Consider the following 230,686-nt stretch of genomic DNA (forward strand, 5'->3'; position numbering starts at 1 on the left):
TCCGTTTTCTTGTCCACCCCTTCTTTCAGAACGGGGCGAAGAACAGAAACGTTTATTCGCAAAAGGAAAGATGACTTCGACGAACTCCATCCCTGTAGCCACTCTTTTTAGCTCCACATATCCATTCCCTGTAAATTTCCTCCGGATTGATACTGAAAAAGATCCGGAAATGATCAGTGCTTTTATATCAAATCCGGATCCAATGTCTTTCTGTCAATCTTTTTTCATCCATGCCACGCACTCCACGTATCTCGAGTGTTGACGGCAGACAAATTATAAAAAATGAGATGAAGTGGTGCATTATCACTTCTTTTCAATACCTTTTATGTTACGGATCCGATTGTGGAGGTGAACCAATAAAAGAAACAAAAGAAATTTATGATACCTTAGCTCAATGGAGATTTGAAAAGTATGTAAAATAAAAAGGCTCTGTTACTAAATATGGTTGATCTTTTGTGTAATTGTAAAGGAGACGTTATTTCCTCTACAAACCGGGATTTGTGCATTTAACTTAGTTCTGACATATACGAAAATCAGATCTGTCTTGTTTTACAATAATATCTCATTATAAAAGTTGATATAATCATTGATAGCTTCTTCAAAATACGGATTTAAATAAATATCAAAGTGTCCGCAATCATACTGTTTACAAGTTGAGTATTTCGTGTTTCCTGCAAGTTGTATGGTTTTTTCTGCAGGAGCCAATGAATCTTTTGAACAAACCGCAACATAAATCGGATTGTTGATTTTACTGAAATATTTGCCGGGAGAATACTTGACAAATTCAAGTAATGTTCTTGCTGGTGCTTCATTCTAAATTCTGCATCTCCAATAAATCTCTTTGTGGTTTCCTCATCGGCTTCCATAAACGCATTTTCTCCCTTGTATGTGGAGAGTTTCAGCATGACGGGATGATATCCTCTTATACAGGATAATAAGTCAGCAATAACAAAAGGTACTTTTTTCAGGATATAAGGCAGGGATACCATTTTTACTGTGGCCATGGTATCCGTATATGGACATTGTGCTACTGTTGCTTTAATATCATTTCTGTGTGCCGACAGCCATATTACATGCCCACCGCTGAATGAAGTGCCAAAGAGCAAAAGATTCTCTCCGTCAATGCGATTGTCTTTTTTGACATATTCGATGGCATTATTCCAATCTTCGAGCTGCATTTTTACATTTATCAGTTGTCTTTTATTGCCGTCACTTGCCCCAAAGTTACGATAGTCAAATAAAAAGCAAGCGTATCCTGCTTCTGCAAATCTTTCAGCGTATTCATATAAACGCATTTCACGAGTTCCACCCAATCCGTGAGCCATTACAATTATGGGGCATTTTTTATCGCTTGCTGGTAAATACAACCATGCACTGCATCTTGTTCCCTTGGAATAAAAGTCAACATCTTCCCGCTGAAATGAATTTCCCATAATTACCTCCTTTCAATATCATTCAATAAATTCTGATTTATCTGAATCCATGAGACGAACGAATTGCTGGCCTCTTGGAATTTGACTGCATTTTTCAGACCTCAATGTAATCTGTGGTAGTTGTTAATATACTGGATATTATAAATGCCATTCTTGCTCTTTCCTGTTTTCAACTGTACTAATTTATTTCCGTTTATATTTGAAAACTTAACATATGAATTCATTTTATTCCCTTAAAAAAATATATAATAAATAAACTTTATATTCTTAATTTTAATATAAATATCGACCCTTTGTCAAAGGGTATAGGTTAACGCGCAAGCGCGTTTGCTCAGGTCTTTAGGATCGTGTTGTTCCCGCAGGACTTTGAATATGCTACGGAGCATGACACCGCAGAAAAATACGAATGTATTTTTTTGAGTCGCTGCCAAAAGCAGAAACTCCCTGAACAAAGTCAGACCGTTTCGACTCCTTCTGGAGGCACAGTTATTGTAATTTGTAATGGGTATATGGCAAATTATCAAATATAAAAAGATATTTACGGCTTGAGTCAATGAAATTATTGCTCTAATGACACTATATTAAAAGAAATAGACCCCCCCCAAGGACAGGTTAAGGCCTATTTCTTCACATCTTTTTATTCTGGTTAATTTTCTAATTTCAACATTGCAACATTTTCTATGTGCCCGGTCTGCGGAAACATGTCCACCGGTTGCACTTCCTGCACCCGGTACCCGCATTCTGCGAGGTATTTTGCATCACGGGCCAACGTGGATGAATTGCAGGAAACATAGACGAGCCGCTCAGGCTGCATGGAAACGAGGGTATCGAGCAGCACCCGGTCACAGCCTTTTCGCGGCGGATCGACCACCACGACATCCGGGCGGATCCCTTCTTTGTACCATCGGGGCAACACTTCTTCCGCGGCTCCCGTTTCAAACGTGACATGATCCATGCCGTTAATTTTCGCATTTCTTTTTGCATCCCGGACAGCGGCGGGGACAATCTCCACCCCGTACACCCGCTTGGCGTTTTGCGCCAGGTACAAGGCAATGGTTCCGATTCCGCAATAAGCATCGATCACGACTTCATGGCCGGTCAGGCCGGCATACCGGGCCACTTGATCATACAGCACTTGGGTCTGCACGGGATTGACCTGGAAAAAGGAATGCGGCGAAATGGCAAAGGTCACTTCCCCGATCCGGTCGTAAATGAAATCCCGGCCCCACAACACTTCATTTTCCGGACCCAAGACCACATTGGTCCGTTTGGAATTGATGTTTTGGATCAATGACTTGAGCGCGGGAAACTCTTTTCGCAACGCCTCCACCCATTTGTCACGATGCGGCAGTTTTTTGCCGTTCGTCACCAGCACAATCATCATTTCCCCGGTGTGAAAACCGGTGCGAACCATCACATGCCGCAAGCATCCCTGGTGTTTGGTTTCGTCATAAACGGGGGTTTTCAGTTCCCGGGCCAGTTCTTTGACTTTCCGGACAGCTTGATCATTGGCTTCATGCTGGATGAGGCAGGCCTCCATATCCACGATCCGGTGCGATCCGGCCGCATAAAAACCGGCTTTCACTTTCCCGTCCTCCCATCCCAAAGGAACCTGGGCTTTATTGCGGTACCGCCATGGGTCTTCCATGCCCAACACGGGGAGAACCGGCACCTGCATGCCGCCGATCCGCTCAAAATGATCCGCCACCTGTTGCCGTTTATACTCCAGTTGGGCAGGATATTGCAAATGTTGGATCTGGCATCCCCCGCATTCATGGTAAATCGGGCAAGGGGGCTCCGTCCGGCGGGGATGGCTTTTCAACACTTGGATCGCCTCGCCCTTCCCGTATGTTTTTTTCACCACTTGAACGCGGACGCGGACTTTCTCATCCGGAACCGTTTGCGGAACAAAGATGGTGAATCCCTGGTATTTCCCGACACCGGCTCCGTCATGGGACAAGCCGGTGATTTCCATTTCAATCACATCGCCTGTTTTTACCGGCGGATTTGCTTTCTTCATCCGAACAACTCCTTCATAAAAAAACGTTCATCAACCCGGATGAACGGCGACTATGGACAAAAGATCTGCAAGTGGCGCGGCAGCATTTTCACCTTACCGGAAAGCTCCCCTCCCCACTCCCCGTCCAAATTTAATTTCAGGGAAATCGGGGTGTTGATCTCGAGCTCATCCGTTTGGAAATAAATGATTCTCGAATCCCGGATATGTTCCCCTTTACGGGCCAGGGCAGCCAAGTGCAACAAGTCGGGGATATTGGCTTTGGGAATGATGAGCACATCAAACAAACCGTCATTCAGACTGGCTTCGGGAGCGAGCCGTTCAAATCCCCCGACAGAGACGCTGTTGGCAATGATGATCAGCCAGATTTCCGACTTCCATTTCCCACGGGGCGTTTGAAGCTCGACCGGGAAAGGATGATGAAGGCTCCCCAGCTTTTCAATCGCTTTGGCGTAATAAGCCAACGGCCCCACCATGGACTTTAAACGGCTGGGCGCCTCATAGGTGACTTCCGTCAACCGGCCGGCTGCCGCCACATTGATGAAATATTTATCTCCAAACACACCGACATCCACATCGACGGTGTTTCCTTTGGCAATTACTTTGCAAGCTTCTTCCAAATCCCGGGGAAGTTTTAAAGCCCGGGCCAGATCATTTGTGGTTCCTCCGGGCAAAATGCCGAGTGCGGGAGGGTTTGGAAACTCCGCCAACCCGTTGACCACTTCATGAATCGTCCCGTCCCCGCCGGCGGCAATCACCACGTCCTCTCCCCGTTTTGCGGCAATGCGGGCTTCCCGGGTGGCATAACCCCGTCCCGTGGTGGCATGGCAGGAGGTTTCATATCCGGCCTGTTCCAATACCGCGATCAACTGCGGCAACTTCCTGGCTATCATTTCCCTTCCGGCTGTGGGATTATATATCAGTCGTGCCCGTTTCATAGAGCCAGCTCCTTTGGACTTTCAAAAAAATTGCCGTCATTTTTCCTTATTCCGTTGGAACAAACACCTAGTTACTAGTTTACCCAACACCCCTGCCCACTTCAAAGTGAATATTTCGTTATAGAAAAAGGCTTGCGGGAAATTCCCACAAGCCTGTCAATGTCCGGGTCAATGGGGCAGATAAACCAGTTGGAAAAAGAACAGGACAGCAAAGAGATACACCAGCCAGTGAACTTCTCTCCACTTGCCGCGGAAGATTTTCATCAGCGGATAGGTGAGAAAGCCCAGCGCAATTCCCGTGGCGATGCTTGACGTCAGCGGCATGCTCAAAATCACCATAAATGCCGGGAATGCCTCATCGATCTCGTTCCATTGGATATGGCTGACATGGCTCATCATCAGGGCGCCGACCACAATCAAAGCCGGGGCCGTGATGGCCGCAATCCCGGACACGGATTGAACCAACGGGCTGAAAAAGGCGGAAAGGGCAAACAACACGGCCACCACCACGGCTGTCAACCCGGTTCTCCCGCCAGAAGCCACACCGGAAGACGATTCAATATAGGCCGAAGTCGGACTGGTTCCAAAAACGGAGCCCGTCAAGGTTGCGACCGAATCGGCCAGCAGGGTCCTTTCCCCCCGGGGAAGCACTCCCTCCTTCATCAATCCGGCTTGTTTGGCAACCCCCAAGACAGTGCCGGTGGTGTCAAACAAAGTGACCAGCAAAAAGGAAAAGACCACTGCATACAAACCGTAATCAAACACGATTTGAAACGCATGAACCGGATTGTCCACCACGAGCCGGTTTGGAATCTCGGGAGCCGACACAATGCCGCTGTCAAAAGAAAGCTGTCCCGTCAAATAAGCAATGATTCCCGTCCCGATCATCCCGATAAATAAAGCGCCATTAAGATTCAAGGCCATACAAGCCAGTGTGATCGCCAATCCGGCCAGCGTAAGCAGCGCCGAAGCAGAATGAAGATTGCCAAGCGCCACCAAATTGGAGGGATGGTCTTGAATCAATCCCGACATTCGCAAACCGATGAAAGCAATAAACAATCCAATGCCTGCGGTGATCGCGCTTTTCAAATTGGAAGGGATCACTTCAATCAGCTTGGTCCGAAGCGGCGTCAACGAAATCAGAACAAAGAGAATCCCCGCGACAAAGACCGCCGCGAACGCTTCTTCATATCCCAATCCTTGATGGGCTTTCACCACGGAATAGGCAAAATATGCATTTAAACCCATCGCCGGAGCAATGGCAATCGGGTAATTTGCGAACAATCCCATGACCAGCGTTCCAACCACCGTCGCAATGATGGTGGCAAAGAAACTCAACGAAAAGGGAACCCCGGCATCCGCCAAAATAATCGGGTTCACCACCATAATATAAGACATGGTGAAAAAGGTGGTCATTCCTGCAATGATTTCTTTTTTAACGGAAGATCCGTGTTTTTCCAATTGAAACATGGATGAACTCCCCCAAAAAAACGAATATTATTAGAAGCACAGATATATATTATTCGTTTTATGTATAAAATGCAAGAAAAAAACCCCGGAAATGATATCCCGGGGTCTCCAAATTATTCTTTTGTCCACTCCGTATGGAACACGCCTTCCCGGTCAATGCGCCGGTAAGTATGAGCTCCAAAATAATCGCGCTGGGCTTGCAACAGGTTGGCCGGCAATTTCTCAGAGCGGTAACTGTCATAGTAGTTGATGGCACTGGCAAAAGCCGGCACCGGAATGCCGTTTAACACCGCCGTTGCCACCACTTCCCGCCAAGCTTGCTGATACTCTTCCACAATCCCTTTAAAGTAGGGGTCCAAAAGCAAGTTGCTCAAGTTCGGATCCCGGTCATATGCCTCTTTGATATTTTGCAGGAATTGGGCACGGATAATGCATCCGCCACGGAAAATCATCGCGATTTCCCCGGGTTTTAAATCCCAGCCAAATGCATCGGATGCAGCTTTCATTTGGGCAAATCCTTGGGCATACGAACAGATCTTGCTGGCATAAAGGGCTTTGCGGATCGATTCGATCAATGCTTCCCGGTCCTCGATCACCGTATGGCAGCCGGTTTTCGGCCCTTTTAAGACCTGGCTGGCTTTAACCCGCTCTTCTTTCATGGCCGACAAAAAGCGGGAATAAACCGACTGGGTGATAATGGAGAGCGGGACGCCGAGATCCAAGGAGCTTTGGCTCGTCCACTTTCCGGTTCCTTTTTGCCCGGCGGTATCCAGGATCAATTCAACCAACGGCTGTCCGGTTTCCTTATCGACTTTGGTAAAGATGTCTGCCGTGATTTCGATCAGGTAACTGTTCAACTCGCCTTGGTTCCATTCTTTAAAGACCTCATGCAATTCTTCGGCATTCATGTTTAACAGATGTTTCAACAAATGATAAGCTTCGCTGATCAATTGCATGTCGCCGTATTCGATGCCGTTGTGAACCATTTTTACATAATGTCCGGCTCCGTCCGGGCCAATATAGGTGCAGCAGGGATCGCCGTTTACTTTGGCGGAAATGTCGGTCAAAATATGTTGGACCTGCTCATAGGCTTCTTTGGATCCTCCCGGCATAATGGCCGGTCCGTGCAGAGCTCCTTCTTCCCCTCCGGACACCCCGGCCCCGATAAAATGAATCCCGGTGGCTTCCAATTCTTTGCTGCGGCGAATGGTGTCCTCGTAAAAGGCATTGCCGCCGTCAATCACGATATCGCCGGGTTCCAGGTATTTTTTCAGTTGTTGAATCATGTCATCCGTCGGTTGGCCGGCTTTGACCATCAACATGATCCGGCGCGGCCTTTGAAGAGACTGAACAAATTCTTCCATGGTATATGTACCAACGATATTCAAATCGCTGTGTTTTTCGGTCAGCTTTTTCGTCCGCTCCGGAGAACGGTTGAAGACAGATACGGTATAACCTTTGCTTTCCATATTCAAAGCCAGATTTTTGCCCATCACTGCCAGTCCGATTACTCCGATATGACTTTTTGCCATGAACGACACATCCTTCTATAAATGTAAAGTATTGTTCATCTTTAATAATTAATTATAACAAAAACAAATTCATTCTTCTTCAAATCGGGAAAAACGGAATCTGAATCTCAAAAGCCCGCTCCACCACCCACAAAATTCCCAACACCGCCATCACCGCCGAAACCCACCGGATGGCCCGGCGCTCAAGCGCCCCGTTTTGCATGCGGATCCGCCGGAGCAACGGGAACACAAGGGAAACCACCAGCAATTGCCCGATTTCAATCCCCGCATTAAACGAAAAAAGGGCGGTGAGAAAATTGGTTTTGGGCAAGTGGATATCGGCCAGCGAACCGGCAAACCCGAGACCGTGAATCAATCCGAAGAAAAACGTCACCGTCAGTCGATGAGGGTATGTCCGGAAAAAGAAATTCTCCACTGCAACATAAACAATGGTCAGTGCAATCAGCACTTCCACCCACTTGGAGGGGGCTGCAATAATGTCCATGACGGCCAAAATCAACGTGATGGAATGGGCAACGGTGAAACAAGTAATCACCTTCAACAAGTTTTTCGCGTTTCCCGCGACCACCAGAAGACCCGCCAAAAAAGCCAAGTGATCAAACCCAAACCAAATGTGTGTCATTCCCATATAAACAAACTCTTTGGCCGTCAGCCAAACCGACAAATCCGTTTGTTTGGAAAAAGTCAGATGCCGGTTGTCATCATGAAAAACATAATGCCCTTCCTGATCCCCGTTATGGATCTTGACCACGTTTTGGTGTTGGCTTTTGTTGAATTCAAAAAACATTTGATAGGACAAATCCACTTTGCCAACCGGTTCCGTGGAAACAAACACTCCCTCCACCCTGTAGTGCCCCGGTTCCGGCCGGGTGATTTCTTTCAATGTGAATGGCATCGGACGGTTATTATTTTTTGCAACAAACCGTGTTTTTATATAGCTTTCGATTTGATTCTCCTGTTCTTCACGCACTTTATTTTCCTTCAGCACCAGCTGCTTCCCCGCCACCTGTTCCAACAGGGGCTCATTGATCAGCATCGAGACATGAATTTGATTGCCTTCGACCGAAAGATCCGTAGACACCAGATGCAACGGATGGGCCTCTGCCGGCAACAAAGGCAAAAAAACGATCATCCACAATAAAAATCCCATCCATCCCCAATAACGGATTTTCTCCATCCTCTCTCCTCCCACATCATTTCGTATAATTCCGGGCCATTTCCATCAAACTAACAACGTACCAAGAAACAGGAGGGATTAAATCATGAAACGCGTTGCAGTGGAAGCCGGATTATCGCCCGTCCGTGATTACTTGAGCCAAAGAGGTTTCCAAGTGGAGGAATATCAAGCGGAATCACTGCAAAATCAAGGTAATTATGCCGCAATTGTCATATCCGGACAAGATCAGAATTTAATGGGCATGCAAGACCAAGTGGAAAACTGTCCGGTCATCAGCGCAAGCGGCCTGACCCCGGAAGAAGTTTGCCGGAGGATTGAACAAATTGCCGGATCTTAAAGAAAAGACCAAGTCATCTGTTATGACTTGGTCTTTTTCTTCAGGTCCTCCACCATGGCCTCCATCCAATGGGAAACCCCCGGATCCGGCAAGTATGCCGACCTGAGGTATTCCACCTTCAATCCTTCCAAACGGGAGGGAATCAGTTGGTCAGTGAAGTACCCCTCGCTTAAAAACAAAGGCAAAACCAACACCCGGTATTTCTGACTCAAAGCATCAGCCCGTTTTCGCAATTCGTCCGATGAAAGGGAGGCAGAGGTGATACAGGCCAAAGGAAACTTTCGCCGCAGCTGCTTCACCAATCCGTTCACTCCGGCTTCCCACTTCTCTTTGAAACCAGGCAATCCATTTCCGTGTCCCACCAGCAAAACCGCCTCTTCCTCCGGTTTCCGGATAAGAGCTTGGATTCTTTTGGCCAACATTTCCGCAATGTACGGATGGTCGTCCATCGCGGGACTCATCGCCACTTTGGCATGCACGTTCAACGGTGCGGCATCGGATGCGGCCGGAAGACGGCCGGTCAGCCCCAACATAAACCGGATTTCTTCAATATGTTTGCTGCCGGAAGAAGCAAACAAAGGGATGGCGAAAATCCGGTTTACCCCTTGGGCTTCCAATGCATCAATTCCGTCTTGAATCTTCCGCCCTTTCACCAGTTCCAAAAAACCGACCGTAAGCGGATGGTCCGTTTTTACCTGTTTTGCGGCATCATCAACCAACCGGACCCACTGTTTGCTTCTGGAACCATGAGCAATCACCAGCACCCCGATTTTTTCCGCCATCACACATCCCCTTATTTTGAATGATCTGCCACTTTCTGCATGGATTTAAATGTCAAAAGAGCAAAAAAGAAGCTGATCATCCCATTCATCAGGCCTTCCGCATAAAAAAAGACCTGAGCCACTCCGTTTAAAGCCAGCAAAAAAACCGTCACCCAATAAACCGGTTTGGGAAACGCCCGGGCCGTCCGTTCATAATAAGTCAACAAAAAGTACAACGCAAAAATCAAAAAAGTAACCGCTTCATAAGGAGCCGGCACCAAAAATAAAAAATAAACCCCCGCCCCCAACAGAAGCGCAATAATCACAAGATGAAAAAGCAGCACAACCAAGCCTCCTTCTGATTAGAAAGAAGCCCGCCGAAAGGCGAGCTTTTTAATTGGACGATTGAATTTGTTTTAAGATCAACTCATTCACCAATTTCGGATTGGCTTGGCCCCGGGTTGCTTTCATCACCTGACCAACCAGGAAACCAAGCGCCCGGTCTTTTCCGTTTTTAAAGTCCTCAACGGATTGCGGGTTGGCGGCAATCACTTTTGCGACTTCCTCTTTCAGCTTCCCTTCGTCACTGATTTGGACCCATCCTTTTTCTTTCACGATGGTGCCGGGGTCTTTTCCGGTATCCAGCATTTCCTTGAACACTTTTTTCGCGATTTTGCTGCTGATGGTTCCTTTTTGGATCAATAAGATCATTTCAGCCAAATGAGCCGGTGTCATCCGGATGGCTTCGATTTCAATGCCTTCCCGGTTCAGGTATCCCAACAGTTCAGTGATAATCCAGTTGGAAGCCAGTTTCGGATCCGCTTTTTTCGTCACTGTCTCTTCATAAAAATCGGCAACGGCTTTGGAGCTGGTCAAAATTCCCGCATCATAATCACTGAGCCCGAACTCTTTTTGGTACCGTTCTTTTCGCTGATCCGGCAATTCAGGGATGCTTGCGCGGATTTCTTCTTTCCAAGCTTCGTCAATATGAAGCGTAACCAGATCCGGTTCGGGGAAGTAACGGTAATCGTGCGCTTCCTCTTTGCTGCGCATGGTTTTCGTCCGGTTTTCCTGTTCCAGCCAGCGCAAGGTTTGTTGCACCACTTTTTCGCCGCGGTCCAAAATTTCCTGTTGCCGTTTTTGTTCATATTCCAGCGCTTTTTCCACGTTTTTGAACGAGTTTAAGTTTTTCATTTCCGTCTTTGTGCCGAATTCTTTTTGGCCGACCGGACGCAAACTGATATTGGCATCGCAACGCAACGAACCTTCTTCCATCCGGACATCGGATACACCCGTGTACTGGATGATCGTTTTTAATTTTTCCAAGTAAGCCCGGGCTTCGGCCGGTGAACGGAGATCGGGTTCGGATACAATCTCAATCAGCGGCACGCCCACACGGTTGAAATCAACCAGGGAACCGTCGCCGTTATCGCTGTGATTGAGCTTTCCGGCGTCTTCTTCCAGATGCAAGCGCGTGATTCCGATGCGTTTCTTTTTTCCGTCAACTTCGATTTCAATCCATCCGTTTTGGCCGATCGGTTGATCATATTGAGAGATTTGGTAAGCTTTCGGGCTGTCCGGATAAAAATAGTTTTTCCTGTCAAACTTGCTGTATTCGGCAATCTCACAATTCAGGGCCATGGCGGCTTTCATCGCGAAATTCACTGCTTGTTTGTTCAATACCGGAAGCACGCCGGGATGCCCCAGGCAAACCGGACAGGTATTCGTGTTGGGGGGAGCTCCGAACTCAGTCGAACAACCGCAAAAGATTTTGGATTTCGTGGACAGTTCGACGTGAACTTCCAAACCGATGACTGTTTCATATTTACTCATTCTGCGTTCCCTCCCACCATCGGAGCCGGCAATGACTCAGTTTGTTGTTCATAGGCATGAGCCACGCGCAATACCGTCGATTCGGCAAAAGGCTGGCCAATGATCTGCAAACCAACCGGCATGCCGTCTGCCAGACCGCACGGAACACTAATGGCCGGCAATCCTGCCAGATTGACCGGAATGGTCAAAATATCGTTCATATACATGGTCAGCGGATCGTCCGCCTGTTCGCCGATTTTAAAGGCCGTTGTCGGCGTGGTCGGTCCGACAATCACGTCAAATTGCTTGAATACGTTCTCGAAATCCTGACGGATCAATGTTCTCACTTTTTGTGCCTTTTTGTAGTAAGCATCATAATAACCGGAGCTGAGGGCATAAGTTCCGAGCATGATCCGCCGTTTCACTTCGGGACCGAAGCCCTGACTGCGCGATTCCAGATAAAGATCCAACAAGTTTTTCCCGGTTTTGCGAACCCCGTACCGCACGCCGTCAAAGCGGGCCAGGTTGGAAGAGGCTTCCGCCGGGGCAATGATGTAGTAGGCCGCTACCGCATATTCCATATGGGGAAGGGAAACTTCCTCCACATGTGCGCCCATTTTTTCCAGCTGGTCAATCGCTTTTTGAACCGTTTCACGTACGAAAGGATCAATACCTTCTCCCAACATTTCTTTGGCCACGGCCACCTTCATGCCTTTGATCTCTCCGGTCAAAGCGGACAGATAGTCCGGCACTTCTACCGGGGCCGAGGTGGTGTCATGAGGATCGTGACCGGAAATGGCTTGCAAGACATAAGCGGTGTCTTCCACGTTTTTCGTCAACGGCCCGATTTGATCCAACGAAGAGGCAAAAGCCACCAAACCATAACGGGAAACACGCCCGTAGGTCGGCTTCATGCCAACCACGCCGCAATATGCTGCCGGTTGGCGGATCGATCCGCCGGTATCCGATCCCAGTGAGAAATAGACTTCGCGGGCAGCCACCGCTGCGGCCGAACCTCCGCTGGATCCTCCGGGTACCCGGTTTAGATCACACGGATTGCGGGTCAAGTGGAGAGAGGAGTTTTCCGTGGAGGAACCCATCGCAAATTCGTCCATGTTCATTTTTCCCACCGTCACCGCTTCGGCCTGTTCCAATTTATCCATCACCGTGGCGTTATAGATCGGCTGGTAATTGGACAAAAGCTGGCTGGCACACGTCGTGGTCATGCCTTCGGTGCAAATATTGTCCTTGATGCCTGCCGGTAAAGCGGCGAGCAGACCTTTTTCCGAAGCGTTTGCAAGCTTCTTGTCCAACTCCTCCGCACGCTTTCGGGCGCCTTCCGCATCCACGTGAACAAAAGCTTTCACTTGTCCGTCGACTTCTTCAATGCGCCGCAAGGATTCATTCACCAGGTCTGTGGCCGAAATTTCACGATCTGCCAAGCGTTTATGTATGCTCGTTATGGATTCATTAAACAGCGACATCGTTCTCCCCCTTACTCTTCAAAAACTGCCGGCACACGAAACATTCCGTCTTGATGTTCCGGTGCATTTTTCAATACTTTTTCCCGGTCCAGGGACGGACGCACTTCATCTTCCCGCATCACATTGATCATCGGTAAAACATGGCTGGTCGGTTCCACATGATCTGTGTCCAATTCGTTCAATTTATTGGCAAACTCCAAAATATCATTTAACTGGCTGGTAAACCGCTCCGCTTCCTCTTCACTTAATTTCAAACGGGCCAGTTCAGCCACTTTATAAACCTCTTCTTTGGAAATCGCCATCTCGTTCACCTCCGCTAAACAATCGCGTGCCTTATTATTCTTCCACTTTAACTTCTCACAGTATAGCATAAAACCGTAAATTTCATTAGTTTTTCTTTGGCTCCGTCCTTTTAAATACAGGTCCGTGGGAACCGAGACCTTATTTTTTGACGAAAACCGGAAATATTTTTGTCGAAATCATGAAAAATCTCCAGTATAATAATGATAAAATTCAATAAATATTTTGATGAATTCGATGAAGCAACGCCATTCAACCGGTTCGGACGAATTCTCATCAGCAGGAGGGTTGAAAGTGAAAAATCGACTATTGTCCATTCTCATATGGGGAGGAATATCCGTATTAGGCGCCGCCGGTTTGGCCGTTTTGGCCTTAAACCGCGGCGAATCGGTGAACTCATTTTGGCTGATTATCGCCGCCGTCTGCACCTATGCGGTTGCTTACCGTTTTTACAGCCGTTTTATCGCGCGGAAAATTTTCGAATTGGATGACAATCGGAAAACTCCGGCAGAAATTCATAACGACGGCAAAGATTATGTTCCCACCAACAAATGGGTGTTGTTCGGCCACCATTTTGCGGCCATTGCCGGCGCCGGTCCCCTTGTCGGTCCCATTTTGGCGGCACAAATGGGGTATTTGCCGGGAACGATTTGGATCATCGTCGGCGTGGTGCTTGGCGGGGCCGTGCAAGATTTTATCATTTTGTTCGGCTCCATGCGGCGAAACGGAAAGTCGCTCGGTGACATGGCACGCGAAGAAATCGGCCCGGTCGGCGGATTCACGGCTGCCATCGCCATTTTGGGAATTATGATTATTTTGCTGGCGGTTTTGGCATTGGTGGTTGTACAAGCGCTCGCACACAGCCCGTGGGGAATGTTCACCATTGTGATGACGATCCCCATCGCCATATTTATGGGCATTTACATGCGCTATCTGCGGCCGGGGAGAGTGCTGGAAGCCTCCATCATCGGGTTTGCCTTGTTGCTCTTGTCCATTTACGGGGGACAATATGTATCCGCTCATCCAGCCCTGTCTTCCCACTTCACGTTTGAAGGCACCACCATCGCCTGGATGATGATTATTTACGGCTTTGTCGCTTCGGTTCTTCCGGTTTGGCTTTTGCTCGCTCCACGCGATTATTTAAGCACCTTTTTGAAAGTGGGGGTCATTTTCGGACTGGCTGTCGGCATTCTCATTGTCTTGCCGGATCTTCAAATGCCGGCCTTAACCCAATTTATTGACGGAACCGGTCCCGTGTTCTCCGGCGATTTGTTCCCGTTTGTCTTTATCACCATCGCTTGTGGTGCCATTTCCGGATTTCACGCTTTGGTTTCATCCGGCACCACTCCCAAAATGATCGCCCGGGAATCCCATGCCACCATGATTGGATACGGAGGAATGCTGACCGAATCTTTCGTCGCCATCATGGCATTGGTCGCGGCATGCATCCTGACCCCCGGTGTGTACTTTGCCATGAACAGTCCGGCTTCGGTGATCGGAAATGACGTCATTTCGGCAGCCCGGGCCGTGACGGAGATGGGATTCACCGTAACGCCACAGGATTTGTCGCAACTGGCTGAATCGGTCGGTGAAAGCACCATTCTTTCCCGCACCGGCGGAGCTCCGACCCTTGCCGTCGGAATGTCCGTCATCTTTTCTGAAGTGATCGGCGGTCAATCGTTGATGGCATTCTGGTATCATTTTGCCATTTTGTTTGAAGCCGTGTTCATTCTGACCACCATTGATGCCGGTACCCGAGTGGGCCGCTTCATTTTGCAAGACTTGATGGGAAGGGTTGTCCCGAAACTGGGAGACACCAAGTTTTATCCGGCAAACATCCTGGCGAGCGCACTGGTCGTTGCCGGCTGGGGATACTTTTTATACCAGGGCGTCATCGACCCGTTGGGCGGCATTAACACGTTATGGCCCCTGTTTGGGATCGCCAACCAAATGCTCGCGGTCGTTGCGCTGGTTGTCGGCACCACTATTTTGATCAAGATGGGAAAAGCCGCCTACTCCTGGGTAACGTTCATTCCGCTGGGATGGCTGACCATCGTCACCATGACAGCGGGATGGCAAAAGTTGTTCCATTCCGATCCTTCGATCGGATTTATCGCGGCGGCCAACAAATATTCCGGAGCGATTGCCAACAACCAGTTGCTGGGTCCGGCGCAATCGATTGAAGAAATGAAACGCATCGTTTTGAACAATCAGATTGATGCCGTCTTAACCTTCTTGTTCATTGCTTTTGTGCTTGTGATTATTGTGGATGCGGCCCGCATCTGGTACAAGGTGCTGGTCAAACACGAACCCCTGTCGGCAAAAGAAGCGCCGTATGTTCCGCATCAACCCAAAACCGTGAAGGGGTGAATTTGAATGGTGAAATGGATCAAAAAATCCTGCCGGGCCATTGCTTTTTATTTAAATGAAATGGCCGGTGTCCCCAATTACAACCGATATCTTGAGCACCTTAAAAAACATCATCCGGACCAAACCCCGATGACAAGAGCCGAATTTTACCGCCAGGCCATCGATGAACGATACGGAAGCGGCGACATCCGCCGCTGTTGCTGAACGGAAACAGCAAAAAAACACCCACCTCTGGTCTTTAGAGGCTGGGTGTTTTTGTTTCGTCTTTCACGGTTTGGGTTTCCGCCTTCGGATTTTCGGTCTTGGCATTTTCCGCTTTGGGTGCATCCGGCTTGGCCTCTGCTCCTTGTCCCGAATCTTCTTCGCTTAAAACCCCGCTGGTGGCCTTTTTAAATTCTCGAAGCGATTTCCCAAGGGCTCGTCCCAATTCCGGCAGTTTCTTCGGACCAAACAAAATGAGTGCCACCACAAATATCAGCAGCCATTCCACACCATTGATGCTCACTTTGCTTCCTCCTTTATCAAGGGACACTTCAGATCGTATCCATTATAACACCGATTCAAAACAAAGAAAAACCCAAACAACGTGTCCGGGCTTACCCTACATGCTGATCAATGATGTTTTTAAGCTGATTCTTCTTTTCTTTGGAACATAAGGCCAAAGCCTGTGTGATCTGTTCCTGCCAATTTTCTTCCTCAATCAGAACCTGATCCAGCCTCTCCTTTGAGCGGTCGATAGAGGAAAGTTCCTCTTTGATCATTCCCACCATTTGTTTCATTCCGTTGACGTGCGATTCGATCCGGTCGACTTTTTGCTCCACCTTGTTCAAATTCTTTTTTAAATCCGAGATATCCGTTTTGATCTGTTCAATGCTTGCAGACTGCATGTCAATCCGTTCCATCACCGCATGCAACAAAGATTGCAATTCTTCCATCGCCGATCAGCTCCATCTCTGACTCTGCTTTTGTTTCTTCCATTATATAGAAATTTTTGCCAAAAATATCCCTGCAATTTGTCGATATTTTGACAAAAATATCAAAATTGCGGTTTTCTTTCATTCCCGGCTTGTACAAGCAAACCCGGTTTTGCTTAATCTTCCCTCCGGCGCCCCCAAAATCCTGCCACCATTGCGGGCATTTTTCTCATACTTTTTCCAGCTTCTTGCCAAAATAAAGCCAACAAGCGAAGGAGGCGAAAAAAATGCCCTTTTTGGATTGCGGCGGAACCCGGCTTTACTACGAATCGGAAGGAAACGGCCCTGCCATCATTTTTATCCATCCTCCGCTGATCACCAGCCGCGTCTTCCGATATCAGAAAGAAGATTTGAAACACCGTTATCAACTGATCCTTTTTGACGTTCGCGGCCATGGATTCAGCGGCCCGTCGCGCCAGCCGGTGACCTATCCGTTAATCATCCAGGATCTTTGCCGCCTGATGGATCACTTGCAAATCGAAAAAGCTTATCTGGCCGGGTATTCCACAGGTGGAAGCGTGGCGTTAAACGCCTTGCATCGCCACCCCGAACGATTTTTGGGCGGAATCTTAATCAGTGCGCTTTCAGAAATATCTGATCCGATCATCCAAGCGGAATTGGATCTGGCTGTGGCTTTGTGCAACCGCATCGGCTTTCCGTTTTTGTCACGGAGCATTTGCATGGCCAACGCCGGCAGCCGCAAAATGTTTTCTTATCTCCATGCCGCAGCCCGCGTGGGAAACCCGGAAAACATCAAGCAATACTTTCAATACAGCCAAACATTTAACGGCACCAAGCTCCTGCCGGGCATTCAGGCACCTGTTTTGGTTTTCTCGGGAACCCGGAATGACCGGTTCCGCAAATATACCGAAGTTCTCACCAAAAACCTGCCCAATTCCACTCATTTTCCGCTGAACCACAAGCCGCATCACTTAATCACCCGAGCTGCACGGCAACTCAATCAAGCCATCCGCGCGTGGCTGGCGCTGTATGAAACCACCGATTGATCCATCGCATGCATAGGCGTTTATGGCGGTGAAATAATAACAAAAAACCGGAAAGGAGCTTGCGCGTTGAATCATACTTACCATCTGATCATCAAGTTTATCTATGTCACTTTTCTTCTCTACCTTACGTTGGGATTGATTTACGACATTGATTATAAATCGATTCTGTTTGTCAGCATTGTTCTTGCATTGGCCGGATATCTGGGGGATTTCTTTTTGCTGCTGAAAATGGGGAATATGTTCACCACTCTGTCGGATGCCTTGTTAAGTTTTCTCATTGTTTGGTTCATCGGGACTTACTTTTTTGATATGGATATCGGCACCAAAAACTTTAAAATCAACCAAGTGCCGCTTTTTCAAATTTCCTTGACCGCCGGGATCCTCTATGCCGTCATCGAATGGTTTTACCATCGCTGGTTTTTTAAATTTCTAGGCAAAAAAGAGGTTTTTTAACCCTTCCCTTTCGTTCCCCTTTTCTTCTTCACACATGCAAAAGGGGGGATTTGATTCCGATTCATCATATAGAAATAATAAAAAATATTTGGATATAAAATCCCTGAAAGCTCCCTGAAAGCCGCTGAATTTCAAACGCACGTTCATGGCGGAAGACGTTTCCTCGTTCACCTGCCTTCCCCGGAGCAAAGCGAACATCTGCTTCAGGACGAAACCGTCATTGAAAAGACATGAAAGGAAATTTTTCAATAAAAAAAGGCTGTTGACGATTTTGTCAACAGCCTGAAAACGCCGATTAAACCACATATTTCTCGGCATCGATGATCCGGGCGGCAATCCGGCGTTTCAGTTCCACTTCGTTTACCGGTTGAATCCGGGTCAGCTTTTTCAATACCGAAAGTTGTGTGCGCAGGACATCGCCTTCTTCGATGGCTGCCAAAGCATGGCGGGCCAGTGCATCCACTTTTTGCATCGAAGCATAGATGAAGGCCACGGTGTAATCGATTTTGGCTTGTTCATTTTCTTCACCATTTTTAAGAATGGCTTTTTTCGTGCGCAACAAAGCACTCTCCATGGCAAAGGTTTCGATGGCGATATCCGCCAGGTCACGCAACAACTCTTGTTCTTTCTGCATTTTCTCACCGTATTTTTGCGTGGCCAGTCCGGCGACCATCAAGAAGATTTTCTTCGCATTTTCCACATAATGTTCTTCAGCTTCCAAGACCGGAGCATCTTCATCCGGGAAGTACGGCATCATGGTCAACAATTCTTCTTGCAGGTCTTGCGCGGCTTGCAAGAAAGGCAATTCCCCTTTCAATGCTTTCCGCATCAAGGTGGCCGGAATGATCAAACGGTTAATTTCGTTGGTTCCTTCAAAAATGCGGTTGATCCGGGAATCGCGATACATGTTTTCAATCTCGTATTCATTCATGAAACCGTAACCGCCATGAATTTGTACCCCTTCATCCACCACATAATCGAGCACTTCGGAACCGAACACTTTCGACACGGAACATTCGATCGCCAAATCTCCGATCGCATTGGCCACCACGGAACCTTCCGCGTTTTCCACTCCTTCCAGGTTGGCGTCAAACATTCCCGCAATCCGGTACGCCAAGCTTTCCGAAGCATACACTTTTGTCGCCATGTTGGCCAATTTTTCGCGAATGAGGCCAAATTTAGAAATCGGGACTTTAAATTGTTTCCGTTCATTGGCGTATTGCGCCGAGATCTCGATGGCCCGTTTGGAGGAACCCACGGTACCGATGGCCAGTTTGTAACGGCCAATATTCAAAATGTTAAAGGCGATTTTGTGCCCTTTACCCAATTCTCCGAGCAGGTTTTCCACCGGAACCTTGGCGTCTTCCAGGATCAAGGTGCGGGTGGATGAACCTTTGATCCCCATTTTCTTTTCTTCCGGCCCGACAGAAACACCGGGGAAGTCACGTTCCACGATGAACGCCGTAAACTTGTCGCCATCCACTTTGGCGTACACGATAAACACATCGGCAAAGCCGGAGTTGGTAATCCATTGTTTCTCCCCGTTTAAGATGTAATATTTGCCGTCATCGCTTAATTTCGCCGTCGTTTTTGCCCCCAGGGCATCTGATCCGGAACTGGGTTCCGTCAAGGCATAAGCGGCAAGTTTCCGTCCGGAGGCCAAATCCGGCAGATATTTTTTCTTTTGTTCCTCATTTCCGAAAAAGACAATCGGAAGGGATCCGATCCCCACATGCGCCCCGTGGGACAAACCAAAAGAACGGGCAAGAGAAATTTTCTCCGTGATCAAACTGGAACTGACTTTGTCCAGCCCCAGCCCTTCATATTTCTCCGGCACGTCGGCACCAAGGAGTCCCAAATCTCCTGCTTCTTTCAACAAACGCACGGTATGTTCAAATTGATGATTCTCAATTTCCGGCAAAACCGGCCATACTTTGTCTTTGACAAAGTCTTCGGTCGTTTTGGCGATCATCTTATGTTCTTCTGTAAAATCTTCCGGGGTAAACACGGTTTCCGGATCTCTTTGCTCCAGTAAATAAGCTCCGCCTTTTGCTTTTGTATCTGTCATTTTTCTTCCCTCCCGTTAATTTAAAACCTGATGGATTGGCCGGGTCAGCTTACCCGTTCCACAATGCCCGCAGCTCCCATGCCGCCGCCGATACACATGGTGACAAGCCCGTAACGAAGATTGCGCCGTTCCAGTTCTCCCAAGATGGAAACGGTCAATTTCGCTCCGGAACATCCCAGGGGATGGCCCAAGGCAATGGCGCCTCCATTGACATTCACCTTCTCGTGATCCAGTCCCAACTCCCGGATCACGGCCACCGATTGGGAAGCAAAGGCTTCATTCAGCTCAATCAAATCGATGTCCTCAAGGCGAATGCCCGTTTTTTCAAGCAATTTGGGGACGGCTGCCACCGGACCGATTCCCATGACATCCGGATCCACCCCGCCCAGGGTGAATCCGCGGAAAATCGCCAGCGGTTTCACACCCAGTTCCTCGGCTTTTTCACGGGACATGATCATCACAGCGGCCGCTCCGTCACTCGTTTGCGAAGAGTTCCCCGCGGTCACCGTTCCGTTCACGTGGAAAACCGGACGCAATTTCCCAAGCACTTCCAGATTGGTGTCGGGACGAACGCCTTCATCAGTGTCAAAGACCCGCTCTTTGACTTGCAGTTTTCCGTTTTCATCAAAGAAATGTTCCTTCACGGTCAACGGAACGATTTCATCTTTAAATTTCCCCGCTTTGATGGCTGCCGCCGCCTTTTGGTGGCTGGCCAGGGCAAAACGGTCCTGATCTTCTCTTGTCACGTTGTACCGCTTTGCCACTTCTTCCGCCGTATGCCCCATGGACATGTAGGTTTCCGGCAAATGTTCCATCAGATAGGGGTTGGGCGCCGGTTTATATCCGCCCATCGGCACCATACTCATGCTTTCGACACCGCCGGCGATCATGATGTCGGCAAATCCGCACATAATTTTTTCCGCCGCAATGGCAATGGTTTGCAGGCCGGAAGAACAGAAGCGATTCACGGTCATTCCCGGAACCTCCGTGGGAAGTCCCGCCCTCAAAGCGACGATTCTCGCAAGGTTCATCCCTTGCTCTCCCTCAGGAAACGCACATCCCAAGATCACATCTTCCACTTCCTTGGGATCCACCTGAGGAACACGCCGCATCAGATCCGAAACAACAGCTGCGGCCATTTCATCCGGCCGGTAATTGCGCAAGCTCCCTTTTCCCGCTTTTCCCACCGCAGTACGGGCGCCGGCCACAATGACTGCTTCGCGCATATTTTCTCCCCCTTTTCAAATGTTAGTTGCGAAGAGGCTTTCCTTTGGCCAACATATGTTGCATTCTTTGTTGGGTTTTGGGTTCTCCGATCAAACTCAAAAAGGCCTCCCGTTCGAGATCCAACAGATATTGCTGATCCACCAGCGTTCCTTCCGGCACATTTCCTCCGGACAGAACAAAAGCCAGTTTGCTTGCAATTTTGTAGTCATGCTCACTGATATATCCCGACTTCAAGAGACCGTAAGCCCCGAGTTTCAGCGTGTTGTATCCCGTTTCCCCGACCACCGGGATTTTACGCGGTTGAGGCGCTTTATAACCTGCGTTGTAAAGTCCCAGCGCCACTTGTTTTGCATCGTAAATCAAATGATCTTTGTTGACGGTAATACCGTCATACGGACGGATGAATTTATATTTACGGGCATCTTCACCGCTGGTTGACACCTTGGCTTGCCCGATGGTCATAAAGATGTGATTCACCAGAGGCTGCAAAGAAATCCGGTCTTTGGGATCCACGCCTTCGGTGAAGCGGAGCAACATTTCGCTGTTGCCGCCACCGCCCGGAATCAAACCGACACCGACTTCAACCAGCCCCATATAGGTTTCTCCCGCTGCCTGAATCCGGTCACACGGCAAGCACACCTCAACGCCGCCGCCCAACGCCATGCCATAAGGTGCGGCAACGACCGGTTTCTCAAGGGTCCGCAAAGAGCCCATGGCTTGCTGGAACTGATGAACAATCAAATCGATTTCCGGCCAGTTGTAATCTTGGGCTTCCATTAAGAGCATCATCAGGTTGGCGCCGACACAGAAGTTGGGCGCTTCCGCACTGATGACGAGTCCCCGGTAATTCTTCCGCACTTCTTTGACCGATTTGTTGATCATGCTGATCACTTCCGGCCCCAGTGCTTGTTTGGGGGAATGGATTTCCAGACAAGCAATGTCATCGCCCAGGTCAATCAGGGAGGCTCCCCGGTTTCCGAAGATTTTCTTCCCTTGTTCTTTCAAGCGGGCCAAAGAGATCGCTTTTTGATGCTCTTTTACTTCTTCATACTTGCCGCCAATCGCGAACACCCGGGTTTTTCCGTCTTCCGTTTGATAGAAAGCGGTTTTTCCGGACTGAAGCATCTCTTCCACCCATTGCGGGATGGTTTCTCCTTCTTCGCGCATCCGGTTGACGGATTCTTCAAGCCCGACGGCATCCCACATTTCAAACGGCCCCAAATCCCAGTTGAATCCCCATTTCATCGCACGATCCACACTGGTGATGTCATCGGCGATTTCTTCCAGACGGGCAGCGGAATAAAGAAGCACTTTTTTCGTGATAGTCCAAGCCAATTTTCCGGCAACATCATCGGCATAAACCAGAGCTCGCAATTTTTTCGGCAGCCCTTTTGCCCGTTTGCTCGCTTCCAGTGAAGGGGCTTTCAGTTTTTGGCGCGGTTCATAAGTAAGCGTTTTCGGATTTAAGACCAAGATCTCTTTTCCTTTTTCCGTTTTCACCCGTTTATAAAATCCTTGGCCGCTCTTTTCACCGAGCCACCCGTTTTCCACCATTTTTTTCAGGAGGGGAGAAACCTCAAAAGCGGCTTTTTCCTCCGGATCATCCACATTTTCTCTCACATTGTTTGCCACATGGACAAACGTATCCAATCCCACCAGATCCAGGGTACGGAAGGTGGCGCTTTTGGGCCGCCCCATGGCACGTCCGGTGATCGCGTCCACTTCAGCCGGTCCGAGATCCATTTCCTCCATCGCCTCTAACGTGACTTGAAGCCCGTAAGTTCCGATGCGGTTTGCAATAAAGTTGGGGGTATCCTTGCATATGACCACCCCTTTGCCCAGAACCTCCTCGGCAAAAGACTTCATGCCTTCGACAATAGCAGGATCGGTCTTTTCATTTGGAATAATCTCCAACAATTTCATATAGCGCGGGGGGTTAAAAAAGTGCGTCCCCAAAAAATGCTTCCGGAACTCTTCGGAACGGCCCTCCACCATCTTATTGATGGAAATGCCCGAAGTGTTGGAACTGACCACAATGCCCGGTTTCCAAACATTTTCCAGGCGCTTGAACAAATCTTGTTTAATTTCCAAATTTTCCACAACGACTTCGATCACCCAGTCCACCTCGGACAAGCGGTCAAAATCGTCTTCCATGTTTCCGATTTCTATCCGTTCAGCCGCTTCCTTCGTATAAAGCGGAGATGGCTTTTCCTTGAACAAACGGTCTTTCCCGGCCTGAGCCAAACGGTTGCGAACCGCCCGGTCTTCAAGCGTCAGTCCTTTCTGCTTTTCCTTTTCCGTCAAATCGCGCGGCACAATGTCCAGTAACAAAGTGGGAATTCCTACATTCGCAAGATGCCCGGCGATCGATGCCCCCATGACACCTGCGCCCAACACTGCTGCTTTTTGAATGTGTCGCAAGAGTTCTCCTCCTCTCTTCTTTTAAAAAACCCCGTCTGAATGAACAGTCATTCACTTGAGGGATAGAAAAAAACCTATCCCTAAGGATCGGCTTTGACTACAAGAGGATTGACACCAATTCATAACTTAACAAATTTTATTTTGTTTATAATTAATTTCAATAATATTATTTCTCTGTTTTTTATTTTCGTCAAGGGTTTTTATCGACTTTTTAATTCCTTCTGACAAAAATATTTTTTCAAAACGATCCGGTTCCTTTTGATTCGTCACATTTTTCGATAAATAACGATCCAAATGATGATTCCCGCCCCCAATGCGACAACCGAAAAGATGGCAACGGGTGTGAAGAAAAACGGAGTGGAGCTGCTTTGCGAAGGATTCGGACCGGAATCCGGCAAGCCGGGTTCGTCTTCAGAAGCCGGTGAAGAGCTTTCGGGAGAGACTTGGAACGAATAAGCATCTCTTAATATTCGCCGGTCGCCGTTGATCGTCCCGTCAAAGGTGAGCTGTGCCTGATAAGCGCCAGGAGGAAGCGCCTCAAACCGGTGGCTTGCGGTCTCCCCGTTTTGCCGGAGCCAAATGGAAGCTTTTTCTTGTCCTTGTTGATCAAAAATTTGAAAATGCCATTTTCCTGCCGCTTGACTCCCATATAAAATTTCCCCGGAAGCGCGGATGCCCTCTTGGGAGGGTGACACTTGCAACCGAATGCCTTCCCGGGTAAACGTGCAGTTTTCTTCCAATATATACGGCTTGCGGTTGATAATCCCGTCAAACTTGAGGAGTGCCGCGGTTTTCCCGGCATCATTCCCGATCTTTAAAAAAGAGACATCGCGATCGCCAATCTCGCGGAACGATTGGTTGTGTTCACGGTCAAAATAATACCAGCTTCCTTCCACTTGATCGCCGGATCCAACCGTGAGCCGCGCATACACATAATACCGTTCACTTTGTTCATCAAAACCGACACTGCACCGAATCGAATAGGCATCCTGAGCCAAGCTGTGTGATAAAGGAAGCGCCGCCACAACCAGCCAAAAAGCGAAAAAGGCGGTCCACCCCTTTTTCATCCCTTTCCTCCCTTCCAAAGAAAACCCAGATTTCATGAAATTTTCCATTCATGGTTACATTCATTATAACATATATTTCTAAATAGTTTTAAAATATCTATTAATTAACAGTTGGATTCCTTGTTATTTTAAACATCCCTTTAGAAAGCAAAAAGTTGCCCGGTGCATCCCCGACGGATGCCTGAGCAACGTTCCACCTTAATTTATAAATGATTGCTTGCCCGCATCACACGCGGTCTCAATGCGGGGGTCTGGGGAATATACTCTTTCACCAAAGCCGCGGCATAAAAGAGGCACCACAAATAGTTGATGAAAAGGAAAGTCCCCGCTTTCAACCAAACATTCGGAAGATCCAACAAGTCAAACGCCAACACATACGCCGGCAAAATCGACCACAAAGCCCGGTCTCCCAGTGATTCGGCCATTTCCCAATAATACACTTCTTCCACTTTAAAAAGCTTATCCCGGAAGTACATTTTCAAGACCGGCCGGACACTGGAATAATAGAAAAAACCCGGGATTCCCAACAACGCCCGGTTGATGCTGATAAACAAATACGACAGTATCAGCAAACAGATATATATCATCGGTTTGCTCCTCCCCCCACAAAGACCTGGATGATTTTCTGTTTTATTTCGTAAAACTTTGTCATAAAAAAGTTTTATATATATATTTATATCTTTTTATAATTCTTTCCTCCCGGGAAAATTTAAAAATTCCATGTCTTTGTTAACCAGTAATTTTAATTACAACTAAAATTAAACAAAATTTGATTTTACAGGTTGAATCTTTGTTTCCAAGAAGTTTATTTTATGTAAATAAATATCCCTCGTCCATCGGGATCGAGGGAATCATTAATTTCCATAATTATCCGGTAATTAATCCGGAAGAATTTTTGATGATGAAATTGCGTATGGTTTCTGCCGCCGCCTCTTCAGAGGAAAGTTCTTCCGCACGGAATTCAAAAGCTCCCTTTTTTTCATCCAAATCCAGCTCATCTGCCAGCATGCCGATCAACCCTTTGGTTTTCTTATCCAATTCAAAAAATCCTCTGACGCTGTTTACCGCCTGTTTCGGTTTATACTGAAACACGATTTCATCAAATTTGCCGCGCATCCAATCGGTGGCATGAAACTGGATGATTTGGACGCCTCCGTTCCGTTGGCCGGTATACCCTTCTCCATAGTGAACAAAGCCCAGCTTTGCAAAACCGCCCAAAAAGTTTTTGAGAAGGCCCGACGGCTTTACATCGACAACGTCCCGGTCCTTGGCATCAATGCCGCTTATGATTTCCAAATTGGATTGGAAATAATAACGGGTGTTGACGGATGAAACCGGGAGCAGTTCAGGACATTTAAAATAGAAATCAAATTCTCTTTTTTCCCCGGGCCGGACCACAAATTCTTCCTGCATCACCGGAATGGTTGCGATGGTTTCATTGACATACTTGATTTCATCGTCCTTTTTAAAAGAGGACGCCAGATTGAAGTGGACTTCCAACTCTTCGATTAGCTGTTCGACTTCGCCTCCCTCAACATACACCTTTCCGGTGACCTCTTCACCCATGGTGACCACATCGGAATCCAAAACCAAATCGATTTTGGCCGCTCCCACTCCCAAAGAAGCTAGAATTTTCTTAAACAAATCCGCTCCATCCTTTCATCATTATGTAATTTACTCCCATCTTACCATACATTCCTCACGGCGAGCGGATCAATCAATGTGCTTTCTTGGATTTTTGTCAGGCCGTTTTCACAAGGCAAAAGTTCAATCTTCTTCTGCCTCTTCCACCTCAAATCCCATATCCCGTATCATTTGATGATCCAACAAGGCCGATTGGCCTTCTGTCGTCAAGTAATCCCCGACAAAAATGGAATTGGCAGGATAGAGGGACAATGCTTGCAAATGGCGCAAATTGACTTCTCTTCCTCCCGAAACCCGAATTTCCTTTTGCGGACATATGAAACGAAACAACGCAAGCACTTTTAAACAATAACGCGGATTTAATTCATTCATCCCTTCCAAAGGCGTTCCGGGGATGGGATTCAAGAAGTTCACCGGGATCGAATCAACATCCAGTTCACGCAAGGCCAAAGCCATTTCCACGACTTGTTCTTGGGTTTCCCCCATGCCGACAATATAGCCGGAGCAAGGGGAAATGCCCCCCTTCTTCACCAATTGCAGTGTTTCCACCCGGTCTTGATACGTATGGGTGGTGGTGATGTTTTCATAGTGTTTTTCGCCGGTATTCAGGTTGTGGTTGTAACGGTCCACGCCGGCTTCTTTTAACCGTTTGACTTGATCATCATTCAAGATCCCCAAACAAGCGCAAATTTTTAGCGGATATTTTTCTTTGATTTCCCGAACCGCTTGAACCACTTCATCCAGTTCACGTCGGGTCGGTCCGCGCCCGCTTGCCACAATGCAATAGGTCCCGGCTTTTCGTGCCAAGGCTTCTTTTGCCCCGTCGACCAATTCCTCTTTTTTCAATAAACTGTATCGCTCAACCGGAGCCTGCGAAACGACCGATTGCGAACAATAACCGCAATCTTCCGGACAAAGCCCGCTTTTGGCATTGATGATCATATTTAATTTGACCTTTTTCCCGAAATAATGGCACCGGACACGGAAGCTGGCTTGCAACAAAGGCAGCAATTCATCATCCGGTGCATTTAACACCGAAAGGCCCTCTTCCATGCTCAATGTTTCTCCTTGAAGCGCCTTATCCGCCAACTTTTCCCATTTGGACAAGCTTCTGAAAGAATGAAGTGTCATAGAAACCTCCTGCTCCTTAAAAATGCATGAACCCAATCTCCGGATCAACCGGTGTCGGGCCAATTCAATTGTAAACCAAATCGAAATAAATAGTTTACATTTACAATATAAGTATACCACAGCCGGCTTTTTTCCTTTAGAAAAAAGCAAATGCCCCCGGGACATTTGCTGTCAGAATCTCCTATAAATATAATTCACTGTATTTTTTTCTTAAATAATCCAGATAGGGTTGGATGGTCAGTTCCGATCCGGTTGCCCGCCGGATCAATTCATCTGCTGTATATTTGCTTCCATGCTGATAGATCTGTTCTTTCAACCAAGAATGAAGAGCGGTAAAGCTCCCGTGTGCAATTTGATCCGGGATGTGAGGGGCATCTTTTAATGCCGCTTCGTAAAATTGGCAACTTAAGATATTTCCAAGCGCATAGCCCTGAAACTGTCCGCCAATAAAATCCGCATACCAATGGATATCCTGCAATACGCCCGAACGGTCATCGGGAGGAGTGATTCCAAGATCGGACTGATAACGTTCATTCCATGCATCACGCAAATCTTCCACCCGGAGTTTTCCTTCCAGCATGTGCAGTTCCAGATCAAAGCGGATAATCACATGCAAGTTGTATGTCAATTCATCCGCTTCCGTACGGATCAGCGACCGCTTCACATGATTGATGGCCCGGTAAAACTCATCCAGTGTCACCCTTCCCAACTGGGTCGGGAACGTGGCCTGCAATTGCGGATAAAAATAGGTCCAAAACTCCCGGCTTCTGGCAATCACATTTTCCCACAGACGCGACTGGCTTTCGTGTACCCCGGAAGAGGTCCCGTCATAAAGCGGGGTTCCGTCATATTCCGGGCGAATCCCCAATTCATACAGCGCATGCCCGGCTTCATGGATCGTACTGAACAACGCTTCGCTGATATCCCGTTCATTGACGCGGGTGGTGATGCGAACATCTCCTGCCGCAAACCGCGTCATAAATGGGTGGGCCGACAAATCCACTCTCCCGCGGTTGAAATCAAATCCCATCTGCTTGATAATTTCCTTGCTGAAATCCAGCTGTTTTTGCACCGGATAAGATTGCTCCAAAGAGGAACGGTCCGAAGCCGGCTTCTTCGTCACCGCTTCCACAAAGGGAACCAATTCCCTTCGCAACTCATGAAACAACTTGCGGAGCGTCGACGCTTTCATCCCGTAGTCCGAACGGTTGATCAACGGGTCGGACACATGCTCTTTTTCCGGAAAAAAGTCGGCATATTCCAAACTGAGTTCCAACGTCTTTTTCAGGTAAGGAATCACTTTGCCAAAATCATTGGCTTCCCGCGCTTCCAACCACGTCTGGTTGGTTTCGGTGATATGCCTGTAAAAACGGGCCATGAAATCCGCCGAAACTTTTTGTGCTTCCTCATACTGCCGTTTGGCAACCCGGACGATGGCTGCCTGATCGGAATCCAAGGATGAAGAAGCCGTCGCTTTTTCCAGATCCTCCAGTAATTCGCCCAACCGGGGATCCGTTTTTTTCTGATGCACCAGTTTCCCCAACAGGGACAGTTGGTGTCCTCTTGCTTCCGCTGCAGCCGGGGGCATGTATGTATTTTGATCCCAGCTTAATATGGCCATCGTTGCTTCCAAATCATATATTTCGCGCAACTTCGTTTTTAATGCTTCCCATTTTTCATGCAAAATCGATTTCCCTCCAGTTTGCCGGGCAAAGAGTCCGGAGATTCAGTCAATCTTTGTTTATTGTACCAAAACATCACATCCCAGGCGATGCCCGAAAAAAATGAAAATCATCGGTTTTGCCGGTGTACGGTTAAATTTGGATTTCATTTTTTCTTGCCTTTTTTACACGCTCGGGTGACAATTAGTGTGCAAAGTGTGTATGATACTTAGAAGAATGAGAAAAAGAGGCGGTACCATGAAAAAGCGGGATTGGATCGAACAAGTTCTCCGTCAATCCTGCCTGGAAAACCCGGAAGGAATGACGGCACAACAAGTCGGAAAGATATCAGGCCTGAACCGTTCCACCGCCAGCCGGTATTTAAATGAATTGGTCAAACTGGGACGCGCCCGGAAACAGGCGGGTCGCCCGGTGCGGTATTTTCCTGCGGATGACCCGGGCAAAATCCAGGCAACCTCCCGCCAGAAACCGGCTGAAGATGACGGATTGCTGGACGATGCCCTGGCAGCTCTTTTATATCCTCCCAAAGGGCTTCCCATCTTGTTTACCGGGGAAACCGGTGTCGGAAAAACCTATATGGCCAAAAAATTGGTCGAAGTGGCCATCGAAAAAAATTACCTTCCGCCAAACACTCCGTTTGTCTCTTTTAACTGTGCGGAATACGCCCAAAACCCCGAATTGCTTCTGGCTCAACTGTTTGGCGTGAAGAAAGGCGCCTACACCGGTGCGCAGGAAAACCGGGCCGGGTTGGTGGAGCGGGCCAATGGCGGCATTTTGTTTTTGGATGAAATCCACCGTCTTCCCCCATCGGGACAAGAAATGCTTTTTTACCTGATGGACCAAGGATTTTACCGTCGCCTGGGGGAAGCTTCCGTGGAACACCCTGCCCGCATCCGGCTGATCGGCGCCACCACCGAACCTCCTGAACAGGCGTTATTGCCGACCTTACAGCGCCGTTTCTCCGTGCAAATTGAAATTCCGCCGCTCAGAAAGCGTCCGGTTCAGGTGAGGGAACAATTGATCGAAAAATTTCTCCTCAATGAATCCAAACAGATGAACATTCCCGTTTCCCTGTCCCCCGAATGCCGCTCGCGGCTTTTGACTTATCCTTGTTTTGGAAACATCGGCCAATTAAAAAGCGATATCCAGATTGCGTGCGCCCGCGCTTTCCTCCGACACATGAACCGTTCCGGACAAGAAGTGGTGATTCAACTGCATGATTTGCCGGCCCATCTGCGCAAACAAGGCTGGATCTCGGCCGCCATCGAAGCCAAAATGAAAGATCAACCGGCACCCATAGAGGCAAAAGCAAAAACAACAGACGAAGCGGGCAACATCTACCGTGAACTGCTGGCAGCCAAAGAACAATTAAGCAAACAAAACATTTCGCCTGCAGAATTAAACCGGCAACTGCAGGAAACGGTCAATGAATATATCACCCGTCTTTTGCACTCAGCCAAAAACCGACAACCCTCCGGGGATCAGGAAACCCGTCTGTTCCAATCGATCCGGCAGGTGCTCGGGCAATGTGTGGATCATTGGAACCATCCTCTGGCCCAAAAGATATCCGGCACGAAGATCAACGCCCTGGCCCTGCACATCCAGTCTTATTTGGAACAACCCGGACCCCGTGCGAAAAAAACGTTTAACGGGTTGAAAATTGAACCGGTTTACCGAGAACTGGCCGGTCAGATCGGAACCGCTTTGGAACAAGCGTTGGGTATCCGTTTGCCGAAAGATGAATTGGATTTAATCTCCCTTTTTTTCTCGTTGTATCAACCCCGTTCATCCGATCCGAAGCCGCGGGTGATGGCCACGGTTTGTTTAACTGGCGAAGGAGCGGCGGTTTCATTGGAACTTTGGCTGAAACAACACTTGCCGGAGCAAGACCAGGACGTGTTGATCCGTGCGGTGCAGATCGATCCGCTTGAACGCGAATCCGGGGAGTTGGAAGAACTGGCGAAATCCTGTCATCTGGTCGCCGTGGTCGGGACGGTCCCCCCCAAGATGAAAGATGTTCCATACATTCCGGTTTGGGAACTGTACCAACCCGCCGGATGGGACAAATTGAAGGAACTGTTATCCAATAGCCGCCCGGGCACTTCATCTTTTAAACGCGACATGAAACCGGAACCCGAAAACCGGCTCTTTCAGTTAATGGAACAAGGATTGCGGGAGACGGTCACCCACTTTAATCCCAAAAAATATATCGACCTGATCCAAAAACATCGCGCGCCGTTTCAAGAAACATTTCAGTGGACCCCCGAACGCGAACTGGGGATCTGGATGCATTTGGCGATTTACACCGATCAACTGCTGAAAGAACAAATCAATCAAACGTCCCGCCAAAATCACGGTGGCGGGCATAAATCCCGGCCAGAACAACCATCCTATTTATGGAAAAACCTTTTGCACCAACTGGAATCCGTCTTTTCCGTTCAATATCCGGCGATGACGGCACAAGAAATGACCCGTTTGTCGGCGTCTTCCGTTTAAACCGTTCCACCCTTGTGTGTAATTTTGCTGCACACAGGTGTGTCCAATCTCATCCGATGCGAAAAATCTTTCCAATCGGTATGTTTTATTGTTTGGCATGCTTTTTGCATTTAAAATGAAATGGCATTATTTTTTATTACTAAAACCAAGGTGGAACATCGTTTCTTTAAGAAGCGGAGGAATGAAATGAACCACACCATCCGCCTGCTCGTCATTTGCAGCTGGGGGGCAACTTCCAGTGTATTGTGCCAGAAAATCAATGAAGCAGCTTCCCAAAAGGGGATTGCTTTAAGGGCAAAAGCAGTCGGCGTCAAAGATTGGAGCGAACATCTCCAATCTGCGGATCTCATCATGATCGAACCCCAAATCAGCCATCTCCGAAACGAGATCGAACCGGTCGCAAAAGCCCATCGAAAACCGTTTGCGCAAGTCGACCCGGTTGCTTTTGCCACGATGAACGGAGATCAGTTGCTAAAACAGGCGGCATTGCTTTTATCCACTTACCGTTCATTGCATGGGACAGAATAAAGGTTGTCATCCTTTCCACCTTGTACACGATATGCCAGTCAAAATCCAAAATGATAAAAAGAAAGGAACATGTCACATGGCTCAAAAGAAAGTAACCATTACCAATCCAAGCGGTTTGCATGCCCGTCCGGCAGCACTTTTGGTGAAAGAAGCCGGAAAATTTTCCAGCAAAGTCCAATTGGTGAAAGACGGAAAAGAAGTGGATGCCAAAAGCTTATTGGGGGTCATGTCGCTCGCAGCCAAACAAAATGATGAAATTGTCATTCAGGCTGAAGGAGAAGACGCTGAAGAAGCCGTAAACCAATTGGCACAATTTATCGAACAACTCAACGCTTAACTTTAAGGAGGGTTCATGTTGAGCCAACACATCAAGGGAGTGGGGGCTGCACCGGGGTTAAATATCGGACAGGCCATTTGGTGGCGCAAAGAAAAACCGGTTGTGGAAACACGCTCCATCTCCGATACCGATGCCGAAGTGGAAAAGTTAAATCAAGCGATTGAACAAACCAGGGAACAAATCCAGGAGCTGCGTTCGATCGCTTCCCGGCGGATGAGTGACGAAGAGGCCGCTGTTTTTGATGCACACCTCGCCTTCTTGGACGATCCCGGTTTTACGGGAGAAATGAAAAACCGGATTCAAAGCAAAAAACAAAACGCGGAATCCATTTGCCAGGAAGTCACCGATGAAATGAGCCAGTTAATGGCTTCGCTCGATGACGAATACATGCAAGCCCGTGCCGACGACATTCGTGATGTCGGAACCCGTTTGTTGTTGATTTTATCCGGCAAACAACCTTTTGATCCTTCCTTGTTAAAACCGGGGCATGTTGTCATCGCGGAAGAATTGACTCCTTCCGACACGGCCCAATTCCCGGAAGGAATCAGCGGGATGGTGACCGAACGCGGAAGCAAAACCGCCCATGCCGCCATCATGGCCCGGACTTTGGGCATTCCGGCCGTATTGGGACTGGGTGAGGCCATTCGTCAAATTGAAGACGGCGACATCATTGTGTTGGACGGGGATCAGGGAACCATCCAAATCAACCCGGACAAAGAAACCGAAGCAGCGATCCGCCAACAGATCAAAAAACAAAACGAAGCACGCGAGCAAGCATTGAAAGAAGCAAAAGCCGATGCTTATACAGCTGATGGAAAACGGATTCAGGTTTTCGCCAACATCGGAAGTTTAAATGATGTGGAAATCGCCCTGAAAAACCATGCCGAAGGGGTCGGTTTGTTCAGAACCGAGTTTCTTTATCTGGAAAATGACCACTGGCCTGACGAGGAAGAACAATATGACGCTTATGCAAAAGTTTTGAAAGCGTTTGGCGACCGCCCCGTGGTCATCCGGACTTTGGATATCGGCGGCGACAAAGACTTGCCTTATGCCGAATTACCCAAAGAAGAAAACCCGTTCTTGGGACACCGGGCGATCCGTTTCTGTCTTTCCAACCCGGACATCTTCAAAACTCAATTGCGTGCACTGCTCCGGGCAAGCACCCACGGAAATCTGTGGATCATGTTCCCGATGATCGAAAACCTCGCCGAAATCCGCCAAGCCAAAGCGCTGCTGGATGAGTGCAAAAATGAACTGAAAAACGAAGGCATTTCCTTCGCAGAAAACATTCCCGTCGGCATCATGGTGGAAATTCCGGCAGCCGCCATCAATGCGGATCTACTTGCGCCGGAAGTGGATTTCATGAGCATTGGAACCAACGACCTCACCCAATACACCCTGGCGGCAGACCGGGGCAACGAGAAAGTGGCTCATTTGTATGATGCCGCACATCCGGCAGTGTTGCGCCTGGTCAAAATGACCTGTGACGCCGCGGAAAAAGCCGGAATCGTTGTCGGCATGTGCGGGGAATTGGCAGGTGACACCGCCATGACAGAAGCGTTGGTCGGACTCGGCCTGCACGAATTGTCCATGAGTGCAGGAACCATTCCGGAAGTGAAACAAAAAGTCCGCCAAACCGATTCGGAAAAAGCCAAAAAATTGGCGGCGGGACTGTTGAACCAAAAAGACGGGGATCAAGTCCGCCGGTTCATCCAAGAACAAAAATCATAAAGACGAAAAAAAGCCGAAGAACATGTTCTTCGGCTTTTTTTAAATGAAAAAGGAATCCAAAACATGCTTTTGGATTCCCACCGTTCCCTATTTAAACCGTCATTTTTTTCATCGGTCGTATTGCTGGTTCTGGTTGGACAACCTCAATAGGCCTAACACCTCTCCGAAGCATTTTGTGATAGGCTTGGGAGGGTTTTAATACATTGAACATGTGCTCAATGGCAATCATGGGATCAACGGTATGACCGCAAGTATAACAATCCAAAGCGGCAAACCCTTTTTCCGGATACGTGTGAATGGACAGATGACTCTCTGAGAGCAACACTAAAACAGTGGCCCCTTGAGGTTCAAACTGATGCGATTGGACGGACAAAACGGTTGCTCCGCAGGCTTTTGCCGCATCTTTCAAGTGTTCCTCCAAACGCTGGACATCATTCAGCAGATCGAAATCAACACCCCATGCATCCATGGCTACATGTCTTCCGAAAGTAGAAAATTCCATCTCTTTCGGCCCCCTTCCTAGCAAAAAGTTGGTGTGAGCCAAATTCCGCTAGGATCTGCTTGTTCACCACGGGGGAAGGTTAGTCCAGTGAGGTCCCAACCCTTTAAGTGAATCCTGGATCCTACTAGCTCAATGTCACAGTGATTAACTTAACACAATCTGTATACAACTTCAATAGTTATTTTAACCGAAATTCCCTTTCACTGCGATCTTTTTAAAAAGTTTAAAACCAATATTTCGAATCATCCGAGTCATCCTGCAACGAACCTGCCCATCCAGGTTTTCTCTGTCTCATCCACGGCCAATCATTGCCGGAGCATTTGTTAAAAAAAGCGGGATCCGGTCCCGCTTTAATTTCCTTCTTGCCAACGCCCGCCTTTTTACAACTTTTTCACCCAGATATTCATATCTTCAAAATCCCCGGAGATCTGGCTGTTTTGAATCAATCGTCCTTTATATTCAAAACCCAGCTTGGCGATCACCATATTCATTCCCGTCGAAACCGCCCGGGTCAATGAAAACAGATGAGGGATCCCTTTTTCTTTCATTCTTAATTCCAGACCATAAATAATGGCACTTAACAGTCCGTTTCCCCGATGATCCGGGTGAGTGGCGCAATCAGTGATTTCCGCACATTGAAAATGCGGAAAAACATCAGCCGATGCCGAGCTGACAATCTGATCCCCTTCGGTTACCACCGTGAAGTAGACATCCTGGTCCATGCACTGGCGGATAAAATCCGGATCATGAATGGGGGTGGGATACGTTTCAAAAACCAGCTGATACAACTTCGCCAAAGCCTCGGCATCTTCTTTCACGGCATGGCGCAATTGATACTTTGGATCCAAACGCGGACGCTCTTTAATGGCTTCGGCCTGCTCTGCCATCTCCACAATTTGATCTTTTTTCTCCTCATCTTTTTTATGCGCGCGGTCCTCTTCCAGAAAGCGGGACAAAATACAAGCCGGATTTCCTTGGAAAAAACCGCTGATTTCTCCCTCTCTTTGAAACCCGAGCTTCTCAAAAAAAGAGATGTCCTCAGGGTTTGCATAAATCATCACTTTACCGATATCCTTTTCTTTGGCCAATTCTTCCAGGTGTTTCAACAGGGACTCCACATCGTACCGGCTGTATTGGATCAATTTAATGCGACTATTAAATTCATCCACTTCATAAGATACATTATGTGGAGTGGTTTGAGTGGTTTTCATTCAACTCTCCTCCATCATCTTTCTTTCCGCAACTCCGCTGTCCTTAGCTTTTGCCAACCTGCCCGATATTATCATCAGTAACTTTTACCCTGTCTTCCGGAATACAAACGGCTTTTTTCCCGGATTCATGTCAATCGGACATAAAAACATCACAAAAAAGACAGATCTGTCGTGTAATTTTTATTTAATGCGGGTAGGATATAATTTAGATCTTGATTACCCTAAATCCCGGGGGGTTTCTTTTATGTACCTGACACCCAGAGAACGAGGCATTGTCATCCGGGCTCTCACCAAGGTGTTGGAAACCGAGCCGCCTTATACAAGAGCCGATGAATATAAAAAATTATTGGACCGTCTCAAAAGCGAACAAGAACGGGAAGACGACGAACATCCCCGGCAAGAATACATCTACAACATGGACGATGGCTGAAACATAAAAAATCCCCTTCTTTTCAAAGAAAAAAAGGGATTTTTGTCTTCTTCACCATCCGGCTTGGGGATGCCTTTTTAATTTGATATTCCGGAACAAAAAGCAAGGATCCAACGAATCGGAATCTGACAAAGGTTGACTCGTGATCAACAAATGAAAGGGCGCGTAAGCGCGTTTGTCTTTCAAGAGGATCCCTGCATGTTCCCTCGGAAACGCAACCGCATATTCCCGTTTCCCTTTCAACCGGAAACAAAAGAGATAAGCGTCATTGCCGCGGTCGTACATCCAGACATATTCATCCGCTTCCTCCGATTGTTTGACATCGCCGGCCCACTCCGGAATGGACAACACCAACGTATCCGTGCCATCCGCACGGAGTTCGGTCCAGCCTCCGTCCTCCGGAATGGCTGCTTCTGTCACTTGTGGTATATATCTTGAACGCATAATCACCGATCCTTTACCCCATTTTTATTCCTGGACACGATCCGGTGCAACAGCGGAGCAATTCCCGTTAAATCCCACGCTCCGGTGTCAATCTCCGAGAATGCGTCAATGTCCCCGATCACCAGGGTGGGAACCGGGTTGGCGGTATGGGTTTTCACCCGCAAATCTTCGCTGTTTCCATGATCGCTGACCAATACAATCGTATCCTCCGGCCCTTTCAACCGCACAAGTTCCCCCAAAAAACGATCATAATGGTGCGTCACATATTGAAGCAACCAGGGATCCTGTTTGTGGCCGGCCCGGTCACTCAAGAAGAACTCATGGACAACCAAATCATAATCGCGGGCTATCGACCAAAGGTGGCGGGCAGCCTGTTCCGGCGTGATTTCCTCCACATCCATCCCGGTTTTTTTCAGGATGGTCCGGGTGATGTCATGATACACCGCTTTGCCTTCCACCAATTCCGGGAAAAATCGAACCGGCTCCCGGCTGGATTGGATCGTTGCCGTGGTGACCGAAACCCAACCGCGCTTGGTGGCAGGACGTTCAAAATACTCTTTGGTGTACGCATTGGCAAAGGTCGCTTTCCAGCCTTTTTTTTCAAACTGTAAGTAGATGTTGTCTTTTTGCACCCATTCACGCAACCTTCGAAACGGCAACCCGCTCATGTGTTTTCCCATCTCCCGGGCTGCATTTTTTCCCGTAAAGATCGTCGCCTGGCCCGTGGCACTCTGCGGAAGCCCCTCCACGCCCAGGCAGGCATCGGTCTCAAGCAGAAGAAGGTCCGGACCATGGCGGCCGGCCGCTTCCCTCACCAACGGCATTCCGCCAAACAACTGACGGATGCAAGGAGTCGGATACGTCACCCAGGGATTGTGATCCGCCATCTCCCCCAAGCCGACCCCGTCAATAAACAGCAGCACGACAGCGATCTTCACCACCCCCTGTCGGTGTCCTCAGGTTGTTTTCATCCCGGCCTCCCGGTACAATGATAAGGAGCATTGCAAAAAAAGGAGGATACGATGCAACGTTTCAGCCAAATGTCCAAAGATGCGCTTGAGATGGAAAATGAGCGCCTGAACCGGGAAAAACAAAAAGCAAAAGACCAAGGTTTGGATACACAACTTGCCATTTTGGAACAAAAAATCAATCTTGCGCGTTCATACCTGATCGATCCCGCGACCGTCCAAACTGCCTGTTGGTATCAAGTGGAAGGAAAAAACATTCCTTTTTATGTCGAATATCTCAACGGAGTGATGGCTTGGGGAAATTGGGAACATTCCGGTGAAAAAGCAGCCGTTCCATTGGCTTTGTTGGAAAAACCGGTATCCCGCCGTTCTGTTAAATGATGGTTAATTTTTATTTTTATTGGACATAATACATCTAGGAGGTGTGTTCGAAAAAATGTATTATGTCGTCCGCGATTCAGAAAAACTCCCGCCATCGATCATTCATGAAGATAACTATTTCGCTTGGTATAATCCGATGAAAAAGGACCATCGCATTGAATTTCGCGGCACCATGAATCAATGCTATGATTTTATGGCCGCACACTATCCCCGAAAATAATGCTTTTTTTCGGTCCGCAAATTGACAGAATTGTATAAAGAAATGAGTGAAAAATAAACCGGGACTTGAAAGTCTCCGGTTATTTTTTCGGTTGTAACTTTTTCTTTCGCACCGGCGGCAAAATTTTGTTCATGCTGACTTCCTGTTTGCGTTCCCAAGTACTCGGATCATTTTCGTCAAACTGCTCCAAAAAGCGAATCACTTCGCGGGTAATCGGCGTTGGCGTCGACGCACCCGCCGTCACGCCGACCACTTTTTTCCCTTTGAGCCAGTCCAAATTAATTTCTGTCACATCCGCAATCCGGTACGCATCCACGCCGGCGATCTCTTTGGCCACCTGAGCCAGCCGGTTGGAATTGTTGCTGCGGGGATCCCCGACAACAAGAACCAGATCCGTTTCCTTCGCCTGTTTCGCAACGGCTTCTTGCCGCAATTGCGTTGCCAGACAAATTTCATTGTGGATCTCTGCCGTCGGGAACCGTTCTTTGACCTTTTCCATCAAATGCTTGGTATCCCATTGGCTCATGGTGGTTTGGTTGGTGACGAGCAACCGGTCCGTTTTGAGTTGGAGCCGGTCAATATCTTCCTCTTTTTCAATCAAGTGAACCTTCCCGGGAGCCACTCCCATGGCCCCTTCAGGCTCGGGATGGCCTTGTTTGCCAATATAAATCACTTCATATCCGTCGGCCGTCTTTTCCCTGATCAAATCGTGCGTCCGCGTAACATCCGGACAAGTCGCATCCACCACCGTCAAACCCTTTTCCCGGGCGCGACGGCGGACTTCGGGAGAAACCCCGTGTGCGGTGAAAATGACCGTCCCTTTGTCGATTTTCTCCAGAATCTCCAACCGGTTTGCTCCGTCCAGGGTAATAATGCCTTCGTCTTCAAATGCTTCCACAACATGGCTGTTGTGAACAATCATTCCCAATATATAAATCGGACGGGGCAGATCCAGGTTTTGGGCGGCTTGGCGTGCCAAAACCATGGCATCCACCACTCCGTAACAATATCCTCTGGGTGTGATTTTTACGACTTCCATGTTTTTCCCTCCTGACCCCGATGTTGGATCCGAGGCTTTTGTCCATCTCATTATAGCGCAACGGCCGCTCCGGGTAAATGCAAATCCTCCCCGTTTCCGATAAGTCCAAAAGGATTTCACAATTTTTTAGGCTTTTTTTCTGGAACATCCATCCTTGGTCATTCATAGGATACACTGTCATCATGAAGAGAAGGAAGTGAGTGTGCATTATGGAAAAACCAGCAAAACCCATGCCGATGCCCGAACCGCAGCCTTTGCCGCAACCGCCGGCTATGCCGGAACATCCCATGCCCATGCCGATGCCCTGCATGCCGCCCATGCATGAAATCCCCTGTGATCCCAGATGGCTTCGGCACATGTACCACCATCTCAAAATTTGCCATAAGTATGAGCTGGAAATGCTCAGATGGTATATGAGGTATTGTGAGAGCAAGCATAATTGCAGACATCCTCACCGTCGTCATCCCCATGGCAGAAGACCTTACCACTGTCATCCGTATGAATCCTCTTCATCCCCTCATGACCGGAACCGGTGGGATAGCCCTCACCATCATTGCTGAAAAAAGGCCATCCTTCCCAAATTCTCCCCTGGAAGGATGGCCTTGATTGCACCTGTATCGGATTAATTTTTCATTCTTTCGCGTACATACAAGGTACCCAGAATGAAAGAAATAAACAACAAAAAAAGGATAATCACTCCTGATGAATCCAGAATATTCCCATTCATATGATCAAAACCCCCCGAATCTTGTCCGTCTGTAAATAGGTATACTACATTTAAATAAATTTGTACAGAATGGGAATATTACAAAACCATGAAACAGGGGTGATTTCATGCAGATTTAAAGAGCTTCCTCTTCTTCCTCCCAATCCTGGGGTTTCATGACACCGTTTTTGATCCTCAAGATGGCCAACGTTCTCGCTTCAAAATCCAGAGCCCGTTCCGAATGGGAAAGCATCAGGTTTCGCCCGGCAATACAGTCAAAGCACACGGCAAATTCATCAAAGATCTGGTCGGGATCTTCGGCGATTCTCAATTCGGTTCTCTTCTTTTCCTGATAACAGATCGCGCAATTTAAATACATTTCCGTGTAATAAGGTTGAGGCCCGCCTTCGCGGATCGCATTTAATATCTCCGCTTCAATCTGGTCCGCCAAACGCTCCACTCTTTTTTTTCTCTCCATTTGATCCTGCATCATTGTTCACCCATTTCCCCTTTTGAAAAAATCGCGTTTTCCACGAATAAGCCCATTCACAGCATCTTTTTATTTATATTTAAAAGCAAAATTCGTTATTTTTGGCTATATCATCCATTCGTCAACAAACCGGAAAACCCCTTTTAAACAAGGAAGAAAGCGAAAAAATCCCCATCCGCCCTCATATCAATAATGTCTGTTTTTGTCAAAATATAAAATGATTTGACTACTTATGTCACGAAGGAGGAATTGTTGGTTACCGATGTCTAATACAAGTTAGAAAGGAGGGGGCGAATATGGTCGTACGTGATCGATCCTCGAAATCTTTTGCCGACCAGCGTCTGGGGTACAAGTATCGTGTCATTCACAAGCGGGTTCGCCCTGCTGTGAAAAGAACGGTGCTTAAAATGGCAAGAGATATGTTTCTCGACCATATTTCGAAGGATGTGCCTTTTAAAAAGTGAATCACCTTTGTTTTGTTGGCATTTTGCTTACATGACAGCCCTCCCGTTCCATAAGGGCGTCATTTCCTCTCCAAATGGATGAATCATTCCCCCGAATGGCCAATGGTTCGTTTCTCTATTCTTTTGAATTTGGTTTTGGGTACTCAAACGATCAGCCCTCCCGAACCGACGGGAGGGCCCTTTTTTTGGTTCTTTTAAGCGTGTGTGTGGCTCTGGAGACGGGCATGCATCTCTTTGTCCCGCCACCGGATAAAATGCGTCAGCTCCTCTGTCATCTGCCAGTTGGAAAACGGGGTGATCAAATAAATTCCGTCGAACTTTTCCATAGCCACTTCCAAAAGCTCTTTGGCCACTTGGACGCCTTCTGATTTCCCGGACTGACGGTCGGTCGTTTTTTCCATTCGTTTTAACACATCTTCCGGTATTTTAATTCCGGGCACTTCATTATGCAAAAACAATGCATTGCGATACCCGGTGAGCGGCATCACACCGATGAACACCGGGATGCCGAGCGATTTCGTCGCTTCATGCACCCGGATCACCCCGTCCGGGTCATAGACCGGCTGCGTCATGACAAAATCCGCGCCGGCTTCAATTTTTTTCTCGAGACGTTTGACCGCCGCATCCAGCTTTCGTACATGCGGATTAAAGGCGGCCCCCACCACAAACTGCGCTTTTTGTTTTAATTTCCTTCCCGAAAACGAGATCCCTTCATTCAGCTGTTTCACCATCCGGATCAGCTCAACGGAAGTGACATCGTAAATCGAATGGGCTCCGGGCAAATCCCCCATGCGGGTGGGATCCCCGGTGATCACCAAAATCTGATCGATTCCCAAAGCATGAAGCCCCATCAGGTGGGATTGCTGTCCCAATAAATTCCGATCCCGGCATGCAACGTGGACCAGCGGTTCGATATCATATTTTTTTAAGATGGCACCCAGCGCCAAATTGCTCATCCTGGCGGTGGCCAGGGAATTGTCCGCCATCGTGACCGCATCGACGCCGGCTTGCTTCAGTTTTTTGGCCCCTTGCAAGAAACGCATGATATCCAGATCTTTCGGCGGATCAAATTCACAAATGATGGTTCGTTGTTTGTTGCGGACTTTCTGTACGACTGTTGGTTTCGTTCTTCTTTGCAAGACGATCGTTTCATGGGATGACAGTTTGTAACCGTCTTGGGGCGGGTTTTTCCGCTGAACCGGACATTTGTCTTTCAAGACTTTGGCAATCCGGGCGATGTGCTCGGGAGTGGTTCCGCAACACCCTCCAAGCAGCCGGACGCCTTGATCAATCAAGAGGCCGGCTGTTTCCTCAAAATAATCCGGCGCCGACTTGTAATGAAGTTCCCCGTTGCTCATCCCCAGCCGCCCGGCATTGGGAAAAGCCGTGAGGATCATTTGCTCGGGAACAATGGTTTTTTCCAATGTCCTCAATACTTCCACGGGGCCGAAACGGCAATTGATTCCCACGCCGTTCACCCCGAGCGATGCAAGCTTCTCAAAAGCCTCAGAGATGGTAAAGGCATCCCGGGTCCGGCCGATTTCCATCATCGACAGCTGGGCAAAGACGGGAAGCGTCGTGAGCGGGCGAATCACTTCAACCGCCAATTGCAGCTCTTTCAAGTCAAAAAAAGTCTCCAGCAAAATCCCGTCAACACCTCCGTGCAAAAGAGCCACCGCCTGCTCTTCATACATCGCCCGGTACTCCTCTTCATCGTACACCGGCACTTTCCCGGCACAGATGGAACCGATCACCCCGAGAACATAGGCATCGCTTCCAATCGATTCTTTGGCAATATGAACGGCTTCCCGGTTCAGCCGCGTCACCTTGCTTTCCAGTCCGTAACGCGACAGCCTCTCGCGGTTGGCACCGAAGGTGTGCGTTTCGATCACACGTGCCCCGGCCCGGTAATATGCTTCATGAACCTCGCCGATCAGGGACGGGTTGCTCAAAACCAATTCCTCCGTACAATGTCCGATGGAGACGCCTTGCTGATACAAAAATGTTGCAATCGCCCCGTCCCCGACCAGCAAAGAATGTTGCAGGCATTGAAGCAAGCCTTGCTCGCCCATCAATCTTTCCCCCTTATATCGCATTAAAATACCGAGCTTCCGGATGAGCAAACACCATTGCCGACACGGATGCTTCGGGATCCATCATGAAACCGTCGGTTAACTGAATGCCGATGTCCTCCGGCGAAATCAGGCGAAACAACTTCTGCTGATCCTCCAGATCGGGACAAGCCGGGTAGCCGAAAGAAACGCGAATTCCCTGATATCTCGCCCCAAAGCGCTCCTTCATGGTCATTTCGGCCGGATCCGGAAATCCCCAACGGTTCCGCATCTGTTGATGCAATTGTTCGGCAAAGGCTTCCGCCGTTTCCAACGCCAGCGCCTGGATGAAATGGGAATGGAGATAATCCCCTTTTTCTTTCCATTTTTGGGACAATTCCCGGATGTGTTGCCCGGCTGTCACCGCAAGAAAACCGACATAATCCATTTCCCCGGATTCCACCGGACGCACAAAATCTGCCAAGCACAAATACGGCTCTTTGGACTGGCGGGGAAACGAAAAACGTTCCAATACCACGCCGGGAGTTTCGGGATCATAGATCAAAACGTCATCCCCGTCGGCTTGCGCGGGGAAAAATTGATAAATGCCGTGAGGGGTGAGCCACCGTTCTTTTTTGGCTCTTTCAAAAAACCGGTCAAACAATCTCTTCATTTCCAGCGCTTTTTCGTCCCCCTCTTTGATCAATTGCTCCACATTCCCCTTCAACCCGAGGTGCTTTCCAAACAACATCTGCAAATTGATATAGGGAAGAAGCAAATCCAACGGATAATCGCGGTAAACATGCCTTTTGAAATCCGGCGGGGTAAAAACAGGAGCCTTGCGGTTCACTTTGCTTTTCCCCTGCACAGCCGCCGGGGCGCCTGCTTCCTTTTGCTCTGTTTGCGATGGAGACCGCTGCTTTTTCTTTTCGTTTTTTTCAGCCTCAATCTTCTCCCTCTGCTCCGGATTCATCAGCCTGTTGGCCAGTTCCAGTCCGTTCATCGCGTCTTTGGCATATAAAACGGGGCCGTCGTATTCCACGGCAATGCGTGTTTCTGTAAATTTTCTCGTCAAAGCCGCCCCGCCCACCAAGATGGGAATGTCAATCTCTGCTTCTTTCAGGTCCTGGGCCGTCACCACCATCTGCTGGGCCGACTTCACCAAAAGCCCGGACAGCCCGATGATATCCGGCTTTTCTTTCCGCGCGGTCTCAATCAATTGTTCCGGGGGCACTTTAATCCCCAAATTCACCACTTGATAGCCGTTGTTCGCCAAGATGATTTCCACCAAATTTTTCCCGATGTCATGGACGTCTCCCTTGACGGTGGCCAAAACGACTTTTCCCCGTGTATGGCTTTCCGTCCGGTCCATGTAGGGTTCCAAATACCGGACGGCCGCTTTCATCACTTCCGCACTCTGCAAAACTTCGGCTACAATCAACTGGTTATCATTGAATAAGCGCCCCACTTCATCCATGCCCGCCATCAACGGGCCGTTGATGATATCCAGCGGTTTGTACTTGGCAAGCGCCTGATCCAAATCCTCGTACAAGCCGTCTTTGCTTCCTTCCAGGATGTAGTTGGCCAGTCGCTCTTCCAACGTCATCCGGACCCCGGTTTGCTTTTTCTTTTCCTTTTTATGGCGGTAAAAGTTGGTAAACCGGGTCAGGATGTCGTCATAGTTTTGGTGATCCGTGTGAAACAAGAAGGCTTCCGCCAACTCCCGCTCTTCTTCCCCGATGGAAGCGTAACGCTCCAGTTTTTCCGTGTTGACGATGGCATAATCCAGCCCGGCTTTGGTGCAGGCATAGAGAAACACCGCATTTAACACTTCACGCCCGGCCGGCGGAAGCCCGAAGGAAACGTTGGATATTCCCAGAATGGTTGACGTCCGGGGTAACGCTTCTTTGATGAGCCGGATGCCTTCCACCGTCTCCCGGGCGGAACCGATGTACTGTTCGTCTCCCGTCCCGACGGGGAAAACCAACGGGTCAAAAATAATGTCCTCTTCCGGAATGCCATACTGATGAACCAGCAAATCATAACTTCTGAGCGCCACTTCCAGTTTCCGCCGGGCCGTCAGTGCCATCCCCTCTTCATCGATCGATCCCACCACAATCGCCGCCCCGTATTTTTTCACCAGCGGGAGCACTTCCCGGAAACGCTCTTCCCCGTTTTCCAGGTTGATGGAATTGATCACCGCTTTTCCTTGGGAATATTGAAGCGCCTTTTCAATCACCTTGGCATCGGTCGAGTCAATCATCAGCGGAACTTTCACCATTTTGGTCACATGCTTCAAAAATGCTTCCATGTCCGCCAGTTCATCCCGGTCCGGATCGGCCAGGCAAACATCGATGATCTGGGCTCCGCCTTTCACCTGCTTGCGGGCAATCTCGGAGGCTTCTTCATATTTCCCTTCTTTGATGAGCCGTTTAAACTTGCGGGACCCGATCACGTTGGTGCGCTCCCCGACCAGCAACGGCCGGGAATCCTCTTCCAAGAAAACCGGGTCGATTCCCGAGATTCCGGGCAAATGGCTTTCCACCGGCCGGCGGGGTTTTTTTCCTTCCAAAGCCCGGGCAATGGCCCGGATATGTTCCGGCGTGGTCCCGCAACAGCCTCCCGCCAAGTTCAGCCAGCCTTTATCCGCAAAATCAGTCAATTTTTGCGCCAAGGCTTCGGGGGTCTCCAGATAATCCCCGTTTTCATCCGGCAATCCGGCATTGGGATAACAACTGACGCCGCAACGGGCAATCCGGGACAACGAACGGATGTGATCCGTCATGAACTCAGGACCGGTTGCACAATTCAGCCCGACCGCAAACGGACGAAGGTGTTCGATGGACAGATAAAATGCCTCGATGTTTTGCCCCCCGAGCATCGTTCCCATCGGTTCAATCGTCCCGGATATCATAACCGGCAAGCGGAAGCCCAAGTCCTGAAATGCCCTTTCAATCCCGATCCCCCCGGCTTTCACGTTTAACGTGTCTTGGGAAGTTTCCAACAGGAGAAAATCCACCCCGCCCTCCATCAAGGCTTTCGCCTGCCGGTAGTATCCCTCGGCCAACGCTTCAAAGGTCGTCCCCCCGGTGACGGACAATGTCTTGGTGGTCGGCCCGATGGCACCGGCCACATAGCGGGGGCGGTCACCGGTCGACCATTTGTCCCTCGCTTGAACCGCACAACGGGCGGCTGCCCGGTTGATTTCTTCGGTTTTGTCCGCCAAATCATATTCCCCCAGAACCAGCGGGGTGGCTCCGAAGGTATTGGTTTCCACCACATCGGCGCCGGCCTGGTAATACTTTTCATGAATGTTTCGAATCAGATCCGGCCGGGTCAGGTTCAAAATTTCATTGCAACCTTCATACCGCTCTCCGCCAAAATCATCAGCCGTCAGTTGCGCCTGCTGCAACATCGTGCCCATCGCGCCGTCCAAAATGACAATTTTTTCGCGCAAATATGCTTCAATCGGTTTTTTCCCCACACCTATCGCCACCTTTAACCGTTTTCTCCCAGGCAATGATTCGCAAAAATAAAAAACACCTTTTCATCTCTGAAAGATGAAAAGGTGTGGATTACCCGGCCAGACTCACTCTCATCTTTCAGAGAGAGAAACTCTCTCTGCTGGAATTGGCACCACATTGGACACAAGTTCCAACAGGTTGCCGGGCTTCATCGGGCCAGTCCCTCCGCCTCTCTTGATAAGAGATCCTTGTAAAAATTATGTCAGTTTATCTTCATAATATATAAATCTTTTTGCAAGTTGTCAACCAATTTGCCGCAGTTGCTGTTGTTCCAGTTCTTTTTGGGCCAAGTACATTTGCTCGGTGGCCGATTTGAAGCCATCCTGATCATCCAAAGCTTCATAACAGCCGGCCAGTTCATAATAACAGTCATACACATTGGTTTTCAGCTTGTTTTTGGCTGCCAAACGGGCGGACCGTTTCAAATATTCAACCGCTTCGGTGTAATGCTTCATTTGTTTCAGCAGTTTGCCCATGGTGAAAAGGGCATCATTCAACAGTTGCGGATCATAAATTTTTTCTGCCCATTCCAGCGCTTTTTTCAGCTTGTCATAAGCTTCGTGGTATTTGCCTTGCAACATATAGACTTTGCCCAGATGGCAATAGGCATGTGCCACTTCCTGGGAGTTTTCTTCATGTTCTGCCAGTTCTAAGACAAAATGGAAGCAGGTCGCTGCATCATCCAACTGGGAAATTTCAAGGTAAGACAATCCCAACCCGCTCCAAAGCTTTAACATTTCTTCCGTGTTTTTACTGCCGACCGACCGTTGAATCCCTTCTCTGGCATAGCGGATGGCATCATGGTAAAGTTTCATTCTCCGCAACAACTTGGAGCGATAATAGTACATTTTAATGATGATGTCTTTGCTTTGAATCCGGGGAATTTTCTCCCACAATTCTTCCAGCAGGCGGAAAGCTTCGTCCGTGCGGTTCAACTTTTCCAAGTAAGCCACTTGCGAAATCAAGAGCAAGTAATAGGTCCGGTCATCGCACTCATTGGATTTGTCTTGCTCCATGGCCGTCAACCCGCGTTCCACATAGCGGAGGGCCTGTGCATAATCTTTGTTCATAAAGCGGCAATAGGCCAGTTCGCAATAACCGGCCGCTTCCAAATGATTTTTCGGGGAATAGGGATCCTGATAAGCCAGACGGATGGCTTCACTCAACTCGCGTTCTGCTTTGCGCCATTCCTTCTGGTGGCTGTACACTTTCCCCTTCAAATAATGAACCGTGGCCTGATGTCTGGAATAAGATTCTTCCGATATATCCGAAAGCAAATGAAGGGCTCGTTCCGGCATTCCCATCTGAATCATGGTTTCGATGGCGACAAACCGCACTTGCATACTTTCCAAAGTTTCCGTATCTTTTTCGATCATTTCCGGGATTTCATTTAAATCCAGTTCCAACTTGCTCATTAAATACAAGACTTTATCTTTGTTGACATGAGGAACACCGCGCTCAATATTGCTGATTGTCGCCGTGGAGATATGCTCGTCTGCCAAATCTTCCAATCTTAACCCTTTTTCTTTTCGGACTTTACGAATAAATTTGCCAATTTCACTCATTTCCAATATATTCATAGCCGATCTTTCCTTTCGGATTGTTGGTTATCTCTATATTACTTCATTCATTTTATTTTATAAAGAAATAAATATATAAAAATTAACATTTTATGGATTGTAATTTATACCAATTTCTATTTTTAACTTTGATCCATAAAAACAAGCCCCTGTCTTCATCCTGAAAAAAGCAATTGAAACACCGCTTTCACATCCTTATTTCGAGCCGGGTTGTTTTTTCGAATTTTACAAATAATAATCAATGTTAAATCCCGCGATTCGCAGCTTTCTTAAATATTTTATGCATTGAATTAAAATACTTTGTTTATTGCCCAAACACCCTTCAAATATTGGCTCTATATCTTTTTTTTCTCTGTATTTCTTATTTTACCCAGTAAATTAACAACGAAATCTCCTTCTTTCATCCTGCTTTTGATTGTTTTTGATTGGTTTTGATTTAAAATAATTGTTTTTGCTCTTTTTTTTCGATACAATCAAGGAAAGGCCGAAGCGAGGTGATGGATCACGCTTACACCCCAACGTCACCAATTCATTTTGAATTTATTAAAAAGGCAAGGCATCGTAAAAGTGCAGGAACTGGTTCATTTAACCGGCGCTTCCGAATCCACCATCCGCCGTGACCTGGACCAATTGCAGCAACAACATCTTTTAAAACGGGTTCACGGCGGTGCAGCGCTGCTTCAAAACAAAGGGTTGGAAATGCCCATTCAGGAAAAAGCGGTCCGGCACACCCGCGAGAAAAAGGAAATCGCTCTTTTTGCCGGTTCGTTTGTCGACCGGGGGGCTTGCATCTATCTCGATGCCGGCAGCACCACGCTGGAAATGATCCCGGCGCTGGCCGGTAAACAAGTCACGGTGGTCACCAACGGAATGACGCATTTGGAACGGCTGGTTGAATACGACATCGAGGCCTATGTTTTGGGCGGGAAAATGAAACCATCCACCAAAGCGCTGATCGGAGCCATGGCACTTGAGGGAATCGAACGTTACCGCTTTGATCAGTGTTTTTTGGGAACCAACGGCATCCATCCGGATTTCGGATACACGACGCCGGATCCCGAAGAAGCCTGCCTGAAACAAAAAGCGCTTCAACTTTCCAGCCAAGCGTTTGTGCTGGCCGATCCCAGCAAGTTATCGGAAGTTTCGTTTGCCAAATTCGCCGATTTGGAACAAGCCTCCTTGATTACACTCCCTCTTTCTTCGGAGATCAAAGAAAAACTTGCGCAAAAAACTTATGTATTTGAGGTTGATCAGGCATGATTTATACCATTACATTGAATCCTTCCATCGATTTTGTGGTTGAAGTGGAAACCTTGCAACTCCATCAAGTCAACCGGATGAAGAAAGAACACAAATACCCCGGGGGAAAAGGGATTAACGTGGCTCGCGTGTTGCACCGGCTGGGGGCGGAAACCACGGCTCTCGGCTTTGTGGGCGGATTTACCGGGAGGTTTATCGAAGAAGCGTTGCGCCAGGAAGGCATTCCTGCCCGGTGGATCCGCGTCAACGAAGATACGCGCATCAACATCAAGCTCAAAACCGGGGAAAACGAGGAAACGGAAATCAACGGTCAAGGGCCGTCGATCCCTCCGGAAGCGTTTCAGCAATTAAACGAACAGCTGGAACAAGTCCGGCCGGGAGACACCGTGGTGATGTCGGGAAGCATTCCCCCGTCGCTGTCCCCTTCCGTCTATGAGGAATGGACCGCAATACTTGGCGCCCGCGGCGTCCGTGTCGCTGTTGACGTTGCCGGCCCGGCATTAAAAAGAGCGGCCAACCGTCCCGTTTTTTTGTTGAAGCCCAATCACCATGAACTGGGCCAATTGTATGGTGTCCGTTTAAACACCATGGAAGAGGTGGTTGTTTACGGACGCAAGCTGCAACAAGCGGGGGCAGCCCATGTGATCGTATCAATGGCCGGCCAAGGAGCGCTTTTGTTTACAGAGGATGCGACATATCGCTCCACCGTTCCCAAAGGCACCGTGGTTCACCCGGTCGGGGCGGGCGATTCGATGGTTGCCGCCTTTCTCGCCGACTATGAGAAAACCAACGATGCGGTCTCCGCATTCAAAACCGCCGTGGCTGCCGGCAGTGCAACCGCGTTTTCGCCCGACTTGTGCACCAAAGAACAGGTTGAACAATTACGACAGGAAATTGACATTGAGGCGCTTTGAGGAGGTGCAAATCCAATGAAGATCACCGATTTGTTAACCAAAGAAACGATCGTGATGGAACTCGGCGCAACCACCAAATCTGCCGTGATCGACGAGCTGGTGGACAAGCTGGATCAAGCCGGGGTTTTATCCGACAAAAATCTGTTTAAAGAAGCCATCCTCGAACGGGAATCGCAAGGATCCACCGGCATCGGCGAGGGGATCGCGATTCCCCATGCCAAAACCAAAGCGGTCCGGACACCGGCGATTGGTTTTGGCCGCAGCCGTTCCGGGATCGAATATGAATCGCTGGACGGCAACCCGGCCCGCTTATTCTTCATGATTGCCGCGCCGGAAGGAGCCAACGAGACCCATTTGGAGACGTTATCCCGCTTGTCCACGTTGCTGATGAATGAAGATTTTAGAAAACGCTTGCTCGAGGCCGAAACCGAAGAAGAACTGCTGGACATTGTTCGCCGCCAGGAAGCAGAAGGGCATGAGGACAGAGAAGAAAAGAAAGACGAAAAAGAACCCGGTGACGACGGAGCTATGATCCTGGCTGTCACCGCTTGCCCCACCGGCATCGCCCACACCTACATGGCTGCCGATGCCTTGGCCGCCAAAGCGAAAGAAATGGGGGTTTCCCTCAAGGTGGAAACCAATGGTTCAACCGGAGTGAAAAACCGTTTGACAGAAAACGAAATCAAACGGGCCACCGCCATCATCGTCGCAGCGGACAAGCAAGTGGAAATGGATCGCTTTCATGGAAAACACGTGATTCAGGTTCCGGTGGCCGACGGCATTCACAAGGCCGAAACCCTCATCCGGCGCGCTTTGAAACAGGACGCCCCGGTCTACCAGGGACATCAAGAGACAAGAGGTGCGAAAAAGAAAGCGCCTTCTTCCTTCGGGTTTTACAAGCATTTAATGAACGGGGTCAGCAATATGCTGCCCTTTGTGGTGGGCGGCGGTATCTTCATTGCGTTGTCCTTTGTCTTTGGAGGCATTGATGCCAAGGGCCCTGTGGCAGAACTTTTGATGAAAATCGGAGGAGACGAAGGAGCGTTTCATTTCTTGGTTCCGATTTTGGCCGGATTTATCGCCAGCAGTCTGGCGGACCGCCCCGGATTTGCCCCCGGGGTGGTCGGAGGCTATTTGGCCGCCAGCGCGGGAGCCGGGTTTTTGGGCGGATTGATTGCCGGTTTCCTTGCCGGTTATGTCGTCCTTTTATTGAAAAAAGCTTTTTCCGTTTTGCCGGACAGTTTAGAAGGAATTAAACCGGTGTTGCTCTACCCGGTTTTCGGCATCCTGATCACCGGAGTGTTGATGGTGCTAGTGATCAATACCCCCGTCGCCGCACTGAACCAGTGGCTGACGGATTGGCTGAACGGGATGAGCGGCACCAATGCCGTCATCCTCGGATTGATCCTGGGCGGCATGATGGCAGTCGACATGGGCGGCCCGGTAAACAAAGCCGCTTTCACCTTCGGCATCGCTGCCATCGAAGCCGGCAACCTCGCCCCCCACGCCGCCGTCATGGCCGGGGGAATGGTTCCGCCGCTCGGCATTGCGTTGGCAACCACTTTCTTCAAAAACAAGTTCACTGACGAACAGCGCAAATCCGGATTGACCAATTACGTGATGGGCGCTTCTTTCATCACCGAAGGAGCAATTCCGTTTGCCGCCGCCGATCCCCTGCGGGTTCTGACTTCTTGCATTGTGGGATCTGCCGTGGCCGGTGCGGTCACCATGATGTTCGGCATCACCTTGCCGGCTCCGCATGGCGGAATTTTTGTCATACCGTTGGTCAACCAACCGCTTTTGTATCTTCTCGCCATCCTGGCCGGTTCGCTCGTCACGGCCGTCCTGATCGGTTTCTTCAAAAAGAAAATCCGTTAAACCTGAAAAGGTCTCTTCCCTCTGGTGACAACCGGGAACGAGACCTTTTCTTTTCACATCGGTTTGGCAGTCAATTTGATTAATTGGATCACTTCTTGCATGTTTTGCTCGGGAGAATTTTGACTCATTTTCTCGCGGTAGGCTTCCTGATTTTCCACGAGATGCTCCAGATGTTGCAGGAAACTTTCATCGGTCAAATCTTCTTCCATCAAAACTTCCGCATAGCCCATTTTTTCAAAAGAACGCGCATTCAGGATTTGGTCCCCGCGGCTGGCGGCTTTGGAAAGCGGAATCAAAAGCATCGGTTTTTTCAGCGACAAGAATTCAAAAATGGCGTTGGATCCGGCACGCGACACGACAAAGTCGGCCATGTTCAAGACATGGGGAAGTTCTTCCGACAAGTATTCAAACTGGCAATAGCCGGGTTTTTGAATCGACTCGTCCACCTTTCCCCGCCCACAAAGATGAACAATTTGAAACCGCTTTAGAAGCGTATCCAAGTTGTTGCGAACCACTTCATTGATAACGCCAGACCCCAAACTTCCGCCCATGACCAGGATCACCGGCTTCTCTTGGGTGAATCCGCACAATTCCCTTCCCCGTCCGGGGTCCCCGTGTTTCAATTCTTCCCGGATGATGGCGCCGACATACTTTCCTTTCTCCTTGGAAAAATGTTTGGCCGTTTCCGGAAACGTGGTGCAAACTTTTGTTGCAAACGGAGTGGCAATCTTATTGGCCAGCCCGGGCGTCATGTCGGATTCGTGAATGATGGCAGGCACCCGGTTCAACCATCCTCCCAGAACCACCGGAACCGACACGAATCCTCCCTTGGAGAAGATCAAACCCGGTTTATGGCGGCGAATCAGCCGGTATGCTTCAAAAATCCCTTTCAGGACTTTAAAAGGATCTTTAAAGTTGTTCCAATCAAAGTACCGGCGCAGTTTTCCGGTCGAAACACTGTAATATTCCACATCTTTCAGTTCGGAAACTAATTGTTTTTCTATTCCGTCTTTGGAACCGACATAAATCACTTTCCAGCCATCTTCCAAAAATTTAGGAATCAGTGCCAAGTTGACCATGACATGGCCGGCGGTTCCGCCACCTGTAAACAAAATGGTTTTTTTCATCGGTCGTTTCCCTTTCTAACGGTGTTTTCAGCGACAACGTTATTTTAACAGCTTTTTTTCCTGTTGCATTGAACAATGTATGAAAGATGTAACCAATCCATCCCTGATTTCAATAAAAAATATCTTTTTTGGAAATTCCATACTTCTTCATCTTGTTCAAAACGGTGGTATGGCTCACCCCCAGATGGCGGGCGGTTTTCCGTATGCTTTTGAACCGCCGGATCCCGGCCTGCACCAGTTCTTTTTCATACTGCGCAAGATGTTCTTTCAAACTGCGCCGGGGAAATGAGCAATCCGTATCCAATACATCGCTCAGATAAACTTCTTGTAATTCGGTTTCTCCTTCCGGACAAAGGTAAACGCTCCGCTCCATCACATTTTGCAGTTCCCGGACATTTCCCGGCCAGGAGTGTGCCTGCAGGCGAAGGAAAGCCTGGGATGAAAGAGAAAGAAGCGGACGGCGGGAACGGGCGCAAAATTCCCGGAGAAAATGAGCAGCCAGAAGCGGGATGTCTTCTTTGCGTTCCCTTAACGGGGGAATGGTGATCGGGATCACATGAAGGCGGTAATACAAGTCTTTGCGGAACCGGCCCCGGTGCACCAGATCCGCCAAATCCCGGTTGGTGGCGGCAATGATCCGCACGCGGAGAGGAATCCACCGGTTTCCGCCGACCCGCCTCAAAGCCCTTTCCTCCAAAACCCTCAATAATTTGGCTTGCAAATTGAGCGGAAGCTCACCGATTTCATCCAAAAACAGCGTCCCGTCCTGCGCCAATTCCATCAAGCCTTTTTTTCCCCCTTTCCCCGCTCCGGTGAACGCCCCCTCCTCATAGCCGAACCATTCGCTTTCCATCAATGACTCCGGAACGGCGGCACAATTGATGGAAATAAAAGGGCCGTTGGCCCGCCGGCTTTCAAAATGAATGGCCCGCGCAAACAATTCTTTTCCCGTTCCGCTTTCCCCCTGCAATAAAACGGTCGCTTCCATTTGTGCCACCTTTTTGGCCGTTTCCACGCACCTTTTCATCGTTTCACTTTGATGGATAATATCCTGAAACTGGACCATTCCCTTCCGGTTGACAGACTGCAGCAATTGGCGGACTTGTTTCATGTCGCGAATGACGATCACCAAACCGGACTGCCGTTTTTCACCGGAACGGACCGGAATAAAACTGGCCATCACTTGAATCATGTCCGGACCGCGGCGGATGGTTACCGGGACATTCAATTGTTCTTTCCCCGACTGAAAACATTTCCGGCAACATTTCAGGTCCGTTCCCCAAAGTCCGGGAAGATCCTTTTCTTCCCAATCCTCCGGAAAAAGGCGCAGCATTTCGGCCGCCGCCCGGTTCATCGCCTGAATTTTGAACTTTTGGTCCACCAGGATCATGCCTTCGGACACCGTTTCCAAAATGGTGTTCATTTGTCCTTCGCGCATTTCGGACGGAAGAATTTGAATGGGTTCTAATTGCTTCACACCAGGGATTTGCTTGATCCGTTCCGTCAGTTTTTTAAACACCCCGGAAGGGACCGCCCGGATTTTCAGATGAATGCTTCCCGATTCCACCTCCATCCGCTCAATGTCGACATGATCGGCCAACAGACAGGAAATCACCTCATGCGTCATGCCCACCCGGTCAATGGTTTTAATGCAGAGGGCGATTGTTTTCATTCGTTTCCTCCTTCCCGTCCTCTTACTTTTATCTTAGCGGAAGGGAAGAGGAAGATCGATCACACAGATGAAAACGCTTCCCCCAGATCCGCCAAAATATCCTCTGCGTTTTCAATCCCCGCGGACAGGCGGATCATGCCGTCGGAAATGCCCATTTTCAGCCGCTCCTTCCGGGGAACCACCGCATGGGTCATCGAAGCCGGATGCTGAATCAGTGTATCCGTTTCTCCCAGACTGACGGCCAATTTACAAAGCGAGACATGATTCAACAACCGGACGGCAGCTTCATATCCGCCCTTCATCTCAAAGCTGATGACTCCGCCGGGCTTTCGCATTTGTTTTTTGGCCAACTCAACCTGAGGGAAAGAAGAAAGCCCCGGGTAAAAGACCTGCTTCACTTTGGGGTGTTCCGACAAAAAACGGGCGATCTTCCCCGCGTTTTCACAATGGCGGTCCATGCGCACCTCCAATGTTTTCAATCCCCGGATCAAAAGGTAGGCATCCATCGGCGACAAAACCGCCCCCAAATCTTTCAAGGTGGTTTTTTTCACGTTTTCCAGCAGATGGCGGGGGCCCGCCGCAATCCCGGCAATCACATCCCCGTGACCGCCGATATATTTGGTGGCGCTGTGCAACACAATGTCACAGCCCCATTCCAACGGACGCTGCAAATACGGAGACATCAGGGTATTGTCCACAATGGTCACGATCCCGTGCCTGCGGGCCACAGTTGCGGCCCATTCCAGATCCACCAGCTCAAGGGTGGGATTCATGGGAGTTTCAATATAAAAACAACGGGTTTCGGGACGGATCGACTTTTCCAATGCGGCTTCTTCTTTCATCGAACACATGGAAAAACGGATTTGAAACCGCTCCTGCAACCAATGAAACAGACTGTACGTGCATCCGTACAAGCCTTTGGAACAAACCACATGATCCCCGGCCTTTAAAATTCCCAACAAAACCGAGGCAACCGCTCCCATCCCGGATGAAAAAGCCAACGCCGTTTCCGCTTTTTCCAACACCGCCACTTTCTCTTCCAACAGGCGGACCGTCGGGTTGCCCAGCCGGGTATAAATAAATCCGTCCTCCCGTCCGGCAAAACGGTTCCCGCCGGTTTCCGCCGAGGGAAACACAAATGTCGAAGTTTGAAAAATGGGCGGTGCCAACGATCCTTCCATTTCCCCGTGACGCACCCCGGCATGAATCGCCTGGGTGGAAAAACCCCATTTGTTCTTTTCCATCTCGGTTCCTCCCTTTTCCGTCATTCATTGCAAATAAAATGCAAAACCCGTGCCAAACGGTGCGATGGAGCTTTTCCGCCCGGTTCCATAAAAAAATGGCAACCCATCTTTCCATTCTTGAAAGAGAGGTTGCCACTTTCCGCGATCCAGATTAAAAGATCGTATCCAATTTCTTGATGTCTTCCTCTGTCAATATTACATCCAACGTTCGCAAATTCGAGAGCACCTGTTCCGGGTTTCTGGCCCCCGGGATGATTGCGTCCACTTCTTTCCGGTGCAAACACCAGGCCAACGCCAAATTGGCTGTATTGACCCCTTTGGATTTGGCCATTGCTTTTAATTTCTCCACTTTTTCCAGACTCTCGCGGTAGGCTTCTCCTTGAAAATAGGGCAGATTGGCCCGGTATCCCTGAATGGTTGACGTTTCATCATATTTTCCGGTCAAAAGTCCGGAAGCCAGCGGAAAATACGGAACAAAGGAAATCTGATGCTCACGGAGATAAGGGAACAGGGTACGTTCTGCTTGCCGGTTCAACAGATTGTATTCTCCCTGATACACATCCACATATCTGTCCTGATTGGCCTCTTTCAGCTGTTCAAGAGAAAAATTGGATACGCCGATGGCGCGGATCTTCCCTTCTTCCTTCAGTTCCTGCAACGCCCCGACCGCCTCTTCTTTGGGCGTATCCTGATCCGGCATATGAATATAGAGAATGTCGATGTAATCGGTTTTTAAACGCTTCAAGCTTTTTTCGGCTTCCTGTTTCAAAAAAGACGGGGTGTTGTCTGCCACCACCTGATTGTTCACAAATTTGGGGCCGATTTTGGTGGCAATCACCACATTTGTCCGTTTGCCGCTTTCTTTCACCACTTCCCCGATCAGCTCTTCCGACCTTTCGGGGCCGTACAGATAAGCGGTGTCCAAAAAATTGATCCCGTTTTCAATGGCTGCTTGGACCACTTCTTTTCCCGCCTGGCTGCCGACCTTATTGGTCCCCAAACCAATGGGATGGACGGTGAGACCGGTTTTCCCGATGGTCACTTTTCTTTCCATCTTATATCCCCTTTCTGTCCACAAGATTGAAACAGTTGGTTGGCATCTCCATCCTCTGCCCTCTGCGAAACCCGAATGAGGAAAATCACCAGTCCACCGGGCGATAATCTTTGAAAAACTGTCCATTGGGCGGTTTTTTAGCATCCATCCCCAGATAAACCGGGTCACAAATCCGGGCCGCGGCATCTTCGCAGTCCAACGGAGGTGGAATGGGTTCCCGGATTTTGGCCGGGAGTTGATTGGACACCCATCCCGGATCAACACTGTTGACAAAAATGCGATCCCGCTTGTAATCTTTGGCCATCGTCAATGTCATCATATTCAGCGAAGCCTTGGCCATATTGGTATGGACATGGTAGCGCCCTTTGCGTTTGGTCCGAAAGATCCCTTCCTTGGAAGAAACATTGATGATAAAGCGGTTCAGATGGGGACTTCTCAGCATGGCCGGTTTCAACCGGGTGCTGATCAAAAAGGGCGCCGTGACATTCACCAGTTGAACTTCCAGCATTTCCGTCAATGAGATCTGATCCGGTTTGGCAATCCAGGCATTGTTGGCAAATGGAGGAAGATTCGCCGGATGCCGGGACGGGCTGGCCACGGGCAGGAGAAGATTTTTCTCATCATCCGGTTCCGTCCCTTGCGCAAATGCATAAACCGGCAACTCCCTTCCCCGCTCTTCGCCGGAACCCAACCATTTCGTTTTCCATTCCCTTTCTTTTTGCAACAGGGCCTGGTACGCTTCATCCGGAAGCCGGACCGTCTGGGCTGCGTTATTGACAATGATGTCAATATAGGGAAATTGCTTGTTCAAAGAAAAAGCAAATGCCTCCACGAGGTCAATCCGCCGAAAATCCAACCCGTATACGTGAATCCGGTCTTTCCAGTCTTCCCAATCCGGCTCCTGAAAGTATCGCCGGATGGCATCATAAGGAAACCGTGTGGTGACAATCACCCGGGCGCCTTCGCGCAACAGGCGCAATGCCGTATGATACCCGATTTTCACCCTGCCGCCTGTCACCAACGCGACATAAGAAGTCAAATCATGGCGGGCAAGGCGTTTCTGTTCGTTCAAATTTCCGCATTCCACACACAATTTGGGATAACGGGGATGGGAGGAATCCATCCGTTGTTTGCATATGTAACATTTTTGTTTCTTTTCTCTCTGAGCCGGTTGATGCGGATTCGTCATTCAACTCTCACCATTTAAATATTTTATATTTACAAAAAATCATATCACATGATAAAATTTTTTCACACAGTCGCTTAATGAAAGCGCCTGCCCCACGCAGGAGATGAAGGTAACCAATCCTTCCTGTGCCCTGCGATAGTTTAAATGAAAACGCCAGCCTTTCCCGCTGGAATTGCAGGTTCCATCCTGCTCGCAGGGATCCCCCTTCGGGGGATTTTCTTTTCATACCGGTCTGAAGGTGCCGGCCAGTGAGTGCCGTTTAAAAGCATGAATCTGCAAAAACCGAAACATTGACATCTCTGAATGAATGGCATACGATAATTTTTAATCATCCAGTCATCAGATGACCTTATGAGGTGAAAAATGGAAAAGAAAATGAAGATGAGATCTGCTTTAAGAGTGCGTAAATCCTATGAAGAAGTGGCGGACTTGTTAAAAGAACACATTTTAAACGGCACCTACCAACCGGGCGAGCGGTTGCCTTCCTTCCGGGAATTGAGCGAACAAATGGGCGTGGGCCAATCGACCATCCGGGAAGCCGTCAGTTCGCTGAAAACCATAGGTCTTGTGTCGATTCGCCATGGAGAAGGAACTTTCGTCACCCGGCTGGATCCCAAAAAAGTTTTGTCTGAATTTAAACCCTTTCAGCCGGTGACCCGCCAAGATCTCCTTTCCCTTTTGGAGGCACGCAAAGTGATTGAAACCGGAATGGCCCGGTACGCTTCCGAAAGAAGATCCGGGGAAGATTTAAAACAAATGGAAAAGGCGCTTTTTGACATGAAAAACGCGGCGGCAAAAGGCGAACTCGGAGATGAAGCGGATCTAGCTTTTCATTATGCCATCGCCCGCGCCAGCCACAATCCGGTGTTGGAATGGATGATGGAATCCATTTACGGCATCTTGTCCAGATCCCTCAAAGAAAGCCGCCAACAATTGTTTTTGATTCCCGGTTATCCGGATCAATTGCTTCAGGAACATCAGAAGATTTGTGAAGCCATTGCCGCCCAAAATGCCGAGGAAGCGGAAAATGCCATGTTCATGCATTTGGCAGGCGTGGAAGAAAAATTGTTTGCAAACCGTGAAAAACAAAAAAACATTCGATGAACCGGGCAGGTGATGATGGTGAAAGTGTCATTATTTGTTACTTGTTTGGTGGATATGTTTTATCCGAATGTCGGAAAAGCCACCGTTGAATTGCTTAACCACCTGGGTTGTGATGTGGAATTTCCGGAAAAACAAGTGTGCTGCGGACAGCCGGCTTATAACAGCGGTTATGTCCGGAAAGCCAAAAGTGCCGCCAAAAACATGATCCAAGCCTTTGAACATGCGGAATACATCGTGACGCCTTCCGGTTCCTGTGCCACGATGTTCAAAGAATATCCGCGTCTTTTTGAAGATGATCCCGAGTGGAAAGAGGGAGCTGAACATTTGGCCGCCAAAACGTATGAGCTGACCCAGTTTATTGTGGATGTTCTCCGGATCACGGACACCGGAGCCCGGCTGGACGGGAGAGCCACGTATCATTCGTCCTGCCACATGACCCGTCTGCTTGGCGTGAAAGACGCGCCTTTCACACTTCTTTCCAATGTCAGAGGATTGCAACTCGAACCGCTTCCCCAAGCCCAAAATTGCTGTGGCTTCGGAGGCACGTTTTCCGTGAAAATGAGCCCCGTCTCCACGGAAATGGTCGATGAGAAAGTCAACAACATCCTGCAAACCAAAGCCGGCTACCTGATCGGGGCGGATTGCGGATGCCTGATGAATATCAAGGGGCGGCTCGAACGCCTGGGACATCCCGTTCAAGTGATGCATATCGCGGAAGTTTTAAACAGCCGTTAAGGAGAGATCACAATGGCGATTAAAATCAGTGAAAATCCATTTGGCCACCGGGTACAACAAGGATTGGAAAATGTCACGATGCGGCAGGCGGTTGCCTCGGCCCAGGAACGATTGCAAGACCGCCGCCTTTTTGCCGCCGATGAATTGGGAAACTGGGAAGAATGGCGGCTTTTGGGCGAGCAAATCCGCCAGCACACACTGGAAAACCTCGATCATTATCTGATGCAACTCAGCGAAAACGTCGCCAAGCTGGGCGGCCATGTCTTTTTTGCCCAAACCGCGGAAGAAGCGGTGCAATACATCCAAGACGTGGCCAAGCAAAAAAAGGCCAAAAAAATCGTCAAATCCAAATCCATGGTGACCGAGGAAATCCATTTGAACCCGGCTCTTGAACAAGCGGGTTGTGAAGTGGTGGAAAGCGATCTCGGGGAATACATCCTGCAAATCAATGACGATGTCCCTTCCCATATCGTCGCTCCCGCGCTTCACAAAAACAAAACGCAAATTCGCGAAACCTTTCAAAGCAAACTCGGCTATGACCAATCGGACGACCCGTATGAATTGACCAAATTTGTCCGGCGGATTTTGCGCGAAAAATTCATGGAAGCGGACATCGGCATCACCGGGTGCAATTTTGCGGTGGCCAATACCGGCTCCATTTGTCTTGTCACCAATGAGGGAAATGCCGACCTGGCCATTTCCATCCCGGACACCCACATTGCCGTGATGGGAATGGAACGGATTGTTCCGACCATGGAAGAACTGGATATTCTGGTCAGCCTGCTTTGCCGGAGCAGTGTCGGGCAAAAGTTAACCAGCTATATCACCGTGGCCGGCCCCAAACCGCCAGGGGAAAGCGAAGGGCCGGAAGAATTTCATCTTGTGATCGTCGACAACGGCCGGTCAAAGATTTTAGGCTCCGAGTTCCGCTCCATCCTCCAATGTATCCGCTGCGGGGCGTGCATCAATGTTTGCCCGGTCTATCGCCACATCGGCGGCCTTTCATACGGATCGGTCTATCCCGGGCCGGTCGGGGCGGTTTTAACCCCTCTGTTGGCCGGGTACGAAGACTTTCAGGAATTGCCTTACGCTTCCAGTTTGTGCGGGGCATGCACCGAAGCATGTCCGGTAAAAATCCCCCTGCATGAACTGTTGATCAAACACCGGCAAGTGATTGTGGAACAAGAAGGGCGTGCCCCGCTGGCCGAGAAATTGGCCATGAAAATGTTTGAAATGGGCGCTTCTTCCGGCACTTTGTATCAGTGGGGATCCAAAATGGCTTCTGCGGCAACCCGTCCACTCACTGCCGGTGCAAAATTCAAAAAAGGCGTCGGCCCGTTAAAGCAGTGGATGGCATCCCGTGAATTTCCGGCCCCTAGCCAAGAGCGCTTCCGTGATTGGTATCAACAGGAACAGAAAAGAGGGAAAGCGGATGCAAGGAACAATTCATAACCGGGACACTTTTTTGAAAAACATTGCCCGAAAGCTGGGACGGAAACAAAAGACGGATCCGGTTCCCCGTCCGGAGTGGAAAACAGAGGTTCACCAGGAAACGCTGAAAGACGCAAGCAGAGAGCAACTGCTGGAAATATTTAAAAAACAATGCCGAAACATCCACACAACCGTCATGGAAACCACAAGCGAACAACTGCCGGAAACGCTGAAAAAGCTGGTATCGGAAAACGGGGGAGGCCCGGTGGTCATCTCCGGGGATCCGCGCTTTCAAGAATATGGGCTCCACGAGCTGCTTCATGGAACCTGGCCCGGTCAGGGGATTTCCGTTTACCGATGGCAAGAAGGGAAAAAAGAAGAAAACATCCGGCAGGCCGCGTCAGCCAAATTCGGCGTGGTCTTCTGCGACCATGCCCTGGCGGAATCCGGAACCGTGGTTCTTCAAACCCGGGATGATCAAGGCCGGGCTTTGCATTATCTGCCGGAGAATTACATCGCCATCATCCCGAAAGAAACCATCGTCCCGCGGATGACCCAGGCCGTCCATGCCATCAACCAGGCCATTGAAAACGGCCAAACCCCGCCCTCCAGCATCCATTTCATATCCGGACCAAGCAACTCGGCAGATATTGAGATGAACCTGGTCGTCGGGGTTCACGGCCCCTTAAAAGCGTTTTATATCATCGTTTAAGGGCATCCATCGATGCCCTTTGTAATGTCCGGATCCGGAAGGTTTTCAAGCCGGGTTGGAGAACGTTTCATAGAACCCTCAAAAGGAAAGGAGCGAATCCCGGTGACCATTTTGCATTCAGAAATCACCCGGGCCATTGCCGCTTATGCCGACCGGTTTTCCGGCTCCGGCATGCAATCCCTCCACCCTCTCATGGATGTGCTTCATCATTCCCGGGACATCACTTCCCGCGCCACTTTCCCCGGGCACGTCACAACGAGTGCCGTCATCATGGATGAACAAAAAAGAGTTCTGCATATCAGGCATAAAACCTTGAACGCTTGGCTTCTTCCGGGTGGACATTGTGAAAAGAAGGATCGTTCACTGATTGAAGCCAGCTTGCGGGAAGCCTGTGAAGAAACCGGAATCTCTCCGGAACAACTTCAACCCGTCCTGCCCCCAAACGTTCCCGTTGACATTGATTTGCACGAGATCCCCGAAAATCCCGAAAAAGGCGAACCTCCGCATTGGCACGCCGATTTCCGGTTTGCCTTCCGTTTGAAATCTTCCGCAAAGGTCATCATTCAGGAAGAAGAAGTCACCGGTCACGCTTGGCTGACGTTAAAACAAATGCCCATGCGCCGGCTGGCGGACCGGTTGTGCGACATCGCCGGCATCCCGGATTAATGACAGTGTTCATGACAGTGTCCACCACAGAGTTCAACCACTTTTCTCCGAAGATACAAAGAAACTGCTTGTGGTCAGTGAAAAGCAATTATGGTTTCCTCGAAACATCCCATCAGGAGAATCGTACACCACTTATCTGACGGCTATTATCAAAACAGCCCCTTCCCTTTCGGATCAGGAAATCTTAAATATGGTAAGCAAGGATCGATTTACCATCACCGGCGGTCGGGAAGTATGGTCCATCCCGTTTGGGGATGAATCGGTTACGGTCGGTCCATTAAAGAAAAATTAAAAAGAACAAAAAAACGGATGGCCTGCAAACCATCCGTTTTTTGCTTTTGGGATCTTTCAACGCAACATTTCGGGCTTGATTTCCGGAACAATTCCTTCTTTGGCAGCCCGGCTGAGTAGTGCATAAATCGCGTTATACCCTTCTTTGCCGAGGTCGGCGGTAAAGTCGTTGACATAAAGGTCAATATGTTTCTTGGCCACTTCCGGATCCATTTCCTGGGCATGCTGCATCACATATTCCCGGGATGCTTCCGGATGGTTCCAGGCATATTCGACCGAAGCACGTGTCCATTCAGCAATGGACTTCACATCAAGGGTGCGGCGGGCAATGATGGAACCGAGCGGAATCGGCAAGCCGGTGTCCTCTTCCCACCATTCCCCGAGATCCGCCAACAAATGAAGTCCATAAGACGGATAGGTGAAACGGGCTTCATGGATCACCAATCCGGCATCAAAGGTACCTTCCCGGACAGCCGGCATGATTTTGTCAAAAGGAACCACCTGGATATCCAAGTCCCCTGAAACATGCCGGGCGGTCCAGAGACGGAACAACAGATAAGCGGTGGAGCGTTCACTGGGCACGGCAACGCGTTTGCCGCTCAAGTCCGTTTCTTTGGAAGCATCCTTGGTCAGGATGAGCGGCCCGCATCCCCTTCCCATCGCGCCTCCACAGGGAAGAAGTGCATAGTCGGACAATACCCACGGCAAAGCGGCGGATGAGATTTTTAAAACATCCGGTCCATCCGGCCGTGTCGCCAGATGGTTGGTGATATCAATATCGGCATAGGTCACATCCAGTTTGGGCGCTCCGGGCACCAATCCATGCACCCAGGCATGGAATACAAACGTATCATTGGGACAAGGGGAAAAAGCGATTTTCATCGAACCACCTCCGTCAATGCACTGCTTGCTTTTTCCAAAGTTTGCAAGGCTTCATTAATTCGCCAGGCCGCCCGGTTTCGCGGGCCGACAAAATTGGACACGGCCCGCATTTCAAGCACCGGCACGCCTTGCAACCGGGCCGCGGTGGCCACACCGAAACCTTCCATCCCTTCCGCCGCCGCTTCCGGAACACGCCGGATCAGCTCCTCTGCCGTTTCTTGTGTCCCGGTGACGGTGGACACCGTCAAGATCGGTCCGGTCGTAACGGATATCCCTTTATGTTGCAAAGCTTGTTCCATCCAACAGACAAATTCCGCATCCGCCGGGATCCGGGAGGTTCCCAGATCCAATTGATCCAAAAAACAAAAGCCTTCCCCGGTTTCCGCGCCCAAGTCGGCGGCAATGATTTCACTGGAAAGCACCAGCGAACCAATGTCCGTCTTTCCCGGGAACCCTCCGGCAATGCCGGCATTGATCACCCAATCATACGAGGCGGCAGACAAAGCCATGGCTGTGGAGGCAGCCGCTTGGGCCAATCCCACTCCGGCCACCAAGACCTCGGCCTCAATCCCTTCGGTCTGCTCCAGCCCCCGTAAAACAGCTTCCCGTTCGGCCTGTACCGAGGTCACAACCAGCACCCGGCGCTTGGCACCGCCCTCCTTGTATGTTCTCGGCTTTGGCTTCATTTTCAATCTCCTTCTTCAACACTTGTCTGTTTTTCCATCATACCATATCCTTGATAGTTGGACGTTCTTTAAAGATTTTATAAATGATTCACAAACAAATAATTATGGATCTATTTAAATTATTGATATGATGAATAGTATTGGTGACTTGAGATTAAGCAACCCAGAGCTAGGAGAGAGTGATATGGGCTTTTTCAACCGATTTTCCGCGAATAACACAGGCGAAGCTTTGCAAGAGATTTATGAAGAACTCGGAAACATGTATCACCAAATTGAAAGAATCAAGCGGGAAATATCCTCGTTTCGCCAGATCGACCAGAAGCTGAAACAAGCCACGACGATCAACCAATCGGCTGTCATGATCTCACAAAAACTGAATGAAACGTACCGGGATGTACAGCTGATCCAAAAATCCATCCAGAAGGATGATCAGGAAACCTGCGCTTATATCCGCCAACAACGGAAAAACATAGAAGATTTGATCGGACAGCTACATCAAAAAACCGGGGAAATCCAAGAGGAAATCGAAAAACAGATGGCCGGGGCACTGGATCAACATCAAGAAAAATTCACCGACTGGGTGAATGAAAAACAAGAAGAAAAGCAGAAACAGCTGGATGAACATGCCAAAAAAATATTGGAATCCCTGGATCAGCGGCAAAAAGAATACGAAGAGAAAAAAGAAGAGCTGGATGACAAATTGAAAAACTTAAAGGAAACCATCGAGGCGGAACAAAAGAAATGGACCGAAAACCTGGCTCAATTGAACAAAGTCATTTTGGAAAAAGAAGAAATGTGGCAACAAAAATCAAAGCGGCAAACGATTCTTTTTTCCATTCTGTTTTTGCTGTCTCTGGCACTTTCCGCGGGGGCCTTGTGGTTTTAAATCGGTCAGGCTGTTGACAACAGCGTCAACAGCCCCGGGTTCTTTGTGCACTTCGGAGCCTTCCGGCATCAAACTTTTAATTCCTGAAGCAGAATCTTTCCAATCCCATCCCCGGTTCCTGTTCATTCACCGGGACTCACTGAAACGAAACCATCATCCACCGGCCGATCGGGACAAATCCCAAACGTTCATAAATTCTCCCGGCGTCCGGGTTATCATAAAACAAACAAAGTTCCTTTCCCTCTTGAAGCAGATCTTGGCACAGCCGGACCAGACAGGCGGAAGCCATCCCCTTCTTTTGATGCTCTTTTACAGTGCAAACCCCGACCACCATGGCAGAAAGCGTATTTTCCGCCGTACTGGAAGCTGAAGAAACCATCTGTCCGTCCACTTCGATGTAATAAGTCCGGGCTACACCTTTTTCCATGTTTCTTTTGATGGATTCCGGATTGTTACTGAATGAAAAGTGCCGGTATAACTCCATGATTCTCCCGACATCCTCAACGCCTGCTTTTTTCACCGGCCAATTTACTTGAGACTCCTTTAACGCGCGGCACTTGGCGTAATAAAGTTTCCGGATTTGAGACGGCTTGGAAGCGATCCACGGAATAAGAAAAGAAACCACATCCTCCAAGCCATTCAGGTTTTGAAATTCCGGATCTGAAACCATCACCTTGGCCAACCCTTCGTGGTCAAAATCATGACCGGGCGCATAAGGGATGTAATTTTGGTAATATTTTAAAAGCACCGCACGCAAGTTTCCATGATCATCAAAATCGCCCCACACCTTTTGGAACGCCTGATCATAACCATATGCCTCAATATCGCCGAGAATAAACAAGTTTTCCGCCGCTTTCGGCATCAAAAGCTTCATGCATGCTTCATGATCCTCTTCCGTCAACCTGCGAATCATGTTCCTCCCGCCTTTTCCACCCCGTCAGGGCATTTTTTCTCTTGTTGTTTTTCGGATATGGAAGAGTATATCACGAAATGAACAGAATTTTTGTAAACGAGTACACGAAAAAAATTTAATTTTCTTCTTGCAAAAATGATCTCCGGTGATTATAATACAATATGTAACTGAAAAACACGGGGCATTAGCTCAGCTGGGAGAGCGCTACACTGGCAGTGTAGAGGTCAGCGGTTCGAGCCCGCTATGCTCCACCAAAGGAAAACCCTCGGATGTTCCGGGGGGTTTTTATTTACAATAAGTTAAAAGGAACAACGACTTGAAACATCACTGCTCCTTTTTCCACTTTATACAAGACCATGATATACAACCACTAATAATTAGGATATTTCTTTAAATGAAACTTTAAGTTCGAAAAGTTATTATTGATGAAATAACGGGAGATTATGATCAAGAAGGGATGGACTTTATGCTAGAGTTCATCCCTTAACGTTATCTATGGAGTTTGACTAAAGTTTTTTTTAGTCTTTTCTTTCTTATGTATACAATTGGCTTTTGTATTCAGCATTTTTAGCTCTTTATACAAGCGTTTGATTTATCATGCAACATCGATTAACCCTTAAACTAGCGCTCTACCGTCTGTTCCTTTCTTTATTGGAGGTATATCAGCTCTTACTCCGTCATGTTCTATTTCAATAACACCAAGAAAACCGGTAATTTTCGAAGTATCCGACATAACAGGAAAATATTTCTCTAGCTCTTGGAAATTTCCAACTCGTTCAGTTAAATAATAGTACATTTGACGAGAAGGTAATACCAAGAATCCCCCAGCTAAATCACCTTCTAACATACCAAGTTTAAGTCTGTTTATTGCTCGATGACTTGAAGCTATGTTTCCTGTTTCCCATTCAACACCAAAATACTTTCCATCACTTAATTCTAAGGAAGAGTCAATCTTTCTATTTTTGATCGACTTCTTACTTACAATCTTTTCATCTTCCCAACCTAGCTGATTTAACTTCTCAATAAATGCATGTTTAATCGGCTTTACACCATTAGCTTGTTTGCGACAAACGAAGGTGACTTGATATTTGAACCATTTGGTGGAAGCGGTAACAACATATATCGCAGCCGAAATTCTAAAAAGACATTGGATTGGTATTGAAATAGGATCTGGTATCATCGTGGCCATCATTGTTTTCGCTTTTGAGGTTACTATTGCCACCTTTGTAGGTGTTGGGATTGTGTTAGGTGAAATCGTCAGTGCACTTACTTCATAGCCATGATCGGTGAATCAAGTATCCTAGCTTCGATCGGTTCCAGAATTCCTTGGCTAAACCGAGCTACGCCCAAAATGTTTGGTAATGCAGTGATTGCGGGAACGGACCAAAGCATAACAGATTACCTGAAAACAGGTATATTTAGTTTAAAACGAGCAATAGTGGCCGCTGCATTCGGTTTTTTCCTTAGCTTTGGCGGCTGGTACATAAGCAGCCATTTAGATGGCATTATAACTAAAATTAACGGACTCAGTCTTTCGACGGCATTCGAAATATTTGCTGATGGAACTGCTTCCGCACCAAAGACAATCGGTGATACCTCATTCGGTCAGTGGTTACAGAAGTTTGCCAGCAAATCAAATGGTAAAAAGTACGCCAGTGTTAGCTTTGAAGAGGAATCTTTGTTAAAGAACAGTATCCGAAGTAAATTTGGCGAAGAAGAAGGAAAACGAAAAATAGACTCCTTATTTCGAGCTGTTTACAACAAAGCGTACAAAGAAGATCCAACTAAAAAAGGTATTTTTGGTTTGCCTGATGACATTGTGGTTGATAACGGAAAAATCATTATTGTAGAGGAAGCAAAACTGTATTCCAAAGATGCCCTCAAAGATTTAGCTCTGTTAGCAGAGAATAAACCTCAACAATTTATAGAGGATGGTCTTCTCGTTAAAAATAGCAAAGGAAATGAATTTAATGCCTTTATTCAGTTATATAAACATAAAAATGCGATCGATTATCTAAATCAGCACTTGGATGACCTAATTATTCAAGAGAAAGCACGGGAACTTGGCATAACTCATAGAGCAGATAGTCGAATATTATATAAAGGTTCCCAGGCAGAGGATAAAGATATGAAAACGATTGTGGATACTTTTAAGAAAGAGCTTGGCATTGTTGTAAAATATCGCAAGGTTAAATTCGGGAAATGAGATATTGATTTCTTGGGTAAAAATGTGAAGGTATAAGGGGGATTGACTAAATGGATGAAAAAACTTATCTGGCTTATACCGGTTGGGGAAGATATCTGGTGGATGGATATTGGAACACGGCAATCAAAATATGTGAAAAACTATTAAAGCATTGGGAAGGAATCAAAGCCATCACCAATTACAAGGTGGGGGATATTGCAAGAGATATTAAATATTCATCTGAATTCATCCATCTCGCCGGGACCCGGTTAAAGAACTTTGACGCTTTTAACGTCGTTTTTTTTAATCCAATGGTACAGGAGGAGCCATATGTTCACCGCATGTTTATCAGTGATTCGGTCCTGTCAATTTCCGAGTATGATGGCGGGAAATATTTCAAGGAGAATCCAGCGTTAACCGGTCATTTTATCCAGGTGATGAAAGACATTTCCCGGATCAGTGAGATTCAAGAACTGTGGTTAGGCGACTTGCGGGCTGGTTTTATGGGAAATATCTATTTTCTTTACCGTCCGGAAAAAATCTATGACTATCGGGCCTCTTTGGAACCTCATCCAGAGTGGCAAGAGTTATTGGATCTTTTGGAAACTCACTTACCCAGGGAAGTCATTGTGGAAACGATTGTCCGGGAAATCGGAAAAAATCACGTGGAGGATTTGAATGACGGTAAGATTTTTGTGCGTTTTTACGGGGAGAACTTGTTTGATATAAAGGTGGATAAGACTGATTTATTGCATCAGATCCGGTATAAAGTGGAGAGTTATTTGGACGACAAGAACATAAAATTTAAACACCTCGTTTATTAGAAAACAAAAACAGCCTGCTGAAACGTTTCATTCCATGATCCAGTCCCCCAAATGTTTCAATTTTTTTCGGGGGACTTTATCTTTTTATATTTTAACCATCAAATATTCAGCATAATTTTATTATGATGAAATATTTCATTTAAAAGAGGAAAGTGGGGTGCGATCCGTTGTTTGAAATTGAAATCACCTCTCTCACGCTGACCGGACTGGGAATCGGGATTTTGGCAATCTCCTTGTTAACCCTTGCCATCAGGGTTTTGCTGATCTGTGTCAACAAAAATAAATCCTGAACGGCCCCCCTGAAAGCTGGTTAAACCGTCGATTTCCTCTCTCAGTTCCATAACCGGAAGATAAATGAAAATCAGAGATTACATTGTGGACAACCCTGATTATCCTTCAGACGTTTGCTTTGGATACACATGGGATAACCTAGAGGATAAATTGCGAAATTCCCGAAAGAAAAAGGAGCATCCGTATGGATACAAGTCGTCCGTTATCCCGTGAATCCATGGATTCGGTTTTTTGGAAGCGCAATTTCTGGTCCGGGTTGTTGTTTGGCATCGGATTGATTGCTTTTTTCGATGAAGCAGTCTTTCACCAACTTTTACACTGGCATCATTTTTATGACCGGGCCACCCGCAGCATCGGGCTTGTCTCCGACGGGCTGTTTCATGCCTTCAGCTGGTTTGCGACGGTCTGGTCATTGTTCTTGCTGGCCGATCTTCGCCGGCGCCATGCCTGGCGGAAAAAGAGATGGTGGGGAAGCGTTGTGCTGGGAGCCGGTCTGTTTCAATTGTACGACGGAATCATTCAGCACAAGTGGATGCGGATTCATCAGATTCGTTATGTGGAAAATGTGTTGATCTATGATCTGGTTTGGAATTTGCTTGCCGTGATCATGATCATCGCCGGCTTTCTGGTCATCCGCTCACAAAAGAAACGGAAGGAGCGGGAAGCGTGAATCCGGTTTATACCCTGCTGTTCATCCTTCCGTTCGGGACGGTTTTTTTTGTCTATCTGTATGGTGCCTTCGTCCATTCCCGCCGTCGGGGAAAGGCATGGCCGCGATCCCGTACCGTTTTTGGGATTGTGGGGGTTCTTATGGCCGTCGTTTCGGCGACCGGACCCTTGGCCCATCTTGCGCATGCCGATTTTCGGTTTCATATGGGAACCCATTTAATTCTGGGCATGCTGTCCCCGCTTTTGATCCACTCGGCCCGCCCGTTCACCCTCATTTTTCGCACCCTGAGCATCCAAAACGCCCGGAGGCTTGTCCGTTTTTTAAAAACCCGGTATATCCGGACCCTCCACCATCCCGTCACCGCTTCCCTCCTCAATATCGGCGGGATGTGGGTGTTATACACCACCCGCCTCTGGGAAATGATGCATCAACATGCGTTTTTTTATCTTTTGATCCACCTTCACATTTTTTTGGCCGGCTATGTATACACCGCCTCCCTCTTGCAGTTGGAACCTTCCCCTGACCGGTACCGTTTTTCGTTCCGGGCTGCTGTCCTGGTTCTCTCCCTTGCCGCGCACCAAATTTTGGCCAAATTCATCTATGCCCATCCGCCTGGCGAAGTTCCAACGGACCTGGCAGAAGCCGGAGGAATGCTGATGTACTACGGGGGCGACGTGATCGACTTGGTGATCATCATCGTCCTCTGCCGGAGGTGGTATCAAACCCTGCAACCACGAAAAAAGCTTCCCTCCTGTCAACCTGCTTTGAAATCCTGAATAAAATTCCCGCATTTTCTGCCCTCCAAAAAGCAAAGCCTGCTTTTTGAAGCAGGCTTCTTTCGTTTATTCGGAACCGATTCCGGTGTTGGACCGGACATAGAGCTCCGTAAATTTCTGTTCCGCCTCCGGTTCACGGGAAAACACCGTTCCCAACCAGGCACCGATAAAACCGAGCGGAACCGATACAATGGCAGGGTTCCCCAGAGGGAAAAGCGCATCTTCCGGATCCATCAGGTTCGGGCTGATCAAAACAAGGAAAATGGAGCTGAACAGTCCGGTTAAGATCCCGGTGACCGCACCCGTTGTATTAAAGCGCTTCCAAAACAAACTGAAGAGGATCACCGGCAAGTTGGCGCTGGCCGCCACGGCAAAGGCGAGAGAAACCAGAAAAGCGACATTTTGGTTCTTGGCAAGAATGGCCAGGATTATGGACACAATCCCGACTCCCACCGAAGCCCATTTGGCCACCTGCATTTGCTCTTTTTCCGTGGCTTTTCCCCCACGCAAAACATTGGAATAAAAATCATGGGCAAAGGCACCGGCTGCCGAGATCACAAGCCCGGCCATCACCGCCAGGATGGTTGCAAATGCCACGGCGGAAATAAAGGCGAGAAAGAAATTTCCTCCCAATGCTTCGGCAAGCAGAGGGGCAGCCATGTTTCCGGCTTGATCCGCGGCGATAATTTTTTCCTGGCCAACCAGAATGGCCGAACCAAAACCGAGGAACGTGGTCATGATATAAAACGCCCCGATGATAAACATGGCCCAGACGACGGAAGTCCGCGCTTCTTTGGCAGTCGGCACCGTATAAAAACGGATCAATATGTGGGGAAGGCCTGCCGTCCCGGCCAGAAGGGCCAGTCCCAACGAAATGTTGTCCAGCGGATTGGTGTACAACAGTCCCGGCTCGAGAAATCTTTGCCCGAGCTTGTCCGAAACTTGATTAAACATCTCCACCATGCTGAAATCAAACCGGGCAAGCACCAGGAAGCTGAGCAAAACCGTTCCCGCCATCAGCAAAACCGCCTTGATGATCTGCACCCAAGTGGTGGCCAGCATCCCGCCAAATGCCACGTACAAAATCATCAAAATCCCGATCATTACAATCGATACCTCAAAATCGATCCCGAGCAATAACTTGATGATCCCGCCTGCCCCGACCAGTTGGGCAATCATATAAAAGGTGGAGATCGCCAAAGTACTCAGCGCCGCAGCGGAACGGACCGGCTTTGCCCTCATGCGGTAGGCCAGCATGTCCGCCAGCGTATACCGGCCGGAGTTACGGAGGGGTTCAGCAACGATGATCAACACGACCAGATAAGCGACCAGCCAGCCGACGGAATAAAGAAAACCGTCAAATCCTCCCAAAGCAATCAACCCGGCTATTCCGAGGAAAGAGGCAGCACTCATGTAATCCCCGGCAATGGCAATCCCGTTTTGCCAGCCCTTGATTGACCGGCCCGCCGCATAAAAATCCGTGGTGGTCTGCGTCCTTTTGGCGGCCCAATAGGTGACCAAAAGCGTCAGCAACACAATCACCAAAAACAGCGAAAAAGCGGTTGTGTTCACGAAGCTTCCCTCCTCTGTTTCTCGATCAGACGCTGAATCAATTGATCGGTTTGGTTGGCATGACGAACATATAAAACCGCCAGGATCCAAGCCATAAAGAATTGGGAGATGGCAAACAAATAGGCACCATTGATGGATCCGATCAACGGAGTGTTGAGAAACTCAAAATAACCGGTGAAAAAAGGCAGGGCAAAATAATAGAGAGCGAAAAAGAACGTGGCTGAGATGATAAACCGGCGTTTCTTTTGCATCAGCTCGCGAAATTCCGGTGAGCGGGAAATTTCCTCCCAATCCGGATGCGTTGAGGCCATTCTGTCAACCTTCTTGTTTTCTGACAATGAATAAACCTCCTCCAAAGATGTTAATCTGATTATTAGATAAATAATATATATTCAAAAATATAACATATTAATTTATGAAAAAGTTAACTTTTTTGAAAATTATTTATTTAAAAATCATTTAATTCATCCCGCATAAAAAAGCCCCTTTGCTCCTTACCGGATCAAGGGGCCTGACATGGGTTTTATTTGGAAGCAATTGCTTCTTGTCGGGGTTTCTCTTTTTTGGAAGGATTCATTTTCTGGAAGGTGATTTTCAACAACGGTGGTGTGATAATAGTGGTCAAAATCACAACCAAAATCGTGGATGTATACCATTCGGCGGGCAACAGATGTTTACTTAATCCAAGGGAAGCAATGATCAAGGCCACTTCCCCACGCGAAATCATGCCAGAACCAATGCTGATGGATGAAGCGGTGTTAAATCCGGTCAAACGGGCTCCCAATCCGCAACCGATCCATTTGGAGAAAATGGCAAGAATGGAAAGAACAACAATCAATCCAATTTGACTGCCGAGTCCTTCGAAAGACACAGACAACCCAATACTTACAAAGAAAATCGGAACGAAAACGGAATAAGCAATCGGACTCAACTTTTCTTCGACCTCATGGCGCACTTTGGTTTGCGACAGAGAAAGACCGGCCGCAAAAGAGCCAATGATTCCGGCAACGCCCATTTCTTCCGCCATAAAGGCAAAGGCAAAGCAAATCATCAACGCAGAGCTGACCACAATTTCGGATGCGCGAATGCGGGTCATCCATTTCATGGCCCACGGAACCACTTTCCATCCCAACAAGATAATCAGGGCAAAAAACAAGATTTTTTGACCGATCACCAATCCGAGGCTGACATCCTGCAATCCGGAAAAACTCATCAAAAAGGCCAGCAACACCACCACAATGACATCATCGGCAATGGCCGCACCCAAAATGGTGACACTTTCTTTGGTTTGCAATTTGCCAAGATCCCGCAATGTCTGAACCGTGATGCTGACAGAAGTGGCCGAAAGCAATGCACCTAAAAACCAGGCAGTAAACGGTTCCATCCCGAACCAGATCCCAACCAGATAACCTCCGACCAATGGGAGAATCACTCCCCCCACAGCCACGGCAAGAGAAGAGGTGCGATTTCTGTTAAGCTCATGTATATCGGTCTCCAGACCAGCCAAGAACATTAACAAGAGAACACCGATTTCGCTCATTTGATGGATGATGTCGCTCTCTTCAATCCATCCCAGCACCGCCGGTCCCAAAATCACACCGACAATCAATTTTCCCAAAACAGCCGGCTGTCCGATCCGGGTGCTCAAATCGCCAGCCAACTTTGTTGCAACCAAAATTAGCAGTAATTGTGCAAAAAACATGGTTTCTCCTCCTCACCCCTCAAATTTTTTAAAAATTAGGTCAAAAAGAACAAAGGGAGCCTGCCAGTGACCGACTCCCCCTGAAAAACGTAATATGCTTTTTTTAAAAGGATAACATAAATACTTTATTTTATCAACAATTAAAATAAAAGCATTCATTGTGAAAACCATTCCATGGCTACCCTGCTTCCGACAATAAACACTACATGCCCAAAGGTCCGGATAACCCGGCCAGGCCGTGCCATTTCCGCCTAATGACTTAGAAGCGGTTTTTCCCTTTGTCTTGATCAAGCATAAGGTACAAAACGAGTCCGGCAATGGTCATGAAAAAGCCCAGCCATTCGGTTTTCACAAAAAACATCAAGGGATCCGGGTGAAACACCGGAAAGGAACCGGCAAGCAAAACCAAGCCGGAAAAAGCTAAAAAATCAGCAAACACTTCCCCCGTTCCCATCTTTCTCAATCCCTGCCTCCAGAGCCAGTACAAAATCATGCTGTGCAAAACCGCCACCGGCAAATGAATCCACTGAAGGCTCCAAGCCCCATCCCAAAAAACACGGATCCATTGATTCACCGCCAGCACGACCCCCATCAAAACACCGAACAGGTCCAAACATCCGCGGCGCATCTGTTTTTTTAACCGGAAAAAATAAATCCCCAAATAGGAAAGTGCAATCAACAATCCCAACCAATCCCCGTTCCCGGAAGGAGGCAAGTAAACAATGGTCCAGTGATATTTCAAAAACAATGAAGGTTCAAAGATCACCGCACTTAATTTCCAAACCAGCATTCCCATGGCAATCGCCTGGATGATAATATCCAAATCCCAAGCAGGCTCCAATTTCTTCTTGATCGCCAACCATCTTGACAATGCCATTCCCAAACCTCCGCCCACGAAAAAAACAAACCACTCCAAGCGAAGCAACATGGGCCCGATTTGAATGAACTCCATCATCATCCCTGCCAATCCAGCGATTTCTCCATGTCCGTGTCCGGGAAATTCTCTTCATGATAAAAAAGCCCGCAAAAATCAACGGGCACTCCTCCATATGTTTTGATTTTTCGTCCATGCTTGTATAATTTCTTCCCCTTGCCTGAGGAGGATTTCTTCAGCCCGTCCGATCACGGCCAAACAAGCAGCATATTGCGGATCCACCTGCAGCGGGTGACAACCGATTTGCCCGACCCGGTCTTCACGGCCTTCCCACCGGGTCAATCGCGGAGAACCATCCCGGTTTGTCACCGTCAAGCGGGGCATTGAAACCGCCAACCCTTCTCCGGTCGCTTTCAAGATTGCTTCTTTCCATGTCCAGTACCGGTAAAAGGCCTCTTTTCTTTCCTCCTGGGGCAATTTCTCCCATTCTTTCATTTCCTCCGCGGAAAGCACCCTTTTCACCATTTCATCTTCAACCAGATCAGGATTGATTTGTTCAATGTCAATGCCGACCGGAGTGTGACAGGCAATGGCGGTCAGCACCCATTTTCCTGAATGGGAAATGTTCACTTCGATGGGTCCTTCATCCATCACCCGCGGCTTGCCGTGCGGCTTTCCGCAAGCAGGGCAATTTCGGGAAATTTTTATCTTTCGGGGATCTTTCCCAGTAAACCGGGACAGCAACAAACGCAGCAAAGCAAAAGACAAAAGCGACCGTTTTTGATCTTCTTCCTTTTGGTATGAACGAAATCTTTTTAATTCCGTATGGTTTAACAGAGCGGCGAGTTCCGGGACCGCCGCTGATAGAGGCGTTTGATAAATCCAGACCCTGCCGGGGATTAATGAATCCTTCGTTTGCAACGACAACCGCTCCTTTATCCGTTTACTTTCTCTTTGATGACACGATTCAGTTCCCGGCTCAACGTCTTGAAAAAGTCATCTTTGTTTCCATGGATAAAAAAATGGTCTCCCGGGTAGATGTAATGGCGGAATGAACCGTTCGAATGACGCTCCCACTCAAGCAGCGCTTCTTCGGAAACATCCGGGTCCCGCTCGCCTCCAAAAGCAATGACCGGACATGAAAGCGGGGCTGCCGGTTCATAAGTATAGCGGCTGACCACCGAAAAATCAGCGCGCAAAATTGGAAGCACAATCTCCAATAACTCCGGATTTTGCCAGACTTCTTCCGGTGTCCCGTTTAATTGGCGAAGTTTGGCGATCAATGCTTCGTCATCAGACAAATCGCCGATGTCCAGATCCCGGCGCGGTAAATGCGGCGCGCGGCTGGCCGCAACATAAAGCGCAACCGGAGTTTCCCCCTCTTTCTGAAACCGGACGGCCAACTCATAAGCGAGCAACGAACCCATGCTATATCCAAAAAATGCAAAAGGGAGATCGAGTTGTCCCTTGATTTGTTGACTGACACCTTCCACCAAGCAAGCCATATTCTCACAAAGCGGTTCGGTCAACCGGCGTCCGCGGCCCGGCAATTCCACCGGACAAAAGTCGACTTCCGCCGGCAAATATGATTTCAAGTCGTGATAAATATTCGACGAACCTCCTGCATAAGGAAAAGCAAAAAGCCGGAGCTGTTTCAGTTGATATGGATTTTGCACGTGTGTCATCCTTTCCCGAAAAATCCTGCTGTGTTTCTAAAAAAAGATATTCTTCGTTAAAATGATGCATCCCTTTTTCTTCCTGCACAAAGGTACACGCCCTGTCTGTCTCTCCTTTTTTCCATATGATGATAAAGAAAAGAAAGGAGAGATTTCATGCCTGCCAAAAAACATTGGTTAAAGAAAAGCCGTTTGTACAAGGGGAAAGTCGTGCGGATCAAACTGATCAGCGGACACACCATCACCGGCGTGATCACAGGGGTAAGCAAGGGCGGCATCCACTTCAAACCACTCAGAAAAAACAAAGATTCACAACTGAAAGCTTCTTTTTTCTTCCCCTTTTTTATTCCGTTTGCCGCGATTTTGTTTATTAAACTCCTTATTTTTTAAAAAGAAACCACCCTCAGCCAAAAAAATCAAATGCAAGGACATAACAGATTGCATGCAACACCTGTGTTATGTCCTTTTTTGTTTCGGGAAGGCCTCTGTCCGTTCATAATTCAAATATTTATCATACAGAGTATCGTGTATGTAAAAAACGAGAGGACAATATTCCCTGAAACGGGACATACCATCCTCCCGGAAATCGGATTTGTTTATTTGAATATGCAACTTCTTTCAGGTTTAGCGGTAAGTCACCCCGTCATATTGAACATATCCGACCGGGTCATGGGTGAAATGAATAACGGCATCACAGCAGTTATGCGGCGTTTTATACGCTTCGTCCTCCGGAATGAATTCCCCTTTGATCACAATCGAAGCACCGACGCGAAGATTGGGGATTTCACCGCCGATTCCCGATTTATCAATGCGAATCGCGACAAACGCCCGGCTGGGAATGTCACTGGCATTTCCATTTTCAATATCCAACACATTGATATTATTCACCAGGATGTGTTGATGTTCATAGTCCGAATCATATCCGCGGATCTCCGCAATCTTTGCAGATACCGTAACAACGGTGTCCGCCGCTTCAGCTTCATACGTTGCGGAAGGATGGACCGCCAAATCCGGCGCGGAAAAAACCGGTTGGGACAAAGAAATGGAGAAAATGAAGACAAAAGCCATCACAACAGACCAATAACGTTTCATGATCATTCCTCCTTTTCGTATCAATAGGACAATATATAATATACCGAAAAAATGTTTCATTTTTGTCAAAATACATGAAAAAAATGATTTTTTTATCCGGGTGATTGCGCCAGGGGCCATCTGATGCGTCGCTTTTTTGCAGGCTGTTGCATACGTATAAATTAACATCCTAAGGCAAAGGGGATCTCTATGTATCCGAAGCATTCAACCACTTCCTCCACCCATGAAGGAAACCGGTTTACCGAAGTCCATCATGAAGTTCATCATGAAGTACACTATGAGAATCAGCCGTTTTTCAGGACGGGCAGGCCTCAGCCGGTGAGCAGGAACGGTTACAACCGGCAAACCGAAATGCCGGATCCGGAAAACAGTCTGGTGATATTTAACGACTATCTTGAACCTTTGGTTCCGCAAACCCGGGACAATCTGAAAACCTTGATCCAAGTGATCAACCTTTTCCATCTGCCCGTCATCATGACCTATGGCAGCTTGGGGTTATCGGATGCCTCCCTCATCCCCGAATGGAGAAAACTGCATTCCAAACCCGTCATCATTTCCCGCACCACCGTCAACCCCTGGGACGACTCCTGCTTTTCCGGCACCATCCGGCAAGCCGGAAGAAGAAACCTTTTCTGGGCCGGAGCCATTGCAGAGATCAGTTTAACCCTGCCGGCCTCCACTGCCGTCCAACACGGTTACACCTCTTACGCCCTGATGGACGTTTCCTGCTCTCACACCGCCGGCGGAATATGGATGGTCAGCCAGCAATTGCAATCTGCGGGAGTTTTGCTGACCAACGTATTGGAAACCGCCGCCCGGATGCAAAGAGACTGGCGGATGCCGGCCGGAAGACAACTGGAAGCCATTCTGCAGAAATATTTAAACCGACAAATTGAATAATGTGATCACTCCACATGTCGGAAAGACATGTTTTTTTGTGCAGAATCCAAAGGGAGCCGGAGTTTTCCGGATCAAAACGCCGTTTTCACAGGATTTCCCGCTTCTTTTCGTTCTTCTTCCGGTTTTACAAGTGCTCCATTGTGTGAAAAATGGAGTATATACTCTGTTTATTTATTTATATGGAGTAAATATTTCTGAGCGAGGTGCCCGTGATGTTCACTTCTTCCTTTGCAAAACAAACTTCCGGTTCCGCCCAAGCTTACCAAGAGGCTTGCCAATGGTTACCCGGGGGTGTGACCGCCAATATCAAATATTTTTCACCTTATCCGATCATGATGGAAAAAGCTGACGGGGCCTATTTATGGGATATAGACAAAAACCGTTATATTGACTACAACTTATGTTACGGAGCCCTTGTCTTGGGACACGGCCATCTGGCTGTCAACCGTGCGATCCAAACGGTGTTGAACGAATGGGGAACCACTTCGTTTGGAACACCTCACGCTTTGGAGCAACAAATGGCCGAACGCCTGGCAGGCCTGTATCCCGGAATCGAGAAAGTCCGCTATACCCATTCCGGGATGGAAGCGACCCTCTTGGCCATTCGGCTGGCAACCGCCTGGACCGGAAAAAAGAAAATCGTCAAGTTTGACGGGCATTATCATGGCAGTTTCGACCAGGTTTTGATCAATGTCAATCCCTCACCCCCGGTTTCCGGGGCCATGCCCGTCGCCACCTCCGATTCTTATGGATTGTCTGAAGACATCGTGGCAAACACGCTGGTTCTCCCTTTTAATGATTTGGACCGAACCGCCGAATTTCTCCGGAGGCATCACGCGGAGATCGGTGCCGTGATCCTGGAACCGGTTCAAGCCGGGTACATCCCGCCGGACCCGGAATTTTTAAAAGGACTCCGGGAAGTGACCCGGGAGCGGAACATGGTACTCATCTTTGATGAGATCAAAACCGGTTTCCGCATCAGCTTGGCGGGAGCGCAAGGCTATTACGGGGTCTCCCCCGATCTGACCACACTGGGCAAAGTGTTGGGCGGCGGTTTTCCGGTCGGTGTGGTCGGAGGACGAAAAGACATCCTGGATTTATGCTCCCCCACCCGCGGAACGGACATCTTATCCATGGAATCGGGCAATGCCGGCGAAAAACCTTTGTTTCACAGCGGGACGCACAATGGTCATCCCTTAACCCTTGCAGCAGGATGGGCCACGCTGCAACTCTTGGAAAAGAAGGATGTTTATTCATCTTTGGAAAAGAATACTATGCGCTTGCGGAACGGAATCGAGGAAATCTTGAACCGCCACGGTCTCGACGGCAAAACAGTGGGAGTGGGCAGCATCTTTAATCTGGTGTTTACGAATCGCCCCGTCCGACAGGTTTACGATGTATTGAACTCCAATCGTGACTTACGCAAAAAATTGGATTTTTTATTATTGGAACAGGGGATTTATATAAAACCGCTGAACCGCTTTTCCACCTCAGTGGCACACACTCCGGAAATCATTGATGAAACCCTGGAACAATTTGAAAAGGGGGTTTTGAAACTGATTAAACAGGAGATGATGGTTTGACAAAACAACCGGACATTTTTCAAAGAATTCGCCAGAAGAGCAGTCAGATGAGCAAAGCCCAGCGCCAAATCGCCCGCTATATCGAAAACAATCCGGATACCGCTGCATTTCTGACCACGGCCAAGTTGGCAGAACGGGCGGGAGTGGGGGAAGCCACGATTATCCGTTTTTCCACTTTCCTCGGCTATTCCGGATTCACCGACATGCAGCACAGTTTACAGGAACAACTGCGAAAACGGATCACCACGGTGGAGAGATTGGATCTGGCCGGTGACATTTACCCGGAAGAACAGCGGATTGCCTACGAAATTCTGAACGACGACATCGCCAATCTCAACCAAACGATTCAAATGCTGGATGCCAAAGACTTCAGCGAGGCGGCCAAACAAATTCATCATGCCGATACCATCACGGTGGTCGCTCTTCGCAGTTCCCACTCGTTGGGCTTTTTTCTCACCTTCTACTTGCAATTGTTAAAAAAGCATGCAGAGTTGATTACCGAATCGGACACCATGTTTGAGAAATTATCCACCCTGACGGAAAAAGACCTGGTGATTGGCATCAGTTTTCCCCGTTACACCTCGCGGACGATCCAAGCCATGCAATTCGTCAGAAAAAGAAACGTGCCGGTCTTGGCCATTACGGACGCACACAGCTCCCCATTGGCCGGCGTCTCGGATGTGTGCCTGGTGGCCGCGAGTAACCTGCCGTCGTTTTTGGACTCATTTGTTGCCCCGCTAAGCTTGATCAACGCGCTTTTGACGGCAGTCGCACGGATGAACAAAAACGAAATCACCCGACACCTGAAAAACATGGAATCCTTATGGGAGATGGAAGGCATCTATCACCAGCCGGATTCTCCCAAGAAAGAATAAAAACCTCCTGGAAATCAGGAGGTTTTTTTAATTGCATAAAAAAAGCAGATCCGTCTGGCGTCGGATCTGCTTGTCCCAAATCCCATTAAGCTTCGTCGGTTTGACGGAATTTGGTGGCGATTTGTTTCAATGCGGTTGAAATGTTTTCCAAGAGCAAGGTGAAGTTTTTCATGTTTTGTTCTGCTTCTTGGAAATCATTAAAGAAACGTTGTTTGGTCATACCTTCCCATTGACCTTCGAGGCTGTTGATTTGGCTTCTCAAGTGTTGGATGATTTGCTCACTTTCTTGGCGTTTTGCTTGGAATTGGTTAGCTACTTGCTCGACCTGAGCCGGATCAATTTGAATACGAGGCATTCCGTATAACTCCTTTCGTAAAAGCCAAAATATATACATTGAAATTATATACAAAAATTATTGTTATAGCAATATTCTTCCTTTTATATTTTATATGAAAAGTGTTTCATCATGCTTCATCAACACTTTCGGACGGTTTTTTTTCAACAGACGGCCAACGCTGTCTTATCCGTTCCGTCCAAGTAACCGGCGTCCAATCCCCTGAATAAGGAAGTGCTCCTTTCACTTTGGTGTAACGCCGTTTTGCGAAATACCCTTCACCGGCCCGCAAACTTTGCTGAATCGGCCCCATGGAGTAAGCCCTCGACTCCGATGTTGGAATCTTGAAGAACGACAAATCGTTCGGTTCCAGACTTGCAAACAAAAATCCGGTTTCCATGGCTTTTACTTCCGCCAGCCAGTTATCACTGCTGTACGGGAAGTTCGAAGGGGTTCCGGAGATGATCATGTAGAAGTTTTTGCTCCGCCCCTGCGTTGCAATTTGGTTCAGCTGATTTTGAAGATCAAAGTTATTCATCCGTTTGCTGAAGTAATCGGCATCGTCGATCACCAGCACAATCGCCGGGCCTTCCTCTTTCTTTTCATTGGCGGCAGCCAAAACGGCTTCAAACCCTTTCGGTTTCACGCGCTTGCTCAATTTCTCATCAATCTGCTTTAAAACTTCCTTCAGTTCTTCTTCGTCGGTGGCATATCCCTTCACATGCGGAAGTCCTGTCACCATGGCCAACCCTTGATCCCCAAGGCGGAAGTCCACTAAATAAAATTCGATTTCATCCGGTGAATAAAAATAGGAAAGGGACAACATCCATGTTTGCAAGAAAGACGTTTTGCCACCTTCCACCGGGCTTCCGACCACAAAGTAAGGACCGTCCTTCAAACTGACATAAAACGGGGTTAAATCATCCATGGAGATGGCGACCGGTGCTTCCAAATGATTCAAGGAAGTCTGGTTTTCTTCATGTTTGACAATCAGCTCTTGCAATTCCACCACTTCCGGCAGAGAACCGATTTCTTTCGGGCGTTTTCCGGTCCAAGCATCCGCGAGAAGCTGCGCTTTCTCCCGCAATGTCCGGGACCGCTCGATTTCATCCGCACCTTCGGACGGAAGTGCGCTCTGGAATTCCAACGGGGGCACCTGTCCTTTGACAAATCCGCGCCCTTCCGGCAAACTTACCGGCGGTGTCCTTAAACGGCCCACTGCGTAATAATAATCGCTCGGATCTGCCAGCTCAAAGGAAACCCCCAAGGAAAAGTTGTTTCTCACCCGGTCAAACATGTCACTTAATTGGTTCATGGTGACAATGAAGTGGATTCCGAAGCCCACGCCGGTACGGAGCAATTTCTCCAATTGATGATGTTCTTCCTCATACGTCGACTTGAAGCTGACATACCCATCCAGCACCACAATGATGGCCGGAATTTTTTCCGATGCCGACTTGCGGTAAGCCTGGAAGGTTTTTGCTCCGGACTCAACGATTTTATCCCGCCTGCGTTCCATTTCCTGCGTCAGGTAACGGAACAAGCGTTTCACCCGGTCCGGCTCGTCATCCTGAATAATTGCCCCCATATGCGGGAGATTTGCCAAATCACGGAACATGCGCCCAAAGTCCAGGACATACATATGCACATCATCCGGCGAATGTTCCAGAGCCAGTGACATCAGCAGATTTTGTACAAACGTGGTTTTACCGGTTCCCGGCATTCCGTATACCGGCAAATGGCCTTCGTTCAACGGAATGCGCAACGTATCCTGATTTTGGTTTTCCGGGTCGTCAAACAAACCGACTGCCGGTTCCAGCCAGTTTTCTGTCGGCTGCCAGGTTTCCCCGTCCCAACCGGGCGCGTTTTCCCCACGCAACTCTTCCAAAAAGAGCTGTTTGGGCAAAGGCGGGAGCCATGGGCCGCCAACCGGTTTGATCCCCATTTCTCTGGCTTGTTCGGCCAAATAATCCACCAGCACATCCAATTGTTTTTGGGTTCTTCCTTCTTTTTTCTTCTTCACGGACGATGTTCGTTTCGTCCGGTCCACTCTTCTTCCTGTCAAGAGCACTTCCTTGATGGATGCTTCTTGATTTTGCGAAGAGTCCGGGCGGTAAGGAGCCCCGCTCCATGCAAATTGAACCAACTCCAACAGTTCATTGCTACCCACTTGGAAATAACCGCGTCCCGGGTTGGTGATCCATGCAGCATCCGGGATTTTCAACATTTCACGGCTGTCTGCTTCATCTTGTACGCGCAAGCAGACTCGGAAACGGGCGTTACTCCAAATCTTGTCATCCACAACCCCTGCCGGTTTTTGCGTGGCCAAAATCAAGTGAACCCCCAAGGTTCTTCCTTTGGCCGCAATCGAGATCAATTCATTCATGAATTCGGGTTGCTCTTTTTTCAACTCCGCAAATTCGTCGATAATAATCACCAAATGCGGAAGCGGATTTTCTTCGGCATGGCCCGACCTGAAATATTCATCAATATGCTGAATGTTTCCTGCCTCTTTAAAAATCCGTTCACGCCTCATCAATTCCGCTTTTAACGAAATCTTGGCCCTTTCAATAAGATTTCCGTCCAAGTTGGTAATCACGCCGGCCAAATGCGGGAGGTTTTCAAAAATATTGGACATCCCGCCCCCTTTATAGTCAATCAACAAATAAGCGATATCATGCGGATGATATTTCAGCGCTTGTGCCGCGATCAAGGCTTGAATCACTTCACTTTTCCCCGAACCGGTCGTACCGGCGATCAGCCCGTGCGGACCGTGTCCTTGCCGCTCGATTTTATCGTGAATATTCAAGCGGACTTTCTTCCCGCCGGCGCTCATTCCCACCGCAACCGGCAACGTGTTGGGGAAACGGTTCCGCTCCCAGAGGCGCTTGACATCCATTTCCTCCATCTTCTCAACTTCCAACAAGTCGAACAAAGTCAGCAATTGCGGGATTTGATTGGAACGGTTGGCTTTCAAACGGACCGGAGCCAATGCCCGTGCGGACAAATCCGCAATTTCCAGCGAAACATGGTCCGGATAAAACTTGTATTCCCACTTGTCTTCTTCTTTTTCGACCTTGGTATAGTTCGTCTCTTTCAGGATGCCGCCTCCCTCATGCACTTCAAGCACCGCCTGACATTGCATGGGCAAAACTTCTTTGGAGTCGGCAAGCAACAAGGTACGCGCACCGACTAAATCCGGCTCTTTCAAAATCAAAGGCAGGATCGCTTCATCTTCCAACAAACCGGGGTCGGAAATGAGAAAAACATAATAAGGGAGTTCCATCCCCATCATTTCCCGGTTTTTGTTCCGTTTCCGGCGGCGCAAAACTTCATACAAGTGATCGACCAATTCCCGGGCTTCTTCATAATTGGATGCCAAGTACCGCACTCGGCGCTGGTCATCCCAAACATGGGGAAACCACCGGATCCAATCCCAGCGATCGGCTTCTTCCTCGTGATAAAAAGAAACGATTTTCACTTCATCCGGCGAATGGTGCGTCACGATTTGAATGATCAGATTGCGGAAGGTGCTTAAAATCGAATCCCGGTCTCCGACAACCCCCACCACTTGCCGTTTGTTCAACGGGAGCAACACCGGGACGTCTTCCAAGAGACCGTATTCTTTCTCCAGTTCTTTGGCCTCATCGATGAGCGGTTCCCGCTCATATTCATCCTGTTTCGGCGCCACGATCGTCAGCGTTGAAGGCACATCGCCATTTCCCAACCGCAAGGACAAAAAATCGCTGTCATGTGGCGAACGTTCCCACAAGGAACTGTCTCTCCGCTGCATTCTTCTCAGGCATTCATGCGGCGAGGGATTCCATTTCCGGAGCAGTTCCGCTTGCCGGTTTTCCTTTTGTTCCAGATCTTCTTGGTATTTTTTCAGGAGATTCCGGTATTTTCTCTCCCGTTCGATCAAGTCTTGTTTGTATTTCCTTTTGTTGGACAAATAAGTGAAAAACGGAATGATATACGAAAAAGCCATCATAACGGAAGAGATGATCGAAAACATATACCAACTGGAATTCCCCAATTTCCCCGATTTAATCATGTAAATATACAACCCGATGGTGGTACAGGTCATGAGAATGGGGAAGATCAATTGCACGTAAGAAAAAGTCGGCGCCGTCGGCTTTTGAGGCGGTTCGCTGATCTCAATGACTTCCCGGGGCATCTCTTCCTTGATCCTCGGTGATCTCTGAAAAATAATGCTCATCACTTTCTCTCCTTTACCGGTTTAACCATCGGTCTTCCAAGTTTCAAGAATCCCCTTGATCTCTTCTTTTTCAATCAAGCCCAGCTGTTCGGCCAGATCGTCATGTTTTTCTTCTTCCAACGGCTTTCTTTGAATCCGGAGATAAAACCCGTCCATGACTCCATAGTTTTGAAGCGTCTTTTTTTCATTCATTTTTTCCCAATTGCTGTTTTTGTTTTTGATCTCCAAGACAAACCGGTCCTGTATGTTTTGCAGATGTTCTTCAAGCGTTTCAACCATGATCGGAATCAACTCTCCGACTTGAACATCGGTGGGAAGTTCCAAATCCACCCAGTCCTTTTTTTCGTCGGAACCGTAAATCACGGTGACAATCACACTCAACCGCCGCTCCCTCCTTTCTTTTTAAGAAACCGAAAGGGGGGAATGAAATGATTCCCCCTCAAAAACCGATCGACTCATTTTTGCATCAATTTCCACATTTTCAAATACTTCACACTTTTTGACTCCATCATGAAATTATGTATACTTTCCTTCATCCAATCACAAGGAATGAACATCCTGCTATGACAATTTTTATTTTTTAAAGGAAAAATCTCCGGATTCCATTAATATAAATTTTAATCATTAAATGTATAATAATCAATACGGAAAACTCGTGTATATTTTGTGAATAAGCAATTTTCCCCACGTTGCTTCTTTTTTGCACAATAAAGGGATGCGGATCCAAAACGGCCCGCATCCCTTTAAAATATTTCCTTTATGAAAAGAAATCTGCCAGGAAACTCAAAATGAGTCCGACAACGCCAAAGTCGGCATCCCCAAAGGTCGTTTCCCGGAATCCCAAATCCCCCAACGCCGGCAACAACAGAGCCGGCAAAAAGCTGATGATGAGTCCGTTGGCAAACGCGCCCAAGATCGCCCCGCGGCGCCCGCCGGTCGCATTGCCAAACACCCCTGCGGTCGCCCCGGTAAAGAAATGGGGGACAAGTCCCGGAACAATCACCCGCAGGCCGAATAGCGGCAACACAAACATGCTGACCAATCCCGCAACAAAGCTGGATAAAAAGCCGATAATCACGGCATTGGGAGCAAACGGGAACACCGTCGGACAGTCCAACGCCGGCTTGGCATCCGGCACCAGTTTTTCCGCGAATCCTTTAAAAGCGGGGACAATTTCGCCGATCAACATCCGCACCCCGGCCAACACCACATACACACCGGCTGCAAAGGTAATGGCCTGAATCAGGGAATACACCAGATAGTTTTGTCCGTCGGAAAGCTGCGACTCAATATACCCCGATCCGGTAAAAAGCGCCACCACTATAAACAGGATCGCCATCGTCAGAGAAACGGCAACCGACGTATCCCTTAAAAATCCCAGCTGCTTCGGCACTTTGATCGATTCGGTCGATTTTGACTTATCCCCGGTCCATTTTCCAACGGCGCCTGCCACCAAATAGCCCACGGAACCAAAGTGACCCACGGCAAAATCGTCAGACCCCGTGATTTTACGGACATACGGGAACAAAATCGCCGGGGAAACCACCATCAAAATCCCCAGAATCACAGAACCGACAATCACCAACAGGGCCCCATTCAATCCGGCGGTGGACAAGATCACCGCAATCAGGCAAGCCATAAACAAGGTATGGTGTCCGGTGAGAAAGACAAATTTGAGCGGGGTAAACCGGGCCAAAATCAGGTTCACGACCATTCCGAAAACCATGATCAAAGCCGTTTGCGTCCCAAATGTGCTTTGAGCCACAGCCACAATGGCTTCATTGTTCGGAATGACCCCCGAAATGGAAAAGGCACGGTTGAACATTTGCCCGAACACATCCAGCGAACTGATGATGACATTGCCACCGGCAGTAATCAAAATAAAACCGAGTACCGTTTTCAACGTTCCCGAAATGACTTGCGAAACCTCTTTTTTCTGCAACAGCAAACCGATCAAGGCAAAAACACCCACAAGGATCGCAGGCGTTGCCAAAATATCGAGAAAAACATTTAAAAGTTCCATTTTCATCGCCAACTTCCTGTCCATTATGTCAATCGAGATAAGGAGCGATTTTGGTTTTGATTTCCTCAAGATTCATTACATTTTCCAGTGCGACAATGTTGCGGGTTCCATCATCAAGTTGTGAAATAATATCTTGCGCTCCGATATAAAGATCCGCCTCTTCCGAACGGGCTGTCGCCAAATCGGTATGCCCCACTTCCGCTTCTTTGCCCAATTCATTCAATGCTTTTTTCACGTTCAGCTCCATGATAAAACTGCTGCCCAGTCCATTTCCGCATACCACCAAGATTTTCATGATACGCCATCTCCTTTCGAATATTGGTGAATCATCTGCAAAACTTCTTCCGGGGTTTGTGCTTGGATGAGCTTCTCGATCTCCGCTTCATCGGATAACATTTCCGACAATTGTGCAAGCGCCAGCAAATGGGATTCACTGTCCACCGCCGCCAGCACAAAGAGTAAATGGACCTTTTTCTGTTGCGGAAAAAGCACCCCTTCTTCCAATCGCAAAAAACTCATCGACAGTTGATGAACTCCGTCATCCGGCCGTGCATGAGGAATGGCCACTTTCGGTGCCAACACGACATAGGGTCCCAATTCATGGATCGAATCAATCATGGCTTGGACATATTGTTCTTTGACACATCCTTTTTGGACCAGCGGCTTTGCAGCCAGCCGGATGGCGTCTTCCCATGAATCAGCCTTCTTGGCCAGTTGAATCGTCTGTTCGGTGATTAATTCGTTCAACATCGGTTTCTGACTCTCCTTTATTGATGAAGGAGCGAAATGGTTTTGCGCGAACAGCGAAGCCAACGCTTTGGACAGACCAGCCCGGTCATGAATGTCCGCGTACTGCTCAATGATGTTCAAGATATGCTCCTCATTCGTGGAAAAACCGTAAATTTCCCTGGAAACTTCACTTCTTAAACGCACTTTTTCTTCTTGGGTCAAAATCGGAGGAATCAAAAATAATTTTGCTTGCGTCCGCAAAAACACCGTGGAAAAAACCAAGTCACACGGATAACGTTTGGAAAAGAACTCCCTCACCGTTACCGCATCCAAAAACAGGATATCCGGAAACAAATCCCTGAGCCCGTGGGTCAGCAAATTGGAAATGGCAATTCCGTTGGGGCAAACCACCACCGCTTTCGGCCGGTTGGTCAATTCCAATCCCTGTCGTCGGAGCCATCCCCCAAAATGCATGGTAAGATAAGCCAATTCGTCTTCCGGAATGGGTTTCCCTACTTTTTCTTCAAACGGAACGGCACACTTTTTCACCAGGAAATGGAGGGCTTCATGCTCCTCTAAAATGATGTTCTTCAAAGGATTGGGCAGTGTCAGCCCGTATTTAATCCGGTAATAAGCCGGATCCAGATGCATGGCGATCATCGAAGCCAATTGTTCCTTTTCCGAAAAATAAAGGCATCCGATTTGCTCAAAACGCCCGATCATCTTTTCCGCCAATTCGTGCATCGGCTGATCCGCCTGAGAAAAAATGTTTCCCGTCAGCAAAAGCAAGGCGATATAAGCTTGTTCGCGACTGAAAACCGGATCGGAAAGCGGGAAACGAAGCAGCCTTTTCAGCAGGTTTCCGGCCGCCGCAAATGCTTTTGTACGCGTAATTTCATCCCACTTTTCCGGCCATCGGACCCGGTTCCCCTCTTCGATTCTCCGGATTAAAAACATCAACAAATATTTCAGCTGATTCAAATGTTCATCCATATAACGGATATCCAGCCGTTTTTCGGTCTCTTCCAACTGATGCAACACTTGGCCAGCGGAAATTCCCGTGCCTTGATCCAACACGGTGTTTAAAAGCATTTCACCGTTATCCCAGCGAATGCACTCGATCACTAGCCACCTTAACAAGTTCCTTTGCTTCCACTCCGGGCCGGCAAAGCGGTACCCGTCAGCCCGTGAATAGATCAAATTCACTCCGGCTTTGCGAGCCTTTTTCCTCGCTTCTTTCAGATCGGCCAGTGCCGTGTTCCGGCTTACGTCCAATAAACTGGTGACATGGACGAGCGACCACGGTTCTCTTGCAATCAAAAGCGAAAGCAAGAGCATATTCACTCGTTCAGTGCCGGTCCAAACATAATTTTTTTGTTCGACGGCATCCCATCTTTGCAAGTATTCCTCCAATGAAGAAGGGATGACAAATCCATGCTGCCGGACATATCGAATCGCCGGGAGATTTTCTTCTTTCAACCAGGAATTAATCTTCTCCAAATCATAGGTGATCTGGCGTCGGGACAGCCCCAGCCTTTCCTGCAATTGTTTCCATGAACTGCCCGGGCGGGATGCAATTTCATGAAGCAATCGAATACAGCGTTCATCAAGTTGCATGGATCATCCCTTTCTTTCTTCAGTATAAGGAAAAAACGCAGGAGATAGAAAACGTTTTCATCCCAATTTTTGTCCAACCCCTTTGTACAAATTTGGGTTATGGATTGTCCAAGCATTGATTTTTCACCCATTCCCGCAGAACCGCGGCATGGTTGTGAATTGGATCTTTGGCTGCATAAAGGAGGGTGACATGATCCTCTTGCAAATACCGGCAAATCCGGTCGACCCATTGTCTGCATCCGGGATCAGTGGCCAATTCCTTCCGGTAAAGCACGCGAAACTTCTCAAAACGATCCGGCCGGTGGCCAAACCAACGGCGCAACTCCGGACTCGGCGCAACCTCTTTCATCCATTCATCCAAACGGGTTTGCTCTTTTTTGACTCCGCGTGGCCACAAGCGATCAACCAAAATCCGTTTCCCATCTTCGCGGGCAGGTGGTTCATAGATCCGTTTCAATTTCAATTGATAAACCATTTCCGCATCCTCCTGTTTTCAAATTATTATACCAATCTGTCAAAAAACCAATTCCGGCACAAATGTCCTTCAATTTGAAACAGGACGGGGTGGTCGGTGAGCGGTTTATCCTTCCGAGAACGAAGCGGGATCGAAAAAAGAGAAAATTATATCCGCAAACATTTGGGAATCCCCGACGATTTCCGTGTTGTTGCCGTTTTTGGTTTCCCTTCTGACTTCTTTGGATAAAACAGTTTATGTTCATATATTCACAAATAACTCTTGGTTTAAACATGTCATAAACGTTGTAAATATTAGTTTTTTTGATAGTGATAAGAAAAAAAAGCACCCTTAATGTGAAATATTTCACATTATGTCCATTTCTTTTCCCATCTTTCGGAAGTATACTGTAGGTGATGGATCCATCATCCCATGAAACAGTCACCAGCAGGCCGTTGGAATAAAATTGATTTTCTTTGGAAACCATTCATTAGCGTATGGAAAACCAGGCCACTTTGACCGGAACGAGGTGTTCCCCATGAATCTGTGGACCCAAACTTATTATCCATTGGAAAGCTCTTGGCTGTCGGCGCTGATTGCCGCCGTTCCCATCGCCTTCTTTGTGATATCCCTCACAATCTTACGCTTAAAAGGCCACATCGCGGCTATATATACCACCTTGATTGCTTTGGCGATTGCAATCCTTTTCTATCACATGCCTGTCCCGATGGCTGCCGGCGCGGCCGTTTTTGGCTTTGCATACGGGTTGTGGCCGATTGCCTGGATCGTCATCACAGCCGTCTTGCTGTATAAAATCACGGTCAAGACCGGACAATTCGATGTCATCCGGTCCAGTATCATCGCCATTTCCCAAGACCAGCGTCTGCAACTGTTGTTAATCGGTTTTTCATTCAACGCTTTTTTGGAAGGGGCCGCCGGCTTTGGGGTTCCGATTGCCATTTCCGCTGCACTGTTGGTGCAACTCGGTTTCAAGCCTTTGCAGGCCGCTTCTCTCTGTCTGATTGCCAATGCGGCTTCCGGAGCTTATGGAGCCATCGGAATCCCGGTGATTGTCGCCGGTCAGGTGTCCGGCATCGACAAAATGACGCTTTCCAAAATTCTCGGGATTCAACTGCCTGTCATCTCTTTCCTTGTCCCGTTCCTGATGGTGTGGATGATCGATCGCTTCCGGGGGATCAAAGAAACCTTTCCGGCACTGATGGCCGTGGCCGGCTCCTACACACTCACACAATATCTGACCGTGACGTGGATCGGTCCGGAACTGGCCAATATCACTTCATCGCTCATCAGCATGGGGGCGTTGGTTCTCTTGTCGAGATACTGGAAACCGAAAAAAATATTTCAACTCCAACACGGCGTGCCATCCGCACCGCCGAAGCAAGTCACCCTTTTTGAAGTGGTCAAAGCATGGTCACCGTTTTACATCTTGACAGGGATCATCGGACTGTGGAGCAGCCATGGCTTTAAGCAATTATTTGATCCCGGCGGACCGCTGGCTTTTCTGACCACGTATCTGAAAATCCCCGGGTTGCATCAAAAAATTCTCATCGCTCCGCCCATTGCTGATAAATTGACCCCTTATGATGCCATCTTAAAACTGGATTGGGTTTCTTCCACCGGAACCGCCATTTTCCTCTCCGTCCTTTTGACTCTTTGGTTGTTCCGGATGGATCTGAAAACGACAATTCAACTGGTCAAAGAAACATGGTCGGAACTGTGGAAACCGGTGATCACAATAGGTTTTGTGCTTTCCTTTGCATATGTCGCCAATTACTCTGGCATTTCCTCCACCTTGGGATTAACCCTTGCCAAAACCGGCGGACTCTTTCCGTTTTTCTCACCCGTTTTGGGGTGGCTCGGCGTTTTCCTGACCGGGTCGGTCGTCGCAAACAATGCCCTGTTTGCCAACTTGCAACTGGTGACCGCACACCAAATCGGGGCATCCCCGGCTTGGTTGGTCGCCGCAAATACCAGCGGGGGGGTGATCGGAAAACTGTTAAGCCCGCAATCCGTGGCCATTGCCACAGCAGCTGTCGGCAAAGCGGGACAGGAATCCGGTTTGTTCCGCAAGACGTTAAAAGTCAGCCTTTCCTTCCTGCTGCTGACCTGTATCTTTACCTATCTTTTGAGCTTTCTGTTCCACTAAGCTGAAACAGAAGTGGGGAGTGTTGTACGATGAAAAGAAAAATTGCTCTGATCGGAACCGGATTTGTCGGATCCAGCTATGCTTTTGCGGTGTTGAATCAAGGATTGGCCAATGAACTGGTCCTGATTGATATCAACAAGAAAAAAGCAGAAGGGGATGCGATGGATTTAAACCATGCTTCCCCCTTCGGATCACGCATTTGTGTCCGGGCCGGAGATTATGAAGACTGTAACGATGCAGACTTGGTCGTCATAACCGCCGGAGCCAATCAAAAGCCGGGAGAAACCCGTCTGGACTTGGTCAATAAGAACGCGAAAATCTTTCAAACCATCATTGCAGAAGTGATGAAAAGCGGTTTTGACGGACTGTTTCTGGTCGCCACCAATCCCGTTGACATCTTGTCCTTTCTCACCATGAAGTATTCCGGCTTCCCGGCTCACCGCGTCATCGGCTCGGGAACCATTCTGGATACGGCTCGCTTCCGCTATCTGCTCGGCGAAGCTTACCAAATCAACCCGCAAAACGTGCATGCTTATATCATAGGCGAACACGGCGATACGGAACTTCCGGTCTGGAGCCATGCCTATATCGGCACCCGTCCGGTTTCCGATTATTTGAAAGAAGGAAAAGGCCCGGACAAAGAGCAGTTGGATCAACTGTTCACCCAAGTGCGGGATGCCGCTTACCAGATCATTGATTTGAAAGGTGCCACCTACTATGCAATCGCCATGGGACTGGTGCGTTTGACGCAAGCCATATTTCGCGATGAAAATGCAATCCTGACCGTCTCCACGCTCCTGAAAGGAGAATACGGTCTGAATGACATCTGTCTGGGGGTCCCGGCTGTCATTAACCGCTCCGGGGTTCGCGAAGTTATCGAACTTAATCTCACGGAAGAAGAACGAAAAAAATTACACCATTCCGCTGATATCCTGACCAAGCAACTGCAATCCTTGAAGTAATTCCCACCTTTGACCTGACCACCTCCCAATGAAAAAGCCTGTGCCCCAAAAAAGGACACAGGCTTTCCCCTCCCTCATGATTTCTGTCAATAGGCAGCCGTTCTTGCTCCCCGGAAATAGATCCCGTTGTCATGGATACCATGCGCATAAGACGTCACATGATGATCGTTGACCTGTTGGGTGAAGCAAACCGTCTCTCCTCTCGGAATATCACAACTGTATGTGCGCCCGTCGCTGTTGCGGACAATTTTGGCTGTGCCCAACCCCCGGTTCGGATCATGCGGATAGTCGGCGGTAATCCGTGCCCAAACCGTCTCACAGGACGGACTGTAACGCAATTCGATGATCACCGTCAATGCTTGCCGATTGAACCGTGACCGCATTATTTGCACATACGGTTTGATTCGGCCAGGTTCCGGTCCAATCCTCCGACCAGGCATAGGTTTCCCGCTGAAAACTGAAAAAAGACATGCTGAACACGGTGATCAATGAAAAAGCCACAGCAGTGAATTTTCTCATTCAAGCCCTCCAAACGGAATTTTTAAAATTCGCACACAAATGCCGCAAGAAATCTATCCGTCAGATGGCTTCGAATCTCCCATTGTTTTGAAATGATGACCGCTCATTTCTTTTGGTATAATATCCATGACGAAACACCGGTTTGATTTTATTCACTGCGGTTTGCACAGAAGGTGAAAGCACCATGAAAAAAATCTTGCATCTGGATTTGGATGCATTTTTTGCCAGCGTGGAACAACTCGATTTTCCCGAACTGCGGGGAAAACCCGTCATTGTCGGGGGACTGAAAAACCGCGGTGTGGTCTCCACCTGCAGCTATGAAGCCAGGAAGTACGGCATCCACTCGGCCATGCCGACCGCCAAGGCCCGGAAACTCTGTCCAAAAGGCATTTTTTTGCCGGTAAGGTATGAACGTTACCGGGAAAAATCCCGTGAAGTACGGAACATCTACACCGAATACAGCGACCGCTTCGAAACCGTCGGATTGGATGAAGCCTATCTGGATGTCTCCCATTACGACAATGCTGTACCCGTCGCACGTGAAATCAAGCGGCGGATCCGGGAGGAAACCGGGCTTACATGCAGCATCGGGCTTTCCTACAACAAATCCATGGCCAAAATTGCCAGTGATTTAAAAAAGCCGGATGCCTTTGTCATCATACGGCCCGGACAAGCCATGGCGGTGTTAAAAAATTTGCCGATCGGCGCTTTGCACGGCATCGGAAAAAAATCACAAAAGCGTTTGCACGCCATGGGAGTGGAAACGGTTCGTGATTTCTGGCGCTTGTCTTTGGAAGAAGTGACGGCGATGTTTGGCAAGTTTGGTCATGATTTATATGATCGTGCCCGCGGGCAGGATAACCGCGATATTGTCACCGATCGTTCCCCAAAATCCCACGGCCGGGAAATCACATTGCCCTCAGACTTGTATGACAGGGAGGAAATCGCCCGGATCGCCCGCGATCTTCTCGCGGAGACCGAGCAAAAACTGAACAAGAAAAAAATCAGGCCGCAAACACTCACCCTGAAAATCAAATACGCTGATTTTACAATGCATTCCAAGCAACGAACAACAATACCGGGCGCCGACTGGGCCAAAGTTTTGGAGGAGTTGCTTGATGCCTTTGATTATTCAGCCGGCGTCCGGTTGGTCGGGGTGTCGCTGTCCAATTTTGTCGAGCCGTCTTCCGATTTGTATGAACAACTTGTGTTGCCTTTGGGGGAGGAATGGGTTTGAATCCGGTTTTATTTTGAATGATTTTTCTCTGACACGAGTGCGGCGATTTTATCGAAGGTTTTGGACTCATTGGAACTGGAAACCATTTGGATCCCCATTTCCTGAATGCGCTTATAGGCTTCATCCAGCTTGTTTTGCAGTTCGGTAATCGTTTCGTGGGATGCTTGCAGTTGCTTTTTGAGGTTTTCGCATTCGGTTTCGAGGATCTTTTTGTCCGCTTCCACTTCTTTTTTGAAGGCGGCTTCGCGGATGGCCAAGACTTTTTTCATCTCTGCGTCCGCTTTTTCCTTCGCTTCTTTTTTCACTTCCGCGATTTTGTCCGGGATGGAAGCCACTTCCTCTTCCAACTCTTTCATTTTCTCTTCCCGCTTCAGGAGCTTTTCTTCGCGTTCATCCAATTGCATTTTATAGGCATCCAGTTCTTTCGTGGTTTTTTCGACTTCCGCTTCAAATTCTTTCCGCTTGCTTGCCAGTTCATCTTCCAACTGGTCATAAGACTGTTTTTTCTGGCGGGCGAATTCGTATTTGAACTCTTCTTCGCCTCTTTTTTTCTGCAATTCCAATGCTTCTTTTTGCTCTTTCAGCATGGTTTGGTACTCTTTGCGGGCGATTTCGATTTGCTTTTTGATCTCTTCCAGTTCATTGGTCGCCTTTTCCTTCTCTTCAGCCAATTCTTTCTCTTGGGATAATTTCAATTCCTGATGAGCATTGACCAATCCCGCAAGGGTGTGGGCTTGTTTCTCGATATCAAACAGTTCTTTGAGTTCGGCTTCTTTGATGGCAATGGCTTCTTTGACCGTCTGCAGGTTCTTGGTCTGTTCTTTTAAATCACTGTCGATTTTCGTCAGCAGTTGAACAACAGATTTGGATAAATCGGTGATTTTGCCTTCGATGTTTCCTTCCATCAATTGATCGGCTTTGTTGGTGATTTCGGCTTCTTTCTTCTTTTTCGCCTCTTTGGCTGCATCCAATTTTCCTTTTTCCAGTTCCGCAATTTTCTTTTCTGCTTCACGAAGCGCTTTTAAAATGGTCGCTTTTGTGTCTCTTTCAGTGATTTTTTTGCTCATGATTGCTCCCCTTTTTCTGATGATGACAATAATATTTTAAAATACGAACATACGTTTGTAAAGTCTTTTTCTTCAAATTTATTGCCTTTAATAAATAGATTCATTATTTTGAATATTGCCCCCTTGCAGGACATTTCCCTCCTGAAAAAACATGCAAGGACGGTTAACCCGATCAGATAACCGTCCCTTGCAGTTAATTGGCACAGGAAGCATACTCACGCAATACATATTTTAAAACTTTCCCCATGCTGTTTTTTGGAAGCTCCTTAATAAATTCCACATCGATCAGTTTATAATCCGCAAGATTTTCACGCGCATGATGGATCACTTCTTCTTTGGTAATATCATGGCCATCCGCTTTCACAATGTATGCCCGGGGCAATTCTCCCCAAACCGGATGCTTGACACCCACGACAGCCACCTCAGCGATTCCTTCCATCTGCAGAAGCACGGATTCCACTTGGGCCGGGAACACTTTTTCCCCGCCACAAACGATCATGTCACGGAGACGGTCGATCACATACAAATACCCTTCTTCATCCACCCGTCCCAAATCTTGCGTGTGATACCAGCCGTTCTTTAATACCTTTGCCGTTTCCTCCGGATTATTCCAATAACCGGCAAACACCTGATCCCCGCGCACCAGGATTTCTCCGATCTCTCCGGGAGCACACTCCACACCCGTCAACGGATCGATGATTTTGATTTCAGTCAGATATAATCCTTTTCCGACAGAATAACAGCGGTTGATGTCCATTTCCGGCAAGAAATAAGTGACGGCACCGGTGAATTCGGTAGCTCCGTAAACTTGGATCACTGAAAATCCCAAATCGTGAAAAGCCTTGATGTAATTTTCCGGAACCAGGGAACCGCCGCAAACAATTCCGCGCAAAGAAAAAATGTCCTTATCAATGGTCTTCAACATTTCCAACATAAAGGGCAACATCGACGGCACCGACATCATTCCGGTGATCTTCTCTTCATCAATCAGATTCCACAGTTTGGAAGGAGTGAAATTGGATGCGATCACCAAGGCCATTCCCCGAATCAGTGCGTTGATGATAAACATCATGCCGCTGATATGAAAAAGCGGCGTCACAAACAAAAAACGGTCAGCCTTGCGAAGATCCAACGTGTTCACATTGGCCAATCCCGCCGCATACACATTGGCGTGGGTACTGATCACCCCTTTGGGATTTCCGGTGGTTCCGGAAGTGTAAATAATGGTGGCCATATCGTTTTCATGGACTTCCACATCGGGTTCTTCATCCGATTCGGTATAAAAAATGCTGTTGAATTGTTCCGACACCCGCTCTCCTTGAAAAACACAGATCACTTTCTCCACACAATCCGGAAGCACTTGCAGGCTGTCCTTGAAATCCTCATCATATAATAAAACTTTGGCTTGACAGTCTTTTAAAATATACTGAACCTCCACTGGTTTTAACCGGCAATTCACCGGAACCGTAACCGCGCCGATTTTGGCTGCCGCTAAGTATATGATCGGAAATGCGTATGTATTCTTGCAAAGCATGGCCACACGGTCGCCATGTTTCACGTTGAGACTCAGCAAATAATTGGCCAGCTGGTTCACTTTCTGTTTATATTCACGGAAAGTAAGGCGCTCGCCGTTATAGATGAGCGCTTCCAAATGTGGGGACAGTTCCGCCCGGCTGTTCAGCAAGTCTCCAATCACCATGTCTTTTCGCCTCCTTTACTAACATTTAAAACAAATAATATATTCTTTTATTTTACTATACAATTATAATATAAAAATATTAGCGTTTTTGAAGCAGGAACTTGCCTCTTTCCGAAAATAAAAGCTGACCGGCAAGTCCGAACAGGACCTCCCGGTCAGCCATCCCCACCGGAATCATGCATTTCCCAATCCGATCGGCAAAATATATATCACCATCATCGCAAAATGAACAGCGGTGCCGGCCATGATAAACAAGTGAAAAATTTCATGAAAACCAAATTTACCCGGAAAGAAATCCAGCCATTTGGTCGCATAAATGACGGCTCCGACGGTGTAAAACACCCCTCCCAAAACCATCAACAAGATCGCACCGGTTGGAAGCGCACGAACCAATTGCACAAACGGAACCACGGCGATCCATCCCAAAGTCAGGTAAAATGCGGTCGAAACATAACGCGGAATGTGCATGAAAAACAACTTCAACACGATGCCGAGAACCGATAACCCCCATACACTGATGAGCATCACCCATTGAAAGGTTCCGTTCAGGCCATAATAAAAGACCGGAGTGTACGAACCGGCGATCAACAAATAAATGGCACAATGGTCCATTTTCCTGAAGATCAATTCTTTTTCGGGAGTCGTCACAACCCAATGGTACAAAGAACTTGCGCCATACAGCAAAATCACACTCACACCGTAAATCGTCATCGTGACCAGTGTCGAGGGGTCGGGCCAACTGAAACCGATCAGGAAAAAAAGCCCGATGACAGCCGCCAAAAACGTAATAAAATGCGTCCAAGTATTGACGGGTTCCCTCATTTTAAAAAATTTCATTCAAAAACCTCCGGTCTGTTTGTAAGGATAAAGATGTTTCTCTTCATTTTACCATGAATGATTTCCATTTTGGGAAAATAAAAAAGCCCGGTCTTCCTCCAGGCTTCAATTCCGGTCTTTTCCCGTTTCAATCCCCTGCCAGCGTTTGGCCTTTCTCACCTCGATCCCGAATTGATCCAACGTGCGCACGACCACATGATCCACAATATCATCGATTGTTCGCGGATGATTGTAAAAGGCCGGCACCGGAGGCAAAATCGTTGCACCCATGCGCGACAAAGCCAGCATGTTTTCCAAGTGAATGTCATTCAGCGGCATTTCCCGGGTTAACAAGACCAATTTCTTCCGTTCCTTCAAAACCACATCCGCCGCCCGGGTCACCAGATTATCCGCAAGCCCGGCCCGGATCGAGGCCAATGATTTCATACTGCAAGGTGCAATCACCATCCCATCGACACGAAAAGAGCCGCTGGAAACCGATGCGGCCAGATTTTGTGACGAATGGCAGACCGTCGCCAACGCTTCCACTTGCGGAACCGTGTAATCCGTTTCCAATTCAATGTTCGCTCTCCCCCATTTGGATAAAATCAAATGGGTTTCCGTATCCGTTTCCCGCAAAAATTCCAACAATCGAATCCCAAAGATGGCTCCGGTCGCACCTGTGATTCCAACGACTAAACGCAAACAAAGTTCCCCCTCTGATGCATCCTCGATTTGCCTTCATTAATATGTATTGTAACAAATAAACGGCCCCGCTTCACCGCCGCGACAAAATCCCTGCATCCGGTCCGGTGCAGGGATTTTTGTTTGATCATTTTTTTTGCGGCAACAAAAAGCCGAATTCTTCATCATACAAGCCCTCTTTAAAAAACCACAAATAGTCGATTTTGCCTTCTTCATCGAAAAACATTTGAACTTTGTTCCCGTTGATTTGATAAGTTAAACTATCAATCTCAGTCCCGAAGTTGACAGCCGGACTTTTCTTCGGAGCCGGCTTGCCAAAAACCTGAATAATGTCATCTTTTGTTACAGATTTTCAAATTCCCGAATAGATATGGATGTTAAAACGTCATTAAAAAATTTAAGTTTTATTTCCCGGTCTTTAAATTGATATTTCAACAACGTTTCATTATTTTGTTGATTCGCCTCTTTATGAGATACATTATTCTGATAAGTTCCGCATTTTCCGGACAAAACATCATGATAAGCGGTTCCCAGCGGCCCGCAATCATAATTTCCCAAATCCCCTTGGCTGATCCATTCATGCAATTGTTTGGCCGCCTTCACGCCACCGGCAGAGGAAATTCTCTTTGCTTGATCAACCGGATGAACTTCCGTTTCAAATTGTGTTCGCGGAGAACCGGTATAGCCGAACTTTTCTCTGATCTCCAGATTGATATCTTTCAATTTTCCTGTGTCCTTGCTAAAATTTAACATCAAGTCATATACGGATAAAAGATATTGATAGTAAACCGTATCCGATTTCAAATTTGTTTGATTCTCCGCCGTTTCAACCGGAGTCCCAAAGACCCGTTTCATTTCATCCACAGACAATGATTCCTTCGATTCATCCATCACCTTGATCGCCTTTAACCGATCATTCTCAAAGTTCAAATGAACCAACTTGTGATCCCCATACTGATAGTACAAACTTGTCATGGTCGAGCTGACATCGTATGTATCTTTACGCGCAATCGGTTCCCCGCAACGATTGATCACATTGGTAATGCCGGAACCCAACGCACCGCATTCGTACTCAGGCATGTTCCCTTCGGAAGCCAATCGCTTCAGGCTTTCCATGTAGGTTTCATTCTTTTCGCCTTCAAACAAATTGCGCACCCATTCATTCGTCTCATCTTCATAAGCGGCGAGGACAACCGTGAGGATCACCGGAATCAAAATCACGCTGAGAAAAGAAGACACCAGACGTAAAATCTTTTTCTTTCGTCTTCGTCTGGCTTCATCTAATTCCTCAACAGTCACAGGATCAATTTCATTCCCCATATTCTCTCTTTCTCTCTTATTCATCCCTTTCCCATGCACTCCTCAAATTTTTTAAATAACAGATTTATTAAAACAAATTCATTTTAACATGTCTCCATCCAATGATGTTAACAATCTTGTGTCATCTGCTTCCTGCATAAAAAAATACCCCCTGCCATCGAGGAGGCATTTTTGGTGCTTATGCTTATGCTTTTTCATTATCCGGAGCGGGTGTCACAACCGGTTCAATGATCAAAGCTTTTTCCACGATCTCTTCCAGAGAAAGTTCCAGATCATTTCAATAAATCAACCTCATGAACTCTGGAAATTAGGGACAGTTCTCTCCATAAGGGACAACCCCTCCGCCTCTTTTTCAGTGGAAGTGGAGCAACTTGCTTACGATATCTATCAACTCTTCTTTTGATCTGATCAAAGAGCCCGACTTGCTCCCTTCCGCCGATATCCATCTTGACGGACAGAGGCAATATCTTTATTTGATTTGACCTGCTTTTTAATTACTCCAGAAGGCACCGCCAATTTTGAATGCACTCACCGGGCAGGAATGCATCCAATTTTTCTTTAGTTCCTTGCAAAATCCTCGGAACAAATTCCCCGTTTTCGTCCATAAACGGCCCATGATAGGTTAAGTAACAAATCTCACACAGCACAACAAGCGCCTTGATCCACCCTTCCAGATCGGGGGATAGTCTTTTTAATGTGATATCTCCTTGACCGTGTCGCGCATAATACATTCCTTTGGATTTCATGTCGTAGATCAAAGGATCGAGACCTTTGTCTGCAATCACAATCCAATCATCTTTCCACTCCGGATCCCTTTTCATATTTTGCAAATCGTGGCTGAAATTCATCTGCAAATCAATCAGTTCCTCCGGCTCGTACAATTGAATTGGATTTCCGCCAAAATCCAGCTCACCCATCCGCGGGGCGCTTCCCTGTACCAACCCGCCAGCTCTTCATCCATCCCCAATGCCTCTCTCAGTTCCCGGACAACCGTATCATCCGTGCATCTGCTTCAATCTGCAATTGCTCCTTAGCCTCACTCCCTTTCCACCAACTAAATCTTGTTAACTTCATTACTTTGGCACCGACTATCCCTTTCAGCAAATCGGTTATTTCAGCCGGGACATATTCACATCCAATTTGGATCTCCATAAAAACCACCTTATTTCCACGCATCAATAAATCTTTATGAATGCAGTCCCCAGATCATTTACAGGACATCCAAGACGTTCACCAAGCACTTCCGTCCTCTGCCTTTTTGAAAAGTAATCTTCAAATCCTTTTTTCATGATTCCACATCCTGATCGTCATAATCTCAATTTCTTGATAATATCATCAATCCCTGACCTGGCGTTCCCGTAAGTTCCCCGGATTAAAAAAAGAGACTGAATCACAGACTTTTTAAGAACTTTTTAAAAGGGCTTCTATCACATCAACCACAGCGCTGACAGTCGGGGCTAATGCAGAAATCCCGGCCACGATGCCACTAAACTCCGTTAACGACTTATTTAACCCTTTCAATACTCCTTTTGTACATTTCCCGTTTTCAATCTGGCTTTTGGCTCCATTGACACTCAGCAGATATTCATCTTTTGTTTCCTCATCAAGCTCGGTTGTCGTTTCAATCCGCTGGATCAATTCATTTAGCTTTTGTTTCAATTCCTCTACTTTTTCTTCCTTGGGATCAAGATGATTGCTGACATTTATGTTGGCATTTCTATTATCCATTGTGGCATTGCGGTTGTCTCCGATTTGAGTGCCATTCATCATAATGTTATTAAAATTTAAGGAAAAATTTCCGTTTCCCATTATCCGTTTCTCCTTTCAAGTATATAAAGTGGCATTTTCATTCATTCCAAATTGCGAGCGGTCAATGATACTATTCACAATGTTCATTTTATAAATCTGATGGGTTTTCTCAGGCAACTCCCGGTAAAAATCTTTTTTCATCCTTTCAAGCAAATCATTCACTTCTACTTCTTCCGGAAGTGCCGGTGCAAAAGCTGTTTCAGTTGCCAACACACTCATTTTTCTCAGTTTTCCGGAAGGCTCATTCCGATTCACACCGATATACCTCAAATCCCCAAAAGTCAAAAACGCTTTTTTTGCTCTTGAAGCGGCAACATTTAAAATATAGGGTTCCCGGTCAAAAAAGTGTTGATCCGTAATGGAAGTATATGTCGGGGAAAAAACAACCACGTCAAACTCGGCCCCTTGCAGCGAGTGGACGGTTCCCACAACAATTTGGTCAATCCCCAATTCTTTTAAGTATTTCCGAATGACTCTCGCCTGTTGGGCAAACGGGGTCAACACGGCCAATGTGTCCTTTTGTTTATCTTCCTTTATGTTGTACAAGTCAAAGAAATCTTGAATCCACAAGGCAATGGTTGCGGCTTCAATATGATTAATGCGACTGGAGCCGGAGGGTTCTTCCTGTCCTTCAATATCGACAAATCCGAGATTCGGAATGGAATATGGACTTTTCTGTCCCGAACGAACAATTAAGTTTTTCCCATAGAACAACTGATTAAAATATTTTGCAATGGAAGGATGACAACGGAAATGCTCTTTTAACATAAACGGTTTCAAGTCTTCATCCAAATAACGTGTCAAGTAGTTGGCAAGTTTCAGCATACTTCCATCCGGTTGATGGAGCCCCATGGCTTCAATATCCAACGAAGTCTTATGTAAACCGGCCTCTTTGATATTCACTTCGCATCGCTCGCGGGACAAATTGGAAATCGGTGGTAATTGTTTGGAATCGCCGACCACCAGTCCTTTTTTGGCAAACGAAAGAACCGGAAACATATATTGCGGCAACACCTGGCTTGCCTCATCAATTATCAAAAGATCAGCAAACCCATAAAAATAATTGTACTTCTCATTGAAATATACCGGTGCCATATACATGGTCGATACAAAACACGGAGTCAACATCGCCACTTCCCGGTAAAAATCTTTTCGATCACTAAATTTTCCTTGCTTTTGTATGATTCTTTCTTTTGCCCGTTCAATCCATCTTGCTTCCCAATAATGAGTGGAAAGATGAAAGGCCAGCACCCTGTGCATTTTATCAAACGCTTCCTGTGCACGAAACAGATCCATGGGAATCTCTTCTTTATATTTTTTATATTTCTCTTGCAAATGAGTTAATTCATTTTGTGCTTGCTCATTTCTCTGTTTTAATTCTTCTGCTTTGGCCTTTTTGGCTGTCAGTTGACAGATCTTTTGATTACATTCTTTTTCCAATTCTTCCAAATAAGTTTCAATGGTTGTATCTTCATAGGAAGGAATGGAAGCACTGCTTAGAACTCTGTCCACAAACCGTTGATTGGCATAAACAAACCATTTTTCGAAGAATTTGTTTACCACCGGTAGCCGCAACAAAAATTTTTCCAATGGCTTTCGAATGCCTTTGTGTTTATCCCATGCATACATTTTCGCTTCAATGGCCTGTTTTTCTTTTTCCAAATCATTCAGCTGATTGCTCCAATGGGATAAAACCTGGTCCAAACTTTCAGCCTTGTATTCTTTCAGTAACTCGTGGATTTGCTTTGCCGTCAAATAATCCTCTGTCAAAACCCCCATCACTTCGTTTATTTCACCGACTGCTGTTTGCAACCTTGCATGCAACAGTTGTCTCGCTGATTTAATATCAGGAATGCTGAATCCGAAGTATCTGGAGGTTGCATTCAAAAAAGCTTTTTCGTATCTTTTTATATCTTGTTCGTCCAGCTCCTCGAAGTGGATCCAGTTTGTTTTCAGACTTTCTTTGTCATAAAAAATTAACTGGTAATCTTGGTGGTCCCCCTGTTTGGACGGAGCGATGCAATATGTCCCCAAACTTTTTACATCGGGAATCCATCGTTTTGCCAATAGTTCAATGTTATGAAAATGGTCTCCACTTGGAAATTGGTCTCTCTTCAGCTCAATGTTCTCGTCAAATGTTTTTAAAATGTTGGTGATGGCAAGATTTGTGCCGCCCGAAGCCAACAGAACCGGAGGAACATCACTTTGATCCAATGCGGAACAAACCCACATCGAAGCAAACACACTTTGCAACAGGGTCGTTTTCCCTGTTCCCGGCGGCCCCTCAATGGATAATAACTCTCCATCCTGCAACGCCAAAAAGTGATGAAGTGCCTTGCGTTGGGATTCAGTGAGCGGATCTTTGTTTTTGATCTGCCCTAAATGTTTTAAAGCCATGGTTTCATGATTTGACAATGTTCCTTGTTGCAATTCTTCTTTGGGGAGAAACAATTTAGAAACGAGCGGACTTTTTTTACAAAGCTCCGTGTATTTCTTTTTGCTGTACTTATTGACAATATGATTTTCATAAAAATTTTTCACATGACGGTCCGTGGCCGATCCCAAACATTCATTTGCATCAAATATAATGACTTCTTTCAGTTCCTGATAAGTCCCTAAAGTAATGAGCGAAATCACATTATCCAACACACGACGGGAAAAATCCTCGCATATTTCCAACGTCCGCTTCCAGCTTGGATTTGTCGGGAAAGGATGGTCTTTCCAATACCTTTCCACTCGTTCCAGAGAAGAAAATGTTAAATCCCCTTTGGAAGGACGTAAATATTTTCTCGGGATAAAAGGTTGACGTGTGGCCACCAATTCACCTGTTGATGTCACTTTGGCCGGTATCACCAACCAAACGGAATAGACATATGTCGACTCCCCGTTCTCTTGGTATTCTTTTTTCCGGTATAACTTCGGGCATATAAACAATTCACTGTTTTCATCAGTGCAATGCTTAGCCAATTGCGTAAAATCTGAAATTTTACCCGAATAATATTCCTCTCTGCTAATGCTGTGCAAGGGATTGATATTTCTTTCATTGATGTCCATATACCGGTTTTCTTCCAGATTGAGATTCCAATATTTTAAAAGCTCTTTATGAATAATAAAGGACACCTTCTTTCCCACTGTTATTTCATCGTCAACAATCATTTACATTATATCATTATCAATAAATTTATTTCATCATCTGTTTTCGAAACAGGAAGCAGCGGGAGAAATTCTCACGATTTCATCAAACGGATTCATATTTTATCGCTGGAATTTAAAAATCAAAAAACCCCTGCATTCCGCAGAGGTTTTGATTTGGTGCTGGAGACAGGATTCGAACCTGCGACCCCTTCATTACGAGTGAAGTGCTCTGCCAGCTGAGCTACTCCAGCATGGTATTTCATTTTTGGTGGAGGCGAGCGGAGTCGAACCGCTGTCCGAAGACATCGCCACGCCAGCTTCTCCGAGCGCAGTCACTGTATTGAAGCTTCGCCTTCCATACTGCCCAGTGACAGGCGTTATGAAAGACTAGCCACTCAAGTTTCGCTTTCCGACCAGTGGCCGATCGGTCAGCTAGCCTGCTTGGTTATGAGACCCGGCAACTCCACACAGGCAATGGAGAGGCGGATCCTGGCTGGTTTAATTAAGCAGCCAGAGCGTAGTTTTCTTGTTTGCCAGTTACATTTGGCATTTGCGTTTTTAACGAGTTCGCAACCCCTCGGCTCGCTACTGACGCTCGATCTGTCCCCGTCGAATCCCAAGAACGCCCCCGAGATTCTGAGGAAATATCGAGCAATCTTTTCGCTACAGTTCAAGATTATAACACCATATAGAAAATCATGCAAGCATTTTTAACGATAATTTTGTTCTTTGAGTTTGCGTTCGATCATGCGCTCTGCATCCCGTTTGGCGGCGGTTGCCCGTTTATCGTACAGCTTTTTCCCGCGAGCGAGTCCCAACTGCAATTTGGCGAAACCGTTTCGCAGATGAATGTCAAGCGGAACCAACGTTAGCCCCTTCGTCTTGATCAAGCCGTGCAATTTGTCAATCTCTTTTTTGTGCATCAGTAATTTCCGGGTCCGGGTGGGATCCACATTAAACCGGTTTCCCTGCTCAAACGGGCTGATGTGCATGCCAATCACAAAGGCTTCGCCGTTTTCTATCCGTGCATAGGCATCCCGCAAATTGACACTGCCTTTGCGGACCGACTTGATTTCTGTTCCGGTGAGAACGATGCCAGCTTCATATTGTTCTTTGATTTCATAATCATGAAATGCTTTTTTGTTTTTGGCAATCACCTTGACGCCTTTGTTTTTCATCGTTTTCACCTCGCCCCGGTTCTCCGTAGAAATGAATGGCAGATTTTATTCTAACAAGAAATGTTTTGTCAAGTCAATCATTATTTCCGGTCCGTTCCAAAAGCGAAGGAAAACTCCTTCGCTTTTGGGCGGAGGGCATTTTTTTATTTTTTCTTTGCTTTATTGCGGTATTTTTTCTTTTTCTTCTTCTTTTTCTTGTGCTGCTTTTGTTCTTTTGTTTTTGATTGGAAAGCTTCACGGTCCACTTCATAATACTTGCCTTTTTTTCCGCGCTTTTTCTCTTTTTCCCCGGATGCTTTTTTGGCTTTGATTTTCTTCCCTTTCTTTTTCAAGACCACGTCCTCTCCGGGGAAATGTTCCAACAGTTCAAAGTCGATTTTACGCTCGTCGATGTTGACCCCGCTCACTTTGATCCGCACTTTGTCCCCGATGCGCATGATCCGGCCGGTCCGTTCGCCGATCAGGGAATAAGAACTTTCATCATAATGGTAGTAATCATCCGTCAGGTAACTGACGTGCACCAGCCCTTCCACGGTGTTGGGCAGTTCCACAAAGATCCCGAACGAGGTCACGCTGCTGATGATTCCTTCGTACTCATCCCCGATCTTATCCATCATAAACTCGGCGATTTTCAAATCCTGGCTTTCTCTCTCCGCATCCACGGCAATGCGTTCGCGGATGGAAGATTGTTGAGCTGCATCCGGGAGGATTTCGTTTAATTCATCAATCCGCTCCACCGACAAGCTGCCCTTTGTCAACACTTCGCGGATGATCCGGTGAATAATGAGGTCCGGATACCGGCGGATCGGCGAGGTGAAATGACTGTAAAAAGGAGCCGCCAGACCAAAGTGGCCGATGCAATCTGCGGCATACTTGGCCTGCTTCATCGAGCGCAACATGACGGTGCTGATGACATGCTCTTCCCGTTTTCCCCGGATCTTCTCCAGCAAGGATTGGAGCGCGTGCGGCTTGACCTGATCCGGCCGCCCTTTGACCGAGTAGCCAAAGCTGGTGATGAATTCATAGAAAGCTTTCAGTTTCTCGGCATCCGGATTTTCGTGAATCCGGTACACGAACGGAACCTCCAAACGGTAAAAATGCTCGGCCACGGTTTCATTGGCCTTCAGCATGAATTCTTCGATCAGTTGTTCGGCGATGGTCCGGGGACGTTTGACAATGTCCACCGGCTCCCCTTTCTCATTGATGACCACTTTCGCTTCGGCAAAGTTAAAATCGATGGCTCCCCGTTGCAGACGTTTTCTGCGAAGGGTTTTCGCAAGATCGGCCATCAGGCGGAAGTCTTCCACCAAAGGCCGGTACCGCTCGATCAGTTCCGGGTCTTCATCCACGACGATTTTTTTGACATCGGTGTAAGTCATGCGCTCATTGGTACGGATCACGCTGGGGAAGATGTCATAATCGACCACATTGCCTTCCGGGTCAATCTCCATGTCACACGTCATGGTCAGGCGGTCCACTTTGGGATTCAAACTGCAGATGCCATTGGACAAACGTTTGGGAAGCATGGGAATCACCCGGTCCACCAGGTAAACACTGCATCCCCGTTCATAAGCTTCCCGGTCCAAAGCGGAACCTTCTTTGACATAGTAACTCACGTCGGCAATATGAACGCCCAGACGGACATTGCCGTTTTCCAGACGTTCCACCGAAACGGCATCATCCAAATCCTTGGCATCTTCCCCGTCAATGGTGACCATGGTACGTTCGCGCAAGTCGCGCCTTCCCTGGATTTCTTCTTCGCTGATTTCCCCGGGAATTTGCTCTGCTTCGGCCAGCACCTCTTCGGGGAATTTTTCCGGCAATCCGTGTTTTCGGATGATCGACAGAATGTCGACTCCCGGATCATCCTTATGCCCGAGGATCTCGATGATTTCCCCTTCCGCGCTGTGGCGCCCGGCAATCTGGTGCAGTTTGACGACCACCTTCTGCCCATCCCTGGCGTTCATCTGCAACTCGTGAGCGATAAAAATATCGGCCGGAATCCGTTTATCATCCGGAATCACAAAGCCGAAATGGGAAGACAAGCGGCGGAACGTTCCGACAATGCGGTCCCGTCCCCGTTTCAACACACGGACAATTTCCCCTTCCGGCCGCCGGTGCTCCGATTTTCTTTTATGAATGCGCACCAGCACCAAATCGCCATCCAACGCGCCGTTCATATCGTTCAGATGGACATAAATATCATCTAGATGGGCCGCATCGGGAATGACAAAGCCAAATCCTTTGGATGTTCCCTGCAAAGTGCCGCGCACCAGGTTGAACCGCTCCGGGACACCGTACCGTTTAGCCCGGGTTTGCACAATTTTTCCATCTTCTTCCATTTGCTGAAGCAGTTTGACAAACGCTTCCCTCTCTTCTTCCCCAATGCCGAAGACTTCGATCAGTTCTTCCAGCATCAGCGGCTTATAAGCTTGTTCCAACATAAAACGCCGAATCTCTTGTTCTGTGATCATACCTCATCTGCTGTGGGGAGATTCCCCGCGACAGATGCTTCACCTCACTTCTTATCGTTCATGGATGTTAAAGACACGTGCTTGATAAAGTGATCCACTTCATGAAATAATTTTTTTCTCTCTTTGTCCAACGTAATGATATGGGAAGATTTTTCATACCAAGACAGATGTTTGTGCCTGGATGAAATGGTCTCATAAATATATTTGGCACTTCGGGACCGGATGGTTTCATCTTGCCGCGATTGAATAATCAGTGCCGGAACTTCCACTTTGGGCAAATTTCGTTTTAACCGGCGAAGCAATTTCATCAGTTCCCCGACACTTTTGACGGGAGTCCGGTCAAACGGGACAAGATAGGCATCCACTTCCGGATCGGGGTGATTTCCTTTGGGTTTAAACCGGTAAAAACGATAGGCAAACCCGGCCAAAAATGCCCGCCGGTCCCGGACCCACACTGGAGCGCACATGGGAATGACCCCATCCATCGGCTTTTCGGCGGCAAGAAGCAGTGACAGGACGCCACCCATCGATAAACCGGCCACAAACAAGTGATCCAAGTCGGCTTTCGAGCGGATTTCATCATAAGCATCCAACGCGCTTTGCCACCAGTCCCGCCACCCGGTTTGCTCCAAATCTTCGGGTGTTTTGCCATGTCCGGCCAACAGAGGCGCATAAACGGTGTAACCTTTCTCCTTGAAAAAGTCCCCCATGGGCCGCATTTCAGACGGCGTCCCGGTAAAGCCATGTATCAATAGGATGCCCGTTTTTCCCCCGGAATAAAAAAAAGGTTCAGGTGAACGTTGTACCACTTTCATGATTGTGCATCCCCTTGGTTCGGATTTTATTTTTTAATATTCTAACCATAGCACACCCGATGAAAAAATGGAAAGAAATCCGACCGGAACTTCCCAAACAAAAAATCCATCCGAAGATGGACTTACCAAAGGATTATGGGGTATGTTCCGTCACATAATACAGATGAACTGTCGAAGTTTGCCCTTCCATGGGGACATTCAAAACAAACGTGATTTCATGGCCATCGTTGAGCAAATAGGTGACATAATAATCTCCCTCCGCTTCCACAAACCGATCCGCTTCCCCCAATGTGTCAAGCAATTCTTCCAATGTGATCTTTTGCAGGGCGGGATCAAAATCTTCCACCCATGTGACGGGGTTTCCCTTTTGATCGGGATCATAAATAAAGCGGATGTTCCGGTTCCAATAGTTGGCCGCCACACCGGAGTCGTCATCCGGCTCGCCCCACCACTTCTTCACCTCATCCAGCAAACTGCCCACCTGAAAAGGGCCGCTGTTTAAGGTTTTCTTTTCTTGCGCCAGCCACATGATATGTTCCAGGTACGCCCCTGCGTCATTATTCGCGGAAGCCGCCGCAGATGACAAGGGAAGCGCAAAAACGGCAAGAAGCCCCGCTATCAATGCAAAAGACAAAAGACGAAAGCTTCTTTTCACGGGAATCCTCTCCTTTCCGGCAGCGAATGGCCCCCTTCTGATCCCATTATACGAAGAAAAACCGGAATATCATATAGAAAATTCATATAAATGCTTCATTTTTCAACCCTTGTAAAAACAACAAAAAAACCACGACGTACAAACGTCGTGGTTTTTTTGCCTGGCAACGACCTACTCTCCCAGGGGTCATCCCCAAGTACCATCGGCGCTGGAGGGCTTAACTTCCGTGTTCGGGATGGGAACGGGTGGATCCCCTCCGCTATGGTCACCAGACATTTATTATAATAGCATGTCCTTATCCTCTTGGCAAGTCTTTTTTTAAAAAAATAAAATAGAATTCCTTAAAGATATCTCTTAAGGAATTCCAGCTTTAGATTACTTCAAAAAGAAAGCAACAACCAAAGCAACAATAATAAACAAGGCTCCCAACACCACGGTTAACCGGTGCAACAGCGCATCCAAACCGCGTGCTTTTGCTTTTCCCATCAGGTGTTCAGCTCCACCTGCAATCGCACCGGACAACCCTGCACTTTTTCCAGGTTGCAGCAGGACAACGACAATCAACCCGATGCAAATGATTGCAAGGACCCATTTTGAAACAAGCGCCACGTTCACAACCTCCTTGCCGTCTCTCTAGATGACTTTATCATATTCGAATCGGCATTTCAATAATCCGGCGTCAACAGACAAAAGACCGTCGGACATTCAAACAAAAAAGGGCACAGGGAATTTTCCCCGTGCCCTTTATGAGATGTCGGTCATTCTTTTTCGATGGAGCGCAGGTTGTAAAATGCGGAACGCTTCGGATATTGAGCGATATGGCCCAATTGATCTTCAATGCGGATCAATTGATTGTATTTGGCCACACGATCCGTGCGGGAAGGAGCCCCGGTTTTGATTTGACCGGCGCCGGTTGCCACGGCGATGTCCGCAATGGTGGTGTCTTCAGTCTCCCCGGAGCGGTGGGAAATCACTGCGGTATATCCGGCACGTTTTGCCATTTCAATCGCATCAAAGGTTTCGGTGAGTGTGCCGATTTGGTTGACTTTGATCAGAATGGAGTTACCAACACCTTTTTCAATTCCGTCTTTGAGGCGGGTGGTGTTGGTGACAAACAAGTCGTCCCCGACAAGTTGCACTTTGTCACCCAAACGCTCGGTCATTTTTTTCCATCCATCCCAATCGTCTTCTGCCAAGCCATCCTCAATGGAGATGATCGGGTATTTTGAAATCAATTCTTCATAGAAATCGATCATTTCCTCGGAAGTGCGGCTGATGTTTTCCCCGGCAAAGTGATATTTGCCGTCACGATAGATTTCGCTGGAAGCCACATCGAGCGCCAGCATGATTTCTTCTCCCGGTTTGTATCCGGCACGTTCAATGGCGGTCACGATCGTGGACAAAGCTTCTTCGTTGGAACTCAAGTTCGGGGCGAATCCGCCTTCGTCGCCCACGCCGGTCGCATAGCCTTTTTCTTTCAATACTTTTTTCAGGTTATGGAAGATTTCGGCGCCGATCCGGACCGCTTCATGCATGCTTTCCGCACCGACGGGCATAATCATGAATTCTTGAATATCCACATTGTTATCGGCATGAGCGCCGCCGTTTAAAATATTCATCATCGGAACCGGCAGCACTTTTGCGTTAAATCCGCCCAAGTAAGTATATAACGGAACCCCCAAAGCCTCTGCGGCAGCGCGCGCAACTGCCATGGATACTCCCAAAATGGCATTGGCACCCAGGTTTCCTTTGTTTTCGGTGCCATCCATTTCGATCAGGGCACGGTCAATCGCCACTTGGTCCAGTGCATCCATTCCCGTGAGTTGGGGGGCAATCACGTCATTTACGTTTTGAACCGCTTTGAGCACACCTTTGCCCAAGAAACGCTCTTCATCCCCGTCACGCAATTCAACGGCTTCATAAGCACCGGTCGATGCACCGGACGGTACGATGGCGCGTCCCGTTGCACCGGATTCCAATACGACTTCCACTTCCACCGTCGGATTCCCGCGGGAGTCCAAAACCTCGCGGCCATAAACTTCAATGATGGTTGTCATTTGCTTGATCCCTCACTTTTATTTGGATTTGATCATCGATTTTCCTGTCATTTCTTCAGGTTGTTCAATGTTCAACAGATGGAGCAAGGTGGGAGATACATCCGCCAAAATCCCTTTTTCCCGCAAGGTCACTCCTTTTTTCGTCACGATAAAAGGAACCGGGAAGGTGGTATGGGCAGTGTGCGGACTTCCGTCTTCATTCACCACCATGTCTGCGTTTCCGTGATCGGCGATGATCACGGCCACTCCGCCTTTTTCAATTGTCAGGTCGACCACTTTCCCCAGGCATTCGTCAACGGCTTCCACCGCCCGGATCGTCGGTTCCAGTTTTCCGGAGTGGCCCACCATGTCCGGATTGGCGAAGTTCAAGATAATCACATCATGTTTTTCCGCCTCGATTTCCCGGCAAAGCGCATCGGCCACTTCATAGGCACTCATCTCGGGCTTGAGGTCGTAAGTCGCCACTTTCGGCGAATTGATCAAAATCCGTTCTTCACCCGGAAACTTCTCTTCCCGCCCGCCGCTGAAGAAAAAGGTGACATGCGGGTATTTTTCAGTTTCTGCAATCCGCAATTGTTTCAGTTGATGCCGGCTGACCACTTCCCCAAGCGTTTGGGCGAGATCAGTCGGTTTAAAGGCCACTTCGCCGTTTACCGCATCACTGTAATGTGTCAGGCAGACATAAGCCAGGTCTTGCGGATGCTCCGAACCGCGGTCAAACCCGTCAAAGTCCGGATCGGTAAAGGCGAGGGAAAGTTGAATCGCCCGGTCCGGACGGAAATTGTAAAAAATAACTGCATCATGATCGCGGATTTGGCTGACCGGTTCTCCGTTTTTATCCACGATGACCGTCGGGACCACAAATTCGTCATAGACAGACTCTTGGTAGGAGGCTTGTACCGCTTCCACCGGGTCGCCGTACCGGGGACCTTCTCCATAAACCATGGCACGATAGGATTTTTCCACCCGATCCCACCGTTTGTCACGGTCCATTGCATAATAACGTCCTTGAACCGTGGCAATCTTGCCGACACCGGCTTCATCCATTTTTTCCTGTAACTGCCGGATGTATTGGACGGCACTGTCCGGCGCCACGTCGCGCCCGTCCAAAAACGCATGCACATAAACTTCTTCCACTTTTTCTTTGGCAGCCAAATCCAAAAGCGCAAACAAATGGTTGATGTGGCTGTGCACCCCGCCGTCGGAAAGCAGTCCGAACAAATGGAGGCGGCTTTGGTTCTTTTTCACGTGTTCAATCGCTTGAAGGAACGCTTCGTTTTCAAAGAAGCTGCTGTCTTCAATTGCCTTGGTCACCCGGGTCAGATCCTGATACACAATCCGTCCGGCACCGATATTCAAATGCCCCACTTCGGAGTTTCCCATTTGTCCGTCAGGAAGACCGACGGCTTCCCCGCTTGCCTCGAGCGTTGCATGCGGATATTCGTTCCAATAGCGGTCAAAATTCGGTTTGTTGGCTTGCTTGACGGCATTTCCTTCCCGTGCCTCCCGAAGGGCAAAGCCATCCAAAATACACAACAACACTGGTTTGGGTCGGTTCATTGTTTCTCACCTTCACTTGCCTGACTTACCAACGAAGCAAACGAATCCGGCTTCAAGCTGGCTCCGCCCACCAACGCTCCGTCAATGTTTTTCTGCTTCATGAAGGAAGCCACGTTTTCCGGTTTCACACTGCCGCCGTATTGAATCCGCACCGCTTCGGCCACAGATGCATCATACAAGTCGGAAATGGTGCTCCGGATGAAAGAGCAAACTTCCTCCGCATCTTCAGCCGTGGAAGCTTTTCCGGTGCCGATGGCCCAAACCGGCTCATAGGCAATGATCGTTTTTTTCATTTCTTCGGCAGAAAGCCCTTCACAAGCAGATTTCACTTGTGCGGCAACGACTTCCATGGTTTTGCCGCTTTCTCTTTCTTCCAACACTTCCCCGACGCATACGATCGGGATCAAGCCGTGGGCGTGAGCCGCTTTGGTTTTCTTATTCACGTCTTCATCCGTTTCATTGTAATAAGCGCGCCGCTCCGAGTGCCCCAAAATCACGTACTGCACGCCTGCAGCTTTTAACATCGGCAAACTCACTTCACCGGTATATGCGCCTTGTTCTTCATAATGGGCGTTTTGCGCACCGATTCCGATCCCGCTGTTTTTGGTCTCTTCCACCAATGCAGGCAATGCCAGGAATGGTGCGCACAAAACCGTCTCCACATCTTGAGGGAGCTCAGTCTCCTTCAGCTCTTTGACAAAAAGCAATGCTTCGTCAATGGTTTTGTGCATTTTCCAGTTTCCTGCAATCACTGGCTTCCGCATCGAAGCAACCTCCTGTTATTGATCTTGTAGCACCGCCACTCCCGGTAATTCTTTTCCTTCCAAAAACTCCAAGGATGCGCCACCGCCGGTGGAAATATGATCAACCCGATCGGCCAATCCGGATTTTTTGATGGCTGCTGCCGAATCCCCGCCACCGATAATGGTCATGGCTTCGCTGTCAGCGACGGCTTCAGCCACGGCATTGGTTCCTTTGGCAAATTGATCAAATTCAAAAACACCCATGGGACCATTCCAGATCACCAGCTTGGACTCTTTCACAATCGCCTTGTACCGTTCTCTTGTTTTGGGGCCGATATCGACCGCTTCCATGTCTTCGGGAATCTGATCAATATCCACTGTTTTCACCGTGGAAGGATTGGGGCCGAATTCATCGACAACCACCACATCCACCGGCAGTTCAAACCGGACACCTTTTTCTTCCGCTTTTTGCATGAATGATTTGGCCAATTCCACTTTATCCGGATCGAACAACGATTTTCCGATTTCATATCCTTTGGCATGGACAAATGTATAAGCCAATCCTCCGCCGATGATCAAATGGTCCACTTTATCCAGCAAATTTTCAATGACGCCGATCTTGTCTTTCACTTTGGCTCCACCGATAATCGCCGTGAACGGACGTTTCGGATTGTTGAGCGCACTGCTTAACGTTTCAATTTCTTTTTGCAACAAAAGCCCGGCAACGGCCGGCAGATATTCAGCCACTCCGGCTGTGGACGCATGGGCGCGGTGAGCGGCGCCGAAGGCATCATTGACATATAAATCAGCGAGACGGGAGAAGGCTTTGGAAAGCTCCGGGTCATTTTTTTCTTCACCGGGATGGAAACGGACGTTTTCCAAAAGCAACACTTCTCCGTTCTTTAACGTTGACACTTTTTCTTCCACTTCCGGACCTGCCACTTCATCAACTTTGATCACCGGTTGCTTTAAGTATTCCGAAAGCCTTTCGGCCACCGGATTCAAACGCAACTCCTCCACCACTTTCCCTTTCGGCCGTCCCAGATGGCTGGCGAGCACGACTTTGGCGCCTTGTTCCACCAAATGGCGGATGGTGGGAAGGGCCGCACGGATCCGGGTGTCATCAGTAATTTTCCCGTTTTGCAACGGAACGTTGAAATCCACGCGGCAAAACACGCGGATTCCGCGTACATCCACATCTTTGACTGATTTCTTGTTCAAGGGGACTCCCTCCTTAATGCATGAGAAAGAGGAGAATGGTTCTCCTCTTTTCAGGTTCAATTCCGAAATCAGTATAGCATATTTTCAATTAGTATAACTTATTGATCTTTCAACTTTACAGACCTTTGCTGGCAATGTAGCTGGCCAGATCCACTACGCGGTTGGAGTAACCCCATTCATTGTCATACCAGGAAACGACTTTCACCATGTTTCCTTCCAATACCATCGTGGACAGTGCATCAATGGTGGAAGAATGAGGATCACCGTTGTAGTCGACAGACACCAGCGGTTCTTCGGAATAGTTGAGGATGCCTTTCAACTCTCCTTCTGCCGCTTTGCGCAACGCTTCATTCACTTGTTCAGCGGTGACTTCCTGATCCAATTCGGCAACCAAGTCCACAACAGATACGTTTTTGGTCGGAACCCGCATGGCAAAACCGTTCAATTTCCCTTTCAATTCAGGCAGTACCAAGGAAACGGCTTTGGCAGCCCCCGTGGTGGTCGGAATGATTGATTGACCCGCTGCACGTGCACGGCGCAAGTCTTTGTGAGGCAGGTCCAAAATTTGTTGGTCGTTGGTGTAAGCATGGACGGTGGTCATCAAACCGCGGCGGATGCCGAAGTTCTCATGCAAGACTTTGGCAAAAGGTGCAAGACAGTTGGTGGTGCAGGATGCATTGGAAATCACGTGATGGGAAGCAGGGTCGTATTTTTCATGGTTAACCCCCATCACAATCGTGATGTCTTCCCCTTTGGCCGGAGCGGAAATAATCACTTTTTTGGCTCCGCCGATCAGGTGTTTGGCGGCGTCATCCCGGTTGGTGAAGCGCCCGGTGGATTCAACAACAATTTCCACACCATAGTCTGCCCATTTGATTTGGGCCGGATCGCGTTCAGCCAACACTTTGATTTCCCGGCCGTTGACGCTGAAGCCGTTTTCGGTGGCTTCCACTTCGCCGTCGAATTTTCCATGAACCGAATCATATTTCAGAAGATGGGCCAGTGTTTTGGAGTCTGTCAAATCATTGACAGCCACCACTTCCAATTCCGGATGGTTCATCATTGCCCGGAAAACGTTGCGTCCGATACGGCCAAATCCGTTAATTCCCACTTTGATCATGGTAAAATTCCTCCTTGTTATCTATGCAAAGTATCACTGAGGACGGAACCGTCCAAGCGGTCTCATTCCAGCGACAAAATCGCTTTGGCGGCTCCCTCGTCAGTAATCAAAATATCTCTGGAAACCTTGGTGCTGATGGCCCGGATGGCTTCCGCCTTACTCGAGCCGCCCGCCACCGCAATGATATTTTTGGCATTGGCCAAATCATCCAACTTCAAACCCAAGGATTGCACACGGTAAACAATCTCCCCGTTGCGGTTGAAGTAATATCCGAAAGATTCCCCAACCGCCTGTTCACGCTGCAACTTGTCCAAGACGGCTTGGCTTGATTTTCTCCGCACTGCCATAGTCATAGCATTGCCAATCCCGTGAATGACAATGTGCGCTCTTTTAAGGGATTCCAGCACTTCCTGAATATGCGGTTCGCGAAGCAACGTTTGGTAAGCCTGGTCGCTGACTTGGTCCGGCACATGCATCATGCGGTAATGGCCTTTGGTTTTTTTGGCCATGAGCGAAGCAATGTAGTTTGCTTCCAATTCCACCGCTTCCCCGACCCCTCCCCGGGCCGGAACAAACATGGTGGATTTGAAAGCGGAAGACGGCATCATCATTTCCGCGACAGCCAACATGGTGCTCCCTCCGGAGACGGCAATCACCTGATCCGGTTCTGCAATTTTCCGGAGGAATCGCGCACAAGCCCTTCCCATTTCTTTTTTCACCCAATCCGATTGATCCGAGTCGCCGGGAACAATGATGACTTTTTTCAAGTTGAGGCAGGACTCCAAATCACGCTCCAATTGATTGAGTCCAAACAGCTCTTTCATCATCGGTTCCATCTCGGACAACAAATCGGCTCCGCTTTGGGTCAGCCTCATGCCGCTGGAGTCAACAGCCACCAAATCCTGTGTCCTTAAAAAATCGACTTCGGCACGAAGCACGCGTTCGGTGAAATCCAACACGCCGGAAAGGCTCCGCCGTCCCACGGGTTGCATCAATTGAATATGCCGCAGTATCTCATACCGCTTATGCATAACCCTCAGCAAGTCAGGCAATAATTGTTTCTGCAAATTGAGTAGATTTTTCATCAAACCCCCACCATTGGGACGCAATATGTCCCGTGTAGAAAAAATCGTCCCAATCACTCCAAAAAAAATCCCCGATGCTGGGATCAGTTTTATTTTATCCTAAGAGGGCAGTCTTTGACAAGTTTCCTCCGGCCTGATTTTATTGAACATTCACAGAAAACGCTTTCGTTTTGCAGATGATGCGATTCCCATTTCATCCCGGTATTTGGCCACGGTGCGCCGGGAGATCGAAACCCCCTCTGCCTTCAACAGATCCGCAATCTTCTGATCGGATAACGGCTTGGCTTTATCCTCGTTTTCAATCATTTGCCGGATTTTTTTCTGCACCGCACTTTGCGCCATGTCCACTCCGGTATCGGTCTGTAAGCCGGAAGGAAAGAAAAAACGGAACGGAAACAAACCGTTTGGCGTCTGCATGTATTTATGCTGGGTCGCCCGGCTGACCGTCGATTCATGGAGATCGACTTCTTCGGCAATTTGCTTCAATGTAAGCGGCTTCAAATGATCAACCCCGAGCTCAAAAAAGTCACGCTGCCGCTTCACAATGGCTTGGGCAACACGGTAGATGGTGTCTCTGCGCTGCTCAATCCCCTTCATCAGCCACAAAGCGGACTGCACCCAGTTTTTCAGATACCGGCTAACCTCTTCGCCCAATTCATCTTTTTGCCGCAACAATTGCTGATAATACCGGTTCACGGTCAGATTCGGCATATCCCCTTCATTCAGGAGAATCACGTATTCATCCTCCATTTTCTCGACATACACATCCGGTGACACATAACGGGGAGGAGATGAATGAAATTGAAGACCGGGTTTGGGATTGCACGATTTAATCTCTTCCACCGCACGATACACTTCACTCAGATCCACTTGCAAGGCATCGGCGATCTTGCGCCATTTGGCATCCGCCACATCCCGCAAATGCTCCCGGGCAATGCGGATGGCTGTTTCATTGACACTCTCCCGCCGGCACAACTGCAGCTCCACACATTCTCCCAGCGAGCGGGCACCCACACCAGCCGGCTCCATCGATTGAATCACCTTCAAACACTTTGCAAACATCCCGCCATCGATATGCAAGCGCTTACATGCTTCACCGGAACCCAAATCCAAATATCCCTTTTCATCCAGATTGTGAATCAAATACAAACAAACCTTCCGTTCTTTTAAAGTCAGGGAATACTCGCAAAGTTGCGCTTCCAATTCATCGGCCAGCGTTTGATGTCCCGTGACAAAAGACTCAAACGACGGTTCGTCCGGTTCTTTCCGGTAGCCGATCCTGCTTTGCCGGGGCAAGTCACGCATATACTCCATCCACCGGTCCAAATCCGGCTCTTTTTTCTCTGCTTCGGAAACATTCAAAACCGGGTTTTCCATCATTTGGTCTTCTATATATTTTCGCAAATCGGTTGCGGAGAATTGCAAAATCTGAATCGCTTGGCGCAGTTCCGGGGTCATCACCATCTTCATCCGCTGTTCCTGAATCAAGCCAAAACCCACTTGCAGAGCCATTCTCTCATCCACCTCCGCCTACATCATATATGCAGCTCAATAATTTCTTCAATAAACAATTTCAATTATATTTTATCATAATATACCATTCATCATTTTACGCTTTTTTTACCACTCTCTTCCTTGAAAAAAGGGCAAAAAACAAAAAAGGTGCTTTTTGCATAAAAAGCACCTTTTTCTTCTGATGGTGCGCCTACCAGGATTCGAACCTGGGCACCTGGTTCCGGAGACCAGTGCTCTATCCCCTGAGCTATAGGCGCACGTTTTTCGAGTTGACGAAAGAAATTATATCACGGAAAAAATAATCATGCAAGATGTTTTTGGGAAAATTATTTCCAATTTCCGCAGGATGCTCTACACTAAACCCAGAATACATTTCAAAAAAGAAAAGGGGAGCCGAAACATGAACCATTTTCCAACATGGCCAGATTTCAAAGACATGGAGCTGGCATTTTTTCCGATCGGATCCACCGAGCAGCACGGATACCATTTGCCCACCAATACGGACAGCCTCATTGCGACCGCCATCGCCCAAAAGCTGGCAATGAAACATCAGGCATTTGTCGTTCCCACTCTGCCTTACTCTTGCTCCTTTGAGCATGCGGGCTTTCCCGGCAGCATCTCCCTCCGCATCGAGACGCTGTTCTCCATTGTCAAAGATGTGCTTTCTTCTCTGGAACAATCCGGGGTCAAGCGTTGCGTCATCATCAACGGCCACGGAGGAAACAAACTGCTTTCCAACTTCGCCCAGGAGCTCAATCAAAGCAAAAGCAGACTTTTGATCGCCCCGAGCCGGAAACACTGGGAACAAGCTTACCAAAAAGCGGGATTGTCATCCACCCCCTCTCAGGATATGCATGCCGGAGAAGGGGAAACTTCCATCTTGCTCCATTTGTTGCAGGAACAAGCGGTGCAATTGGAAAAAGCGGAAGATGTGGAAGTTTCCGACCGTCCCTTGTTGGAAGTTTTGGGAATGCAGGCATATACCAAAACGGGAACCATCGGTTATCCCACCCGTGCTTCCAAAGAAAAAGGGGAAAAGTTATTCAATGAATTGGTCCGGCAGATTGACCAAACCGTGACGGAATTTCTGCAAATATGAAAGCGATAAAAAACTTTTGAAAAAAAATTTTTTCTCTGCAACTCTTTTTCTGTTCCTTGCGTCTGTTAAGTAAATGGTCCTCCTAACCAGACTATTTTGTTCCCAAAGCTTTTTCGTCACGTTAGAAAAGGCCTTCTCTGTTTCTAAATTCTGTTTATGGATGAAGTCCCAGCTTCGTCCTCCCCCTTCTTTTTCTTATGGGATTCCCCTTATGACATAAATCCCTTTTATTTCAGGGCCCTTGAAGGCCCTGTTTTTTTATTCGTCAAAATTGATTTGACCTTTTTTGACCTTTGGGGTATCATAAAAGTAAAGCAACATCCATGTGGACAGATGAACCTTACCGAATGAAAACCATCCTTGATCCTTGAAAGGAGGGAAGGGTGCCGGACGATCCGTGCATCCCTGATAGATGAATCTAATCCCAATGGTTGTGGAACAAACCAATCGCGGTGAACGTTCCTATGATATTTATTCCCGCCTTTTGAAAGACCGGATTATTTTGCTGGGAAGCCCGGTGACCGACGAAGTCGCCAACTTAATCGTGGCCCAGCTTCTCTTTTTGGAAGCCGAAGACCCGGAAAAGGACATCCATCTGTACATCAACTCGCCAGGCGGCTCCATCACCGCGGGAATGGCCATTTATGATGCCATGCAATACGTCAAACCGGATGTCTCCACCATCTGCGTGGGATTGGCCGCATCCATGGGCGCATTCCTGCTGGCCGCCGGAAAAAAAGGAAAACGGTTTGCCCTTCCCAACAGCGAGGTCATGATCCATCAGCCACTGGGCGGGGCGCAAGGCCAGGCTTCCGACATAGAAATCCGGGCGAAACGAATTTTGCGGACCAGAGACCGCTTGAACAAGCTGCTCTCCGAATTCACCGGGCAACCGTTGGAAAAAATTGAACGGGACACCGACCGCGATTACTTTATGAGTGCGGAAGAAGCACTGAAATACGGTTTGATCGACCAAGTCATGAAACACAAATAAGCTTCGATGCCAAAAGACCTTGGGTGACCTCCCAAGGTCTTTTTATGCTTTCTACGGATTAATAAGGCGTCTCCATCCACTTTTCAGGAGGGACAATTTTCACATGAAACGGATTTGACGGGGTGGCCTCGTTCACTTTTTCATAAACCCGGTTGGCCAAATCCCGGTACTTTGAAGATGGAATGTGTTTTTCCGGCAAAATGTACATGATGATCTTTTGTTGTTTATACTCCACGCGGACATCTTCCACGCCTTCCACATCTCTGGCCACCTGCTTCATCTTGCTTTCCGGAAAACCCATATTGGTGAAAGAGTGGCTGTCTTTGTCCAGCCCTTCCCGTTCTGCGGGCTTTTCAAACCTTTGGCAGGCAAACAACATGACGGATAAAAGACAAAGAAAAAGGCAAAAAAACCGCTTCACAAAGAACACCTCCCTTTCTAGTTTGATGAAGGAAAGCGTTCTTTATGCGCAAAAAAGCCGAAGCAACGGCTTCGACCTGTTATTCATAATCCTCTGCTTTCAATCTTTGTTCCGTCAATACCAGGCTTCCCATCAGGATAAAATGGAACAGCGCGGCCATGCCCGGAAGTTTCAGTGCATAGGCCAATCCGCCTCCGATCACGGTCAATGCGATCCCTGATATCAAAACGGGCCAGCGCAACTTTTTCCACACCAAATAGCCGGAAATAACAAGCGGGATCATCACAAGCATCAACACAACCGGAAATTGGATCTGTTGCGGCACATATTGCACCACTCCGCTCACTTTTTTCGGGACGATTTCCACCCACAAAAAATTGGTGAAGATTCCGAGCACCGTCAAGAAAAAAGTATAAAGGTGATACACCACATGGGTCACAAAGTATTCCGACCATTCAATACGGATGCGCCGCATAATATCAAGGGATACATACACCAGCGTCGGAATCAGCAAAACATGGAGCAAATAACGGACAATGCTCAGCATCTCAAATAATTCGGATTGCCCCACCCAGATCCCGAGCGACAAAACCAAATTGTCATAAACGAATGCCAAAATGATGAATAAAATCCATGAAGTCCCCCAAAAAAAAGATTCCCGAAAGGAACGGAAACTCCAGATAAACAAAGCCAGATATCCAATTGTCAAAACCGGATAAAGGAAAGCATCCATAATTTCCTCCAATCATATGTATCCATCCAAGGGTTTCTTTGTCGGTTATCCAAACGTTCCCCCCAGATTTAATTCCATCATAGTCAAAATTTAACAATTCATACCCGGGAAATGTGACATGCTTTCAACGATTCCGTGTCGTTTTTGACATTCTTTTCCACTTCATGAAAGCGGGCTTGTTCTCTTCCGAAAACGCCCGCTTCCTTTTTTACTCCGGTCTGCTGACCAATTCCACCAGTTTTTCCACCGCTTCTTCCTCATCGGAACCTTCCGCGGTGATGGTGATTTCCGTACCGCGGGAGACCGCCAGGCTCATAATTCCCATGATGCTTTTGGCATTCACTTTTTTATTCCCTTTGACCACAAAAATATCCGAAGCAAACTTGTTCGCTTCTTGCACAAACAAAGCCGCCGGTCGGGCATGAAGTCCGGTTTCCAACTGAACGGTTACTTTTTTTTCTACCATCACAATCCTCCTTACTTCACAATTTCTTCGCAATTTCCTCCAATTTGCGGAGACGGTGGTTAATAGCCGACTTGCTGATCTTTCCTTCCGGCAACAACTGGCCCAATTCCGCCAGGTTGGCTTCCGGATATTTCAAACGGGCTTCAGCGACTTCCCGCAATTTTTTCGGCAATTGTTCCAAACCGATTTCCCGGTCAATCCGTTTGATGTTTTCGATTTGGCGCATGGCAGCCTGAATCGTTTTGTTCAAATTCGCCGTTTCACAATTGACCAGCCGATTCACCGAATTTCTCATATCTTTCATGATGCGTGCGTTCTCAAATTCGAGCAAAGAAGGATGCGCGCCGATGATATTTAAAAACTCCCCGATTTTGTCCCCTTCTTTAATATAAACCACAAAGCCTTTTTTGCGCTCAATCACTTTGGCATGCAAATGAAACTGATTCATCACTTCGCAAAGTGATTGACTATGGTCTTGGTAAGTCGATACAATTTCCAAATGATAAGAAGCGCTGTCCGGGTTGTTGACCGAACCGGCGGCCAAAAACGCTCCCCTTAAATAAGCTCTTTTGCAGCAAGGACGGCCAATGAGGCCAGGGGAGATTCCTTCGACCCTTTCCCATGAATTTTTTTTCATGATGTGCAGTTCTTCCAAAATCCGGCTCGTGTCCGAAGTCAAGCGTATCAAATAAACATTGTTTTTCTTCAAGCGGACTTTTTTGCGCACCAACACCTCGGGATGAATCTGATACAAATTTTTGACCAAAGAAAAAATGTATCGCGCGGTCGACGGGTTTTCAGTCACAATATCGATCATGGGCTTCTTGTGCATAATGTGAACCGTGCCGTTCATCCGGACCAATGCCGACAGTTCAGCCGTCTTGCAACAAGTCTCCGACTGAAGCTGGGTCAATTCTTTTTTGATCATCGCAGTAAATGACATAGAACATCCCTTCTTTTAACCACTTTGCCGCTTTTTCATGCGCTCATGTATCAAGCGGAAAATGTGTCCGCTGATCCGTTCGGCGTCATGGCGCAATACAGACTGATACAACAGCAAGTTATCGGCAACGACATGGCAACCGAGACGGTGAATCTCTTTCATGTCCGGCAAAACCATCTTTTGGCCCCGTTCGGCATATTGCTGTTGGATGGCAAGCGGTGGGACCTCATTATTGATGATGGCCACATCAAACAAGCGTTCACCAACGTGATCATAAATGGCTTGAATGTGGTCACTGGCAGAAAACCCGTCGGTCTCCCCGGGTTGCGTCATGACATTGCAAACATAAATCTTGCAGGCATCGGACTTGCGAATCATCCGGCTCATGTCTTTGACCAACAGGTTGGGAAGAATGCTGGTGTACAAACTCCCCGGCCCGACCACGATGCCATCCGCCGCCTCGATGGCTTCCAACGCCTCGGGAAGGGGATGCGGATCCGGCGGGTTTAAAAAAACACGGCGAATCGGCTTTCCGGTTTGCGGAATTTGTGACTCTCCCTCGACAATGCTTCCGTCCTTCATTTCCGCCATCAACACAACATCCTGCTCGCTGGCAGGGAGAACCCGTCCGCGCACCGCAAGAACACGGCTCATTTCTTTGACCGCTTGCGTGAAATCCCCTGTGATTTCTTTCATCGCGGCGATCATTAAATTCCCCAATGTGTGCCCTGCCAAACCATCCCCGTTTTTGAACCGGTATTGCAAAACACTTTCCAAAAGAGGTTCCGTATCTGCAAGCGCAATCAAAACATTTCGGATATCGCCGGGGGGAGGCATCCGTAAATCATTGCGCAGCCGCCCCGAGCTGCCTCCGTCGTCTGCTACGGTCACAATGGCCGTGATCTCAATGGGCAACTTTTTCAAACCACGTAAAATAACGGACAATCCTGTACCGCCACCAATGCAAACCACACGCGGACGCCTAAATACATTCGAATTCAGGTTCTTCTTTGCCGACAATGCTATCCGCCTTTCTTCATGTCTCGATGTGCGATTCGACAATGCTCCTGTTTATTGAAAGTCTGATACAAATACTCTGCAATGGCCACGGAACGATGTTTTCCTCCCGTGCATCCGATTCCGATCACCAGTTGCGACTTTCCTTCCCGTGCATACCGGGGGATCAAAAACTCCAACAAAGTGGTCAACTTCTCCAAAAACTGTTTGGTTTCCGTCCATTTCATGACGTATTCGGCCACTTCGGGGTCCCGTCCGGTTTGCGGACGAAGGGAGTCAACATAATGGGGATTTGGCAAAAAGCGCACATCGAAAATAAGATCGGCATCGATGGGGATGCCATGTTTAAATCCAAAGGATACAAAGGTCACCATCATTTTGGCCGAATCTTTCTCCGAAATCATGACGGCGATTTTCTCCTTCAGATCGGAAGGCTTCAAATCGCTCGTGTCGATGAGATAGTGTGCACGGCCTTTGATCTCTTCCAACAACCTGCGCTCTTTTAAAATGGCATCCAACGGCGTGCTGCCGGGATAAAGCGGATGGCGACGCCTCGTCTCCTTAAACCTTCGAACCAGTGTGTTGTCATCAGCATCTAAAAAGATAATCCGCGGGTGAATCCCGTGATTTTTAACCAACAGATCCAGTGAATCAAGCAAAGAAGAAAAAAACTCCCGGCCTCTTAAGTCAATCACCACGGCCACTTTATGGTATTTGCTCTTTGATTCTTTCAGAAGCTCTGCAAATTTGGGCAGCAAGATCGGGGGCAAATTGTCTATGCAAAAGTAGCCTTGATCTTCCAAGCTTTGCATCGCTACGGACTTTCCAGCTCCGGACATACCGGTGATGACAACCATATTCACTTCTTGTTTTTGTTCCACGGCCATCACCTCTGAGGCAACCATTTCCTCTTATTATACATTATTTTCCCGTCCTTGCTAAAAGACCCGCAGCCCCGATGAATCCGGCTTGGTTACCCAACCGTGCCAACTCGATCCGGACACCTTGGCCGGCATTTTGTTGCACCTGCTTCCGGTAGTGGTTTTCCAAGGGCTTCAGCAAAGCATCCCCCGCCTTGGAAACACCGCCTCCTATAATGAACAGCGAAGGATTTACCACGACCGAAAGAATGGCCATCGCCCGGGCAAGCGCATCAACGGCCCTTTCCACTGTTCTTTTGGCCAGGAAATCTCCTTTTTCCGCTTCGGCGAAAATTTCTTTGGTTGACAACGTTCCGTTTTGAACCGGAAGTACCAGCGAAGATTCTTCCCCTGCCTCCACCGCTTCACGAACCAGCCGCACCATTCCGGTCGCCGATGCGATCGTTTCCAAACATCCGGTTCGTCCACAGTTACACAACACCCCGTCCGGATCAATCGGAATATGCCCGATCTCCCCGGCAATGCCCCGGGCACCGTGTAAAAGTTTGCCGCCGGCAATAATGCCTCCGCCCACACCGGTTCCGAGTGTGATCAACACCACATTTTGCTCACCGGCACTGGCACCGGTCCATACTTCTCCAAGCGCGGCAACATTGGCATCATTATCAATCTTCACAGGTACTTCAAACGCCGACTCCAGCTGATCACGAATCGGGACATCCCGCCAACCCAGATTGGTCAAATACTTGACAACACCGCCGGGAATATCGAGAAAGCCGGGCAATCCCACACCCACTCCCCCGATTTCCTCCCACGGCACCCGGGCCTCTTTGGCCAAGTCCTGTGTATGGCGTACCATCCGGCGAATCACGCCGTCCGGACCTTCTTCTTTTAGTGTAGGTTTTTCTATGTCTTTGATCACATTTCCGTTCTGATGAACCAATCCGATTTTCATATTGGTTCCACCCAGATCGATTCCGACGAAATACTGCTTCACGTCCACACCCCTCATCGTTCCGGCTGGATTAAATCTTTTTTCAAAATGTTTTAATAGCTATATTTTGATTCATTTTATAATATCATGATTAATTTATGTCATCAATGTAGAACTAAACCGCCGGCAAACACCGGCGGTTTCGGATTCAAAGCCTTTACACCTGGCTCAGAAAGCTTTCGATTTGTTCTTTTGTCTTTGCATGGCGACTCGGCAACCGGTCGACTTCTTTTCCGTCACGATAAACGATAAAGGTCGGGATTCCTTTTACATTGTATTCATCGGCAATTTCCTTGGATTCATCCACATCCAGCTCTGCAAATTCAAACCGCCCGGAAAAGCGATCGGTGATCTCAGGCAGATCAGGCGCGATCCGTTTGCAATCAATACACCACTTTGCACTGAATTCGACCACTTTATCCCCTTCTGCAATAAAGTCGTGAAAGTTTCCTTTGTCCACTTTTTTCACAACGATCCCTCCCCTTTCCTCAGGAAAAACATTCTTTGGCGATGGTTTCCAACTGTTTGGCAAGCCGGGATACCGTTGACATGGATACTTCGTATTTTTTGGCCAGTTCTCGCTGAGTCACGGCCACCCCATGATATTTTGCCGTCAAATATTCCAGAGCCGCCGCCCATCCCTCCACTTTTCGAACCACCGAAAAGTCACGGTTTCTTGCAGCCCATTCGAACCACAGCCGTTCGATCTCCTTACAGAGGTGGGCGGTGGATGTTTCCTGAACATGCTCCAGACAGCATTCCAACACTTTTTTCCACTTATGATTCACTTCAATGACCGAAGGAAGAGGATCTTCCGGTTCCCCGCTTTCCGTGCGGCTCAATTCGCGAAGCACCATTTGCGCCAACTGTTTCAATTCCTCGTCTTCTTCCGGTTGTGACACAAACTGCTCCAACAATTGTTTCACTTCATCATCCGAAAACCAAGTCAAAAACTTGATGACTTGCCTTTTCGTTTGATGATCGCCCCGGCTCAAAGCCCAGAAAAAAGCAGAGCGCAAAAGCAGATTGCTCTGTAATTGCTTGACAATCTCCTCGTTGGGGCCGAACAGTTCCATCCGGTTTAATTGCTCTTCAAACGGAAGCTGGTAATGATAAGGGAGCTTCGGCGGTTGATCCAACTCCACCCATTGGTCCATATGTTTGTAATAGAAAGCCGCGATCGCTTCCCTGCCTTCGAGATTCATTGCCTTTTTCCAATATTGCCGGGCTCTTTCAAAGCGGCCGCAGTTCCAAGCCGCAACCGCCGTGTAATGGTAAAGCCCGGGTTCCTGAATTCCGTCGACTTTCAAAAGGCGGGAAAATAATGCGTACGCCACTTCATGTTCTCCCAAAATCCCCAGCGTGGTTGCCAATTTATAAGTATTTTCCTGATGAAACGGAACCAGTTTTTTCAACATATCAAGAATGGCCCGTTCCTTTTTTTCGTCACCGAGATTCCGGGACAAAACCGCCAGATTGCACAATGCATGCAGATTATTGGGGTCGATCTTCAGCACATGTTCGATCAATCCCGTCGCCTTTTCCAAGTCCCCCGTGTAATAATAAGCCAATGCCAGATTGTTTTTCGCCGCCAAAAACTCCGGATGCGCCTCGGAAATTTCTTCGAGCAGTTGTATGGCCTGGAGAAACTTCCCTTCTTCCAAATAACTGCGTGCTCTTTCATGATCCTCAATATAGCCGGGCTGGTTCACCGGCTTCCATTCTTTTGGGGGACGTCCGAGCTCCTGGGCAATCATGTAAAGCATTTCTTCTGCTTCTTCTGCAAAGTCTCCGTAAGGATCCCGGCTCAAATATTGCAACAAATATTCTTCGGCCCGTTCCAAATCGCCCATGTTGGCCGCGTTATTCGCCATATAAAACCAGCATTCATATAAATCAGGATCCACTTCTTCCAAAACGGACATCAGCACTTGATTGGACTCTTGAAAGCGCCCCAGTTCCGAAAGAATGCCGGCCAGGTTGCAGTGATTCACCGGATTTCCCGGTTCCTTTTCCGTCGCCAAACGAAAATATTTGACCGCTTTGTCGTAACGGTGGCGGTCAAGGTAATATAAGGCCCGTTCAAAGAAAAAGCCGGCATCCATCCGCAAACGGATGATTTTTTTATTTTTTTGGCGGTCTGCTCCGGCCTGTGATTTTCTCATGAATTTCCCCTCCACCCAGCACAATGTTTTCGCCAGGCTGGTGTGTGGTTTTTTGGTAGTATACCAAATTCGTAACATTCTCAGGGTAATTGTCAACGATTTGACATAAAATGATGCAAATACAGAAATAAATTTCAAAACCCGAACAAGAAAGCCATGAATGAAGTTGTTTCATTATTTTATTCAATTATAGCGCAAACACAAGGGGATCACCAAGAATCCTGGCAAAAAAATGGATAATATTTCTAAAAGGATCCAACAAATTTTAACAGCCATCTTTTTAACATGGATCCATTTAAATATTACAACAAAACATCAATATATGGAGAGTCTCAAACAAAATAAAAAACAAGGGAACGCATGATCCCTTGTCTGTATTTTTAAAGATTTGCTATTGATTCCGATCTTTTAATACACGGAGCACCTCATCCAGAGGCAATTTTTGTTCCCGCAGCAAAACAAACAAGTGATAAAGGAGATCCGCCGTTTCATTGCTCAGCTCTTCGGCGCTGCGGTTTTTGGCGGCAATGATCACCTCGGAAGCTTCTTCACCGACTTTTTTCAAGATCTTGTCCAATCCTTTGTCAAACAAATAAGCCGTATAAGAGCCTTCGGGCCGTTCTGCTTCTTTTTTGGCAATCACCGATTCCAACTTATTGATCATCTGAAAGCGGCCGGCGGTATCTTCCGGTTGCTCCTTAAAACAAGAGTAGGTTCCTTGGTGGCAAGCCGGCCCCTCGGGAAGCACCTTCACCAAAATCGCATCCCGGTCGCAGTCCGTCTGAACGGACACCACTTTCTGCACATTTCCGGAAGTTTCCCCTTTATGCCAAAGTTGATTGCGGGAACGGCTGTAAAACCAGGCTTCCTTTGTCTTCAGCGTCAATGCCAATGCTTCGCGGTTCATATAAGCCAAGGTCAAAACTTCTTTGCTGGCCGCATCCTGCAGTATTGCCGGCACCAGCCCTTTTTCGTCAAATTGAATATCATCCGGATGGATCAACGCACATTCACCCCGTTTTCTTTTAGAGCCTTTTTCACTTGATCGATCCCGACTTCTTGAAAATGAAAAATGGAAGCCGCCAACGCCGCATCCGCTTCGGTTTCCAGAAACACTTCCACAAAATGCTCCACCTTGCCGGCCCCGCCGGAAGCAATCACCGGAACGCCCGCTTTTTGGGCAATTTGCCGGGTCAGTGGCAGATCATAACCGTTCTTGTGCCCGTCCCGGTCCATACTGGTTAATAAAATCTCCCCGGCCCCTCTGCCAACGGCTTCCACGGCCCAGTCCACGGCCCGCTTGTCCGTTCGTTTCCGTCCGCCGTGTGTATAAACAAACCAGTCTTTTTCATCCGGGTCATACTTGGCATCAATGGCAATCACGATGCATTGGTGGCCAAACCGTTTGGCGCCTGCTTCAATCAATCCGGGGTTCAAAACAGCAGATGTATTGACCGACACTTTGTCCGCTCCCGACCGCAAAATGTCATACATGTCTTCCTCCGTACGGATTCCCCCACCCACGGTGAAAGGGATGCTCAGCTGCTCCGCGGCTCTTCTCACCACATCCATCATGATTTTCCTCCCTTCGTGTGAAGCGGAAATATCCAAAAAAACGAGTTCATCCGCCTGGTTCCGGTCATAATAAGCCGCCAGCTCCACCGGATCGCCCGCATCCTTTAAATCAACAAAAGAAACCCCTTTGACTACACGGCCGTCTTTGACATCTAAACAAGGAATGATGCGTTTGGTTATCATAAATTCGCCTCCTTTGTCGCACGGATGGCTGACGGAAAGTCGATGGCTCCGGTGTACAACGCTTTTCCGACAATGGCTCCTTTCACGCCTTCATGTTGATAAGAAGCCAACTGTTTCAGATCTGCCACCCGATGAACACCCCCGGACGCGATCACCGTTTTCCCGCATACACCCGCCAGGTCCCGCACGGCCCCGATATTCGGACCAGTCAGCATTCCGTCTCTGGAGATGTCTGTAAAGATAAACGTTTCCGCACCCCAGTCACTCATTTGTTGTGCCAATTCCCCCGCTTTCACCCGGGATGTCTTCAGCCAGCCATGGGTGGCGACAAATCCGTCCCTGGCATCCAGACCGATGGCGATATGCGCGGAATAAAGCTTCAATGCCTCTTTCACAAACGCCGGATCATCAATGGCTGCGGAACCGATGACCACCCGGCGGACACCCCATTTTAAAAGCCGCTCCAACCGCTCCATATTTCGGACGCCCCCGCCGATTTGAACCGGAACCGGAGAGAATTCCACAATCTTTTGAATGATGGAGGCATTTTCCATCCCTCCAGAACGCGCCGCATCCAAATCCACGATATGGAGCCATTCCGCTCCCTGTTCGATAAACGTTTGTGCCACGTTCAGCGGATCTTCGCTGTACACCGTTTCCTGACCGTAATCCCCTTGTTTGAGCCGGACACACTTGCCGCCCCTTAGATCGATGGCCGGATAGATGACAAAACTCATGATGTCCCCACCTTTTCACTGAGCTTGGCAAACCGTTCCAACAAGGCAAGTCCCAGCTTGCCGCTTTTTTCCGGATGGAATTGCATGCCGTAAATGTTTCCGCGGGTGACCACCGCCGCCACCGTCTGATGGTAATCGGTGGTGGCAATCACATCTTCGGGATTGTCCGCTTGGATATGATAGGAATGGGCAAAATAAACATGTCCTTCTTCCAATCCCTTAAATAACGGATGCGGATGTTTAAAACTCAGCCAATTCCACCCCATATGCGGAATCCGGTATTCCCCTTCAAACCGGACCACGTGGCCGGGCAGCAAATTTAATCCCTGATGATAGCCATGTTCATCACTGCTGGTGAACAACAATTGCATTCCCAGACAAATCCCCAAAACCGGTTTGTTCCGGCGGGCCGCTTCCTTGATCACCGCGGCCAGATCCCTTTGGGTCAGTTCATACATCGCCTTTCCGAACGCACCGACTCCCGGCAGGATAATCGCATCCGCTTCAAGAATTGTTTCCCGGTCAGACGCGATGACACTGTCATAGCCCATCCGTTCCAATGCTTTGGACACACTATGCAAATTTCCCATTCCGTAATCGACAATGACAATCATCACAAGACTCCTTTCGATGAAGGGATTCCCTGTACGCGGGGATCCATCTGCACCGCATCATCCAATGCTCTCCCCAATGCTTTGAAACAAGCCTCGATCATATGATGGGTGTTTTGGCCATAGTGAAGGATCACATGCAAAGTGATGCGCGCTTCAAGCGCCAATTTCCAAAAGAATTCATGGACAAGCTCCGTGTCAAAACGACCCACCTTCTCACTCGGGAATTCCGCCCGGAATTCCAAATGGGGACGGTTGGACAAATCGACCACCACCTGGCCCAACGCCTCATCCATCGGAACAAAAGCATTGCCATAGCGGCGGATTCCCCTTTTGTCCCCGAGCGCTTCCCTCAACGCCTGTCCCAGACAGATGGCGATGTCTTCCACGGTATGATGATCATCAATATGGGTATCTCCTTTAGCTTCGACAAACAAATCAAATTTCCCGTGTTTTGCAAACAGATCCAGCATGTGTTCCAAAAACGGGACGCCTGTCTTCAAATTGGTTTGTCCCATCCCATCCAATTGCAATGCCAAAGAAATCTCGGTTTCCCTGGTTTGACGGGAGATATTACTCATCCGCTTCCCTGTTTTCACCAATTCCCTCACCTTCCCTTTTCTTTGCCATCCGTACCCGGACCGATTCGGCATGCGCCGTCAGTCCTTCCGCTTCCGCGAGGTACATCACTTTGTTCCCGTCACGGTAAAGCGCCTCCGGACTGTAGGAAATGACACTGGTCTTTTTCACAAATTGATCCACGCTCAGCGGTGAAAAAAAGCGGGCCGTTCCGCTGGTCGGCAACACATGATTGGGCCCGGCCCAATAATCCCCCAACGGTTCCGGACTGTGTTCACCCAGGAAGACGGCACCCGCGTGTTTAATTTTGGCAAGCCAATGCCAAGGATCGCGAACCATCAGTTCCAGATGTTCGGGCGCCAGCTGATTTGCGGTTGACACCGCTTCTTCCATATCTTTCACCACACAAACGGCACCGAAATTTTTGATGGATGCTTCCGCAATCTCGCGGCGCGGCAACCGGCGGCATTGTCTGTCCACTTCCTCCGCGACGCGTTCAGCCAAAAAGCGGGAAGGCGTGATACACACAGCGGAGGCCATCCGGTCGTGTTCCGCCTGGGAAAGCAGATCGGCGGCCACATAAACCGGATCCGCCGATTCATCCGCAAGGACCACGATCTCACTCGGACCGGCGATGCTGTCAATATCCACTTGGCCGAACACCGCCCGTTTCGCCAACGCCACATAGACATTGCCGGGCCCCACAATCTTGTCCACACGGGGAATGCTTTCCGTCCCATAGGCCAAAGCAGCAATCGCCTGAGCTCCTCCGACCCGGAAGATGCGGTCCGCACCAGCAATTTTTGCCGCCACCAGCGTCGTTACATACACCTCCCCGTTTTCAAGCGGGGGAGTCACCATGATCACCTCGTTGACGCCGGCGGTTTTGGCCGGAATCACATTCATCAACACAGATGAGGGATAAGCTGCTTTTCCTCCCGGCACGTAAACTCCGACCTTTTCCAAAGGAATGACTTTTTGTCCCAAAACGGTTCCGTCTTCCTCTGTAAAAAACCACGACTGTTGCCGTTGGTGTTCATGAAACTTCCGGATGCGTCCGGCCGCTTCGGTCAAAACCCGGACCAACTCCGGATCCGCCTGCTCCATGGCTTCTTCAATTTCTTCCGGACTCACTTCCCATTTTTGAACGTCGGCACCGTCAAACTGAAGCGTGAAGGTACGCAGGGCTTCATCGCCTTTTTTCCGGACCAGGTCAATGATCTCTTGCACCGCTGACAACGGTTCTTCCGTTTCAATCCCGGCCCGGTGGAGACGTTTTAAATCCTCCCGCGAGACAATTTTGATCACAGACGCCCCTCCTCTTCAATCACGCGTTCCAAATCACCCAAGATTTTTTGGATCCGTTCATTCTTCAAGCGGTAACTTCCTTTATTGGCAATCAACCGCGAGGTAATATCGGCAATACAACACCACTCCACCAAACCGTTTTCCTTCAGTGTCCGGCCGGTGGAGACAATATCAACAATCCGCTCAGCCAATCCGATGATCGGAGCCAGTTCGACTGATCCGTGCAGGCTGATGATTTCAACCTGCTGTCCTTGTTCCTTAAAATATTGTTCTGCAATCCGCGGATATTTGGTTGCCACCTTCGGATGGGGGGAAAGGGTGGATTCCGGCTTCCCGGCCACAGACATCCGGCAGGGACTGATTTTCAAATCCAGTAATTCATAAACATCACGGGATTGCTCCATCAGCACATCTTTCCCGACCACACCGAGGTCTGCTACTCCATATTCCACATAGGTCGGGACATCCATCGGCTTGGCCAAAAAAAAGGTCATTTCGTTCTCCGGTACCGACACCACCAGTTTTCGCGAATCCAGATCATCCGCTTTCGGAACCGGCAGGCCGGCTTGTTGAAACAGGTCAAAAGCTTCCTCCATCACCCGCCCTTTGGCCATGGCGATCGTTAACACGTGGACCACTCCCCTTCGCCGGCGATCGTCAAAACTTCATCCACATCCGGTGTCCGGTCTGCCCGGCTTCCCACCGGCTGCATGATCACCGCACAACCTTGCTCCCGTAAGGAACGCACTTTCCGATAAGCTTCCTGTTGCAAATGAGGTTCATAAAAAACTGCGATCCGTTTCGGCGATGCCGGTTTTAACGGACTGGCCTCCAACAGGCGGTCGGTTTTTAAAGCAAAACCGGTTGCCGGAAGATCCGTGTGGAAAGATTGATAAAGCTGGTCATACCGTCCTCCGCTGACGAGGGGAAATCCCATCCCTTTTGCATAGCCTTCAAAATAAACGCCGGTATAATAACCGAGACTCCCCACCAGGCTCAAATCCACTTTCACTTGCGACACACAGCCAAAAATCTGCAACTGGTCCCAAACCCGTTTCAGATAACAAAATTTTTCCCGCACTTCTTCTGTTTTGGCCGACGCAGACAGTTTTTTCCAATCTTTCCCTTCCAGTCCCGGTTTTGTCAGCTCCATGATTTCTTGCCGTTCTTCAAGGGAAAGATCCAACTCCTCCAGAATGCGGCGAAATGCAACCAAATCCCTGACTTCCAATGTTTCTTTCAACTTTTCAATCGCTTCATCCCGATGAATCCGTTCCCTTAAAAATCCTTCCAAAAGTCCGACATGGCTGAGTACGATGGTCGGAGCACCGATGCCACAAGCTTGGATCGACTCCACGGCCAAAGCGATCACTTCCCCGTCGGCTTCCGGCCCCGCTTGTCCGACCAGTTCCACCCCCGACTGAAATTTTTCGCTGTTTCGGCCTGCTTCCTTCTCTTGGGCGCGGAAAACCGTCCCGTGATAAAACAGGCGCAGCGGCAAAGGCTCCCTTTTTAAAACCGAAGTCACCAACCGCGCGATCGGAGCGGTCTGGTCGGGACGCAAAACCAACAGATTCCCGTCCCGGTCCATGCATTTAAACATCCGCGAAACGGGAATCTGGCTGGATTGTCCCACTGTATCAAAAAATTCCAAGGCCGGCGTGCAGACTTCCTGATAGCCCCACTTGACAAAATGATCCCGGACCCGGTCTTCCAACAAACGTTTCTTTTCCGCAATGAGCGGCGGAAAGTCCCGAAAACCCATTGGTTTTTCAAATGTCTGCGGTTTGGTCATCGCACTCCCCTCCGCTTCGCTTTATCTTATTAAATCGATAATGAGTTAAAGCATCGTTTCAAGTAGTATAACATGAAGCACTTCTTATTGACTAGTGTTTTGTTTTTTCTTTCAACCATTCGGCCAAACCGATCAATGCTTTGCGGCGGTAAGAATAAGTCTGCCATTCTTCTTCGGACAACTCACTCAGCACCCTCGACTCCCCTTCCGGTATAAAAATCGGGTCATAGGGGAAGTCGGTGACGGGACTTTCCGATTGTTCGATTTGCTCAACGATATGCCCTCTGGTTTCTCCGCTGAAAATCTTCATTTCCCCGTTGAAGCAGATGCCGACCGCTCCCTGGAACCAGGCTTCTCTCTTTTCCCCGTGCAAAAGTTTGCGGATTCCTTTGTAGCCAATCCGTTCATAAATCCGCTTGGACAAAATCCCGGGGAAATCTTTGTAAGCCGCAAAATAGATCCCGGCATCATCCACCATGAATTGATCCAGCCCTTGTTTACGGACTTGTTTCAATTTGGCCCGGGCTGTTTCTTCCACCGTTCCTTTATCCGGTTCCACAAAGGCAACCGTCTTCTGCTCCACGTCAATTCCGAAAGGCGCCAGGATTCCTTTGGCTTCTGCCACTTTTGCTTTGTTTTGAGTCACGAAAAAAAGTTTCATTTTTTCCCCTCCGATGGTTCGATCTGACTTTGATTTTTTCTCATTTTAACGCTAATTCTCTTGCATCAGAAATAAATAATACACTGCCAGCCGCATTATTTTTACAAAAAAGACATAAACGATCGGTTCAATGCGAATAAATACACTAGAGACTTTAACAAGGAAGGCGAAAGCAATGGGCTACTTGGGACTCTCTTTCCTGGCAACCGGGATCGTTCTGGAACTGATCGGAATCTTTCTGGTATATCGGGGAAAAAACCAATCATTGGAACCCATAATGATGGGCCTCGTTTTCCTGTTGGTTGGAATGATTTCCATATAAAACCGGCGTTTAAAACCCGAAGCTTTTTTGTGTTTTTTTGAAAACGTTTACAAATAACGGCGGATTTTAACGATCTCTTCTTTTTGCTGTAACAAATTTGTGATAAAAACCATGAAATCATCTTGAAAAGATTCGATTAATTCTACACAATGATTAATAAAGGTATTAAAATTGAATTATTGGGTTTAAGTAATGAACTTATCTGTTAATTATCAATTACTTATTTCCGATCAAATATATTTCCAGAAAGATATAAGGAAAGAGGGGTTTTTATTTATGTATAAGATCATTGGTTACTACAAAAGAAAAGATGGAATTGAAGAGTTTGCAGAGGAATTAAAAAATACATTGATCCCGAGAATCTTAAAAATCCACGGTGTAATTAAAGTGGAAGTGACGGAATTGATGGTTTCCAACAGCAGCCCGACCGATGTGACACCGGATAACGATTTTGCTTTAATGTGCGAAATTTACTTCGCAAGCCCCGATGCCCTGCAAAAAGTCTTAGCCAGCGAAGAAGGACAAGCCGTTGCCCAAAGCTGGATCAACGATGCAGCCGATTACCTGGTGGCCTATGTAGGGAAAGAACAAGTCTTCAGAGCGAACCTTTTCACCAATTTAAATTATTAATTACATATGACGGACGATCCCCTCTGTTTTGGAAACTCTTGATACACATTCTGCTGACTGGCCGGTACAAGCCAGTCAGCTTTTTTTTGTCCACCCCTTGTGGTATGCTACCTTCAGATATTTGCGGTAAAGGAGAAGTCACACCCATGAACTACCAGTTATTTCGAAAAGTGTTGTTTCGGATGGATCCGGAAACCGCCCACAACTGGACCGTCCGGGGATTGAAATGGATGCAGTCTGCTTCCTTGATTCAAAAGACCGTCTCCAAACCATTCACCATCCAAGATCCGCGCCTTGCCTCCGAATTATGGGGTATTTCTTTTCCAAACCCGGTGGGAATGGCAGCCGGATTCGATAAAAACGCCTATGTTTATCCGGCACTTGCCGCTTTGGGATTCGGCTTCGTGGAAGTCGGCACCCTGACTCCCCGTCCGCAAAACGGGAATCCCCGTCCCCGGTTGTTCCGCCTTCCGGAAGATAAAGCCGTGATCAACCGGATGGGATTTAACAATCACGGGATTGCCGCGGCGAAAGAATCCTTTGAACGATTGGGACATCCCGCCATTCCGGTCGGCATTAATTTGGGTAAAAACAAAGACACCCCCAATGACAAAGCAGTGGAGGATTATACCCGCGGTCTCCAAGAACTGTATCCCTACGGCGACTATTTTGTAATCAATGTCAGCTCCCCCAACACCAAAGGGCTTCGCGACCTCCAGCACATCGAGGCATTGCAGTCGTTATTGACGGAAATAATGAACCAACGAACAAAATTGGAAAAAATCGATCAAAAAAGAAAGCCCGTTCTGTTAAAGATCGCTCCGGATCTTGAAATCCAGACATTAAAAGAGATTGTCTCCACGGCGGTTTCCTTGCGGATTGACGGCATCATCGCCACCAACACCACGTTGTCCCGTAAAGGATTGACCGTCTCGGCCCGACATGAAAACGGAGGTTTGAGCGGAAAGCCTTTGCGGGAAAAATCAACCGAAATGATCCGACACATTTATTCCGTAACACAAGGCAGCATTCCCATCATCGGTTCGGGAGGCATTTTTTCGGGACAACATGTCATCGAGAAACTGAAAGCGGGGGCCAATCTGGTTCAAATCTATACCGGCATGATTTATCAGGGACCCGGGATCGTCAAGCAAATCAACCAGGAATTGATAAGACAGATGGAAAAAGAACAAATCAGCCATTTTACCGAATGGATCGGCCAACACTTGCAGGAAACAAAAAGACGGGTTCCCTTGTAAAAGCCCGTCTTTTTCCTGTCAAAACATTTCAGGTGGCTTTGACATTTCAATGGTGCTGACCATCTTCTTGGAGATGACAAACATTTCCCCGTCCACCTCGATGGAAAGGGTGTATTTGTCAAAATCATTGACTTTCCCTTGATATTGGTATCCGTTGACCAAATATATTTTGACGGTATCCCCCTTTTCCTTTAATTGGCTTAATATTTGGTCTTGTTCTCGGTTCATCCCCTGTCACTCCCCTTTCTCTTTCCTTGTTTCTTTTTCTTGTATTTAAATCCTTCCTCCGGCCGCTGCTTTTTTATATAGAAAATTCTTTATTTTTAAAATGAAAATATTGTTATGAAAAATGCTATAGATATATAATTAAAGATAGAGAACCACTTCAGACATAAAAGGGGGAATCCGGTTTGAGGAGAATTTTGGGGATCTCGCTTCTTCTTTTCAGCATGGTCTTTTTCAGTTTCAGTCCGCCGGTCAGCTATGCAGCCGACGATCACTTTCAACCGGGAACTTTATATGAAACGTTCCAGCAGGCTGCCAAGGAATTTCAGGTTCCCGATGAAATTTTACTGGCTGTCAGTTATGCCGAAACCCGCTGGCAAGACCATCACGGACAACCCAGCCAGCTCAACGGCTACGGGTTGATGCACCTGGCCGACAACCCGTACAACCAATCATTGAAAGAAGCCAGCCGCCTGTTGAATCTCCCCGAATCCACATTGAAGACAGATATCAAACAAAACATCCGGGGAGGCGCTGCCGTTTTGGCCGAACTGGCCAAGGAAAACAATCAGGGCCAGATCCCGCAAAATTTGGCTGACTGGTATACCACCGTGGCCGATTACAGCGGGTTATCCTCCGACTTGGCTGCCAAATGGTATGCCGATGAAGTTTTCAAAATCATCAATGAAGGCGCACAACGGGTGATTGACGGGGAAGATGTTTTCATTCAGCCGACTCCGGTAACACCTCATACAGGAAAGTATGAACAAGTGGAAAAGCAACCGGAAAAACAGGCAACGCCCGATTACCCTGGTGCCAAATGGGTGGCCGCTTCCAGTTCCAACTATACAGCGGCCAATCGCGAAAGCGACGGCAATTCCATCGACTATGTCATCATTCATACGACACAGGGCTCTTACAGCGGCACGATCAGCTGGTTCCAAAATCCGGCAGCCAGTGTCAGCGCCCACTATGTAATCCGTTCCAGTGACGGAGAAATTACCCAAATGGTTCAAAACAAGGACATTGCTTGGCATGCGGGAAACTGGAACTACAACGTCCACAGCATCGGGATCGAACATGAAGGATACGTCAGCGATCCGGCTTGGTACACGGATGCCATGTACCGCGCTTCAGCCAACCTGACCCGCTGGTTGTGTGACCGGTACGGCATTCCCAAAGACCGAAGCCATATTATCGGACACAATGAAGTGCCGGGCGCAACCCATACTGATCCGGGTTCCCACTGGGATTGGAACTACTATATGTCTTTGGTCAAGGAGTCTCAAGAACTCGTTTTTGACAACACCGGCGCAAAAATGGCCAGCGACGCATGGGGAACCAGCAGCTGGAATTCCCAAAAATACGGAAGCAACTATCATTTTGCCGAACCGGTGCTTGCCAGCGACCCTTTCTGGTACCAAATCAACATTCCTTCCTCGGGAAACTATGATATTTACGGCTGGTGGCCAGCCAACAGCGGCTATAACTCCAACACGCCCGTGATCATCAAAACATCTTCCGGCAACCAAACAGTTTATGTCAATCAGCAACAAAACGGCGGCAAATGGAACTATCTGGGCCGTTTTCACATGTCGCAAGGCACTGATTATAAAATTGCCGTATCCAGATGGTCATCCGGTTCCGGTTATGTGGTGGCTGATGCCTTCAAGCTGATTAAACAATAATTTTTTCTCTGTTCCTCCTTGAATGCGAACTTGTGTTCGTGTATGATCATAGACAAGGAGGCGGAGAAAGATGCTGGCAGCTTCTTTTCACAAATGGTATGAAACCCAGCGGCACAACATGGTCACAAACAGGCCGGCCGCAACATACCATCCCCCCGCAAGGGATGAAGACGAGCGCCAATACATGACTTTTTTGCTGGAAGAATCTTATGAATTGCAAAAACCTGTCATCGTGATCTATGCGGGGAAATATTCACCCCTTCAGTTTTACGGACGCATCAAAAAAATCCATCCGTATGAAGAATGGTTCATCATGGCCAACGGCGAATGGAAGAAAAAAATCACCTTTGATCAATTGATTGAGGTGGACCCGTTATAAAAATCCCCCGGGAAGTCTTCCCCGGGGGATTTGGTTATGCTTCGGCTTGACGACTTCTTTTGGACTGCCATCTTTCTTTCAATTGGGAGAGGAAAAGATAGACGATCGGAACAATAAACAAAGTCAATAACGTGGACGAGGCAAGTCCTCCGATCACCACAATCGCCAATCCTTGCGACATGGCGGCACCTTCTCCATACCCGAGAGCCAGCGGCAACAAAGCGAAAATCGTTGCAAAAGCCGTCATCAAAATGGGACGCAGACGGGTTTCTCCTGCTTCCAACAAAGCATCAACGGTATTGTGCCCGCGTTTTTTCATCTGTTGCACACGATCCACAAAGACGATCGCATTGGTGACCACGATCCCGATCAACATCAATGCCCCGATCAAAGCAGGCGCACTGATCGGCTGACCGGCAATCCACAGACCGAGCAAACCGCCGATGACGGCATACGGGAGAGAGAACAAAATGGTAAAGGGTGCCGTGGCTTCCCCAAATGCAATCAACATGACCACATAAACGGCAAAGACCGCGACGATCATGGCTTTCCCCAGATTAGCAAAGCTTTCGTTCATTTGTTCGATATCGCCGCCCAGTTTGACCGAAACGCCTTGCGGGATCGGAGTGCTGTCAATTTGCGCTTGAATGTCTTTGGAAACGGCTCCGGTGTCCTTAATGGTGACATCCCCGGAAACGGTGGCAGCCAACTGCCCGTTTTCTCTTTTGACGGTGACCGGTCCTTCTTCCACCTTGACGTTGGCAATATCTTTGAGCGGAACCAGTTCACCGGTGGAGGATAATATCCGGATTTCTTTCACCTTATCCACCGAATTGACTTCATCTTGTTTCAATCCCAATTTCACTTCTTGCGATTCGTTTCCTTTCTCAATTTCAAAGATCGTATCCGCCTGCAACAATCCGCGGACACTTGCGGCCACTTGTTGGGCCACCAAACCTTTCTTCGCAGCTTTGGCATCATCCACTTCAATGGTGACGATTTTCTTCTGTTCACTCAAATTGTTTTCCACATTGGCAAGACCGTTCACTTTTTGAATTTTTGCCGTCAATTGATTGGTCAATGTCCGGATCTTGTCCATCGAATCTCCGGTAATCACCACTTCGATGGAATTGGAAGCGGGATTGATGCTGTTGACTTCACTGACATTCACAACGGCATCCTGATCCACCGCATTTAATTCCTTGCGGATGTTTTCCAAAAAGGTGTCCATTTCGGTGTCATCCGCCAAGGTGACAAACATGGAAGCGCGGTTGCTGCTGCCCGTTGAACCGTCATTGGTCATCTGGCTGCTCATGTTCCCGACCGAACTGCTGATCACTTTCACTTCCGGGTGCTGTTTCAACTTTTGCTCCATTTGTTCGGCGACTTGATTTGTTTTTTCCAAATTCGTGCCGGAAGGCATTTTCAATTCAATGTTCATCGCTTTTTCTTTATCGGAAGGAAGGAAAATGGTTCCGATAAAGGGTACGAGCGCAAAACTTCCCAACAACATTAAAGTCGACCCGACCAAAACGATTTTTTTATGGTTCAAAGACCAATTGAGAGCTTTTTTGTATTGTTCCGCCAGCCGGCTCCTTGTCCGGTCTTTTTTCAACGGCTTTCCGTTCAAAGCCAGCAATTTCGCCAAGACCGGAACGATGGTGACAGCCACCACCAACGAGCACAAAAGCGAAATGGTCACCGTCAGTGCAAAGGGATAAAAGACTTCACCGATAATCCCTTCAATCATTCCGAGCGGAACAAATACCGCAACCGTCGTCAATGTGGAGGATGTAATGGCTGAAGCAACCTCTTTGGTCGCCAACAGTATCAATTCGGACGTGCGTTCCATCCCTTTCATCAGGTGGCGGTAAATGTTTTCGATCACGACAATGCTGTCATCGACCACCCGACCGATGGCCACCGTCATTCCGCCAAGGGTCATGATATTGAGGCTCACATCCGCTTGTTTCAACAAGATCAAGGTTGCAAAAACAGACACCGGAATCGAAACAATCGAAATCAATGTCATGCGCACATTCCGCAAGAACAGAAGAATCACAACCGAAGCAAACAGAGCCCCGAGCAATCCTTCCCGCACCATGGAATGGATGGACATTTTGACACTGTCCGACTGGTCAAACAACTTCATGAATTGAACGTCTTTATTGGCTTTTGCCAGCTGATCCAGTTCAGCATTCACTGCATCTGCTGTTTCCACCACATTATCATCCGGATTTTTGATGACCTCCACATTGATGGAGGGTTTCCCGTTGGTCCGGGTGATCATGGATTGACCTTTTGCTGATTCCGTAATGGTGGCAATGTCCTGAAGTTTGACGGTTTTAATTTCCGGTTCTTTCATTTCCGGTTTGCCGGTGCCGGCAGAAGTTTTTCCTTGCGAAGCCGGCATTTTTACCGATTGGCTGTTTCCTTTCGGCACAGTTCCGGAAGATTTGGGCATCTTCGCCAGCATCGCTTGCAATTGTTTGCTCAGCGCCACCAGTTCAGCTTGTTTGGCCTTCAACTGTCCCTGCAACATGGCGATTTGTTGTTTGAGCTCAGGATTTTCAGGATCTTTTTGCAGTTGCTCCATCGCTTTATTTAACTCAATCTGAATCCCGATCATTTCGGCTTGGACTTTTTGCGTATGGGCCTGTACTTTCGCCAACTGCTGGGTTCCTTGGCTGACTTGCCCCAATCCTTGGCTCACCTGTCCCAGTCCTTGGCTCATTTGCCCCAACCCTTCGCTCAATCCTCCGACAGCTTGACCTAGGCCGCCTACAGCCTGCCCCAAGCTCTCCATGGATTGACCGATTTGGTTGAAGGCATCCTGCATGCCTTCCGTCGGATTGGCAGGAACGGTCAACTCAAAATTTTTCAAGTCTTCCACTGAGGTGATCTCCTGATGAATGCGTACAGGCATATCCACATTGCCGGTGTTTAAATCCCCCAGCGGCAAAGACATCTGGGCACTGGCCAAAGCTTGTTGAACTTGCTGCATAGTGAGATTATGTTTCTTTAATGCTTCCGGATTCAAACGAATGTATACCGCTTTGGTCCCTTCTCCTTTTACCTGTACTTCACCGACCCCTTCGATCGACTCCAGTTTGGGTTTCACCACATCTTTTACCCATTGCTCCAATTCAGTGGCATTTTTCTTGTCACTGCTTACCGTAAAATTAATCATGGGGAAGGTGTTGAATCCAAACCGGTTAAAGATTGTATCCATCACATTGTCCGGCAAATCCAAACGGTCCAGGGCGTCCCTCATTTGTTGCTGCGCCTTGTCCAGATCCGCATCAAAATCAAATTGGGCAACCACCACGGAAGTACTGTCTGCCGAAATGGATGTAACCTTATCCACCCCTTTGACTCCCATGATTTCTCTTTCTATCGGCTTGGTCACCTCTTCGGCGATATCCTCAGGCGATGCCCCCGGATACGGGGTGACTGCGACAATCACCGGAAAGTTGATATCCGGCATGGCTTCCATTTTTAATTGGGTTGCTGTATAAACACCGCCACCGGTTACCAAAATGATCAAAATCAACACTGCGGCAACGTTTCGCAGTGAAAAACGGGTCAACCAATTCACCTTGACTCCCCTTTCATATCACCCATAAATAATTAATCTGATTAAATAATAACTTCTAAGCAAATTGAAAAATAGTGTATCTCACTGTTGTTCATATAAATTCCAATCTTTCATCCCATGAATACCAAAAACCGGAATCGGATTCCGGTTTTTGGTTCAATCCCTCATTGTTTTGTACTTTTTATCACCCTGACCGGATTTCCTGCCACAAAAGTGCCGGGGGGCACATCTTTGGTGACCACGGAACCGGCTCCGACCACCGCACGGTCTCCAATCGTCACTCCCGGAAGGATGGTGGAATTGGCGCCAATCATCACATGATCACCGATATGCACATCCCCCAACCGGTACTCATCAATCAAATATTCATGCGTCAAAATGGTGGTGTTGTATCCGATAATCGTATTTTTCCCGATATGGATTTTCTCCGGATACAAAATATCCATCATCACCATGAAAGCAACCGCCGTGCATTCTCCGATTTCCATGCCGGTCAGCTTGCGATAAAACCACCTTTTCAACCCCATCCACGGCAAATAACGGGCAACCAAGATCACGAGGGTGTTTTTAAACACTTTCCAAAAGGGAACCGTCCGGTACACCTGCCATAATGAATTAGGCCCGCTCACTTTGAATCGTTCCGTCTTGCGCATGTTGTCCGCTTACCCCTTCTCTGTATCCAAAATGCGAAGCAAATCACGCATATCATGCAAATAATAGGCTGGCTCATACTTCTTCAGTTCCTCCGCATGAAGGCTCCAACCCACCGCTGCCGCATCGACCCCGGCGCGCTTGGCCGCCATCAAATCATAGCGGCTGTCTCCAACCATCAATGCCTCCTCCGGAGCCGCCTTCAACTGTTCCAAAGCCAGAAAAATCATGTCCGGAGACGGTTTTGCCTCGGGAGTGTCCCCGATGCAAACGATGGTTTTCATAAACGGGGTCAGTTGAAACAGATCCAATCCTCTTTCCACCACGACCCGCCGTTTATTGGAAACCACCCCCATCACCACACCGGCTTGATCCAACGCTTGCAAAACCTCCCGGACATGGGGAAACGCTTCGGCATATTCATCATGATGCTTGATATTATAGGCATGGTAGGTTTTCACCATCGCTTCGGCCTGATCAGGATCAAAACGGCGCATCTGGTCGAGCAGAGGCTCCCCCATGATCTTCAGCACATCTTCCCGAGTGTACTTTCCCGGACAATGCTGACTGAGCGTATGCATAAAAGAAGCAAGAATCAACGAATTGGTATTGATCAACGTTCCATCCAAATCAAAAAGGATGACGGAATATTTCACGCTTGTTCCACTCCTTCGGGATTTAAGCTTTTTTACTTTCACCGGCCTGCTTTGGGACAGTTCCGCTCATGCGACGCCAAATGATGAGAACCAGCCCCGCCAAGACGCCGATCAGGCTCACCAATTGTGCAATGCGGATGTTCCCCCCGGTTAACATTCCCGGTTCGAACAACAATTGCATCGGGGACCAAAGCCCAGCCAGCAGTTGTTCCAAAAAGCCGGGGCCGGAAAACGCAAGGCTGTCTGTCCGGAGGCCTTCAATGAAAAAGCGGCCCAATGAATACCAGATCAAGTAGGAGAAGAAAATCTCGCCTTGCCGGATGCGTATCTTTCGTAAACCGATCAGCAAAAGGAACCCGGCCAAATTCCAGATCGATTCATACAGGAACGTCGGATGATAGTACACACCGTAAATATTCATCTGCTCTATCAACCATGAAGGCAAATGCAAGCTTTCCAAAAAAGCCCGCGACACTTCCCCACCATGGGCTTCCTGATTGACGAAATTTCCCCAACGTCCGATCGCCTGGCCCAAAATGATACTCGGGGCTACAATATCCGCCATTTGCAAAAATGACAAACCATGCTTGCGCACAAATATGTATCCGGCTGTAAAAGCACCGATCAATCCGCCGTGAATCGCCAGTCCGCCTTTCCAAACGGCAATGATGTCTCCGGGATGCATGGCATAATACTCCCATTCAAAGAGCACATAATAAAGCCGGGCTCCCACGATCGCCGAAGGTAATACCCAGATCATCATATCCAATAAAATATCCGGATCCAGCCCCTGGCGCTTTGCTTCCATTGTCGCCAACCACAAACCCAACATGGCGGCCGTCGCCATAATGATCCCGTACCAATGCACCTGGATCGGGCCGATGGAAAAGGCCACGGGATCAATCACCATGAACGTCATTCCCTTCATCCCCCTTCTTCCCCAAACAGTAATTTCACGGATCCACCCTTCCATTTTGAACAAATTTGGTCTTCATTGTAACCTAAAAATTTTCGCAAAGAAAATCCCTTTCAGATCAAGCGGTTTTCATTCAAAGCAGATTGGCCTGTCCAAAGCAACGTCATAAAAATCCCGGCGGACTTTCTGTGCAATATTTTTCATTTTTTTATCGAATTATTTATTATGGACATAAAAAGTCTGATTCATTAAAATAGTATACACAAATCATTGGAGGGATTTATTTTGTTGGCGTTCGATTTACACCGAGAAGAAGCAGAACGTTATGATTGTATGGAATGCGGAAACAGCCAAAGTGTGTATATCATGGGAGATCGCGGATTTTGCTCCACTCCCGGATGTTTGTCCAATGATCCCATCCAGTTTGTGTACCTTCCCCATTGGCGCAAGCCGAAAACTTGTCACGCCGATCGCGAAATCACGCTTGAATAATAGATCACAGCCGGCTGCTCCTGACAAAAGAAGCAGCCTTTATGCGTGGTTTGACACCTTTTTGAACGATTCCTCCCCACGCGGCCTCCAACATTGTTCCAGCACCAGACAGATCAACATCCCCACCAGTAATCCGTTGCTCATCAAGGACTGAATCACCGGGGGAAAGTTTTGGAACACTTCGGCAGGAAGAAACATCATTCCCACCCCGGCCGACATGGTGATACCTAAAATCTGAAATCTCCGTGAATCCAGAGCTTCTTTTAACACGCCTTTCAAACCGATGCCGAACATTTGCCCGAAAGAAGCCAGCAATACCGCATAGGCCACCGGGCCCGGCAATTGGGCGAAAAACGAGATGATAGGCGGGATGCATGAAATGGCGACAACCCCGATACAGGCTGCCAGATAAGGACGTCTCCTCTTCTCGCCGGTCATGCTGACAAAGCCGGCGGAAACCGTCAAAGGAACCATTCCGACCGTCGAAAAAAGAGACGAAGCGAGCGTCGCCACCCCGTTGACCGTTCCGGAACGGGACAACAACCCGGATTCCAAGCGATTCTTCCCGGACAACACTTGTTCCATGGCTGACACACTTGCAATCAAATTGGACAAAAGCAACAACACAATCACCAATACGGTTAAAATCATGTTCGGATCAAAGACCGGCGTTCCCCAGGCAAAAACGGACGGAAGGGTGACAAAAGAAGAAAAAGAAACCGGCGCCGCATCATAACCCAACCCTGCAAAACCGGCCCAACCTGCCGCAATGCCGATTAAAACCGCATAATTTTTCATCCAGCCTTTTCCCCAAACGGAAAGAACCCACACCAACACAAAAACCGCCACCGACACGAGCAACAATTTGCCCTCCAAAGCATCACGTCCTTGCCCGATCCCGAACATTCCCTGAAAGAACACACCGCTTAACTGGAGCGACAACAGCATTAAAAATGACCCAGTCACCAAAGGGGTAAATAAAAACAGGATTTTCGGAAGCAAGCGGAAGGCAGAAATAACGATGATGATGACTCCGGCCATGATCATCGCCCCTTCCAACACCCGTAAGGTCTCCGAAAGCACGGCTTCACCGGCCCCGGCCATGGTTCCCATCACCGTGAACATGCCGAGCCAGATTCCCGCCGGACCGTCTGCCAAAGGATAACGGTGCCCCAGCCATCCCTGCAAAAAAGAAGTCAATCCGATTACAAAAAAAGTCCGCTGCATCAAGCCGGCAACTTCTGCAGCAGAGAGATGATAAAGCTGGCCGATGACAACGGGTAGCGAAAGGGCATTTGCCAACAAGAAGACCACCCATTGCAAAAAGGAAAAACCCTCTTTCATCCATGCATGTTCATTTTTCATCAAATTTTTCTTCTCCTCCTCCCGGATTCAACCCCATCAATCAAATTCCTCACTGTCATCAATCGCGGAACCCAATTGCTGGACAAATTGTTGCGCGGCATGATAACCCATTTGCTTCAACCGGTAGTTCATGGCCGCCACTTCAATAATCACCGCCAGGTTTCTCCCCGGGCGGACCGGAATGGTCAACTTGGGGATTTCTGTGTCGATAATGCGGATTTTCTCTTCATCCAGGCCCAATCGATCGTATTGGCGTTCTTCCTTCCATGCCTCCAAATGAATGGCCAGCGAAATTTTCTTTTTATCGCGTACGGCTCCGGCCCCAAACAGCGTCATGACATTGATGATCCCGAGTCCCCGGATCTCCAGGAGGTAACGGATCAATTCCGGGGCATGTCCGACCAGCGTCCCTTCTTCGGACTGGGTGATTTCCACCGCATCATCGGCAACCAACCGATGGCCGCGCTTCACCAGTTCCAATGCCGTTTCACTTTTGCCGATTCCGCTTGAACCCGTAATCAGCACGCCGATTCCATACACATCCACCAACACCCCGTGCATCGTTGTGGCCGGAGCCAAGTATTTTTCCAGGTAATTGGTCAATTTGCTGGCAAATTTGGTGGTTGCCAAGGAAGTGCGCAAAATCGGCACCTTTTTCTTCTTGGACGCCTGGATCAATTCGGCCGGCACTTCCAACTGCCGCGTTACGATAAAACAAGGGATTTCCGAGTGGCACAACCGCTCCAAACGTTCCTCTCTTTTTTGCCTGGTCAATCCTTCAATAAAGGACAATTCCGTTTTGCCAAGCAACTGCAAACGTTCGACCGGATGATAAGTGAAAAAACCTGCCAGCTCCAATCCCGGCCGGTACAAATCCGCGACGGTCACGGCACGGTCCAATTGATCCCAACCATAAATCACTTCCAGGCGAAACTCTTGTATTAACTTTTCCAGTGTAACCTTTTTACTCATCGTCCGTATCTCCTAACATCCAACCGGCCTTTGATTGCCTTTTTGCCGGCGGACAGTTTTTTATTCTCACGGATGCCGTTCCTCTGCCGGCTTGACTTGTTTCATATCCTAAAATACCTTTTTTTCTGTTTCTTTGTCAAAACGGAAGGAGAGATTTTCTCTCCCGGCGTGACACAGGGAATATCCGGCTTCTTGTCGAATAAAAACCATAAACACGGAAATGGAAGCCGTCAAGGAGGAAACGCATAATGCGCATAGTGGCTTGGCTCCTGATTCTGGCAGGCGGCATTTTCTTTTGTTACAATATGTATCATTGGCAGAAAGAAGCATCGGTCGTGGAACAGAATGAACAACTGGCGGCATCCATTGCCCCCGACTGGCATGTCCAAACCACGATGCCTTCTTTAAAACAGGGAGTCTCCGTCCCGCCCCCTCCCGTCCGCCAAGGTGAAAAGCTGGGAGAATTGGTGATTCCGAAACTGGGCCGGATTCTCCCGATCGTCAAAGGAACGGATTCCGATTCCTTAAAAAAAGGGGTCGGATTATACCAAGGGCATGGCACGGTTTACCCCGGGGACACCGGGCATGTTGTCCTGTCCGGCCATCGGGACACTGTTTTTCGGGATTTGGGCAAATTGAAAAAAGGAGACCGGTTATACATAAAATACGGGAACTATCTCTTCACTTATCAAATCCGTAAATCTTGGATCACCCACGCCGATGACCGGACCGTGATCGTTCCCATTTCCCGTCCGGTTCTGACCCTGTCAACTTGTTATCCGTTTGATTACGTGGGAGATGCCCCGGATCGGTATATCATCCGGGCTGAATTGATTCAAATTCAAGAAGGTGAAAACAAACATGATCATCGCAGTCGGATCGACCAATCCCGCTAAAGTCGGGGCTGTTGAAGAAGCGTGGCAGGAATTTAACCGGACCGGAACGGTTTTATCCGCTTCCGTTCCTTCCGGGGTTTCAGACCAGCCTTTTTCCGATGAGGAAACCATCGAAGGGGCCATTCACCGTGCACGCCGCGCCAAAAAAGCTTTGGACGCAGCCATCGGAATCGGCTTGGAAGGCGGAGTGACCGAAACGCCTAATGGTTTGTTTTTGTGCAATTGGGGAGCCCTTGTGGATGAAAACGGCCGTGTGCAGCTGGCCGGAGGGGCCCGGATTCCGCTTCCGGATTCATTCAGGACTCCGCTGAATCAGGGAAAGGAATTAGGATGGATCATGGAGGAATATTCCAAACAAAAAGGGGTTCGCCGGGATCAAGGAGCCGTCGGCATCTTCACCAACAACCAGGTGAAACGAAAAGAAATGTTTATCCATGTTTGCAAACTGCTTTTCGGACAATACCAATTTTACAAACATCATTCATAAAAAGGCTTGTGTTTTCCACAAGCCTTTTTATGTTGCCGGTTAATCCGTAAACCAACCCAAAATCCAGTTGGCCACGGTCATGATCAACGCCCCCAAAAATGCGGCGACAAATCCTTCCACTTCAAACCCGTCCACAAAGAAGCTGGCCATCCAAAACATGAACGTATTAATCACAAATGAAAACAAGCCCAATGTCAAAATGGTGATGGGCAAAGTCAACACCTTGATGACCGGCCGGACAATCAGATTGATGATGCTCAGTGCAATCGAGGCGAAAAGAGCGGCTTTCCAGCTTTCCACTTCAATTCCCGAAACCAAATGGGAAGCAAGAAAGACAGCAATGGCGCCCACAACGATTTTTAACAGGATTCTCATAAACATTCTCCTCCTTACTTAATTCATACCCGATTGTTCAAAGATATAAAATGCTTTGTGAACAATCAACCTTTTTCTTGAATCCCCCTCTGTCCCGGATGAGAAGGAGCAAAAGTTATGGAATCCATTCAACCGCCATGGCTGTCTTTTTTTGCAAACGGATCAAGCCGTCCGGAAAAGCCGGCGTCCCGCTTTCCTGTATCACACAAACTTCAGGATGCCATTTCTTCTCCCGTGCATTGGTTCACCATTTCGACCAGTCTTTTCTCCAGTTGCCCGGCAATCCGTTTCACCCGTTCACTTTCCACTTCCTTGGCAAGTTCACTCAGACGTAGAACACCGACACGTACGGTATTTTTTTCTTGATCCCAATAAACCATGCATTTGGCCGGAAGCAAAAATCCACAGTCGGGATGTTCGGTTAACAGCTGTTTCGTCAAGTCGGCGTGAGACAACTCAAGAATGTAATAAGGCTGATTGAACCGGATTCCTTGTTCAAACAATTTTGTGGAAATATCATACTTCCATAATAATCGGAATTTATGTTCGGCGATTTTTTCCTCCAAACGCTTCAGCACCTGTTCCGTCGAAGCGCCTTTCACATCCACGACATATGAATACATCTCTCTCCTCCTCTTTTCAAACCGGTCTTCTTTTCCTATTGTATCATGATTTCTTTCCAATCTTTAATACACTGTATTCATGAATGAATAGAATCATGAAACCGAACACACTCTTTGATCCCTTCAATTGACTAATAATCAATCTCATTTTATAATTATTATAAATTGATATTGACTTTAATATATAGCCGTGCTATTGTAAAAATACAATGAATCAGCCCTTTCCTGCATTCAGGGATCATGCCACGGGTATACTTATCTTTAGGTTCTTCAGCAAGGAGGGGGATGGACTAAATGGATTGCCAACAAAAAATCACATCCGAAGTTGTAGGAAAAATCGAAAATGGTAAAGTGGTCTTATATCATCTTGGAAAAAAAATCGGCCATATTCCGTTGGACGAAAAGCTGCCTCATTTGGAAGAAGGCTATCAGTTCAAAAACGGAGACATCCATTCTTCACTCATCCCACCATCCCAACCTTCGCCTGACTCGTATGTGAGCGATTGCGATTTGGGATGGTGTTGACATAAAAAAGCAGGGGAAATCATTCCCCTGCTTTTCCTTTTCGCTGTTGCTCCATGACTTGCGAGCCCAGCGCCACAAGACGTTTTGTCATCTCTCCACCTACTGACCCATTGGCACGGGCTGTGGTGTCAGCCCCCAACTCGACTCCGAATTCTTGAGCGATTTCATTCTTCATCTGTTCCAATGATTCTCTGGCACCCGGAACAACAAGCCTGTTTCTTCTAGCCATTCGAATCACTCCTTTGTCGTAAGGTGGTGATGAACGTCTTGCATTATTCAGTTTGTCCGCAATTCCGTGCAATTATTGATTCCTTACTTTGGGGTTGCGGTCTCTTCCCGTTTTGCCAGCAGGGTTTCCATGCGTTTTTTGTCTCTTTCCAAAATCGGCGCCAGGAATTGTCCGGTATAAGATCCTTTGCTCTTGGCCACTTCTTCCGGTGTTCCTTTGGCAACGATCGTTCCCCCGCCGCTTCCGCCTTCCGGTCCCAGGTCAATCAGATAGTCCGCTGTTTTAATCACATCCAGATTATGCTCAATGACGACCACCGTGTCCCCGTTTTCCACCAGCCGCTCCAACACTTTGAGCAACCGCGCGATATCATCGATGTGAAGACCGGTGGTGGGTTCATCCAGCACATATAACGTCCGCCCTTGACTCCGTTTATACAACTCCGAAGCCAATTTCACCCGTTGGGCTTCCCCCCCGGACAATTGCGTGGCCGGCTGTCCCAGTTTGATATACCCCAGCCCCACGTCATAAAGGGTTTGCAATTTCCGTTGGATCCGGGGAATATTCGCAAAGAAATCCAAGGATTCCTCCACCGTCATTTCCAAGACATCCGAAATGCTTTTTCCTTTGTATTTCACTTCCAAGGTTTCCCGGTTATACCGTTTCCCTTTGCATTGTTCACACGGTACATAAACATCCGGCAGAAAATGCATTTCAATTTTAATAATACCGTCCCCGCGGCAGGCCTCGCACCGTCCGCCTTTGACATTGAAACTGAAACGCCCTTTCTTGTAGCCTCTCACCTTGGCTTCCGGCGTGGATGCAAACACTTCGCGGATATCATCAAACACCCCGGTGTACGTTGCAGGATTGGAACGCGGTGTTCTCCCGATCGGAGATTGGTCGATGTTAATGATTTTATTTAAATGTTCGGCGCCTTCGATTTTTTTGTGCTTGCCGGGCACCGTTTTGGCTTTGCCCAACCGGCGCGCCAAACCTTTTAACAAAATTTCATTAACCAGTGTACTTTTTCCCGAACCGGAAACGCCCGTCACACAGGTGAATACGCCGAGAGGAAAGGCAACATCGATATTTTTCAAGTTATTTTCCCGTGCTCCCGACACTTTGATCCATTTGCCGTTCGGCTCTCTCCGCTTCTGTGGCACGGGAATGAAACGGCGGCCGCTTAAGTATTCCCCTGTCAACGATTTTTCATTTTCCATCAATTCCTGCGGCGTGCCGGCAGCAACCACTTTTCCCCCGTGGGCTCCGGCACCGGGACCGATATCGATGATGTAATCGCAAGCCAACATCGTGTCTTCATCATGCTCCACCACAATCAGGGTATTCCCCAAATCCCTCATCTCCTTGAGGGTGGCAATCAAGCGGTTGTTATCTCTCTGATGGAGGCCGATGCTCGGCTCATCCAGAATATACAAAACCCCCATCAATTTGGACCCGATCTGGGTCGCCAGGCGAATCCGTTGCGCTTCTCCCCCCGACAATGTCCCGGCCGCACGGGACAAACTCAGATAACCGAGTCCCACATTGACCAAAAAACCGAGCCGGCTTTTAATTTCTTTTAACACTTGATAAGCGATTTGGTTTTCCTTGTCCGACAAAGACAGGTTTTGGAAAAATTCCAGCGCCTCTTTGATCGAGAGACGGGTGACCTCATCGATGTTTTTTCCGCCGACGTAGATATGAAGAATCTCCTTTCTCAGGCGGGCCCCCTTGCAAGAAGGGCAAGACTTGGTTGTCATATAGGTTTCCAAATACTCGCGCACCATGTCGGAACCGGTTTCTTTGTAACGGCGGTTCAAATGTCCCACCACCCCGTCAAACCGGGCCATGGCTTCCCGTTCAAAACCGCTGTTTCTCACATATCTGAAAGGAAACCGTTCGTCGGAACCGTAAAGGAGAATTTCCTTTTCCTTTTGGCTCAAATCCTGAAACGGCTTATCCATGTCGATTTGGAAATGGTCGCAAGCGGCTTTCAACAGTTGTTCGTAATAATGATTGCCGTTGGAAGAAGACCAAGGCTCGATTGCTCCTTCGTTCAGGGAAAGGGACGGATCGGGAATCACCAGCTGCGGATCGATCACCAACCGGTTTCCCAGTCCGTCACAAGCCGGACACGCGCCGTACGGGCTGTTAAAAGAGAACATGCGCGGAGACAATTCCTCGATGCTGAACCCGCATTCCGGACAAGCCAGCTTGGAGCTGAATAACAGTTCTTCTCCGCCGATCACATCCACCAGCACCTCACCATCACTGATCGCCAGAGCGGTCTCGACAGAATCCGTTAGCCGGGTGTTCACGCCCTGTTTGACAATGATCCGGTCCACCACCACTTCGATGGTATGCTTTTTGTTTTTCTCCAGTTTGATCTCTTCAGACAAATCCCGGAGTTCCCCGTCAATTCGGACACGCACATACCCTTGGCGGCTGATGTCTTTTAAAAGCTTGATATGCTCCCCTTTTCGCCCTTTGACGACCGGTGCCAAAATCTGTATCCGGGAACGCTCCGGCAATTCCATGATCCGGTCCACCATTTGCTGAACGGTTTGCGATTGAATCTCGATTCCATGCACCGGACAATACGCATGTCCCACCCGCGCATAAAGCAAGCGCAGGTAATCATAAATTTCGGTCACGGTCCCGACCGTGGAACGGGGATTGCGGCTCGTCGTTTTCTGGTCGATGGAGATCGCCGGGGACAACCCGTCAATTCCATCGACATCCGGCTTGTCCATTTGCCCCAAAAACTGGCGGGCATAAGCCGAAAGCGATTCGACATAACGACGTTGCCCTTCGGCATAAATGGTGTCAAACGCAAGTGAGGACTTTCCGGAACCGCTCAACCCCGTGATGACGACAAACTGATCACGCGGAATCGTCACATCAATGTTTTTCAGATTATGCACCCGTGCACCGCGAACGACAATCTTTTCTTGCGACATGTCTTAAACCTCCGCTTTCAATTCGATAATCAAATCCCGCAATTCGGCAGCACGTTCAAAATTCAACTCTTTGGCGGCTTGTTTCATTTCTTTTTCCAAGTCGCGGATCAACTTGTTCCGTTCAGACTTGCTCATTTTCTTCGTTTGTTTCCCTGTCACATATTCAGCGGTTTGTTCCGCCACTTTGGTCGCTTCAATCACTTCACGCACGTCTTTTTTAATCGTTTGGGGGACAATTCCGTGTTTTTTATTGTAGGCCGCTTGAATTTGCCGACGGCGCTCCGTTTCATCAATCGCTTTTTTCATGGAGTCGGTGATCTTATCCGCATACATCACCACTTCGCCGCGGGCATTTCGCGCAGCCCGGCCGATGGTTTGGATCAAAGAACGCTCCGAACGCAAAAAGCCTTCCTTGTCGGCATCCAAAATCGCCACCAAGGAAACTTCCGGTAAATCCAATCCTTCCCTTAACAGGTTAATCCCAATCAACACATCAAATTCACCCAAGCGCAGATCACGTAAGATTTTCATCCGTTCAATGGTTTTGATATCCGAATGCAAATAGCGGACTTTGATCCCCATTTCTTTCAGGTAATCCGTCAAATCCTCCGCCATTTTTTTCGTCAGGGTCGTCACCAGCACGCGTTCATCCCGTTCGATGCGGTCATGAATCATCCCGATCAGGTGGTCAATTTGCCCCTTGATCGGATGGATGTGGATTTTCGGATCCAACAACCCGGTCGGGCGGATGATCTGTTCCACCACTTCCGGCGATTTCTCCAATTCATACGGCCCCGGTGTCGCGGAAACAAACAAGATTTGATTGATTTTCTCTTCAAACTCACTGAACTTCAGCGGCCGGTTGTCTTTGGCCGACGGGAGCCGGAAACCGTGTTCCACCAACATCTCTTTTCGCGCCTGATCCCCGTTGTACATCCCGTGAATTTGCGGAATTGTGACATGGGATTCATCCACAATGATCAAAAAGTCTTTCGGGAAAAAGTCCAACAACGTGTAAGGCGGTTCCCCCGGCTTTTTGCCGACCAAGTGGCGGGAATAGTTCTCGATCCCGGAACAAAATCCGACTTCCCTCATCATTTCCAAGTCATATCGTGTCCTCTGCTCCAAACGTTGCGCTTCCAGCAGTTTTCCTTGCCCCCTCAGTTCCTTGAGGCGTTCTTCCAGCTCCTGTTCAATCCCTTTCAAAGCCCTTTCCATCACATCGGAACGGGTGACATAGTGAGAAGCCGGAAAAATGGCAACATGTTCCCTTTCCCCGATAATTTCTCCCGTCACGACATCAATTTCGCGAATCCGGTCAATCTCATCCCCGAAAAATTCCACCCGGACCGCTTGTTCACTCCGGGAAGCAGGGAAAATCTCCACCACATCGCCCCGCACCCGGAATGTTCCGCGCACAAAATTGATATCGTTTCGTTCATATTGGATATCCACCAACTTTCGCAACACTTCGTTCCGGTCCCTTTCCATTCCCACTCGCAAGGAAAGGACCAGATCCCGGTATTCTGTCGGTGAACCCAAGCCGTAAATACAAGAAACACTTGAGACGATAATCACATCTTCCCGCTCAAACAGAGCGCTGGTTGCCGAGTGGCGTAATTTGTCAATTTCATCGTTGATGGATGCATCTTTTTCTATATAAGTATCCGTTGCCGGAATATAAGCTTCAGGTTGATAATAATCATAATAACTGACAAAATATTCGACGGCATTATGGGGGAAGAATTCCTTCAACTCCCCGCACAACTGCGCCGCCAACGTCTTGTTGTGCGCAATCACCAGCGTGGGTTTGTTGACCCGGGCAATCGTTTGGGCCATGGTAAACGTTTTCCCCGTCCCCGTGGCTCCCAAAAGGGTTTGGTACTTGTTGCCCGCCTGAATTTGGCGGACCAGTTTCTCAATCGCCTGCGGTTGATCCCCACGCGGCTCAAAATCCGACACCAGTTGGAATTGTTTTCCCATCCGACTCACCTCATTTCCACATGAAAGTATTATAACATACGGACACGACCTATAAGAACATTCGTTCCGAATCCAAAAAAAGCCTTTCCAGACCGGAAAGGCTTTTGGCTGACACCCGACGGGCGCCTGAATCCCCAAATTGCGGCCCAAGTCAGGACGTGGACCGGACGCGGGTTTTTTCGTCCGCCGGAAGGGCGGGAATCACTCCCAAATCAGCCGGATCATCCTCAAATAAAGTTTTTTGGGTGATGTGCAGGTTCTGATGTTCATCCAACACTGCCAGCTTGCAATGGGTCGCTGTTTCCGCCACCCGGGTCAGCTCCTCCATGCTCCGGACGGGCCGTCCGTTACAGCGCTGAATCACATCGCCAGTTCTCAATCCCATCGCTTCTGCCGGGGAATCCGGAATCACAGCCAGAACCTTCACACCTTGATGGTTGGAAACAAAATACGGCGTTGAACGTTTTTCCATCCACTTGGTTCCAAGATAGATCCCTTCATGCCCCAGCACCGCCAAAACCGCCATGATCCACCCGCCGGACTCCCATCCTTCCAAAAAGGCCAGCCCCAAACTTAAAATCACGGCATACAAAAAAGTAAAGGTGGATGTCTGCCTTTTTTGTTTTTTCAACATTCCCGACAGATTCATCCGCGCAAAACTCAAAAAAACCGGAAGCGGAATCCAACCATTTGGACCGCTCAACAGCAAAGGAACCGGCCAGCCTTTTTTCAGCATGAAACCACTCACCTGATTGACTTGGACCGGATAAGCTCCGTTTTCCCCATCCAAGCGGATCAAAGCCCATTCCAACCAATGGCTGGCGGCAATCAGCCATAACCAGTCCCGGGCAGGGAAAGCATACACCATTTCGGGGACCGGGAAAGGATCCAGCCACGTTGTTTCCGTCACGCAATAGTGAACCAGGCATAACATGCCGGCAGAATAAGCAAGACAAGCAAAACGCAGTCCAAAGACGGACAAAAGGAGCGTCAGGCTCCAAACCATGAACCAGTCTCCGGGTTGAATCTCCCACCGGCCCCCGGACAAACACAGGGAACCGGCCAAACCGACAATCAACGACCAGCAAGTTGTCCGAAGCAACAAAGCCCACTTGGGTTCCAAAACACTGTGAAACGTTTTGAGTTCATATCGCCTGCGCACCCACACATATACCACAATCATCCCTGTTCCCAGCCAAAAAGCCGGGTGAATGAACGTTGAAAACCACTTGGTCAAAAAAGAAAGCGGATCTTCCCAAACAGACCACAATTTGTCCTTCCTCCATATCATAAAAAATACCCCAATGGAAATCATTGGGGTATTTTCTATATTTCCGGGACAAATCCTTTATTTTTTCTTCAAGAGCTCCACTGCCACCTGCAATGTCACATCATTTTTCGGGTCGCGCAAAAAGTTGATAAATGCTTGTCGCAATTTATCGGAGGATACCTCATCCAGTTGTCCTGTCTCCGGAATTCCTTCTTTCTTTTGGAAGGACTTGACAGCCTGTTCGGTAGAACCGTCAAAATATCCGTCCGTGCGCCCCGGATGGTAACCCAGCGCATCCAAAATCAACTGCATATTTTTGACTTCGGTTGAATTATCATCTTTTTTTAGCGGTGCATCCGGCTGGGGAGGAAGCACATTGGCATATGCGGGTTTCTTCACGGGAACATCCGGTTTGATCCCTTTGGTTCCGCCATGCTGGTCAATCCAGTTTCCTTCCGGCGTCAACCATTTGGCGATGGTCAGTTTCAAGTTGCTGCCGTCATCAAAGGATTTGGTGGTCTGAACCGTTCCTTTTCCGAAGGTGGTTTCCCCGACCAACGGATATCCACCGGATTCTTTTAAAGCGGCTGCGAGAATTTCAGACGCACTCGCACTGCCTTTGTCAATCAAAACCGTGATGGGATAAGGCTTTTTGGTTTCCTGTTTGGAATGATATTCCGTGCGGCTTCCCGACTTATCCTCCGTCATCAAGACGCGTTTTTTGCCGGGCACCAATTGGTCACAAATTTCCAATACGGACTGCAAAAGGCCACCCGGGTTTCCGCGGACGTCAATGACAAGCCCGTTGATCCCCTGATCCTCCAGTTTTTTCAGCTCTTTGGCAAAATCTTCTGCTGTATTTTCCGAAAACTGCGTCAATGTGATCCGTCCGATTTTGTCAGGCAACATCGTTGCTTCCACGGTTTGAAGCGAAATTTCATCCCGCACCACCGTAATGTTTAGCGGTTCGCTGACGCCGGGACGGGAAATGAGCAATTGGGCTTTGCTTCCCTTCGGACCGCGGATTTTGCTGACCGCCTCTTGAATGTCCATTCCTTCCAAGCTTTGCCCGTTGACTTTTAACACTTGGTCACCTGCACGCAATCCGGCTTTTTCCGCAGGCGAATCCTTGATCGGCGCAATAATGGTCACTTGGCCGTTGGTCAATGTCACTTCGGCACCGATTCCCGTAAAGGATGACTGCAAATCTTCCTCAAATTGCGCTGCTTCTTTCGGACTCATGTAGGCGGAGTAAGGATCCCCCAGGGATTCAATCATTCCTTTGATGGCCCCGTCAATCAATTGTTCTTCATTTACTTTATGTAAATAAGAAGAAGTAATCGTTTGATATGCTTGCTTTAATTTCCCCTCGTGTGTTTCAAATGATTGAGACCGGTCAAAAGAAAACAGGGTTCCGGATTCCAGTTGATCAATCAACCCCCCGTCACCCACAACCAGCACGGTAAGCAAACTGCTGAAAATCATTGTCACAACCGTAATGATCGCGACGGTCCTGCCTTTAAAATTCATTGTCAGTAAACACCCACCTTTGGATCCCCTTGCAGGCGATCCGGATCAGCCCTTTATACTCTTTAATGTATGACAACCCCGGACAAAATAGTCGTCCGGGATATTATTTTAACTATATCACATTTTTAGTTCATATACCGTTCCGGGTCATAAGACGGCGGTTGGGCCCCTTGTCCGATCCGTACTTCAAAGTGCAAGTGCGGTCCCGTTGAGTTTCCGTTATTTCCAATCGCTGAAATGACCTGCCCGGCTTTTACTTCTTCCCCGGGTTGCACTTTGACTTGGTTGGGGTAACTGTGAGCATACCGGGTAAAGAAAGGCATGCCTTTATAATGTCCGTGATAAATGGTGATCAACCAACCATATCCGGAAGACGCACGGCTGGACACCACGACACCGTCAGCTGCGGCCTTGATCGGAGTGCCGATCGGTCCTCCGTAATCCACTCCCGCGTGAAGTTTTTTCGTTCCAAAGATGGGATGCACACGGTATCCGTAACTGGAAGTCTTTGTGACAGTGGTCGGTTTAATGAGCGGACCGGTGTATGCAAAACGAAGCTTGCCCGAACGCCATTCCGCCAGGTTGATCTGAATCAATTCGTCTTTATGTTCCTCCAGAATGCTTTCCAGCTGCTGCAGGCTGGCATCGGACGCTTCGAGTTCTTTCATCAACTTTTGATATTCTTTGTTAATTTGATCAATCAGCTTTTGTTGTTCCTCAATTTTCACCTGTTTTTCGTCAATGGCTTTCTGGCGATCGTCGACCGCTTTTTGGTATTCGGCCACGATTTTATAATCTCCTTTGACGAGAAGGCGAATGATTTCAAAGCGGTTCAAAAACTCATTAAAATCCTCTGCAGCCAGCAACTGGGCCAAGTAGTTATTTTCTCCGTGCAAATACATCCGGCTGATGCGAACATCAAAATCTTTCCGGATCTCTTGCAAATCTTTTTCCGCTTCCTGCCGCTTTTGCTCAATGGGCTCGATTTCCTTCTGGATGGACTCAATCTTTTGATCTGCTTCGTCCATCTTGCTTTTAAACTCTTCCATCTTCTGTTTCAAACTTTGCTGTTTCTCCAGGATTCCTTGTTTGTCCTCACGGACGCTGTCGATTTTTTCCCGGAGCGACTCGGCTGACACTGTTTGTGGAGGAGTCATCATTGCCGTCAATGAAGCAATCAAAGCCATGGTTAACCATTTCTTACTCATTGATATAAGCGCCTCCCAGTCTTTCTCCTAGTTCCCCATCGCCTTCCTGTTCTCTGTTCTTTTTTATATCACTCAAAACATATGAATATAGTTTAATTCTATTTTATATGGAAACATACAAAGAAATTTTGACGATTTTATCCTTTTTATCCAATTTGCTTGATGGGGTCAATGAAAATGGGAAGTCGATCTAATCACCAGGATTAGATCGACTTTATCCATGATTTGTTCTAGTAATATTGCAAGGGATCCACCGGTTTCCCGTTTTCATGTATTTCAAAATGCAGGTAGGGCACCAACTGGGGATAGTTCCCGACCGAAGCGATTTGTTGCCCTTTTTCCACACGATCCCCGACCTCAACTTGCACTGTGCTTGGATACATATGGGCATAAAGGGTCTTGAATCCATTTCCATGATCAATCACAATATAGTAGCCGTATCCGCCCGGGTCCGATTTTGTCAATACAACGATGCCTGAAGCCGCAGCCACAATCGGTGAGCCCATCGAATTTTTGATGTCAATTCCTTCGTGGCTTCCGTTTCGTTCCCCGAATTCAGAAGAGACTTTTCCGCCCGGTTGCGGCCAGGCCAAAGTATCATTCTCATGCCGGTCCGGTGAAGAAGATGCCGGCGGATGGGAATTGCGAACCTGTCTGTTTTTATCCTCCTGACGAACGGGTTGCATTTTCTCGGGCTCCGGCTCCCGTACCGGATGCTGAAGCGTCCGGCTTTGCTGCTGATACAACGCCGTATAACGTGTCAAATGTTGCCGGGCTTCTTTCAGCAAAGCCTCTTTTTCTTTTTTGCTTTTCTCGATCATGGCCACTTCATTTTCCAAAGCTTTTTTCTCTTTCAAATATTGCTTGATCACGGCACTTTCATTTTCCACGAACATAGAAAGAATATCCAGGCGCATCAAAAACTCCGAAACGGAATTCGCGCTCAACAAATAATAGAGATATTGATTTTTGTGACTTCTCTTATATATATGTACCAGCACCGCCTCAAACCGCGCTTCCAGCATGCTCAGTTTTTTTTGTTTCTCCAACAGGTTCATTTTCTTTTGCGCGATTTCTTCATTTAACCCCGCAACTTGCCGCTCCCTGGCCATAACCTGTTTTTTGGCTTCTTCCAGTTTGATCCATGCCGGGTTCTTCTGGTGTTCACTGTTTGCTTTGACCGAAAGCGGGCTTGCGAGGCTGAATAAGACCGCCTGAACAAGCATCATTGTAGTGACAAACCATTTTCGAACCACTTTGGTCGTACTCCTCCCGTTTCAATTCAGCTTACTTGCCCTGTTCCGGGGGCAAATAAGAGATGGGATCGACAGGTGTACTTCCTTTATGTACTTCAAAATGCAAGTGAGGTCCGGTTGAAAATCCATTACTTCCCACAGCTGCGATGACATCTCCCGCCGATACCTTTTGGCCGACTTCCACTTTTACCGTTTGAGCATACATGTGGGCATAAAGCGTGGAAAGTCCGTTCCCATGGTAAATGACAATGACATAACCGTATCCATTTGAAGGACGGGCTTCAATCACTTCACCGGACGACGCGGCACGGATCGGGGTCCCCATTTTCGCTGCGATATCCATCCCTTCATGCATCCGGTATTCCCGGTGAACCGGGTGATATCGCATGCCGAACGGGGAAGTCACCGTCCCGTTTACCGGCCAAAGAAAGCCGTCGCTTGCCGGAACATTGCCGTCCGGATGGTTTTGTTGCTCTTTTTTGCGGGCTTCTTCTTCCCGTTTGGCCACCCAGTTGCGCAATTCTTTCCGGGCCTGAATGTTTTGGTCCTCCAATTCCGCCAGGTTCGTCTCCAGCGCCGCCAACTTTCCTTCATGTTGTTGGTATTTTTTTTGGAGTTGAGCAAAAACGCCCTGGGCTTCTTTTTGTGCTGTTTGTAAGTTTGCCAAATCCTTTTGTAATTCCTGCTCAACTCCGGCCAATTCTTTTTGTTTGTCGGTATATTTTTGGATCACGCGCTGATCGGCCCGGGCCAAAATGCTGATATAATCGTACCGTTTCAGGAAATCCCCGATGGAGTCGGATTGTAACAAAAGCTCAAAGTAAAAATTGTTTCCTTTTAAATAAATATCCTGCATGCGATGTTTGTAAGTTTGACGCAAAAGATCCAATTCCCTCTCAACGCTTTTGCGCTCTTCCCGTTTTTCCTTTATTTGGTTTTCCAGTGCATAAACACGCATGTCCAACTGGTTGAGTTCCTTCTTTTTCGCTTCAATCTGACCCAAAATTTGTTTCATGTCCTCTTGCGCTAGTTCTTTCTTTTTTTCCAGTTGCAATATTTCTTGATCCCGTTGTCGGATTTCCTCTTTTTTCTCATCGATGGAAGAGGAATCTGTGATTGCAAAGCTGTCTTTGACGGGGATCAAAGAAAAAACCAGCAAAAAAGAAAATATCCCTGCAAATTCTTTCCTAATCACTTTGCTCCTCCTCGAACTAGATTCCTCCTCTTTACACTTTCAAGAAACGGCGCACGGAAATAATGCTTCCCAGTGTCCCGATCGCTGTTCCTAGAGCGAAAATGCACAAGGTCACATAAGTACCCAGCGAGAGGATCGGCATCATTTTCAGAATGGATTGGGCTTCACCGGCCCCCAAAATGGTGTAAGCCACTTGATAGAGAACCAAAACCAGGATGGTCGGAACGAGGGCACCAACCCATCCGATAAACGCCCCTTCAATAAAGAACGGCCACCGGATGAACCAGTTGCTGGCTCCCACCAGCCGTTGGATTTCAATCTCTTTCCGACGGGCAATAATGGTCAGCTTAATGGTGTTGGAAATCAAGAAGGCGGCAAGAGTCGCCAGCCCCAATCCGAAAATCAAAATGATGTTCCGAATCCAGCTGGACAATGTCAGCAATTGCTCGGTCACATATTCACCGTCATCCGCTTCGTCAATTCCCGTCACCGATTTCACCTTTTCGGTCAGGCTTTTGATCTGATGGGGATCTTTGGGTACAACCGTGATGACGTCAGGCAAGGGGTTTTTCCCTTCCCCTTCATAACTGCGGAAAATTTCCGTTCCTTCCTCTCCCCATTGGGCCTTCAGCTGACGCAATCCTTCTTCCTTCGGCACCAGTTCCGCACTTTTCACTTCGGGCATCGATTCGATTTGTTTCAATACTTGGAGCTGCTGGTCATCCGTCAACTGCTCGGCAAGTGCTGCACGAATCGCCACCTGTTTATCCAGCTCCACCGCCATGTAGCGGACGTTGAATGCAAAAATGAGGAAAATACCGAAGATAAACAGCGTAACGGCTACAGCACTGATCGCGGCAAAACTCATCCAGGCATTGCGACGCACGCCGCGATAAGCTTCCCGAAAATGTCGCGATAATGTCTCAATCCTCATAGCCGTATTCTCCTCCCATTTCGTCCCGGACAATCACACCTTGTTCAATGGCAATGACGCGTTGTCTGAGTGTGTTTACAATTTCTTTGTTGTGTGTCGCCATTACGATGGTGGTTCCGCGCCGGTTAATCTCTTCCAGCAGATACATGATGTCCCAAGAGTTTTCCGGATCGAGGTTTCCGGTGGGCTCGTCCGCTATCACAAAAGTTGGATTATTGACAATTGCGCGAGCGATTGCCACACGTTGCTGCTCCCCTCCGGAAAGTTGCGACGGCAAGGCATGCATCCGGTCCGCCAGACCAACCAGCTCCAAGACTTCGGTGACTCTCGGTTTGATTTTGCGTTTGGGAGCCTCGATCGCTTCCATCGCAAAAGCAACATTTTCAAAAGCTGTCATATGCGGAAGCAATTTGAAATCCTGGAACACGACACCGATTTTGCGGCGAACATGCGGAATTTTCCAATCGCGTACCCGTTTGACGTTGACCCCGTTGATCAGAACAACGCCGTGCGTGGGTTTTTCTTCTCTGTACATCAGCTTGATAAATGAACTTTTCCCCGCTCCGCTCGGTCCGACCACATACACGAATTCTCCCTGGTCGATCCGTACGTCCACTCCGCGGAGAGCTTCAACCCCATTTGGATAAACCTTCCACACATCATGCATTTCAATCACGAAAACTCACCCCAGGAAACATGATTTTCAATATAGTTTATCTCTCTCCATTTTTTCTCCTGCTTACTGATGGTAACAAAAATGGTTCGCCACTTCATCCCATTATCATCCTAAATTTGAAGAAAAATATCAAATAAAGAAATGGCTTACTTTCCTTCAAAAACTACTTCAATATTATAACACCATTCACCAATTTCCCGGGTTAATATTTTGCAAAATCATTTTTTATTCAAAAATACAAAAAACCCCAAATGATGGTGATTTGGGGTATTATCTTACCATAGAATTCCTTCCTAGTAAATATTGGATAAGGTTTCCCGCTGCTTTTTAAGCGTGGCGATTTTGTTTGAAAGTGTCTTCAACACTTGTTCTTTTGCGGTTCCTCCCTCGCTTTTGCGCGCATCCACCACATTTTCCAGTTCCAAACAGGAATAGACATCTTCCCCGATTTCCGGGGAGAAACGGTGAAACTCTTCCAAGGAGCAATCACTCAAGGTTTTTTCTTTGTGAATGGCATACAAAACCAGCTTTCCGACAATTTCATGCGCTTTGCGGAAAGGAATGCCTTTGCCCACCAAATAATCGGCCAAATCCGTTGCATTGGCAAACCCTTGCCCGGCATGCCGTTTCATTTTCGATTGGTTGACTTCCATCGTTTCAATGAGGGCCGCCATCAAACGAAGGGAACCTTTTAACGTGCGGACCGTATCAAAAACCCCCTCTTTGTCTTCCTGCAAGTCTTTGTTGTAGGTGAGGGGCAAAGCTTTCAGCGTGGTCAACAAAGCCATCAAATGCCCGAACACCCGTCCGGTTTTTCCGCGGATCAACTCCGGGATATCCGGGTTTTTTTTCTGCGGCATCATGCTGCTTCCGGTGCAAAACGCATCATCCAGGATGACATATTGAAACTCTTCGCTCGACCACAGAATCAGTTCTTCCGACAGCCGGGACAAATGAACCATCACCAAGGAACAGACTGAGAGAAACTCCACCAAATAATCCCGGTCACTCACCGCATCCATGCTGTTATCGTAAAGCGAGGAAAATCCCAACGCTTTTGCAACCATTTGCCGGTCGATGGGAAATGTCGTTCCCGCAATGGCACCGGCCCCCAACGGACAGCAGTTGACGCGTTTGAAGCTGTCGATGAACCGTTGTACATCCCGTTCAAACATCGAAACATAAGCCAATAAATGATGGGCAAACCGGACGGGTTGCGCGCGCTGCAAGTGAGTGTATCCCGGCAATATGGTATCCACGTGTTTCTCGACCTGTTTGAGCAAAGCTTCCTGCAATTCCAGGATCTTTCCGGCCAGATCGACCGTCTCCTTGCGCACATAAAGGTGCATATCCAAGGCAACCTGGTCATTCCGGCTCCGTCCGGTGTGCAATTTTCCGCCGACTTCCCCGATTTCGTCGATCAGCATCTTCTCGATGTTCATGTGAATGTCTTCATGTTCAATGGAAAATTCGGCTTTCCCTTCCCGGACTTTTTGCCGGATGGTTGACAAACCTTCCAGTATCCGGTTTGCTTCTTCCCCGGTGATAATCCCGCATGCGCCCAGCATTTTCACATGCGCCATGCTCCCTTCGATGTCTTCTTCAGCCAATTCTTTATCAAATCCAATGGATGCATTAAAGGCTTCCACCCACTGGTGTGTGGTCTTGGTGAAACGCCCGCCCCACAGTTTCATGGTCTTCCTCCTTTTTATGCACGCTTGCATAAATATTCGTCGGCAATCCCCACAATTTAATAAACCCGACAGCCGCCTGATGATCAAAACTGTCTTCATTGGAGTAGGTGGCCAATTTTTCGTTGTATAACGAATAAGGGGAAATTCTTCCCGTCACCGTCGCATGGCCTTTGAACAAGTTTACGCGAACCTTTCCGGTCACCACTTGTTGCGTTTCTTCAATGAACGCATCCAGCGCTTTTTTCAGCGGCGAATACCAAAGCCCGTCATAAACCATTTCCGACCACTTTTTCTCAACCGTGGCCTTGAACTGCAAAACATCTTTCGGCTGCGTCAAAAATTCCAGTTCCCGGTGTGCGTTGATCAATGTGACCGCTCCCGGACATTCATAAACTTCACGCGATTTAATTCCCACCAGCCGGTCCTCCACATGATCGATCCGTCCGACCCCGTGTTTTCCGGCCAACTTGTTCAATTGCTCCAAAATCTCAGGGAAAGAAAGCCGGTTTCCATTCAGGGATACAGGAACGCCTTTTTCAAAAGCGATCTCGATTTCGTCCGGTTGATCCGGGGTGCCGGCCAAAGGACACGTCCATTCATAAGCAGCTTCCGGAGGCGCCTGCCACGGATTCTCCAATTCACCGCATTCACAACTTCTTCCCCACATGTTTTGGTCAATGCTGAACGGATTGTCCAAATCAACCGGAATCGGAATCCCGTGTTTTTTTGCATAAGCAATTTCCTCATCCCGGGTCATTCCCCATTCCCGTACCGGGGCCACCACTTTCAACTTTGGATTCAATGCCGCAACCGAAACATCAAACCGGACTTGGTCATTTCCTTTTCCCGTGCAACCGTGGGCAACGGCAACGGCCCCTTCTTCTTTTGCGATTTCAACCAGCACTTTGGAAATCAACGGACGGGACAAGGCCGAATGCATCGGATACTTTCCTTCATATAAAGCATTGGCTTTCAAAGCCGGCAGCAGGTATTCTTCAGCAAACAACGCTTTGGCATCGACCACAACGGATTTGACTGCTCCCACTTTCAACGCCTTGTCCTTGACAAAATCCATGTCTTTGCCTTCCCCGACGTCCAATCCGACCGCAATCACATCATAGCCGTATTTTTCTTTCAACCACGGAATCGCAACTGATGTATCTAAACCACCTGAATAAGCTAAGACCACTTTCTCCTTACTCATGGGTATCCCTCGCTTTTAATAAAAATTCATTTATATGTATGATTATACATCCTGTGCATAAAAAATCCACCCCCAATTTTTTGAACCGGCTAAAAAAAAGCAGAAACCTTTTTCCGGTTTCTGCTCTGAAACGATGATCCACCCCGGATGGAGCGGCTCAATCTTTCCTTCCCACCGGCACAAAATAGGAAAGGTTTCCGGTGATTTTCCGATCCACCCTCGCGATCACGGCCGAAGGCTTTCCGCCAATCAAAAAAGACCCCCACAACAATTCCCCCTGATAAGCTCCCTTGAGGGTTTCCACTTCCACTTTTTGCAGGGACACCAATTGTTGATAAATCATGGGTTGATCCCAATAGGCATCCTGGTTGTCCCGGACAATCAAATTCCCGTTTTGGTCATACAAAGAAACGGCGCCGCCCTCCCGGCCGAAGAATGGCTTTTTCACATAAGCCGCATGGCCTTTAAAATTGTTTTCCAAGTAGGTGGGCAACATGTACGTTGCGATCACATCACGTTCTTCTTCATTAAAAAAAGTATTTGTTTCATATAAGTTCCAAATCAGTGCCTGTAAAGCTTTGGTTTGCGATAAAAGAGCAGAGGGGGGATTAATGGAAACCAGCTTTTGACCGGCCATGAGGGAAAGGAGATGCGCCCCGGTCGGATAACCATCCTCATCCGTGTCTTCGGCCATGATTTCAATGGCATGCAAACGATATAAAACGTCCACCGGTCCATAGCCGGCATGATCCTGCTTGGCATACAACCGGTCTCCCCGGACGGCCAATGCCGACAACGGGACAAAACGGGCGCAAAGGCCTGATTTCTCCATTAAATACTGGGTCGTCCCGGAATCTTCTTCATGCCAGTCCAACGCGCTGAAGCAGATGTGATCGGTTCGGAAGCCTCGTTTCTGGTATGCCTCCACCACGTTTTGAAAGGCATCGGTCAAATCTTGCTCCATGCCTTCATTCGGATCTTGATATCCCATCGCTTTCGTAACCCGCCCGTTGACATAAAAAGCTTCCACAATGCCTGTGGGGGTGTCACTGTTAAATTCCAGCATTTTCAATCCTTGCGGGGTATAGGCAAAGTCAAAACGACCGATCACCGTTGGCCAGTCAAGCAGAAAAGGTTGCCGGACGGCTCTTCGGGCTGCTTCGGGAATTCCCAACTCCTCCAACAACCGGTCATCGGCCTGCTGTAAAACCTTGACCGTGCGTTCATAGATTTTCCCCAAACACGCGGTCGCTTGTTGAATTTCATGATGAAGCGCCGGGTCCAAAGGGTAAACCGAAGCGAGGGCATATTCCTGACCGTACATGACGTCCCAGGTAAACACCTTTTCTTCTCTCAGCAGATGGTAAATCTGTTCCCTGCGCTTGGCATAATTTAAATCTTTCAAAATTTATCCTCCTGAACCACGGATTTTGCCAATTCCTGATTTGTAACTGCTGCCCGTTTTTTTGTAACCGGATGAAACCAGCGAGTTTTCTTTGATATAATACATTTTCTTCCCGTTGATCACCACGTAACTGTCCGGATCCACCCGGCTTTGGTCATCATCGCATAACAGATCATGATTCTGGTCGCGGCAAAATTCCCAGTCATTCTTGTCATCGCATCCCGACAGCGGGACGGACAGCATGGCCAGGGTAAACAACCCCACCATATGGCGGCTCTTTTTCATCCGTTTCCTCCTCCTTCCTTTAAAACGGGAACAGCATAGATCACATAAACATACCGGTTTTCATCCACTTCCGTTGATGTCGTTTTCCACCATTGCCCGTCAATGTAGTGCAGGCTGCCGAGCAAACGGAGCAAAGCATCTTGTGCATGATGAAATTGATAACAATGAACCACAGGATAACCGGACCACCGTGCATCAAAATGGCGCACTTCCATGCGGATTCCTTGCCAGGTCGGGCTGAAACGGAGGCGGTCGTCAAGCACTTTTTCTTCTTCGCTTCGTTTTACATAAATCTTGTGCACGGGCGGGTCCGCCTGGATGTGAACACATTCAAACACGTCTTTCCCCCTGACAAAATAGTCACACGCAAAACGCATCATCACTTCTTCCTTGGAAACAGACGGATACTCATACAAGACGGAAATCTCCTCTCCGTCTTCCATCAAATGATATTCCAGCTTCTCCATATTTACCCTCAATTCCAAATAATAATCAACTCAACAAAAATATAGTTCTATAATATGAAAGGGTTTTCCCTTCTTTGTCATGAAGAAAGAAGCAGATTGATAACATCTGCTTCTTTTCCTTGTCATCAGGAGGCGTTGGGAACCTCTTTTTTCGCTTTTTTCAGTTTCAACCAGCGTCCGCATAACAGAACAAACGCGGTCATGACGAGATAGAAAACATATTGCAACCATTCCGCTCCTTGGAAAAAGGGACGGATGAACTTGTCATCTGCAATCATTTTTGCCGATGTAAAGGCCAAAACTCCCGATCCGATGTAAATAATCGACGGATACTTTTCCAACAGCTTAAGGAACAAGGTACTGCCCCAAACAATGATGGGAACGCTGATCAACAATCCGATAATCACCAGCATGAAGCTTGCGTGAGCAGCGCCGGCCACGGCGAGGACGTTATCCAAGCCCATCAGGGTGTCGGCGATCACAATCGTGCGGATCGCGGACATCACACTGCTGGCCGCTTCGACATCTTCATCGCCTTTCTCTTCAATCAGCAATTTCATGGCAATCCAGATCAAAAGCAGCCCGCCGATCAACAAAAGCCCCGGAACCTTTAACAACCAGACCACCGCCAGCGTACAAAGGATCCGCATCACAACGGCACCGACAGTCCCCCAAAAAATCACTTGTTTTTGCTTGTTTTTCGGTAAATTGCGGGCGGAAAGCCCGATAACAATGGCATTATCTCCTGCCAAAACCAAATCAATGATCACAATGGAAAGTAAAGCGGTGAGAAACTCAACTGACAAGAAGTCCAAATTCTTTCCCTCCATTTGTTATTGGATTCAGGGGATTACAAAAAATGGCAAGACCTTTGCATGACAAATCACGCAAAGGTCTTGCCAACAACATAAAAATGTTGCAACAAAGCCGGGGATAAACCCGTAATGACGACTTTGTTGTAAATAGCTACTCCCCTTAATCAAAGAACAAAAAATGATTCAATTATTCAGTTCATACAAACATTATATAAAAATTTGTTCCTCCGTCAATAATTTTTCTGCCAGTTCATAAATATTTTACAGTAGCTCATTTTTTCACCTCTTGATCATGATAAGAATAAACCGCCAGATAAATCACACCCTTATCCTCCGTGTGCTCGTCCGCCCATTGGTAATCCCAACCAATCACGCTGACCAGACGATCACTCTTTTGCAATTGGTCCAACAATGAAGCAAACTCTTTTTGATTGGCCTTTACTTCCAACTGAACCCAAGAAGGAACCAATTCCGGGCGCACCACCATCCCCAATTGTTGCATGAGCTCTTCTTCACTGACCGGTCGGGCCTCACTTTGCTCCGCAGTGTCCTGACGTGCAATTTGGTGAAGATCTGCTAAGCTTTCCAGCTTCAAAAAATCGGCACCGGACGATTTGACGGCCCGCTCAATATCGACAACATAGCCCGGATCCCGCCGGTTCAGCGGAATTCTTTCCTCCAGCCGTCTCAACTCCATATGGGTTAACACAGACGGGGGTTGGTAATCAGGCGCCAGGTATTTTTGATGCCTTTCAATGTTTTGGGCCAGGGATTCCCTCTCCCTTTCCAGCCATTTTTGTTTTAAAACCAAGGGATGCACCAGATAAAAATAGAGGGTCAGGATGAGCAAGAATCCAGCCGCCAGGGTCATGATTAAGAACTTTCCGGACTTCCATCGCCGGATCTTGACTGGTTTTCGGATGATTCTTCCACTCCTTTCTCTCTTTTTAAATCCAGCCGGAAATGCACCAATACCTGATTGGCGTTTTTTTCATAAACTTCATTCATGCAGCGGTCTCCGACACACTCGATCCATGCTTCCTGATACAAATCCGGCTTTTTTTCAACCAGTTCCTGAAGAAATTTCGTCGCTTCCGGAATCGAAGAAAAATAGGCCCAACCTTCCAATTGATTTCCTATTCCTTGCAGGCGAAACAAGTCCGTGCCGCGGGGTATCATTTGATGCACTTGATAGGCCGCTTCTTTCCAACGCTGTTGACTTGCCTCCACTTTTTGGATCGTTTTTTCATAATCCATGGCTGGTTGCTGACTCTCATAAATTTTCTCTTCGTTTTTTTTAAGCTGAATGGCCTGATTCAACTGTTTTCGCTTTTGGGCCACTTCCGCTTCCAAAGCCGACACGCGTTCACCGGCAACCTTCTTGGCATATAGAATGCCCACCCCCAACCCTGAAAGCAAAAGCAAAATCCCGGACAAAAAACTGTAAAAAAACCGTTTGTATATCGGCTGTGGCGGCAAAAAATTCATGGTCCCATTCCTTCCTTCTCATCCACCGTCAGACCGATCGGGATCGACAAAGCATTTCCGAGCCATTTCGATGCGCGGTCACGCAACGGTTCGGGCATGATGATCTCTGCCGGAGGGGCAAGTTTGACAGACGCCTCCAAATGTTGCTGAAGCCAGTTTTCCAACAAATAAAAATCCAATCCTTCCCCGGACAAAAACCATTCCGCTCTGGAGCTTTTCAACCATTTTCTCTCCTTGTTCGAAACTTTTTCAAAAATTTGTTCCATCAACCTTTTCCCGTATCTCTCCACCTCTTGTTTCTCTTTCAACAAGGGATGGAGCGGATCGGGATGCGGACGGTCCTCATGTTCTGCAAACGAAGCCATCGGCAGATGAAGATGATAAACCCGTTCCAGTTTTCGATCGATAAAATGGCTGACCTCCACATCCTGTTTGGAGATTTGAATCATCAGGGTATGGGGCGTCTGAAAGCTCCGGTGATAATGGATCCATCGGTACAAACCGAAAGGAGCCAGATCAATATGAACCGGATCCAATCCGCAATATTGAAAACACCGGACAAAAGAGTCAATGTATGACTGAGAAATCAACGCCAGAAAAACCTCTTGCTGGTCCCCGTCTTCCCAGACATGATCCAGCAAACGGAAATCAAACACCGGATCGGAAAAAGGCAGGTCCAACACGGGAATCAAATATTTTTCAATCCATCTCCGGTATTTTATTTTGCGCATTTCCGGCAACATCACCCGTTTAAACAAAACATGACGACAATGGATGCTGACATGCACCCGTTTTGTATTGAGTCTTCTCCCCAACAAGGCCTCCTGGATGGTTTGGATCAATTCCTCCCGATCCAAAAACGTGCCCGATTCCGCCCACACACTGGGCAACGGATGGACCACATATTGGAGAAGCTCCATGTTCTTCCTCTTTTTCTTCACTTCAACCAATTTGAAAAAAGAAGAGGATAATTCAACACCAACATGTATAGCCATAACCGGTTCTCCTTTGCAAAATCATCCTGACGACACCACACGGATCAACGGCTGGTTATCACTTTTTACCAACATCATAACATTTATTATTTTAATTTTTAATTCGCATAATCCTTTTACTTTGACATAAAATCAAATCCCTGTCAAAATTCGCTCCACGCAAAAAAAAACCCCGGTTTCTTTCATTTCAGAAACCGGGGGTTTTCATCCGGGTCAACCATCAGCCAAAATGGCTACCAAAAGTGCTTTTTGCGCATGAAGACGATTTTCCGCCTGATCAAAAACCACGGATTGCGGTCCCTCCAAAACTTCTCCGGTCACTTCCAGTCCGCGGTAAGCAGGCAGGCAATGCATAAAGATGGCATCGGGTTTCGCTTTTTCCATCAGCGAAGCATTCACTTGATAAGAAGCAAACGTTTTGTTTCGTTCTTCTTTTTCTTCTTCTTGTCCCATGCTCGCCCAGACATCTGTGTAAACCACATCGGCCCCTTGCACGGAAACGGCCGGATCATAATGGAAAGTGAGAGAGGCTCCCGTTTGTCCGGCGATTTGCTCCGAGTATTCCCAAACAGCGGGATCCGGTTCATAACCCGGCGGCGTTGCAACATGCAAATCGATGCCGGTGAGCGCCGAAGCCTGGATCAGAGAGTGAAGGACATTGTTACCATCCCCGACATAAGTCAATTTCACTCCTTTTAACGATCCCTTCTTTTCCAATATGGTCAACAAATCGGCCAGCGCCTGGCAGGGATGGGCCTGATCGGAAAGCCCGTTAATGACCGGAATGGTTGCGGCATCGGCCAGGCGCTCGATTCTTGCATGTTCATGGGTGCGGATCAAAATCGCATCCACAAACCGCGAAAGAACACCTGCCGTGTCCTCCATGCTTTCTCCCCTGCCCAACTGCATCTCATCGTTCCGGAGCAAGACCGTGTATCCCCCTAACTCCTTCATCCCGACTTCAAAAGAGACACGGGTCCGGGTGGACGGCTTTTCAAACAGCATCGCCAGGCTTTTTCCTTTCAGCGGCTGACAGTGTTCTCCCTTGTTCCGCAGTGATTTGAGTTTGAGGGCTGATTGAAGCAAAGCTTCAATTTCATGCGGCTCCCAGTCGATCAATGTTAAAAAACTCTTCCCTTTTTTCCCTGCTAATAACGGCGTTTCCAAAGTCTCTTTCACTATCGCCCCTCCTCACATGCCGATTTTTGTTTGTGACAAGGTTTGGTGCAAAACGGAGGCCGCCTGGTCTATTTCTTCTTCACTTACAATTAAAGGCGGCAACAGGCGCACAACCTTTTCGCCGGCAGGAAGCACAACCAGTCCGTTTTCCAACAGCTGACGGATGAACGGGGCAGCCGGTTCATCCAGCTCAATGCCGACCATCAATCCTTTTTGGCGGATTTCCCGGACAGCAGGAAGGGATCGGATCAAACCGTCCAGCTTCTTCTTTAAATACTCCGCTTTTTCCCTTACCTGTTCCAACAATCCGGTTTGTTCGATTTCGGTCAAAACCGCATCACAAACGGCCATGGCCAACGGATTACCTCCAAATGTCGTCCCGTGTGTGCCGGGGCCCAACACCGGTTTCAAGCGGGAATCCGCCACAACAGCCCCGACCGGATACCCGTTTCCCAACCCTTTGGCAACGGAGATTGCATCCGGCTTGATGCCATATGCCTGATAGGCAAACCATTCACCCGTCCTTCCGACTCCGGTCTGCACTTCATCGATCATCAGCAAAATCTCTTTTTCTTTACACCAATCCGCCAATTCCCGGACAAACGCCGGATCAGCCGGCCGGACCCCGCCTTCCCCCTGCACCAGTTCCAAGAAAACACCCGCGGTGGTTGTCCGGGTTGCTCCTTTCACCGCCTCCATGTCTCCATAGGGGACCGTGCGGAATCCGGGAGGCAAAGGGTCAAATCCCGTTTTAACTTTCTCTTGCCCCGTGGCCGTCAAAGTGGCCAGTGTACGGCCGTGAAAAGAGCCGGTGAATGTGATGATTTCAGGCTCATGGATGATCTTTGCGTCTTTCGCCCATTTCCGGGCCAATTTGATTAATGCTTCATTCGCTTCCGCCCCGCTGTTACAAAAGAAGACGGCATCCAACCCGGTGATTTGGCACAACTTTTCCGCCACTTTTTCCTGCAACGGCTGTTCAAACAGGTTGGACACATGCCAAACCGCCCGGGCTTGCGCCATGAGTGCTTCCAACACGCGGGGATGTTTATGACCCAAATTGGTCACCCCGATGCCGGAACCAAAATCCAGATACCGTTTTCCCTGTGCATCGGTCAACACCGCCTTTTCGCCGTCCACAAAATGAACGGGGTGGCGCTTATATGTTGGAAACAGAGACACGTTCGCTCACCTCTTTCTTCATCAGGCATGTTCCCGGGGAATCCGGTCTTTTTTCATCCGTGTCGCGACCTTTTTCTCCGTTGATAATCCACACTTTCTCCACCCCGCCGTTCAAGCAACGGACCGCGGACCGGACTTTCGGGATCATACCGCCAGTGATCTGCCCATCTGAAATCAATTGCTCCACCATTTCCGGTGTCGCATGGCGCAACAGCTTTTTTTCATTTCCTTCCTTTATGAAAATTCCGTCCACATCGCTGACCATGACCAATTGTCTCGCTCCCATCCCTTGTGCAACCAAAGCGGCCGCTTCATCGGCATTGACATTAAACGCTTGCCCTTTTTCCCCGATTCCGAGGGATGAAAGGACAGGAACCCAGCCAGTCTCCAACATCTGATGAAGCACTTTCCGGTTCAGTCCGGTCACTTCCCCGACAAAACCCAGTTTTTCGTCTTTGGGTTTCACCGTGATCAAATTCAGATCGATTCCGCTTATGCCAAGCGCCGGAATCCCTTCTTGGAGCAAACGCGAAACGAGCTGTTTGTTCACTTGGCCGGCCAACACCATTTGCACGATATCCAGCGTTCCTTCATCCGTGACCCGTCTCCCCTCGATAAACACCGGTTTTTGGCCCAGTTTGTTCATCCAGTTTGAAACAAAAGGACCGCCGCCGTGCACGATCACATACGGAATGTTTTCTTTTGACAACTCCCTCAACTTCCGGAAAAAATCCGGGTGAAGCCGTTTCAGCACGCTTCCCCCCAATTTGAACACAATCATTGGAGACTTTCTGTTCCTCCTTTGTTTATGTCCGGTAGCTTGCATTGATGCGGACATATTCATAGGTCAAATCACATCCCCAGGCAACGGCTTCCTCCATTCCGTCGCCCAGATCCAACCGGATCTCCACGACATCCTGTTTTAACACTTGCTCCGCCAGCTCTTCACGAAAGTCTGAAGCCATCCCTTTTTTCACCACCTGAACCGGTCCCAGCCAGATATCCATGTTTTCCGGATTTAACGAAGGATCGGCATAACCGGCTGCGCAGATGACCCGGCCCCAATTGGCATCCTCCCCGAAAACAGCGGTTTTCACCAGGTTGGATCCCACCACGGATTTGGCCACCTTCCGTGCTGCTTCCTTCGACGGGGCTCCTTCAACCCGGACCTGAATCAAGCGGGTGGCTCCTTCGCCGTCGCGGGCAATCATTTTGGACAATGCCCCGCAAACGTATTGGAATGCGGCTTGAAACCGTGCCCATTCCGGATGCTGACGGGTAAGGGGCCGGTGACCGGCATATCCGCTTGCCATCACCAACACCATGTCATTGGTGCTGGTATCGCCATCCACCGTGATCATGTTGAAGGTTTCATCGGTGGTTTGCCAAAGCAATCTCTGCAAATGATCCGGCCCGATTTTGGCATCGGTGGTAATAAAAGAAAGCATGGTCGCCATATTGGGATGAATCATGCCGGAACCTTTGGCCACTCCCGCAATGGTTACCGGCTTCCCGTCAATTTCCAAGGTGACGGCAATTTCTTTGGTGCATGTATCCGTCGTCAGGATCGCTTCAGCAAATGCAGCAGGTTGGTTGTCCGTCTCCGTCACCAATCGTTTTAAGCCGGCCGCGACCCGGTCCATGGGCAAATACTCGCCAATCACGCCCGTGGAAGCCACGGCGACCAAATGCGAAGGAATATTTAATAAAGAAGCGGCTTGATCCCGCATTTTTCTTGCATCTTCCAATCCCCGTTCCCCCGTGCATGCATTGGCAATGGCACTGTTGACCACAATCGCTTGCAACTTGCTTGCCACGCCCATGCTTTCCTGCGTCACTTTGATCGGCGGCGCCTGAAAGGCATTCACGGTATAAACCGCCGCCGCCGAAGCTGGCACTTCGCACTGAATCATCCCCAAATCCTTCCGTTTTCTTTTCAATCCGGCATGGATTCCCTTGGCTGAAAACCCTGCGGGCAATGCAATGGAAGGTTTTTCAACGATTTGAAACCAATCCGTTCCGGTGATCATGTCGTCTCCCCCCGTTTAAGGATAAAGCGGATCCATATCAAGTCCGGCAGTGACCGGATAGCCCATGCGAATGTTGGCATTTTGCACGGCTTGTCCCGCTGCTCCTTTCATTAAGTTATCAATCGCCGCCAAGATGATGAATCTCCCTGTCCGTTCATCCACTTGAACCCCGATATCACAAAAGTTGCTTCCTTGTACTGCTTTGGTTTCGGGCCATTTGTCTTTTAACACACGAACAAACGGTTCCGAAGCATAAGTTTCCTCATAAAGTTGCAAAAGGTCCGCCTTTGTATATTTATTCAGTGGCTGCGCATAGATCGTGACCAATATCCCCCGGTTCATCGGAACCAGATGGGGAACAAATTGAACCCGGACATCCGAACCGGTAAGACTGCTTGCCACCTGCTCGATTTCGGGAATGTGTTGATGATGACTGATTTTATAAGGACGAAGATTTTCGTTGATTTCGCTGAACAAGTTTTGCTGCCTGGCAGCCCGTCCGGCACCGGTGACACCTGATTTGGCATCAATAATGACCGAAGCCGGATCCAGGCACTTTTCCTTTAAAAGCGGCAAAAGCGCAAGCAACGTGGCCGTCGGATAACAACCCGGATTACTGATGAGTTGCGCCGTTTTCAACTCCTCGGAAAACCATTCACTCAACCCGTAAACTGCCATGTCCAGATATTTGCGGTCCGCCGCCGGCTTTTGGTACCACGTTTCATACCGGCCGGGATCCCTCAGCCTGAAATCCCCGGACAAATCAACCACAATCTTTCCTTCTTCCACAAACAAAGACGCGTACTCCTTACTGACGCCCGGCGGGGTGGCAAAAAAAATAAGATCCGCCGAGTCACAAATTTGTTTCACATCCAGATCCCAAAACGTTTCCGTCAATTGGGGCATATGCGGAAAAGAACGGTTTAACGGCCGCCCGGCTTGGGAAGAGGAAACATAAGAAGCAATTTGAAATTCCGGATGACGCTGAAGAATTCGCAACAACTCCATGCCACCATAGCCCGTGGAACCGATCACTGAAACTCTCAAAGAATCTCACACCTTCATTTTGGATATGTATTATTATACATTTAATATAATATTTATTCAACCGTATTTCAGGAGAAACAAAAAAAGCCAAGCAGATCGCTTGGCTTTTGAACGTGCGGATTATGGCTGCCCAATCAACCAGTCAGCCAATTTTTCCCGCTGATCCTGGGGGATGTGCGATTGAGCAGGCATGCTTCCTTTTCCATTCTCCAAAACCTGAAGAATTTCATCTTTATTCATTTTCTCGCTGATCTTTTGCAAACTCGGCCCCATGGCCCCTTGCCGGTTTCCGCCATGACAAGAAGAACAGTTGTTCATATAAACCGTTTGGGGATCCGAAGCTGTTGTCGTCCCGTTTTGATTTTGCGAAGTGTTCGGATTTCCACCGGAGTTACATCCGGCCAAGAGCAACAGTCCGCAAAGCGCTCCGAAAAACCAACCTGTTCTTTTCATGGTATCACTCCTACTTGTTCTTTTTGGAAAACAGACTTTTCCCTGCATAATGTTTGGCCCGGGAGGGCGTTTTCTTTTGGTCTTGTTCCTCTTCCTCTTGATTATGGCCGGGTGCTTGCGAGCCGAGTAAGCTGGCTTTCGGGTGTTCCCCCGAATCTTTCGTTGATTCCCCGCTTTTTTCCGGCTTTAACAAACTTCTTTTGTACAAACGGCGGTTTGTTTTTTTATCCAATGCTTCCTGTTGCTTTTCGTCTGTCGCCTTCTCTTCGTCTCCACGGTTCTTTTCCGGTTTTTGTGTCTTCTTGTTTAATGTCAATTTGTGGCCGGACACCTCTTCCGGCTTAGATTTCAACAAACTTTGTTTGCCGTTGACATTCGGTTGTTCTGCTTTCTTCTCTGACGCCATGGAAGCGGCACCATCGTTTTTGGAATGAATCTTTTCTTCGGATGCAGCCGGTTTTGCCTTCGCATTGACGCGCTTCTTCTCGTCAGGTCGGCTGGTGTTGGATTGGATACCGGGTTTGGTGTTGGCTTTTCTTTTTTGTAACTCCTCGGGACTCCGCACAATGATTTCTTTGTCTTCATCCGGATGTGCTTCCGTCGGCCGTTCACGATGGATGCGGGGCTTTTGTTTTCTTTTTTGCCTTTCCCGCTTAAATCGTTCCATGGAAATCTGCACATCTTCGCTGGACATGTTTCCATCCGGAAACATTCTTTCGATTTCTTCCACTTCTTTTTTTCTTTTTTTCGAAACGATAATGCTGATGACCAATATAATGACAATCAATGCAACAACAAAAACGGTTCCCCATAAGACGGGATTTTCCATGATCATATCCATAAGACGACCTCCTCTTTTCTCTGCTCCCCCAACATGACTATGTAATGAGAAGGCCGGCTTTGTTTGCCGGCCCGCCAATGTTTATTTTCCTTTAAACCGGGGCTCTCTTTTTTCAAGAAAAGCATCCATGCCTTCCACACGGTCTTCGGTGGCGAAGGACAAACCAAAGTACGCGGCTTCCATTTGCAAGCCGGATCGGAGATCTGCTTCTGCTCCCTGATTGATCGCTTTTTTCACAAAACGGACGGCCAGCGGAGCCTTTTTGGCCAATAATTGAGCCAACTCTTTTGCTTTGGGTAACAATTGGTCGGAAGGGAACACTTGATAAACAATTCCCAACCGCCGGGCTTCCTCAGCGGAAATCATCTCCCCGGTCATGCAAAGGTATTTGGCAGCTTGCTTGCCGATCAAACGGGCCAAGCGCTGCGTTCCTCCGTAACCGGGGATGACACCCAGGTTGACTTCGGGTTGCCCGAATTTCGCATTTTCCGATGCAAGGATCATATCCCCGCTGAGTGCCAATTCCAAACCTCCGCCCAAGGCAAATCCATTGACGGCCATGATCACCGGGATGTTCAAATCTTCAATCCGGTTGAACAAGGCCTGTCCTCTTTTGGCTTTGGCTTCAGCCTGATCCGGCCGGGAGATTTCGCGCAGCTCTTTGATGTCGGCCCCCGCAACAAAAGCTTTTCCCCCTGCTCCCGTAATCACCAATGCCCGGACGTCTTCCGATTGTTCAATGGATGCAACCGCTTCTTCCAATTCGTTTAACAGATCCTGATTCAGCGCATTTAAAACTTTTTCCCGCGAAATCGTCAGAACCGCCGTATTCCCCTCAAACTCCACGTTTAAATATTTCCAGTCGGACATTTTCCGCCCTCCCTGGTTTTTGATTTTTTCTCTAGGATTTTTGATTTAACTGCTGACGTAAATACGCTTCGATAAACGAATCGATTTCCCCGTCCATCACGGCTTGCACGTTGCCTACTTCCACTTGCGTCCGATGGTCTTTCACCATACTGTAAGGATGGAATACATAAGAACGGATCTGATTTCCCCATCCGATCTCGCTCTGTTCCCCTTTTAGCGACTGCAATTCTTTTTGTTGCTCTTCCAATTGCCGCTCGTACAAGCGGGCTTTTAAAATTTTCATCGCCCGGTCGCGGTTTTTGATTTGAGAGCGTTCCGACTGGCAAGTGACCACAATGCCGGTTGGGATATGGGTGATCCGGACGGCTGAATCCGTCGTATTCACATGCTGGCCCCCGGCGCCGCTGGAACGGTAGGTGTCAATTTTCAGGTCTTCCTGCCGGATTTCAATTTCAATATCATTGTCAATCTCCGGCATCACTTCAACCGATACAAACGAAGTGTGGCGGCGGCCGGAGGAATCAAAAGGCGAAATTCGCACCAAACGGTGAATGCCTTTTTCCGCCTTCAAATACCCGTAAGCATAATTTCCTTTGATCAGCAACGTCACACTTTTTATGCCGGCTTCATCCCCTGCGAGATAATCCAATGTTTCCACTTTGTATCCATGGTCTTCCGCCCAACGGGTATACATACGGAGCAGCATGTCCGCCCAATCTTGCGATTCGGTTCCGCCTGCCCCCGGGTGCAGTTGTAAAATCGCCGAGTTGCGGTCATACGGTTCACTGAGCATGACCGTCAGCTCGAAATTGTCGATCTCTTTTTGCAAGGAACGGATTCCGCTTTCCAATTCCTTCTCCATGGAAGGGTCTTCCCCTTCTTCTTGCAACAGTTCAAGCATCAATTTCTGTTCCTCAAAGGTTTCATCCAGCTCTTCCATCTTCTCGATCTGTTCTTTCAATTGTTTCATTTCACCGATCACTTTTTGGGCTGATTCCTGATCATCCCAAAAGTCAGGAAGAGACATCTCACTTTCCAGCTCTTTCAAACGCGATTTCTTCTGATCGAAGTCAAAGAGACCTCCTGATGTCCGCCAGTTTCCCGGCTGTATTTTCCAACGCTTGTTTCATTTCATGGATTTCCATACCTATCACCTCATGACATATCTTATTCCAAAAAAACGGATTGGAAAAGGGAAGGCCCAGGGTTCCCTGAGCTTCTTTCATTGAACCGAAACAGATTTTTCATTTTTTAAGCAACAGTTTTTGTATTTCTTTCCGCTGCCGCAAGGGCAGGGGTCATTCCGCCCCACTTTTTCGCTCCGGCGAACCGGTTGCTTCTTCGATACCGTCTCGCTCTGTTCCTGGCCGGAAACCGCCTTGGTGTTGACAGCGACTTCTTCCCGTTCAATTTCTTCTTTTTCGTCGATGACAGATTTCATCACGTAACGGACAACTTCCTCCTGTATTTCACTCACCATTTCCTCGAACATGGCAAAACCTTCAAATTGGTAAGCCCGGAGAGGATTGTCCTGTCCGTACGCCCGCAAATGAATGCCTTGCCGCAATTGTTCCATTGCGTCAATGTGATCCATCCATTTCCGGTCAACCGTCCGCAAGGTCACGACTTTCGCAAATTCATTGAGCCGTTCTTCGCCCATTTCCTCCTTGCGCTCTTCATAATATCTTACGACTTCGTCATAAATATATTCGATCATTTCTTCCGGATCCAATTTTTCCAACTCATCGATGGAGATCCTTTCTTCCGGGAGCAGATTGGATTCGACGAAATCAACAATGGCATCCAAATCCCATTCTTCCTCCAGTTCATCGGCCGTATGGGCCTTAACCACTTTTTCGATGGTTGATTTGGCCATGCCGAGAACGACATCTTTTAAATCCTGGCTGGTTAAAACTTCACGGCGTTGTTTATAAATGATTTCCCGTTGCTGGTTCAACACATCGTCATATTGCAAAACCCACCGGCGCGCATCGAAGTTGTTCGCCTCCACTTTCCGCTGGGCATTGGCCACTGCTTTGGTAAACAATTTCCCCCGGATCGGTTCGTCATCGGGCAGTTTATTCAACATTCCTTCCAGATTTTCCGCTCCAAAACGGCGCATCAAATCGTCATTCAGGGACAGGAAGAACCGGGAAGAACCGGGATCGCCCTGACGTCCGGAACGTCCCCTGAGCTGGTTGTCAATCCGCCGGCTCTCATGGCGTTCCGTGCCGATCACATGCAAACCACCCAGCTCGGCAACACCTTCTCCCAAAACAATGTCGGTTCCGCGCCCGGCCATGTTGGTGGCAATGGTGACGGCTCCTTTTTGCCCGGCCTGTGCAATGATTTCTGCTTCCCGTTCATGGTTTTTCGCATTCAGCACTTGATGGGGAATCCCTTTTCGCTTCAACATCCGGGACAATCGCTCTGATTTTTCGATGGACACCGTTCCCACCAACACCGGCTGGCCTTTTTGGTGGCATTGTTCAATTTCCTCCACCACGGCCTTCATTTTCGCCTCTTCCGTTTTGTACAGCACATCAGAATAATCTTCCCGGATCATCGGACGGTTGGTCGGAATTTGCAAAACATCCATGTTATAGATTTTGCGGAACTCTTCTTCTTCGGTTTTGGCCGTACCGGTCATTCCCGACAATTTTTCATACATCCGGAAATAGTTTTGCAAAGTGATGGTGGCCAGGGTCATGCTCTCCCGTTGAACTTGCAAACCTTCTTTGGCCTCAATCGCCTGGTGCAGGCCGTCACTGTAACGCCTTCCGTACATCAAGCGGCCGGTAAATTCATCCACGATGACCACGCCGTCTTCATTCACCACGTAATCTTCGTCCCGTTTCATGAGAACATGGGCTTTCAATGCTTGCTGAATGTGGTGGTTCAACATGATGTGCTTCATGTCATAAAGGTTGTCAATCCCGAGGAAGTTCTCCACTTTCTTCACGCCGTCTTCGGTTAACGTCACTTGCTTCGTTTTGATATCCACCGTAAAGTCTTCTTCCGGTTTCAGGCGGCGCACCACTTTGTCCGCCGCGTAATACAAATCGGTGGCCTTATTGGCTTGCCCGCTGATAATCAAAGGCGTTCTCGCTTCGTCGATCAAAATGCTGTCGACCTCGTCGATGATGGCATAATTCAGTTCCCGTTGCGTCAACTGCTCCGGATACATCACCATATTGTCCCGCAAATAATCAAATCCGAATTCATTGTTTGTCCCAAAAGTAATATCCGCCTGATAGGCGGCTCTCTTCTCTTCCGGTGACATGTGCGGCAGATTCAGCCCGACGGTGAGGCCCAAAAATTCAAACACCTGCCCCATCCATTCACGGTCCCGTTTGGCCAGGTAATCATTCACGGTGACAATATGAACGCCTTTTTCCGTCAAAGCATTCAAATAAGCAGGAAGCGTGGAGACGAGCGTTTTTCCTTCCCCGGTCTTCATCTCGGCAATATCGCCCTGATGAAGCACCATTCCACCGACCAACTGCACACGGAAATGACGCATGTTTAAGACACGGCGCGCGGCTTCGCGAACCACGGCAAACGCCTCCGGCAGGAGGTCGTCCAATGTTTCTCCTTCCTTGAGACGCCGTTTAAACTCATCCGTTTTCTCTCTCAATTGGGCATCGGTCAGTTTTTGCATATCCGGTTCCAAAGCATCAATCTGATCGGCAATCTGAAAAAACTTTTTCAGTTGCCTTTCCTGATTGTCAAACAGTTTGCGAAGGGTTTTTAACAACCTTCATCATCTCCTACCTTGAGCTGGATTAGATATTCGCCGAAATCCAAACAAATCCATATTGTATAGTTTAACAAATTTTTTCCCCTTTTTCATTTGGCTTTCACCGCCGGGGAGAGTAAAAAAACATCCGGCGTATGCGCTTTACTTCACCAGCTCTTTTAAGAATCCGTAGAAACGACGGGCCAGTTTCTTGCGGTCCCCTTCCCGGTCAATATATTCGCGTCCCCGCTTCCGGATGGCTTCCCTCTCTTCAGGAGTCAGGGAACGCACTTTTTCAATGGCCTCAGCCAACCCTTCCGGGTTTTCCGCTCCCGCAAAGAAACCGACTTGATTCTTTTCCACAATCTCCCGGACTTCCCCGTCAACGGTAGTGACGATCGGCAGGCCGATGAATGTGTAGTCAAACAATTTGTTGGGCCGGGCGCCACGGAAAACCTCGTTGTCAGCCAAAGAAATGATTCCGCAGTCAGCCGCCTGGGTATAGTCAAAGATCTCCGATTTGGGCACCGGGTCCAACAAATGAACGTTATCCAAGCCTTCTTCTTCTTTTAATCGAAGCAATTTTTCCTTCTCCGGCCCGTCTCCGATCAAAACGATGGAAACCCCCGGTTTTAAATAGCGGCCTGCTTCCACCACATGTTGCAGTGCATTGGCCGGACCGTGTGCCCCGGTATAAATGGCAACAAACTCATCTTCCTTCACACCCATCCGTCTGCGGAATTCAGTCCGTTTGGACGGGTCGGGTTCCCAGGAGCCGACCACAATGCCATTGGGAATCAACCGGATTTTATCGGGATCAAACCCTTTGTCTGCGATAAATTTGCGCTGATGTTCCGTCAACACGATAATCTGGTCGGCTTTTTCATACAAAAACGATTCCATCCAAGTCAAGATCCGGACCACCCATTTATTGTTCAAACCGCCCATTTTTATCAGCGAATCCGGCCACAAATCACGCACTTCCAAAACAAACGGACAACGCTTTACTTTTGAAAGCATCCATCCGGCAAACGCCGTGAACAAATGGGGAGAAGATGCAATCAACACATCTGGCTTCTTTTTGAACAAGCCGGCCAGAAAAAAAATGGCAGCAAAACTTCCCATATTGAGAATCCGCTTGAAATCGTTGGTTTTATGCGGGAAGGACCACAGCCACTCCAGGTTCAGCCCTTTCACCGGTTCAATGTTTCGTTTTTCTTCCTCCGTGATAAATGTCCGGCGGGGGTGCACAAACTTGGACAAAAACAGAGTCACTTCCGCCCCTTCGCCATCCGCCCACTCTCTTGCCAGCTCATAGTGGCGGGTTATGCCTGCAATATTCGGTGGAACTGCATAATGATTCGCTAACCATATCCGCACGATCTTCACTTCCTTGTTTCTCACTTTTTTAATTTATGAAAAAAGGAAATCAATTCCTTTTGTAATATAAACGTCATTGTATTACAAAGTCTGAAATAAACTATCGTCAATGTAACATAATCATTCTGTGTTGGGTATCCTTTCGATTCCTTTTCGCAAAATAGTCAAGATTAAAACCGTTGATAAAAAGAGCCAGTTCCTTTTTCAGAACTGGCTTCATCCCTTCTTTATCCTATATCTTTGCCCAACTGTTCCAAAATTTTCTCCGCCGCATGTCCGTCTCCGAAAACCGGTTCCACCTGGTCAAAGTCCACTTCGAATTGTTCAACGGCTTCCAAAATCTTGCGGGAGTCCGCACCAACCAATCGATTGGCTCCCAGTTCAACGGTCTCGGTCCATTCCGTCTCATCGCGCATGGTAATGCAGGGAACCCTTGCAAACATGGCTTCTTTTTGGACGCCTCCCGAATCGGTTAAAATTTTCTTCGCATTGACTTCCAGCTGCAACATATCCAGATAGCCGACAGGTTCAATGCATTGGACGCGGTCGTTTTGAATGGCAAAACCATACTCTTTCAGTTTTCCGCGCGTTCTCGGGTGAAGCGGGAGAACCGCCGGCACCGGCAATTCATTGATCGCTTTTACAATTTCATGCAACCTTTTGGGATCATCCGTGTTTTCCGCCCGGTGCAAAGTGATCAAAATATAGCTTCCGGGTTCCAATCCGAGTTTTTCGAGCGCACCGGCTTTTTCCTCCGCCAGACGGCGGTTGTAAAGCACGGCATCCAACATCACATCGCCGATCAAATGGACACCTTCGGTGATCCCTTCCGTTTTCAAATGGTTGACCGCCGTTTTCGTGGGACAAAACAACCATTTGGAAACATGGTCGGTCAATACCCGGTTAACCTCTTCCGGCATCCGTTTGTTAAAACTTCTCAGCCCTGCTTCCACATGAGCAACCGGAATATGAAGCTTGGCAGCCGCCAGCGCCCCGGCCAGGGTGGAATTGGTGTCTCCGTAAACCAAAACGCAATCCGGCTTTTCAGACAAAAGGACTTCCTCGATTTTGCCCAGCATTTCACCAGTCTGCCGGCCATGCGATTTGGAACCGACATGCAAATGGTATTCGGGCACGGGAATATGTAATTCATCAAAAAATACATCCGACATGGACTGATCATAATGCTGACCGGTATGTACAAGAATTTCTTCGGCATGACGACGAATCACACGGGAAACCGGTGCTGCTTTGATAAATTGCGGTCTTGCTCCAACCACTGTCAAGACTTTCATTGGATAAACCCCCTGCGTGCTCTGAAATTTGGGAGATCCCATGGAATATGAAGTTATCATATCACAGCATGGTCCAAGTTCAATCTTCTTTTATAAAAACATCATAAAAGCAACAATCCCCCCAAGCAAGGGGGGATGATTTCGCAGTTTGGATTTTTATTCGGGTTCAATCAAGCCGACCTTTCCATCTTTTCGGCGATAGATCACATTTATTTCATCCGTGACTGCATTGGTATAGACGAAGAAATTGTGTCCCAACAGCTCCATTTGCAAAATCGCTTCTTCGGTGTCCATCGGTTTCAACTGAAACCTTTTCACCCGGACGATTTCATCGTCTCCTTCTTCTTCATCGGTCAATGCGGTCATGGTGGTTCCCTTTTCTAAAGCGTTTTCTTTTAACATGTTACGAAAGCCTGACTCGCGGCGGGAACGCCGGTTGATTTTGGTTTTGTATTTCCGGATCTGTCTTTCCAGTTTTTCCATTACCAGATCCACAGAGGCATACATATCTTCACTCAGTTCTTCGGCCCGGACCAAAAGTCCCGGAAACGGGATCGTCACTTCGACTTTGTGCATATCTTTTAAAACATTCAGGGAAACTTGTGCCTCGATTTCAGCGGAATGATCAAAGTACCTTTCCAACTTGCTCAACTTACGTTCGATAAAGTCTCTCAAAGCGTCTGTAACTTGTAAGTTGTGACCGCGAACGATACATTTCATGGGGAAATCCTCCTTCCGCTTTGTACTTTATCTATTCCCTGATTTTTAAAAAATTCCTCCAGTATTTGTTACAATTAATATAAGGTAAATATTGGATGTTTTTAATTTTCGAAAAGATCCGGCCGCATGCCACAGAAAACACAAAAGCTCCCCGGAGGAAACCTCGAGGGAGCTTTATTTTCGATTTTATAAAACGTTAACCTAATTTAACAACGTTCGCAGCCTGTGGTCCACGCGAACCCTCCACGATTTCAAATTCAACCAATTGACCTTCTTCCAATGTTTTAAATCCTTCCATTTCAATCGCGGAATAATGGACAAACACATCGTCCCCGCCTTCACGCTCGATGAAGCCGTAACCTTTCTCCGCGTTGAACCACTTGACTTTGCCTTGCATGAAAAATACATTCCCTTCTTCAATCAGATTGCACAAGACATACATCTTACGCCATTTAACTATATCATTTGTCTAAAAATACTGTCAAGAAGACCCTTTTTGAATCATAAAACCTTGCTGAGAAAATTTTTTAATCTTTCGTGCCGGGGATGAAAAAAGATCTCTTCCGGACTGCCCGTCTCCAAGACTCTTCCTTCGTCCATAAAGACGATGCGGTCGCTGACTTCACGGGCAAATCCCATCTCATGGGTGACGACGACCATCGTCATCCCTTCACGGGCCAAGCCTTTCATCACTTCCAAAACTTCTTTCACCATTTCCGGATCCAAGGCGGAAGTGGGTTCATCAAACAACATGACTTTGGGCTCCATGGCCAATGCCCGGGCAATGGCAACCCGTTGTTTTTGCCCTCCTGACAGTTCACCGGGGTAACTCCCCGCTTTTTCCTTTAATCCGACTTTGTCCAATAACGCATAAGCTTTCGGCTCGATTTCTTCTTTTTTCATCTTCCGGACACGAATCGGAGCCAAAGTGATGTTTTCCAACACACTCAGGTGAGGAAACAGCTCAAAATGCTGAAACACCATCCCCACTTCAGCCCTCACCCGGTTCACATCGGTACCGGGATGCGTCAAATCTTGTCCGTTTACAATCAACTTGCCTGAAGTAATGGTTTCAAGCCGGTTCAAACAGCGCAACAACGTGCTTTTGCCTGATCCGCTCGGACCAATGACACAAACAAGTTCTTTTTCATTTATCTCCAAATCAATCTCTTTTAATACATGATACTGACCATAAAATTTATCCAGTTTTTCTGTCCGGATCATCCTGTCATCATCCCTTATCCGTTGAAGTCCGTCAGGCATCACATGCATGCCTTTGAAACGGCGCAAACGAACCGATCATAAATTTTTTTGTGCCACGGACTAACGTTTGCTTGTCCGAAACCGTTTTTCCAAATAAGAAACCCATTGCGTCAAAAGCGTTGTCAACACGAGGTACACCAATCCGGCCGTGATGTAAGGGGTCCAACGGACAAATGTGTTTTTGGCCGTCACGAATGCCGCATACGTAATATCATTGACGGCAATCACGGTCACCAAGGAGGTGTCTTTTAAAAGGGTGATCATTTCATTTCCGAGCGGCGGCAACATATTTTTAAACGCCTGAGGCAACACCACAAACCGCATCGCTTGTGGATAAGTCATGCCCAGCGAACGGGCCGCCTCCAACTGCCCTTTATCCACAGACTGAATGCCGCCGCGAAAAATCTCCGCAATATAAGCTCCGGCATTCATGGAAAAAGCAACGAATCCGGAAATGACGGCTTCGGGCGGATCCATGAAAAACATTTCCGCCAACGTGGGCAAAACGGCAAAATGGAAAAACAAAATCTGCAAAAAAAGCGGGGTTCCGCGAAACAGATGGACATAAACCCTGGCAGGAATCTTGAGCCATTTCTTCGTGGAAATCAACATCATCCCCAGCAATACCCCGATCACCAATCCAATGGCCACCGCCACCGTGGTTAATTCGATGGTCGTGATCAACCCCTGGATAAATAAATCTTTATATTCTATGACAACCGACCAATCCCAATCCATCATTTATCCACAATCTCCTTCTCCCTGTCCACAGTTATTCACATAGTTATCCACATTATCCACAAAATTAAAAACAGGCTCTTTTCACAACTTACCCACAAGTTATCCACAGATTTATTTCACTTATCCCCAAAATATTTGGCATAAATTTTGTCATAAGTTCCGTTTTGTTTAATCTTTTTCAGCCCGGCATTCAACTGGTTCAACAATTCCCGGTTTCCTTTTTTCACAATCATCCCGTAAGATTCCGACGGCATCGACGGATCTTGAACCGTTTTGAATTGACTTTTTCCCAGCTTTTTGAGATATTCCGCATTCACCGCTTCATCCACCACCACCGCATCAATGCGGCCGAGCTTCAAATCTTCCACCGCTGAAGAAATCACGTCATACCGTTTCAATCCCGGATAAGTGTTTCCAAATGCTTTTTGCACCACTTGTTCCCCGGTTGTGGACGATTGCACCCCGATCTTTTTCCCTTCTAAGTCTTTCAATGTTTTGACCTGGGAAGCCGACGGAACCAAAATCACTTGTTTCGCTTCAAAGTAAGGTTCCGTAAAATCATAAATCTTTTGGCGCTCCTTTGTGATGGTGATTGCAGAGATCCCTGCATCCAACCGGCCTCTTGCCACACCGTTTAACATGACATCCCAGCCGACATGTTGAAAGTCCAGTGAAAGGTTTTCCGCTTCGGCCACAGCCGACAAAATTTCAGCATCAAAACCGGTGATCTTCCCGTTCCCTTCCAACTTTTCAAACGGAGGAAATTCAGCATTGGTTCCCACTTTGATGTCATTTTCTTTTTCAGCCGGACTGCCGCAACCGGCCAATAGAAACAAAGAAGAAACCAAAGAAAGTATAATCATGCAAAAGCGCATTTTTCCCACACCCCTTCCCAAACCCTTTATCCGCTAAAAACGTATAAAATTTAATCATTTCCTTTGAAAAGATTCGATTTAATTATACATATTTATCTATATTTATTCAATCCTGGCATGAATGCAAATTCAGGAAGGCGGAAATAAAAAAAATCACCCGGGGCTCAGCGCCTCAGGTGATTCCGTAGGGACGAATTACTGATTGATCAGTTCTTTCAATTGTTTTCCGGGTTTAAAAGCCGGGGCTTTTCTTGCTTCGATAAACATTTCTTCTCCGGTTTGCGGGTTTCTTCCTTTGCGTGCCGCATATTCACGGACTTCAAAGTTTCCAAATCCGATCAGTGTGACTTTATCTCCGTTTTTCAATGCTTCCGAAATGGTTTGCAAAACGCTGTCGACGATCATTCCTGCCTCTTTCTTCGTTTTGCCCGTTTTTTCAGCTACTTTTTCCACTAATTCCGTTTTGTTCATTTTTCAACGCTCCTTCATGATTACTTGATTTACATTGCTATCTACAAGAGTTGACCACTTTTTTCTATTCTAATACTTTATCTGGCAAATGTAACAGAGAAAACTTCTTGAAATCCCGCATTCCGCAAAACTTTTGCACACTCTCTGACCGTGGCGCCGGTGGTGTAAACATCATCCACGATCAATACCGACCGTTTCCGGCCCTTTTGCGCTTGCCTTTGATCCGCCAACTGAAAAACGCCATTTATGGAATGAAGCCGCTCACGGCGAGTACGCCTGCTTTGCGGAGTGGTTTCCTTTACTCGTTTCAATAAAGGATGTACCGGGATCCACAATTTTTTCCCGATGGTCAAAGCCAATCGTTCCGCTTGATTAAAGCCTCGCTGTTTTTGCCTTTCGCCATGCATCGGAACATAAGTGATCACCGAAACGGCTTTTCTCCCGTAGTGTTCCCGGATCACTTCCGCCATCCACTTTCCCATCGGCACCGCCAAGCTTTCCTTGCCGCCATATTTGAATGTCCACATCCATTCCCGGACCAAAGGGGAATAGGAAACAGCGCTGCGATTTACGACCCGTTCACCGGGGGGTATTCGCAGACAATCTTCGCAAATCTTTCTGTTGAATACCCCGGGGCTCATGCAAATGGAACAATACGGCTTTTGAAGCACTTCCGCTTGCTCCAGACAAACCGGGCAGATATGATCCGATACAGATACGGGGAGTGCCCTTTGCACAGGAGACGAGCAAAACCAGCAAGTACGAAAAGCCGGAAACAAAGATGACCACCACTTCACCTCTGATTATACGCTCCTTTTTCAGCAAAATCCTTCTTTTTCAGCAAAATGATTCAGCCACTTTATTTTTTTCAATGCTTGTTTCTGTGCCATGGTTTTTTCCTCTGACAAAAACCAAACCACTCCCTTTTGGTACCCGGCATTTCTCCCGACGCGGCCGGCGATTTGCACGAGGGTTGCTTCGTCAAAAACCGGATGATCTCCTCCCATGACGAGCACATGGCAACGCGGAACGGTCACGCCCCGTTCCAAAATGGTGGTGGTCACCAAAACGATCCACTTTCCTTCGCGGAATTCCCGGATCTTTTGCTCACGAAAAGGATCGCGGGCATGAACGCCCCCGGCTCTGGCAAAACAGGAAGGGGCATTTTTCTTTAACCATAAAAGCACCAAGCGGACATCCCGAACCCTGGGCACAAAAATGAGAGCTTGTCCCCGGCATTCATCCAGTTGTTGCAAAAAACGGGTCAAGACGGCAACCGGTTTCCCTTTGCTGATTTTCGTCCATAACCGGCTCTCCAGAAACAGCTTTGGAAGCGGAAGTGGACATCCATGATACCGGGCCGGCAACATCACAGCGGCCAGACGACCTCTTTTGACGGAGTCCTGCCAATAAACCGGCGGTGTTGCGGTTAACAAGACTTGTTGCCCATCCGGGGCCATCGCCCGGTGCAATCCGCTTTCCAACGCAGGATCGCCATCAAGTGGAAAAGCATCCACCTCATCAATGATCATCAAATCAAACGCATGATGATACCGCCACATTTGATGGCAAGTGGCCAGCACAAGCGGGGAAGAAAGCCACCGGTGCGGGGATCCCCCGTACAAAGCAACCGTTGCCGGGAAAAATTCCCGCATCCGGGGGTACAACTCCAACACGACATCTTTGCGCGGCGTCGCCCATAATATCCTTTTCCCGCGATCCAGCCATTTTTGAATCACCGGAAACATGATTTCGGTCTTTCCGGCTCCGGTGACAGCCCAGACCAATACCTTTTTTTCCTGATTCTCAAGAAGGGTTTCGATCCGGGAAGAAGCCCGTTGCTGGTTCAAGGTCAAAGAAAACGCCGGATCCTTGCATGCGGGTTTTGCCGGTTGATTTGCCTCCGGTTCAAACAAGAAAAAAGGGGTGCAAGCACGGCTGCGCCCCATCAAAAGGCAATGTTCACAAACCGCACACTCGCCGCCGCATGACGAACAAACCGTCGCTTTGATTTCCTCCCCCTGATGACGGCATCGTTCACAACGCCATCTGCGTACCGAACCCAGCTTGATCACGCCCGGTTTCAATTGACATTTTTGTTCTAGGATCAGGATTTGCAAGGCTCTTTTTATCGTTTTCAAATCCATGCCCGACATATGTTTCTCCACCAGGTTTTGGACTTCCTGCCACAACAACGCTCTCCCGGCAAGAACCGGAAAGAGCCGGTCCGCTTGATCCATCCATGCCGGAAGTTCATGGCCAACAGGCATGGTAACGGGTTCCGGTGATTTTTCTTTCCTTCCCCGGGCCAAGGACCAGGCTTCCCGGATCGAACGGGTCCAATGCACCTCCGCCAATGTCTTCCCCCGCTTCTTCCAATACCAGAAATCCACTTCCACTGCCAGGCTGAACCGCCCCTGTTTTTCCCCTTCCAGACGATAAAAATAAATTTCCAACTCCATCACTTCCCAAAAATGAATCAGGCCGGATCAAGGCCTGATCAAATCAAGCGGATCCTTTTTCAGATTTATCCGACGAATCCACCTCTCTCAAGTCCATCACAATCAGTTTTCCGCTGTTTTTCTCTTGGGATTGAAGCCAGCGATAAACCGCTTCATCTTCATCGAAACCGGTATGAAGCCGAATCACTTCCAATGTGGGAAAACGTTGTTTCAACCGGTTTAAAATGAACAGGGTGTCATCCTTGGAACCGGCATCCAGGCAAGTGATTTGCCCCGGCTTTCCCTGTGAACCGTTCCATGCATAATAAGAACGGATCATCCACTCGACTTCGTGTTGGCTGTTTTTTGTAATGATCACCAGATGAACGGCTTTGTTATGGTAATAGTTGCCCAAATAGCGGGAAAGACCCTTTACCAGGAAATAGAGGGCAATGTACAAAAAAACGCTCCACAAAATCCACTCTCCCATACAAAACGCCCCTCCTCAAAAAGCATCGTATGGCAAAAAGGCAGGGACTGTGACCATTGCCGGGATATTCGTCATATCAATTGAACCCATCCGTATCTCATCGCCATCAACACCGCTTGCGTCCGATCCTGTACATTCAATTTATACAAAATATTACTCACATGGTTTTTTACCGTCTTTTCGCTGATGTACAGATGCTCACTGATCGTCCGGTTATTTTTTCCCTGTGCCAATAGTCTTAAAACTTCCATTTCCCTTTCGGTCAAAACTTCTCTCCAAGAGACCTTGGGGACGGTCATGTAATGATAATAAATCGCCCCTTCCATACGGCTCAATCTGCGAAATTCATTGACCAGACTTCCCATCATGACGGGATGGATATAGACGCCTCCGTGGGCAATGACACGGATCGCATCGACCATCGTCCGGATTTCGGTATCTTTCAACAGGAAACCGGACGCTCCGGAACGAATCGTTTCCAACACATAGGGATCGGCGTGATCGGATAAAATCATAATTTTTGTCTGCGGGCTCATTTTCCAAAGCCGGTAGGTGACCTCCACTCCGTCCACCCGCGGCAAATATAAATTCATGACGACAACATGCGGGTTCAATGTTCCACAGGCCAAAGGAACCTCGTTCCCTTCGGATGTTTCGCCAACGAGCAGCATATCGCTTTCCCGCTTTAAGGCCTCTTTAAGCCGGTCACGAAATCGGGTGTCCTGATCGGCAATCATGATCCGGATCGGAGAAGGATGTTGTGAAATTTCCGTATTTTCTTCTACTTCAGCCCGCTGTTTCTCCAAGGAAATCGCCTCTTTCTCGCAATATTGCCTCTATTTAAATTTTACCATGAATAAAATCAAGATGAAATAAGATGTCCATCATTTAAAGACAATCCTTCACTTCAAAAGAGAACGCACATCTTTTTCATCACCGGCCGAACGTTTCCTTGTATGCCGGAACCAAACAGCCAAAGCGGCCGGTTTTTTAAAATCCATAAAGAAAAGAGTTTGCGCCTGACGGTCACAAACTCTTTTCCATTCTTTATCATAATCCGGCTTCTTTCTTCAACACATCCGCCAGGTCGGTGCGCTCCCAAGGCAAGTCGACATCGTTCCGCCCGAAATGGCCGTATGCAGCTGTCTGCCGGTAAATCGGGCGACGCAAATCAAGCTGCCGGATAATGCCGGCCGGGCGCAGGTCGAAATGTTTTTCCACCAGTTTCACCAGCGTTTCTTCATCCACTTTTCCCGTGCCGAAGGTGTCCACACGAATGGAAACCGGACGGGCCACCCCGATGGCATAAGCCAGCTGTACTTCACATTTGTCGGCGAGTCCGGCGGCAACGATGTTTTTCGCCACGTAACGTGCTGCATAAGCTCCGGAACGGTCCACTTTTGTCGGGTCTTTACCGGAAAATGCCCCGCCGCCGTGCCGGGCATATCCGCCGTAAGTATCCACGATAATCTTCCGTCCCGTCAGGCCGGCGTCCCCTTGCGGACCCCCGATGACAAAACGACCGGTCGGATTGATGAAGGTTTTGGTTCGCTCATCAAACATTTCACCCGGAACAACCGGAAGAATCACATGTTCCATCAGATCTTTCTTAATCTGTTCCAATGAAACATGATCCGCATGTTGTGTGGATACAACAATGGTATCGATCCAGACCGGTTTATCATCCTCATACTCAATCGTCACTTGCGTTTTTCCATCCGGACGAAGGTATGGAAGCGTGCCATCCACCCGGACTTCATGCAAGCGACTCGCCAGTTTGTGTGCCAGCGAAATGGGCAGCGGCATCAATTCTTCCGTTTCATTGCAGGCAAACCCGAACATGATCCCTTGGTCGCCGGCCCCAATGGCTTCAATTTCTTCCTCGGTCATGGAACCTTCCCGTTTTTCAAGGGCGACATCGACACCCATGGCAATATCGGGCGACTGCTCGTCAATGGAGGTGAGCACAGCGCATGTTTCGGAATCGAAACCGTATTTTGCCCGGGTATAGCCGATATCTTTGATCGTTTGGCGAACAATTTTGGGAATATCGACATAGCAAGAAGTTGTAATCTCACCACTGACCAACACCAAACCGGTTGTCACTGAAGTTTCGCAAGCAACCCGCGCATTAGGATCTTTTTCCAAAATGGCATCCAAAATGGCATCGGAAATCTGATCGCAAATTTTGTCCGGGTGACCTACCGTGACGGATTCAGAGGTGAAAAGGCTGCGTTTTGTTGCTGACATTCATTCTCCCCCTATCTACCCTGAAACTGCAAACAGAAAAAGCCCTTCCTTCGAGGAAAGGCTTTATTGTTTCGTAATCCTCGATACCCAGATACATAAAACCCCTATTTTTATTTAACATTAGAATAACCTAATCATTCGTGAATTACAACCGTATTCTTTTCTTCCACATTTTGACGCATACGCTTGTCACTTTGGTTCAAAAGAAACGATTAAATGATACGGATCCTCAATCAAATTTCCTGCATAGTCCGTCACGCGAAAATAAAACGGCCCCGGTTTCACATCCAGTGACAAAGTTTCGGTTCTTCCTTCCCTCTCTTCATCTTGTCGCATCTTATCCCAATCATCCTGCCGGATTTTAAAGATCACCGGATCAAAACGCGGGGTCAGGGGTTGAACTTGCACCACCAGCCTTCCTTCTTTCGGAATCAACAATTGGTACCAGTCGGCATCGCCGGGACGGGAAATGGTTGCAGAAAATGTGTTTTTGGTTTCCGAAAGAGGCAGCAAAGCGGCTTGGGACAACAAATCATTCGCTTCATACTCATCCTCTTCCGGCAAATAAGCGGCATGAAACCGCAAGGCAACCTCTTGTTTGGATGCTTGGGACACCGACCATTTCAACAAGATCTTCCCTTGGGAGACCGGCGTGATGATCCGTTGTTTGCCTGATTGGGCCAAAAGGGAACGGGAACGGGTTTGACCGGTCGTTGACTGGATAATTGACAAAATAACATCCTCCCCCGGGCCATCGAGCACTTCTACATCAATTTGCAGCCGGCCGGCCTTGTTTAAATCCAAGACATACCAATCCGGATCCCCTTTTTGCAGAACCAGACGGATTTCTTGGGAAAGAAAAAAAGGCGTTGCTGTTTGTTCACTGTCATTTGGTTCGCCAATATCGGGGTCAAGCGGGGACCGAAGCGCACGATCCGCATCCAACATCCCAAACCCGGTTTTTTCATTCCAATGCGGCGAAGAAGAAGCCGTTTGCCGGAGCAACATGCGGATGTCCCCGGGCGTGTAATCGGGACGAAGCTGCCAGACCAAAGCCGCCACTCCGGCAACTTGCGGTGTGGAAAAGGATGTTCCCGAATCAAAAGCATAATCCTGTCCATTGGACGTGGTATATATCATGTCACCGGGCGCCACGATATCCAAACCCAAACCGGTATTGGAAAAGGGCTCATGTTTCCCTTGAAAATCCGTGGCACCCACGGACAAAACCGAAGGGAATGCCGCCGGATAATACAAAGGTTGACTGAACAAAAGCTCCCCTTTTTCATCGAATTCCGCATTCCCCGCCGCCGCAACCACCAGCACGCCCCGGCTTTCGGCTTCCTCCACTGCGTCCTCCATCAACTTGGAATAAGTCCAACTCCCTTGTGACAATACAATGATGTCAGCACCTCTTTGGATGGCTTCGCGGATTCCTTCCACAGTGTAGAAAATTTCACCATCCCCGTCGTTTTCCATCACTTTGACCGGCATGATCCTGCCCTTTCCAACCGGCTTCCCCTCTCTGGCCCCCCAAGTGGAAGCAATAACCCCGGCCACTTTGGTTCCGTGCCCGAAATGATCCTGCGGGGGAAGATCGGGATTTTTCACGTTCACCCCTTCGGTCAGAAAAGGTTTGAGTACCGGATGGGACAAATCGACTCCGGTATCCACCACCGCCACCGTCACCGGCTTTATTTTGTCGGGATCCGCCTTTTTTCGGAAATAATCCCAAGCCTTCGGGATACGGATTTGTTGCAAATAATAATTTTTGCCAAACGCCACCCGGGGACGTCTCCGGTTTTTTTCTTTCCCCAGTTCATACCGGATATCGGGACCGATGAATTCGATTCCCGGATCTTCTTTCCACGTTTCAACCCACCGTTCTTCATCCGTTCCCGGTTTGGTCTGCACCAAATATAAACCTTCTCCCCCTTCTTCCAAAAGCTCTGCTTCCATCCAGAAAGAAGAAGGGGCCGGCTGACGCCACTTCACCACCCACTTGCGGCTTGCAATCAGCGATCCGGGGGTGGACATCATCGGTAAGGTTACAGCTGAAAGCAACAAAATAAACACAAAAAACAGGAAAAACAGCCCCACGGCCCTCTTTCGATTTATCATGTCAATCACCAAAAGTACGATTATTTTCAAAAAACATAAAGCTGGATTGTAGATTCATACGAATTTATTATATAAAATAAATAATTGTAGATAGAATCTTTCTTTTTCTTTATTGAAGCTTCTCTACCTTTTGCACCGCTCTTTTGAAAGAATTACAGTGTCTCAGACACGTCGGGAAAGCGGAAACAGAAGGGGACTCCTTGACACTCCACAGCTTTCCAATTTTTGAAGAAAGCTATTCCGGATTTTTCTAAACTCCTCCATTCTGATGAAAAGGTCCGTTTCGCCGTTCCCATCGTTTCATCGTTTTCTCAAAATCGACAAATTTTTACGCAACCATCCTGGCCGGATTACGTCTACATATGTAAATCTCTTTAAAGGATTCCATTCAATTCTGTTTCCATTTTGATCCATGGTTTGTACGGGAGCCTTTCTTCCCGGTTCAAAAAGATTTCAACAAAGCGTCAATATTATCTGTTTAATCACTATTTGATGTTTTCTTTCCTAAATATTAATTTTCAGTGAATTTGATCATTGCCAACCGGTCTTTACTTGATCCAATCCAAACCACGATGTTACCATTGAATGAAAACATTTAGCGCGAGTGGGGATTTCGATGAGAAGAGTAGAACAAAGCCGATTAAATCGGGTTAAAAAAAACCAGCGGAAAAAATGGATCATCCGTTCCATCTCTTTGGCCTTCATCCTTCTTTTAGGTGTCGGTCTTTATTTAGGATCCGAAATATGGGGAGTCTTTGCCAATACGAAAAACGATATCGGAAAATCCGATTTACGGGATAAACAAGTGGAAATGGAATCCAACCCCTTCACCATTTTACTTCTCGGAACCGACCAACGGAAACGTTCGGATCCGGTTTGGCGGGCGGACACCATGATTCTGGTTGCCGTCAACCCAAAAAAACACACGGCCAAAGTCCTGAGTATCCCCCGGGATACCTATACAGAGATCGCCAACACGGATGGTTTAAAAACAAAATTAAATGCCGCCGCTTATTGGGGATATAAGAAAGATGTCGGGCAAGTTGAAAATATCCGTAAAACTTTGGAAAATCTGTTGCATGTCCCCATCGATCATTACGCACGAATCAACTTCCAAGGATTTGAAGACATTGTCGATGCCTTGGGCGGAGTGGAAGTGGATGTACCGTTTGCGTTCCACCAAAAAGCCATCGGCGGCAAGACGGTTTACTTTGAGCCGGGACCGGCCAAACTGAACGGATCTGAAGCCCTGGCCTATGTAAGGATGCGCAAGCAGGATCCCCGCGGGGATTTGGGCCGCAACGAACGGCAACAAGAAGTGGTTGCCAAATTGATTGACAAAATCGCCAGTTTCAAAGGAGTCGGCAAATTCTCCGACCTGATGAATGCAGTGGGCGAGAACTTCGAACACAGTCTTGAATTGGACAACTTCCCGGCATTGGTGAACATCTACACCAAAATACCGAAGAGCAATATTGAAACCCTGCATATTGAAACCTACCCCGAAAATATCAAAGGGGCAGGTGCGGTGTTGATCTGGCCTGAAAAAGACCGCAAAAAAATTCGACAAGCCCTGCAAGAACAATTGGAATTGCCTCCGCTTGAAAATGGGGAGACAGACGGTGACTCCGGCTCCGGAACGGATGATGACATGTCGGATACCGAAAACACCAATTCATATGACGGTGATACAGAAAGTGACGGCAGCTATTAAGCCGTCACTTTTCCGTTTTACCATCGAATTCCCCGGCAAACCGCTGGTATTTCCCCGCCGTTTTCATTAAGATAGTAGGGAAGAAGGTGAAACGATGTCTGAGAAACAGTATTTAACCGTCGGACCTCAAGGGGAAACGGAAATCGTCATTCAGAAATCGCGCTTTATTTGCAGGGCCAAACGGGTTTCTACGGAGGAAGAAGCGCAACAATTCGTCCAGAAAATCAGCAAACAACATTGGGATGCCACACACAACTGTTATGCATACCTGGTGTCCGACACCATTCAAAAATCCTCCGATGACGGGGAACCGGCCGGGACCGCCGGACGTCCGATACTGGAAGTGATCCATGCCAAAAAGCTGGTCAAAACCGCCATTGTTGTAACCCGTTATTTCGGGGGAATTAAATTGGGAGCGGGCGGGCTCGTACGCGCTTACAGCCAGGGGGCTTCCGCGGCAATTGAAGCAGCCGGGATCATCCGCTGCCAATTACACCAAAAAATCACCTTTACGTTTGATTATCATTTTATGGGAAAAATGGAACATGAATTCCGCCAAACCGATTACTTTTTGGAAACACCCCTCTATCAGGAGGTGGTGTCTTGGCCGGTGTGGATCCCGGTTGGGGAAGAAGAGGACTTCATCCAACAAGTCACCAACTGGACCCACGGGCAAGTGAAAGTGACACGCGGAGAAAAAGAATATAAAGAAATCCCCCTTTCCTCCTGACCGGAAAGGGGGATTTCTTTACACCTCAGAACGCCGGAACCACTACGCCTTTGTATTTTTCCTCGATAAACTTTTTCACTTCCGGTGAAGTGAGGGCTTCCGCCAGTTTTTTCACCGCCTGGTTATTTTCATTCCCTTGTTTGACCGCCAAAACATTCACATAAGGATTTTGGTCTTTCTCTTCCATAAACAGTGCATCCTTGAGCGGATCCAAATCGGCTTGAAGCGCATAGTTGGTATTGATCACAGCCAGATCCACTTCATTGATCATCCGTGGAAGTGCAGAAGCCTCAAGCAGCTCAAACTGCAAATTTTTCGGGTTCTCCACAATATTTTTCAGGGTGATCTCCCTTTGATGTCCATTCAACTTGATCAACCCGTTTTTCTCCAACAACTGCAAAACGCGTGTAATTTCACTCGTTCCATTGGGAATGGCGACTTTGGCACCGCTTTTTAATTGATCAACCGAGTTTATTTTTTTGGAATAAGCCCCCATCGGCTCCAGATGGACCCGGGCCACATCCCTCAAATGATATCCTTTTTCCTGATTGGTGGTTTGAAGCCAGACAATGTGTTGGAAATAGTTTGCGTCAATTTCTCCTTCTTCCAATGCTTTATTGGGCAAAACATAATCCGTAAACACTCTGATTTCCAAGTTTACCCCTTGTTTTTCCAATTGCGGTTTGACATGCTCCAAAATTTCCGCATGCGGAACCTGCGTGGCTCCGACCACAAGCGTATTTTCCTTGCTTTGGTTGCCGCAAGCGGCTCCCAATACCGCAACCAGCACACTGACAAGCAAAACCCAAAACTTTTTCATCCCATTTGACCTCCTTAAGATCTTTTATCCAGGGCACGGGCAATCCAGTCCCCCACTGCTTGAACCAATTGCACCAATACGACCAACAAAATTCCACAACTGTACAGCATCGCATCATTAAATGCCTGAAAACCAAAACGATAAGCCGTGTCCCCGAGACCGCCGGCCCCGACAATTCCGGCCATTGCGGAAAAACTGATCAACGAAACACAAGTGACGGTCAGTCCGGAGACAATCGAAGGAAATGCCTCCGGAATCAGCACTTTGCATATGATGGTCAGCCGGCTGGCCCCCATTGCTTGTGCGGCTTCAATCACTCCTCTGTCAATGTCACGGATGGCGGTTTCCACCATGCGCGCATAAAAAGGAGCGGCTCCTGCAATGAGCGGAATGGTGGCTGCCGTCGGCCCCAATGTGGTTCCCACCAAGAGCTTGGCCACCGGAAACAAAAACAAAACCAAAATAATGAAAGGAACGGCCCGGAAAATATTGACCACAAAGGCCAAGATACGTTGAAAAACGAGATTTTCCCAGAAATAGCCGCGGTCCGTCACCACCAGAAGCACCCCCAGCGGAATCCCCAGCACCGCCGTCATCAGGGTGGAAATTCCCACCATATGAAGAGTTTCCAGGGTTGCTTCTTGCAACAGATCAAGATCTACCGACTCCCACATTCAAGTTCCCCTCCCAACACCTTCCGCACTTTTTCCACTGCTTCTTCATTTCCGCCGATTTTGACTTGGACTGCATCTTCATCGTTGCTTCCTTTCACTTCTCCGCCGACCAGTTGAAAATGCACGTTATATTGGCGGGCCAGTTCATTCAGTTTGGAAAGGCCGGACCACGGCACCCAAATGCCATCCTGGCCGGGTTCTGCATCCTGAACAAATTTCTTCGTCAAAGGATGCTTCGGATTTTGAAAAATTTCGGCAACCGGACCCGTTTCAATGATCCGGCCGTTTTCCATGATCGCCATTTTGTTGCAGATGGCACGTACCACACTCATCTCGTGCGTAATCAAGACAAGGGTCAGCCCCAGTTTTTGATGGATCTGTTTTAACAGCCGCAAAATCGAAGCCGTGGTCTCCGGATCCAACGCCGAGGTGGCCTCATCGCACAAAAGCACGTCCGGATCATTGGCCAAGGCTCTGGCAATTCCGACACGTTGTTTCTGTCCTCCACTGAGCTGTGCCGGATAAGCATCGGCGCGCTCGGATAACCCGACCAGTTCCAGCAAACGGCTTACCTTCTCCTTGATCTGTTTTTTGGGAACCCCGGCAATCTCCAGCGGAAACGCCACATTTTCCGCAACCGTCCGGGACCACAACAGATGGAAATGTTGAAAAATCATACCAATCTTTTGCCGGGCAAAGCGCAATTCCCGTTCACTAAGCCGCGAAATTTCTTTTCCATCCACCAGCACCGTTCCCCTTGTCGGCGTCTCCAATCCGTTTAACAACCGGAGCAACGTGCTTTTCCCGGCCCCGCTGTAACCGACAATTCCAAATATATCCCCTTTTTCGATTTCCAGGGAAATTTCTTTTAATGCCGTAATTTCTTTGTTTTTACCTGCAGCCGGAAATGTTTTGACAACATTTTTCAACTGAATCATTTCCTTCACCGCCTTCGATCTGCAAACATTTTTTAAGCATAAAAAAACCTTCCTGCTCGTTCAGATGCAGAAAGGATCACTTTGCTCAATCTCCTTCTCTCATCTGTCAGAGCAGTGTACAGCTCTGCAGGAATTGGCACCTTCCCATGGGTTCTTCAAACCCAACAGGGGGTTGCCGAGAGATCATCAGGCCTGTTCCCTCCCTCTCTCTGGATAAGAGAATACTTCATTCCCGTATACAATTTTGTTCAAGATCTTTTCTAAAATTATCACATAAAATCATGCCAGTCAACAATTAGCGTTCTAATGCAAACGATTTTTTAAGGTCATGTATAACTTCATTCGATTTATGGAAAAATATGCCTGTTTTCAGCATCTTATCAACTGTTACTCCCAGATTACATTTCATTAACAAAGCCGCTACTTCGATCTATCCAAAATGAAGATGGCGTATAATAAAAATACATTCATCCTTTGGAGGTGCGCATATGGAGCACACGGTTGTCGGCAAGTCCTTCTGGATCGGAGTCATGAACGCTTCTTGTTTGAGTGTGCCACTGTGGCTTCTCATGTACCTGTTTTTAAAAATGATTTTCTGAATGAGCGCACCAAATGAAATCCATCATCCTTCCGATAAATAAAAAAGATGCCACCCTTTTTGGCAGCATCTCTTTAGCGGGCTCCATTTCCGGAAACAACCACCCAAACCGTCCGAAACAAAATCTGCATATCCATTTTAAAGGATTGGTTTTGAATATAGAACATATCCAACTCAAACTTTTCAGCAGGTGTCATCTCATATCCTCCGTTTACCTGAGCCCACCCAGTCAAACCTGGTTTCACCAACAAGCGCTTTTTAAAACCAGGAATCTCCTTGTCAAATTTCTCGGTGAAGACAGGTCTCTCCGGACGGGGACCGATCAGACTCATGTCACCACGTAGGATATTGATTAACTGTGGAAGCTCGTCAATCCGTGTCTTACGGATAAATTTACCTACTCGAGTGACACGCGGGTCATTTTTTGCCGCCCATTGCGGACCATTTTTCTCAGCATCGGTGCGCATGGATCTGAGTTTGATAATCTCAAACCGTTTCCCGTTCAACCCCACGCGTTCCTGTTTATAAAAAACAGGCCCCGGAGACTCCAGTTTAATCGCGATCATGGTCAGTACAAGCACAGGCAATGTAAACAGCAGCAATGCAACGGAAAAAACAATCTCAAAAGCCCGCTTGAAAATCGGATAAATGGTCTGTCCGGAAAATGCACCCGTGTTGTTGCTCTCGTAGGCTAACTTGGAACGCATCAGCTATCCACCCCTGCTGTGTATAATAATCAGAATCCCTTCCGTTTCTTCGCTAAGTTTACAAAAATAACAGTAACATTACAGTAATATTTCAAACCGATTACTGTAAAACAGTATACTGCAGAACCCACGGAATGACAATAGGTTCTTTTTTGAAAACCGTGTCAAATCCTTGACCGATCACAGCATATGCTTATTTTCTACATTTCTTTGTCCATTTTGCGATATTCGTTTTGGTAATATTCGTAGGTTTTGCGTAAACCTTCCATAAGAGTGTATTTCGGTTTCCAGTCCAATATGCGGCAAACTTTGTCATTCTTGAAATAACTGTGTTTAATGTCCCCCGGACGGTCCGGGCCGTGAACCTTTTCGTTTTCAAAAGAAGCGATTTCATCAAACAAGGAAAGCAATTGGTTCAGCGAAGTTTGCACCCCGGTTCCGACATTCAGGATCTCCCCGTCTCCTCTTGAGAGTGCCGCGACGTTGGCTTTGGCCACATCTTCCACATAAATATAATCCCTCGTTTGTTCGCCGTCGCCAAAAATGGTGAAAGGCTCTTTTTTCAAGTACTTATCCACCAAGATGGAAATGACTCCCCCTTCCCCGCGGGGATCCTGCCTGAGCCCGTAAACATTGGCGTAGCGCAAAACGGTGTATTTCAACCCGTATAAATGGGCGTACACTTCCAAATAATGTTCCACGGTATGTTTGGAAATTCCGTATCCGGAAAGCGGTGACACCGGATGTTCTTCATCAACCGGCAGATATTTCGGATCTCCGTAGACGGCGGCGGATGAAGCGTAAACCACTTTCTTCACCCCGCTTTTGCGGCAGGCTTCCAACAGATTGATCGTCCCAATAATGTTGGTGTTTGCGTCCAAAACCGGATCTTCAACGGAAACATCCACACGGATTTGCGCCGCTTGATGGATGACGGCTTCCGGTTTTTCCCGCATGAACACATCACTTAATTCCGGATTGGTCAAATCCATTTCAATCCATTTCGCTTCCGGATGGATGTGCTCTTTCTTGCCTGAAGAAAGATTATCGATGATCACCACCCGGTCTCCTCTTGCAATCAACAGATCGACAATGTGGGAACCAATAAAACCGGCTCCGCCTGTCACGATTACCTTCATTGTTACAGACTCCTCTCTCGAGTGGACTTTGTCAATTGAGTCGGCCATTTTCAACGTATTCCCGTCTATCTTATCAATTCAGCCGGGCAGAAGCAAAAGACAAGTTTTAAACTTTTTGTCCATATTTTTCGAAAATAGCCCCTTGGTCCCCACTTCCCCACCCAATATTTTGGAAGGTATTTTCCCATGGAAAAGAAGAATAATATAGTACATAAAACCAAACACCTGTGAGGGATTTTCCGTAATGAAAAAATGGATCCTGCGTTTTTTTCTGCTTTTGTTTATAACGGTTCTGCTTGGATTTGGATATTATGTGTACCTGATCTGGTCCGCCGCTCACCGGTCCTATGTCCCGCCTGAACAGGAAAAATCGGACAAACGTCAAGAAGCGATCAAATGGCATGAGGATCCTGTCGCCATTTTGATGCTTGGCGTGGATGAACGGGACGGAGATCAGGGACGTGCCGATACCATTATGATTGCGGCTTTAAATCCGCAAGAAAAAGACATTGTCTTAACCAATATTCCACGGGACACCCGGGTTGAAATCCCCGGTAAAAACTTCCGCGACAAAATCAACCACAGCTATGCCTACGGCGGAGTGGATTTGACCCGCAAGACCGTGGAGCATTTTTTGGATTTGCCCATCGATGGTTACGTTCAAATCAACATGCAAGGCTTGAAAGAAATCGTGGATGAGCTGGATGGAATTGATGTCGAAGTGCCTTTCACCTTTTCCTATGGAGGACACACTTTCAAAAAGGGGACCATGCATTTAAACGGAGAAGAAACCCTTGCCTTTGCACGAATGAGAAAAGAGGACCCGCTGGGGGATTTCGGACGGATTCAACGGCAACAAGAAGTGATCCGGGCCATCGTCCGCAAGGGAACGGATTGGACCACATTCACCAAACTGGATACGGTCATGGAAAAACTCGGCTCCAATGTCAAAACCGACATTTCCCCCTTTCAGCTTTTGCAACTGCAAAACCGCTATGCCAATCTTTCACGGGAAAATATCAAAACGGTCCGGTTCAAAGGGGAAGATGCAACCATTGACGGCATTTATTATTTCCGGGTGTCACCCGAAGAAATCGAACGCATCCGGGGGATCCTGGCGGAACAACTGAACTATTCCCGACCTCCTGACACCCTTTATTAAAAGGATCCTGCCATGGACAGGGGAATCGCCCTGATCATGGACACAGGATCCCTTTTCATTGAAGCAGTTCCTGATATAAAGAAAAAACTTTTCTTTCCTCAACCTTCCAATTATAACGGGTTTCATGGGCTTTTCTCGCATCGGTGCTCATTTGGCCGCGCAGTTCGTCATCGCTTAAGATCCGTTCCACTTTTTGCGCAATATCCTTGGGATTCAAAGCATCGGCCACCAGCCCGGAATGGCTGGATTCCACAATTTCCCTCCACATCGGAAAATCCGTCGCCACCATGGGCAATCCGGCGGCCATGTATTCAAACATCTTGATGGGAAGGGATTCCCGGTAATTCTCGACCGGATGCAGGCAAACCAATCCCACTTTTCCTTTTCCCAACCACTTCTGCACATCATCAAACGGAATCCGGCCATGCAAATAAACCCTCTTCTGTTCCAGTGCGGACTTGTCCCGGTCTTCCGGTTTGATATGCTGGAGGGGACCAATGATGTGAAGTTCGGCTTGCAAGGAGTCCGGCAAATAATCCATCATCTGTATCATTTCCCGGTAACCGCGCAGATACGACACGCCCCCGACATACAAAATCCGGTTGACGCCATCCTCTTCTTTTTCGATCTCCGGGATCGACAACGGATAGTTTTTAATCACTTCGACTCTTTTGGCTTGATGGAACTGTCTTTGAATCGATTCCGTCGCTGTAATGACCGCGGACAGCCGGCGGGCCAATCCCTTTTCCACTTTATGGACGATTTTTGCCAGCGGGGCACGGAGCTTTTCGGGAATCCACGGTTTGGTTTGGATCTGTTTGGGCAAATCCTCATGCGAATCATAAATCACCGGGCACCCGGTCCGCCAAGCCAATAACACTCCCCACGGCAACAACTCCGGATCATGAAAATGATACAAATCCGCTCCGCATTTTAAAGCGCGCCGGTAAAGCTCATATCCGGTCCAAAGCCGTTTCCACTTTTTGTTGACGCGCTTTACCCCCCGGATTTTTACGCCATCGATCACTTTTTCTTTAAAATCGGCGATGGCGTGGAGCTCCACCCGGTATCCGTTTTTCGCCAGTGATTTTGCTTGTTTGTGGAAAATCCGCGAATCATCATAAGGATGAACCGAACTGAAGATCATTACTTTAGCGGACACACAAGCAACTCCTTTCTCCTCACACTCCCTCCAGAGACCCTTTTTCCCGCTCCGATCCGGAGTGTTTCTTTTTCAAAGTTTCCCCGATGGCAATGATGGCCAAGCCGATTCCGTAACAAATCCACATCGGCGTATAGTGAATGGCCGTGCTTGGTGCCATGCCCCCGAAGAAGTAACCGGTCAATGCGGCTATGGTGGCGTAAGCGCCCCAACGCAAAACCGGGTTCAATTCCGGCGAGTGTTTCAAGCTGGCCAATTTCCACAAGCGCCACAACATAAGGAAGTAAAGGGACATATACAGGATAAAGATAATCACGCCAAAGTTGACCAACACTTCGCCCCACCAATTGTGCATATTGACTTTATCCACTTTGGGGGCGCCGTCCATGTACACTTCAACGTTTCCTGGACCGACTCCCATGTAATGGCTTTGATGGAGGAAGCGGAGTCCGTTGAGGATCAAAAACTTCCGGACCGTGGCACTCCGGCCGGTTTCCGCATCAATGGGGTCTTCTCCCCCTTCTTCCACCGTCCACGGACTGTTTTGAACATCCATCAAGAAGCCAAAAGTGCTGGACAGTTTGGTTTTGGCTTGTTCCCTGGCTTCAGCGCTCAAGAAAACCATGCTCAAACCATTGGCCAGTATGAAAGCCACCAAAACGGCAATAATGGCTTTAAATACATTTTTCAACGTGATTTTGCTCCGGTCCATCACCTGCGGCAACAGCACCACCAATGGCAAAGCGGCAAGCGGCAGGGCAAAGAAGGTGTTGCTGCGCGAACCGGTCGCAATCAGTGTATAAATGGACAGGATACCGATAATATAGATAAACCATTTGTGTTTACGTTTCAGATCCAGCATATAAAAGGAACTGGCCAGGAAAGGAAGGCCGAGTGTGATGCAGGTTGCCAAATCATTCTGGTTGCGAAACACCGATGTCACCGAAGCCGATAACCGACCAAATGCACGTGATTGCGGCAAATGAATCAAAGTGATGGACTCAAAAACCGCAAACAAAATAATGGCTGCAAAAACCCAAAATAAAATCCGCAGGGTTTTCCAAAAATAATCGGTTGATTTCAGGAAAAACGGGAACGAATAAGCAAGAGGCAACATCATTCCCAATAAAAAGAGATACCGCACCCCGGCAGAAAGACTGGCTGACCAGGATAACGCAATCACTCCGTATGCAAACCAAAACAAAAAGAAGGCTCCATACCACCGAACCGGATACATGTAGGAAGTTTCCAATTTCTTTTCCGCTGCAAATCTCAGCGCGATTCCCGCCGCCACCAACAGAAATGCGATGCGGAAAAACGTCAGATTAAACCCATCGGATATCGGTACACCCAAGGAGGGGCCGATCAGCGCAAAAACAATCATCAAATAAAACAATATATCCAAACGCTTCTGCTTTGAAAACAACAGTTCACTCACCAACTCTCACCCTTTTCCTCCTAGTTTGGGTAACAAGTGACCGATCCGATTCAGTGAAGAAATGGAAAAAAGTCCTGTCGCAAACACAGATCCGAAGGTTACAACAAAAGCCAGCACATAATAGAGCCAGGCGTATTCCATCTCATTTAATTGGACCCAGGTAACCCCGGTCATTGAGATGAAAAAGACAGCCAAATAGATGAGAATGGAACGAAACCGGAAATCAATCGGATATTCTTTTTGATTTTTCCAATAAACCCAAACAATGACAAAAAGATAAGCCACAACGGTCATGATAACAGTGCCCCAAATGCTGAAAACCGGCACCAGGATCAAATTGCCGATCAGGTAAATGGCGGCGGCAATCATAAATCCGTAGGAAATGACCTGGGTTTTTTTCTTGATCAACAAACCGACACCAAAAACATTATGCAACACATTGAATAAAGTTCCCAAAGATAAAGCCCAGACATAGATATAACCGGATGAAAGCGACTGATCATCCCGACCGATAATATACAAATGATACAGTGGTTTCATGAAGAAGGCCAGAATCATGACAGCCAGCGTTCCAACCACCAACAACGCGCGACCGACCAGCCCGAACAACTGCGGGGCATCTTCCCGCTCTTTAATGGACATGGAAAAAGGGCGCCATGCGAGTTGAAACGGTGAGGTGATCAAAACAATGATGCTTGCAATCCGGATGCAGGTTTCGTAAATATCCGCACTCAGTTGGGAATCCATGTGATACAAAATGGGCCGGGATACAGATGTCATCACCCAAAAAGCCAGCAATGTCGGCAACAGCGGAGCACCGTAACGAATCAAATCCATCAAATGTTTACGCGAAATACGAAAAACAAATTCCTTGCGAAATAGGATAATCAGAATCAATGCCACTGTCAATTGACCGATTAATTGTCCATAAAAAATTCCCATAACCCGCATGTCATAGACAGTGACAAAAAAGATGCTCAACAAATTGGAACCAATCACATAAGCCATGCTGAAAATATTAAACAGCCATACCCGGCGGCTGTATCTGGCATATCCCAAAATATGCTGAATAATGATCGCCCCAAACGTGGCCATAAAAGCAACCGGCAACAAGTTGGAATAATCCCGCGTGCTTTCATAGACCCATTCGGACAAAGGGGCTCCAAACAAAAATGCAAAGACGGTGAATATCAGGCAAACCCCGGCACTGAAAACCACCGCATTGGTAAAATAGGTGCGGCGTTCCGTCACATCCTTGGCGTCATAAAAATAGAACGCCATGGCCGCATCCGTTCCCAAAATGCTGAGATAAGTCAAAATCAGAGTCAGCGTGTTGGTGAGTCCCCACTCTGCAATTTCCCCTTCTCCGGTCAAAAAAGCAACATAGATGGGGCCAAGCATGGCCGCAACCACCTTATTCCCCATCGTTGCAATCGCAAAAGCGGCTGAATCAGAAAAAAGCCGTTTAATGAGTTGTTTCATGATTAAACAACACCTTCTGCCTGCAGGCTGTTACTCTTGATTTTCCAATTTCTCACGGTCAGGAACATCGCGCAAAACCCGTGCCGGAACCCCGATATACACTCTGCCCGGCTCCGTGTCCCGATTGACCAATGCCCCGGCGGCAATGAAGCTTTCTTCGGCCACCGTGATCCCCGGCAAAAGGATGGATCCGCCGCCCACACGCGCTCCTCTTTTCACAACCGGACCGCGCACGTATTTGAAACGCTCTTTGGTCCGCCCCATGAAGTTGTCGTTCGTGGTCGTGACGGTCGGGGCAATGAAGACATGATCTTCCAACACGGTATAAGCTGTAATATAAGCATTGGTTTGAATTTTTGTAAAAGATCCGATTTTCACCTGATTTTCCACCGCAACGCCACGGCCGATCACCACACGGTCCCCGATCTCGCATTTTTCACGGACCGATGCCTGATCCCCGATCATCACCTCTTTTCCGAAACGGCTGCCCCGGTAAAGAACGGTGTTGGCACCAATCGTCGTTCCGTCGCCGATTTCCAGCACCGGCAAGTCGGCATCCACCTTTACGGTGGACGACTTTGCCGGTCTCGGCCAGCGGCCCAACACACAGTTGTCAGAGATATATACATCGGAACCGATCACGGTTCCTGCTTTAATGGTGACATTGTTGCCGATCGTCACATTGTCGCCAAGAACCACGCCTTCTTCAATGACAGAGAAACAACCGACGGAGACATTCTTTCCCATTTCGACTGAATCATGAATGAAAGATTGTTTCATGAAAAACCCATCCTCTTATAATTTTTCGTAATCCGCTTTGATGTTTTGGACATCTTTCAAAGCATTCCGCGTGTCAAAGATCACTTTTGCTTTATCGGCAATTTCTTCATAATCAAAGTCACTGTGATCCGTGGTGATCAAAACAAGATCCGCCGTCTCCAGAAGTTCGGTGGTCAGCTCTTGCGTTTCATATTCTTTGCCTCCGGCTTTGAAGGTTTTCACATGCGGATCAACCAGCGTGAACTCTGCCTGATATTTCTCAAGCAGCTCGACAATTTGAATCACGGGGGACTCGCGGTAATCATCGATATCCTTTTTATAAGCCACCCCGAGTACCGCCACTTTGGAACCATTCAACGATTTGCCGTAGCGGTTCAAGATTTTCATGCAACGATCCACCACAAAGTCGGGCATTTCATTGTTGATTTCGCCTGCCACTTCAATCAAACGCGTATGATAATGATATTCGCGGGCTTTCCATGTCAAATAGAACGGATCAATGGGAATGCAATGTCCGCCCAGACCCGGTCCCGGATAAAAAGCCATATAACCGTAAGGTTTGGTTTTGGCGGCATCGATCACTTCCCAAATATCGATTCCCATTTTGTTGCAAAGAATGGCCATCTCGTTCACCAGGGCAATGTTAATGTTGCGGAAGGTGTTTTCAAGAATTTTTTCCATTTCGGCCACTTTCGGGCTGGATACTTGGTGAACTTCCCCGTCCAACACCGCGCGGTACAAAGCACCGGCGACTTCCGTGCATTGATCGGTCACACCGCCCACCACTTTGGGAGTGTTTTTGGTATTAAACACTTTATTGCCGGGATCCACCCGTTCCGGCGAATAAGCAAGGTAAAAGTCTTCGCCTGCTTTCAAGCCGGTTTTTTCCAGAATCGGTTTCACCACTTCTTCGGTGGTTCCGGGGTAGGTGGTGCTTTCCAAAACCACCAGCATGCCCGGGTGCAAATATTTTGCAATGCTTTCTGCTGAAGATTCAACATAGGAAACATTGGGCTGCTGATATTTGTCAAGCGGTGTGGGAACGCAAATAGCCACCGCGTCCACTTCACGAATCAAGGAGTAATCCGTGGTCGCAGACATTTGTCCGCTTTCCACCAATTGTTTCAATTCTTCGTCCACCACATCGCCGATATAGTTCACTCCCCGGTTCACCATGTCCACACGGTTTTGCAGAATATCAAAACCGATCACTTTGAACCCGGCTTTGGCTTTCTCCACAGCCAGTGGCAAACCGACATATCCCAATCCGACAACACCGATTTTAGCCGTTTTGTCATCGATTTTTTGCAATAAAGTCTTACCACTCACGGTTATTCCTTCTTTCACTTGGATTTGTTGGCATAAAAACTTTTAATGGTATTTGCGATAAAACGGATGTTTTCATCCTCCAATTCTGCATACAGAGGAAGTGCAAAGGTGCGTTTGGCCATGTATTCGGAAACAGGCAAACTTCCTTCTTCATATCCCAAGTCTTTATACACTTCCTGCTGATGCAGGGGAACCGGATAATAAACTCCGCAGGAGATTCCCTGCTCTTTCAAATGAGCCATTAATTCGTCGCGATCTTCTGCCTGAATGATATACAAGTGATAGATGTGTTTGCGGTCTTCCGCTTCATGAGGAGTAACCACCGGTGTATCTTTTAAAAGCTCGTTGTACAGGGCCGCTTTTTTCCGACGGCCGTCATTCCAAGCATCCAAATGGCGCAGTTTGATGCGCAAAACAGCAGCTTGCAAAGCATCCAGGCGGCTGTTGTATCCGATCATGCTGTGGTAATACTTCGGATTGGAACCATGAACCCGCAAGATCCGGATTTTCTCCGCCAGTTGGTCATCATTGGTGACAACCATTCCCCCGTCACCATAGCCGCCCAGGTTTTTGGTGGGGAAGAAAGAGAAGGTGCCCGCATGACCCCAATTTCCGATTTTCCGTCCTTTATATTCCGAACCCATGCCTTGAGCCGCATCTTCCAAGACAAACAATTGATGTTCTTCAGCCAATGCCATAATTTCTTCCATGTTGGCAGGCTGGCCGAAAATGTGAACCGGAATGATCGCTTTGGTTTTTTCATTGATTTTTTCCTTGATTTGGTTCACATCGATGTTGTAAGTTTTCGGGTCGATGTCAACAAAAACCGGGGTGGCCCCGACTTGAGAAATCGTTTCGGCAGTGGCGAAAAATGTAAACGGTGTCGTGATCACTTCATCGCCAGCTTTGATTCCTGCCGCATCCAATGCCAGAAGCAACGCATCCGTGCCGTTTCCAACGCCGATGGCATGTTTCACCCCGAGATAGTTGGCCACTTCTTCTTCAAAAGCTTTGACTTCGGGCCCCATAATATATTGTCCGCTGTCAATCACCCGCTCCACCGCTTGGAGAACTTCTTCCCGAATCGGTTGCAACTGTGCCGTTAAATCCAATAAAGGAATCTTTTTCATCGCTTTCTACTCCTTTAATCATTTCAATTTATTTTCGGTTTAATTCGTCCATCCGGACCGGCCGGTTTCTTTCGGCAGCCAACTGGCATCCGATCACAAAGCTCAACGCCTTGCGTCCTTCTTCGCCGGAAACGACCGGCTTCCGGTCTTTTAACACCGCTTCGGTCATATCTTGAATGATGCACTGATGTCCCGGAATTCCGAATGGATCTTGTTCCACCCGGCGGATTGTGTTTTGAGCCTCTTCATCCGGCAGGCCTTCAAATTTCCATTCTTTGATCCAGTTGGCCGTCGGCCCGCCAATCACCGCGGTCCCCTTTTCGCCAAAAATACTTAATGATTCTTCCAAGTTTTTCGGATAAATGGTGACCGCAGCTTCCAACACCCCGAGTGCCCCGTTTTTAAAGCGGATCACCGACACCGAGGTGTCCTCAGCTTCAATGTTCCGGATACGGGTCGCGTGATAAGAGGAAATCTCTTCAATGTCCCCCATCATCCACAACAAAAGATCCATGTTGTGAATTGCCTGATTCATCAACACGCCTCCGTCCATTGCTTTCGTGCCACGCCAAGGAGCCTGGTCATAGTAAGCCTGGTTTCGGTTCCAACGAACCGTTGCGTTGGCATGCCCGATTTTGCCGAAAGCCCCTTGTTCCAACTGCTTTCTGAGTTCCACGACAGCCGGACGGAAACGGTTGGGGTGAACCACCGCCATTTTCACACCGTTTTTCTCACAGGCATCGATCATCCGGTCTGCATCTTCCAAGGTCAGTGCCATCGGTTTTTCCACGATCACATGCTTTTTGGCTTCCGCTGCCTGAATGGTCAGCGGTGCATGAATCCCGCTCGGTGTGCAAATGCAAACCACATCCACATCCGAAGCCAGCATGTCTTTCAAATCGGCATACCCACGGACACCGTCGACGGCAAACTCGGAAAGACGCTCTTCATTGGTGTCGCAAACCGCAACCAACTCGGCTCCTTCCACCGCTTTAATGGCTGCCACGTGCTTTTTCGCAATGTGACCACAACCTACAATTCCATAGCGTATCAAAAGATCTCCCTCTCTTCTTTTACCCAGTCAGTCAATTCATATCCAATCTATATTACAGTAACATTACAAAATCTAATGTTCAATGTAACATAGATGAAATCTCTTGAGTACCCTGCATCAAAAAAGTCATAAACTTTTCCGTTCTATTAAAGATGTATAAATTTGTAAGGTAGTTCGCGCGTTTTCGCTCCAAGTCAATGCACGGGACGCATCCAACGCATTTTTCCCCATAGTGGCGATGAGGGAAGGATCATCGATCAGGATTTTGCGCAAGCAACCGGCAATTTTGTCCACATCTTTGGCCGGCACAAGAAATCCGGTCTTCCCGTCTTGAAGAATTTCCTTGATTCCGCCCACATCCGTCGCCACCATGGGCCGGCCGCACCCCATCGATTCCAGCAATATGGAGGGAAGCCCCTCGCTCAGACTGGTGAGAACCATCACATCGGCACTGTTGATCCAGTCGGGAATCTCAGCGTACGGCTTTTTGCCCAAAAAGGTGACGGCTTCGCTTAATCCCGATTCTTCCGCCTGGTTTTCAAGCCGGGGGCGCAAAGGCCCGTCCCCGATCAAATACAGATGAATGTCCCGGCTTTCTTGGCGGATCCGGGAAAAAGCCTCCAACAAATAAGAAACGCCTTTGACCGGATACAAGTTGCCGACAAAAAGCAAAATTTTTTGTTCCCTGTTCAACCCCAGACGTTTCCTTGCCTCCAGACGGTCCATGGGGCGGAATTTCTCCGGGTCAAAACCGTTGTAAACCGTTTTGGCCGCAAGCTCGGGATGCATTTTTTCCGCTTCTTCTTTCAGCCGGTCGCTGACCGTGATGACCAGGTCATTTTCCTTTAATGCACGAAGCGTCTGTTCATAAACGGAACGCTTTCGTTTGGGATACAACATGATGTCCGAGCCATGGATCGTGCTTAACACCGGCACCTTCCAAATTTTCTTCAGTTCCCCTCCTGCATAACCATCCGGATAGATGGTGTGACAATGAATCAGATCAAAAGGAAACGCTTTATGTACTTCCTCCACTGCCTTTTGCAGGGCTTTTGTATAATACTTGCCATAGCGTTGGAAAAAAAATCCCCCCGGAATCATTCGCGTGGGAACATAATAAACGGCAATTCCATCCTTTTCTGTCTTTTTCGGCAATTGACGATACCCTTTCCACTTCGGGTAAAAGGGGAAAGAAGGAACGGGCACCACCACGCTTACCTCTGCCCCTTCTCTTTTTAAAGCTTTTGCCTGGTTATGGACAAAAATTCCCGCCATGGGATTGACCGGATTCGGGTACATATGCGAAATGATCAAAATACGCCCATTCATTGAAACCACTTCCTTTATCCGGTTTCATTTCCGAAAGATTACTGTCAATAGCATTTTCCAAACCGGTGATACTATGTACAACACCATACAGGAGAGGTCGTTGTCATGAAAAGACAAAGAATCGCCAGCGACTCCTATGACGGATTCCTCGGCATGTTGAATGCCTTTCTCATCAGCTTGCCTTTTTGGGGACTGATTTATTTCGGACTTCGCATTTTTCATTTATGGAAATAAATACATGACAAGGAAGGTCCATCCCCAAGGACCTTCCCGCTTTATGTATTTTTTAATCATTGATCGCAAACATCAGATCCGCTTCCACCGCCACATGTTCCCCGACACGGGCAATACCCTTGCCTTTCCCGACTTTTCCTTTCACCCGGGTCAATTCCACTTCCAGCGTTAGGACATCTCCGGGTTTGACCTGATGACGGAAACGGACTTTATCCAGTCCGGCAAAAAATGCGATTTTGCCCCGGTTTTCTTCCACACTGAGAATGGCAACGGCCCCCACTTGCGCCAATGCCTCCACAATCAGCACGCCCGGCATAACAGGATAGTCCGGAAAATGCCCTTGGAAAAACGGCTCATTCACACTCACATTTTTGATTCCCACCGCTTTTTTCGCCGGTTCCAATTCCGTGATCCGGTCCACCAACAAAAAAGGATACCGGTGAGGAATAATTTCTTGAATCTGTTTTGCATCTAACATCGTCATCCACCTCTCAAAAAACCGTCTCACCTTCTGAAATCACTTGTCACCATTATAGCGAAACCGTATTTAAATTACCAAACATCCGGGCGTCATAAAATGGCGGTTTCTTAACAATCTGGAGAATAAAAAAACACTTTGTTACACGGACTTTCCGGTCCGTTTAACAAAGTGTCAATGCTTGCGCCCTGTGACTTTTCACGACAAAGCGGCAGCCCTTTCCACCGCGCGGGCCACTTCCCGATGGACTTTGGGATCCAAGGGATGCGGCGCCAATTCCCCGGGACTGGTACAATCTGCAATGGCTTCGGCGGCGGCCACCAACATCGGGTGAGTGATTTTCTTGGCATTGGCATTCAACACGCCGCGGAAGATCCCGGGAAACCCGAGGACATTATTGACAGAACGCCCGTCTGCTGCAAAAGAAGCACCGGATTTGAGTGCCAATTCAGGGTCGATTTCCGGTTTGGGATTGGATAAGGCGAGAATCACCTGACCTTCCCGGATCATTTCCGGTTTGATCAATCCGGGAACCCCTGTTGTCGCCACCACAATGTCGCAGCGTTCCATCAATTCTTCCATGCCCACCGGTATGCCGCCGTAATTCTCCAAACGCTCCAAAGCTTTTTCTTGCCGGTCGGCACCGCAAATCTCCCGCACCCCGTAAGCTTTAAACATGCGGCAAATAGCCAAACCCGCGGCACCAAGCCCGATTTGTCCCACTGACGCTTCTTTCAGGTTGATCCCGGTGGAACGGCAAGCCGAAATCACGGCAGCCAGTGTCACGACCGCCGTTCCGTGCTGATCGTCATGCATCACCGGAATGGGCAACTCTTCTTTGAGGCGTTCTTCAATCTCAAAGCAATGCGGGGAACCAATATCCTCCAACAAAATGCCTCCAAATCCCTGATAAATGTGTTTCAAGATGTTCACCACTTCATCCGGATCACTTGTATCCAACAAAATCGGAATCCCGCTGATCCCGGCAAAGCGGTCAAACAAAGCGGCCTTTCCCTCCATCACCGGCATTCCCGCCAACGGACCGATATTGCCAAGCCCCAAAATGGCGGTGCCATCAGTCACAATGGCAACGGTGTTTCCAATGCTTGTATAATAATTGGCTTTTTCCGGATTCTCCCGGATCTCCAGGCATACATTGGCCACTCCCGGGGTGTAAACACGGCGCAAATCCGCCAAGGACCGGATGTCCATCTTGCTGACCATGCGGATTTTTCCGCCTTCATGGGCACTTAACACTTCGTCCGATATGGAATGAACGTAAATGCCGCCCCCCAACGCTTCAATGCTGGTGACCACCTGATCCAGATGTGCTTCACTCTCACACTGGACCGTGATGTCCCGGAGAGTGGAAAACGGGCCGATCTTGATGGTGGTGATGTCCCCTATATCGCCTCCTGCTTGTCCGATCGCTGTGGTCACTTTTCCCAGGTTGCCAGGCTTTGAAGGAGTTTCCACGATAATGCTGCGTGTCATATTCCGTACCATCCGTTAACCTCCCTAATCCGTCTGAAGTCAAATCGAAAAAAAGAACCGGATCCGGTCACCGATTCTTCCTACATAGCCCGTTCGTTCACCGTTTTCAATTGCAACAGGTAAGAAAGTGTCGTGATGTAGGACAAAATAATGACCGACCATAAAAAAGTTTGTGCAAGCGGCAATTCAAACATGATAAAAAATAAAGCGACATAAAACAAAAAGGTTGTCAGCTTGCCGAAAATGTTTGCCGGGACCGTTCGTTTGCCTCTCAGCTTCAGGAAAACAGAAAAAAGGATCATGGACACATCGCGCAAGACAATGATAAAGGCAGCCCAAACTCCGATTTTTCCGGAGATCATCAGGGATAAAAAAACAGAGAGCATCATTAATTTGTCCGCCAAAGGATCCAGCATGATTCCAATCTGGGTCACTTGCTTTGTCTTTCTGGCCACATACCCGTCAATGACATCGGTTAACCCCGCAAGAAGAATGATCCCAAACGCCCAGTACACATTCCATGGCGTGTCCGAAAAAAATGCAACAAAATACGCAGGAATCAAAAAAAGGCGAATCATGGTCAAGAAATTGGGCAAATTCATTCAGGACCCCCCTTCTTACAGTTTACCGAACGGATGGTTAATAAAAAAGGAAAGAGCCCGTCTTCCATCCAAGTGACAGACGGGACTTATGATCCAAAAATGAGCTGATAAATATGCACCCACATGTCAAAATCCAAGAAATCGCCGGCCGGTTGATCACCAATGATGGTATGACCAACGACAAATCCCGCATACAAAGCCACAATGAGCGAAACAGGCAGCCAAAGAATTTTAACCCATTTTAGAATTTGCTCTTTTTTCTCATCAATCGGCGGATCATCTTCACTACGGGAAGCGGCACTTTGCTTTTTTTCTTTGGTGGAGTCCAGTTGTTCCACCCGCGGTTTCACTGGCTGTTCTGCAACAAAAGACGGTTTTTTCACTTCTTCTTTGAAATTTTCGTCGCCGCTGTTCTCTCCGATGACCGGATCAATGGAATATTCCTTAAAATCGATGGGAGTTAACGTATCTTCTAATGAAAGCTGCCGTTTTTCATGCGGGGAAGAAGGTTGTTCCACTTCGAAGGTTGGAGGTGCGCCATACTCATGGGAATGGAACTGGTTACCGGAGTCTTTCTTCTCCTCCGTCTGCTCCTCTTTTTTCTCTTTGTCGCCTTCTTGCTTTGCAGGCTCAAACTTCCGGGCATCCTCCAAACTGTCGAGGGTGTCTTGCTCTTCTTCTTCATCTCTTCGCCATTTCAATTGGCCTACCGGCAAGATATCATCCACTTTTTCATTTTCCACTGTCAAATGGTCCGATGGATTATTGAATTTTTCTGCTGAAGACTCCACATCGTCTGATTGGTAGTCCATGTGTTTTTCTTTATCAGAATAACTCATCTGCATTCCTCTCCAAGGCTAACTTCTATTACCGATCCTCTCTATTTCATGAAGCTCGTCCAACAAAATCAAGTTTACTTTTAAATAAGCTCCATTCTACTCATAATAGAATATATCGCAACTATGAACATAAGTCTATACTTACAGCTTATAGGAGTGTGAAAGTTTCTTATACAGTAGAAGCACCGGGTTGAAAGGAAAAAGGATACATATTATGGCAATGATTCGGAGATCTTGTTTTTATGTAAACACTGCCGGTGCTTCCGTCTCATTTTCACAGTCACACGGACACTTCTTGCTTCTTTTTTCCGGTTTTTTGCTTATATTTAATCTTTGTCGCTTCTCCACCTCTTATATGGCGAATCGATTTATGGTATTCCAATATCTCTTTCACTTGACGAGCCAGTTCCGGGTTGATTTCCGGCAATCGTTCCGTAAGGTCTTTATGAACCGTGCTCTTGGAAACACCAAACTCTTTCGCAATCGTCCGGACCGTATTTCGCGTCTCCACAAAATAATGTCCGATTTTTAATGTTCGTTCCTTAATATATTCATGCACCCCGCCAAACCTCCTCTCTTCTCCATTTGCTACATTATATTGAGGGAAGAGGCGGGTTATTCTTTCTAAACAAGCCGTGACAAGCCATGTTTGGCAATTTTTCTTTTTTCGGGAACAAAAAAAAGCGTTCCCTTGGATGGAAACGCCTTTTTCCTTATTTTTCCCCGCTTAAATAAACATCCGGATTGATGGCTTTCTGATCCCGGTCGCGGATTTCAAAATGCAGATGGACACCCGCTTCCTTTTCAAAACGATTGCGTCCTGCTTTGGCAATCACTTGTCCTTTCTTGACGGTTTGTCCATTTTTGACGCGGACATCGTCCAAACTTTGGTATACCGTTTGAATGCCGCTTTCATGCTGAATGACCACTTGCCATCCGACAACCGGGTTTTCCTCGACTTTCACCACTTTCCCTTCCAATGCCGCCACCACATCAAAGGTTCCTCCATCTTTTTTCGCAAAGTCAACTCCCGAATGCGGCGTGAACGTATTGGCATATTGGTTCAAAGAGGATTCCCGGCTCGCTTCCGGATCTTCTTGCTTATAAAATCCCATGGTTTTGTCGGCATGGGCATTTTTGGCGACAGGCAATATCATGTCATCATCGGTCGGATTGGTCGGAATCGGCTCTTGGGGAAGATTTTGTTCCACCAAATCCCTGGTGGTTTTGGATGCTTTTTCCACCTGATGATCCTGATACCACCATGCCACACTTAAAATCAGTGCCGCCACAAAGAGATAGACAGCAGGGAAAAACCACTTTTTGGACATTAACTTTTTCCATTTCAAACGTCGCTTCGCTTTTTCAAAGGAAGAAATCTGGTTATTTGCATTTGGTTCCTTCGATTTCATGGAAATCACCTCAGGAACCATTGTCGACCAGCTTCTCTCTTTTTATACCTACAGATGGGAACTTTTAGTAAATTCGAAGCAAAGTCAAAACTGAGACATACATGATCTTCATTTCTTTGGCTCATACTTTAGAAAAGGCTTGGCAGAAGGAGGTGAAACGGTGATAAAACCCTTTGAGCCTGATCTGGTCTACTACGAGCCCGGAGCTTTGGACTATCCACTCGGAAAAGAATTGGTGGCAAGGTTTCAAAGCATGAATATTCCGGTCCGGCCAACAACCTCGCACAACCAGGTGACCGGCCTGCCGGGAGAGACCCCGTTGGATAAATACCGGATTGCCAAGCGGACCTTGGTCATCGGAGTGAAGAAATCATTAAAATTCGAACAATCCAAGCCCTCAGCCGAATATGCCATTCCGCTGGCCACCGGCTGTATGGGGCATTGCCATTACTGTTATCTGCAAACAACGCTCGGAAAACGTCCTTATATCCGGATTTATGTCAACCTGGATGAAATTTTTTCCCAAGCCGAAAAATACATCCAAGAACGTGCTCCGGAAATCACCCGGTTTGAAGCCGCATGTACTTCCGATCCGGTGGGCATCGAACATATTTCGGGGTCGCTTTACAAAACCATCGAGTTCATGGGAAAACAGCCGTTGGGCCGTTTGCGCTTTGTCACCAAGTACGCCAATGTGGAATCCCTTTTAAATGCCGACCACAAGGGACATACCCGTTTTCGCTTCAGCATTAATGCCGATTATGTGGTCAAACATTTTGAACCGGGAACCTCACCGTTGCCGGACCGGATTGAAGCCGCCGGAAAAGTGGCAGAAGCCGGCTACCCGCTCGGATTCATCATCGCTCCCATCATGTCTTTTTCCGGATGGAAAGAACAATACCAGGCCTTATTGAAAAAATTGTCCAATCGCCTTCCCAAAGTGGATGATTTGACCTTTGAACTCATCACCCACCGTTACACGCAAAGCGCCAAACGGGTCATCGAAGAACGTTATCCCAAGACCAAGCTGGACATGGACGATGAAAAGCGGAGAAAAAAATGGGGCCCTTACGGACGGATAAAGTATGTTTATCCCAAAGAGCAAATGGACGAAATCAAAGATTTCATGCACCGCACCATTTCCACTTACTTTCCCCGGGCAGAAATTCTTTATTTCACTTGATCGGGGGAGAAAGGCTCGATCTTTACCCCCTGGTAGTAATGCTGAATAATTTCATCCACCTTTTTTCCCTGCTTTGCCATCAAATTGGCGCCCCATTGGCTCATGCCGACGCCGTGTCCGTATCCGCGGGTGGTGATTTGAAGTTGATTCCCCTGTACCGCCACATCAAAATCGGTTGAAGCCAATCCCAATGCTTCCCGGATTTCCCTGCCGGTGAATGTCTGATCGCCAATCTTGATTTTGGCGATTCTTTTTCCTTTTGTACGCTCGGTCACCTGGATCAAACGCGTACCGGTTGTGGCGGGAAGGCTGACTGCCTGTCCGGTTTTCTTTTCCAGTCGGCTGACAAACTCGTCCCATGACAACGTATGCCGGTGAATATATTTTGGGGACATCCGATCCCATGGGGAAGACACACTCCGCAAGTAAGGATACTTTTGTTTGAAATACTCCTCCGAATTCTCGGTATAGCCGTTGCTGGTTGAGAAAAACGCAGCATAAATGGGCTTTCCCTGATAGGTAATGATCTGGCCGTCGGTTTCCCTCACGGCCTCCCGGATGGAATTCCGGAGGGTTTCATATTGGGCTTTCCACTCCTGCTTCAACATTTCATCCGTTTTAAAAGCCTGATGGTTCACCGTGTCCGTGACATGTGCTTTCTTTGCTTCTTCCCCCCATTTGGACATATCCGAATAATCTTTTCGCTCCAACCGGTCCACGATATAAGTCCGGGCAGCCAAGGCCTGGGCTTTTAAGGCTTCCTTGTGGAAATCCGCCGGCATTTCCGCCGCCACGACACCGTAAATGTACTCTTCCAACGGCAATTGAATCACTTTTTTCGACTCTGTCAGGTACACTTTAACCCGGATATCCTGATTTTCACTTTGCAATGCTTTCTCTTTTGCCAATGCCTCCGGTGGGACATCGGAATCCCAAGCAACCAGAAACACCGGAATCAAAAGAATAACGCCCACAAGCCCCAACAATACCATCAGCAATCCTTTGTGCAATCTGTTCTTCGCCTCCATTTGAATCACAGCGTTCACTACTAAGCTATGAAAAAAACCCCTTTTTTTAGAACCGGAATTCGTAGATTCCCTGATAAAGAAAAAAGCGGCTTCCCTTCAAAGAAGCCGCTTGACCTTCGTTTGGTCATGCAAAAGATTTTTGTTCCGTCTTGGAACTTTTCTCCTCGCTCACCCGTTCAATTTTGGCTCCCAAGCCTCTCAATTTCCCGACAATGTCCACATAACCGCGATCCACATGATGCAACTCCGTCACTTCGGTGACTCCTTCCGCTGCCAATCCGGCCAAAATCAAGGCCGCACCGGCACGCAGATCCGTGGCTTTCACCTGAGCTCCCGACAACGGTTTTCCACCTTCAATCAATGCGGTGCGCCGGTCGATTTTAATCTGCGCCCCCATCCGCTTAAACTCTTCCACATGCATAAACCGGTTTTCAAACACGGTTTCCGTCAGCATGCTGTTTCCGTTTGCGGTAAGCAAAAGAGCCATCATCTGTGATTGCATATCCGTCGGAAATCCTGGATAGGGCAAGGTTTTGACATCCACGGGTTTCAAATCCCCGTCTGCACGAACGTGAATCCCGTTTTCGCCGTCAAGCACATGGACTCCCATTTCACGCATCTTGGCAATCAGCGGAACCAAATGATCGGAAATGGCCCCTTCCACAAAAACTTCGCCGCGGGTGATGGCAGCCGCCACCATGTAAGTTCCGGCTTCGATCCGGTCGGGAATCACGGTGTATTCTGTTCCCCGCAAAATATCCACTCCATCGATGCGAATTTCATCGGTACCGGCTCCCCGGATTTTTGCACCCATCGCATTGAGGAAGTTGGCAAGATCCACGATTTCCGGCTCACAAGCGGCATTTTCAATCACTGTCCGGCCTTCAGCCAATGTTGCTGCCATCATGATATTTTGGGTTGCTCCGACACTTGGGAAATCCAGATAAACCGTCGCTCCATGAAGACGCCCGTCAATGGTCCCTTCAATGTAGCCTTGCCCGATGTCAAACCGGGCACCCATGGCTTCCAGTCCTTTTAAATGCAGATCAATCGGCCTGCTTCCGATGGCACATCCTCCCGGGAGAGGAATCCGTGCGTGTTTTTTCCTGGCAAGCAGGGGTCCCATCACCAAAACAGAAGCTCTCATCTTGCGCACCAGTTCATAAGGCGCTTCGGTGGATTCCACTTTTTCTGCATTGATCACAATTTGGTCATCACCCAGATCGGCTTGGATCCCCAAGCGTTTCAAAAGTTGAGTGATGGTTTTCACATCTTCCAAAAGCGGAACATCCGTAATCCTGATGTCCCCTCTGGATGCCAAAATGGATCCGGCAATCAAAGGAAGTACCGCATTTTTGGCGCCATGTACTTTCACTCTTCCTTTTAAACGTGTTCCGCCTTGAACGATGATCTTTTCCAAAGCTTTTCCCCCCAAAAACTAATATTCGATGGTGATAATTGGCGTGCCTAAAGTGATAACCATGCGATGGGCATCCTGATTCATCCGAACGGCCGCTTGCATATTCATCATGCCGCCTCTTGTTTTGATGCCTGCCGGTAACAACGGAGAAAGTGCGGAGATGCTGACGGTATGATCCGTACGCATCGCTTCCACCTCTTCCGCTTTCAACAGCCGGAAAATCTCCGCGAGTAAATATTCCTCCTGTTCGTTTTGCACCGGCCTGCTTCCCTGAACGGAATAATGATAAGATGGAGTAATGCCATGATTTAACAAAACACGCGTCACATGATCGCGGGCAGCTTGCCAGTTTTCCCGGTCACTTCCTTTTCCTTCCAATTGAATGGACAAATATGGATGGATGAATTCTTCAGACGGTTCATCATTGATCACGGCCATTTTCACCAAAATGTTTCGCTCGATGATCCCTTCCGCCGAAAATTTTATTCCGGCAAATTCATCATTGCGTTCCAACGGCCCGATATTTAATGAACGACTCAATGCTTGTGTCCACTCTTCGATCTCTTGTTGGCTCATTGCCCGGTGCAGCCGGTTTCCATAATGCAACACATATCGTTCCGGTTCCACCCCGACTTTCTTGAACGCTTTGATCAATTGCCCTTCGGGTTGGGATTGTTCCTGTGATCCAATGAATACAAAAGGCAAAAAAACACAAAAAAGAATCACTTTTTTCACAATCCCCCACATTTTCCATCCCTCTCCCTGAATTCTTATTATTCCCATTCTTCACATTCAGGGAAAAGGATATACGTGGAGCCGGTCAGTGAATCAGCTGGCTGATCAGCCTGGACCAACTGAGATAATCAATAAAAAAGGACGCCAGTTGATGCCCGAGAATGATCGACAAGACGATCATCAAGGCTCTGATCTGAGCCGTGTGATTCTTTTTGAAAAGTTGCTCGATGCGCATGCCCAGCAAGATCCACCAGACAAAGGCAATGCTTAAGATCGAGAGGAATATGTTCACCAGCCCCGACAAGGCCAGCTGCGTCGTCCCATCCATAATATGCACTCCCTCAGGCATATGTTCACATGCTACCATGGTACAAAAAAAATGGCGAATGCGCAAAAGATATTTTTGCAAATGCATGAACAAAACAAGCATACCCCTTCTGAAGAGGGGTATGCTTTCAGATTCCGCTTGATGAAAAGAGCGCCTATGGTGAAGTATTGGCAGCTTGGGAGAACGCAGACATCCAATCCAGATCCCCCAAGGCTTGAAAGAAGTAGTCCGGCATCAATCCCAACAAAAAGGTGCCCAAACATCCGATCCCGATGACGGCCATCACCGTCCAAGGGACGTTCAGCTTCCCATCATCCCCGGCTCTTCTAAAATAGATGTGCCGGGCGATGCGAAAATAGTAGTAATAAGAGATCACCGTTGTGATGATCATGATGAGCGCCAGCCAGTTGTGTGAACTGGCCACCGCGCTCATCAAAATGTAAAATTTCCCTACAAACCCCGCCGTCACGGGAAGGCCGGCAAGAGACAAAATAAACAGGGTCATGATCACCGCCAGCCCCGGCGAACGTTGGTACAACCCGGAAAAAGCTCTCAAATCATAGGTTCCCGTCTCTTTTCCCACGACTTCAATCACCACAAAGGCCCCGGCCGTCATGAACAGGTAGGCGATGAGGTAATACACCAGACTCGGAAACAGATCATATCCCACAAATCCCATCGTTGCGGGAGGAACCAGCAGATAACCGGCATTGGCGATGCTGGAGTAAGCCATCAGCCGCTTGGCATTGGTTTGGCGCAATGCCACCGTGTTTCCCACAATCATGGAAGCTGCTGCCATGATCATCAATGTCCAGGAAATCACTTCATTCCAGACACCGTTTGACACCAGCGGAATATAGGCCCCGAGCAACATCCGGAGCACCAGAGCAAACGCCGCGGTTTTGGACACCACAGCCAAAAACACCGCCACCGGGGTTGACGAGCCTTGGTAAACATCGGGAACCCAGGTGTGGAAAGGCGCGGATGAAATTTTAAAACCAAATCCGACCATCATTAAAAAGAACGACAAAAAGAGGAACAACTGGTAATCAGTTGCCGAAACTTCCGCAACCCGGTCCCGTATCTCAAACAAGTGGGTGCTTCCGGTCAATCCATAGAGAAAGGACATCCCGTACAGGATAAAAGCGGAAGAAACCCCTCCCAAAACGACATATTTCCATGCCGCTTCGGTCGCATCAGTCCGTTTTTTCCGAATCCCAGTCAATATGTAGGAT

Annotated in this window: 219 protein-coding genes, 3 tRNA genes, 1 rRNA gene, 1 other RNA gene, 1 pseudogene and 2 riboswitches (1 of these 227 running past the window's edge); of the genes and pseudogenes, 51 read left to right on the plus strand and 174 right to left on the minus strand. The window is 48.0% G+C overall.

The window, feature by feature from the left end:
* Positions 1-611: 611 nt before the first annotated feature.
* From I8U23_RS06865 to I8U23_RS06895, 7 genes and pseudogenes are all read right to left on the minus strand, one after another.
* Positions 612-1,433, minus strand: coding sequence for an alpha/beta hydrolase (locus I8U23_RS06865; protein ID WP_232335479.1), 822 nt, complete (start codon positions 1,431-1,433; stop codon positions 612-614).
* A 113-nt stretch (positions 1,434-1,546) separates the two neighbouring features.
* A pseudogene (locus tag I8U23_RS06870) lies at positions 1,547-1,663 on the minus strand (IS1595 family transposase); the annotation flags it as partial.
* 416 nt (positions 1,664-2,079) lie between these two features.
* A complete protein-coding gene (rlmD, locus tag I8U23_RS06875; protein ID WP_049720587.1) occupies positions 2,080-3,453 on the minus strand; it encodes a 23S rRNA (uracil(1939)-C(5))-methyltransferase RlmD in 1,374 nt (457 codons plus the stop codon).
* A gap of 50 nt (positions 3,454-3,503) precedes the next feature.
* Positions 3,504-4,388: a diacylglycerol kinase gene (locus I8U23_RS06880; protein ID WP_037993079.1), complete on the minus strand. Its 885-nt coding sequence runs from the start codon at positions 4,386-4,388 to the stop codon at positions 3,504-3,506.
* A 168-nt stretch (positions 4,389-4,556) separates the two neighbouring features.
* Positions 4,557-5,858, minus strand: a complete 1,302-nt coding sequence (locus tag I8U23_RS06885) for an NCS2 family permease (protein WP_037993081.1) — start codon at positions 5,856-5,858, stop codon at positions 4,557-4,559.
* Between the two features lie 113 nt (positions 5,859-5,971).
* On the minus strand, positions 5,972-7,390 hold the full coding sequence (gene gndA, locus I8U23_RS06890; RefSeq protein WP_037993082.1) for an NADP-dependent phosphogluconate dehydrogenase: 1,419 nt from the start codon (positions 7,388-7,390) through the stop codon (positions 5,972-5,974).
* A gap of 79 nt (positions 7,391-7,469) precedes the next feature.
* Positions 7,470-8,567: a HupE/UreJ family protein gene (locus I8U23_RS06895; RefSeq protein WP_198050858.1), complete on the minus strand. Its 1,098-nt coding sequence runs from the start codon at positions 8,565-8,567 to the stop codon at positions 7,470-7,472.
* A gap of 85 nt (positions 8,568-8,652) precedes the next feature.
* Between I8U23_RS06895 and I8U23_RS06900 the strand changes: the two genes are divergently transcribed.
* The gene (locus tag I8U23_RS06900; protein ID WP_037993084.1) at positions 8,653-8,904 is read left to right on the plus strand and encodes a YkuS family protein; all 252 of its coding nucleotides are present in this window, start codon (positions 8,653-8,655) and stop codon (positions 8,902-8,904) included.
* Positions 8,905-8,924: 20 nt separating this feature from the next.
* Here the strand turns inward: I8U23_RS06900 and I8U23_RS06905 are convergent, their stop codons facing one another.
* The 5 genes from I8U23_RS06905 to gatC are packed head-to-tail and all read right to left on the minus strand — an operon-like array spanning position 8,925 to position 13,263.
* A complete protein-coding gene (locus I8U23_RS06905) occupies positions 8,925-9,686 on the minus strand; it encodes a sirohydrochlorin chelatase (protein ID WP_198050859.1) in 762 nt (253 codons plus the stop codon).
* An 11-nt stretch (positions 9,687-9,697) separates the two neighbouring features.
* Positions 9,698-10,009, minus strand: a complete 312-nt coding sequence (locus I8U23_RS06910) for a hypothetical protein (RefSeq protein ID WP_037993086.1) — start codon at positions 10,007-10,009, stop codon at positions 9,698-9,700.
* A gap of 49 nt (positions 10,010-10,058) precedes the next feature.
* Positions 10,059-11,498 carry an Asp-tRNA(Asn)/Glu-tRNA(Gln) amidotransferase subunit GatB gene (gatB, locus tag I8U23_RS06915; protein WP_037993087.1) on the minus strand — a complete coding sequence of 480 codons (1,440 nt, stop codon included), beginning with the start codon at positions 11,496-11,498 and terminating at the stop codon, positions 10,059-10,061.
* Complete coding sequence (gatA, locus tag I8U23_RS06920) at positions 11,495-12,961, minus strand: Asp-tRNA(Asn)/Glu-tRNA(Gln) amidotransferase subunit GatA (protein ID WP_198050860.1); 1,467 nt, start codon at positions 12,959-12,961, stop codon at positions 11,495-11,497. The genes gatB and gatA overlap by 4 nt, the downstream gene beginning before the upstream one ends.
* 11 nt (positions 12,962-12,972) lie before the next feature.
* Complete coding sequence (gene gatC / locus I8U23_RS06925) at positions 12,973-13,263, minus strand: Asp-tRNA(Asn)/Glu-tRNA(Gln) amidotransferase subunit GatC (RefSeq protein ID WP_037993091.1); 291 nt, start codon at positions 13,261-13,263, stop codon at positions 12,973-12,975.
* Between the two features lie 235 nt (positions 13,264-13,498).
* On the opposite strand from gatC, the gene I8U23_RS06930 reads away from it, so the two are divergent.
* Positions 13,499-15,631 (plus strand): carbon starvation CstA family protein, encoded by a 2,133-nt coding sequence (locus I8U23_RS06930; RefSeq protein WP_082813549.1) that lies wholly within the window; start codon positions 13,499-13,501, stop codon positions 15,629-15,631.
* A gap of 6 nt (positions 15,632-15,637) precedes the next feature.
* Positions 15,638-15,835 carry a YbdD/YjiX family protein gene (locus I8U23_RS06935; protein ID WP_198050861.1) on the plus strand — a complete coding sequence of 66 codons (198 nt, stop codon included), beginning with the start codon at positions 15,638-15,640 and terminating at the stop codon, positions 15,833-15,835.
* Between the two features lie 34 nt (positions 15,836-15,869).
* Here I8U23_RS06935 and I8U23_RS13645 read toward each other — a convergent pair whose 3' ends face one another.
* Both I8U23_RS13645 and I8U23_RS06945 read right to left on the minus strand, forming a co-directional pair.
* Complete coding sequence (locus tag I8U23_RS13645) at positions 15,870-16,136, minus strand: Sec-independent protein translocase subunit TatA/TatB (protein ID WP_037993094.1); 267 nt, start codon at positions 16,134-16,136, stop codon at positions 15,870-15,872.
* A gap of 91 nt (positions 16,137-16,227) precedes the next feature.
* Positions 16,228-16,566, minus strand: a complete 339-nt coding sequence (locus tag I8U23_RS06945; protein ID WP_037993096.1) for a hypothetical protein — start codon at positions 16,564-16,566, stop codon at positions 16,228-16,230.
* Positions 16,567-16,832: 266 nt separating this feature from the next.
* Between I8U23_RS06945 and I8U23_RS06950 the strand changes: the two genes are divergently transcribed.
* Complete coding sequence (locus I8U23_RS06950) at positions 16,833-17,612, plus strand: alpha/beta fold hydrolase (protein ID WP_198050862.1); 780 nt, start codon at positions 16,833-16,835, stop codon at positions 17,610-17,612.
* A 66-nt stretch (positions 17,613-17,678) separates the two neighbouring features.
* Complete coding sequence (locus I8U23_RS06955) at positions 17,679-18,065, plus strand: DUF2512 family protein (RefSeq protein WP_198050863.1); 387 nt, start codon at positions 17,679-17,681, stop codon at positions 18,063-18,065.
* Between the two features lie 295 nt (positions 18,066-18,360).
* On the opposite strand, the gene I8U23_RS06960 is transcribed toward I8U23_RS06955, so the two are convergent.
* The 8 genes from I8U23_RS06960 to I8U23_RS06995 all read right to left on the minus strand — a co-directional run bounded on the left by I8U23_RS06960 (position 18,361) and on the right by I8U23_RS06995 (position 29,307).
* Positions 18,361-20,133, minus strand: coding sequence for an acyl-CoA dehydrogenase family protein (locus I8U23_RS06960; protein WP_198050864.1), 1,773 nt, complete (start codon positions 20,131-20,133; stop codon positions 18,361-18,363).
* 44 nt (positions 20,134-20,177) lie between these two features.
* The gene (locus tag I8U23_RS06965; RefSeq protein ID WP_037993103.1) at positions 20,178-21,359 is read right to left on the minus strand and encodes an acetyl-CoA C-acyltransferase; all 1,182 of its coding nucleotides are present in this window, start codon (positions 21,357-21,359) and stop codon (positions 20,178-20,180) included.
* Between the two features lie 22 nt (positions 21,360-21,381).
* Positions 21,382-23,781 carry a 3-hydroxyacyl-CoA dehydrogenase/enoyl-CoA hydratase family protein gene (locus I8U23_RS06970; RefSeq protein WP_255517131.1) on the minus strand — a complete coding sequence of 800 codons (2,400 nt, stop codon included), beginning with the start codon at positions 23,779-23,781 and terminating at the stop codon, positions 21,382-21,384.
* 266 nt (positions 23,782-24,047) lie between these two features.
* Complete coding sequence (locus I8U23_RS06975; RefSeq protein ID WP_049720593.1) at positions 24,048-24,848, minus strand: hypothetical protein; 801 nt, start codon at positions 24,846-24,848, stop codon at positions 24,048-24,050.
* Positions 24,849-25,051: 203 nt separating this feature from the next.
* On the minus strand, positions 25,052-25,435 hold the full coding sequence (locus I8U23_RS06980; RefSeq protein WP_037993108.1) for a hypothetical protein: 384 nt from the start codon (positions 25,433-25,435) through the stop codon (positions 25,052-25,054).
* Between the two features lie 280 nt (positions 25,436-25,715).
* Positions 25,716-26,492 carry a sporulation protein gene (locus tag I8U23_RS06985; protein WP_037993110.1) on the minus strand — a complete coding sequence of 259 codons (777 nt, stop codon included), beginning with the start codon at positions 26,490-26,492 and terminating at the stop codon, positions 25,716-25,718.
* Positions 26,493-26,615: 123 nt separating this feature from the next.
* Positions 26,616-27,623: a biotin synthase BioB gene (gene bioB, locus I8U23_RS06990; protein ID WP_049720594.1), complete on the minus strand. Its 1,008-nt coding sequence runs from the start codon at positions 27,621-27,623 to the stop codon at positions 26,616-26,618.
* 181 nt (positions 27,624-27,804) lie between these two features.
* On the minus strand, positions 27,805-29,307 hold the full coding sequence (locus tag I8U23_RS06995) for a carboxypeptidase M32 (RefSeq protein WP_232335480.1): 1,503 nt from the start codon (positions 29,305-29,307) through the stop codon (positions 27,805-27,807).
* 235 nt (positions 29,308-29,542) lie between these two features.
* On the opposite strand from I8U23_RS06995, the gene I8U23_RS07000 reads away from it, so the two are divergent.
* From I8U23_RS07000 to ptsP, 4 genes are all read left to right on the plus strand, one after another.
* Complete coding sequence (locus tag I8U23_RS07000) at positions 29,543-31,801, plus strand: sigma 54-interacting transcriptional regulator (protein ID WP_198050865.1); 2,259 nt, start codon at positions 29,543-29,545, stop codon at positions 31,799-31,801.
* 186 nt (positions 31,802-31,987) lie between these two features.
* On the plus strand, positions 31,988-32,329 hold the full coding sequence (locus tag I8U23_RS07005; protein WP_037993111.1) for a PTS sugar transporter subunit IIB: 342 nt from the start codon (positions 31,988-31,990) through the stop codon (positions 32,327-32,329).
* A gap of 76 nt (positions 32,330-32,405) precedes the next feature.
* Complete coding sequence (locus I8U23_RS07010) at positions 32,406-32,666, plus strand: HPr family phosphocarrier protein (RefSeq protein WP_037993221.1); 261 nt, start codon at positions 32,406-32,408, stop codon at positions 32,664-32,666.
* Positions 32,667-32,684: 18 nt separating this feature from the next.
* On the plus strand, positions 32,685-34,397 hold the full coding sequence (gene ptsP, locus I8U23_RS07015; protein ID WP_198050866.1) for a phosphoenolpyruvate--protein phosphotransferase: 1,713 nt from the start codon (positions 32,685-32,687) through the stop codon (positions 34,395-34,397).
* Between the two features lie 91 nt (positions 34,398-34,488).
* Here ptsP and speD read toward each other — a convergent pair whose 3' ends face one another.
* Together speD and ablB are read right to left on the minus strand one after the other, a co-directional pair.
* Positions 34,489-34,899 carry an adenosylmethionine decarboxylase gene (speD, locus tag I8U23_RS07020; RefSeq protein ID WP_037993114.1) on the minus strand — a complete coding sequence of 137 codons (411 nt, stop codon included), beginning with the start codon at positions 34,897-34,899 and terminating at the stop codon, positions 34,489-34,491.
* A 380-nt stretch (positions 34,900-35,279) separates the two neighbouring features.
* The gene (gene ablB / locus I8U23_RS07025; protein ID WP_198050867.1) at positions 35,280-36,110 is read right to left on the minus strand and encodes a putative beta-lysine N-acetyltransferase; all 831 of its coding nucleotides are present in this window, start codon (positions 36,108-36,110) and stop codon (positions 35,280-35,282) included.
* A gap of 244 nt (positions 36,111-36,354) precedes the next feature.
* Between ablB and I8U23_RS07030 the strand changes: the two genes are divergently transcribed.
* A complete protein-coding gene (locus I8U23_RS07030; RefSeq protein WP_156473341.1) occupies positions 36,355-36,540 on the plus strand; it encodes a hypothetical protein in 186 nt (61 codons plus the stop codon).
* A 51-nt stretch (positions 36,541-36,591) separates the two neighbouring features.
* On the opposite strand, the gene I8U23_RS07035 is transcribed toward I8U23_RS07030, so the two are convergent.
* On the minus strand, positions 36,592-36,984 hold the full coding sequence (locus tag I8U23_RS07035) for a hypothetical protein (RefSeq protein ID WP_062843267.1): 393 nt from the start codon (positions 36,982-36,984) through the stop codon (positions 36,592-36,594).
* Between the two features lie 2 nt (positions 36,985-36,986).
* On the minus strand, positions 36,987-37,922 hold the full coding sequence (locus I8U23_RS07040) for an alkaline phosphatase family protein (protein ID WP_198050868.1): 936 nt from the start codon (positions 37,920-37,922) through the stop codon (positions 36,987-36,989).
* An 84-nt stretch (positions 37,923-38,006) separates the two neighbouring features.
* Here I8U23_RS07040 and I8U23_RS07045 point away from each other — a divergent pair, with 84 nt between their 5' ends.
* Positions 38,007-38,333 carry a DUF1811 family protein gene (locus tag I8U23_RS07045; protein WP_062843265.1) on the plus strand — a complete coding sequence of 109 codons (327 nt, stop codon included), beginning with the start codon at positions 38,007-38,009 and terminating at the stop codon, positions 38,331-38,333.
* A gap of 55 nt (positions 38,334-38,388) precedes the next feature.
* The gene (locus tag I8U23_RS07050; RefSeq protein WP_156097694.1) at positions 38,389-38,553 is read left to right on the plus strand and encodes a hypothetical protein; all 165 of its coding nucleotides are present in this window, start codon (positions 38,389-38,391) and stop codon (positions 38,551-38,553) included.
* Positions 38,554-38,632: 79 nt separating this feature from the next.
* Here the strand turns inward: I8U23_RS07050 and I8U23_RS07055 are convergent, their stop codons facing one another.
* The gene (locus I8U23_RS07055) at positions 38,633-39,592 is read right to left on the minus strand and encodes a 4-hydroxy-3-methylbut-2-enyl diphosphate reductase (RefSeq protein ID WP_062843264.1); all 960 of its coding nucleotides are present in this window, start codon (positions 39,590-39,592) and stop codon (positions 38,633-38,635) included.
* 202 nt (positions 39,593-39,794) lie between these two features.
* On the opposite strand from I8U23_RS07055, the gene I8U23_RS13575 reads away from it, so the two are divergent.
* Positions 39,795-39,917 carry a hypothetical protein gene (locus I8U23_RS13575; protein ID WP_255517132.1) on the plus strand — a complete coding sequence of 41 codons (123 nt, stop codon included), beginning with the start codon at positions 39,795-39,797 and terminating at the stop codon, positions 39,915-39,917.
* A gap of 517 nt (positions 39,918-40,434) precedes the next feature.
* On the opposite strand, the gene I8U23_RS07060 is transcribed toward I8U23_RS13575, so the two are convergent.
* A complete protein-coding gene (locus I8U23_RS07060) occupies positions 40,435-40,791 on the minus strand; it encodes a hypothetical protein (protein ID WP_062843263.1) in 357 nt (118 codons plus the stop codon).
* A gap of 293 nt (positions 40,792-41,084) precedes the next feature.
* Between I8U23_RS07060 and I8U23_RS07065 the strand changes: the two genes are divergently transcribed.
* Complete coding sequence (locus I8U23_RS07065; RefSeq protein WP_156097696.1) at positions 41,085-41,252, plus strand: hypothetical protein; 168 nt, start codon at positions 41,085-41,087, stop codon at positions 41,250-41,252.
* 194 nt (positions 41,253-41,446) lie between these two features.
* On the opposite strand, the gene I8U23_RS07070 is transcribed toward I8U23_RS07065, so the two are convergent.
* The 3 genes from I8U23_RS07070 to I8U23_RS07080 all read right to left on the minus strand — a co-directional run bounded on the left by I8U23_RS07070 (position 41,447) and on the right by I8U23_RS07080 (position 48,407).
* The gene (locus I8U23_RS07070) at positions 41,447-43,324 is read right to left on the minus strand and encodes a bifunctional homocysteine S-methyltransferase/methylenetetrahydrofolate reductase (protein WP_062843262.1); all 1,878 of its coding nucleotides are present in this window, start codon (positions 43,322-43,324) and stop codon (positions 41,447-41,449) included.
* 13 nt (positions 43,325-43,337) lie between these two features.
* Entirely contained in the window at positions 43,338-46,727 is a 3,390-nt protein-coding gene (gene metH / locus I8U23_RS07075) for a methionine synthase (protein WP_049720650.1), read from the minus strand.
* Between the two features lie 168 nt (positions 46,728-46,895).
* Positions 46,896-47,011: riboswitch (SAM riboswitch) on the minus strand.
* A gap of 58 nt (positions 47,012-47,069) precedes the next feature.
* A complete protein-coding gene (locus I8U23_RS07080) occupies positions 47,070-48,407 on the minus strand; it encodes a helix-turn-helix domain-containing protein (RefSeq protein ID WP_049720615.1) in 1,338 nt (445 codons plus the stop codon).
* A 501-nt stretch (positions 48,408-48,908) separates the two neighbouring features.
* Here I8U23_RS07080 and I8U23_RS07085 point away from each other — a divergent pair.
* From I8U23_RS07085 to I8U23_RS07095, 3 genes are read left to right on the plus strand one after another with little or no spacing between them, the layout of a single operon-like run.
* Positions 48,909-49,667 carry a DeoR/GlpR family DNA-binding transcription regulator gene (locus tag I8U23_RS07085; RefSeq protein WP_198050918.1) on the plus strand — a complete coding sequence of 253 codons (759 nt, stop codon included), beginning with the start codon at positions 48,909-48,911 and terminating at the stop codon, positions 49,665-49,667.
* Positions 49,664-50,581 (plus strand): 1-phosphofructokinase, encoded by a 918-nt coding sequence (gene pfkB / locus I8U23_RS07090; protein ID WP_049720617.1) that lies wholly within the window; start codon positions 49,664-49,666, stop codon positions 50,579-50,581. Before I8U23_RS07085 ends, pfkB begins: the two co-directional genes overlap by 4 nt.
* Positions 50,582-50,596: 15 nt before the next feature.
* Positions 50,597-52,459 (plus strand): PTS fructose transporter subunit IIABC, encoded by a 1,863-nt coding sequence (locus I8U23_RS07095; RefSeq protein ID WP_037993131.1) that lies wholly within the window; start codon positions 50,597-50,599, stop codon positions 52,457-52,459.
* Positions 52,460-52,512: 53 nt separating this feature from the next.
* Here the strand turns inward: I8U23_RS07095 and I8U23_RS07100 are convergent, their stop codons facing one another.
* The 5 genes from I8U23_RS07100 to I8U23_RS07120 form a co-directional block, all read right to left on the minus strand.
* Positions 52,513-53,586: an undecaprenyldiphospho-muramoylpentapeptide beta-N-acetylglucosaminyltransferase gene (locus I8U23_RS07100; RefSeq protein WP_198050869.1), complete on the minus strand. Its 1,074-nt coding sequence runs from the start codon at positions 53,584-53,586 to the stop codon at positions 52,513-52,515.
* Positions 53,587-53,695: 109 nt separating this feature from the next.
* Complete coding sequence (locus I8U23_RS07105) at positions 53,696-55,258, minus strand: sigma 54-interacting transcriptional regulator (protein WP_198050870.1); 1,563 nt, start codon at positions 55,256-55,258, stop codon at positions 53,696-53,698.
* 59 nt (positions 55,259-55,317) lie between these two features.
* Entirely contained in the window at positions 55,318-56,502 is a 1,185-nt protein-coding gene (gene megL / locus I8U23_RS07110) for a methionine gamma-lyase (RefSeq protein WP_049720620.1), read from the minus strand.
* Positions 56,503-56,653: 151 nt separating this feature from the next.
* Positions 56,654-57,556, minus strand: a complete 903-nt coding sequence (locus tag I8U23_RS07115) for an aldo/keto reductase (protein ID WP_198050871.1) — start codon at positions 57,554-57,556, stop codon at positions 56,654-56,656.
* A gap of 85 nt (positions 57,557-57,641) precedes the next feature.
* Positions 57,642-58,745, minus strand: a complete 1,104-nt coding sequence (locus I8U23_RS07120) for an SDR family NAD(P)-dependent oxidoreductase (protein ID WP_198050872.1) — start codon at positions 58,743-58,745, stop codon at positions 57,642-57,644.
* A 363-nt stretch (positions 58,746-59,108) separates the two neighbouring features.
* Between I8U23_RS07120 and I8U23_RS07125 the strand changes: the two genes are divergently transcribed.
* The 5 genes from I8U23_RS07125 (at position 59,109) to I8U23_RS07145 (ending at position 63,393) form a co-directional block, all read left to right on the plus strand.
* Positions 59,109-59,849, plus strand: a complete 741-nt coding sequence (locus I8U23_RS07125; RefSeq protein WP_121874311.1) for a FadR/GntR family transcriptional regulator — start codon at positions 59,109-59,111, stop codon at positions 59,847-59,849.
* A gap of 18 nt (positions 59,850-59,867) precedes the next feature.
* A complete protein-coding gene (locus I8U23_RS07130) occupies positions 59,868-60,584 on the plus strand; it encodes a (Fe-S)-binding protein (RefSeq protein WP_121874337.1) in 717 nt (238 codons plus the stop codon).
* A 12-nt stretch (positions 60,585-60,596) separates the two neighbouring features.
* Entirely contained in the window at positions 60,597-62,036 is a 1,440-nt protein-coding gene (locus I8U23_RS07135) for a LutB/LldF family L-lactate oxidation iron-sulfur protein (RefSeq protein WP_198050873.1), read from the plus strand.
* Positions 62,017-62,727, plus strand: coding sequence for a LutC/YkgG family protein (locus I8U23_RS07140; protein WP_198050874.1), 711 nt, complete (start codon positions 62,017-62,019; stop codon positions 62,725-62,727). Before I8U23_RS07135 ends, I8U23_RS07140 begins: the two co-directional genes overlap by 20 nt.
* 102 nt (positions 62,728-62,829) lie before the next feature.
* Positions 62,830-63,393, plus strand: coding sequence for an NUDIX hydrolase (locus I8U23_RS07145; RefSeq protein ID WP_170151250.1), 564 nt, complete (start codon positions 62,830-62,832; stop codon positions 63,391-63,393).
* 348 nt (positions 63,394-63,741) lie between these two features.
* On the opposite strand, the gene I8U23_RS07150 is transcribed toward I8U23_RS07145, so the two are convergent.
* On the minus strand, positions 63,742-64,566 hold the full coding sequence (locus I8U23_RS07150; protein WP_049720624.1) for a 1,4-dihydroxy-6-naphtoate synthase: 825 nt from the start codon (positions 64,564-64,566) through the stop codon (positions 63,742-63,744).
* On the minus strand, positions 64,563-65,252 hold the full coding sequence (locus I8U23_RS07155; RefSeq protein WP_049720625.1) for a futalosine hydrolase: 690 nt from the start codon (positions 65,250-65,252) through the stop codon (positions 64,563-64,565). The genes I8U23_RS07150 and I8U23_RS07155 overlap by 4 nt, the downstream gene beginning before the upstream one ends.
* Positions 65,253-65,436: 184 nt before the next feature.
* Between I8U23_RS07155 and I8U23_RS07160 the strand changes: the two genes are divergently transcribed.
* The gene (locus I8U23_RS07160) at positions 65,437-66,138 is read left to right on the plus strand and encodes a hypothetical protein (protein ID WP_037993149.1); all 702 of its coding nucleotides are present in this window, start codon (positions 65,437-65,439) and stop codon (positions 66,136-66,138) included.
* A gap of 136 nt (positions 66,139-66,274) precedes the next feature.
* Here I8U23_RS07160 and I8U23_RS07165 read toward each other — a convergent pair whose 3' ends face one another.
* Positions 66,275-67,051 (minus strand): GNAT family N-acetyltransferase, encoded by a 777-nt coding sequence (locus I8U23_RS07165; protein ID WP_121874307.1) that lies wholly within the window; start codon positions 67,049-67,051, stop codon positions 66,275-66,277.
* Positions 67,052-67,229: 178 nt separating this feature from the next.
* On the opposite strand from I8U23_RS07165, the gene I8U23_RS07170 reads away from it, so the two are divergent.
* Positions 67,230-67,305, plus strand: a tRNA-Ala gene (locus I8U23_RS07170).
* A gap of 362 nt (positions 67,306-67,667) precedes the next feature.
* Here the strand turns inward: I8U23_RS07170 and I8U23_RS07175 are convergent.
* Complete coding sequence (locus I8U23_RS07175) at positions 67,668-68,240, minus strand: PDDEXK family nuclease (RefSeq protein ID WP_165489727.1); 573 nt, start codon at positions 68,238-68,240, stop codon at positions 67,668-67,670.
* A 162-nt stretch (positions 68,241-68,402) separates the two neighbouring features.
* Between I8U23_RS07175 and I8U23_RS07180 the strand changes: the two genes are divergently transcribed.
* The 5 genes from I8U23_RS07180 (at position 68,403) to I8U23_RS07195 (ending at position 71,797) form a co-directional block, all read left to right on the plus strand.
* Complete coding sequence (locus tag I8U23_RS07180) at positions 68,403-69,257, plus strand: hypothetical protein (protein WP_138614843.1); 855 nt, start codon at positions 68,403-68,405, stop codon at positions 69,255-69,257.
* 50 nt (positions 69,258-69,307) lie between these two features.
* Positions 69,308-70,060, plus strand: coding sequence for a hypothetical protein (locus I8U23_RS07185; protein WP_138614842.1), 753 nt, complete (start codon positions 69,308-69,310; stop codon positions 70,058-70,060).
* A 167-nt stretch (positions 70,061-70,227) separates the two neighbouring features.
* A complete protein-coding gene (locus tag I8U23_RS13580; protein ID WP_255347143.1) occupies positions 70,228-70,350 on the plus strand; it encodes a hypothetical protein in 123 nt (40 codons plus the stop codon).
* 185 nt (positions 70,351-70,535) lie between these two features.
* Positions 70,536-71,021, plus strand: a complete 486-nt coding sequence (locus I8U23_RS07190) for a DUF2243 domain-containing protein (RefSeq protein WP_049720627.1) — start codon at positions 70,536-70,538, stop codon at positions 71,019-71,021.
* The gene (locus I8U23_RS07195) at positions 71,018-71,797 is read left to right on the plus strand and encodes a cytochrome c oxidase assembly protein (RefSeq protein ID WP_037993154.1); all 780 of its coding nucleotides are present in this window, start codon (positions 71,018-71,020) and stop codon (positions 71,795-71,797) included. The genes I8U23_RS07190 and I8U23_RS07195 overlap by 4 nt, the downstream gene beginning before the upstream one ends.
* Before the next feature lie 66 nt (positions 71,798-71,863).
* On the opposite strand, the gene I8U23_RS07200 is transcribed toward I8U23_RS07195, so the two are convergent.
* The 6 genes from I8U23_RS07200 to I8U23_RS07225 form a co-directional block, all read right to left on the minus strand.
* The gene (locus tag I8U23_RS07200; protein ID WP_049720628.1) at positions 71,864-73,369 is read right to left on the minus strand and encodes a solute symporter family protein; all 1,506 of its coding nucleotides are present in this window, start codon (positions 73,367-73,369) and stop codon (positions 71,864-71,866) included.
* The gene (locus I8U23_RS07205; RefSeq protein ID WP_037993231.1) at positions 73,366-73,680 is read right to left on the minus strand and encodes a DUF485 domain-containing protein; all 315 of its coding nucleotides are present in this window, start codon (positions 73,678-73,680) and stop codon (positions 73,366-73,368) included. The genes I8U23_RS07200 and I8U23_RS07205 overlap by 4 nt, the downstream gene beginning before the upstream one ends.
* 212 nt (positions 73,681-73,892) lie before the next feature.
* Positions 73,893-75,071 carry a cation:proton antiporter gene (locus tag I8U23_RS07210; RefSeq protein ID WP_049720629.1) on the minus strand — a complete coding sequence of 393 codons (1,179 nt, stop codon included), beginning with the start codon at positions 75,069-75,071 and terminating at the stop codon, positions 73,893-73,895.
* A 259-nt stretch (positions 75,072-75,330) separates the two neighbouring features.
* Complete coding sequence (locus I8U23_RS07215) at positions 75,331-76,023, minus strand: hypothetical protein (protein WP_131470900.1); 693 nt, start codon at positions 76,021-76,023, stop codon at positions 75,331-75,333.
* Between the two features lie 78 nt (positions 76,024-76,101).
* Positions 76,102-76,866: a 4'-phosphopantetheinyl transferase family protein gene (locus I8U23_RS07220; RefSeq protein WP_198050875.1), complete on the minus strand. Its 765-nt coding sequence runs from the start codon at positions 76,864-76,866 to the stop codon at positions 76,102-76,104.
* Positions 76,867-76,880: 14 nt separating this feature from the next.
* A complete protein-coding gene (locus tag I8U23_RS07225) occupies positions 76,881-77,621 on the minus strand; it encodes a thioesterase II family protein (protein ID WP_198050876.1) in 741 nt (246 codons plus the stop codon).
* A gap of 156 nt (positions 77,622-77,777) precedes the next feature.
* On the opposite strand from I8U23_RS07225, the gene I8U23_RS07230 reads away from it, so the two are divergent.
* Entirely contained in the window at positions 77,778-78,011 is a 234-nt protein-coding gene (locus tag I8U23_RS07230; protein WP_049720631.1) for a hypothetical protein, read from the plus strand.
* 234 nt (positions 78,012-78,245) lie between these two features.
* Here I8U23_RS07230 and I8U23_RS07235 read toward each other — a convergent pair whose 3' ends face one another.
* On the minus strand, positions 78,246-78,713 hold the full coding sequence (locus I8U23_RS07235) for a hypothetical protein (protein WP_049720632.1): 468 nt from the start codon (positions 78,711-78,713) through the stop codon (positions 78,246-78,248).
* Positions 78,714-78,902: 189 nt separating this feature from the next.
* On the opposite strand from I8U23_RS07235, the gene I8U23_RS07240 reads away from it, so the two are divergent.
* The 3 genes from I8U23_RS07240 (at position 78,903) to I8U23_RS07250 (ending at position 82,071) form a co-directional block, all read left to right on the plus strand.
* The gene (locus I8U23_RS07240) at positions 78,903-79,613 is read left to right on the plus strand and encodes a cysteine hydrolase family protein (RefSeq protein WP_198050877.1); all 711 of its coding nucleotides are present in this window, start codon (positions 78,903-78,905) and stop codon (positions 79,611-79,613) included.
* A 212-nt stretch (positions 79,614-79,825) separates the two neighbouring features.
* On the plus strand, positions 79,826-81,196 hold the full coding sequence (locus tag I8U23_RS07245) for an aspartate aminotransferase family protein (protein ID WP_198050878.1): 1,371 nt from the start codon (positions 79,826-79,828) through the stop codon (positions 81,194-81,196).
* Positions 81,193-82,071, plus strand: a complete 879-nt coding sequence (locus I8U23_RS07250; RefSeq protein ID WP_037993167.1) for a MurR/RpiR family transcriptional regulator — start codon at positions 81,193-81,195, stop codon at positions 82,069-82,071. The genes I8U23_RS07245 and I8U23_RS07250 overlap by 4 nt, the downstream gene beginning before the upstream one ends.
* An 85-nt stretch (positions 82,072-82,156) precedes the next feature.
* On the opposite strand, the gene I8U23_RS07255 is transcribed toward I8U23_RS07250, so the two are convergent.
* The 7 genes from I8U23_RS07255 to I8U23_RS07285 all read right to left on the minus strand — a co-directional run bounded on the left by I8U23_RS07255 (position 82,157) and on the right by I8U23_RS07285 (position 91,468).
* On the minus strand, positions 82,157-82,426 hold the full coding sequence (locus tag I8U23_RS07255; RefSeq protein ID WP_049720635.1) for a WXG100 family type VII secretion target: 270 nt from the start codon (positions 82,424-82,426) through the stop codon (positions 82,157-82,159).
* A 109-nt stretch (positions 82,427-82,535) separates the two neighbouring features.
* Positions 82,536-86,624: a type VII secretion protein EssC gene (gene essC, locus I8U23_RS07260; RefSeq protein ID WP_198050879.1), complete on the minus strand. Its 4,089-nt coding sequence runs from the start codon at positions 86,622-86,624 to the stop codon at positions 82,536-82,538.
* Between the two features lie 21 nt (positions 86,625-86,645).
* Positions 86,646-86,999 (minus strand): EsaB/YukD family protein, encoded by a 354-nt coding sequence (locus I8U23_RS07265; RefSeq protein WP_231564555.1) that lies wholly within the window; start codon positions 86,997-86,999, stop codon positions 86,646-86,648.
* 382 nt (positions 87,000-87,381) lie between these two features.
* A complete protein-coding gene (locus I8U23_RS07270) occupies positions 87,382-88,647 on the minus strand; it encodes a PTS ascorbate transporter subunit IIC (protein WP_037993235.1) in 1,266 nt (421 codons plus the stop codon).
* A 28-nt stretch (positions 88,648-88,675) separates the two neighbouring features.
* Positions 88,676-88,942: a PTS sugar transporter subunit IIB gene (locus I8U23_RS07275; RefSeq protein WP_181729133.1), complete on the minus strand. Its 267-nt coding sequence runs from the start codon at positions 88,940-88,942 to the stop codon at positions 88,676-88,678.
* Positions 88,939-90,993 (minus strand): BglG family transcription antiterminator, encoded by a 2,055-nt coding sequence (locus I8U23_RS07280; RefSeq protein WP_198050880.1) that lies wholly within the window; start codon positions 90,991-90,993, stop codon positions 88,939-88,941. The genes I8U23_RS07275 and I8U23_RS07280 overlap by 4 nt, the downstream gene beginning before the upstream one ends.
* A gap of 97 nt (positions 90,994-91,090) precedes the next feature.
* Positions 91,091-91,468 carry a DUF488 domain-containing protein gene (locus I8U23_RS07285; protein WP_049720637.1) on the minus strand — a complete coding sequence of 126 codons (378 nt, stop codon included), beginning with the start codon at positions 91,466-91,468 and terminating at the stop codon, positions 91,091-91,093.
* 517 nt (positions 91,469-91,985) lie between these two features.
* On the opposite strand from I8U23_RS07285, the gene I8U23_RS07290 reads away from it, so the two are divergent.
* Together I8U23_RS07290 and I8U23_RS07295 are read left to right on the plus strand one after the other, a co-directional pair.
* Positions 91,986-93,614, plus strand: coding sequence for a lactate permease LctP family transporter (locus tag I8U23_RS07290; RefSeq protein WP_138614838.1), 1,629 nt, complete (start codon positions 91,986-91,988; stop codon positions 93,612-93,614).
* 29 nt (positions 93,615-93,643) lie between these two features.
* A complete protein-coding gene (locus I8U23_RS07295; protein ID WP_049720640.1) occupies positions 93,644-94,576 on the plus strand; it encodes an L-lactate dehydrogenase in 933 nt (310 codons plus the stop codon).
* An 86-nt stretch (positions 94,577-94,662) separates the two neighbouring features.
* Here I8U23_RS07295 and I8U23_RS07300 read toward each other — a convergent pair whose 3' ends face one another.
* Both I8U23_RS07300 and I8U23_RS07305 read right to left on the minus strand, forming a co-directional pair.
* A complete protein-coding gene (locus tag I8U23_RS07300) occupies positions 94,663-94,926 on the minus strand; it encodes a DUF2690 domain-containing protein (RefSeq protein WP_165489726.1) in 264 nt (87 codons plus the stop codon).
* Positions 94,892-95,095 (minus strand): hypothetical protein, encoded by a 204-nt coding sequence (locus I8U23_RS07305; RefSeq protein WP_198050881.1) that lies wholly within the window; start codon positions 95,093-95,095, stop codon positions 94,892-94,894. The genes I8U23_RS07300 and I8U23_RS07305 overlap by 35 nt, the downstream gene beginning before the upstream one ends.
* A gap of 184 nt (positions 95,096-95,279) precedes the next feature.
* On the opposite strand from I8U23_RS07305, the gene I8U23_RS07310 reads away from it, so the two are divergent.
* Positions 95,280-96,332 carry a DNA polymerase IV gene (locus I8U23_RS07310; protein ID WP_049720643.1) on the plus strand — a complete coding sequence of 351 codons (1,053 nt, stop codon included), beginning with the start codon at positions 95,280-95,282 and terminating at the stop codon, positions 96,330-96,332.
* An 8-nt stretch (positions 96,333-96,340) separates the two neighbouring features.
* On the opposite strand, the gene I8U23_RS07315 is transcribed toward I8U23_RS07310, so the two are convergent.
* The 24 genes from I8U23_RS07315 to I8U23_RS07430 all read right to left on the minus strand — a co-directional run bounded on the left by I8U23_RS07315 (position 96,341) and on the right by I8U23_RS07430 (position 121,563).
* Complete coding sequence (locus I8U23_RS07315; protein WP_037997350.1) at positions 96,341-97,399, minus strand: hypothetical protein; 1,059 nt, start codon at positions 97,397-97,399, stop codon at positions 96,341-96,343.
* A gap of 193 nt (positions 97,400-97,592) precedes the next feature.
* On the minus strand, positions 97,593-99,098 hold the full coding sequence (locus tag I8U23_RS07320) for a class I adenylate-forming enzyme family protein (protein ID WP_121874297.1): 1,506 nt from the start codon (positions 99,096-99,098) through the stop codon (positions 97,593-97,595).
* Positions 99,099-99,272: 174 nt separating this feature from the next.
* Positions 99,273-99,935 (minus strand): PAQR family membrane homeostasis protein TrhA, encoded by a 663-nt coding sequence (gene trhA / locus I8U23_RS07325; protein WP_037997346.1) that lies wholly within the window; start codon positions 99,933-99,935, stop codon positions 99,273-99,275.
* Positions 99,936-100,040: 105 nt separating this feature from the next.
* Positions 100,041-100,619: a non-oxidative hydroxyarylic acid decarboxylases subunit B gene (locus I8U23_RS07330; RefSeq protein ID WP_198050882.1), complete on the minus strand. Its 579-nt coding sequence runs from the start codon at positions 100,617-100,619 to the stop codon at positions 100,041-100,043.
* 342 nt (positions 100,620-100,961) lie between these two features.
* On the minus strand, positions 100,962-101,963 hold the full coding sequence (locus I8U23_RS07335) for a DUF4309 domain-containing protein (RefSeq protein ID WP_121874296.1): 1,002 nt from the start codon (positions 101,961-101,963) through the stop codon (positions 100,962-100,964).
* Positions 101,964-102,433: 470 nt separating this feature from the next.
* Positions 102,434-102,856, minus strand: coding sequence for a hypothetical protein (locus I8U23_RS07340; RefSeq protein WP_198050883.1), 423 nt, complete (start codon positions 102,854-102,856; stop codon positions 102,434-102,436).
* Positions 102,857-103,340: 484 nt separating this feature from the next.
* Positions 103,341-103,748 carry a hypothetical protein gene (locus I8U23_RS07345; RefSeq protein WP_049720647.1) on the minus strand — a complete coding sequence of 136 codons (408 nt, stop codon included), beginning with the start codon at positions 103,746-103,748 and terminating at the stop codon, positions 103,341-103,343.
* Positions 103,749-103,763: 15 nt separating this feature from the next.
* The gene (locus I8U23_RS07350) at positions 103,764-106,715 is read right to left on the minus strand and encodes an AAA domain-containing protein (RefSeq protein WP_165489725.1); all 2,952 of its coding nucleotides are present in this window, start codon (positions 106,713-106,715) and stop codon (positions 103,764-103,766) included.
* A gap of 343 nt (positions 106,716-107,058) precedes the next feature.
* Positions 107,059-107,134: transfer RNA gene (locus I8U23_RS07355), tRNA-Thr, on the minus strand.
* A gap of 15 nt (positions 107,135-107,149) precedes the next feature.
* Positions 107,150-107,513, minus strand: a transfer-messenger RNA (tmRNA) gene (gene ssrA, locus I8U23_RS07360).
* Positions 107,514-107,593: 80 nt separating this feature from the next.
* A complete protein-coding gene (gene smpB, locus I8U23_RS07365; RefSeq protein WP_049720653.1) occupies positions 107,594-108,061 on the minus strand; it encodes an SsrA-binding protein SmpB in 468 nt (155 codons plus the stop codon).
* A 143-nt stretch (positions 108,062-108,204) separates the two neighbouring features.
* Positions 108,205-110,535 carry a ribonuclease R gene (gene rnr, locus I8U23_RS07370; RefSeq protein WP_037996137.1) on the minus strand — a complete coding sequence of 777 codons (2,331 nt, stop codon included), beginning with the start codon at positions 110,533-110,535 and terminating at the stop codon, positions 108,205-108,207.
* Between the two features lie 44 nt (positions 110,536-110,579).
* Positions 110,580-111,350, minus strand: a complete 771-nt coding sequence (locus I8U23_RS07375) for an alpha/beta hydrolase (RefSeq protein ID WP_037996134.1) — start codon at positions 111,348-111,350, stop codon at positions 110,580-110,582.
* Positions 111,351-111,483: 133 nt separating this feature from the next.
* The gene (locus I8U23_RS07380) at positions 111,484-112,005 is read right to left on the minus strand and encodes a DUF4309 domain-containing protein (RefSeq protein ID WP_037996132.1); all 522 of its coding nucleotides are present in this window, start codon (positions 112,003-112,005) and stop codon (positions 111,484-111,486) included.
* Between the two features lie 158 nt (positions 112,006-112,163).
* Positions 112,164-112,278: ribosomal RNA gene (gene rrf / locus I8U23_RS07385) — 5S ribosomal RNA — on the minus strand.
* 102 nt (positions 112,279-112,380) lie between these two features.
* Complete coding sequence (gene secG / locus I8U23_RS07390) at positions 112,381-112,614, minus strand: preprotein translocase subunit SecG (RefSeq protein ID WP_037996129.1); 234 nt, start codon at positions 112,612-112,614, stop codon at positions 112,381-112,383.
* 149 nt (positions 112,615-112,763) lie between these two features.
* Entirely contained in the window at positions 112,764-114,062 is a 1,299-nt protein-coding gene (gene eno / locus I8U23_RS07395) for a phosphopyruvate hydratase (RefSeq protein WP_037996125.1), read from the minus strand.
* An 18-nt stretch (positions 114,063-114,080) separates the two neighbouring features.
* Positions 114,081-115,622: a 2,3-bisphosphoglycerate-independent phosphoglycerate mutase gene (gpmI, locus tag I8U23_RS07400; RefSeq protein WP_037996123.1), complete on the minus strand. Its 1,542-nt coding sequence runs from the start codon at positions 115,620-115,622 to the stop codon at positions 114,081-114,083.
* Complete coding sequence (gene tpiA / locus I8U23_RS07405; protein ID WP_037996120.1) at positions 115,619-116,386, minus strand: triose-phosphate isomerase; 768 nt, start codon at positions 116,384-116,386, stop codon at positions 115,619-115,621. Before tpiA ends, gpmI begins: the two co-directional genes overlap by 4 nt.
* Positions 116,387-116,401: 15 nt before the next feature.
* Positions 116,402-117,586, minus strand: coding sequence for a phosphoglycerate kinase (locus I8U23_RS07410; protein WP_049720656.1), 1,185 nt, complete (start codon positions 117,584-117,586; stop codon positions 116,402-116,404).
* Positions 117,587-117,701: 115 nt separating this feature from the next.
* The gene (gene gap / locus I8U23_RS07415) at positions 117,702-118,706 is read right to left on the minus strand and encodes a type I glyceraldehyde-3-phosphate dehydrogenase (protein ID WP_037996116.1); all 1,005 of its coding nucleotides are present in this window, start codon (positions 118,704-118,706) and stop codon (positions 117,702-117,704) included.
* Positions 118,707-118,768: 62 nt separating this feature from the next.
* A complete protein-coding gene (locus I8U23_RS07420; RefSeq protein ID WP_037996115.1) occupies positions 118,769-119,791 on the minus strand; it encodes a sugar-binding transcriptional regulator in 1,023 nt (340 codons plus the stop codon).
* Between the two features lie 150 nt (positions 119,792-119,941).
* Positions 119,942-121,303, minus strand: coding sequence for an RNA polymerase factor sigma-54 (rpoN, locus tag I8U23_RS07425; protein ID WP_049720657.1), 1,362 nt, complete (start codon positions 121,301-121,303; stop codon positions 119,942-119,944).
* Between the two features lie 185 nt (positions 121,304-121,488).
* Positions 121,489-121,563 (minus strand) — tRNA-Arg (locus tag I8U23_RS07430).
* 143 nt (positions 121,564-121,706) lie between these two features.
* On the opposite strand from I8U23_RS07430, the gene I8U23_RS07435 reads away from it, so the two are divergent.
* Complete coding sequence (locus I8U23_RS07435) at positions 121,707-122,405, plus strand: creatininase family protein (RefSeq protein WP_049720658.1); 699 nt, start codon at positions 121,707-121,709, stop codon at positions 122,403-122,405.
* A gap of 412 nt (positions 122,406-122,817) precedes the next feature.
* Positions 122,818-123,399: an ATP-dependent Clp endopeptidase proteolytic subunit ClpP gene (clpP, locus tag I8U23_RS07440; RefSeq protein WP_037997422.1), complete on the plus strand. Its 582-nt coding sequence runs from the start codon at positions 122,818-122,820 to the stop codon at positions 123,397-123,399.
* A gap of 58 nt (positions 123,400-123,457) precedes the next feature.
* On the opposite strand, the gene I8U23_RS07445 is transcribed toward clpP, so the two are convergent.
* The 18 genes from I8U23_RS07445 to I8U23_RS07530 form a co-directional block, all read right to left on the minus strand.
* Positions 123,458-123,820, minus strand: coding sequence for a hypothetical protein (locus I8U23_RS07445; RefSeq protein ID WP_037997424.1), 363 nt, complete (start codon positions 123,818-123,820; stop codon positions 123,458-123,460).
* A 79-nt stretch (positions 123,821-123,899) separates the two neighbouring features.
* Positions 123,900-124,553, minus strand: coding sequence for a hypothetical protein (locus I8U23_RS07450; protein ID WP_049720659.1), 654 nt, complete (start codon positions 124,551-124,553; stop codon positions 123,900-123,902).
* Between the two features lie 208 nt (positions 124,554-124,761).
* Positions 124,762-125,019, minus strand: coding sequence for an HPr family phosphocarrier protein (locus I8U23_RS07455; RefSeq protein WP_037997428.1), 258 nt, complete (start codon positions 125,017-125,019; stop codon positions 124,762-124,764).
* A gap of 16 nt (positions 125,020-125,035) precedes the next feature.
* Entirely contained in the window at positions 125,036-125,962 is a 927-nt protein-coding gene (whiA, locus tag I8U23_RS07460) for a DNA-binding protein WhiA (RefSeq protein WP_037997431.1), read from the minus strand.
* Between the two features lie 15 nt (positions 125,963-125,977).
* Entirely contained in the window at positions 125,978-126,982 is a 1,005-nt protein-coding gene (locus I8U23_RS07465) for a gluconeogenesis factor YvcK family protein (RefSeq protein ID WP_231564640.1), read from the minus strand.
* A gap of 2 nt (positions 126,983-126,984) precedes the next feature.
* Positions 126,985-127,866, minus strand: coding sequence for an RNase adapter RapZ (gene rapZ / locus I8U23_RS07470; protein WP_037997447.1), 882 nt, complete (start codon positions 127,864-127,866; stop codon positions 126,985-126,987).
* A 34-nt stretch (positions 127,867-127,900) separates the two neighbouring features.
* Positions 127,901-128,857: an ROK family glucokinase gene (locus I8U23_RS07475; protein WP_370526925.1), complete on the minus strand. Its 957-nt coding sequence runs from the start codon at positions 128,855-128,857 to the stop codon at positions 127,901-127,903.
* Between the two features lie 154 nt (positions 128,858-129,011).
* Positions 129,012-129,323, minus strand: a complete 312-nt coding sequence (locus tag I8U23_RS07480; protein ID WP_037997434.1) for a thioredoxin family protein — start codon at positions 129,321-129,323, stop codon at positions 129,012-129,014.
* Positions 129,324-129,342: 19 nt separating this feature from the next.
* Positions 129,343-131,019, minus strand: a complete 1,677-nt coding sequence (locus I8U23_RS07485; protein ID WP_037997436.1) for a tetratricopeptide repeat protein — start codon at positions 131,017-131,019, stop codon at positions 129,343-129,345.
* Between the two features lie 391 nt (positions 131,020-131,410).
* Positions 131,411-132,022, minus strand: a complete 612-nt coding sequence (gene hisIE / locus I8U23_RS07490; RefSeq protein ID WP_037997438.1) for a bifunctional phosphoribosyl-AMP cyclohydrolase/phosphoribosyl-ATP diphosphatase HisIE — start codon at positions 132,020-132,022, stop codon at positions 131,411-131,413.
* The gene (gene hisF, locus I8U23_RS07495) at positions 132,019-132,777 is read right to left on the minus strand and encodes an imidazole glycerol phosphate synthase subunit HisF (protein WP_049720661.1); all 759 of its coding nucleotides are present in this window, start codon (positions 132,775-132,777) and stop codon (positions 132,019-132,021) included. The genes hisIE and hisF overlap by 4 nt, the downstream gene beginning before the upstream one ends.
* The gene (gene hisA / locus I8U23_RS07500; protein WP_037998088.1) at positions 132,774-133,514 is read right to left on the minus strand and encodes a 1-(5-phosphoribosyl)-5-[(5-phosphoribosylamino)methylideneamino]imidazole-4-carboxamide isomerase; all 741 of its coding nucleotides are present in this window, start codon (positions 133,512-133,514) and stop codon (positions 132,774-132,776) included. Before hisA ends, hisF begins: the two co-directional genes overlap by 4 nt.
* Positions 133,511-134,128, minus strand: coding sequence for an imidazole glycerol phosphate synthase subunit HisH (gene hisH / locus I8U23_RS07505; RefSeq protein ID WP_037998086.1), 618 nt, complete (start codon positions 134,126-134,128; stop codon positions 133,511-133,513). The genes hisA and hisH overlap by 4 nt, the downstream gene beginning before the upstream one ends.
* Positions 134,128-134,706 (minus strand): imidazoleglycerol-phosphate dehydratase HisB, encoded by a 579-nt coding sequence (gene hisB, locus I8U23_RS07510; RefSeq protein WP_037998100.1) that lies wholly within the window; start codon positions 134,704-134,706, stop codon positions 134,128-134,130. Before hisB ends, hisH begins: the two co-directional genes overlap by 1 nt.
* Positions 134,699-136,009 (minus strand): histidinol dehydrogenase, encoded by a 1,311-nt coding sequence (gene hisD / locus I8U23_RS07515; protein ID WP_084712957.1) that lies wholly within the window; start codon positions 136,007-136,009, stop codon positions 134,699-134,701. The genes hisB and hisD overlap by 8 nt, the downstream gene beginning before the upstream one ends.
* A complete protein-coding gene (gene hisG, locus I8U23_RS07520) occupies positions 136,009-136,650 on the minus strand; it encodes an ATP phosphoribosyltransferase (protein ID WP_131470898.1) in 642 nt (213 codons plus the stop codon). Before hisG ends, hisD begins: the two co-directional genes overlap by 1 nt.
* Positions 136,635-137,807, minus strand: coding sequence for an ATP phosphoribosyltransferase regulatory subunit (gene hisZ / locus I8U23_RS07525; RefSeq protein ID WP_037998083.1), 1,173 nt, complete (start codon positions 137,805-137,807; stop codon positions 136,635-136,637). The genes hisG and hisZ overlap by 16 nt, the downstream gene beginning before the upstream one ends.
* 91 nt (positions 137,808-137,898) lie before the next feature.
* Entirely contained in the window at positions 137,899-138,468 is a 570-nt protein-coding gene (locus I8U23_RS07530) for a non-canonical purine NTP pyrophosphatase (protein WP_037993311.1), read from the minus strand.
* A gap of 598 nt (positions 138,469-139,066) precedes the next feature.
* Here I8U23_RS07530 and I8U23_RS07535 point away from each other — a divergent pair.
* Entirely contained in the window at positions 139,067-139,420 is a 354-nt protein-coding gene (locus I8U23_RS07535; RefSeq protein WP_037993309.1) for an EthD family reductase, read from the plus strand.
* 146 nt (positions 139,421-139,566) lie between these two features.
* A complete protein-coding gene (locus I8U23_RS07540; protein ID WP_198050885.1) occupies positions 139,567-140,679 on the plus strand; it encodes a quinone-dependent dihydroorotate dehydrogenase in 1,113 nt (370 codons plus the stop codon).
* Positions 140,680-140,697: 18 nt separating this feature from the next.
* Here the strand turns inward: I8U23_RS07540 and I8U23_RS07545 are convergent, their stop codons facing one another.
* Positions 140,698-140,907 carry an RNA chaperone Hfq gene (locus I8U23_RS07545; protein WP_037993303.1) on the minus strand — a complete coding sequence of 70 codons (210 nt, stop codon included), beginning with the start codon at positions 140,905-140,907 and terminating at the stop codon, positions 140,698-140,700.
* Positions 140,908-141,089: 182 nt separating this feature from the next.
* Between I8U23_RS07545 and I8U23_RS07550 the strand changes: the two genes are divergently transcribed.
* Both I8U23_RS07550 and I8U23_RS07555 read left to right on the plus strand, forming a co-directional pair.
* Complete coding sequence (locus I8U23_RS07550; RefSeq protein WP_049720664.1) at positions 141,090-142,592, plus strand: golvesin C-terminal-like domain-containing protein; 1,503 nt, start codon at positions 141,090-141,092, stop codon at positions 142,590-142,592.
* Between the two features lie 70 nt (positions 142,593-142,662).
* On the plus strand, positions 142,663-142,971 hold the full coding sequence (locus I8U23_RS07555) for a YolD-like family protein (protein WP_037993300.1): 309 nt from the start codon (positions 142,663-142,665) through the stop codon (positions 142,969-142,971).
* A 34-nt stretch (positions 142,972-143,005) separates the two neighbouring features.
* On the opposite strand, the gene I8U23_RS07560 is transcribed toward I8U23_RS07555, so the two are convergent.
* From I8U23_RS07560 to lgt, 4 genes are all read right to left on the minus strand, one after another.
* The gene (locus tag I8U23_RS07560) at positions 143,006-146,569 is read right to left on the minus strand and encodes an efflux RND transporter permease subunit (protein ID WP_049720665.1); all 3,564 of its coding nucleotides are present in this window, start codon (positions 146,567-146,569) and stop codon (positions 143,006-143,008) included.
* A gap of 164 nt (positions 146,570-146,733) precedes the next feature.
* Positions 146,734-147,222, minus strand: coding sequence for an acyltransferase (locus I8U23_RS07565; RefSeq protein ID WP_138614831.1), 489 nt, complete (start codon positions 147,220-147,222; stop codon positions 146,734-146,736).
* A gap of 9 nt (positions 147,223-147,231) precedes the next feature.
* Entirely contained in the window at positions 147,232-147,876 is a 645-nt protein-coding gene (ppaX, locus tag I8U23_RS07570; RefSeq protein ID WP_049720666.1) for a pyrophosphatase PpaX, read from the minus strand.
* Positions 147,877-147,898: 22 nt separating this feature from the next.
* On the minus strand, positions 147,899-148,795 hold the full coding sequence (lgt, locus tag I8U23_RS07575) for a prolipoprotein diacylglyceryl transferase (protein ID WP_049720667.1): 897 nt from the start codon (positions 148,793-148,795) through the stop codon (positions 147,899-147,901).
* A 285-nt stretch (positions 148,796-149,080) separates the two neighbouring features.
* On the opposite strand from lgt, the gene I8U23_RS07580 reads away from it, so the two are divergent.
* Positions 149,081-149,284: a hypothetical protein gene (locus I8U23_RS07580; protein WP_131470896.1), complete on the plus strand. Its 204-nt coding sequence runs from the start codon at positions 149,081-149,083 to the stop codon at positions 149,282-149,284.
* A 39-nt stretch (positions 149,285-149,323) separates the two neighbouring features.
* Here the strand turns inward: I8U23_RS07580 and I8U23_RS07585 are convergent, their stop codons facing one another.
* Both I8U23_RS07585 and hprK read right to left on the minus strand, forming a co-directional pair.
* Entirely contained in the window at positions 149,324-150,649 is a 1,326-nt protein-coding gene (locus tag I8U23_RS07585; RefSeq protein WP_049720758.1) for a purine/pyrimidine permease, read from the minus strand.
* Between the two features lie 36 nt (positions 150,650-150,685).
* A complete protein-coding gene (gene hprK, locus I8U23_RS07590; RefSeq protein WP_198050886.1) occupies positions 150,686-151,621 on the minus strand; it encodes an HPr(Ser) kinase/phosphatase in 936 nt (311 codons plus the stop codon).
* Between the two features lie 248 nt (positions 151,622-151,869).
* On the opposite strand from hprK, the gene I8U23_RS07595 reads away from it, so the two are divergent.
* Both I8U23_RS07595 and I8U23_RS07600 read left to right on the plus strand, forming a co-directional pair.
* On the plus strand, positions 151,870-152,517 hold the full coding sequence (locus I8U23_RS07595) for a class D sortase (protein ID WP_049720668.1): 648 nt from the start codon (positions 151,870-151,872) through the stop codon (positions 152,515-152,517).
* Positions 152,483-153,004: a DUF84 family protein gene (locus I8U23_RS07600; protein ID WP_037993292.1), complete on the plus strand. Its 522-nt coding sequence runs from the start codon at positions 152,483-152,485 to the stop codon at positions 153,002-153,004. The genes I8U23_RS07595 and I8U23_RS07600 overlap by 35 nt, the downstream gene beginning before the upstream one ends.
* A gap of 39 nt (positions 153,005-153,043) precedes the next feature.
* Here the strand turns inward: I8U23_RS07600 and I8U23_RS07605 are convergent, their stop codons facing one another.
* A complete protein-coding gene (locus I8U23_RS07605; protein ID WP_037993291.1) occupies positions 153,044-153,379 on the minus strand; it encodes a phage holin family protein in 336 nt (111 codons plus the stop codon).
* Positions 153,380-153,591: 212 nt separating this feature from the next.
* A complete protein-coding gene (locus tag I8U23_RS07610) occupies positions 153,592-154,002 on the minus strand; it encodes a DUF302 domain-containing protein (protein ID WP_049720669.1) in 411 nt (136 codons plus the stop codon).
* A gap of 294 nt (positions 154,003-154,296) precedes the next feature.
* On the opposite strand from I8U23_RS07610, the gene I8U23_RS07615 reads away from it, so the two are divergent.
* The gene (locus I8U23_RS07615; RefSeq protein ID WP_037993289.1) at positions 154,297-154,527 is read left to right on the plus strand and encodes a DUF2553 family protein; all 231 of its coding nucleotides are present in this window, start codon (positions 154,297-154,299) and stop codon (positions 154,525-154,527) included.
* Positions 154,528-154,546: 19 nt separating this feature from the next.
* Here the strand turns inward: I8U23_RS07615 and I8U23_RS07620 are convergent, their stop codons facing one another.
* The 43 genes from I8U23_RS07620 to I8U23_RS07830 all read right to left on the minus strand — a co-directional run bounded on the left by I8U23_RS07620 (position 154,547) and on the right by I8U23_RS07830 (position 201,512).
* Positions 154,547-154,756, minus strand: coding sequence for an alpha/beta-type small acid-soluble spore protein (locus tag I8U23_RS07620; RefSeq protein ID WP_037997788.1), 210 nt, complete (start codon positions 154,754-154,756; stop codon positions 154,547-154,549).
* An 83-nt stretch (positions 154,757-154,839) separates the two neighbouring features.
* Complete coding sequence (gene uvrA / locus I8U23_RS07625; RefSeq protein WP_198050887.1) at positions 154,840-157,719, minus strand: excinuclease ABC subunit UvrA; 2,880 nt, start codon at positions 157,717-157,719, stop codon at positions 154,840-154,842.
* 3 nt (positions 157,720-157,722) lie between these two features.
* Complete coding sequence (gene uvrB / locus I8U23_RS07630; RefSeq protein ID WP_198050888.1) at positions 157,723-159,702, minus strand: excinuclease ABC subunit UvrB; 1,980 nt, start codon at positions 159,700-159,702, stop codon at positions 157,723-157,725.
* A gap of 151 nt (positions 159,703-159,853) precedes the next feature.
* Entirely contained in the window at positions 159,854-160,972 is a 1,119-nt protein-coding gene (locus I8U23_RS07635; RefSeq protein WP_037997781.1) for a PDZ domain-containing protein, read from the minus strand.
* A 78-nt stretch (positions 160,973-161,050) separates the two neighbouring features.
* Positions 161,051-162,502: a S41 family peptidase gene (locus I8U23_RS07640; protein WP_037997778.1), complete on the minus strand. Its 1,452-nt coding sequence runs from the start codon at positions 162,500-162,502 to the stop codon at positions 161,051-161,053.
* A gap of 125 nt (positions 162,503-162,627) precedes the next feature.
* Complete coding sequence (locus I8U23_RS07645; protein WP_049720671.1) at positions 162,628-163,710, minus strand: murein hydrolase activator EnvC family protein; 1,083 nt, start codon at positions 163,708-163,710, stop codon at positions 162,628-162,630.
* A gap of 230 nt (positions 163,711-163,940) precedes the next feature.
* On the minus strand, positions 163,941-164,966 hold the full coding sequence (locus I8U23_RS13720) for a murein hydrolase activator EnvC family protein (protein ID WP_049720672.1): 1,026 nt from the start codon (positions 164,964-164,966) through the stop codon (positions 163,941-163,943).
* A 31-nt stretch (positions 164,967-164,997) separates the two neighbouring features.
* Entirely contained in the window at positions 164,998-166,161 is a 1,164-nt protein-coding gene (locus tag I8U23_RS13725) for a murein hydrolase activator EnvC family protein (protein ID WP_049720673.1), read from the minus strand.
* A gap of 31 nt (positions 166,162-166,192) precedes the next feature.
* Entirely contained in the window at positions 166,193-167,095 is a 903-nt protein-coding gene (ftsX, locus tag I8U23_RS07660) for a permease-like cell division protein FtsX (protein WP_037997775.1), read from the minus strand.
* Positions 167,085-167,771 carry a cell division ATP-binding protein FtsE gene (gene ftsE / locus I8U23_RS07665; RefSeq protein WP_037997772.1) on the minus strand — a complete coding sequence of 229 codons (687 nt, stop codon included), beginning with the start codon at positions 167,769-167,771 and terminating at the stop codon, positions 167,085-167,087. Before ftsE ends, ftsX begins: the two co-directional genes overlap by 11 nt.
* Positions 167,772-168,064: 293 nt before the next feature.
* The gene (argH, locus tag I8U23_RS07670) at positions 168,065-169,465 is read right to left on the minus strand and encodes an argininosuccinate lyase (RefSeq protein WP_049720674.1); all 1,401 of its coding nucleotides are present in this window, start codon (positions 169,463-169,465) and stop codon (positions 168,065-168,067) included.
* Positions 169,407-170,669 carry an argininosuccinate synthase gene (locus tag I8U23_RS07675; protein ID WP_037997769.1) on the minus strand — a complete coding sequence of 421 codons (1,263 nt, stop codon included), beginning with the start codon at positions 170,667-170,669 and terminating at the stop codon, positions 169,407-169,409. The genes argH and I8U23_RS07675 overlap by 59 nt, the downstream gene beginning before the upstream one ends.
* A 157-nt stretch (positions 170,670-170,826) precedes the next feature.
* The gene (locus tag I8U23_RS07680) at positions 170,827-172,074 is read right to left on the minus strand and encodes a glutathionylspermidine synthase family protein (RefSeq protein WP_198050889.1); all 1,248 of its coding nucleotides are present in this window, start codon (positions 172,072-172,074) and stop codon (positions 170,827-170,829) included.
* A 3-nt stretch (positions 172,075-172,077) separates the two neighbouring features.
* On the minus strand, positions 172,078-172,359 hold the full coding sequence (locus tag I8U23_RS07685; RefSeq protein WP_198050890.1) for a hypothetical protein: 282 nt from the start codon (positions 172,357-172,359) through the stop codon (positions 172,078-172,080).
* Positions 172,356-172,826, minus strand: coding sequence for a hypothetical protein (locus I8U23_RS07690; RefSeq protein ID WP_049720676.1), 471 nt, complete (start codon positions 172,824-172,826; stop codon positions 172,356-172,358). Before I8U23_RS07690 ends, I8U23_RS07685 begins: the two co-directional genes overlap by 4 nt.
* 125 nt (positions 172,827-172,951) lie before the next feature.
* The gene (locus I8U23_RS07695; RefSeq protein ID WP_198050891.1) at positions 172,952-173,641 is read right to left on the minus strand and encodes a TerC family protein; all 690 of its coding nucleotides are present in this window, start codon (positions 173,639-173,641) and stop codon (positions 172,952-172,954) included.
* Positions 173,642-173,912: 271 nt separating this feature from the next.
* The gene (locus I8U23_RS07700; RefSeq protein WP_037997758.1) at positions 173,913-174,512 is read right to left on the minus strand and encodes a hypothetical protein; all 600 of its coding nucleotides are present in this window, start codon (positions 174,510-174,512) and stop codon (positions 173,913-173,915) included.
* A gap of 2 nt (positions 174,513-174,514) precedes the next feature.
* Complete coding sequence (locus I8U23_RS07705) at positions 174,515-175,129, minus strand: hypothetical protein (protein WP_037997757.1); 615 nt, start codon at positions 175,127-175,129, stop codon at positions 174,515-174,517.
* On the minus strand, positions 175,126-176,124 hold the full coding sequence (pilM, locus tag I8U23_RS07710; RefSeq protein WP_198050892.1) for a type IV pilus biogenesis protein PilM: 999 nt from the start codon (positions 176,122-176,124) through the stop codon (positions 175,126-175,128). The genes I8U23_RS07705 and pilM overlap by 4 nt, the downstream gene beginning before the upstream one ends.
* A 213-nt stretch (positions 176,125-176,337) precedes the next feature.
* Positions 176,338-177,303: an ornithine carbamoyltransferase gene (argF, locus tag I8U23_RS07715; protein ID WP_082240779.1), complete on the minus strand. Its 966-nt coding sequence runs from the start codon at positions 177,301-177,303 to the stop codon at positions 176,338-176,340.
* Between the two features lie 12 nt (positions 177,304-177,315).
* Complete coding sequence (locus tag I8U23_RS07720) at positions 177,316-178,485, minus strand: acetylornithine transaminase (RefSeq protein WP_049720678.1); 1,170 nt, start codon at positions 178,483-178,485, stop codon at positions 177,316-177,318.
* Complete coding sequence (gene argB / locus I8U23_RS07725) at positions 178,463-179,266, minus strand: acetylglutamate kinase (RefSeq protein WP_049720679.1); 804 nt, start codon at positions 179,264-179,266, stop codon at positions 178,463-178,465. Before argB ends, I8U23_RS07720 begins: the two co-directional genes overlap by 23 nt.
* 25 nt (positions 179,267-179,291) lie before the next feature.
* Positions 179,292-180,515, minus strand: a complete 1,224-nt coding sequence (gene argJ / locus I8U23_RS07730) for a bifunctional glutamate N-acetyltransferase/amino-acid acetyltransferase ArgJ (protein ID WP_198050893.1) — start codon at positions 180,513-180,515, stop codon at positions 179,292-179,294.
* 15 nt (positions 180,516-180,530) lie between these two features.
* A complete protein-coding gene (argC, locus tag I8U23_RS07735; protein ID WP_037997711.1) occupies positions 180,531-181,562 on the minus strand; it encodes an N-acetyl-gamma-glutamyl-phosphate reductase in 1,032 nt (343 codons plus the stop codon).
* A 120-nt stretch (positions 181,563-181,682) separates the two neighbouring features.
* Positions 181,683-182,015 (minus strand): c-type cytochrome, encoded by a 333-nt coding sequence (locus tag I8U23_RS07740; protein WP_037997709.1) that lies wholly within the window; start codon positions 182,013-182,015, stop codon positions 181,683-181,685.
* A 10-nt stretch (positions 182,016-182,025) separates the two neighbouring features.
* Positions 182,026-182,856: a hypothetical protein gene (locus I8U23_RS07745; protein WP_049720681.1), complete on the minus strand. Its 831-nt coding sequence runs from the start codon at positions 182,854-182,856 to the stop codon at positions 182,026-182,028.
* A gap of 81 nt (positions 182,857-182,937) precedes the next feature.
* The gene (locus I8U23_RS07750) at positions 182,938-183,726 is read right to left on the minus strand and encodes an enoyl-CoA hydratase/isomerase family protein (RefSeq protein WP_062843239.1); all 789 of its coding nucleotides are present in this window, start codon (positions 183,724-183,726) and stop codon (positions 182,938-182,940) included.
* A gap of 31 nt (positions 183,727-183,757) precedes the next feature.
* A protein-coding gene (gene prfB, locus I8U23_RS07755; protein WP_121874281.1) for a peptide chain release factor 2 occupies positions 183,758-184,871 on the minus strand; the annotation gives its coding sequence in 2 pieces (ribosomal slippage) (positions 183,758-184,798 and positions 184,800-184,871; 1,113 coding nt in all).
* 77 nt (positions 184,872-184,948) lie between these two features.
* Positions 184,949-187,483 carry a preprotein translocase subunit SecA gene (gene secA, locus I8U23_RS07760; protein WP_037997705.1) on the minus strand — a complete coding sequence of 845 codons (2,535 nt, stop codon included), beginning with the start codon at positions 187,481-187,483 and terminating at the stop codon, positions 184,949-184,951.
* A gap of 144 nt (positions 187,484-187,627) precedes the next feature.
* A complete protein-coding gene (locus tag I8U23_RS13730) occupies positions 187,628-188,845 on the minus strand; it encodes a glycosyltransferase family 4 protein (protein ID WP_037997702.1) in 1,218 nt (405 codons plus the stop codon).
* Positions 188,846-189,072: 227 nt separating this feature from the next.
* Positions 189,073-190,140, minus strand: coding sequence for a non-hydrolyzing UDP-N-acetylglucosamine 2-epimerase (wecB, locus tag I8U23_RS07770; protein WP_037997700.1), 1,068 nt, complete (start codon positions 190,138-190,140; stop codon positions 189,073-189,075).
* 156 nt (positions 190,141-190,296) lie between these two features.
* Complete coding sequence (gene hpf, locus I8U23_RS07775) at positions 190,297-190,860, minus strand: ribosome hibernation-promoting factor, HPF/YfiA family (RefSeq protein WP_037997699.1); 564 nt, start codon at positions 190,858-190,860, stop codon at positions 190,297-190,299.
* Between the two features lie 196 nt (positions 190,861-191,056).
* Entirely contained in the window at positions 191,057-191,257 is a 201-nt protein-coding gene (locus tag I8U23_RS07780; protein WP_037997728.1) for a cold shock domain-containing protein, read from the minus strand.
* 104 nt (positions 191,258-191,361) lie between these two features.
* Positions 191,362-192,084: an amino acid ABC transporter ATP-binding protein gene (locus I8U23_RS07785; RefSeq protein ID WP_037997697.1), complete on the minus strand. Its 723-nt coding sequence runs from the start codon at positions 192,082-192,084 to the stop codon at positions 191,362-191,364.
* Between the two features lie 99 nt (positions 192,085-192,183).
* Positions 192,184-192,864, minus strand: a complete 681-nt coding sequence (locus I8U23_RS07790; protein WP_037997694.1) for an amino acid ABC transporter permease — start codon at positions 192,862-192,864, stop codon at positions 192,184-192,186.
* 116 nt (positions 192,865-192,980) lie between these two features.
* On the minus strand, positions 192,981-193,739 hold the full coding sequence (locus I8U23_RS07795; RefSeq protein WP_037997692.1) for a basic amino acid ABC transporter substrate-binding protein: 759 nt from the start codon (positions 193,737-193,739) through the stop codon (positions 192,981-192,983).
* 195 nt (positions 193,740-193,934) lie between these two features.
* A complete protein-coding gene (locus I8U23_RS07800; RefSeq protein ID WP_037997689.1) occupies positions 193,935-194,210 on the minus strand; it encodes an HU family DNA-binding protein in 276 nt (91 codons plus the stop codon).
* 77 nt (positions 194,211-194,287) lie between these two features.
* On the minus strand, positions 194,288-195,007 hold the full coding sequence (locus I8U23_RS07805; RefSeq protein ID WP_131470895.1) for a ComFC family protein: 720 nt from the start codon (positions 195,005-195,007) through the stop codon (positions 194,288-194,290).
* Between the two features lie 21 nt (positions 195,008-195,028).
* On the minus strand, positions 195,029-196,666 hold the full coding sequence (locus I8U23_RS07810; RefSeq protein WP_049720686.1) for an ATP-dependent helicase ComFA: 1,638 nt from the start codon (positions 196,664-196,666) through the stop codon (positions 195,029-195,031).
* Positions 196,667-196,715: 49 nt separating this feature from the next.
* Complete coding sequence (locus tag I8U23_RS07815; protein WP_049720687.1) at positions 196,716-197,141, minus strand: glycosyltransferase family 2 protein; 426 nt, start codon at positions 197,139-197,141, stop codon at positions 196,716-196,718.
* A 71-nt stretch (positions 197,142-197,212) separates the two neighbouring features.
* Complete coding sequence (locus tag I8U23_RS07820) at positions 197,213-197,947, minus strand: response regulator transcription factor (protein WP_049720688.1); 735 nt, start codon at positions 197,945-197,947, stop codon at positions 197,213-197,215.
* A 244-nt stretch (positions 197,948-198,191) separates the two neighbouring features.
* Positions 198,192-199,391: a methionine adenosyltransferase gene (gene metK / locus I8U23_RS07825; protein WP_049720689.1), complete on the minus strand. Its 1,200-nt coding sequence runs from the start codon at positions 199,389-199,391 to the stop codon at positions 198,192-198,194.
* Positions 199,392-199,580: 189 nt separating this feature from the next.
* The gene (locus I8U23_RS07830; protein WP_198050894.1) at positions 199,581-201,512 is read right to left on the minus strand and encodes a S8 family peptidase; all 1,932 of its coding nucleotides are present in this window, start codon (positions 201,510-201,512) and stop codon (positions 199,581-199,583) included.
* Between the two features lie 616 nt (positions 201,513-202,128).
* Here I8U23_RS07830 and I8U23_RS07835 point away from each other — a divergent pair.
* Complete coding sequence (locus I8U23_RS07835; protein WP_198050895.1) at positions 202,129-203,226, plus strand: LCP family protein; 1,098 nt, start codon at positions 202,129-202,131, stop codon at positions 203,224-203,226.
* Positions 203,227-203,320: 94 nt separating this feature from the next.
* Positions 203,321-203,956, plus strand: coding sequence for a YigZ family protein (locus tag I8U23_RS07840; RefSeq protein WP_037996736.1), 636 nt, complete (start codon positions 203,321-203,323; stop codon positions 203,954-203,956).
* A 25-nt stretch (positions 203,957-203,981) separates the two neighbouring features.
* Here I8U23_RS07840 and I8U23_RS07845 read toward each other — a convergent pair whose 3' ends face one another.
* The 5 genes from I8U23_RS07845 to I8U23_RS07865 form a co-directional block, all read right to left on the minus strand.
* Positions 203,982-204,776 carry a MetQ/NlpA family ABC transporter substrate-binding protein gene (locus tag I8U23_RS07845; protein WP_037996733.1) on the minus strand — a complete coding sequence of 265 codons (795 nt, stop codon included), beginning with the start codon at positions 204,774-204,776 and terminating at the stop codon, positions 203,982-203,984.
* Positions 204,777-204,790: 14 nt separating this feature from the next.
* A complete protein-coding gene (locus I8U23_RS07850) occupies positions 204,791-205,450 on the minus strand; it encodes a methionine ABC transporter permease (RefSeq protein ID WP_037996731.1) in 660 nt (219 codons plus the stop codon).
* The gene (locus tag I8U23_RS07855) at positions 205,435-206,388 is read right to left on the minus strand and encodes a methionine ABC transporter ATP-binding protein (protein WP_037996729.1); all 954 of its coding nucleotides are present in this window, start codon (positions 206,386-206,388) and stop codon (positions 205,435-205,437) included. The genes I8U23_RS07850 and I8U23_RS07855 overlap by 16 nt, the downstream gene beginning before the upstream one ends.
* A gap of 96 nt (positions 206,389-206,484) precedes the next feature.
* A riboswitch (SAM riboswitch) is annotated at positions 206,485-206,608 on the minus strand.
* Between the two features lie 452 nt (positions 206,609-207,060).
* Positions 207,061-207,693: a sugar transferase gene (locus I8U23_RS07860; protein WP_049720694.1), complete on the minus strand. Its 633-nt coding sequence runs from the start codon at positions 207,691-207,693 to the stop codon at positions 207,061-207,063.
* 200 nt (positions 207,694-207,893) lie between these two features.
* A complete protein-coding gene (locus tag I8U23_RS07865; RefSeq protein ID WP_037996700.1) occupies positions 207,894-208,832 on the minus strand; it encodes an SDR family oxidoreductase in 939 nt (312 codons plus the stop codon).
* A gap of 244 nt (positions 208,833-209,076) precedes the next feature.
* On the opposite strand from I8U23_RS07865, the gene I8U23_RS07870 reads away from it, so the two are divergent.
* Positions 209,077-209,994 carry an LCP family glycopolymer transferase gene (locus I8U23_RS07870; RefSeq protein WP_037996698.1) on the plus strand — a complete coding sequence of 306 codons (918 nt, stop codon included), beginning with the start codon at positions 209,077-209,079 and terminating at the stop codon, positions 209,992-209,994.
* Between the two features lie 55 nt (positions 209,995-210,049).
* Here the strand turns inward: I8U23_RS07870 and I8U23_RS07875 are convergent, their stop codons facing one another.
* The 8 genes from I8U23_RS07875 to I8U23_RS07910 form a co-directional block, all read right to left on the minus strand.
* Positions 210,050-211,156: a glycosyltransferase family 4 protein gene (locus I8U23_RS07875; RefSeq protein WP_198050896.1), complete on the minus strand. Its 1,107-nt coding sequence runs from the start codon at positions 211,154-211,156 to the stop codon at positions 210,050-210,052.
* 19 nt (positions 211,157-211,175) lie between these two features.
* The gene (locus I8U23_RS07880) at positions 211,176-212,594 is read right to left on the minus strand and encodes an O-antigen ligase family protein (protein WP_131470893.1); all 1,419 of its coding nucleotides are present in this window, start codon (positions 212,592-212,594) and stop codon (positions 211,176-211,178) included.
* A 6-nt stretch (positions 212,595-212,600) separates the two neighbouring features.
* Positions 212,601-214,076: a lipopolysaccharide biosynthesis protein gene (locus tag I8U23_RS07885; protein ID WP_049720696.1), complete on the minus strand. Its 1,476-nt coding sequence runs from the start codon at positions 214,074-214,076 to the stop codon at positions 212,601-212,603.
* Between the two features lie 30 nt (positions 214,077-214,106).
* Positions 214,107-214,856 (minus strand): acyltransferase, encoded by a 750-nt coding sequence (locus I8U23_RS07890; protein ID WP_049720697.1) that lies wholly within the window; start codon positions 214,854-214,856, stop codon positions 214,107-214,109.
* A gap of 15 nt (positions 214,857-214,871) precedes the next feature.
* Complete coding sequence (locus I8U23_RS07895; protein WP_049720698.1) at positions 214,872-216,185, minus strand: nucleotide sugar dehydrogenase; 1,314 nt, start codon at positions 216,183-216,185, stop codon at positions 214,872-214,874.
* Between the two features lie 14 nt (positions 216,186-216,199).
* Complete coding sequence (locus I8U23_RS07900) at positions 216,200-217,315, minus strand: DegT/DnrJ/EryC1/StrS family aminotransferase (RefSeq protein ID WP_198050897.1); 1,116 nt, start codon at positions 217,313-217,315, stop codon at positions 216,200-216,202.
* A 28-nt stretch (positions 217,316-217,343) separates the two neighbouring features.
* Positions 217,344-218,369 carry a Gfo/Idh/MocA family protein gene (locus tag I8U23_RS07905; protein WP_037996683.1) on the minus strand — a complete coding sequence of 342 codons (1,026 nt, stop codon included), beginning with the start codon at positions 218,367-218,369 and terminating at the stop codon, positions 217,344-217,346.
* A 126-nt stretch (positions 218,370-218,495) separates the two neighbouring features.
* Positions 218,496-219,698 (minus strand): glycosyltransferase family 4 protein, encoded by a 1,203-nt coding sequence (locus tag I8U23_RS07910; RefSeq protein WP_037996681.1) that lies wholly within the window; start codon positions 219,696-219,698, stop codon positions 218,496-218,498.
* 105 nt (positions 219,699-219,803) lie between these two features.
* Here I8U23_RS07910 and I8U23_RS13600 point away from each other — a divergent pair, with 105 nt between their 5' ends.
* Complete coding sequence (locus tag I8U23_RS13600; protein ID WP_255347197.1) at positions 219,804-219,932, plus strand: hypothetical protein; 129 nt, start codon at positions 219,804-219,806, stop codon at positions 219,930-219,932.
* Between the two features lie 52 nt (positions 219,933-219,984).
* Here I8U23_RS13600 and fabZ read toward each other — a convergent pair whose 3' ends face one another.
* From fabZ to I8U23_RS07940, 6 genes are all read right to left on the minus strand, one after another.
* On the minus strand, positions 219,985-220,410 hold the full coding sequence (gene fabZ / locus I8U23_RS07915) for a 3-hydroxyacyl-ACP dehydratase FabZ (RefSeq protein WP_049720699.1): 426 nt from the start codon (positions 220,408-220,410) through the stop codon (positions 219,985-219,987).
* 198 nt (positions 220,411-220,608) lie between these two features.
* On the minus strand, positions 220,609-221,916 hold the full coding sequence (locus I8U23_RS07920) for an NAD-dependent malic enzyme (RefSeq protein WP_037996675.1): 1,308 nt from the start codon (positions 221,914-221,916) through the stop codon (positions 220,609-220,611).
* Between the two features lie 68 nt (positions 221,917-221,984).
* A complete protein-coding gene (gene pgsA / locus I8U23_RS07925; RefSeq protein WP_037996672.1) occupies positions 221,985-222,506 on the minus strand; it encodes a CDP-diacylglycerol--glycerol-3-phosphate 3-phosphatidyltransferase in 522 nt (173 codons plus the stop codon).
* Between the two features lie 86 nt (positions 222,507-222,592).
* A complete protein-coding gene (locus tag I8U23_RS07930; RefSeq protein WP_049720700.1) occupies positions 222,593-223,345 on the minus strand; it encodes a DNA-directed RNA polymerase subunit beta in 753 nt (250 codons plus the stop codon).
* A 280-nt stretch (positions 223,346-223,625) separates the two neighbouring features.
* Positions 223,626-223,904, minus strand: a complete 279-nt coding sequence (gene spoIIID / locus I8U23_RS07935; RefSeq protein ID WP_037996666.1) for a sporulation transcriptional regulator SpoIIID — start codon at positions 223,902-223,904, stop codon at positions 223,626-223,628.
* 154 nt (positions 223,905-224,058) lie between these two features.
* Positions 224,059-224,757, minus strand: coding sequence for a M23 family metallopeptidase (locus I8U23_RS07940; protein WP_037996720.1), 699 nt, complete (start codon positions 224,755-224,757; stop codon positions 224,059-224,061).
* A gap of 163 nt (positions 224,758-224,920) precedes the next feature.
* Between I8U23_RS07940 and splB the strand changes: the two genes are divergently transcribed.
* Positions 224,921-225,940 (plus strand): spore photoproduct lyase, encoded by a 1,020-nt coding sequence (splB, locus tag I8U23_RS07945; protein ID WP_049720760.1) that lies wholly within the window; start codon positions 224,921-224,923, stop codon positions 225,938-225,940.
* Here the strand turns inward: splB and spoIID are convergent.
* From spoIID to I8U23_RS07970, 5 genes are all read right to left on the minus strand, one after another.
* A complete protein-coding gene (gene spoIID / locus I8U23_RS07950; RefSeq protein WP_037996663.1) occupies positions 225,928-226,950 on the minus strand; it encodes a stage II sporulation protein D in 1,023 nt (340 codons plus the stop codon). The genes splB and spoIID overlap by 13 nt on opposite strands.
* 142 nt (positions 226,951-227,092) lie before the next feature.
* A complete protein-coding gene (gene murA / locus I8U23_RS07955) occupies positions 227,093-228,388 on the minus strand; it encodes a UDP-N-acetylglucosamine 1-carboxyvinyltransferase (RefSeq protein ID WP_037996661.1) in 1,296 nt (431 codons plus the stop codon).
* 18 nt (positions 228,389-228,406) lie between these two features.
* Positions 228,407-229,135 (minus strand): YwmB family TATA-box binding protein, encoded by a 729-nt coding sequence (locus I8U23_RS07960; protein ID WP_037996659.1) that lies wholly within the window; start codon positions 229,133-229,135, stop codon positions 228,407-228,409.
* Between the two features lie 73 nt (positions 229,136-229,208).
* On the minus strand, positions 229,209-229,451 hold the full coding sequence (locus I8U23_RS07965; RefSeq protein WP_037996714.1) for a DUF1146 family protein: 243 nt from the start codon (positions 229,449-229,451) through the stop codon (positions 229,209-229,211).
* Between the two features lie 154 nt (positions 229,452-229,605).
* Positions 229,606-230,686: the 3' portion of an NADH-quinone oxidoreductase subunit N gene (locus I8U23_RS07970; RefSeq protein WP_062843229.1), read on the minus strand. Its footprint extends 428 nt past the window's final position; 1,081 of the gene's 1,509 nt are visible here — the last part of the coding sequence; its start codon lies off the right edge, out of view; its stop codon occupies positions 229,606-229,608.

The organism is Thermoactinomyces sp. CICC 10735, from assembly GCF_016055175.1.
Classification (GTDB): domain Bacteria; phylum Bacillota; class Bacilli; order Thermoactinomycetales; family Thermoactinomycetaceae; genus Thermoactinomyces; species Thermoactinomyces vulgaris.

What these genes read in the sequence shown, in the direction of transcription:
- argH (WP_049720674.1), bottom strand. Translation starts at nt 169,465, where the DNA reads ATGAAACTGTGGGGCGGGCGTTTCACCAAGACCACACACCAGTGGGTG.
- I8U23_RS07600 (WP_037993292.1), top strand. Translation starts at nt 152,483, where the DNA reads ATGATCATCGCAGTCGGATCGACCAATCCCGCTAAAGTCGGGGCTGTT.
- I8U23_RS06945 (WP_037993096.1), bottom strand. Translation starts at nt 16,566, where the DNA reads ATGGAAGAATTGCAATCTTTGTTGCATGCGGTGATGGAACGGATTGAC.
- I8U23_RS07940 (WP_037996720.1), bottom strand. Translation starts at nt 224,757, where the DNA reads ATGAAATCGAAGGAACCAAATGCAAATAACCAGATTTCTTCCTTTGAA.
- I8U23_RS07615 (WP_037993289.1), top strand. Translation starts at nt 154,297, where the DNA reads ATGGATTGCCAACAAAAAATCACATCCGAAGTTGTAGGAAAAATCGAA.
- I8U23_RS07420 (WP_037996115.1), bottom strand. Translation starts at nt 119,791, where the DNA reads ATGAAAAATCTACTCAATTTGCAGAAACAATTATTGCCTGACTTGCTG.
- I8U23_RS07080 (WP_049720615.1), bottom strand. Translation starts at nt 48,407, where the DNA reads ATGAATATATTGGAAATGAGTGAAATTGGCAAATTTATTCGTAAAGTC.
- I8U23_RS07965 (WP_037996714.1), bottom strand. Translation starts at nt 229,451, where the DNA reads ATGGATGGGACGACGCAGCTGGCCTTGTCGGGGCTGGTGAACATATTC.
- metH (WP_049720650.1), bottom strand. Translation starts at nt 46,727, where the DNA reads ATGGGCACGATGTTGCAGCAGGCGCAACTGACGGCTGATGATTTTGGC.
- I8U23_RS07835 (WP_198050895.1), top strand. Translation starts at nt 202,129, where the DNA reads ATGAGAAGAGTAGAACAAAGCCGATTAAATCGGGTTAAAAAAAACCAG.
- I8U23_RS07960 (WP_037996659.1), bottom strand. Translation starts at nt 229,135, where the DNA reads ATGTGGGGGATTGTGAAAAAAGTGATTCTTTTTTGTGTTTTTTTGCCT.
- I8U23_RS07295 (WP_049720640.1), top strand. Translation starts at nt 93,644, where the DNA reads ATGAAAAGAAAAATTGCTCTGATCGGAACCGGATTTGTCGGATCCAGC.
- I8U23_RS07540 (WP_198050885.1), top strand. Translation starts at nt 139,567, where the DNA reads ATGAACTACCAGTTATTTCGAAAAGTGTTGTTTCGGATGGATCCGGAA.
- I8U23_RS06930 (WP_082813549.1), top strand. Translation starts at nt 13,499, where the DNA reads ATGAAGCAACGCCATTCAACCGGTTCGGACGAATTCTCATCAGCAGGA.
- I8U23_RS07105 (WP_198050870.1), bottom strand. Translation starts at nt 55,258, where the DNA reads ATGAAAACAATCGCCCTCTGCATTAAAACCATTGACCGGGTGGGCATG.
- wecB (WP_037997700.1), bottom strand. Translation starts at nt 190,140, where the DNA reads ATGAAAGTCTTGACAGTGGTTGGAGCAAGACCGCAATTTATCAAAGCA.
- gatB (WP_037993087.1), bottom strand. Translation starts at nt 11,498, where the DNA reads ATGAGTAAATATGAAACAGTCATCGGTTTGGAAGTTCACGTCGAACTG.
- I8U23_RS07165 (WP_121874307.1), bottom strand. Translation starts at nt 67,051, where the DNA reads ATGATTCGCAGGTTGACGGAAGAGGATCATGAAGCATGCATGAAGCTT.
- I8U23_RS07205 (WP_037993231.1), bottom strand. Translation starts at nt 73,680, where the DNA reads ATGGCCTCAACGCATCCGGATTGGGAGGAAATTTCCCGCTCACCGGAA.
- I8U23_RS07565 (WP_138614831.1), bottom strand. Translation starts at nt 147,222, where the DNA reads ATGCGCAAGACGGAACGATTCAAAGTGAGCGGGCCTAATTCATTATGG.
- I8U23_RS07790 (WP_037997694.1), bottom strand. Translation starts at nt 192,864, where the DNA reads ATGATGGATTGGGATTGGTCGGTTGTCATAGAATATAAAGATTTATTT.
- rlmD (WP_049720587.1), bottom strand. Translation starts at nt 3,453, where the DNA reads ATGAAGAAAGCAAATCCGCCGGTAAAAACAGGCGATGTGATTGAAATG.
- hpf (WP_037997699.1), bottom strand. Translation starts at nt 190,860, where the DNA reads ATGAAATGTATCGTTCGCGGTCACAACTTACAAGTTACAGACGCTTTG.
- uvrA (WP_198050887.1), bottom strand. Translation starts at nt 157,719, where the DNA reads ATGTCGCAAGAAAAGATTGTCGTTCGCGGTGCACGGGTGCATAATCTG.
- I8U23_RS07035 (WP_062843267.1), bottom strand. Translation starts at nt 36,984, where the DNA reads ATGCGTTCAAGATATATACCACAAGTGACAGAAGCAGCCATTCCGGAG.
- I8U23_RS07435 (WP_049720658.1), top strand. Translation starts at nt 121,707, where the DNA reads ATGAACCATTTTCCAACATGGCCAGATTTCAAAGACATGGAGCTGGCA.
- smpB (WP_049720653.1), bottom strand. Translation starts at nt 108,061, where the DNA reads ATGAAAAACAAAGGCGTCAAGGTGATTGCCAAAAACAAAAAAGCATTT.
- I8U23_RS07120 (WP_198050872.1), bottom strand. Translation starts at nt 58,745, where the DNA reads ATGACGAATCCGCATCAACCGGCTCAGAGAGAAAAGAAACAAAAATGT.
- I8U23_RS06965 (WP_037993103.1), bottom strand. Translation starts at nt 21,359, where the DNA reads ATGCGCGAAGCAGTCATTGTGGCCGGCGCCCGTACTGCGGTGGGAAAA.
- I8U23_RS07270 (WP_037993235.1), bottom strand. Translation starts at nt 88,647, where the DNA reads ATGGAACTTTTAAATGTTTTTCTCGATATTTTGGCAACGCCTGCGATC.
- argB (WP_049720679.1), bottom strand. Translation starts at nt 179,266, where the DNA reads ATGATTGTGTTCAAATTGGGGGGAAGCGTGCTGAAACGGCTTCACCCG.
- I8U23_RS06900 (WP_037993084.1), top strand. Translation starts at nt 8,653, where the DNA reads ATGAAACGCGTTGCAGTGGAAGCCGGATTATCGCCCGTCCGTGATTAC.
- whiA (WP_037997431.1), bottom strand. Translation starts at nt 125,962, where the DNA reads ATGTCATTTACTGCGATGATCAAAAAAGAATTGACCCAGCTTCAGTCG.
- I8U23_RS07150 (WP_049720624.1), bottom strand. Translation starts at nt 64,566, where the DNA reads ATGAAAATCGCTTTTTCCCCTTGTCCCAATGATACGTTTGTATTCCAT.
- I8U23_RS07140 (WP_198050874.1), top strand. Translation starts at nt 62,017, where the DNA reads ATGCAAGGAACAATTCATAACCGGGACACTTTTTTGAAAAACATTGCC.
- I8U23_RS07815 (WP_049720687.1), bottom strand. Translation starts at nt 197,141, where the DNA reads ATGGGAGAGTGGATTTTGTGGAGCGTTTTTTTGTACATTGCCCTCTAT.
- I8U23_RS07870 (WP_037996698.1), top strand. Translation starts at nt 209,077, where the DNA reads ATGAAAAAATGGATCCTGCGTTTTTTTCTGCTTTTGTTTATAACGGTT.
- I8U23_RS07285 (WP_049720637.1), bottom strand. Translation starts at nt 91,468, where the DNA reads ATGGTTTATCAATTGAAATTGAAACGGATCTATGAACCACCTGCCCGC.
- pgsA (WP_037996672.1), bottom strand. Translation starts at nt 222,506, where the DNA reads ATGAATTTGCCCAATTTCTTGACCATGATTCGCCTTTTTTTGATTCCT.
- hisZ (WP_037998083.1), bottom strand. Translation starts at nt 137,807, where the DNA reads ATGACCAAACCGCAGACATTTGAAAAACCAATGGGTTTTCGGGACTTT.
- gatA (WP_198050860.1), bottom strand. Translation starts at nt 12,961, where the DNA reads ATGTCGCTGTTTAATGAATCCATAACGAGCATACATAAACGCTTGGCA.
- I8U23_RS07690 (WP_049720676.1), bottom strand. Translation starts at nt 172,826, where the DNA reads ATGGAGAAGCTGGAATATCATTTGATGGAAGACGGAGAGGAGATTTCC.
- I8U23_RS07795 (WP_037997692.1), bottom strand. Translation starts at nt 193,739, where the DNA reads ATGCGCTTTTGCATGATTATACTTTCTTTGGTTTCTTCTTTGTTTCTA.
- I8U23_RS07545 (WP_037993303.1), bottom strand. Translation starts at nt 140,907, where the DNA reads ATGAACCGAGAACAAGACCAAATATTAAGCCAATTAAAGGAAAAGGGG.
- I8U23_RS07290 (WP_138614838.1), top strand. Translation starts at nt 91,986, where the DNA reads ATGAATCTGTGGACCCAAACTTATTATCCATTGGAAAGCTCTTGGCTG.
- I8U23_RS07335 (WP_121874296.1), bottom strand. Translation starts at nt 101,963, where the DNA reads ATGAATAAGAGAGAAAGAGAGAATATGGGGAATGAAATTGATCCTGTG.
- hisF (WP_049720661.1), bottom strand. Translation starts at nt 132,777, where the DNA reads ATGATAACCAAACGCATCATTCCTTGTTTAGATGTCAAAGACGGCCGT.
- I8U23_RS07785 (WP_037997697.1), bottom strand. Translation starts at nt 192,084, where the DNA reads ATGATCCGGACAGAAAAACTGGATAAATTTTATGGTCAGTATCATGTA.
- I8U23_RS07310 (WP_049720643.1), top strand. Translation starts at nt 95,280, where the DNA reads ATGAAAAAAATCTTGCATCTGGATTTGGATGCATTTTTTGCCAGCGTG.
- speD (WP_037993114.1), bottom strand. Translation starts at nt 34,899, where the DNA reads ATGGAATTTTCTACTTTCGGAAGACATGTAGCCATGGATGCATGGGGT.
- I8U23_RS07375 (WP_037996134.1), bottom strand. Translation starts at nt 111,350, where the DNA reads ATGAAAGTGGTACAACGTTCACCTGAACCTTTTTTTTATTCCGGGGGA.
- pfkB (WP_049720617.1), top strand. Translation starts at nt 49,664, where the DNA reads ATGATTTATACCATTACATTGAATCCTTCCATCGATTTTGTGGTTGAA.
- I8U23_RS07175 (WP_165489727.1), bottom strand. Translation starts at nt 68,240, where the DNA reads ATGGCCACGATGATACCAGATCCTATTTCAATACCAATCCAATGTCTT.
- I8U23_RS07530 (WP_037993311.1), bottom strand. Translation starts at nt 138,468, where the DNA reads ATGAAACTTTTTTTCGTGACTCAAAACAAAGCAAAAGTGGCAGAAGCC.
- I8U23_RS07180 (WP_138614843.1), top strand. Translation starts at nt 68,403, where the DNA reads ATGTTTGGTAATGCAGTGATTGCGGGAACGGACCAAAGCATAACAGAT.
- I8U23_RS07800 (WP_037997689.1), bottom strand. Translation starts at nt 194,210, where the DNA reads ATGAACAAAACGGAATTAGTGGAAAAAGTAGCTGAAAAAACGGGCAAA.
- I8U23_RS07855 (WP_037996729.1), bottom strand. Translation starts at nt 206,388, where the DNA reads ATGATTCAGTTGAAAAATGTTGTCAAAACATTTCCGGCTGCAGGTAAA.
- I8U23_RS06905 (WP_198050859.1), bottom strand. Translation starts at nt 9,686, where the DNA reads ATGGCGGAAAAAATCGGGGTGCTGGTGATTGCTCATGGTTCCAGAAGC.
- I8U23_RS07890 (WP_049720697.1), bottom strand. Translation starts at nt 214,856, where the DNA reads ATGAAACAATCTTTCATTCATGATTCAGTCGAAATGGGAAAGAATGTC.
- I8U23_RS07345 (WP_049720647.1), bottom strand. Translation starts at nt 103,748, where the DNA reads ATGGGAAACGGAAATTTTTCCTTAAATTTTAATAACATTATGATGAAT.
- hprK (WP_198050886.1), bottom strand. Translation starts at nt 151,621, where the DNA reads ATGAGTAAAAAGGTTACACTGGAAAAGTTAATACAAGAGTTTCGCCTG.
- I8U23_RS07215 (WP_131470900.1), bottom strand. Translation starts at nt 76,023, where the DNA reads ATGGAGTTCATTCAAATCGGGCCCATGTTGCTTCGCTTGGAGTGGTTT.
- I8U23_RS07060 (WP_062843263.1), bottom strand. Translation starts at nt 40,791, where the DNA reads ATGATGCAGGATCAAATGGAGAGAAAAAAAAGAGTGGAGCGTTTGGCG.
- I8U23_RS07705 (WP_037997757.1), bottom strand. Translation starts at nt 175,129, where the DNA reads ATGAATTTTTTGCCGCCACAGCCGATATACAAACGGTTTTTTTACAGT.
- I8U23_RS07840 (WP_037996736.1), top strand. Translation starts at nt 203,321, where the DNA reads ATGTCTGAGAAACAGTATTTAACCGTCGGACCTCAAGGGGAAACGGAA.
- I8U23_RS07315 (WP_037997350.1), bottom strand. Translation starts at nt 97,399, where the DNA reads ATGAGCAAAAAAATCACTGAAAGAGACACAAAAGCGACCATTTTAAAA.
- I8U23_RS07305 (WP_198050881.1), bottom strand. Translation starts at nt 95,095, where the DNA reads ATGAGAAAATTCACTGCTGTGGCTTTTTCATTGATCACCGTGTTCAGC.
- lgt (WP_049720667.1), bottom strand. Translation starts at nt 148,795, where the DNA reads ATGACGTTCATGGTGATTGATCCCGTGGCCTTTTCCATCGGCCCGATC.
- I8U23_RS07685 (WP_198050890.1), bottom strand. Translation starts at nt 172,359, where the DNA reads ATGAAAAAGAGCCGCCATATGGTGGGGTTGTTTACCCTGGCCATGCTG.
- pilM (WP_198050892.1), bottom strand. Translation starts at nt 176,124, where the DNA reads ATGGCTATACATGTTGGTGTTGAATTATCCTCTTCTTTTTTCAAATTG.
- I8U23_RS07185 (WP_138614842.1), top strand. Translation starts at nt 69,308, where the DNA reads ATGGATGAAAAAACTTATCTGGCTTATACCGGTTGGGGAAGATATCTG.
- I8U23_RS06895 (WP_198050858.1), bottom strand. Translation starts at nt 8,567, where the DNA reads ATGGAGAAAATCCGTTATTGGGGATGGATGGGATTTTTATTGTGGATG.
- I8U23_RS07190 (WP_049720627.1), top strand. Translation starts at nt 70,536, where the DNA reads ATGGATACAAGTCGTCCGTTATCCCGTGAATCCATGGATTCGGTTTTT.
- clpP (WP_037997422.1), top strand. Translation starts at nt 122,818, where the DNA reads ATGAATCTAATCCCAATGGTTGTGGAACAAACCAATCGCGGTGAACGT.
- rnr (WP_037996137.1), bottom strand. Translation starts at nt 110,535, where the DNA reads ATGATCACAGAACAAGAGATTCGGCGTTTTATGTTGGAACAAGCTTAT.
- hisH (WP_037998086.1), bottom strand. Translation starts at nt 134,128, where the DNA reads ATGATTGTCATTGTCGATTACGGAATGGGAAATTTGCATAGTGTGTCC.
- I8U23_RS07900 (WP_198050897.1), bottom strand. Translation starts at nt 217,315, where the DNA reads ATGAAAAAGATTCCTTTATTGGATTTAACGGCACAGTTGCAACCGATT.
- I8U23_RS07485 (WP_037997436.1), bottom strand. Translation starts at nt 131,019, where the DNA reads ATGAGAAAATCACAGGCCGGAGCAGACCGCCAAAAAAATAAAAAAATC.
- I8U23_RS07135 (WP_198050873.1), top strand. Translation starts at nt 60,597, where the DNA reads ATGGCGATTAAAATCAGTGAAAATCCATTTGGCCACCGGGTACAACAA.
- I8U23_RS07640 (WP_037997778.1), bottom strand. Translation starts at nt 162,502, where the DNA reads ATGAATTTTAAAGGCAGGACCGTCGCGATCATTACGGTTGTGACAATG.
- I8U23_RS07065 (WP_156097696.1), top strand. Translation starts at nt 41,085, where the DNA reads ATGGTCGTACGTGATCGATCCTCGAAATCTTTTGCCGACCAGCGTCTG.
- I8U23_RS06880 (WP_037993079.1), bottom strand. Translation starts at nt 4,388, where the DNA reads ATGAAACGGGCACGACTGATATATAATCCCACAGCCGGAAGGGAAATG.
- bioB (WP_049720594.1), bottom strand. Translation starts at nt 27,623, where the DNA reads ATGACACTTCATTCTTTCAGAAGCTTGTCCAAATGGGAAAAGTTGGCG.
- I8U23_RS06865 (WP_232335479.1), bottom strand. Translation starts at nt 1,433, where the DNA reads ATGGGAAATTCATTTCAGCGGGAAGATGTTGACTTTTATTCCAAGGGA.
- I8U23_RS07000 (WP_198050865.1), top strand. Translation starts at nt 29,543, where the DNA reads ATGAAAAAGCGGGATTGGATCGAACAAGTTCTCCGTCAATCCTGCCTG.
- gpmI (WP_037996123.1), bottom strand. Translation starts at nt 115,622, where the DNA reads ATGAACCGACCCAAACCAGTGTTGTTGTGTATTTTGGATGGCTTTGCC.
- I8U23_RS07280 (WP_198050880.1), bottom strand. Translation starts at nt 90,993, where the DNA reads ATGCAACTTGATGAACGCTGTATTCGATTGCTTCATGAAATTGCATCC.
- I8U23_RS07160 (WP_037993149.1), top strand. Translation starts at nt 65,437, where the DNA reads ATGGGCTTTTTCAACCGATTTTCCGCGAATAACACAGGCGAAGCTTTG.
- I8U23_RS07115 (WP_198050871.1), bottom strand. Translation starts at nt 57,556, where the DNA reads ATGGAAAGAAAAGTGACCATCGGGAAAACCGGTCTCACCGTCCATCCC.
- I8U23_RS07050 (WP_156097694.1), top strand. Translation starts at nt 38,389, where the DNA reads ATGTATTATGTCGTCCGCGATTCAGAAAAACTCCCGCCATCGATCATT.
- I8U23_RS07930 (WP_049720700.1), bottom strand. Translation starts at nt 223,345, where the DNA reads ATGAGTTATTCTGATAAAGAAAAACACATGGACTACCAATCAGACGAT.
- I8U23_RS06960 (WP_198050864.1), bottom strand. Translation starts at nt 20,133, where the DNA reads ATGACAGATACAAAAGCAAAAGGCGGAGCTTATTTACTGGAGCAAAGA.
- I8U23_RS07585 (WP_049720758.1), bottom strand. Translation starts at nt 150,649, where the DNA reads ATGAAAAATGAACATGCATGGATGAAAGAGGGTTTTTCCTTTTTGCAA.
- I8U23_RS07645 (WP_049720671.1), bottom strand. Translation starts at nt 163,710, where the DNA reads ATGAGTAAGAAATGGTTAACCATGGCTTTGATTGCTTCATTGACGGCA.
- hisA (WP_037998088.1), bottom strand. Translation starts at nt 133,514, where the DNA reads ATGAGTTTTGTCATCTATCCGGCCATCGATCTAAGGGGCGGCAAGTGT.
- rpoN (WP_049720657.1), bottom strand. Translation starts at nt 121,303, where the DNA reads ATGGCTCTGCAAGTGGGTTTTGGCTTGATTCAGGAACAGCGGATGAAG.
- I8U23_RS07610 (WP_049720669.1), bottom strand. Translation starts at nt 154,002, where the DNA reads ATGTATTCATATGTCGTGGATGTGAAAGGCGCTTCGACGGAACAGGTG.
- I8U23_RS07830 (WP_198050894.1), bottom strand. Translation starts at nt 201,512, where the DNA reads ATGATAAATCGAAAGAGGGCCGTGGGGCTGTTTTTCCTGTTTTTTGTG.
- ablB (WP_198050867.1), bottom strand. Translation starts at nt 36,110, where the DNA reads ATGAAAACCACTCAAACCACTCCACATAATGTATCTTATGAAGTGGAT.
- I8U23_RS07750 (WP_062843239.1), bottom strand. Translation starts at nt 183,726, where the DNA reads ATGTCCGACTGGAAATATTTAAACGTGGAGTTTGAGGGGAATACGGCG.
- uvrB (WP_198050888.1), bottom strand. Translation starts at nt 159,702, where the DNA reads ATGGGAAAACAATTCCAACTGGTGTCGGATTTTGAGCCGCGTGGGGAT.
- I8U23_RS07455 (WP_037997428.1), bottom strand. Translation starts at nt 125,019, where the DNA reads ATGGTAGAAAAAAAAGTAACCGTTCAGTTGGAAACCGGACTTCATGCC.
- I8U23_RS07095 (WP_037993131.1), top strand. Translation starts at nt 50,597, where the DNA reads ATGAAGATCACCGATTTGTTAACCAAAGAAACGATCGTGATGGAACTC.
- gap (WP_037996116.1), bottom strand. Translation starts at nt 118,706, where the DNA reads ATGATCAAAGTGGGAATTAACGGATTTGGCCGTATCGGACGCAACGTT.
- I8U23_RS07045 (WP_062843265.1), top strand. Translation starts at nt 38,007, where the DNA reads ATGCAACGTTTCAGCCAAATGTCCAAAGATGCGCTTGAGATGGAAAAT.
- argJ (WP_198050893.1), bottom strand. Translation starts at nt 180,515, where the DNA reads ATGATCACCGGAACGGATTGGTTTCAAATCGTTGAAAAACCTTCCATT.
- gatC (WP_037993091.1), bottom strand. Translation starts at nt 13,263, where the DNA reads ATGGCGATTTCCAAAGAAGAGGTTTATAAAGTGGCTGAACTGGCCCGT.
- I8U23_RS07210 (WP_049720629.1), bottom strand. Translation starts at nt 75,071, where the DNA reads ATGTTTTTTGCACAATTACTGCTAATTTTGGTTGCAACAAAGTTGGCT.
- I8U23_RS07155 (WP_049720625.1), bottom strand. Translation starts at nt 65,252, where the DNA reads ATGAAGCCAAAGCCGAGAACATACAAGGAGGGCGGTGCCAAGCGCCGG.
- I8U23_RS07885 (WP_049720696.1), bottom strand. Translation starts at nt 214,076, where the DNA reads ATGAAACAACTCATTAAACGGCTTTTTTCTGATTCAGCCGCTTTTGCG.
- I8U23_RS07745 (WP_049720681.1), bottom strand. Translation starts at nt 182,856, where the DNA reads ATGGATATGATCATGGAAAATCCCGTCTTATGGGGAACCGTTTTTGTT.
- I8U23_RS07055 (WP_062843264.1), bottom strand. Translation starts at nt 39,592, where the DNA reads ATGGAAGTCGTAAAAATCACACCCAGAGGATATTGTTACGGAGTGGTG.
- gndA (WP_037993082.1), bottom strand. Translation starts at nt 7,390, where the DNA reads ATGGCAAAAAGTCATATCGGAGTAATCGGACTGGCAGTGATGGGCAAA.
- I8U23_RS07740 (WP_037997709.1), bottom strand. Translation starts at nt 182,015, where the DNA reads ATGAAAAGAACAGGTTGGTTTTTCGGAGCGCTTTGCGGACTGTTGCTC.
- I8U23_RS13600 (WP_255347197.1), top strand. Translation starts at nt 219,804, where the DNA reads ATGAAAAGACAAAGAATCGCCAGCGACTCCTATGACGGATTCCTCGGC.
- I8U23_RS07125 (WP_121874311.1), top strand. Translation starts at nt 59,109, where the DNA reads ATGGAAAAGAAAATGAAGATGAGATCTGCTTTAAGAGTGCGTAAATCC.
- hisB (WP_037998100.1), bottom strand. Translation starts at nt 134,706, where the DNA reads ATGAGTAATATCTCCCGTCAAACCAGGGAAACCGAGATTTCTTTGGCA.
- I8U23_RS07100 (WP_198050869.1), bottom strand. Translation starts at nt 53,586, where the DNA reads ATGAAAAAAACCATTTTGTTTACAGGTGGCGGAACCGCCGGCCATGTC.
- I8U23_RS07675 (WP_037997769.1), bottom strand. Translation starts at nt 170,669, where the DNA reads ATGAGTAAGGAGAAAGTGGTCTTAGCTTATTCAGGTGGTTTAGATACA.
- I8U23_RS07255 (WP_049720635.1), bottom strand. Translation starts at nt 82,426, where the DNA reads ATGCCTCGTATTCAAATTGATCCGGCTCAGGTCGAGCAAGTAGCTAAC.
- I8U23_RS07860 (WP_049720694.1), bottom strand. Translation starts at nt 207,693, where the DNA reads ATGCGTTCCAAGTTAGCCTACGAGAGCAACAACACGGGTGCATTTTCC.
- rapZ (WP_037997447.1), bottom strand. Translation starts at nt 127,866, where the DNA reads ATGGCCGTGGAACAAAAACAAGAAGTGAATATGGTTGTCATCACCGGT.
- eno (WP_037996125.1), bottom strand. Translation starts at nt 114,062, where the DNA reads ATGACAACCATCATTGAAGTTTATGGCCGCGAGGTTTTGGACTCCCGC.
- I8U23_RS06885 (WP_037993081.1), bottom strand. Translation starts at nt 5,858, where the DNA reads ATGTTTCAATTGGAAAAACACGGATCTTCCGTTAAAAAAGAAATCATT.
- I8U23_RS07005 (WP_037993111.1), top strand. Translation starts at nt 31,988, where the DNA reads ATGAACCACACCATCCGCCTGCTCGTCATTTGCAGCTGGGGGGCAACT.
- I8U23_RS07230 (WP_049720631.1), top strand. Translation starts at nt 77,778, where the DNA reads ATGCCTGCCAAAAAACATTGGTTAAAGAAAAGCCGTTTGTACAAGGGG.
- I8U23_RS07605 (WP_037993291.1), bottom strand. Translation starts at nt 153,379, where the DNA reads ATGAGAATCCTGTTAAAAATCGTTGTGGGCGCCATTGCTGTCTTTCTT.
- I8U23_RS07245 (WP_198050878.1), top strand. Translation starts at nt 79,826, where the DNA reads ATGTTCACTTCTTCCTTTGCAAAACAAACTTCCGGTTCCGCCCAAGCT.
- I8U23_RS06950 (WP_198050862.1), top strand. Translation starts at nt 16,833, where the DNA reads ATGCCCTTTTTGGATTGCGGCGGAACCCGGCTTTACTACGAATCGGAA.
- I8U23_RS07865 (WP_037996700.1), bottom strand. Translation starts at nt 208,832, where the DNA reads ATGAAGGTAATCGTGACAGGCGGAGCCGGTTTTATTGGTTCCCACATT.
- I8U23_RS07780 (WP_037997728.1), bottom strand. Translation starts at nt 191,257, where the DNA reads ATGCAAGGCAAAGTCAAGTGGTTCAACGCGGAGAAAGGTTACGGCTTC.
- metK (WP_049720689.1), bottom strand. Translation starts at nt 199,391, where the DNA reads ATGTCAGCAACAAAACGCAGCCTTTTCACCTCTGAATCCGTCACGGTA.
- I8U23_RS07910 (WP_037996681.1), bottom strand. Translation starts at nt 219,698, where the DNA reads ATGAATGGGCGTATTTTGATCATTTCGCATATGTACCCGAATCCGGTC.
- I8U23_RS06980 (WP_037993108.1), bottom strand. Translation starts at nt 25,435, where the DNA reads ATGATATATATCTGTTTGCTGATACTGTCGTATTTGTTTATCAGCATC.
- I8U23_RS07620 (WP_037997788.1), bottom strand. Translation starts at nt 154,756, where the DNA reads ATGGCTAGAAGAAACAGGCTTGTTGTTCCGGGTGCCAGAGAATCATTG.
- tpiA (WP_037996120.1), bottom strand. Translation starts at nt 116,386, where the DNA reads ATGCGGAAGCCAGTGATTGCAGGAAACTGGAAAATGCACAAAACCATT.
- fabZ (WP_049720699.1), bottom strand. Translation starts at nt 220,410, where the DNA reads ATGTTAGATGCAAAACAGATTCAAGAAATTATTCCTCACCGGTATCCT.
- I8U23_RS07070 (WP_062843262.1), bottom strand. Translation starts at nt 43,324, where the DNA reads ATGGGCGAGCAAGGCTTGCTTCAATGCCTGCAACATTCTTTGCTGGTC.
- trhA (WP_037997346.1), bottom strand. Translation starts at nt 99,935, where the DNA reads ATGAAATTTTTTAAAATGAGGGAACCCGTCAATACTTGGACGCATTTT.
- I8U23_RS07845 (WP_037996733.1), bottom strand. Translation starts at nt 204,776, where the DNA reads ATGAAAAAGTTTTGGGTTTTGCTTGTCAGTGTGCTGGTTGCGGTATTG.
- I8U23_RS07235 (WP_049720632.1), bottom strand. Translation starts at nt 78,713, where the DNA reads ATGAAACGTTATTGGTCTGTTGTGATGGCTTTTGTCTTCATTTTCTCC.
- I8U23_RS07920 (WP_037996675.1), bottom strand. Translation starts at nt 221,916, where the DNA reads ATGGTACGGAATATGACACGCAGCATTATCGTGGAAACTCCTTCAAAG.
- I8U23_RS07340 (WP_198050883.1), bottom strand. Translation starts at nt 102,856, where the DNA reads ATGGGTGAGCTGGATTTTGGCGGAAATCCAATTCAATTGTACGAGCCG.
- I8U23_RS07450 (WP_049720659.1), bottom strand. Translation starts at nt 124,553, where the DNA reads ATGGATGCTTTCCTTTATCCGGTTTTGACAATTGGATATCTGGCTTTG.
- I8U23_RS07700 (WP_037997758.1), bottom strand. Translation starts at nt 174,512, where the DNA reads ATGACCCTGGCGGCTGGATTCTTGCTCATCCTGACCCTCTATTTTTAT.
- I8U23_RS07555 (WP_037993300.1), top strand. Translation starts at nt 142,663, where the DNA reads ATGCTGGCAGCTTCTTTTCACAAATGGTATGAAACCCAGCGGCACAAC.
- ftsX (WP_037997775.1), bottom strand. Translation starts at nt 167,095, where the DNA reads ATGAGGATTGAGACATTATCGCGACATTTTCGGGAAGCTTATCGCGGC.
- I8U23_RS06935 (WP_198050861.1), top strand. Translation starts at nt 15,638, where the DNA reads ATGGTGAAATGGATCAAAAAATCCTGCCGGGCCATTGCTTTTTATTTA.
- I8U23_RS07275 (WP_181729133.1), bottom strand. Translation starts at nt 88,942, where the DNA reads ATGAAAATCTTGGTGGTATGCGGAAATGGACTGGGCAGCAGTTTTATC.
- I8U23_RS07535 (WP_037993309.1), top strand. Translation starts at nt 139,067, where the DNA reads ATGTATAAGATCATTGGTTACTACAAAAGAAAAGATGGAATTGAAGAG.
- I8U23_RS07010 (WP_037993221.1), top strand. Translation starts at nt 32,406, where the DNA reads ATGGCTCAAAAGAAAGTAACCATTACCAATCCAAGCGGTTTGCATGCC.
- I8U23_RS06975 (WP_049720593.1), bottom strand. Translation starts at nt 24,848, where the DNA reads ATGAAAAAGGGGTGGACCGCCTTTTTCGCTTTTTGGCTGGTTGTGGCG.
- I8U23_RS07850 (WP_037996731.1), bottom strand. Translation starts at nt 205,450, where the DNA reads ATGTGGGAGTCGGTAGATCTTGATCTGTTGCAAGAAGCAACCCTGGAA.
- essC (WP_198050879.1), bottom strand. Translation starts at nt 86,624, where the DNA reads ATGAGCATTATTTTTCAGAGATCACCGAGGATCAAGGAAGAGATGCCC.
- megL (WP_049720620.1), bottom strand. Translation starts at nt 56,502, where the DNA reads ATGGAAAAGAACAAATGGGGTTTTTCCACCCAGGCGATTCATGCCGGG.
- I8U23_RS07595 (WP_049720668.1), top strand. Translation starts at nt 151,870, where the DNA reads ATGCGCATAGTGGCTTGGCTCCTGATTCTGGCAGGCGGCATTTTCTTT.
- I8U23_RS07320 (WP_121874297.1), bottom strand. Translation starts at nt 99,098, where the DNA reads ATGGTGATTGGAGACTTGCTGAACAGCCGGGCGGAACTGTCCCCACAT.
- I8U23_RS07030 (WP_156473341.1), top strand. Translation starts at nt 36,355, where the DNA reads ATGTACCTGACACCCAGAGAACGAGGCATTGTCATCCGGGCTCTCACC.
- I8U23_RS07240 (WP_198050877.1), top strand. Translation starts at nt 78,903, where the DNA reads ATGTATCCGAAGCATTCAACCACTTCCTCCACCCATGAAGGAAACCGG.